At 35.4% G+C, this 230686-nt stretch carries 213 protein-coding genes and 1 pseudogene (2 of these 214 running past the window's edge); 130 read left to right on the top strand and 84 right to left on the bottom strand.

Annotation, left to right across the window (positions count from 1 at the left end; translation table 11 throughout):
- The 7 genes from secA to KXJ69_RS06450 all read right to left on the bottom strand — a co-directional run.
- Positions 1 to 1984 carry the 5' portion of a preprotein translocase subunit SecA gene (gene secA, locus KXJ69_RS06475; protein ID WP_219052159.1) on the bottom strand. Its footprint begins 1373 nt before the window's first position, so 1984 of the gene's 3357 nt are visible here — the first part of the coding sequence; its start codon is at positions 1982 to 1984; the stop codon falls past the left edge of the window.
- Between the two features lie 182 nt (positions 1985 to 2166).
- Positions 2167 to 2388, bottom strand: a complete 222-nt coding sequence (locus KXJ69_RS06470) for a DUF2795 domain-containing protein (protein ID WP_219052158.1) — start codon at positions 2386 to 2388, stop codon at positions 2167 to 2169.
- A 145-nt stretch (positions 2389 to 2533) separates the two neighbouring features.
- Positions 2534 to 3106, bottom strand: a complete 573-nt coding sequence (locus tag KXJ69_RS06465; RefSeq protein WP_219052157.1) for a cob(I)yrinic acid a,c-diamide adenosyltransferase — start codon at positions 3104 to 3106, stop codon at positions 2534 to 2536.
- Positions 3090 to 3221 (bottom strand): hypothetical protein, encoded by a 132-nt coding sequence (locus tag KXJ69_RS13685; protein WP_255571242.1) that lies wholly within the window; start codon positions 3219 to 3221, stop codon positions 3090 to 3092. The genes KXJ69_RS06465 and KXJ69_RS13685 overlap by 17 nt, the downstream gene beginning before the upstream one ends.
- A gap of 214 nt (positions 3222 to 3435) precedes the next feature.
- On the bottom strand, positions 3436 to 4122 hold the full coding sequence (locus KXJ69_RS06460; RefSeq protein ID WP_219052156.1) for an ABC transporter ATP-binding protein: 687 nt from the start codon (positions 4120 to 4122) through the stop codon (positions 3436 to 3438).
- A gap of 64 nt (positions 4123 to 4186) precedes the next feature.
- Positions 4187 to 4960: an O-methyltransferase gene (locus KXJ69_RS06455; protein WP_219052155.1), complete on the bottom strand. Its 774-nt coding sequence runs from the start codon at positions 4958 to 4960 to the stop codon at positions 4187 to 4189.
- Between the two features lie 3 nt (positions 4961 to 4963).
- Entirely contained in the window at positions 4964 to 6829 is a 1866-nt protein-coding gene (locus KXJ69_RS06450) for an ABC-F family ATP-binding cassette domain-containing protein (RefSeq protein ID WP_219052154.1), read from the bottom strand.
- A 200-nt stretch (positions 6830 to 7029) separates the two neighbouring features.
- Between KXJ69_RS06450 and KXJ69_RS06445 the strand changes: the two genes are divergently transcribed.
- The 42 genes and pseudogenes from KXJ69_RS06445 (at position 7030) to KXJ69_RS06240 (ending at position 50892) form a co-directional block, all read left to right on the top strand.
- On the top strand, positions 7030 to 7821 hold the full coding sequence (locus KXJ69_RS06445; RefSeq protein ID WP_308701030.1) for a polysaccharide biosynthesis/export family protein: 792 nt from the start codon (positions 7030 to 7032) through the stop codon (positions 7819 to 7821).
- Positions 7822 to 10305, top strand: coding sequence for a GumC family protein (locus KXJ69_RS06440; RefSeq protein WP_219052152.1), 2484 nt, complete (start codon positions 7822 to 7824; stop codon positions 10303 to 10305).
- Positions 10306 to 10318: 13 nt separating this feature from the next.
- Positions 10319 to 10906, top strand: a complete 588-nt coding sequence (locus tag KXJ69_RS06435) for a sugar transferase (protein ID WP_219052151.1) — start codon at positions 10319 to 10321, stop codon at positions 10904 to 10906.
- A 214-nt stretch (positions 10907 to 11120) separates the two neighbouring features.
- Positions 11121 to 12404, top strand: coding sequence for a nucleotide sugar dehydrogenase (locus KXJ69_RS06430; protein ID WP_219052150.1), 1284 nt, complete (start codon positions 11121 to 11123; stop codon positions 12402 to 12404).
- A gap of 114 nt (positions 12405 to 12518) precedes the next feature.
- Positions 12519 to 13505, top strand: a complete 987-nt coding sequence (locus KXJ69_RS06425) for an SDR family oxidoreductase (RefSeq protein WP_219052149.1) — start codon at positions 12519 to 12521, stop codon at positions 13503 to 13505.
- Between the two features lie 222 nt (positions 13506 to 13727).
- Positions 13728 to 14600 carry an ABC transporter permease gene (locus KXJ69_RS06420; RefSeq protein WP_219052148.1) on the top strand — a complete coding sequence of 291 codons (873 nt, stop codon included), beginning with the start codon at positions 13728 to 13730 and terminating at the stop codon, positions 14598 to 14600.
- Entirely contained in the window at positions 14601 to 15911 is a 1311-nt protein-coding gene (locus tag KXJ69_RS06415; RefSeq protein ID WP_219052147.1) for an ABC transporter ATP-binding protein, read from the top strand.
- A gap of 5 nt (positions 15912 to 15916) precedes the next feature.
- Positions 15917 to 16693: a sulfotransferase domain-containing protein gene (locus KXJ69_RS06410; protein WP_219052146.1), complete on the top strand. Its 777-nt coding sequence runs from the start codon at positions 15917 to 15919 to the stop codon at positions 16691 to 16693.
- Positions 16693 to 17490 (top strand): FkbM family methyltransferase, encoded by a 798-nt coding sequence (locus KXJ69_RS06405; protein WP_219052145.1) that lies wholly within the window; start codon positions 16693 to 16695, stop codon positions 17488 to 17490. The genes KXJ69_RS06410 and KXJ69_RS06405 overlap by 1 nt, the downstream gene beginning before the upstream one ends.
- Complete coding sequence (locus KXJ69_RS06400) at positions 17491 to 18468, top strand: hypothetical protein (protein ID WP_219052144.1); 978 nt, start codon at positions 17491 to 17493, stop codon at positions 18466 to 18468.
- A 96-nt stretch (positions 18469 to 18564) separates the two neighbouring features.
- Entirely contained in the window at positions 18565 to 19200 is a 636-nt protein-coding gene (locus KXJ69_RS06395; protein WP_219052143.1) for a sulfotransferase family 2 domain-containing protein, read from the top strand.
- A gap of 20 nt (positions 19201 to 19220) precedes the next feature.
- Positions 19221 to 20201 (top strand): glycosyltransferase, encoded by a 981-nt coding sequence (locus KXJ69_RS06390; RefSeq protein ID WP_219052142.1) that lies wholly within the window; start codon positions 19221 to 19223, stop codon positions 20199 to 20201.
- A complete protein-coding gene (locus KXJ69_RS06385) occupies positions 20201 to 20944 on the top strand; it encodes an FkbM family methyltransferase (RefSeq protein ID WP_219052141.1) in 744 nt (247 codons plus the stop codon). Before KXJ69_RS06390 ends, KXJ69_RS06385 begins: the two co-directional genes overlap by 1 nt.
- Positions 20944 to 21729: a glycosyltransferase family 2 protein gene (locus KXJ69_RS06380; RefSeq protein ID WP_219052140.1), complete on the top strand. Its 786-nt coding sequence runs from the start codon at positions 20944 to 20946 to the stop codon at positions 21727 to 21729. The genes KXJ69_RS06385 and KXJ69_RS06380 overlap by 1 nt, the downstream gene beginning before the upstream one ends.
- Before the next feature lie 3 nt (positions 21730 to 21732).
- Positions 21733 to 22530: a glycosyltransferase family 2 protein gene (locus tag KXJ69_RS06375; protein ID WP_219052139.1), complete on the top strand. Its 798-nt coding sequence runs from the start codon at positions 21733 to 21735 to the stop codon at positions 22528 to 22530.
- A 19-nt stretch (positions 22531 to 22549) separates the two neighbouring features.
- Positions 22550 to 23371, top strand: a complete 822-nt coding sequence (locus tag KXJ69_RS06370; protein WP_219052138.1) for a glycosyltransferase family 2 protein — start codon at positions 22550 to 22552, stop codon at positions 23369 to 23371.
- Positions 23368 to 24519, top strand: coding sequence for an acyltransferase family protein (locus KXJ69_RS06365; protein WP_219052137.1), 1152 nt, complete (start codon positions 23368 to 23370; stop codon positions 24517 to 24519). Before KXJ69_RS06370 ends, KXJ69_RS06365 begins: the two co-directional genes overlap by 4 nt.
- Positions 24520 to 24524: 5 nt before the next feature.
- Positions 24525 to 25418 (top strand): sulfotransferase, encoded by an 894-nt coding sequence (locus tag KXJ69_RS06360; RefSeq protein WP_219052136.1) that lies wholly within the window; start codon positions 24525 to 24527, stop codon positions 25416 to 25418.
- Positions 25419 to 25460: 42 nt separating this feature from the next.
- Positions 25461 to 26297 (top strand): glycosyltransferase family 2 protein, encoded by an 837-nt coding sequence (locus KXJ69_RS06355; protein WP_219052135.1) that lies wholly within the window; start codon positions 25461 to 25463, stop codon positions 26295 to 26297.
- A gap of 3 nt (positions 26298 to 26300) precedes the next feature.
- The gene (locus KXJ69_RS06350; protein ID WP_219052134.1) at positions 26301 to 27224 is read left to right on the top strand and encodes a glycosyltransferase family 2 protein; all 924 of its coding nucleotides are present in this window, start codon (positions 26301 to 26303) and stop codon (positions 27222 to 27224) included.
- A complete protein-coding gene (locus KXJ69_RS06345) occupies positions 27221 to 28336 on the top strand; it encodes a glycosyltransferase (RefSeq protein WP_219052133.1) in 1116 nt (371 codons plus the stop codon). Before KXJ69_RS06350 ends, KXJ69_RS06345 begins: the two co-directional genes overlap by 4 nt.
- Positions 28333 to 29505, top strand: a complete 1173-nt coding sequence (locus KXJ69_RS06340) for a glycosyltransferase (protein ID WP_219052132.1) — start codon at positions 28333 to 28335, stop codon at positions 29503 to 29505. The genes KXJ69_RS06345 and KXJ69_RS06340 overlap by 4 nt, the downstream gene beginning before the upstream one ends.
- Before the next feature lie 76 nt (positions 29506 to 29581).
- Positions 29582 to 30694, top strand: coding sequence for a GDP-mannose 4,6-dehydratase (gmd, locus tag KXJ69_RS06335; RefSeq protein WP_219052131.1), 1113 nt, complete (start codon positions 29582 to 29584; stop codon positions 30692 to 30694).
- A gap of 3 nt (positions 30695 to 30697) precedes the next feature.
- Entirely contained in the window at positions 30698 to 31771 is a 1074-nt protein-coding gene (locus KXJ69_RS06330; protein WP_219052130.1) for a GDP-L-fucose synthase family protein, read from the top strand.
- Between the two features lie 3 nt (positions 31772 to 31774).
- Positions 31775 to 32554 carry a glycosyltransferase family 2 protein gene (locus KXJ69_RS06325; RefSeq protein ID WP_219052129.1) on the top strand — a complete coding sequence of 260 codons (780 nt, stop codon included), beginning with the start codon at positions 31775 to 31777 and terminating at the stop codon, positions 32552 to 32554.
- A 2-nt stretch (positions 32555 to 32556) separates the two neighbouring features.
- Positions 32557 to 33438 (top strand): glycosyltransferase family 2 protein, encoded by an 882-nt coding sequence (locus KXJ69_RS06320; protein ID WP_219052128.1) that lies wholly within the window; start codon positions 32557 to 32559, stop codon positions 33436 to 33438.
- 21 nt (positions 33439 to 33459) lie between these two features.
- Entirely contained in the window at positions 33460 to 34488 is a 1029-nt protein-coding gene (locus tag KXJ69_RS06315; RefSeq protein WP_219052127.1) for a glycosyltransferase family protein, read from the top strand.
- Positions 34489 to 34843: 355 nt separating this feature from the next.
- A pseudogene (locus KXJ69_RS13820) lies at positions 34844 to 35134 on the top strand (CatB-related O-acetyltransferase); the annotation flags it as partial.
- 9 nt (positions 35135 to 35143) lie between these two features.
- Complete coding sequence (locus KXJ69_RS06305) at positions 35144 to 36139, top strand: N-acetylneuraminate synthase family protein (RefSeq protein WP_219052126.1); 996 nt, start codon at positions 35144 to 35146, stop codon at positions 36137 to 36139.
- Positions 36140 to 36141: 2 nt separating this feature from the next.
- The gene (gene neuC, locus KXJ69_RS06300; RefSeq protein ID WP_219052125.1) at positions 36142 to 37302 is read left to right on the top strand and encodes a UDP-N-acetylglucosamine 2-epimerase; all 1161 of its coding nucleotides are present in this window, start codon (positions 36142 to 36144) and stop codon (positions 37300 to 37302) included.
- Entirely contained in the window at positions 37302 to 38000 is a 699-nt protein-coding gene (locus KXJ69_RS06295; RefSeq protein ID WP_219052124.1) for an acylneuraminate cytidylyltransferase family protein, read from the top strand. The genes neuC and KXJ69_RS06295 overlap by 1 nt, the downstream gene beginning before the upstream one ends.
- Positions 38000 to 39691 carry an asparagine synthase (glutamine-hydrolyzing) gene (gene asnB, locus KXJ69_RS06290; RefSeq protein ID WP_219052123.1) on the top strand — a complete coding sequence of 564 codons (1692 nt, stop codon included), beginning with the start codon at positions 38000 to 38002 and terminating at the stop codon, positions 39689 to 39691. The genes KXJ69_RS06295 and asnB overlap by 1 nt, the downstream gene beginning before the upstream one ends.
- 30 nt (positions 39692 to 39721) lie before the next feature.
- Positions 39722 to 40408 carry a class I SAM-dependent methyltransferase gene (locus KXJ69_RS06285; RefSeq protein ID WP_219052122.1) on the top strand — a complete coding sequence of 229 codons (687 nt, stop codon included), beginning with the start codon at positions 39722 to 39724 and terminating at the stop codon, positions 40406 to 40408.
- A gap of 368 nt (positions 40409 to 40776) precedes the next feature.
- The gene (locus tag KXJ69_RS06280; RefSeq protein WP_219052121.1) at positions 40777 to 41400 is read left to right on the top strand and encodes an O-fucosyltransferase family protein; all 624 of its coding nucleotides are present in this window, start codon (positions 40777 to 40779) and stop codon (positions 41398 to 41400) included.
- A gap of 5 nt (positions 41401 to 41405) precedes the next feature.
- Positions 41406 to 42803, top strand: a complete 1398-nt coding sequence (locus KXJ69_RS06275; protein ID WP_219052120.1) for a hypothetical protein — start codon at positions 41406 to 41408, stop codon at positions 42801 to 42803.
- Complete coding sequence (locus KXJ69_RS06270; protein WP_219052119.1) at positions 42796 to 43833, top strand: exostosin domain-containing protein; 1038 nt, start codon at positions 42796 to 42798, stop codon at positions 43831 to 43833. Before KXJ69_RS06275 ends, KXJ69_RS06270 begins: the two co-directional genes overlap by 8 nt.
- Positions 43830 to 44957, top strand: a complete 1128-nt coding sequence (locus KXJ69_RS06265; RefSeq protein ID WP_219052118.1) for a glycosyltransferase family 4 protein — start codon at positions 43830 to 43832, stop codon at positions 44955 to 44957. The genes KXJ69_RS06270 and KXJ69_RS06265 overlap by 4 nt, the downstream gene beginning before the upstream one ends.
- On the top strand, positions 44954 to 46066 hold the full coding sequence (locus KXJ69_RS06260; RefSeq protein WP_219052117.1) for a glycosyltransferase: 1113 nt from the start codon (positions 44954 to 44956) through the stop codon (positions 46064 to 46066). Before KXJ69_RS06265 ends, KXJ69_RS06260 begins: the two co-directional genes overlap by 4 nt.
- The gene (locus tag KXJ69_RS06255; protein ID WP_219052116.1) at positions 46063 to 47133 is read left to right on the top strand and encodes a glycosyltransferase; all 1071 of its coding nucleotides are present in this window, start codon (positions 46063 to 46065) and stop codon (positions 47131 to 47133) included. Before KXJ69_RS06260 ends, KXJ69_RS06255 begins: the two co-directional genes overlap by 4 nt.
- On the top strand, positions 47117 to 48490 hold the full coding sequence (locus tag KXJ69_RS06250) for an O-antigen ligase family protein (protein WP_219052115.1): 1374 nt from the start codon (positions 47117 to 47119) through the stop codon (positions 48488 to 48490). The genes KXJ69_RS06255 and KXJ69_RS06250 overlap by 17 nt, the downstream gene beginning before the upstream one ends.
- Positions 48444 to 49463, top strand: a complete 1020-nt coding sequence (locus KXJ69_RS06245) for a glycosyltransferase family 4 protein (protein WP_219052114.1) — start codon at positions 48444 to 48446, stop codon at positions 49461 to 49463. Before KXJ69_RS06250 ends, KXJ69_RS06245 begins: the two co-directional genes overlap by 47 nt.
- A 37-nt stretch (positions 49464 to 49500) precedes the next feature.
- Positions 49501 to 50892 carry an exopolysaccharide biosynthesis polyprenyl glycosylphosphotransferase gene (locus KXJ69_RS06240; protein WP_219052113.1) on the top strand — a complete coding sequence of 464 codons (1392 nt, stop codon included), beginning with the start codon at positions 49501 to 49503 and terminating at the stop codon, positions 50890 to 50892.
- 68 nt (positions 50893 to 50960) lie between these two features.
- Here KXJ69_RS06240 and KXJ69_RS06235 read toward each other — a convergent pair whose 3' ends face one another.
- Both KXJ69_RS06235 and KXJ69_RS06230 read right to left on the bottom strand, forming a co-directional pair.
- Positions 50961 to 52160, bottom strand: a complete 1200-nt coding sequence (locus KXJ69_RS06235; RefSeq protein WP_219052112.1) for an Lnb N-terminal periplasmic domain-containing protein — start codon at positions 52158 to 52160, stop codon at positions 50961 to 50963.
- Between the two features lie 38 nt (positions 52161 to 52198).
- Positions 52199 to 53269 (bottom strand): putative type IX sorting system protein PorV2, encoded by a 1071-nt coding sequence (locus KXJ69_RS06230; RefSeq protein ID WP_444848876.1) that lies wholly within the window; start codon positions 53267 to 53269, stop codon positions 52199 to 52201.
- Positions 53270 to 53385: 116 nt separating this feature from the next.
- On the opposite strand from KXJ69_RS06230, the gene KXJ69_RS06225 reads away from it, so the two are divergent.
- Positions 53386 to 54138: a CDP-alcohol phosphatidyltransferase family protein gene (locus KXJ69_RS06225; RefSeq protein WP_219052110.1), complete on the top strand. Its 753-nt coding sequence runs from the start codon at positions 53386 to 53388 to the stop codon at positions 54136 to 54138.
- Between the two features lie 22 nt (positions 54139 to 54160).
- Here KXJ69_RS06225 and lptB read toward each other — a convergent pair whose 3' ends face one another.
- From lptB to KXJ69_RS06205, 4 genes are read right to left on the bottom strand one after another with little or no spacing between them, the layout of a single operon-like run.
- Positions 54161 to 54901: an LPS export ABC transporter ATP-binding protein gene (gene lptB, locus KXJ69_RS06220; protein WP_219052109.1), complete on the bottom strand. Its 741-nt coding sequence runs from the start codon at positions 54899 to 54901 to the stop codon at positions 54161 to 54163.
- Positions 54902 to 54937: 36 nt separating this feature from the next.
- Positions 54938 to 55282 carry a carboxymuconolactone decarboxylase family protein gene (locus tag KXJ69_RS06215; protein ID WP_219052108.1) on the bottom strand — a complete coding sequence of 115 codons (345 nt, stop codon included), beginning with the start codon at positions 55280 to 55282 and terminating at the stop codon, positions 54938 to 54940.
- A complete protein-coding gene (gene tatC / locus KXJ69_RS06210; RefSeq protein ID WP_255571237.1) occupies positions 55275 to 56111 on the bottom strand; it encodes a twin-arginine translocase subunit TatC in 837 nt (278 codons plus the stop codon). Before tatC ends, KXJ69_RS06215 begins: the two co-directional genes overlap by 8 nt.
- On the bottom strand, positions 56111 to 57076 hold the full coding sequence (locus KXJ69_RS06205; RefSeq protein WP_219052107.1) for a KpsF/GutQ family sugar-phosphate isomerase: 966 nt from the start codon (positions 57074 to 57076) through the stop codon (positions 56111 to 56113). The genes tatC and KXJ69_RS06205 overlap by 1 nt, the downstream gene beginning before the upstream one ends.
- 188 nt (positions 57077 to 57264) lie before the next feature.
- Between KXJ69_RS06205 and recQ the strand changes: the two genes are divergently transcribed.
- The gene (gene recQ, locus KXJ69_RS06200) at positions 57265 to 59460 is read left to right on the top strand and encodes a DNA helicase RecQ (RefSeq protein WP_219052106.1); all 2196 of its coding nucleotides are present in this window, start codon (positions 57265 to 57267) and stop codon (positions 59458 to 59460) included.
- Here recQ and KXJ69_RS06195 read toward each other — a convergent pair.
- From KXJ69_RS06195 to KXJ69_RS06175, 5 genes are all read right to left on the bottom strand, one after another.
- On the bottom strand, positions 59457 to 59783 hold the full coding sequence (locus tag KXJ69_RS06195) for a hypothetical protein (RefSeq protein WP_219052105.1): 327 nt from the start codon (positions 59781 to 59783) through the stop codon (positions 59457 to 59459). The two genes, recQ and KXJ69_RS06195, sit on opposite strands and share 4 nt — an antisense overlap.
- A 54-nt stretch (positions 59784 to 59837) precedes the next feature.
- Positions 59838 to 60413 (bottom strand): DUF1572 family protein, encoded by a 576-nt coding sequence (locus KXJ69_RS06190; RefSeq protein WP_219052104.1) that lies wholly within the window; start codon positions 60411 to 60413, stop codon positions 59838 to 59840.
- Position 60414: 1 nt separating this feature from the next.
- Entirely contained in the window at positions 60415 to 60852 is a 438-nt protein-coding gene (locus tag KXJ69_RS06185; RefSeq protein ID WP_219052103.1) for an SRPBCC family protein, read from the bottom strand.
- Positions 60853 to 60904: 52 nt separating this feature from the next.
- Positions 60905 to 61189 (bottom strand): hypothetical protein, encoded by a 285-nt coding sequence (locus tag KXJ69_RS06180; RefSeq protein ID WP_219052102.1) that lies wholly within the window; start codon positions 61187 to 61189, stop codon positions 60905 to 60907.
- A 77-nt stretch (positions 61190 to 61266) separates the two neighbouring features.
- The gene (locus tag KXJ69_RS06175) at positions 61267 to 61701 is read right to left on the bottom strand and encodes a type I restriction enzyme HsdR N-terminal domain-containing protein (protein ID WP_219052101.1); all 435 of its coding nucleotides are present in this window, start codon (positions 61699 to 61701) and stop codon (positions 61267 to 61269) included.
- Positions 61702 to 61743: 42 nt separating this feature from the next.
- On the opposite strand from KXJ69_RS06175, the gene holA reads away from it, so the two are divergent.
- On the top strand, positions 61744 to 62748 hold the full coding sequence (gene holA / locus KXJ69_RS06170) for a DNA polymerase III subunit delta (RefSeq protein ID WP_219052100.1): 1005 nt from the start codon (positions 61744 to 61746) through the stop codon (positions 62746 to 62748).
- 108 nt (positions 62749 to 62856) lie between these two features.
- Here holA and KXJ69_RS06165 read toward each other — a convergent pair whose 3' ends face one another.
- Positions 62857 to 63231, bottom strand: coding sequence for a DoxX family protein (locus tag KXJ69_RS06165; protein ID WP_219052099.1), 375 nt, complete (start codon positions 63229 to 63231; stop codon positions 62857 to 62859).
- Between the two features lie 151 nt (positions 63232 to 63382).
- On the opposite strand from KXJ69_RS06165, the gene menA reads away from it, so the two are divergent.
- From menA to KXJ69_RS06135, 6 genes are read left to right on the top strand one after another with little or no spacing between them, the layout of a single operon-like run.
- A complete protein-coding gene (gene menA / locus KXJ69_RS06160) occupies positions 63383 to 64330 on the top strand; it encodes a 1,4-dihydroxy-2-naphthoate octaprenyltransferase (protein ID WP_219052098.1) in 948 nt (315 codons plus the stop codon).
- Positions 64331 to 64345: 15 nt separating this feature from the next.
- On the top strand, positions 64346 to 65026 hold the full coding sequence (locus KXJ69_RS06155; protein WP_219052097.1) for a metal-dependent hydrolase: 681 nt from the start codon (positions 64346 to 64348) through the stop codon (positions 65024 to 65026).
- Positions 65027 to 66070, top strand: coding sequence for an o-succinylbenzoate synthase (locus KXJ69_RS06150; protein WP_219052096.1), 1044 nt, complete (start codon positions 65027 to 65029; stop codon positions 66068 to 66070).
- Between the two features lie 3 nt (positions 66071 to 66073).
- Positions 66074 to 67045 carry a CPBP family intramembrane glutamic endopeptidase gene (locus KXJ69_RS06145; protein WP_219052095.1) on the top strand — a complete coding sequence of 324 codons (972 nt, stop codon included), beginning with the start codon at positions 66074 to 66076 and terminating at the stop codon, positions 67043 to 67045.
- Positions 67046 to 67054: 9 nt separating this feature from the next.
- Positions 67055 to 68137, top strand: coding sequence for an AMP-binding protein (locus KXJ69_RS06140; protein WP_255571235.1), 1083 nt, complete (start codon positions 67055 to 67057; stop codon positions 68135 to 68137).
- A 31-nt stretch (positions 68138 to 68168) separates the two neighbouring features.
- Positions 68169 to 69479 (top strand): M24 family metallopeptidase, encoded by a 1311-nt coding sequence (locus tag KXJ69_RS06135; RefSeq protein WP_219052094.1) that lies wholly within the window; start codon positions 68169 to 68171, stop codon positions 69477 to 69479.
- On the opposite strand, the gene KXJ69_RS06130 is transcribed toward KXJ69_RS06135, so the two are convergent.
- From KXJ69_RS06130 to KXJ69_RS06105, 6 genes are all read right to left on the bottom strand, one after another.
- On the bottom strand, positions 69480 to 71006 hold the full coding sequence (locus KXJ69_RS06130) for a carbon-nitrogen hydrolase family protein (protein WP_219052093.1): 1527 nt from the start codon (positions 71004 to 71006) through the stop codon (positions 69480 to 69482).
- Positions 71007 to 71040: 34 nt separating this feature from the next.
- Positions 71041 to 71730, bottom strand: coding sequence for an N-formylglutamate amidohydrolase (locus tag KXJ69_RS06125; protein ID WP_219052092.1), 690 nt, complete (start codon positions 71728 to 71730; stop codon positions 71041 to 71043).
- The gene (locus KXJ69_RS06120; protein WP_219052091.1) at positions 71727 to 72947 is read right to left on the bottom strand and encodes a glutamate-cysteine ligase family protein; all 1221 of its coding nucleotides are present in this window, start codon (positions 72945 to 72947) and stop codon (positions 71727 to 71729) included. Before KXJ69_RS06120 ends, KXJ69_RS06125 begins: the two co-directional genes overlap by 4 nt.
- The gene (locus KXJ69_RS06115) at positions 72947 to 74398 is read right to left on the bottom strand and encodes a RimK family ATP-grasp domain-containing protein (RefSeq protein WP_219052090.1); all 1452 of its coding nucleotides are present in this window, start codon (positions 74396 to 74398) and stop codon (positions 72947 to 72949) included. Before KXJ69_RS06115 ends, KXJ69_RS06120 begins: the two co-directional genes overlap by 1 nt.
- 72 nt (positions 74399 to 74470) lie before the next feature.
- Positions 74471 to 74893: a DoxX family protein gene (locus KXJ69_RS06110; protein ID WP_219052089.1), complete on the bottom strand. Its 423-nt coding sequence runs from the start codon at positions 74891 to 74893 to the stop codon at positions 74471 to 74473.
- A gap of 59 nt (positions 74894 to 74952) precedes the next feature.
- Positions 74953 to 76581 (bottom strand): acyl-CoA carboxylase subunit beta, encoded by a 1629-nt coding sequence (locus KXJ69_RS06105; RefSeq protein WP_219052088.1) that lies wholly within the window; start codon positions 76579 to 76581, stop codon positions 74953 to 74955.
- Between the two features lie 147 nt (positions 76582 to 76728).
- Here KXJ69_RS06105 and KXJ69_RS06100 point away from each other — a divergent pair, with 147 nt between their 5' ends.
- From KXJ69_RS06100 to KXJ69_RS06090, 3 genes are all read left to right on the top strand, one after another.
- Entirely contained in the window at positions 76729 to 76905 is a 177-nt protein-coding gene (locus KXJ69_RS06100; RefSeq protein ID WP_255571276.1) for a CAL67264 family membrane protein, read from the top strand.
- Between the two features lie 31 nt (positions 76906 to 76936).
- Positions 76937 to 78628 carry an energy-dependent translational throttle protein EttA gene (ettA, locus tag KXJ69_RS06095; RefSeq protein ID WP_219052087.1) on the top strand — a complete coding sequence of 564 codons (1692 nt, stop codon included), beginning with the start codon at positions 76937 to 76939 and terminating at the stop codon, positions 78626 to 78628.
- A gap of 128 nt (positions 78629 to 78756) precedes the next feature.
- Positions 78757 to 79329: a nuclear transport factor 2 family protein gene (locus KXJ69_RS06090; RefSeq protein WP_219052086.1), complete on the top strand. Its 573-nt coding sequence runs from the start codon at positions 78757 to 78759 to the stop codon at positions 79327 to 79329.
- Positions 79330 to 79387: 58 nt separating this feature from the next.
- On the opposite strand, the gene KXJ69_RS06085 is transcribed toward KXJ69_RS06090, so the two are convergent.
- Positions 79388 to 80005: a glycoside hydrolase family 19 protein gene (locus KXJ69_RS06085; RefSeq protein WP_219052085.1), complete on the bottom strand. Its 618-nt coding sequence runs from the start codon at positions 80003 to 80005 to the stop codon at positions 79388 to 79390.
- Positions 80006 to 80016: 11 nt separating this feature from the next.
- Complete coding sequence (locus KXJ69_RS06080; RefSeq protein WP_219052084.1) at positions 80017 to 80748, bottom strand: hypothetical protein; 732 nt, start codon at positions 80746 to 80748, stop codon at positions 80017 to 80019.
- A 163-nt stretch (positions 80749 to 80911) separates the two neighbouring features.
- On the opposite strand from KXJ69_RS06080, the gene KXJ69_RS06075 reads away from it, so the two are divergent.
- Both KXJ69_RS06075 and KXJ69_RS06070 read left to right on the top strand, forming a co-directional pair.
- Complete coding sequence (locus KXJ69_RS06075; protein WP_219052083.1) at positions 80912 to 81604, top strand: HAD family hydrolase; 693 nt, start codon at positions 80912 to 80914, stop codon at positions 81602 to 81604.
- Between the two features lie 69 nt (positions 81605 to 81673).
- Positions 81674 to 83707 carry a S9 family peptidase gene (locus tag KXJ69_RS06070; protein ID WP_219052082.1) on the top strand — a complete coding sequence of 678 codons (2034 nt, stop codon included), beginning with the start codon at positions 81674 to 81676 and terminating at the stop codon, positions 83705 to 83707.
- A 29-nt stretch (positions 83708 to 83736) separates the two neighbouring features.
- Here the strand turns inward: KXJ69_RS06070 and KXJ69_RS06065 are convergent, their stop codons facing one another.
- From KXJ69_RS06065 to recG, 5 genes are all read right to left on the bottom strand, one after another.
- Positions 83737 to 85047, bottom strand: a complete 1311-nt coding sequence (locus KXJ69_RS06065; RefSeq protein ID WP_219052081.1) for a hypothetical protein — start codon at positions 85045 to 85047, stop codon at positions 83737 to 83739.
- Positions 85048 to 85186: 139 nt separating this feature from the next.
- The gene (locus KXJ69_RS06060) at positions 85187 to 86344 is read right to left on the bottom strand and encodes an alpha/beta hydrolase family protein (protein WP_219052080.1); all 1158 of its coding nucleotides are present in this window, start codon (positions 86342 to 86344) and stop codon (positions 85187 to 85189) included.
- A 95-nt stretch (positions 86345 to 86439) separates the two neighbouring features.
- Positions 86440 to 86985 (bottom strand): DinB family protein, encoded by a 546-nt coding sequence (locus tag KXJ69_RS06055; protein WP_219052079.1) that lies wholly within the window; start codon positions 86983 to 86985, stop codon positions 86440 to 86442.
- 56 nt (positions 86986 to 87041) lie between these two features.
- A complete protein-coding gene (locus KXJ69_RS06050) occupies positions 87042 to 87548 on the bottom strand; it encodes a Crp/Fnr family transcriptional regulator (RefSeq protein ID WP_219052078.1) in 507 nt (168 codons plus the stop codon).
- A gap of 109 nt (positions 87549 to 87657) precedes the next feature.
- Positions 87658 to 89763, bottom strand: a complete 2106-nt coding sequence (recG, locus tag KXJ69_RS06045) for an ATP-dependent DNA helicase RecG (RefSeq protein WP_219052077.1) — start codon at positions 89761 to 89763, stop codon at positions 87658 to 87660.
- 46 nt (positions 89764 to 89809) lie between these two features.
- Here recG and KXJ69_RS06040 point away from each other — a divergent pair, with 46 nt between their 5' ends.
- Together KXJ69_RS06040 and KXJ69_RS06035 are read left to right on the top strand one after the other, a co-directional pair.
- Positions 89810 to 91864 carry a M1 family metallopeptidase gene (locus KXJ69_RS06040; protein WP_219052076.1) on the top strand — a complete coding sequence of 685 codons (2055 nt, stop codon included), beginning with the start codon at positions 89810 to 89812 and terminating at the stop codon, positions 91862 to 91864.
- A complete protein-coding gene (locus KXJ69_RS06035) occupies positions 91864 to 92778 on the top strand; it encodes a patatin-like phospholipase family protein (RefSeq protein WP_219052075.1) in 915 nt (304 codons plus the stop codon). Before KXJ69_RS06040 ends, KXJ69_RS06035 begins: the two co-directional genes overlap by 1 nt.
- Here KXJ69_RS06035 and KXJ69_RS06030 read toward each other — a convergent pair.
- Entirely contained in the window at positions 92775 to 93299 is a 525-nt protein-coding gene (locus tag KXJ69_RS06030) for a DUF7935 family protein (RefSeq protein WP_219052074.1), read from the bottom strand. The two genes, KXJ69_RS06035 and KXJ69_RS06030, sit on opposite strands and share 4 nt — an antisense overlap.
- Positions 93300 to 93467: 168 nt before the next feature.
- Here KXJ69_RS06030 and KXJ69_RS06025 point away from each other — a divergent pair, with 168 nt between their 5' ends.
- Genes KXJ69_RS06025 through KXJ69_RS06015 form a run of 3 tightly spaced genes read left to right on the top strand, consistent with a single transcriptional unit; the run spans position 93468 to position 98824 of the window.
- On the top strand, positions 93468 to 95231 hold the full coding sequence (locus tag KXJ69_RS06025) for a T9SS type A sorting domain-containing protein (protein ID WP_219052073.1): 1764 nt from the start codon (positions 93468 to 93470) through the stop codon (positions 95229 to 95231).
- Positions 95232 to 95276: 45 nt separating this feature from the next.
- Positions 95277 to 98087: a sensor histidine kinase gene (locus tag KXJ69_RS06020; protein WP_219052072.1), complete on the top strand. Its 2811-nt coding sequence runs from the start codon at positions 95277 to 95279 to the stop codon at positions 98085 to 98087.
- Positions 98084 to 98824 carry a LytR/AlgR family response regulator transcription factor gene (locus KXJ69_RS06015; protein ID WP_219052071.1) on the top strand — a complete coding sequence of 247 codons (741 nt, stop codon included), beginning with the start codon at positions 98084 to 98086 and terminating at the stop codon, positions 98822 to 98824. Before KXJ69_RS06020 ends, KXJ69_RS06015 begins: the two co-directional genes overlap by 4 nt.
- Here KXJ69_RS06015 and KXJ69_RS06010 read toward each other — a convergent pair.
- The 13 genes from KXJ69_RS06010 to KXJ69_RS05950 form a co-directional block, all read right to left on the bottom strand.
- Positions 98818 to 100368 carry an FMN-binding glutamate synthase family protein gene (locus tag KXJ69_RS06010; protein WP_219052070.1) on the bottom strand — a complete coding sequence of 517 codons (1551 nt, stop codon included), beginning with the start codon at positions 100366 to 100368 and terminating at the stop codon, positions 98818 to 98820. The genes KXJ69_RS06015 and KXJ69_RS06010 overlap by 7 nt on opposite strands.
- Before the next feature lie 2 nt (positions 100369 to 100370).
- Positions 100371 to 101654 carry an amidohydrolase gene (locus KXJ69_RS06005; protein WP_219052069.1) on the bottom strand — a complete coding sequence of 428 codons (1284 nt, stop codon included), beginning with the start codon at positions 101652 to 101654 and terminating at the stop codon, positions 100371 to 100373.
- Between the two features lie 808 nt (positions 101655 to 102462).
- A complete protein-coding gene (locus KXJ69_RS06000; RefSeq protein ID WP_219052068.1) occupies positions 102463 to 102855 on the bottom strand; it encodes a DUF1398 domain-containing protein in 393 nt (130 codons plus the stop codon).
- 110 nt (positions 102856 to 102965) lie between these two features.
- Entirely contained in the window at positions 102966 to 103481 is a 516-nt protein-coding gene (locus tag KXJ69_RS05995) for a hypothetical protein (RefSeq protein WP_219052067.1), read from the bottom strand.
- A gap of 6 nt (positions 103482 to 103487) precedes the next feature.
- A complete protein-coding gene (locus KXJ69_RS05990) occupies positions 103488 to 104399 on the bottom strand; it encodes a helix-turn-helix domain-containing protein (protein WP_219052066.1) in 912 nt (303 codons plus the stop codon).
- A gap of 3 nt (positions 104400 to 104402) precedes the next feature.
- Positions 104403 to 105500: an MBL fold metallo-hydrolase gene (locus tag KXJ69_RS05985; protein WP_219052065.1), complete on the bottom strand. Its 1098-nt coding sequence runs from the start codon at positions 105498 to 105500 to the stop codon at positions 104403 to 104405.
- A 29-nt stretch (positions 105501 to 105529) separates the two neighbouring features.
- Complete coding sequence (locus KXJ69_RS05980; protein ID WP_219052064.1) at positions 105530 to 106480, bottom strand: SDR family oxidoreductase; 951 nt, start codon at positions 106478 to 106480, stop codon at positions 105530 to 105532.
- A 369-nt stretch (positions 106481 to 106849) separates the two neighbouring features.
- Complete coding sequence (locus tag KXJ69_RS05975; protein ID WP_219052063.1) at positions 106850 to 107467, bottom strand: MarC family protein; 618 nt, start codon at positions 107465 to 107467, stop codon at positions 106850 to 106852.
- 98 nt (positions 107468 to 107565) lie between these two features.
- A complete protein-coding gene (locus tag KXJ69_RS05970) occupies positions 107566 to 108453 on the bottom strand; it encodes a dienelactone hydrolase family protein (RefSeq protein WP_219052062.1) in 888 nt (295 codons plus the stop codon).
- A gap of 89 nt (positions 108454 to 108542) precedes the next feature.
- The gene (locus tag KXJ69_RS05965; RefSeq protein ID WP_219052061.1) at positions 108543 to 113048 is read right to left on the bottom strand and encodes an HYR domain-containing protein; all 4506 of its coding nucleotides are present in this window, start codon (positions 113046 to 113048) and stop codon (positions 108543 to 108545) included.
- 113 nt (positions 113049 to 113161) lie between these two features.
- Positions 113162 to 113413 carry a helix-turn-helix transcriptional regulator gene (locus KXJ69_RS05960; RefSeq protein ID WP_219052060.1) on the bottom strand — a complete coding sequence of 84 codons (252 nt, stop codon included), beginning with the start codon at positions 113411 to 113413 and terminating at the stop codon, positions 113162 to 113164.
- Positions 113414 to 113524: 111 nt separating this feature from the next.
- Positions 113525 to 114151 carry a response regulator gene (locus KXJ69_RS05955; RefSeq protein ID WP_219052059.1) on the bottom strand — a complete coding sequence of 209 codons (627 nt, stop codon included), beginning with the start codon at positions 114149 to 114151 and terminating at the stop codon, positions 113525 to 113527.
- The gene (locus tag KXJ69_RS05950; RefSeq protein ID WP_219052058.1) at positions 114148 to 116175 is read right to left on the bottom strand and encodes an ATP-binding protein; all 2028 of its coding nucleotides are present in this window, start codon (positions 116173 to 116175) and stop codon (positions 114148 to 114150) included. Before KXJ69_RS05950 ends, KXJ69_RS05955 begins: the two co-directional genes overlap by 4 nt.
- Positions 116176 to 116330: 155 nt before the next feature.
- On the opposite strand from KXJ69_RS05950, the gene KXJ69_RS05945 reads away from it, so the two are divergent.
- The 6 genes from KXJ69_RS05945 to KXJ69_RS05920 all read left to right on the top strand — a co-directional run bounded on the left by KXJ69_RS05945 (position 116331) and on the right by KXJ69_RS05920 (position 122832).
- Positions 116331 to 118649: an ATP-dependent helicase gene (locus KXJ69_RS05945; protein WP_219052057.1), complete on the top strand. Its 2319-nt coding sequence runs from the start codon at positions 116331 to 116333 to the stop codon at positions 118647 to 118649.
- A gap of 65 nt (positions 118650 to 118714) precedes the next feature.
- Positions 118715 to 119332, top strand: a complete 618-nt coding sequence (locus KXJ69_RS05940; protein ID WP_219052056.1) for an L-threonylcarbamoyladenylate synthase — start codon at positions 118715 to 118717, stop codon at positions 119330 to 119332.
- A gap of 108 nt (positions 119333 to 119440) precedes the next feature.
- On the top strand, positions 119441 to 120244 hold the full coding sequence (locus KXJ69_RS05935) for a hypothetical protein (protein WP_219052055.1): 804 nt from the start codon (positions 119441 to 119443) through the stop codon (positions 120242 to 120244).
- A 5-nt stretch (positions 120245 to 120249) separates the two neighbouring features.
- Positions 120250 to 121827, top strand: coding sequence for a phage tail sheath family protein (locus tag KXJ69_RS05930; protein ID WP_219052054.1), 1578 nt, complete (start codon positions 120250 to 120252; stop codon positions 121825 to 121827).
- 32 nt (positions 121828 to 121859) lie between these two features.
- On the top strand, positions 121860 to 122321 hold the full coding sequence (locus KXJ69_RS05925) for a phage tail protein (protein WP_219052053.1): 462 nt from the start codon (positions 121860 to 121862) through the stop codon (positions 122319 to 122321).
- Entirely contained in the window at positions 122314 to 122832 is a 519-nt protein-coding gene (locus tag KXJ69_RS05920; protein WP_219052052.1) for a contractile injection system tape measure protein, read from the top strand. Before KXJ69_RS05925 ends, KXJ69_RS05920 begins: the two co-directional genes overlap by 8 nt.
- A gap of 54 nt (positions 122833 to 122886) precedes the next feature.
- On the opposite strand, the gene KXJ69_RS05915 is transcribed toward KXJ69_RS05920, so the two are convergent.
- The 15 genes from KXJ69_RS05915 to KXJ69_RS05850 all read right to left on the bottom strand — a co-directional run bounded on the left by KXJ69_RS05915 (position 122887) and on the right by KXJ69_RS05850 (position 137037).
- Positions 122887 to 123489 (bottom strand): DinB family protein, encoded by a 603-nt coding sequence (locus KXJ69_RS05915; RefSeq protein ID WP_219052051.1) that lies wholly within the window; start codon positions 123487 to 123489, stop codon positions 122887 to 122889.
- A gap of 151 nt (positions 123490 to 123640) precedes the next feature.
- Positions 123641 to 124501: an OmpA/MotB family protein gene (locus KXJ69_RS05910; RefSeq protein WP_219052050.1), complete on the bottom strand. Its 861-nt coding sequence runs from the start codon at positions 124499 to 124501 to the stop codon at positions 123641 to 123643.
- Between the two features lie 144 nt (positions 124502 to 124645).
- Entirely contained in the window at positions 124646 to 125506 is an 861-nt protein-coding gene (locus KXJ69_RS05905) for an OmpA/MotB family protein (protein ID WP_219052049.1), read from the bottom strand.
- A gap of 84 nt (positions 125507 to 125590) precedes the next feature.
- Positions 125591 to 126583, bottom strand: a complete 993-nt coding sequence (locus KXJ69_RS05900; protein WP_219052048.1) for a glycosyltransferase family 2 protein — start codon at positions 126581 to 126583, stop codon at positions 125591 to 125593.
- 68 nt (positions 126584 to 126651) lie between these two features.
- Positions 126652 to 127758, bottom strand: coding sequence for a ligand-binding sensor domain-containing protein (locus tag KXJ69_RS05895; RefSeq protein ID WP_219052047.1), 1107 nt, complete (start codon positions 127756 to 127758; stop codon positions 126652 to 126654).
- 24 nt (positions 127759 to 127782) lie between these two features.
- Complete coding sequence (locus KXJ69_RS05890) at positions 127783 to 129477, bottom strand: sodium:solute symporter family protein (protein ID WP_219052046.1); 1695 nt, start codon at positions 129475 to 129477, stop codon at positions 127783 to 127785.
- A complete protein-coding gene (locus KXJ69_RS13680) occupies positions 129478 to 129609 on the bottom strand; it encodes a hypothetical protein (protein WP_255571227.1) in 132 nt (43 codons plus the stop codon).
- The gene (locus KXJ69_RS05885) at positions 129609 to 132110 is read right to left on the bottom strand and encodes a PIG-L family deacetylase (RefSeq protein WP_219052045.1); all 2502 of its coding nucleotides are present in this window, start codon (positions 132108 to 132110) and stop codon (positions 129609 to 129611) included. The genes KXJ69_RS13680 and KXJ69_RS05885 overlap by 1 nt, the downstream gene beginning before the upstream one ends.
- An 18-nt stretch (positions 132111 to 132128) precedes the next feature.
- Positions 132129 to 132683: a mechanosensitive ion channel domain-containing protein gene (locus KXJ69_RS05880; protein WP_219052044.1), complete on the bottom strand. Its 555-nt coding sequence runs from the start codon at positions 132681 to 132683 to the stop codon at positions 132129 to 132131.
- Between the two features lie 4 nt (positions 132684 to 132687).
- Positions 132688 to 133593, bottom strand: coding sequence for a septum formation inhibitor Maf (locus KXJ69_RS05875; RefSeq protein ID WP_219052043.1), 906 nt, complete (start codon positions 133591 to 133593; stop codon positions 132688 to 132690).
- Between the two features lie 32 nt (positions 133594 to 133625).
- Entirely contained in the window at positions 133626 to 134213 is a 588-nt protein-coding gene (locus KXJ69_RS05870) for a Maf family nucleotide pyrophosphatase (RefSeq protein WP_219052042.1), read from the bottom strand.
- A gap of 11 nt (positions 134214 to 134224) precedes the next feature.
- Positions 134225 to 134818: a GNAT family N-acetyltransferase gene (locus tag KXJ69_RS05865; protein WP_219052041.1), complete on the bottom strand. Its 594-nt coding sequence runs from the start codon at positions 134816 to 134818 to the stop codon at positions 134225 to 134227.
- Positions 134815 to 135732, bottom strand: coding sequence for a geranylgeranylglycerol-phosphate geranylgeranyltransferase (locus KXJ69_RS05860; protein ID WP_219052040.1), 918 nt, complete (start codon positions 135730 to 135732; stop codon positions 134815 to 134817). Before KXJ69_RS05860 ends, KXJ69_RS05865 begins: the two co-directional genes overlap by 4 nt.
- Positions 135733 to 135744: 12 nt before the next feature.
- Entirely contained in the window at positions 135745 to 136278 is a 534-nt protein-coding gene (locus tag KXJ69_RS05855) for a KdsC family phosphatase (RefSeq protein ID WP_255571226.1), read from the bottom strand.
- Between the two features lie 15 nt (positions 136279 to 136293).
- Complete coding sequence (locus KXJ69_RS05850) at positions 136294 to 137037, bottom strand: Rossmann-like and DUF2520 domain-containing protein (RefSeq protein ID WP_219052039.1); 744 nt, start codon at positions 137035 to 137037, stop codon at positions 136294 to 136296.
- Positions 137038 to 137192: 155 nt separating this feature from the next.
- On the opposite strand from KXJ69_RS05850, the gene KXJ69_RS05845 reads away from it, so the two are divergent.
- The 5 genes from KXJ69_RS05845 to KXJ69_RS05825 all read left to right on the top strand — a co-directional run bounded on the left by KXJ69_RS05845 (position 137193) and on the right by KXJ69_RS05825 (position 142064).
- Positions 137193 to 137426, top strand: coding sequence for a thioredoxin family protein (locus KXJ69_RS05845; protein ID WP_219052038.1), 234 nt, complete (start codon positions 137193 to 137195; stop codon positions 137424 to 137426).
- 76 nt (positions 137427 to 137502) lie between these two features.
- Complete coding sequence (locus KXJ69_RS05840; protein WP_219052037.1) at positions 137503 to 137766, top strand: DUF2024 family protein; 264 nt, start codon at positions 137503 to 137505, stop codon at positions 137764 to 137766.
- A 52-nt stretch (positions 137767 to 137818) separates the two neighbouring features.
- Entirely contained in the window at positions 137819 to 138424 is a 606-nt protein-coding gene (locus KXJ69_RS05835) for a MarR family winged helix-turn-helix transcriptional regulator (protein ID WP_219052036.1), read from the top strand.
- Positions 138425 to 138430: 6 nt separating this feature from the next.
- A complete protein-coding gene (locus KXJ69_RS05830) occupies positions 138431 to 138835 on the top strand; it encodes a group III truncated hemoglobin (RefSeq protein WP_219052035.1) in 405 nt (134 codons plus the stop codon).
- Positions 138836 to 138905: 70 nt separating this feature from the next.
- A complete protein-coding gene (locus KXJ69_RS05825; protein ID WP_219052034.1) occupies positions 138906 to 142064 on the top strand; it encodes a cytochrome c biogenesis protein CcsA in 3159 nt (1052 codons plus the stop codon).
- 42 nt (positions 142065 to 142106) lie between these two features.
- Here the strand turns inward: KXJ69_RS05825 and KXJ69_RS05820 are convergent, their stop codons facing one another.
- Both KXJ69_RS05820 and fumC read right to left on the bottom strand, forming a co-directional pair.
- The gene (locus KXJ69_RS05820) at positions 142107 to 143414 is read right to left on the bottom strand and encodes a 7TM-DISM domain-containing protein (RefSeq protein ID WP_219052033.1); all 1308 of its coding nucleotides are present in this window, start codon (positions 143412 to 143414) and stop codon (positions 142107 to 142109) included.
- A 148-nt stretch (positions 143415 to 143562) separates the two neighbouring features.
- A complete protein-coding gene (fumC, locus tag KXJ69_RS05815; RefSeq protein WP_219052032.1) occupies positions 143563 to 144951 on the bottom strand; it encodes a class II fumarate hydratase in 1389 nt (462 codons plus the stop codon).
- Positions 144952 to 145098: 147 nt separating this feature from the next.
- On the opposite strand from fumC, the gene KXJ69_RS05810 reads away from it, so the two are divergent.
- Positions 145099 to 145269 (top strand): hypothetical protein, encoded by a 171-nt coding sequence (locus KXJ69_RS05810; RefSeq protein ID WP_219052031.1) that lies wholly within the window; start codon positions 145099 to 145101, stop codon positions 145267 to 145269.
- Positions 145270 to 145428: 159 nt separating this feature from the next.
- On the opposite strand, the gene KXJ69_RS05805 is transcribed toward KXJ69_RS05810, so the two are convergent.
- The gene (locus KXJ69_RS05805) at positions 145429 to 146058 is read right to left on the bottom strand and encodes a hypothetical protein (protein ID WP_219052030.1); all 630 of its coding nucleotides are present in this window, start codon (positions 146056 to 146058) and stop codon (positions 145429 to 145431) included.
- Between the two features lie 397 nt (positions 146059 to 146455).
- Here KXJ69_RS05805 and KXJ69_RS05800 point away from each other — a divergent pair, with 397 nt between their 5' ends.
- Positions 146456 to 147388, top strand: a complete 933-nt coding sequence (locus KXJ69_RS05800; protein WP_219052029.1) for a peptidylprolyl isomerase — start codon at positions 146456 to 146458, stop codon at positions 147386 to 147388.
- Between the two features lie 25 nt (positions 147389 to 147413).
- The gene (locus KXJ69_RS05795; protein ID WP_219052028.1) at positions 147414 to 147989 is read left to right on the top strand and encodes a YfiT family bacillithiol transferase; all 576 of its coding nucleotides are present in this window, start codon (positions 147414 to 147416) and stop codon (positions 147987 to 147989) included.
- 139 nt (positions 147990 to 148128) lie between these two features.
- On the opposite strand, the gene KXJ69_RS05790 is transcribed toward KXJ69_RS05795, so the two are convergent.
- On the bottom strand, positions 148129 to 148683 hold the full coding sequence (locus tag KXJ69_RS05790) for a thioredoxin family protein (RefSeq protein WP_219052027.1): 555 nt from the start codon (positions 148681 to 148683) through the stop codon (positions 148129 to 148131).
- A gap of 107 nt (positions 148684 to 148790) precedes the next feature.
- On the opposite strand from KXJ69_RS05790, the gene KXJ69_RS05785 reads away from it, so the two are divergent.
- Positions 148791 to 149102: a phosphoribosylpyrophosphate synthetase gene (locus KXJ69_RS05785; protein WP_219052026.1), complete on the top strand. Its 312-nt coding sequence runs from the start codon at positions 148791 to 148793 to the stop codon at positions 149100 to 149102.
- 1 nt (position 149103) lies between these two features.
- Here the strand turns inward: KXJ69_RS05785 and KXJ69_RS05780 are convergent, their stop codons facing one another.
- The 5 genes from KXJ69_RS05780 to KXJ69_RS05760 form a co-directional block, all read right to left on the bottom strand.
- Entirely contained in the window at positions 149104 to 150720 is a 1617-nt protein-coding gene (locus KXJ69_RS05780; RefSeq protein WP_219052025.1) for a SulP family inorganic anion transporter, read from the bottom strand.
- A 61-nt stretch (positions 150721 to 150781) separates the two neighbouring features.
- Positions 150782 to 150955: a Lacal_2735 family protein gene (locus KXJ69_RS05775; protein WP_219052024.1), complete on the bottom strand. Its 174-nt coding sequence runs from the start codon at positions 150953 to 150955 to the stop codon at positions 150782 to 150784.
- Positions 150956 to 151021: 66 nt separating this feature from the next.
- Positions 151022 to 153541, bottom strand: a complete 2520-nt coding sequence (locus tag KXJ69_RS05770; protein ID WP_219052023.1) for a M14 family metallopeptidase — start codon at positions 153539 to 153541, stop codon at positions 151022 to 151024.
- 83 nt (positions 153542 to 153624) lie between these two features.
- Positions 153625 to 154002 (bottom strand): PUR family DNA/RNA-binding protein, encoded by a 378-nt coding sequence (locus tag KXJ69_RS05765; protein ID WP_219052022.1) that lies wholly within the window; start codon positions 154000 to 154002, stop codon positions 153625 to 153627.
- 67 nt (positions 154003 to 154069) lie between these two features.
- Positions 154070 to 155821: an ABC transporter ATP-binding protein gene (locus tag KXJ69_RS05760; RefSeq protein WP_219052021.1), complete on the bottom strand. Its 1752-nt coding sequence runs from the start codon at positions 155819 to 155821 to the stop codon at positions 154070 to 154072.
- A 104-nt stretch (positions 155822 to 155925) separates the two neighbouring features.
- Between KXJ69_RS05760 and KXJ69_RS05755 the strand changes: the two genes are divergently transcribed.
- The 4 genes from KXJ69_RS05755 (at position 155926) to yajC (ending at position 158897) form a co-directional block, all read left to right on the top strand.
- Entirely contained in the window at positions 155926 to 157023 is a 1098-nt protein-coding gene (locus KXJ69_RS05755; RefSeq protein WP_219052020.1) for a Glu/Leu/Phe/Val family dehydrogenase, read from the top strand.
- Between the two features lie 81 nt (positions 157024 to 157104).
- Positions 157105 to 158049: a transcription antitermination factor NusB gene (gene nusB / locus KXJ69_RS05750; RefSeq protein ID WP_219052019.1), complete on the top strand. Its 945-nt coding sequence runs from the start codon at positions 157105 to 157107 to the stop codon at positions 158047 to 158049.
- Between the two features lie 68 nt (positions 158050 to 158117).
- A complete protein-coding gene (locus KXJ69_RS05745) occupies positions 158118 to 158597 on the top strand; it encodes a DUF1573 domain-containing protein (protein WP_219052018.1) in 480 nt (159 codons plus the stop codon).
- Positions 158598 to 158615: 18 nt separating this feature from the next.
- Complete coding sequence (gene yajC, locus KXJ69_RS05740; protein WP_219052017.1) at positions 158616 to 158897, top strand: preprotein translocase subunit YajC; 282 nt, start codon at positions 158616 to 158618, stop codon at positions 158895 to 158897.
- Positions 158898 to 158965: 68 nt separating this feature from the next.
- Here the strand turns inward: yajC and pepT are convergent, their stop codons facing one another.
- Positions 158966 to 160201, bottom strand: a complete 1236-nt coding sequence (gene pepT / locus KXJ69_RS05735) for a peptidase T (RefSeq protein ID WP_219052016.1) — start codon at positions 160199 to 160201, stop codon at positions 158966 to 158968.
- A gap of 86 nt (positions 160202 to 160287) precedes the next feature.
- Between pepT and KXJ69_RS05730 the strand changes: the two genes are divergently transcribed.
- The 9 genes from KXJ69_RS05730 (at position 160288) to guaB (ending at position 168797) form a co-directional block, all read left to right on the top strand.
- The gene (locus KXJ69_RS05730; RefSeq protein ID WP_219052015.1) at positions 160288 to 161301 is read left to right on the top strand and encodes a quinone-dependent dihydroorotate dehydrogenase; all 1014 of its coding nucleotides are present in this window, start codon (positions 160288 to 160290) and stop codon (positions 161299 to 161301) included.
- A 1-nt stretch (position 161302) separates the two neighbouring features.
- Positions 161303 to 161917 carry a LysE family translocator gene (locus tag KXJ69_RS05725; protein ID WP_219052014.1) on the top strand — a complete coding sequence of 205 codons (615 nt, stop codon included), beginning with the start codon at positions 161303 to 161305 and terminating at the stop codon, positions 161915 to 161917.
- Between the two features lie 65 nt (positions 161918 to 161982).
- Positions 161983 to 162846 (top strand): hydroxymethylglutaryl-CoA lyase, encoded by an 864-nt coding sequence (locus KXJ69_RS05720; RefSeq protein WP_219052013.1) that lies wholly within the window; start codon positions 161983 to 161985, stop codon positions 162844 to 162846.
- A complete protein-coding gene (locus KXJ69_RS05715; protein ID WP_255571222.1) occupies positions 162846 to 164387 on the top strand; it encodes a bifunctional metallophosphatase/5'-nucleotidase in 1542 nt (513 codons plus the stop codon). Before KXJ69_RS05720 ends, KXJ69_RS05715 begins: the two co-directional genes overlap by 1 nt.
- A complete protein-coding gene (locus tag KXJ69_RS05710; RefSeq protein WP_219052012.1) occupies positions 164384 to 164860 on the top strand; it encodes a heme-binding domain-containing protein in 477 nt (158 codons plus the stop codon). Before KXJ69_RS05715 ends, KXJ69_RS05710 begins: the two co-directional genes overlap by 4 nt.
- Positions 164861 to 164983: 123 nt before the next feature.
- Positions 164984 to 166159, top strand: coding sequence for a porin (locus KXJ69_RS05705; protein ID WP_219052011.1), 1176 nt, complete (start codon positions 164984 to 164986; stop codon positions 166157 to 166159).
- Positions 166160 to 166227: 68 nt separating this feature from the next.
- Positions 166228 to 166758: an FMN-binding protein gene (locus KXJ69_RS05700; protein ID WP_219052010.1), complete on the top strand. Its 531-nt coding sequence runs from the start codon at positions 166228 to 166230 to the stop codon at positions 166756 to 166758.
- Positions 166758 to 167246 carry an Aq_1264-related membrane protein gene (locus KXJ69_RS05695; protein ID WP_219052009.1) on the top strand — a complete coding sequence of 163 codons (489 nt, stop codon included), beginning with the start codon at positions 166758 to 166760 and terminating at the stop codon, positions 167244 to 167246. Before KXJ69_RS05700 ends, KXJ69_RS05695 begins: the two co-directional genes overlap by 1 nt.
- 78 nt (positions 167247 to 167324) lie before the next feature.
- A complete protein-coding gene (guaB, locus tag KXJ69_RS05690; protein WP_219052008.1) occupies positions 167325 to 168797 on the top strand; it encodes an IMP dehydrogenase in 1473 nt (490 codons plus the stop codon).
- Positions 168798 to 168847: 50 nt separating this feature from the next.
- Here the strand turns inward: guaB and KXJ69_RS05685 are convergent, their stop codons facing one another.
- The 3 genes from KXJ69_RS05685 to KXJ69_RS05675 all read right to left on the bottom strand — a co-directional run bounded on the left by KXJ69_RS05685 (position 168848) and on the right by KXJ69_RS05675 (position 170132).
- Entirely contained in the window at positions 168848 to 169357 is a 510-nt protein-coding gene (locus tag KXJ69_RS05685) for an OmpH/Skp family outer membrane protein (protein ID WP_255571275.1), read from the bottom strand.
- 79 nt (positions 169358 to 169436) lie between these two features.
- On the bottom strand, positions 169437 to 169676 hold the full coding sequence (locus tag KXJ69_RS05680; protein WP_219052006.1) for a hypothetical protein: 240 nt from the start codon (positions 169674 to 169676) through the stop codon (positions 169437 to 169439).
- Between the two features lie 3 nt (positions 169677 to 169679).
- Positions 169680 to 170132, bottom strand: a complete 453-nt coding sequence (locus tag KXJ69_RS05675) for an SRPBCC family protein (RefSeq protein ID WP_219052005.1) — start codon at positions 170130 to 170132, stop codon at positions 169680 to 169682.
- 137 nt (positions 170133 to 170269) lie between these two features.
- On the opposite strand from KXJ69_RS05675, the gene KXJ69_RS05670 reads away from it, so the two are divergent.
- The 6 genes from KXJ69_RS05670 to KXJ69_RS05645 all read left to right on the top strand — a co-directional run bounded on the left by KXJ69_RS05670 (position 170270) and on the right by KXJ69_RS05645 (position 179101).
- On the top strand, positions 170270 to 172225 hold the full coding sequence (locus KXJ69_RS05670; RefSeq protein WP_219052004.1) for a peptidylprolyl isomerase: 1956 nt from the start codon (positions 170270 to 170272) through the stop codon (positions 172223 to 172225).
- Positions 172226 to 173077 (top strand): peptidyl-prolyl cis-trans isomerase, encoded by an 852-nt coding sequence (locus KXJ69_RS05665; protein ID WP_219052003.1) that lies wholly within the window; start codon positions 172226 to 172228, stop codon positions 173075 to 173077.
- On the top strand, positions 173055 to 174497 hold the full coding sequence (locus KXJ69_RS05660; RefSeq protein WP_308701029.1) for a peptidylprolyl isomerase: 1443 nt from the start codon (positions 173055 to 173057) through the stop codon (positions 174495 to 174497). The genes KXJ69_RS05665 and KXJ69_RS05660 overlap by 23 nt, the downstream gene beginning before the upstream one ends.
- A 19-nt stretch (positions 174498 to 174516) precedes the next feature.
- Positions 174517 to 175470 carry an AAA family ATPase gene (locus tag KXJ69_RS05655; protein WP_219052001.1) on the top strand — a complete coding sequence of 318 codons (954 nt, stop codon included), beginning with the start codon at positions 174517 to 174519 and terminating at the stop codon, positions 175468 to 175470.
- A 50-nt stretch (positions 175471 to 175520) separates the two neighbouring features.
- Positions 175521 to 176669 carry an acyltransferase family protein gene (locus KXJ69_RS05650; protein ID WP_219052000.1) on the top strand — a complete coding sequence of 383 codons (1149 nt, stop codon included), beginning with the start codon at positions 175521 to 175523 and terminating at the stop codon, positions 176667 to 176669.
- 164 nt (positions 176670 to 176833) lie between these two features.
- Positions 176834 to 179101: an aconitate hydratase gene (locus tag KXJ69_RS05645; protein ID WP_219051999.1), complete on the top strand. Its 2268-nt coding sequence runs from the start codon at positions 176834 to 176836 to the stop codon at positions 179099 to 179101.
- A gap of 59 nt (positions 179102 to 179160) precedes the next feature.
- Here KXJ69_RS05645 and KXJ69_RS05640 read toward each other — a convergent pair whose 3' ends face one another.
- The 5 genes from KXJ69_RS05640 to KXJ69_RS05620 form a co-directional block, all read right to left on the bottom strand.
- Positions 179161 to 180546 carry an FG-GAP-like repeat-containing protein gene (locus tag KXJ69_RS05640; protein ID WP_219051998.1) on the bottom strand — a complete coding sequence of 462 codons (1386 nt, stop codon included), beginning with the start codon at positions 180544 to 180546 and terminating at the stop codon, positions 179161 to 179163.
- A gap of 15 nt (positions 180547 to 180561) precedes the next feature.
- Positions 180562 to 181386, bottom strand: coding sequence for a sugar phosphate nucleotidyltransferase (locus KXJ69_RS05635; protein ID WP_219051997.1), 825 nt, complete (start codon positions 181384 to 181386; stop codon positions 180562 to 180564).
- Positions 181376 to 182500 carry a mevalonate kinase family protein gene (locus tag KXJ69_RS05630; protein WP_219051996.1) on the bottom strand — a complete coding sequence of 375 codons (1125 nt, stop codon included), beginning with the start codon at positions 182498 to 182500 and terminating at the stop codon, positions 181376 to 181378. Before KXJ69_RS05630 ends, KXJ69_RS05635 begins: the two co-directional genes overlap by 11 nt.
- Positions 182479 to 183840 (bottom strand): Gfo/Idh/MocA family protein, encoded by a 1362-nt coding sequence (locus tag KXJ69_RS05625; protein WP_219051995.1) that lies wholly within the window; start codon positions 183838 to 183840, stop codon positions 182479 to 182481. The genes KXJ69_RS05630 and KXJ69_RS05625 overlap by 22 nt, the downstream gene beginning before the upstream one ends.
- Positions 183841 to 183939: 99 nt before the next feature.
- Positions 183940 to 184611 (bottom strand): complement C1q domain-containing protein, encoded by a 672-nt coding sequence (locus KXJ69_RS05620; RefSeq protein WP_219051994.1) that lies wholly within the window; start codon positions 184609 to 184611, stop codon positions 183940 to 183942.
- A gap of 120 nt (positions 184612 to 184731) precedes the next feature.
- Between KXJ69_RS05620 and KXJ69_RS05615 the strand changes: the two genes are divergently transcribed.
- Both KXJ69_RS05615 and KXJ69_RS05610 read left to right on the top strand, forming a co-directional pair.
- On the top strand, positions 184732 to 185292 hold the full coding sequence (locus tag KXJ69_RS05615) for a TlpA family protein disulfide reductase (protein WP_219052314.1): 561 nt from the start codon (positions 184732 to 184734) through the stop codon (positions 185290 to 185292).
- Between the two features lie 13 nt (positions 185293 to 185305).
- A complete protein-coding gene (locus tag KXJ69_RS05610) occupies positions 185306 to 185776 on the top strand; it encodes a DUF6495 family protein (protein WP_219051993.1) in 471 nt (156 codons plus the stop codon).
- Positions 185777 to 185778: 2 nt separating this feature from the next.
- Here KXJ69_RS05610 and KXJ69_RS05605 read toward each other — a convergent pair whose 3' ends face one another.
- A complete protein-coding gene (locus tag KXJ69_RS05605; protein WP_219051992.1) occupies positions 185779 to 187020 on the bottom strand; it encodes an ABC transporter permease in 1242 nt (413 codons plus the stop codon).
- Positions 187021 to 187149: 129 nt separating this feature from the next.
- Here KXJ69_RS05605 and hisS point away from each other — a divergent pair, with 129 nt between their 5' ends.
- The 17 genes from hisS to KXJ69_RS05520 all read left to right on the top strand — a co-directional run bounded on the left by hisS (position 187150) and on the right by KXJ69_RS05520 (position 205023).
- Positions 187150 to 188520, top strand: a complete 1371-nt coding sequence (gene hisS / locus KXJ69_RS05600) for a histidine--tRNA ligase (protein WP_219051991.1) — start codon at positions 187150 to 187152, stop codon at positions 188518 to 188520.
- A gap of 52 nt (positions 188521 to 188572) precedes the next feature.
- Complete coding sequence (msrB, locus tag KXJ69_RS05595) at positions 188573 to 189037, top strand: peptide-methionine (R)-S-oxide reductase MsrB (protein ID WP_219051990.1); 465 nt, start codon at positions 188573 to 188575, stop codon at positions 189035 to 189037.
- Positions 189027 to 189563 carry a peptide-methionine (S)-S-oxide reductase MsrA gene (msrA, locus tag KXJ69_RS05590; RefSeq protein WP_219051989.1) on the top strand — a complete coding sequence of 179 codons (537 nt, stop codon included), beginning with the start codon at positions 189027 to 189029 and terminating at the stop codon, positions 189561 to 189563. Before msrB ends, msrA begins: the two co-directional genes overlap by 11 nt.
- 81 nt (positions 189564 to 189644) lie before the next feature.
- Entirely contained in the window at positions 189645 to 190205 is a 561-nt protein-coding gene (locus KXJ69_RS05585; RefSeq protein ID WP_219051988.1) for a LemA family protein, read from the top strand.
- Between the two features lie 3 nt (positions 190206 to 190208).
- A complete protein-coding gene (locus tag KXJ69_RS05580) occupies positions 190209 to 191900 on the top strand; it encodes a DUF2207 domain-containing protein (protein WP_219051987.1) in 1692 nt (563 codons plus the stop codon).
- A gap of 283 nt (positions 191901 to 192183) precedes the next feature.
- Complete coding sequence (locus tag KXJ69_RS05575) at positions 192184 to 192768, top strand: hypothetical protein (RefSeq protein ID WP_219051986.1); 585 nt, start codon at positions 192184 to 192186, stop codon at positions 192766 to 192768.
- A 361-nt stretch (positions 192769 to 193129) separates the two neighbouring features.
- Complete coding sequence (locus tag KXJ69_RS05570; protein WP_219051985.1) at positions 193130 to 193420, top strand: DUF2188 domain-containing protein; 291 nt, start codon at positions 193130 to 193132, stop codon at positions 193418 to 193420.
- Positions 193421 to 193932: 512 nt separating this feature from the next.
- Positions 193933 to 195735 (top strand): tetratricopeptide repeat protein, encoded by a 1803-nt coding sequence (locus tag KXJ69_RS05565; RefSeq protein ID WP_219051984.1) that lies wholly within the window; start codon positions 193933 to 193935, stop codon positions 195733 to 195735.
- Between the two features lie 224 nt (positions 195736 to 195959).
- Positions 195960 to 197933 (top strand): serine hydrolase domain-containing protein, encoded by a 1974-nt coding sequence (locus KXJ69_RS05560; protein WP_219051983.1) that lies wholly within the window; start codon positions 195960 to 195962, stop codon positions 197931 to 197933.
- An 86-nt stretch (positions 197934 to 198019) separates the two neighbouring features.
- Positions 198020 to 199546, top strand: coding sequence for an amidohydrolase family protein (locus tag KXJ69_RS05555; protein ID WP_219051982.1), 1527 nt, complete (start codon positions 198020 to 198022; stop codon positions 199544 to 199546).
- A 94-nt stretch (positions 199547 to 199640) separates the two neighbouring features.
- Positions 199641 to 199799 carry a glycine zipper domain-containing protein gene (locus KXJ69_RS05550; RefSeq protein WP_219051981.1) on the top strand — a complete coding sequence of 53 codons (159 nt, stop codon included), beginning with the start codon at positions 199641 to 199643 and terminating at the stop codon, positions 199797 to 199799.
- Positions 199800 to 200122: 323 nt separating this feature from the next.
- Positions 200123 to 200725 (top strand): hypothetical protein, encoded by a 603-nt coding sequence (locus tag KXJ69_RS05545; RefSeq protein WP_219051980.1) that lies wholly within the window; start codon positions 200123 to 200125, stop codon positions 200723 to 200725.
- Between the two features lie 32 nt (positions 200726 to 200757).
- A complete protein-coding gene (locus KXJ69_RS05540) occupies positions 200758 to 201459 on the top strand; it encodes a DUF6624 domain-containing protein (RefSeq protein ID WP_255571220.1) in 702 nt (233 codons plus the stop codon).
- Entirely contained in the window at positions 201446 to 202231 is a 786-nt protein-coding gene (locus tag KXJ69_RS05535; protein WP_219051979.1) for a CPBP family intramembrane glutamic endopeptidase, read from the top strand. Before KXJ69_RS05540 ends, KXJ69_RS05535 begins: the two co-directional genes overlap by 14 nt.
- 76 nt (positions 202232 to 202307) lie before the next feature.
- The gene (locus tag KXJ69_RS05530) at positions 202308 to 203270 is read left to right on the top strand and encodes an NAD(P)-dependent alcohol dehydrogenase (RefSeq protein WP_219051978.1); all 963 of its coding nucleotides are present in this window, start codon (positions 202308 to 202310) and stop codon (positions 203268 to 203270) included.
- A gap of 29 nt (positions 203271 to 203299) precedes the next feature.
- Complete coding sequence (locus KXJ69_RS05525; RefSeq protein WP_219051977.1) at positions 203300 to 204157, top strand: alpha/beta fold hydrolase; 858 nt, start codon at positions 203300 to 203302, stop codon at positions 204155 to 204157.
- A 44-nt stretch (positions 204158 to 204201) separates the two neighbouring features.
- Complete coding sequence (locus KXJ69_RS05520; RefSeq protein ID WP_219051976.1) at positions 204202 to 205023, top strand: GNAT family N-acetyltransferase; 822 nt, start codon at positions 204202 to 204204, stop codon at positions 205021 to 205023.
- A 695-nt stretch (positions 205024 to 205718) separates the two neighbouring features.
- On the opposite strand, the gene KXJ69_RS05515 is transcribed toward KXJ69_RS05520, so the two are convergent.
- The 4 genes from KXJ69_RS05515 to KXJ69_RS05500 all read right to left on the bottom strand — a co-directional run bounded on the left by KXJ69_RS05515 (position 205719) and on the right by KXJ69_RS05500 (position 211895).
- Positions 205719 to 209210, bottom strand: a complete 3492-nt coding sequence (locus tag KXJ69_RS05515; protein ID WP_219051975.1) for a DUF2135 domain-containing protein — start codon at positions 209208 to 209210, stop codon at positions 205719 to 205721.
- A 155-nt stretch (positions 209211 to 209365) separates the two neighbouring features.
- The gene (locus KXJ69_RS05510; RefSeq protein ID WP_219051974.1) at positions 209366 to 210031 is read right to left on the bottom strand and encodes a response regulator transcription factor; all 666 of its coding nucleotides are present in this window, start codon (positions 210029 to 210031) and stop codon (positions 209366 to 209368) included.
- A 1-nt stretch (position 210032) separates the two neighbouring features.
- Positions 210033 to 211694 (bottom strand): ATP-binding protein, encoded by a 1662-nt coding sequence (locus KXJ69_RS05505; protein ID WP_219051973.1) that lies wholly within the window; start codon positions 211692 to 211694, stop codon positions 210033 to 210035.
- A 42-nt stretch (positions 211695 to 211736) separates the two neighbouring features.
- Entirely contained in the window at positions 211737 to 211895 is a 159-nt protein-coding gene (locus KXJ69_RS05500; RefSeq protein ID WP_219051972.1) for a hypothetical protein, read from the bottom strand.
- 312 nt (positions 211896 to 212207) lie between these two features.
- Between KXJ69_RS05500 and KXJ69_RS05495 the strand changes: the two genes are divergently transcribed.
- From KXJ69_RS05495 to KXJ69_RS05420, 16 genes are all read left to right on the top strand, one after another.
- Positions 212208 to 212900: a hypothetical protein gene (locus tag KXJ69_RS05495; protein ID WP_219051971.1), complete on the top strand. Its 693-nt coding sequence runs from the start codon at positions 212208 to 212210 to the stop codon at positions 212898 to 212900.
- Between the two features lie 71 nt (positions 212901 to 212971).
- The gene (locus KXJ69_RS05490; RefSeq protein WP_255571219.1) at positions 212972 to 213448 is read left to right on the top strand and encodes a thermonuclease family protein; all 477 of its coding nucleotides are present in this window, start codon (positions 212972 to 212974) and stop codon (positions 213446 to 213448) included.
- A 102-nt stretch (positions 213449 to 213550) separates the two neighbouring features.
- Positions 213551 to 215107 (top strand): hypothetical protein, encoded by a 1557-nt coding sequence (locus tag KXJ69_RS05485; protein ID WP_219051970.1) that lies wholly within the window; start codon positions 213551 to 213553, stop codon positions 215105 to 215107.
- 6 nt (positions 215108 to 215113) lie between these two features.
- Positions 215114 to 215575, top strand: coding sequence for a hypothetical protein (locus KXJ69_RS05480; RefSeq protein WP_219051969.1), 462 nt, complete (start codon positions 215114 to 215116; stop codon positions 215573 to 215575).
- A gap of 14 nt (positions 215576 to 215589) precedes the next feature.
- Complete coding sequence (locus KXJ69_RS05475) at positions 215590 to 217095, top strand: tubulin-like doman-containing protein (protein ID WP_219051968.1); 1506 nt, start codon at positions 215590 to 215592, stop codon at positions 217093 to 217095.
- A 6-nt stretch (positions 217096 to 217101) separates the two neighbouring features.
- Positions 217102 to 220560, top strand: a complete 3459-nt coding sequence (locus KXJ69_RS05470; protein ID WP_219051967.1) for a cell division protein FtsA — start codon at positions 217102 to 217104, stop codon at positions 220558 to 220560.
- A gap of 2 nt (positions 220561 to 220562) precedes the next feature.
- Positions 220563 to 221783 (top strand): hypothetical protein, encoded by a 1221-nt coding sequence (locus KXJ69_RS05465; RefSeq protein WP_219051966.1) that lies wholly within the window; start codon positions 220563 to 220565, stop codon positions 221781 to 221783.
- Complete coding sequence (locus KXJ69_RS05460) at positions 221773 to 223341, top strand: MotA/TolQ/ExbB proton channel family protein (protein ID WP_219051965.1); 1569 nt, start codon at positions 221773 to 221775, stop codon at positions 223339 to 223341. Before KXJ69_RS05465 ends, KXJ69_RS05460 begins: the two co-directional genes overlap by 11 nt.
- 3 nt (positions 223342 to 223344) lie before the next feature.
- Positions 223345 to 223959: an OmpA family protein gene (locus KXJ69_RS05455; RefSeq protein WP_219051964.1), complete on the top strand. Its 615-nt coding sequence runs from the start codon at positions 223345 to 223347 to the stop codon at positions 223957 to 223959.
- Positions 223956 to 224483 carry a retropepsin-like aspartic protease family protein gene (locus tag KXJ69_RS05450; RefSeq protein WP_219051963.1) on the top strand — a complete coding sequence of 176 codons (528 nt, stop codon included), beginning with the start codon at positions 223956 to 223958 and terminating at the stop codon, positions 224481 to 224483. The genes KXJ69_RS05455 and KXJ69_RS05450 overlap by 4 nt, the downstream gene beginning before the upstream one ends.
- Positions 224480 to 225001 carry a thermonuclease family protein gene (locus tag KXJ69_RS05445; RefSeq protein ID WP_219051962.1) on the top strand — a complete coding sequence of 174 codons (522 nt, stop codon included), beginning with the start codon at positions 224480 to 224482 and terminating at the stop codon, positions 224999 to 225001. The genes KXJ69_RS05450 and KXJ69_RS05445 overlap by 4 nt, the downstream gene beginning before the upstream one ends.
- Positions 225002 to 225451: 450 nt before the next feature.
- Positions 225452 to 226273, top strand: a complete 822-nt coding sequence (locus tag KXJ69_RS05440; RefSeq protein ID WP_219051961.1) for a hypothetical protein — start codon at positions 225452 to 225454, stop codon at positions 226271 to 226273.
- Positions 226274 to 226277: 4 nt separating this feature from the next.
- A complete protein-coding gene (locus KXJ69_RS05435) occupies positions 226278 to 226529 on the top strand; it encodes a hypothetical protein (RefSeq protein WP_219051960.1) in 252 nt (83 codons plus the stop codon).
- A gap of 98 nt (positions 226530 to 226627) precedes the next feature.
- Positions 226628 to 229234, top strand: coding sequence for a UvrD-helicase domain-containing protein (locus tag KXJ69_RS05430; protein WP_219051959.1), 2607 nt, complete (start codon positions 226628 to 226630; stop codon positions 229232 to 229234).
- Positions 229234 to 230058, top strand: a complete 825-nt coding sequence (locus KXJ69_RS05425) for a PD-(D/E)XK nuclease family protein (protein WP_219051958.1) — start codon at positions 229234 to 229236, stop codon at positions 230056 to 230058. Before KXJ69_RS05430 ends, KXJ69_RS05425 begins: the two co-directional genes overlap by 1 nt.
- An 8-nt stretch (positions 230059 to 230066) precedes the next feature.
- On the top strand, positions 230067 to 230686 hold the beginning of the coding sequence (locus KXJ69_RS05420; protein ID WP_219051957.1) for a DUF262 domain-containing protein. 1345 nt of this gene lie beyond the right edge of the window; only the first 620 of its 1965 coding nucleotides appear in the window; its start codon is at positions 230067 to 230069; its stop codon lies beyond the right edge, outside the window.

The following is a 230686-nucleotide window of genomic DNA, read 5'->3' as shown; positions in this document are numbered from 1 at the left end:
TTGCATTCAACACGTTATGTGGAATGTTACGAATACTCAACATTCTACTCAATAGCTCCGAAATATCTACCGAAGTGGTACCAATCAACACCGGTCTTCCAGCATTAGAAAGTTCTACTACTTCCTCAATTACAGCATTGTACTTTTCGCGTTTGGTTTTGTAAATCTTATCGTCTCTGTCATCACGTGCAATGGGCCTGTTGGTGGGTATTTCTACCACGTCCAATTTGTATATTTCCCAAAGTTCTCCTGCTTCTGTCACTGCAGTACCCGTCATACCTGCCAGTTTGCGGTACATTCTAAAGTAATTTTGAAGGGTAATGGTGGCAAAGGTTTGCGTGATGGCTTCAATTTTCACATTTTCTTTGGCTTCGATAGCTTGGTGTAATCCGTCGCTATAACGACGCCCGTCCATGATACGCCCCGTTTGCTCATCAACAATCATTACTTTATTCTCCATCACAACATATTGATCGTCTTTTTCGAATAATGTGTAGGCTTTCAGTAACTGATTTAAGGTATGGATACGCTCACTTTTTACACCAAAATCCCTAAAAAGATCTTCCTTTAGAGCAGCTTCTTCTTCTGGCGGAAGATTTTGATCCTCAATTTTTGCAATCTCAGTACCAATTTCTGGCATTACAAAGAAATCTGGATCGTCTTTACCCGAAAGGAACTCAATCCCTTTATCGGTTAATTCTATTTGATTGTTTTTTTCTTCAATCACAAAATACAACTCGGCATCTACCTTTGGCATTTCACGATTGTTGTCCTGCATATAATAATTTTCAGTCTTTTGAAGGATAGCTTTTACACCTTCTTCAGACAGAAACTTAATAAGCGCTTTATTTTTTGGAAGTCCACGATAGACTCGTAATAATTGGAAACCGCCTTCTTTGGTATCGCCTTCGGCAATTAATTTTTTGGCTTCGGCTAAAACACCCGTTAAATATTTTTTCTGAACTTCAACAATGCTACTAATTTTTGGCTTTAATTCGTTGAATTCGTGTCGTTCTCCTTCAGGAACAGGTCCCGAAATAATTAATGGGGTACGGGCGTCGTCAATTAACACACTATCCACCTCATCGACAATTGCGTAATGATGTGGGCGTTGCACCAAATCGTTGGGTGCGTGCGACATATTATCACGCAAATAATCGAAACCAAATTCGTTATTGGTTCCGTAGGTAATATCTGCGTTGTATGCTTTTCTTCGCTCTGGAGAGTTGGATTGGTGTAAATCAATACAATCTACACTTAAGCCGTGAAATTCAAAAATAGGAGCCATCCAGGCACTATCACGCTTGGCAAGATAGTCGTTTACAGTTACCAAGTGAACCCCATTTCCTGCCATTGCATTTAAATAGACAGGTAATGTTGCTACTAGGGTTTTACCTTCCCCTGTCTGCATCTCGGCGGCTTTTCCTTGGTGTAATGCAATACCACCAATAAGCTGTACATCGTAGTGCACCATATCCCAGGTTACTTCTTTACCCGCAGCATCCCATGAGTTGCTCCAAATGGCTTTTTCGCCATCAAGGGTTACATAGTCTTTGGTTGCAGAAATTTCTCTATCAAAAGGAGTTGCAGTTACGGTAAGGCTTGTATTGTCTTTAAAACGCTTTGCAGTTTCTTTTACAACAGCAAAAGCTTCTGGAAGAATATCGTTAAGGGTTTTCTTTTCAACTTCGTAGCGATCATTCTTTAGGGCATCCACCCGATTATAAATCTCTTCTTTTACATCGATGTCTTCTTCCTTTTCGGCATCTTTAAGCAGGGCATCTATTTGATCTTGTATCTCCTTTTGGTCGTCTTTAATTCTTTTTCTGAAGTATTCAGATTTTGCACGAAGCTCGTCTAAAGAAAGATTTGCCATTTCAGCTTCGTGTTTTTTTATTTGGTTGACAATGGGCTGAATTTCACCGATGTCTTTTTTGGATTTGTCTCCTACAAATACTTTTAATACGTTGTCTAAAAGTCCCATGATGTGTGTATTGTTTTAGGCTCAAGTACAGAAATAAAACCTTCTGTGTAAAGTATCACAAAAAAAGCGTAAATATTCGAAAAATTCAAAGGGTTTAACGCTTTTTATGACTTGTGTTTTGAGCAAAAAAAAAGCCTCATACCCAAATGGGTGAGACTTTTTTCTATGTTTTAAATTTATTATTAATATTCGTCTTCATTCCACAGATAATCATCGTCTGTGGGGTAGTCCTGCCATATTTCCTCGATAGAATCGTAAGAGTCGCCTTCGTCTTCAATTGCTTGAAGGTTCTCCACCACTTCCAGTGGTGCACCAGTTCTAATGGCATAATCTATCAACTCGTCTTTTGTGGCAGGCCAGGGGGCATCGCTTAAATAAGATGCCAATTCTAATGTCCAGTACATAATAGAATTAGGGTTTAATTTTTTGCAAAAATAAATTTTTAACTGAAAAAGTCAAGAAAAATTAAAGTTAATTGTCATTTATTTTAAAGAACGTTTTTAATATACTGAAAATCAGTTAATTAAAATTAGAGATTAAATCTTAGGATTATTGTTTTTTTGGAATCCACTTATTTTCTTCTGCTTTGAGGTCAAAAGACAATTTCCGTGCCAGTACAAAAAGGTAGTCAGAAAGGCGGTTGAGGTACTTTAAAACGTGGGCATCGACAGGTTCATTTTCGTGTAAAAAGCTGGTTAATCGTTCGGCCCGACGGCAAACAGTACGTGCAATGTGACAATATGACACCGTTGTGTGTCCTCCAGGAAGGACAAAGTGTGTCATAGGGGGTAGCGCTTCATTCATAGAATCCATTTCTTGTTCAAGAAGGAGAATATCGTTTTCTTCAATTTTTGGAATGTTTAATCGCTCCTTTCCACTTTTTAATACTGCTTTTTGAGGATCAGTAGCCAAAATAGCGCCTACCGTAAACAACTTGTCTTGAATATCCATCAGGGTATTCTTGTAATGGGTATCCATTTCTTGATCGCGAATTAATCCCAAGTAGGAGTTTAACTCGTCCACCGTACCGTAACTTTCAATGCGAATATGGTGTTTAGGGACTCGTGTACCACCAAAAAGCGCTGTGGTTCCTTTATCTCCTGTTTTAGTGTAGATTTTCATCTGTATTTTTCTTTTGAATCTTTTTTTCTAATTTCTTCTTTGCTTTTAGGATATTCATTCTAACAAAAAATAATCCTATTGCAATGGCTACCAATAACCAAAGCGAAGTATCCATTAGTTATTGTTTTCTTTTTTCTCCTTATAGCGTTTCCTAAAACTTTGCTGGTTTCTTTTCCTACGTTCTTTATTAACTCGGAAATTATTCCAGATAACCACCACCAATAAAATAAAAGCAACTCCTATCCACGTGAACATAATTGTAACTTCTGTGTTTGTAACAAAGGTAGTAAATGCAGCGTTAAGAATTTGAAATGTAAAAAAGGGGACCCCTACTTAGTTTTAATATCACTTTCTACTATACCGTCCCGAAGCCTTATAATTCGGTGGGCATGTTCAGCAATTTCTTCTTCGTGGGTTACAATGATTACTGTATTACCGGCTTTATGGATATCATCAAACAATTGCATGATTTCTAAAGAAGTTTTTGAGTCTAGGTTACCTGTTGGTTCATCGGCAAGAATAATGGAGGGTTTGTTTACCAGTGCTCGTCCTACGGCAACACGTTGTCGTTGTCCCCCAGATAACTGATTTGGCTTATGGTCCATTCTATCGGCAAGGCCTACGTCTGTTAATACTTGTGATGCTCTTTGATTGCGTTCACTTTTACTAGCTCCTGCATACACCATAGGCAGTGCAACGTTGTCTAAGGCTGTAGTCCGCGGTAATAAATTAAATGTTTGAAAGACAAAGCCAATTTCTTTGTTTCTAATTTCGGCAAGCTCATCATCTGTCATACTACTTACATCCACTCCATTTAATTCGTAAGTTCCACCTGTGGGAGTGTCAAGGCATCCCAGCAGATTCATAAGGGTAGATTTTCCAGAACCTGAAGGCCCCATTAGTGCCACATATTCACCACGTTCAATATCAAGGTCAATTCCTTTAAGTACCTTAACTACTTCTTGTCCCAATGGGAAATCACGAATAATTCCTCGAATTTTTATGACTAGACTCATATGTTATAGAAATGGATTTGCAAGATAGTAGTTTTTAGCATAAGACGCAGGGGGTAGGTGTATGTTACAAACGAATACAAAAATGTTGTTTTTCTTGTTCCTTTCTAAAAAAAACAAATCCCCAATAAAAGGTGTCGATACTTACAGTCACTTTAGGATGTGTTTTGATTTCATTCCAAGCTTCAGTCATCGATGGACTCCAATAAATGTCGTCAAAGATAAAAAGTGAATCGTTTGTGGCTTTTTCTAAAAGAATATTGAAATACTGAAGCGTTTTATCTTTCTGATGGTTTCCGTCGATATACACTAAATCGTAATGTACTGTGGAATCCTTTTCGAAGAAATCTTCAAAGGATTTTATATGTAATTCAATATTTCCTAACTGAAAATCTTCAAATTGGTTTTTGGCAATCTTTGCTGTATTTGGGCAGCCTTCAATGGTTTTAATATCAGCCGAAGTATTCCCTAAAGAAAGCGCTGCGGTTCCCATTCCAAGTGAGGTGCCTAATTCTAATACCGTTTTGGGCTGAAAATACTGAACAATTCTATAAAGTAATTGTTGTCTCTTTTTTGTAATTCCAGCATTCTTAGCAATGGCCGAAATTTTTCGATGGTTAGAGGAAAATACTCGTGACCCTTGTCCGAAATCAGTAATGGAAATTACTTCATTATTTTGAAATAATTTTTTTCTGAAAGATTTGAGTTTTGAATATAATTCATATAATTTTTTGTCATACAAACAGGTTGCAACAAAATCATACACAAAAGGGGAGTGTACTCCATGCGCATTGGTGGATTTCAGAAAGAAGTTTAAGTATGATTTTATTTGGTAAAACATAAATTATTCTTCCATTTTGGCAGATAACTCGAACCAACGTTCGGTTTTTTCCTCAATTTTATCTATAAGTTCTTGGAGTTTTTGGGATTGTTTGTCGATTTCGGCACCATCCCAATTTTCTGTGGCAAATAGATTTTGAAGGGTTTCGCGTTCGGTTTCTAATTTCGCAATTTCCTTTTCAAGTTTATTGTATTCCTTTTGTTCATTGTAGCTAAGCTTTGCTTTAGACGTATCGGTTTTCCAATGATTTTTTGGTTTACTTTCTGAAGTTTCTACTTTCTCCTTGGGAGCACTGTCTTCGTAGCTTCTAAAATCGCTGTAGTTTCCGGGAAAATCTTCAATGACACCCTCTCCTCGAAAAACAAACAAATGATCTACAATTTTATCCATAAAATAACGGTCGTGAGATACTACAATTAAACAACCAGGAAAGTCTAACAAAAAACTTTCCAAGACATTGAGGGTAACTATATCCAAATCGTTGGTAGGCTCATCGAGTATTAAAAAGTTAGGATTTTTAATAAGTACCGTACATAAATATAGTCGTTTTTTTTCACCACCACTTAGTTTTTCAACAAAGTCGTATTGCTTTTTTCTATCGAATAAAAAGCGTTCGAGCAATTGTCCGGCGGAGATTTGCCTGCCTTTTTTCAACGGAATAAAATCACCGTATTCTCGAACCACATCGATTACTTTTTGACCTTCTTTAGCCTTGATTCCTTTTTGAGTATAGTATCCAAAATGAACCGTTTCCCCAATGACTACTTTACCCGAATCTGGTGTCATATTCCCAGTAAGAATATTTAAAAAAGTAGATTTTCCCGTTCCGTTTTTTCCAATAATCCCTAATCGCTCTCCAGGTAAAAAATTATATTCAAACTTTTCGAATAAATTGCGGTCACCAAAACGTTTTGAGATATTGTGAAGCTCCACCACTTTAGTGCCTAATCGTTCCATGTTTAATTCGAGTTGGACTTCATGGTCTTTACGACGTTGACTCGCGCGAGATTTTATTTCGTGGAAATCTTCAATTCTGCTTTTACTTTTCGTAGTCCGTGCTTTGGGTTGACGCCGCATCCAATCCAATTCTTTTTTAAAAAGTTGCTTGGCTTTATTGGTTTCGGTTTCAAAATTCTCGATTCGTGCATCCCTTTTCTCGAGATAATAGCTGTAATTTCCTTTGTAACTATAGAGGTTTCCTTCGTCTAATTCTACAATTTCATTGCATACTCGTTCCAAAAAATAACGGTCGTGGGTGACCATAAATAGCGTGATGTTTTCTTTGGCAAAAAAGGCTTCTAACCATTCAATCATTTCGAGGTCCAAATGGTTGGTGGGTTCATCCATAATGAGCAAGTCGGGTTGGGAGAGGAGGGCATTGGCAAGCGCCAATCGCTTTTTTTGTCCACCACTTAAACTGGATACTTTTTGCTGAAGGTCCTCTAGTTTTAGTTTAAAGAGAATTTGTTTATATAGCGTTTCAAAATCCCAAGCTTGGTGGGCATCCATGGCATCGAAGGCTTTTTGATAGGCTTCGGAATCGTGAGGATTTAATAGTGCTTTTTCATAATTTTCAATGATTTTTAGAATAGGTTTTTCAGAAGAAAAAATGGTTTCCTCCACAGTAAGTTTAGGATTTAAATTGGGGTCTTGGTCTATAAACGCCACCGAAAGCCCTTTTCTAAAAATGACATTTCCTTCATCTGGAGTGTCTACGCCAGAGAGGATATTTAGTAGAGATGTTTTACCTGTTCCATTTTTGGCAACAAATCCAATTTTTTGTCCTTGGTTAATTCCGAAGGATATATTTTTAAAGAGAACACGTTCTCCATACGATTTTGCAATATTTTCTACCGAAAGGTAATTCATCTGTTTTTAGTATTTGTTAAATCTGTCAGATGGAATGCGATAAGTATCTTATTGGAAGACTTACAGAAATTATTGTTTAGGCATTTCATAAGGAAGATTTGGTGCAAAATAAATGGTTTTTGTTCACTTACGGCAAAATATATTTTATTATTAGAACGCATACGTTATATTTGTTGCTAACAACCCTGCTTACTATGAAAATGATGCGATTGCTGTTCTTCGGAATCATTGCTATTTGTTTAGCGTCCTGTGTGTCTCAAAAACAACTAACCTACCTTCAAGAAGATAATACAACGACTAAGGATAGTTTGATACCTATTCAAAAGATGAAAGAGCCTTACAGGTTACAAATTAATGATCTTTTGAGTATTCGAGTAAAAGCATTGGACGATGAATTAGTAAATATTTTTAATCCTGTAAGTGAAGCCAATCCAAATGCTACTGGGGAACAGAGATTATATTATGATGGATTTAAAGTAGATCAACACGGAAATATTAGAATCCCAATTTTAGGTGAAATTCCTGTTTTGGGATATACTATTGAAGAGGTGCGAAAGGATCTCGAACAAAGGCTTTTAAAAGACTACTTTAAGGCGGAGGCTAATATTTTTGTTACGGTAAAATTGTCAGGAATTCGATTTTCTATAAATGGGGAGATTGGAAACCCAGGATCTAAAATTATTTATAGAGATCAGGCAACCATTATGGAAGCTATAGGAAATAGTGGTGATATTCCTGTCACAGGGGATAAAACCAATGTTGTTGTTATTAGACAATATCCTTTAGGTCAAAAAGTGCATCATATTGATTTAACATCTATAGATGCTATGAGTTCTCCCTATTATTATGTACAACCTAATGACTTAATTATTATTAATCCATTACCACAAAAATCATTGGGAACTGGAGTTACAGGATTACAATCTTTTACAACTATTTTGAGTATAGTTACCGCATTAACCACTTCAATATTACTTTTTATTAGGCTATAGATGTATCAAGAACAAGAAACAAATGATTTACATACTACATTCGATTTAAAAGGCTTTCTTTTTAAATTAATAAGCTATTGGCCCTTGTTTGTTTTTTCGGTGGCTATAGGATTTGGTATTGCTTATTATATAAATGTTAGAAAACTACCAGTTTATCTTATAGAAAATATGGTCTCAATTAAAGATGACCAAAATCCATTTTTTACAACAAACACCAGCTTAACATTTAATTGGGGTGGGACTACAGATAAAGTAAATACAGCTATCATCACCTTAAAATCGAGATCCCACAATGAAAAGGTTGTGGATAGATTGCAGTATTATATGCGATTTTTAAAAGATGGAAAGTATCAGCTTGTTGATGTTTATGGCAAAACACCTTTTGATGTTAAAGTTGATACTTTAAACCCTCAAATACTTAATACACAATTTAAAATAGTGTTTAAGGACTCTACTCAATTTACGATTTCCACTTCTTTTGATGATGATAAACAACGAGTTTATCAAGTATATAATACATTAAAAGAAAAAGAGTATAAATACATTGAGGCACAAGAGTTTTCTCAAACCTATCGGTTAGGACAGGAAATTAAGACTCATTTAATCAATGTAACACTTTTCCCTATTGAGGATATTAAACCAAGAGCAGGGCAAACCTATTACATTTCATTTATTAATTTTGATTCGGCAGTAATAGGATATTTGAATATACAGGTAGAACCAGAAGACAAAGGGTCTTCGGTGCTTAAACTTCGACTTGTAGGTCAAAATAAAGCAAGGTTAGTAGATTATTTAAATACCTCTATAGCTGTTTTAAGTGAAGATATGCTGGAGCGTAAAAACCTGTTTGCTACTAAGACCATTCGATTTATAGATAGTAGCTTGGCAGAGAAATCTAAAGAGCTGAAAGATGTTGAAGATGAGCTTAATGCGTTTAAAGATCAAAATACCATATATAATCTTCAATCTGAAGGACAAAAAATTACGGACCGCTTAAATACGTTAGATCTTCAAAAGGAAGCTATAACTCGTGAATTGAATTATTACAATACCTTAGAAAATTACCTAATTAATCGTACAGATTATAGAGATGTGCCTGCGCCTTCTGTTGCAGGTATTTTCGAGGCCAGTATAGTGGATGGTGTCGGGCAAATTGTTCAAAAGGCCCAAGATAGAAGTAAATTAGAATACTCTTATAAAGAAGGGGCACCTATTTTTAAAGATATAGATCGCCAAATAGATGCCATAAAGCGTGTTTTACAGGAGAATATTACATCTTCAAAAGGGTTAAAAAATCAAGAAATAGCCAGAATTAATAATGAAATTTATCAGTACGAGGTAGAGATACGTAAATTACCGAAAGACCAACAAGAATTATTAAAAATAGAAAGGCGATATAAATTAAGTCAAGGGACCTATGATCTCTTTTTATCCAAAAGAAATGAAGCTGGATTGGTTAAAGCTGCCAATGTAAGTGATGTTTTGGTAATTGACATAGCTAAAGATACAGGTGGCGGTCAAGTGGGGCCCAATACCCAACTTAATTATGTAATGGCAATATTATTTGGGACACTTATTCCATTTGTCCTTGTGTTTTTACTTACCTTTTTTGATAACCGTATACACAATGTAAAAGATATTGAAAGGCTTACCAAAATACCGATATTAGGGGTTATTGGAAAATCGAGACTAGAGAATAATCTAGCGGTGATTGAAAAACCAAAATCTGCTATTTCTGAATCTTTTAGAGCTATTCGGTCGAGTCTTCAATACATCTATAAAAAACAGGGACTTAAAGGAGCCAAAACGGTGTTAGTGACATCTTCAGTGAGTGGAGAGGGGAAAACCTTTTGCTCCATTAATATAGCATCCGTATTTGCATTAAGTGAAAAGAAAACAATTTTAGTTGGGCTAGATTTACGCAAACCCAAGATATTTGGGGATTTTAATATAAATAATAATATTGGGGTGGTCAATTATCTTATTGACGATGCTACCGAAGATGAAATCATTCAGAAGACCATGATTGATACACTGGATGTTATTACTTCGGGACCTATACCTCCCAATCCTTCTGAATTGTTAATGACCGAGCGTATGGCTGAATTGATAGAGAGCTTGAAAGGGAAATACGATTATGTGATAATAGATTCTCCTCCTTTAGGCTTGGTTGCTGATTCTTTGGAGTTGATTAAATATGCAGATGCGACGATCTATATGGTGCGCCAAAACCATACAAAACGAGGAATGTTTGCCTTAATCAATGACAAATACAAGTCGGGTGAGGTTAAAAATATTAGTCTTGTATTTAACTTCTTTGAAGGAAAAGCTAAGTATGGCTATGGATATGGCTACGGTTACGGATATGGTTATGGCTACGGGTATGGGTATGGACATGGATACCACGACGATGATAGAAAACCTTCTCTCTTTCATCGAGTAAAATCCTTCTTTAAAAGACTGATAAAACTACGGAAAAATTAATAAGGGTGCACCTATGCTTACCCAAAAACAAAAAATAGTAAAAAGAGGTTTTGATATTGTGTTATCTCTTTTATTATTTCCCATTATACTCATTCCATTATTGATCCTTTGGGTCTTATCAACCCTAAGTGCAGGGCGTAATGGTTGGTTTGTTCAATTAAGAATTGGTCAACATGGAAAGCCTTTTCCTTTTTATAAATTAAGAACCCTTAAAGGGGAAAATCATAAGGATATTAATGAAATAATAGCAAAAGAAACTGCCTTTGGGGGCTGGCTTCGGAAAACAAAACTCGACGAGATCCCTCAACTATTTAATGTACTAAAAGGCGATATGAGTTGGGTAGGTCCTAGACCGGATATTTCTGGATATGCGGATAGGTTGCAAGGAGATGATAAAATAATACTCTCGATAAAACCTGGAATAACAGGTCCAGCGACTATAAAATATAAAAATGAAGATATGTTACTGTTAAGTCAGTCAAATCCATTAGAATATAATGATACCGTTATTTGGCCCGATAAAGTGAAGATGAATAAGGAATACATTGAAAATTGGTCTTTTAAAAGGGATTTATTGTATTTGTGGCAGTCGATTTTTTAAGTTATTTCAATTTATTTTACTCCTTTTGTCGACCGGACTTTACCCGAAGTAAACCGCAAGTAGACCCGAAGGAACTACGGGTGAACCCTATTTTATATTTCTGATTGTTTGAAAATCCCTATGGACTAGACCTACGTTATTATTGTTTGGTATTTCTTTCTATTTTCTATAAGGTGCGTATCTTTGCGCATCATATAATATTTCAATACACCACATGAAAGAAAATCCCACCATTGCTATTATAGGATTAGGGTATGTAGGCTTGCCTCTAGCTGTTGCTTTTGCCGAAAAATATTCGGTGATAGGATTTGATATCAATGAAAAACGCATTGCCGAGTTACAGGCAGGTAAGGACAATACCCTTGAGGTTGCTGATGAAGATCTGCAAAAGGTGCTACAGGCTTCAGAAAATGGATTAAAGGTAAGTAGTCATCCCGAAGACTTAGCGCAAGCGAATGTGTATGTGGTTACTGTGCCTACGCCTACCAATAAGCATAATCAGCCAGTTTTAATTCCGTTAGAAAAAGCGAGTGAAACTGTGGGAAAGGTGTTAAAACAAGGGGATGTGGTTATCTATGAATCTACTGTATATCCTGGAGTAACAGAAGATATTTGTGTGCCAATTTTGGAGCAATTTTCTGGCTTAACCTTTAATCAAGATTTTTTTGCAGGGTATTCGCCAGAGCGAATCAATCCTGGAGATAAGGAACATACAGTTACCAAAATTTTAAAAGTCACTTCAGGTTCTACTCCAGAAGCAGCTACCTATGTGGATAATTTGTATGCTTCCGTCATTACCGCAGGCACCCATTTAGCCCCGTCTATTAAAGTAGCTGAGGCTGCCAAAGTGATTGAGAATTCGCAACGGGATATTAATATTGCTTTTGTAAATGAACTTTCTAAAATTTTTCGTCTTCTTGAAATAGATACACAAGCTGTGTTGGAAGCGGCGGGTACCAAATGGAATTTTTTAAAATTTACTCCTGGCCTTGTGGGAGGACATTGTATTGGTGTAGATCCTTACTATTTAGCGCAAAAAGCTATGGAGGAGGGCTACAACCCCGAAATTATTTTGGCAGGACGCCGTATGAATGATGGAATGGGGAGTTATGTGGCGCATGAAGTGGTGAAATTGATGATTCAGAAGGATTGCAAAGTCAAGGGAGCTAACGTATTGGTGTTGGGGATTACTTTTAAAGAGAATTGTCCTGATATTCGAAATAGCAAGGTAATTGATGTGGTGAACGAATTGGAGCGTTATAATTTACAGGTTACCATACACGACCCATGGGCGAATGCTGAAGAGGTACAACTGGAGTTTGGAAAAGTTCTGGTTAATGATGTTTCAGATTTAGAAAAAAACTATGATGCTATTATTTTAGCCGTTGCCCATAAAGCATTTAAGGATATGAATGTGAAAGGCCTCTCGGCTCCAAATAGTGTGATATTTGATGTGAAGGCGTTTTTGGATTCTACTATTATTGATGGAAGGTTGTAAAAATGAATACATTTGTTTGGACAGGATTCAAGAGACAAGAGACAAGAGCCAAGATGTAAGACATAAGACCTATGACCCAAAACCCAGTACCCATAACCCATAACCCCTAACAATTTGTACAAAACACCTTACCATACTAAAGAATTATCGAATTACTCCTTTCTTGTAACTGGTGGAGCGGGATTTATAGGTTCTAATTTAGTTGAATATTTACTGAAGTTTGGCGCTAAGAAAGTGCGTGTGCTCGATAACCTTGCTACGGGTTTTAAAGAAAATCTTTCAGAATTTGTAAGTCATCCAGCTTTTGAATTTATGGAAGGCGATATTAGGGATTTGGCCACCTGCAATAAAGCGATGGATGGGATTGATTATGTTTCTCACCAAGCGGCTTTGGGCAGTGTGCCAAGGTCTATAAACGATCCCATTACTTCCAATGAAGTGAATGTAACTGGGTTTTTGAATATGTTGGTGGCTCAAAAAGAAAGCCCTTCTGTAAAAAGAATGGTGTATGCCGCCTCCAGTTCTACCTATGGGGATAGTAAAAACTTACCCAAAGTGGAGCAAACTATTGGAAAACCATTATCTCCGTATGCAGTGACCAAGTTGGTCAATGAATTATATGCAGACGTCTTCTACAAAACTTATAACACCCAAACCATTGGATTGCGTTATTTTAATGTATTTGGCCCTAAGCAGAGTCCTAAAGGGGCGTATGCGGCGGTGATTCCGTTGTTTATGCAAGCCTTAAAGAATGAAGTTGCACCCACCATCAATGGTGATGGGAAACAAACGAGAGATTTCACCTTTGTTGAGAATGCAGTACAAGCCAATGTTAGAGCATTTTTTGCTCCCGATGCTGCTGTGAATGAGGTATTTAATATTGCTTATGGAGAACGCATTAGTTTAAATGCCCTTTGGGAATCTTTACAGGAAACTTCGGGAAAAAATATAAAAGCTACTTACGGACCTCCCAGAAAAGGGGATGTAAGAGATTCTTTGGCGGATATTTCAAAAGGAAAAAAAATATTAGGGTATAACCCTTTATTTTCGGTGCAGGAGGGGATGAAGCTTACTTGGGAGAAGTTTGTTAGTAGTAAGTAGTGCCCTTCGACCCTGCCTACCGGTAGGCAAGGCTTGCTCAGGGAAAGTAGTGAGTAGTTTTTTAATTTTTTAAAACTCCCAATTCACAACTCCCAATTCACAATTCCCAATTCACTACTCACCAACATTTAATAACCCGTTTATAAATTCTCACTTTCCTTTAATTCCTTTGTCATATTACTTGGTAAGAATTAGTATCTTGCCATATCATAAAAACCTACCATGAACCCCCAACGAGAAGACGCTTGGTTGTATGAGATTTCGTCCAAACGAAAGTTAATTGATTTAAACTTTAAAGAGATTTGGCGTTATCGGGATTTGCTACTAATGTTTGTAAAACGCGATATTGCTGCATCCTACAAGCAAACAGTTTTAGGCCCTCTGTGGTTTTTGATTCAGCCTTTATTTTCCTCGGTTATTTATACGTTGGTTTTTAATAATATTGCCAATATAAGTACTGGGATTATACCTTCATTCTTATTTAATTTATCGGGGGTCATTATATGGGGGTATTTCAATCTAACTTTAGGTACAACCTCCAGTACATTTAAGGCTAATGCTGGTATTTTTGGTAAAGTATATTTTCCGCGAATTATTGTTCCTATGTCCAAGGTTGTTTCTAATCTAGTGCGTTTTGGTATACAATGCCTTATTTTAACTGCCTTTTATATTTACTATGCCGTTTACGCAGGAGCAGAAATTGCCCCTAATTACTTCATTTTACTGTTTCCTTTCTATATATTATTGGTTTGGATTTATGGTTTAGGACTAGGGATGATTATTTCCACTGTTACTACAAAATACAGAGATATCTCCATTTTGGTTGGGTTTGGTATGCAGTTGTTAATGTACCTTTCTGCTGTCCCTTACCCCATGGGAGAATTGAAAAGTAAAGTCCCAGAATATGGATGGCTTGTAGATTACAATCCGTTAGCACAAATAGTGGAAGGTTTTAGGTACAGTCTATTTGCTACAGAAAATTTGCATTTTAGCTGGATGGGATTGGGCTGGGTTACGCTTCTTGGTATGAGCTTATTTTTTATTGGATTGATCTTGTTTAACAGAACTGAAAAGAACTTTATAGATACGGTATAAATGGCAAAACCTATTCTTTTAGTAGAAAACATTAGCAAGCAATATAGGTTGGGATATGTTGGGACAAGGACGCTAGCCCACGACGCAAACCGTTGGTGGCATCGTATAAGAGGTAAAGACGACCCTTATTTAACCATTGGAAGCGCTAATGATCGAAGTGCCAAAGCTACAGAAGAATACGTATGGGCACTTAAAAATATTTCGTTTGAGGTTCAAGAGGGTGAAGTTTTAGGTATTATAGGTAAGAATGGTGCAGGTAAAAGCACGCTTTTAAAAATCTTGTCTCGAGTTACGGGTCCCACGATAGGCTCTATTAAAAGTAGGGGGCGTATTGCTTCCCTATTGGAAGTAGGGACTGGTTTTAATCCCGAATTAACCGGGAGGGAAAATATTTATCTTAATGGTACCATTCTGGGGATGACCAAAAAAGAAGTAGATGCTAAGATTGATGAAATTATCGAATTTAGTGGTTGTGAAATGTATATAGACACCCCAACAAAACGGTATAGTAGTGGTATGACTGTTAGGCTTGCCTTTGCCGTAGCTGCTCATTTAGAACCAGAGATTTTGGTGATAGATGAGGTATTGGCCGTTGGGGATGCAGAATTCCAAAAAAAAGCTATAGGTAAAATGCAGGATATTAGCAAAGGACAAGGTCGTACCGTATTGTTTGTGAGTCATAATATGGCGAGTGTCCAAACACTGTGCACTAGAGCAATTGTCTTAAAAAATGGAGAAATAAGCTTTAATGGTCCTGTGGAAGATGCCATTACCTATTATCTAAAAGATGAAAATGACAGCTTTGGCGAAAACGTACTTGAGTTTGAAAAAGGGAATCATCCTACTAAAGAAAATATAACATTAATTAGGGCTTCGATTGGAAAAAGGGGGCATAAACTTACAAAGCCCATTAAAATTGATGACGAAATTGAAATGTTTTGTGAGGTTGAAACAAATGATATAACCAGAAATATTCATGTTGGTTTTCAATTTTTGGATGCCTCTGGGAATATCCTCTTTATGTCACAAACAAGGAATGCTAATAGGCAAGACCTAGACTTTAGGAAACCAGGAAGGTTGATATTTAAAGGGGTAATCCCAGAAAAGTTGTTAAACGAAGGTGAATTTACTATTAATATTTATGTGGTTGAAAACACTACTGCCCTTATTGAATACATGGATGCATTAAAAATATTGGTTGCACCCATGAGTAAAAAAATAGGAGAGCGCTTAGGAAAAAGTAAAGGGGTTTTTAAAACTGACTTTCCTTGGACCGTTGAGGCTAAATCCCTTAATAAAGAATCTAATTAAACTCTTTGAAAAATATATTTAAATACATAGAACAAATTAGAAGTGGAAATTCTCAGAGTGCAAAACCAGAATTTCAGGAATTTTTATTTATAAGTGCTTTTCCAAAAAGTGGTTCATCTTTTATTAGTTTGGTAATATCTGATGTGTTAAACCTACCTATCCTTGATGTTGTCTATTCCCATTTAAGGGAACAAGACCTTTATAAGCCCTTAATCGAAGAATACAATAGTAAAAAATATGTGTCAAAACATCATACATTGGCGACAACTCCAAATATCGAAATTCTTCAAAACTATAATGTAAGACCAGTAATTTTAACAAGAAAATTGCCAGATGTTATTATCTCGCTTAGAGATCATATATCGAAAACCTTGATTTGGCCTCATTTCTATGTGCCTAATGATTTTAATAAATGGGATAATAATCAGCAATACAACTTTTTGATTGATTTGGCTGTCCCTTGGTACTTATTTTTCTTCGCTAGTTGGAAAAATACAGAACAGAGGGGTGATCTTTCGTTATTATTTGTTGAATACGAAAATTTCCACAAAGACAAAGCAATAACTATTCAAAATATTTTGGCCTTTATGGGCTATAAAATTTCACTAGAAAAAATATTGGATAGTATGGAAAAAGTATCCCAGCTACCGCCTAAACAAAATAGATTAAATAAAGCTGAAGTTTATAGAGGAAAGAAACAATTAAGTGATAATCAATTATCTAAAATTTCCGAAAAAACAAAGCATTATACTAATGTTGATTTTAGTTCAATTCTATATTAATGAATAACTCATTCCTATCATACAGCCAACACGCAGACGATTATATCGCTTGGCAATTATTGGGTAAAAAAACCACAGGTATGGTCGTGGAAATAGGTGCTTTTGATGGTAAACATTTAAGTAACAGCTATAGTTTAGAGCAATTGGGCTGGCAAGCGCTATGTGTAGAGCCTAACCCTTCCATTTTCCAATTTTTGGAAGCTAACCGTCCCCATGCTGTCCTCGTTAATAAGGCAATAGTTGGAAACGAAACAACAAAGGAAATTACTTTTTATAGTGAGGAGATAGGCGTTTTATCTGGGGTGGTGTATGATGAGGAAGATATTAAAAGGAGGTACGAAAAAAGAGGATTAGCGTATAAATCGCCTGAAAAAATAAGTGTAGCGGCGACCACCTTAAATACCCTTTTTAATGAAAACAACATAACCCATGTAGATATTCTTTCCATAGATGTAGAAGGATATGAGGTAGAAGTGCTTCAAGGCTTGGATCTCACCCATATCTCCGTTGGGCTATTTATTATTGAGGCCAATGATGCCACTTTTAAAAGCAGGATTCTTCAGTTTTTCGAAGCTTATAAAAATTATGTGTTTATCGGCAGTAATTTTCAAAACTTGTTTATCATGGATAAAAGGATGGTGATGCGAAAACATTTAAAAACCTTAGATTTTGCAGATTTCATAGCCGCAAAGCAGGAGCATCCCATTTCCGAAAAATTGGCGATAGATGCTGTTCCCCCAGAGTTTGTAAAAACAGATCAGTTTCATAAATACGTAAAACCATTCAAGTTTTTTTAGATGGTATCCATTACCCACATAGTGAATCCCGTAAAAGTTCCTGAATCTTCAGACCTTTTTAGAGCGCAACCTATAACCTTCGATAGTATGCGTCGTGCAAAAGACTTTGTTGGTAATGCCATGGAAATTAACCTTATTTCCACACAGTATAATGAGGACTGTGAAATAATACCCGATTATTTTTATAAAACCCCAAATCTTAACAGGAGTGTATTGGATGTAGGTTCATTTCAAGAAAACAAAAAGCTACCGTTCCTACAAGATATTTTTACCAAAGCAGTAGCGTGGAAACCAGATGCGGATTATATTATTTATACTAATGTTGATATTGCTCTTTACCCAGATTTTTACAAAAAGGTCATTACATTAATTGAAAAAGGTTATGACGGGATTTGCATTAATAGAAACACTTTGCCAGAAGAGGCTTGTCAAGGCGCAACCTTAGAATCGCTATATACTATAAAAGGACTAAAACACGAAGGCATTGATTGTTTTATTATAAAAAGGGATTTACTTCCTAAATTTGATTTGGAACATAGTATTATAGGTACAGGTCCCGTAGGATTGGTAATAGCCAATAACCTTTTACATCTAGCGACAAAATTTATTTGGATTAGAGAAGGGAGATATACCTTCCATATAGGTGATGACAAATCTTGGTTGTTGGACGACGTTACAGAGCGTTCTCAATTGTATTTTAGCTTTGTTCAGTTTAGGAAAATTCTGATCAATTTATTGGGGAAAGAAAAGGATTCACTTAAAGAAATTATCCTCAACGAATCTCTTAAGATGGCAAATTCGTTTCTCGAAAACAAGGCTTTCGTTCCAGGGTTTCAATACAGGAAGATGTTGCAGCTATATAGTGATGGTGATTTTGCAGGAATTAGTAAACTGAATGCAATAAAAGAAAGGAAAAAAACACCCATTGCCAATAGGTTAAAAACTATATTTAAGAATTATACCAAATGGACTAAATAGTGGAAAACAACGGTACATTTACTAATTAACCATAGGAATTACTATTAAAAAAAGAAGGTGAAGTTTTTATTTAAAAAGAAAAAGACACAAAAATTTATGGAATTCGACAACATATCGTTTGCCCATAACTTCATTTTTATCCACGTTCCCAAAAATGCGGGCACCTCTATTGGCCAAAGTCTTTCTATTACTACTACAAGGCATTATACGGTAAAAGAGTATGTATCCATGTTGGGAAAAGAAGCGTATGCTGCTATGTTTTCTTTTGCTTTTGTAAGAAACCCATTCGATCGTTTTATTTCCCTATATAACTATGCCAGAATGGAAGAGTCTTATTATCATTCTGCCATTCATCCAGAAAAAGCGATTTATGGAAAGCATCTGGATTACGACATTCTTAAGAATGCCAGCATAGAAGAAGCCGCAAACTTTTTGGTTGAAGGAAAATTGGTGCACAATCCCCCGCACAACCAATGGCAGCCACAGGTAACTTGGCTTAAGGATTCTATGGGAAAAATTAATGTAACCTATTTGGCACGATTTGAAGATATTGATTTACATACCCGAAATATCCATAACATTTTGAGTATGCCTTTTTCAGAAAGCCTGCCCAAAATAAATACGTCACCGGCCTTAGAAAAGGATTATGGAAAGTTAATAAATTCGAACGCAAAAAAAATAATTGAAAAATATTATGAAGAAGATCTTAACACTTTTAATTATCAATTTTAAATTGTCTTAATCTTTGGTATATGAATAAAGATGGTGTTTCTGTAGTTGTTTGTTGCTATAATAGTGAAGCTATTATTAGAAACACTATGGAACATCTTTACGCACAACACAAAGCGAATGATGTAAGCGTTGAAATTATTCTGGTAGATAATAACTCCAGTGATCGTACGGTTGCTGTAGCGGAAGAGGTGGCTAAAACACAAAATAACAAATTTCCTTTAAGGGTTGTAACCGAAAAAGAACAGGGGCTTTCCTTCGCTAGAATTAGGGGTATTTACGAATCACAGTATGATTACGTATTGTTTTGTGATGACGACAATTGGCTCGAAGAAAATTACATAACTACGGCTTACAGCATTTTAAGTTCTAATGACGAGATAGGTGTTTTGGGTGGGAGAGGAGACGCGGTGTCTAATATATCACTCCCATATTGGTTTTATTCCTATAACAATTATTACGCTGTGGGTGTTCAAGACCTTTTTTCTGGTGATGTTTCTTACAAAGGATACGTATGGGGAGCTGGCTTTATGATTAAAAAACAAATTGCCATCCAATTTTTAAATAATGGATTTAGTTTCTATTGTACTGGCAGAAAAGGTGACGATTTATTAGCTGGTGAGGATGCAGAAATTTGTAAATGGTACCTGCTCGCCGGTAAAAAATTATGGTACGACGAATCCTTACGATTTAAACACTTTATACCAGAAAAAAGGCTCACAAAAACCTATTTTAAATCATTGGAAAAGGGAATCAATGCAAGCCTTCCCCTTCTAGCTATTTATAATGATGTTATTAGCGATATTAAAGCAACGAGCAAAATGAAAAAGAGGGTATTCATTAAATTAATCTTCGATATTTTTTGGAGCAAGTTATTTTATAGGGCAGATCTTTATAAATTACGGTACAAACTCCAAAGAGCTTACCCACGCAATAAAAAACTGGTAGTAAATACGATGTATTATGACATATTCAACGCTTATTTATCTTTAACTAAAAAGTAATGGTTTCACTTTTAAATAAATTTTTTTTAAAGCTTGGGTATAAACTACAAAAGACCCCCATTGCGTATAAAAAGAGCATTGTGGTAAAATCAGAATTTACCACGCAGAAGGCGTTGGGAAGAATGGTAGGTCACGGGATTGAGATAAATACCGTTATTGATGTAGGCGCATCAGACGGGCGATGGTCCCAAGAATGTATGCCTTTTTTTCCGGAGGCACATTACCTCTTGGTGGAAGCGCAAGTAGACCATTTAGAAGGATTAGAGGAGTTTCAAAGAACTCATAAAAACAGTTCCTTCCTCCTTGCGGCGGCTGGTAAAGAGAATGGTACCATTTATTTTGACAATTCTGAACTTTTTGGAGGGATCGCTTCCGAAGAACCTTTCAATGAAGACTCCATTAAAGTACCCGTTGTTTCGTTAGACTCAGAGATTGAAAAGCGAAGCCTTAAAGCACCTTTTTTGTTAAAATTGGATACCCACGGATTTGAGGTGCCTATTTTAGAAGGTGCCAAAAATGTTATTTCGAAAGCTAACCTCATCATCATTGAAGCCTATAATTTTAATATTGAAGAGGATAGTCTTTGCTTTTGGGAGCTTTGCGACTATATGTGGCATTTGGGTTTTCGGCCATTGGAGGTTGTTGATTTAATGGCAAGAGCCTATGACGGAACTTTTTGGCAAATGGATTTATTTTTCATTAAAAAAGATCATCCCATCTTTAAATATATAAAGTATCGTTAATGGATACCCCTTATCCTAAAATATCTGTAGTAACTCCAAACTATAACCTTGGAGATTTTATAGAATCTACTATTTTATCTGTTTTAAATCAACACTACCCTAATCTAGAGTATATTATCATAGATGGTGGAAGTATAGATAATTCATTACAAGTAATAAAGAAGTATGAATCTAAGATTTCTTATTTTGTGACTGAACCAGATAAAGGGATGTACGACGCTATTAATAAGGGTTTTGCTATTGCTACCGGAGATATTTTGTGCTGGATCAATAGCGATGACGTATTATGGGAAGGAAGTTTACATTATGTGGCCAAAATATTCACTGAGAATAAACAAGTTCAATGGCTGCAAGGTTTTCCCTCCCTAATAAATGAAGATGGGGAACTTGTATTTCAAAGAAAGCCTGTTGTGTCAAAATTTCATTTTTATTTAAGGAAATATAAAAGTGATTACTCTTTTATACAACAAGAATCTACTTTTTGGACTAAAAAATTATGGGATGTATCAGGTGGTAAAATAAATACAGAATATACATTAGCAGGGGACTTTGACCTATGGATGCGCTTTTTTAAATATGAAAAATTATATGCCAGTAAAATACAGCTAGGAGCTTTTAGAGAAAGAGAAGGGCAATTATCTAAAAATATGAGTTTGTATTTGGAAGAAACTGAAAAGTCCATACAAACACATTATAAAACTTTAAGTTTTACCGATAGAATTTATTTGTGGTATCTTAATTTTTTTAAAATTAACTATTCAATAAAAATAAAATACATAGATTAATCAATGCCAAGCTTAAGTATCATCATACCCACTTATAATTCTTCCGAAACCATTTGGGAGGCGTTGGAAAGTATCAAAAACCAAACGTTTCAGGATTTGGAGGTGCTTATTATGGATGGTGAATCTCAAGATGCTACGGTGGCACTAGTTGAGAAGTTTAGGATAGATTACCCTAAAATTGCCTGTTATGTTCAAAAAGATGAGGGCGTGTATGATGCCATGAATAAGGCACTCCCTATTGCAAAAGGAGATTATTTATATTTCTTTGGGAGTGATGATGTTTTGGAAAACCCACATGTTTTAGAGGATGTTTTTTCAGAAATACAAGGCGTGGACTTTTTATATGGCAATGTTAGGTTTAAAAAATCGGGCGAGATTTATTCTGGAAAATCGAGTTACGAAAAGTTAGTTTACAAGCAAATTAGCATTTGCCATCAAGCCATTTTTTATTCGAAAAAGGTTTTTGACCTAGTAGGTAATTATAATACTAAATACTACGTCCATGCAGATCATGATTTAAATATACGTTGCTTTGAAAATGAAGAAATTAAAATAAAATACATTGATAAAGTGATTGCTGTTTTTAACGAATTGGGGCTAAGCGGAATGAAATCTAATGCCGATGGATATCGAAACGACTTAACCAAAAAGATTGTTGAAAGTAATAACCTACTTTCTCAAATTGTCTATGAAAGAGATAAACTGGAAGCAGAGGTTAAAGCACTTAAAAATTCAAGAAGTTATAAGTTAGGGAGATGGTTCCTAAAGCCCTTTTCATATTTAAAGTCACGTAAAAAATAAAAATAGGAGAGAATTCCATATGCTTTCGATAATTACCATTAACTATAACAATCGTGCTGGTTTGGAAGCCACTCTTAAAAGTGTGCAAAGTCAAACCTATCAGGACTTTGAGCACATTGTAATTGATGGTCATAGTACCGATGGAAGCAAGGAGGTGATTGAGGGCTATAAAGAAAAATTAAGCTACTGCGTAAGCGAGCCAGATAATGGAGTGTATCAAGCAATGAATAAAGGAATAGCGGTAGCCAAAGGGGAGTACCTTCAGTTTTTAAATAGTGGTGATGTGTTTGAAGATACTGATGTGCTGTTGGATGTTTCAAAAGAATTTGTTTCAGCCTTAGATATCTATTATGGCGATTTGTTATTTGTAGGAAAGGGTGAGAGTCGTGTTCAGGATTATCCAGATAAGTTGACCTTTTCCTATTTTAAAAATCGTTCCCTAGGGCATCCCGCTGCTTTTATTAAACGTGATTTATTTGAAAGGGTTTTTTATTACAATGAGAATTTGAAAATTTGTTCCGATTGGGAGTTTTTTATTCATGCTGTTTGTAAACACAATGCCACCTACCAACATATTTCCAGAATTGTAGCCAAGTTTGATACCCATGGAATGTCAAGTAGTCCTGAATATAAGTCTTTAATAGCCGAAGAACAAGACGTGATTTTAAGACGTGATTTTTCTTTTTTTCTTAAGGAAATAGAGCAATACGAAGTGGCTTTAAAAAGAATAGAAAAACCACCCTATGTTTGGGTAAGCAGGTTATGGCAGGGTAGGTTTTCTAGGTTTGCAACAGCAAAATTACTGAAGCTGTTACTTTTTATTTTTCCAAAAACAAAATGAAGAACCTCCTAAAATTAGAATTAAATCCCGATAGAGTCTATGGCCTCGATATATTAAGAGCTATGGCCATTCTTTTTGTGGTAATGGTACATGGAGGTCATTTTATGCCTGAGCATAGATATAAATACATTTACCATATTATTTTTGATGGAGTAGCAATGTTTTTTGTTTTAAGTGGATTTCTTATTGGAGGAATTTTAATAAAAATTATTAATGCTCAAGGAATAAACTTTAGAATAATTTTTAATTTCTGGAAGCGAAGGTGGTTTAGGACGCTTCCTAACTACTTTCTAATTTTATTAGTGTTATTAGTAATTGGAGCCTTTTTTACGGAAGGCTTTACACTTACCGATAAGTACAGATACTTCATATTTACACAAAATTTGGTAACAGAACATCCTAAATTTTTTGGGGAAGCTTGGAGCTTAAGTATTGAAGAATGGTTTTATCTATTGCTGCCTATTTTTCTGTACTTAGGTACTCGCATAGTAAGGCTTTCTGTTAATAAGTCATTATTGATAACAGCTGCTGGTATTATAGTGTGTGTAACGCTATTTAGATATTACAGATATATCAATCTTGAAATAGACAGCAAATATGTTTGGGATAAAATGCTTAGGAGACAAGTTTTTACTCAATTAGATAGTTTGATGTTTGGGGTTATTGGCGCGTATGTGTTCTACTTTTTTAAAAGTTATTGGGTAAAATTTAAAAAGTTCTTATTGGTATTAGGGATATTGTTGTTTTTAGTTGTAAGATATAATTGGTTAAAATTTGAACCCCAAGGACTGTTTTATTGTGTTTTTTCGTTTAGTGGGAACTCTCTCGCAACGCTATTTTTATTGCCTTATTTAAGCACTTTAAAATCGGGAAAAGGATTTATCTACAAGGTTATTACCTACATTAGTCTAATTTCGTATTCCATGTATTTAATTAATTCGAATTTAATGCGTTGGATAATTAATAATATCAATTGGGTGCCATTAGAACAATTTAATGGATATGCTTTTTTGTTAACACGCTATTTTGTTTATTGGTTTTTAACCATATTTATTTCCTTATTATTATATAAATATTTCGAGCTTCCTATGATGAACTTAAGAGATAAGAAAAGTTGGGGCACGGTTAAATTCTTTAAATCGAGATAGCTCGTATGAGAAAAAAAAACATATTAGTTACAGGTTCGCATCGATCGGGCTCCACTTGGTTAGGAAAGGTTATTACCAGTTCTAGTGATTATGTATATGTAGATGAACCTTTTAATATTGGAAAAAATCACAAATCCTCTCCCTTTAAAAACCAATTTGAATATTTACCGGGAAAGTCTGTTGCTTTTCAAAATAAAGCAAAAAAGTATCTCAATTCTTTCAATTCACTATTTGCCAACACTACTTTCGATAAATTAATTTATATCAAATCTAGAAAAGATATTCGTAAATTTTTATCTGAAGTTAAAAGTAGAACTACCAGAGGGTACGTTTATAAAGACCCACTGGCGTTGATGTCTGCGGAGTGGATTTATAAAAATTATGGTTGGGATATAGTGGTTTTGATAAGACACCCAGCGGCCTTTGTTGCTAGTTTAAAAGTAAAAAATTGGCAGTTTTATTTTAAGTATTTTTCCGAACAAGAAATGCTTATTAATACGCACCTACAAGCCTATTCCAAAACTATTACGGAGTATACCAATAATCGACCCGATATTTTAAAGCAAGGCATTCTACTATGGAATATTCTTTATAGTATGGTCTGTTACTTGCAAGAAAAGTATAAAGAAGAGTGGTATTTTGTAAAGCACGAAGATTTATCATTACAACCCATGGAAGAATTTGAAAAGTTATATAATTTTCTGAAAATTGAAATGGATGATCGAGTGAAGGACTATATTTTAGAAACAACCTCTTCAAAAGAGCAAACACTTTTAAAGCGCGATTCAAAGAAAAATATTTCATCTTGGAAGAACCGGCTTTCTCTTCAGGAAATCCAGGAAATTAAAGAAGGAACTAAGGAAGTATGGAAACACTTCTATTCTGATGAAGATTGGTAAATAATTAATTACTTTTAAACTTTAAAATCATAATACTGAATAATGCAAAAACCCATTGTATCTGTAATTGTACCGTGTTATAATCAAGCGGAATACCTTCCCGGTGCTTTACATTCAGTTTTAAATCAATCCTTTGAGGAATGGGAGTGCATTATTGTAAATGATGGTTCAGAAGACAGTACTGAAACTGTAGCACAAGAATGGACTCAAAAAGACGGTAGGTTTAAATATATCGTATTGACCAATGGAGGATTGCCGCATGCTCGAAATTCTGGAATAAAGGAGGCTATAGGAACCTATATATTGCCCTTGGATGCGGATGACAAACTGGCGCCAAATTACATGAAACTGGCCATGGATGAATTTAAAGAAGATTCAAAACTAAAGGTGGTGTATTGTAATGCAGAAAAATTTGGGGTAGAACATGGGCCCTGGAAATTAAAAGATTTTTCAATTAAAAAATTGGCGATTAGTAATATGATTTTTTGTACCGCCTTTTTTACAAAAAAGGATTGGGAAGCTATTGGAGGGTATGATGTAGCAATGAAATACGGATGGGAAGATTGGGAGTTTTGGATTGCCTTACTTAAACATGGCGGGGGAGTCAAAAAGCTTTCCTATGTTGGTTTTTTCTATCGTATTAAAGAGAAATCGATGCTTCAGGATTTAAAGGAAACTCAAAAAGAGGAACTATTCAACTATATGAGTATAAAACATCCCGATTTTTATGTAAGGCATGTTGGTAGCTTTCAAAAATTACTTAAAAAACAAGAAGAATTAAATAAGAAAAACAGATTATTGCTTTCAAACAAAAAACATGCGCTTAATGTATTGTGTTATTCAGTATTTAGATGGAGGCCTTTTAAAATTAGATATTAGTTTATGCCCTTGGTTTCTGTCATTGTTCCTAATTATAATCATGAGTGCTTTTTAGAGCAGCGCATTGAAAGTATCCTTTCACAAACGTTTCAGGATTTTGAGTTAATCCTTCTGGACGACGCATCTACTGATGGAAGCAAAAACATCTTAAATAAATTCGCAAATCATCCTAAAGTAAGTGAGTTCGTTGTTAATTCTGAAAACTCTGGAAGTCCTTTTAAACAGTGGCAAAAGGGAATTAATCTTGCCAAAGCAAAGTACATTTGGATAGCAGAAAGTGATGATTATTCAGACCCTAATTTTTTGGAAGTGTGTATAAATGCATTAAAATTGGGAGCAACCCTTTGCTATACTCAGAGCCAAGATGTGGATGAAAATGATAATGTTATTTCGAACCGAATAGAATATACTGCTGAGTTTAGCCCCAATATTTGGGAACAAGATTTTAAAATGCAGGGAAAGGAATTTTTGCAAAACTATTTAGCAGTAAAGAATGTTATTCCTAATGCCAGTGCCGTGGTTTTTAAAAAATCACTTGTTTCAAAGGAAATTTTTTCTGAAGAGTTTTTGCAAATGAAAATGTGTGGGGATTGGTTTTTTTGGATACACCTTTGTGAAAATGCCTCCATTGCTTTTGTGTTGCAACCCCATAATTATTTTAGGATGCATAAAGATGTAAGTAGGAAACACAAGGGTATTGGTAGGAAAAGGCAGCGTATATTGGAAGAAGTAGCTTGTAGAAATTATTTATATTCTAAATATCAACTTTCCATTCCTATAAAAAACAAGGCAATTGTCCAGAGTTGGTGTCAACTGCATTCTAAGTGGGCTCCTTTTAAAAAGAAATTTTACCAACTTAACCTTTTTAACATCCATAGTATTTCCCTACTTTTAAGGTTTATTACCATAAAAATAAAGTCCAAATGAGGCATATTGGGTTGTTCTCCCCAAACCAAAATCCATATTCTGAAACCTTTGTGCAAGCCCATAAACAGGGTCTAAAAGATAAGGTGTATTACTACTATGGGTCTGGATTTGGAACAAAATTGGAAGGACATCCACCAATAGCTTCTTCATTTAAGAAATATAAACTAAAACTACTTGCCAAACTATTAAATAAACCCTTGTCCTTTGTAAAACAAACGCTTATCAAGGACTCTTTAAAGAAACATCAAATATCTGTGGTTTTAGTGGAATATGGTATTCATGCCCATGCGATCTTACCCATTATAAAAATGGCAAAGTTACCCATGGTTGTACATTTTCACGGTTTTGACGCGAGCGTACCAGAAGCCATCGAAAGATGTAACCATTATAAGGAAGTTTTTGAGTATGCAAGTAGCGTCATAGTAGTTTCAACTGTGATGAAACAAATGCTCATAGAACTAGGCTGTCCTGCCGAAAAAATAATTTATACCCCTTGTGGTCCTCGCCCTGAATTTGGTGCTGTGCGGCCATTATTTTCAACAAAACAATTTATAGCTATTGGAAGGTTTGTCGATAAAAAGGCCCCGTACTATACCTTATTAGCTTTTAAGCGGGTGGTAGATAAATACCCCAATGCGAAACTTAAAATGGCAGGGGATGGGCCGCTAATTAATACCTGTGAAAATTTAGTGAGGCATTTGAAATTAGAGAGCAATGTTCAGTTTTTGGGGGTTATATCTTCAGAAGATTTTAAGACGCACCTTTCCCAATCAATTGCATTTGTTCAACATTCGGTGCGGGCTTCTAATGGTGATATGGAGGGAACTCCAGTTTCTGTAATGGAGGCAGGGTTGGCTGGACTTCCTGTTATTTCTACCAACCATGCAGGTATTCCAGATGTTATTTTGCATAATGAAACAGGACTTTTGAGTGAAGAACATGATGTAGAAAGAATGGGAGAATATATGCTACAACTTTTAGACAATCCTACTTTGGCAAAGAAATTAGGTGATAATAATAGAAAGAGAATAAAAGACCACTTTAGTCTTGATAAACATATTGGTTTGGTGCAAAAGGCAATAGATGAAGCCATGTTAATGAAGAGTCCATGAAAGTTTTACACATAAATACTAATGATCGAGGGGGGGCTGCTACGGCTATTATTAGAATTCATTTAGGACTATTAAAAAAAGGAGTCGATTCTAAAATTCTTTTTTTGAATAAACGAAAAAATGTTCCTCAATCCTATGCTTTTATAAACACTAATTCAAAATGGAGAAGAATTATTCTAAAGATCCGCGGCCTTTTTCAAACCTCTGCAAAATCCATCATGGATAATAATCCAGAAGTTGAATGGTTTAGTCTTCCCACAAGTCCCTATGATATTTCACAACATCGGTTGTATAAGGAGGCAGATATTATCCAATTAAATTGGGTTTCTGGTTTTCTTGATGAACCTTCTTTTTTTAAAAAAAACACAAAGCCGGTCGTTTGGCGTATGCCCGATTTGTATGCTTGTGGTGGAGGGTATCATTATGAAAAAGGATTTCCGTTTTCGAAATTGAAACCCTTACTAGAAAGAAATGAAAAAGTAAGAAGTAGGGCACTTAAAAATTCGTCCATTACTTTTATTCCAATTTCAGAATGGGTTAAAAGCAAAGCGGAGGATAGCCCAATTATTTCGCAATTTCCAAAACAGGTTATTCATAACGGATTGGACTTTTCAGTGTGGAAACCCGAGGATAAGTTAGAGGCAAGAAAACATTTTCAAATTCCGTTAGATAAAAAGGTCCTTTTAATTGGAGCGGATATTGCACATGTACAACGAAAAGGGTTTCAAATTGCAATTGACGCTATTCAAACCTTAAATACTCATGAAATTAGCACTGTTGTTTTTGGAAATTATAAGGAGAAGTTACCCGAAGGATTTTTGACACTTGGAAAAATTCAGTCGGAAACAGAATTGGCTAGATTATATTCGGCTGCAGATTATTTTATTATGCCCTCCATTGAAGAGGCTTTTGGTCAAGTTACTATCGAAGCCTTGTCCTGCGGACTACCCGTTATTTCATTTCCTAATGGAGGGAGTTTGGATATTATAAAGCCCAATATTAATGGTATTTTTGCATCAAATTTCTCAAAAGAGGCACTTGCTGATGCCATAAAGGAAGCTTTTCAAATTTCTTTTAATTCGGAAATTATTATTAGGGATGTTAGAAAGAGGTTTCATATCGAAGATAAAGTAGAAACATATTTATCATTATATCAAAGGTTACTTTAAAAGAAATTGTTAGATTCAAACTAGGCACACTAGGCCAAAGATGCTTAAATTGCCAAATATTTAATAGCGTTACAACATGAAAGTTGCATTTATCACAGGAATTACAGGACAGGACGGAGCCTATTTAAGTGAGTTTTTATTGAAGAAAGGATACATTGTTCACGGCCTTAAAAGACGTTCTTCCCTTTTTAATACCGATAGAATTGACCATCTATATCAAGATCCCCATACCAATAATCGCAATTTTATTTTGCATTATGGCGACATGACCGATAGTACTAATCTTATTCGGTTGATTCATGAAATAAAGCCCGATGAGATTTATAATCTTGCGGCTATGAGCCACGTGCAAGTTTCTTTTCAAATACCCGAATATACAGCCAATGCCGATGGAATAGGTGCCCTTAGGATTCTAGAAGCAGTTCGTTTTTTAGGCTTAGAACATAAAACAAAAGTATATCAAGCTTCTACATCTGAGTTGTACGGCAAGGTTCAAGAAGTTCCTCAAAAAGAAACTACGCCTTTTTATCCAAGAAGCCCTTATGGTGTGGCAAAACTATATGCCTATTGGGCTACTGTAAATTATAGAGAAGCTTATAATATGTTTGCCTGTAATGGAATTTTATTTAATCACGAATCGCCGGTTCGAGGGGAAACTTTTGTTACAAGAAAGATTACCCGTGCCACTGCCAAAATTGCTTTAGGACTACAAGATAAATTTTTTATAGGTAATCTGGATGCCAAACGAGATTGGGGACATGCTAAAGATTATGTACGTATGATGTGGATGATTCTTCAAGCCAAAAAACCTGAAGATTGGGTGATTGCTACAGGCGAAACGACATCGGTAAGAGATTTTATTAAAATGGCATTTGCCCAAATTGGAGTTACCCTTCGATTTGAAGGAACAGGTGTGGACGAAAAAGGGTTTGTGGAAACTTCTACCCATAAAGATTTTCCTATAAAAATAGGACAAGAGGTGGTGAGTGTTGATGCAAATTACTTTCGTCCTACCGAAGTAGATTTGTTGGTAGGAGATGCTACAAAGGCTAAGGAAAAACTAGGATGGGTGCCAGAGTATAGCCTAGGGGATTTAGTAAAGGAAATGATGCAAAGCGATATTAAATTAATGCAAAAGGAGCAATATTTAAAGGAAGGCGGATATAAAACACTAAACTATTTTGAATAATCAATGAATAAGAAGGCCAAGATATATATTGCAGGTCATAGAGGGCTTGTGGGTAGTGCTATTTATAGAGGATTAATAGACCAAGGCTATTCAAATTTTATATTAAGGACAAGCACCGAGTTGGATTTACGAAACACCCATGAAGTAGCTCATTTTTTTAAAAATGAACAACCCGAGTATGTGTTTTTAGCCGCTGCCAAAGTGGGAGGAATTGCGGCCAATAATAGATATAGAGCCGATTTTATTTATGATAATTTGATGATTCAAAACAATGTGATTCATCAAAGTTATGTGCATAAAGTGAAAAAATTATTGTTTTTAGGCAGTACGTGTATTTATCCAAAAAACGCGCCCCAGCCATTAAAAGAAGAATATTTACTTACCAATGTGTTGGAGTATACTAATGAGCCATATGCCATTGCTAAAATTGCAGGCATTAAAATGTGTGAAAGTTACAATCTGCAATACGGTACAAATTTTATATCGGCCATGCCTACTAATTTATATGGTCCAAATGATAATTTCGATTTAGAAAAAGCCCATGTATTACCTGCGTTGATTCGAAAAATACACTTGGGGAAAGCTCTGGAGAATAATGAATGGGATATGATTCGAAAAGACTTAAACGAAAGACCTATAATGGGAATTGATGGTAATGCCTCTGAAACTACTATTTTAAAAACACTTTCCATGTTTGGGGTTGAAAAGAATGTCAATGTTTCGGTTGAAATTTGGGGTTCAGGTAAACCCATGCGAGAATTGCTCTGGATAGACGATATGGCAGCCGCCAGTATTTTTTTAATGAATGAATATCATGCTGTAACAAATCACTCTAAAAAAGAAGTGAGAAACACCCACGTCAATATTGGTACGGGTTCTGATGTATCAATAAAAACCTTAGCACACATGCTTAAAGAAGTGATTGGTTTTCAAGGGAGTTTTGTATTTAATACTAAAAAGCCCGATGGCACTATGAAAAAATTGACCGATGTTTCGAAAATAAATGCTTTGGGTTGGAAAGCGCAAATTTCCTTAGAGGAGGGATTAAAAAAAATGTACCAATGGTATAAATCATAGCCTATGGCTACACCTTTTTTAAGTATAATCACAATTAATTATAATCAGGCAGAGGGATTAAGAAAAACCATTGCTTCGGTAGCATCACAAACCTATATAGATTTTGAATTTATTATTATTGATGGTCATTCTACAGATAAAAGTGTTGAGGTAATTGAACAAAATAAGGACCATATTGATTATTGGGTTAGTGAACCGGATTCGGGTATTTACAATGCCATGAACAAAGGGATAAAGATTGCGCAAGGCCAATACCTTTTATTTTTGAATAGCGGGGATGCACTTACAGAATCTAATGCTTTAGGGAATTTCATTAATCATTCACAATTTCATGGAGATATTATTTATGGAGATTACCAATTTCAGGAGGGGCATAAGGTTTATCCCGATGTGTTACCTACTAATTATTTTATGAAAACTTCCCTTCCACATCAAAGCACGTTTTTTAAAAAAAGTGTTTTTGAAAGGATGGGATTTTATGACGAATCTTACAAAATAGGTGCCGACCGTGCTTTTTATATCAAGTGTTTTGCAGATAAAAGTATAGTTTTTCAGCATATTCCCTACTTTTTAACACTTTTTGATCTTTCGGGTCTTAGTAATGATAGCGAGTATACCGAGAAAAAAAGACAGGAGGATGCACGTATGTTTTACGAGTTTTATGGTTCTAAGTACGATGATTATAAAGAACAATTAAAACAAGAAGCCAAACAAAAAAGAGCAAAGCGAAACAGCCTAAAAGGTATTCTGAAAAGAATTGTAAACCGAATAAAAAAAATTTGAGCATGCCCTTGGTAAGTATTATTATTCCTACATATAACAGACCAGAAATGCTTCGGTTAACTCTTGATAGTTTGGGTAAGCAAACATTTTTGGATTATGAAATTATTGTGGTTGATGACGGAACGGCCAATAATTTAAACAAATTACTATGTGAACAATATAACCAAGTTTATTATTTCAAAATAGAAAATAGTGGGGGACCATCAAAACCGCGAAATTTTGGAATTAAAAAATCTAAGGGTAAATATTTGGCCTTCGTGGACGATGATGACCTATGGCTACCTCAAAAATTGGAAAAGCAAGTAGCAATTTTAGAAGACCATCCCAATTATGGAATTGTACATTGTCCTTGTAAGGTTATTAATACTTTGGGTGAAGAGACTTCTGAAATAATAGGTAAACCTAAAGATGAGCAATTAAAACATGGTGACGTATCCTTAAAAATGATTGGTAGATTTACCTTAATGACATCATCAGTCTTAATTCGAAAAACAGTTGTAGATGCTGTTGGGAATTTTAACGAACAGATGCCACAAGTTGGCGAAGACACACATTTTTGGACACGGTGTTCCTTTAATACTAAGTTTTACTATCTCAGTGAACCTTTAGTTTTGTATCGAATTCACGATAGTATGAGCAAACGTCTAAAAGGTAAATATTTTGAGCTACCATACTATTTAAATGAAGTACTTAATGAAACTTATCGAAAAGGACAACTTTCAAAAAGCCAGTATTTGCAATTAAGAAATAATATTATAGGGAGACAATTAAAAGAAATGCCCACTGGCAAAATAAAGACCTTTATAAGGCTTTTTAAACTTTATCCATTTTGGTTTCTTAACTTTGAAAATGTTAAAATATTTATCAGGGCTGTAATGAACTGATTTGTTTTAAAAAGCCAACGTATGCGAATAGGAACAAATCCTGCAAAAGAAAATAATAAAATGATCCTTAATAGCTATCATCGTATTATTGTTCCTGTTTTTATTCCAAATTTAGAGGAAGATTATTTTAAAGATAGTTTTGATATCTTAAAAATAAATCTTGAGAGTATTTTGCTTACCATTCACGATAAAACACGGGTGAGTATTTATAATAATGGGTCATGTAAAATTGTTTCAGATTATTTAAATGCACTTTTTAGTACAGAAGATAAAGTAGACCAATATTTAATTAGTAAGGTGAATATTGGGAAAATAAATGCAATTTATTCTATTGTTAAAAGTAATCTTGAACCCTTATTTACAATTACCGATGCCGATGTTTTTTTCAAAAGCGGTTGGCAACAGGAAGTGGAAAAAGTATTTGAAAATTTTCCTAAAGCAGGAATTGTATCCCCAGTCCCTTTTAGTACTATGTTCAAAAGCAACTTTGGAAATTTAAATTATTGGGAAGCCTTTGTAAGAAGTAAGTTAAAGGTTATTGAGGTTCCTAATCCCGAAGGACTTAGACATTTTGAAGAAAGTATAGGACGGAAAATGTTCAAAGAAACACATTATAAACAATTTATATCTTTAGTTCATAAAAATGGACAAGCTGTTTTAGGGAGTGGGCATTTTGTATGTACTGTGCGGACACAAATTTTTCGTAAAGGGCCTAATTTTCCTACACAATTTAAAATGGGTGGTAAAGTGATGACAGATTATATCGACAAACCGAATAATGATGCGGGTTTCTTAAGATTAGCAACAGTAAGCAACGGTGCGTACCATATGGGAAATAGAATAGAATCTTGGATGTTGGAAGAAATTAAAGAACTAAAAAAAGCAACGGACATCTCGAAACCTATTAATGAGCGAATTAATTTTAACGTAAAACCCTATTCGATTGTTGCCAAATGGCTGAGTAGTGTTTTTTACAAACTATTTCTTAGAACATCATTTGGAAAAAGGCTATTTTTAAAATATGTTGGGATAAAAGACCCTGATTATTAAAAAGGAAGGCATGAAACAATGGATTAGAAAGGTTTTATATTATTTTTTAAATGCTTCAGTGAAAAAGGAGGAGGTATTGCTTTCTGGTTATTCAAGAGGGCTTCAAAATGTAATATTTGAAGGGAAAAATGCCGTTCCAGATAGGTGTAACTTTTCAGGAAAAATTAAAATTGGTTATGCTACAACCTTAGGCTATAATAACTTTATGCACGGGGATATTGAGGTTGGAAAGTATTGCCAATTAGGTGCCGATGTATCCATACATACCACAAATCATCCTATTAGTTATCTTTCCACTTACGTAAATAAAAGTTTGTTTAATGGTGAATTGTCCCAACTTAAAAGTGTTAAGAAAACGGTTATTGGAAATGACGTATGGATAGGACATAATGTAAATATTATGGGAGGAGTAACCATTGGTAATGGTGCCATTATTGCAGCAGGTGCTTTGGTGACTAAGGATGTATCACCCTACACCATTGTGGGGGGTGTCCCTGCAAAAGTGATTAGAAAGCGTTTTTCAGAAAGTATCATTCAAGAGATAGAAGATTTGCAATGGTGGAATCTTTCGGAGGAAGAATTACTGAAAATTAAACCGTTATTTTTTAAAGATTTTGAAAATAAAATGACCATATACAATTCATAAAATAAAACTATGCTAACCATAGCCGAAATAGGCCAAGCTCACGACGGAAGTTTAGGAATGCTTCATGCATATATCGATGCGGTGGCAAAAATTGGAGCTACGGCAATCAAATTTCAAACCCATATTGCGGAAGCCGAAAGTAGTATTCACGAACCCTTTCGAGTGCATTTTTCAAAACAAGATAAAACGCGTTTCGACTATTGGAAACGAATGGAGTTTACTCAAGAACAATGGATTGAAATTGGTAGACATTGTAAAGAAGTAGGATTACAATTTATCAGCAGCCCTTTTAGTAATGCTGCCGTGGATGTTTTAGAAATAGCAAAGGTTGATAGTTATAAGATAGGGAGTGGTGAAGTGAATAATTTTTTACTTCTTAAAAAGGTTGTCGAAACCCAAAAACCTATTATCATTTCTAGTGGGATGAGCTCTTTTGAAGAACTTGATAAAACCGTGTCTTTTTTTAAGCAACACCAAGCCAATTTTTCAATACTACAGTGTACTACAAGCTATCCCACAACACCAGAAAATTACGGGCTTAATGTTATTCAGGAATTAAAAGATCGATATGGTGTGCCCGTAGGTTTTTCAGACCATTCCTCAAAAGTTGCAACGGGTATAGCGGCTGTGGCCTTGGGTGCAGAAATACTAGAATTTCACGTGGTCTTTAACAAGAATATGTTTGGTCCAGATGTGTCTTCGTCACTTACTTTGGAGGAAGCAGCAGTCTTAGTTAAAAGTGTAAATGATATTTCAAAAGCACTAAGAAATCCTGTAAATAAGTCACAAAACGAGCAGTTTACAGATTTAAAGAATATTTTTGAAAAATCCTTGGCGGTCAATAAAAAGCTTCCCAAAGGACATGTAGTAACTTTTATGGATTTGGAGTCCAAAAAGCCTAAAGGATATGGGATAGATGCCTCAGAATTTGAAAAAGTAGTGGGAAAAAAACTTAATAAAGATTTACATCCCTGGGATTTTTTAACCCATGATGATATAATTTAACTATGGCAGAAAAACGAAAAATATGTGCTGTAATTACAGCAAGACCTTCGTACAGCAGGGTTAAAACAGTATTACAAGCAATTAAAGCGCACCCAAAATTAGAGTTACAACTTGTAGTTGCAGGTTCTGCATTGTTAGATAGATATGGAACTGCTGTAAACTTTATTGAAAAGGATGGTTTTACCATTAATGATAAGGTGTTTATGGTATTGGAAGGAGAAAACAAAACAGCCATGGCTAAAACTACTGGGTTGGGTGTTATGGAATTAGCGAACGTTTTTTACAATTTACAACCTGATGCTGTTTTAACCATAGCAGATCGATTTGAAACCATTGCCACGTCTATCGCTGCTGCCTATCAAAATATACCTTTAATTCATTTACAAGGTGGAGAGGTGACTGGAAATATAGATGAAAAAGTTCGCCATGCCAATACTAAATTAGCCGATATTCATTTTGTGACTTCGGAAGATGCCAGAGAGCGCGTGTTAAAAATGGGAGAGGATGAAGCCTATGTGTTTAACACGGGCTGCCCTTCAATTGATATCGCTTCGGAAGTGCAAAAAAGTCCAAAATTAGATTATAATCCCTTCGAAAAATATGGTGGTGTTGGTGGAACTTTTTCTCTTGATGAAGGATATTTGGTCGTGATGCAGCATCCCGTTACTACTGAATATGATGCTGCTAAAAATGATGTTTTAAAAACCCTTCGAATTATTGACGAGCTTAAAATTCCAACGTTTTGGTTTTGGCCCAATGTAGATGCTGGGGCTGATGGAACTTCAAACGGAATACGATCCTATCGGGAGAAAAACAATCCAAAACACATTCGCTTTTTTAAAAATATGGAGCCTTTCGATTTCTTAAAACTTCTGGTCAATGGTAAATGTTTAGTTGGTAATAGTAGTGTTGGAATTCGTGAATGTTCGTATTTGGGGGTGCCTGTAGTAAATATAGGTACGCGCCAGAATAGACGGTTACGGGGTGAGAATGTTATTGATGTAGCATATGATGAAATTGAAATAAAAAAGGCCATTGAAATGCAAATTGCTACACCAAAAAACAAAAAAAGTTTTGTGTATGGCTCTGGAGATAGTGGTATAAAGATTGCCAATATATTGGCAGATATTCCATTGCGTTTTCATAAAACCATAACCTATTAATGAAGATTTTAGGACTCATACCCGCACGTGGTGGCAGTAAAGGAATCCCAAATAAAAACCGAAAGCAATTGGGAGGAAAACCTTTGCTGGAATACACTATTGAAGCTGCATTGGCGTCAAAAAAGTTGAGTCGGGTTATTTTTTCTTCTGAAGATGAGCAACTAATAAAGTTAGCTAAAAAGAGTGGGGTTGATGTGCCTTTTGTGAGACCTGAAACACTTGCAAGTGATACAGCGGGTTCTTTAGAAGTGGTTCAACACGCATTGCATTTTTTCCTTAAACAAGGGGTGCATTTTGATGCAGTTTGTTTACTTCAAGTTACCACCCCATTTCGTGATAAAGGATTTATTGATAAAGCCATACAAAGGTTTATAGCGTCTGGGACTGATTCATTAATATCTGTTCAAGAAGTTCCGCATGAGTACAATCCGCATTGGGTATTTAAAGTTTCCAATAATGGTACGTTAAAAATAGCCACAGGCGAATCTCAAATTATTACAAGAAGGCAGGAATTACCCGAAGCCTTTATAAGGGACGGGTCTATTTACCTTACCCGTGCTAAAACACTTTTAGAGCAAAACTCTCTTTATGGAAACTCTATTTCTTATATAGAATCGAACCCCTCGTATCAGATTAATATTGACACTATTCACGATTGGGAAAAAGCAGAAAAAATATTAAAATCAATTCCTAAATAATGTGTGGGATTGCAGGATTGGTGGGAGGCAACCCTCAAGAAAGACAATTATTGACTATGCTTACAGCACAAAAGCATAGGGGCCCAGATTTTTTAGGAACTTATTTTGATGACGGCATTGCATTAGGCCACAACAGACTCTCCATTATAGATTTATCCCCTGAAGCCAATCAGCCGTTTTATTCGAAAGATGGACGCTATATCTTGGTTTATAATGGTGAAATTTATAATTATCTAGAATTAAAAGAAAGTTTAAAGGCGTATTATCCTTTCAAAACTAAATCAGACTCCGAAGTGCTACTTGCTGCCTACATACATTGGGGAAGCTCTTGTCTCGAACATTTTAATGGGATGTTTTCATTTGCCATTTGGGATACCCAAGAGAAGCAATTATTTGCTGCTCGTGATCGATTTGGGGTAAAGCCCTTTTTTTATTCATTTAATGATACAGTATTTAGTTTTGCTTCTGAAATTAAAACACTTTTTGCCTCTGGAATAAAAAAATCACCTAATGAACAGGTATGGGCCAATTACTTTGTGTATGGCAGTTATGGGATGCCAAATGAATCTTTTTGGAATGGAATTACACAATTACCAGGTGGACATTATCTAATTCTGCGCAATAGTACACTTGTCATAAAAAAATGGTATCACTTTGAAGAGGAAGTAAAAAAATATTCTGAAAAGCTTCCTTTTGAGGAGGTGATTTCAACCTATGAATCAATTCTAAAAGAGAGTATTGCACTTCGATTTAGAGCAGATGTACCTGTGGGTTTCAATATAAGTGGAGGGTTGGATAGTTCTACCCTTTTAGCTTTTGTAAATGAATACCAACAAAAAAGTAAAATAAAAGCTTTTACTTTTTATACCAATGATGAAAGATATGATGAACTTCCTTGGGTTGAAGAAATGATAGCAACAACTGGAAATCCCTTATATAAAGTATTATTAAAAACTTCTGAAGTAGTAGCACTTGGACAACAATTTTCAGATTTTCAAGATGAACCATACGGAGGTTTGCCTACAATTGCGTATGCCAAATTATTTAAGGAGGCTAAAAAATTGGAAGTAAAAGTATTGTTAGATGGACAAGGAATGGATGAACAATGGGCGGGGTATGATTATTATACTAAAAAAAATGAGAATGTTATACAGGGTATTCTGGGTTCGCCATTAAGACCTCATGTGCTAAACGATGTGTTTTTTAATCAGGCAAAAAAACCAATATATCCTAAACCTTTTGATGATGAAGTGAAGAATTTACAATTTCGTGATCTTTTTTACACAAAAATTCCAAGAGCTTTGCGGTTTAATGATAGAATTTCTATGGCAGCATCGACGGAGTTGCGCGAACCATTTTTGGATTATCGTTTAGTAGAATTTGCTTTTGCACAACCGCTTAAATATAAAATTAAAGGAGGAATTCAAAAATATTTATTGAGAGAGTTGGTTTCAAAATATTTATCAAATTCAATTCGATATGCTCCTAAACGACCATTGCAAACACCACAAAGGGAATGGTTGGGCAAGGAATTACGCGATTGGGTGGAAACAGAAATTTCGTATTTAAAAGCGCATAATTGGTTTAAAAAAGAGGAACTACAAAAGGAATTAAATCTTTACTTTAAGGGAAATCAAGAAAGTAGCTTCCATATTTGGCAATGGATAAATACAAGCTTACTTTTGAAGTAACTATTATTGTATTGACTTGTAGTATTTTATATGGAAGAAAAAAACTACGATTATATAAAAAGAATAAAGGAGAAATTTTTGGTTACAGATGCTTCTCTATTTAGATTTGGAAGTGTAGAAGATGGTGGTTATTTTCTAAGGCCAGAAACATTAAAAAAGTCCAAAGTTTTATTTAGTGGAGGAATTTCTTCTAATGTTGAGTTTGAATTTGATATTTTTCGTTTTAATAAGAATATTAAAATTCTCATGCTTGATCCCACAGTGTCAAGGAGAAAATTATTATTTAAAGGGTTTGCTAGATTATTTTTTTCGAAACCTGATAAAATAAGATACTTGTTTAATGCCTTAATATTTACATATTTAATAAAGAGTTCTAGATGTATTCATAAAAAACTATTTTTGGATATAAACCATAATATCCTAAGCCTTGTAAAAACTACCTTTAATATCGATTCAGAAATATTATTAAAATTGGATATTGAGGGTAGCGAATATGATTTTTTAGATGAGATAACCAAAAATTTAGATTCTTATAGCGCAATGGTTTTCGAATTTCACAATATGCATTTAAAGCATCCGGCAGTTGAAGATTTCATTTCAAAATGCAGCACACACTTTAATCTAGTTTATTTTGCTGAGAACCCTTCTGGAGGATATGATCCATTTAAGAGACCAAAAAATGTTGAAATTAGTCTAGAAAGAAGAATGGATATTTAAATTGTGTTGCTTTCAATATTGGTTATCTTTGACCTGCATATATGAAGGGTATTAAAAAAAAAATAGGCAGACTACTTAAAAAGCTTACCATATACTTAGCCTATTCTAAAAAAATTTCTTTAAATAAATCTTCAACAAAAAGGATTATCATTTGTTTTGACGGATTGTTTCCCCATGGTGGATTTGTTGATAGATTAAAAGGAATTATCTCTTTTTATGAAATTTCAAAACAATTACAATGCGAATTTTTCATTCAATTTGATGACCCTTTTAAATTAAGTATTTTTTTAGAACCAAATAAAGTTTCATGGAATATTGATAAACTTGATGTTACTTGGATTCCCTGTAGAACTAAGTTTTTGTATTTAATGAATGACTTTCAAGTAAATCCACTTGAAATTATTAAAAAATCAAAAGCAAGTACCTTTATTATTTATTCAAATATGGATTACCTTCCTAAAATAGATAATAAGTTAACATCGTTAGAGTTAGAAAGTGTTTGGAGAAGAAATTTTAATGAGTTGTTTAAAAAATCACCGTATTTGGTAAATGCACTATCTAGCTTTGAAGGAAAAAAATACAATAGTATTCATACAAGGTTTACAAGCTTAATGGGCGATTTTATAGATACTACAAAACAAATTCTAACAATAGAAAAAAAAATAGAGTTGCTTGATAAACTAAAGGCCAGAGTAGAAGAAATCGTAAGCCAATCTAAGCATGAATGTTTTGTCTTTTCAGATAGCGAACATTTTTTAAAATTTATCGGTGAAAATTCAAAAGTGCAAATTGTTGGCGGAGCACCGAAACATATGGATAAATTTGATGAGGATACCACATTAGAAAGTCATTTAAAAACAATTTTGGATTTCTTTTTAATTGCCAATAGCCAAGGCATTATTTTTTTAAGGATTGATCCTATGTACCATAGTAGTTTTTCAAAATATGCTTCCATAATGGGTAATGCCCCTTTTAAAACTGTAATGAAATAAACCCTTTGAAAGAAAATCGAACCATATTATTTGTAATCCCAGATGGAGTTGGAATAAGGAATTATCTATATTCTAGCATTATAACCCATATTAAAAGTACCGCGCAAATTCATTTTTGGACCACTCTTCCCGAAACGGCAGTTAAGGAGGTAGAAAAACTTCATTCGGTCGATATAGGGTATACCCACTTTACCCTTCCTAAAGAGTCTTTACGCACACGATTGTTTCGAGAAGCTTCAACATATGCACGCTTGCTACATAATTCAAAAATTCTTAAAAACAACACGATTATTGAAAACTGGAATAAGGTTAGCAGTAGTTTAAAGTTAAAAGTTCTTTATTTTATTTCGGAAGTAATTGGAAAGCAGGCCAGTAAAAAGTATAAAAATATATTGAGGCTTGAGGAAAAATCTAAAAAATACTGGGATAAAAATCTTGTTAATTACTATAAAAGTCAATTAAAGTTACTTAAACCTACTACCATTTTCATAACCCACCAGCGGGTTGCTTTTTTAAATGCTATTTGTATTGCGGCTAAGGAGCTAGGAATTAAAGTAATTTGCACTATCTATTCATGGGATAATACTCCCAAAGCAAGCTTGGCAATTAAAACCGATAAATACTTAGTTTGGTCCTACTATATGAAAAGGGAATTATCGGCCTTATATCCGGAAATTCCTGAAGATAGTATTGTCGTTACTGGAACCCCACAATTTGAATTTTACTTAGAAAGTCAACGTCAAATTTCGAGAGCTGATTTTGCCCAAAAGTACCAATTAAATGAGCATCAAAAGTGGATATGCTTTAGCGGTGACGATGAGAAAACCTCACCCTTTGACCCAAAATACTTAGAAGATGTGGCAGAAGCTGTAAATGCTATTCCCGAAAAGGATAGACCTCAAATCATTTTTAGAAGATGTCCTGTGGATGTAACAGACAGATACAATTATGTATTTCAAAAGTATTCGAATATTATAACACCTATAAGCCCAGTTTGGAATACAGATGCAAAAAGTTGGGGAGCTGTGTATCCTAAAATGGAAGATATTAATTTATTGGTAAACATTGCTTTTCATTGTGAATTTGTTATAAATGTGGGTTCAACAATGGCTCATGATTTTGCAGTTTACAATAAACCCTGTTTTTATATTAATTACAATCAAAATAGTACTTCAATTTGGTCTGTAGAAAAAATATATAATTTTCAACATTTTAGAAGTATGGGACAGTTGGATGCCGTGGGTTGGTTTAATTCAAAAGCTGAAATAAAAGAAAAGATATTGTTAGCCATTAGTAATCCCGAAAAAATTGCCAAAGATAAGCAAGCTTGGATGCGGCTAATTGTAAACCACCCATTAGACGATAATGCCAAATTAATTACAAAGGAATTGCTGGATGATTAAACTTTTTTATGATAAACAGTTGAGAATAGAAGCAGAGAAGTTTCAACTTTTTCCTCTCTTGGAAGTCCTAGAAATGGCAAATTCTCCATTAAAATCCATATATCAAATTGTTGATAATATGGAGGATTGTGATTTTGGAATTATCCCTATGAATGTTCAGTTTTTATATCTTCAAAAAAAGAAAAGAGAGGTTGAGGATTTTATTGAAAAATGTCAATTTCACGGTAAAAAAGTATTGGTCTTTTCTGGGGGCGATTTTGGACTCACCATTAAAAGCCCTCAAGTTATAACAGTAAGATTGGGCGGGTTTCATAGCAGGCTTGACAATAATACTCATATTATGCCTCCTTTTATAAAGGATCCGTATTTAATTTTAGGAAAAAAATTTCATTCTCTAGAAAAACCATTAAAACCGTCCCTAGGCTTTGTGGGTCATGCTAATGGAAGCATTTTAAAGTTTTGCAAGGAATATATCTTACATGTAAAAGGAGCTTTCAATAAGTTAGTAAAAAAAGATGTTACAGATAAACAGTTTTTTTACCCCTCTAGTTTAAGGAGGTATGTATATTTGAAAAATTTACTAAAAAGCCCAGAAATCGTTTGTAATTTTATCTTCCGAAAACAATATAGAGCTGGTGTAAAGACTGCTTCTGAAAAAGAAAAAACAACCCATGAATTTTACAAAAATATAAATGAAAACCTCTACACGTTTTGTTCCCGTGGCACTGGAAATTTTTCGGTTCGATTTTATGAAACATTGGCGATGGGGAGAATACCTGTAGTTATAGACACGGACTGTAGGCTTCCCTTTTATAAAACAATTAATTGGGATTCATGTTGTATTCGCATTTCAGAAGGTGAAATCAATAAAATGGAAGAAAAAATAATAGCCTTTCATACCCATAACCCCCCAGAAAAAATTCTTTCAATACAACAACAAAACAGAATGATTTGGGAAAAATATCTAACAAAAGATGTTTATTTTAAAGAGTTGGCATTAAAACTAGAAAATATAAAAAACACCGTATGAATATTGTTTTTTTATCTGCAGAGTATCCTCTTTGGGCTCCTGGAGGCGTTGGTACTTTTTTACAAACCTTTGGAAGATCATTGGCAATGCACGGGCATACAATCACAATCCTTGGTGTAGGAGTTGAGGAAAATGAAGTAATATTAGAAGATGAGGGCGTAACATTAATCCGTTTGCCAAAAAATAAAACCATACTTCCTAATTTTTTGTACAATGCTTGGCAATTAAATAAACGACTTAAATTAATGCAGTCTCAAAATCCAATTGATATTATTGAATCCGCAGAGCTTGGACTTGCCATTATTTCAAAAAAGCACCCTGCTAAGATGGTTATTAGGATGCACGGGGGACATCACTTTTTTGCAGAAGCTGAAAAAAGAGGGATAAATTGGAGAAAGGGACTACTAGAAAAAAAATCTTTTAAAAAAGCTGATGGATTTATTGCCGTTTCACAATATGTAAAGGACCATACTGCAAAGTATCTAACATATCACAATAAACCCATAGAGATTATTAACTACCCCATTAATACTTCTTTAGAAATACCCAAAATAAGTATTCAAAATAATAAAATACTTTTTGCCGGTACCGTTTGTGAAAAAAAAGGAGTGAGGCAACTTATTGAAGCTTTTAAAATTGTTAGAACTACATACCCCGAGAAGGAATTGGATATTTATGGAAGAGATTGGTTTTACCCTAATGGGGATTCTTATATAGAAAAGTTGAAACAGGATTATGATGCTTCATATTTTATAAATGTCGTATTTCATGGAACTATTGAGAGAGAATTGTTAAATTTAAAGTATAGGGAAGCTGGACTATGTGTCTTTCCTTCGCATATGGAGACTCAAGGATTAGTAACTCTCGAGGCTATGTTACTTCAAAAGCCAGTTATTTTCTCCCAATACGGCCCAGGACCAGAAACAATTATTCATGAAGAAACAGGATTGTTATGTGATGTGTATGACCCTATTGACATTGCTGAAAAAATAATTTGGTGTATTAAAAATCCCGACAAAGCAAACCTGCTGGGAATTAAGGCGGAAAAAGTTGTTCGAAAGAAATATGATAAAAGCCATATCTTAGAAAAGAATTTAGCCTTTTACGACAGTTTAATATCATGAAGTTTGCTATCATTACCCACGTAAATCATTTAAAAAATGATGATTACTATTATGCATACGCTCCGTATGTAAAGGAGATGAATATATGGGGCAAATATGTAGATGAAATGTTTATTGTTGCACCTATTGGCTTGAATCTGCCAACTTCGATAGAAATTCGGTACACAAATAAAATAACATTTTATAAAATTCCATCTATTTCATTTATAAATATTTCAGAATGTATAAAAGGGTTTCTTCGTATTCCATTTATTTGTTTTAAAATTTTTAAAGCAATGAAAGCGAGTGATCAAATCCATTTACGTTGTCCAGGAAATATTGGATTGTTGGGATGTTTAATTCAGGTTTTTTTTCCTCGAAAACATAAAACCGCAAAATATGCCGGTAACTGGGATCCTAAAGCAAAGCAACCTTTAAGTTACCGTTTTCAAAAATGGATACTGTCAAATACCTATTTAACCAAAAACATGAAAGTTTTGGTGTATGGAGATTGGCCAAAACAATCTATAAACATCCATCCTTTTTTTACCGCTACCTACCCAAAGAATAAAATATTAGGAATACAAGAAAAAAATTTTATAGCACCATACCAATTCATGTTTGTGGGTAGCCTATCTTCAGGTAAACGTCCTATTTATGCAGTGCAATTAGTTGAAGCTTTGATGCAAGCAGGTGAAAATGTTAAATTGGCCATTTATGGCGAAGGTTCTGAAAGAGAAATAATTGAGGAGTATATTACCAATAATAACTTAATGGATATAGTTTTTCTGCATGGGAATAAAACCTCAGAAGAAGTTGAAACTGCTTATAAAAAGAGTCACTTTTTAGTGTTGCCCTCAAAGTCTGAAGGGTGGCCAAAAGCTGTTGCAGAAGGCATGTTTTGGGGTGTAATACCTATTGTTACGAAAATTTCCTGTGTTCCTTGGATGCTTTCAAATGGAGAAAGAGGTATTTTAACAAATGGAATTTTAGAAGAGGATTTAAATAAAATTCTTTCGCTATTTCAAGATAAAATCAATTTAAAAAAGCTATCTGTTAATGCTCAACAATGGTCTCATCAATACACACTTGATTATTTTGAATCTGAAATAAAAAGAATACTAGCATGAGGGTTTTACAGCTAATAGATTCTTTGGACGCAGGAGGAGCAGAACGAGTTGCTGTAACCTTTGCAAATGCCTTAGTTTCTAAAGTTGAATATTCATCCTTGTGCACAACCCGAAAAGAAGGATTATTAAAAAATAATTTAGATAAAGGAGTTTCCTACTTGTTTCTAAAAAAAAATCACGCATTAGATGTATTTGCCATTGTTAGGTTGTTGCGTTTTATTAAGAGAGAAAAAATAAACATTATTCACGCTCATGCAACATCCTATTTTACAGGAACAATAATAAAAATTATTAAACCAAAAATGATTCTAATATGGCATGATCATTATGGGAATAGTGAATTACTTCATAAGAGAAAATTTAAAATTTTACAATGGTGTTCTTTTAGGTTTAATGGCATTTTATGTGTAAATAAAAATTTAACACAATGGGCAATAAGTCATTTAAAATCTAAAGACATTCGGTATTTTAAAAACATAGTTTCGCTTCCTGAGGAAAATGATACTAACCTAAAATTAAAAGGAATTGAAGGAAAGCGAATTATATGTGTTGGTAACTTTAGACCACAAAAGGATCATCAAAATTTATTAAATGCCTTTGAATTAGTTTTAGCTAAGCATCCTGAATATAGCCTTCATTTATTCGGTAAAAATTGGGGGGACACCTATTTTAATAATATTAAAGAGCAAATACAGCAAAATAATTTAGGAGAATGTGTTCATTATTATGGAGCTCAAAAAACTACCCTTGGATTATTAATGCAGGCCAACATCGGGGTTTTATCGTCACAGTCCGAAGGGCTTCCAATTAGTCTATTGGAATATGGTATTGCTGGATTAGCAGTAGTTTGCACGCGAGTTGGACAATGTGAGGAGGTTATAAACGGATTTGGTCAATGTGTTGACCCCAATCGACCTGAAGACTTAGCACTTGCAATACATTCGTATATAGAAAATATTGAAAAAAGAACTTTGGATGCAACTTTATTTCAAAATCACATTCTAAAAAACCATTCAATTGATGCTATTATTCCTATATTAATTTCTTATTATGAAAGCAAGAGGTAAATCTTTTAGGGTGAAGTATTTACAATTACTACTGTTTCATATTGTAATGGCATTAGTAATTTATCAATTTAACCCTGCAGGGAAGATATTTTTGTTTGCGATAATTGGGTATTTTTTAATTAAAATATTTAGTAGCGGAAATAGAAATGATGAAATATTAATTGCAGCTGCCTATATTACTGGATTTGAAGTATTTTCTAGAATGTTAGGAGGCGTTGGGTTTTCCTATGAATTTGCCAAATATGTAGTAATTGGTTTTATGCTTTTAGGAATGTTTTTTAAAGGTTTTAATCGTAAGTCATGGCCATATGTCATTTTTTTACTGCTATTAATACCAGGGGTTTTATTTTCTGCAATTAATTTAGATTATGATTCGAGCGTTGGTAATGCTATTGGATTTAATTTAAGTGGTCCTGTGTGTCTAGCAATTACAGCATTGTATTGTTATAATAGGAAAATGGTAAAAGAACGATTTCAAGAAGTATTATTAGCCCTGTTATTACCCATAATAGCCACAACTACCTATTTATATGTTTATACGCCAAATGTAAGAGACGTACTTACTGGAACACAATCAAATTTTGAAGCCTCAGGTGGGTTTGGGCCCAATCAAGTTGCTACCATATTAGGATTAGGGGTTTTTATTCTTTTTTCTAGACTATTAATAATTAAAGATAGGTTAGTAAACATTATAGATGTAGTATTATTAGCTCTTATTTGTTATCGAGGTATTGTTACATTTTCTAGAGGTGGAATGATAACGGCTGCCGTTTGTGCCGTATTATTTGTTTTCTTTTATTATTTTAGGATAAGTTCAAAGGAAAAGGGAAGTTTAATTCCCAAAATTGTGTTCATAGTAATTGTTATAGGTGTCACTTGGTTGCGATCTTCATTTGTGACTGAAGGACTTATAGATAAACGATATGCTAACCAAGATGCTGCTGGAAGAGTTAAAGAAGACATAACTACGGGAAGAAAAGATCTTATTAATGAAGAGTTACAGGCATTTTACGATTATCCAATAACAGGAGTAGGCGTGGGCAAAACGAAAGAATTTCGTGAACAAATAACAGGTTATGCAACTGCAACCCATAACGAAGTTAGTAGAATGTTGTCCGAACATGGAATTTTTGGATTAACCGCCTTAGCTATTTTACTTTTCACTCCATTAATTTTTCGATTGTCTAATAAATCCAATCCCTATTTAATATCATTTTTACTTTTTTGGTTATTAACTATCAATCATAGTTCAATGCGTATTTCTGCCCCTGCGTTTGTGTATGGTTTAACATTAATTTCAATAGTTTCTTTTGAAAAAAAAGATCGTATATATAGGAAATCAGTTATCACAGAGTAATAAGGGAACCCTTACTACTTTAGACACTCTTTCAAGTCACTTAGGAACCGAAGGATTTGAGGTTGTCACAGCATCTAGTAAACAGAATAAAATTATTCGTTTATGGCAAATGCTCCAAACTGTTTTTATTCATAGAAAAGAAACTAGTAATGTCCTTATAGATACCTACAGTACCCAAAACTTCTGGTATGCAGTAGCAGTAGCAAACCTCTGTAGGTTTTTAAGAATACCTTATATACCTATTCTTCACGGAGGTAATTTGCCAAAAAGACTCAAAAGAACCCCAAATCAATCTAAAAAATTGTTTAATGTTGCAAAGGCCAATGTAACACCCTCAAACTATCTTTTACAAACATTTTTACGTGCAGGGTTTAGCAATACCGTTTGCATTCCCAATACCATAGAAATAAATAAATACCCCTTTAAATCTAGAGTGGGAGTTTTACCAAAACTGTTGTGGGTACGTTCATTTGCAGAAATTTACAACCCATTTTTAGCTATTCAAATTATTGAAAGGATTTCAAAATTATATCCTATTGCTACTTTATGTATGGTAGGTCCCGATAAAGACGGTTCGCTTCAAAAATGTAAAGAATTTGCCGAGGGAAAAAAGCTACCTGTAAGGTTTATGGGTAAATTAAGCAAAGAAGAATGGATATCACTTTCTTCGGAATATGATATTTTTATTAATACCACTAATTTTGACAATACACCTGTAAGTGTTATTGAAGCAATGGCGCTAGGGCTTCCAATAATATCAACAAATGTAGGAGGCATTCCCTTTTTACTAGAAAACCGAAAGGATGCGCTACTTGTACCTACAAATAATAAGGAGGCATTTATAGAAGCAATTGTTTATCTTTGTAATAACGATTCCTTAAGCAAAACATTGGTTAAAAATGCTAGAAAAAAAGTAGAAGGCTATGATTGGGAAATAGTCAAACATCTTTGGATCAAGCTTTTGAATGAGTAAATAATTAGTTACATTTAACCAAGCAAACCAATCCCCAATGTCCCAAAAATCAAGTATTCACTTTGAAATTTCGGAACGTAAAGTTCTATTAAGAATATTTGATATTATTTCGGTATTAGGTGTCTTGTATTTAGTTGGAATTGTATTTGATTTCGATTACTTCATTATTAAAAAAGAACGTTGGTTTTGGTCCATAGTTCTTGCGCTCTACCTTACTATTTTTGCAACTATTTTTGAATTATACGACCTTCAAAAAGCGAGTAAGTTTGAGATTGTTGTCCAAAATATTATTCTTGCATCCTCGGTAACTGTTTTAGTTTATCTACTTACGCCTTTTGTTGCACCTGTTTTACCTGCCAATCGTCTTCAAATTGTCTATTTTTATATATCAATTAATGTTGCGTTATTTCTTTGGAGGTATGCCTATATATTTCTTATTTCAGCACCTAGATTTCATAAAAGAATTCTTTTAATTGCTAATAGAAAAAAAGTGGAAGGAATCATAACTTCCTTACATAAATCAGATCCAAACTATAAAGTGAATGGGTTTATTAATGTGGGTAAAAATAAGGATGAATTAAATTTCTATAACATAGAAGAATATTCTTTAGATAACATTGAAAAAATAATTGAAGAACAAGGAATAAGTGAAATTGTCATCGCGGCTTCACAAAGTGATAATGTTACGGTTTTATTATATAATAAACTAATTGGTTTATTGGAACAAGGGGTGTCAATTAGGGAATACACTCAAGTATATGAAGAAATTACGCATCGAGTACCCGTTCAGCACGTAGATAAGGATTTTTATCGCTATTTTCCTTTTAGTCGCAGTAATCAGAATAAGCTGTACTTATTTTTCCATAGAATTTTAGACCTCCTCTTTTCGGTAATAGGATTGGTTTTTGGATTAGTTATATTTCCGATTATTCTACTTGGTAATCTATTTGGAAATAGGGGGCCACTTTTTTACACTCAAATGAGAGTGGGTAAAAACGGAAGGCATTTTAGAATATACAAACTACGTAGCATGGTGAAAGATGCTGAAAAACATGGCGCTCAATTTGCCGATAAAAAAGATGTTCGTGTGACCAATTTTGGACGTTTTCTCAGACGCTCCCGATTTGATGAAATTCCTCAATTTATCAATGTTATTAAAGGCGATATGAGTGTGATTGGTCCTAGACCCGAACGCCCTGTTTTTGTTAAAGAACTCTCTGAAAAAATTCCTTTTTATGAAGTACGGCATCTTGTAAAGCCTGGTGTTACCGGTTGGGCACAGGTAAATCATAAATATGGTGTGGGTGAAGATGATGCCCTTGAAAAATTACAATACGATCTATACTACATTAAAAAACGAAGCATTTTCCTAGACATAAGCATAGTCATTAAAACCCTAAGTACCATTATCTTTTTTAGGGGGCAGTAAATAGTGAATAGTTAATAGTTAATGGTGAATAGTGAATGGTACTGTTCTTTAGGGTTCAAGTTTGTTGTTTAGAACTTCTGCTTGCCATCTGTTTTTTTCAGAAATAAAAGCACATAGATATATCGTATTGCCAATGCCACAAAGAGAGGTATAAATCCTATGGCAAAGGTTTGCACTCCAGAAATAGAATGAAGACAAAGCAAGGCAAAGAGAATAAGTAAAAATGCATAATATTTACTTAGCCATTTTTTGGGTTGTTTTTTTGAAATGGCTACACATAAAAATAACGACAAGGGGAAGGCCCACAATAGGTTATAATTATTTACTGTAGTGGAATGGTCTGTTGCTATCCAAAGCAACAGTAGTAAAAAACCTATGAAACCAGTGCTAAAGAAAATAATTCCATCAAGGTACCGACTTCTTTTTCTTTTTCTGAAATCTTGGTAGGTCACAAATAAAATAATCAACCCTAAAAGTCCAATGACAAATAACGGACTCATAAAAAAGTTGGATGTTTCTTCTTGCGGTGTATTTTCGAATAAAGAGTTTGTGGTTATTACAAGGGGTTCTTTCGTATTGCCTTTTGTGACTGTTGCCACAGCAGCTGCTTCAAAAACATATTGCGGCAAAAATTGATATTCCCAAGCCGAAGCGGGTCTATCTACCACAGCACCAATGGCGACATCCATCCCCAAGCTACCCCATGTATTGGCTTTTACATTTTTTTGAATAAGCTCTCGAAATGTATATTGCTCCGTCACAAAACGATCATTATACTGCAGTTCCTCTCCCAATACTGCTTTTAGAACATCGCGAATTCGGGTAGCGCAATTATCAAAAAAGAAATCATATAAATAGCCTCTGTTTTCTGGCTTTGCATTGTTTTGAAGGTATTGAAACAGCTCATTCTTTTCAGTAGAGGAGAGGTTTAAAACCTGCTCTTTTACCCATCTATTTTCCTGAATATAATTTTGGTAAAACGCTTCAAAATAGGCAACACTTAAATTGTAATTCAATTTTCCTTGGGCAAACTTGGTGTAAAAATTAGGGGTATTAAAATCGTAGGTCCCGTAGTTATACGCCCAATCTATTCCGTTGGCCTCATCTTTTACTCGAAAGGCACTATGCCCAAATTTGTCATACAGATTTTTCCCTGGACCAACAGTAATTATACTGATTTCAGCTGCTTCAGAAAGGGTTGTGACTTGTGCTTCTGAAGGGAGGTTCAGAAAAAAAAGAAAAAGAAATAAGTATGTTATGTGTTTCAAAGGAAATGTTCTAAAAATCGAATATACCAATAATCCAACTATCTAAACAAACTCCAATCCAATTTCAACGAAAATACATTGCTGTACAAGGCGGCACTTTGGTCACCAATATCGGTTAAGGCATAGTCCACCTGAATTCCTTTGTATTTAAAACCAACGCCAATATTAGGCTGGAATCCTACAGAGTCGCTTCCGTCTAGTTGGGTGATATTTTGAAAATTTCCAGCACCCACTCGTACAAAAACCAAATCGATATATCCAAATTCAACTCCAGCCGCAGGAGTCATACTAGCAAAAGAGGAAGAAAATACATCGTTGGTTTCGGCAAAACGGAAATTAAAATCTACTTCAGTTAACAGGGAAAAATCATAATGAAACACCCATTTTTTTGCCACACCTAATTGAAGTTTCGGCAAGGTAATTTCGGTTGTTTCGGGTAATTCTTGATTTTGTCCTTCCACAGCGCCTGATATTTCGGCAAATTTTTCTTCATTGATATTCCAGGCATTAAACGTTGTGGTAATATCACGGGCCATAACACCAAATTGCCAATCGCTTTTGGTTTCAAACTGAAGGGCAGCATCCAAACCAAAACCCCAAGAGGAAGCAAAATCCCCTATAATTCGTCTAATTACTTTCGCATTTACACCAACGTTTAAACCGTCTAACGGAAGCGCTCGTGCATAGGAAAAAGTAAAACCGTAATCGGCTGTAGAAAAGAGGCTAATACGGTTGTAATCGATATTTCCTTGGTCATCGATTAGTTGTGTGGTGTTTAAAATATCATCCACTCCAAAACGTATGGCCGAAAAAGCAACTACGCTTTCCTTATCCAAGGGCATCGCAAAAGCAGCATAATCGTAACTAGCAATATTGGCAAAATAAGCCGCGTGCATTAACGAGATTTGATTGTCTTCTAATTTTAATAAACCTGCAGGATTCCAGTACCCAGCATTTACATCGCTAGTGGAGGCCACTACAGCGTTTGCCATTCCAAAAGCAGCAGCGTCCACACCAATATTCATAAATTCGTTTGAATATTTTCGAACCGTCTGTGCCGAAAGGGAAATACCAAGTAGTAAAAGTGTAAAAAGTACCGTCTTCTTCAAGCAATTCATTTTGTGCAAATATCTCACTATTTTACAGAATAGTAAACTACATTTTTGCATTCATATTGTAGTTGTGGCAATATCTTTGTTATTTTTACATTGGATTTTTAAAGATTATGATAAAACACATCCCTAATGCCATTACCTCCCTCAATTTGCTTTGTGGTGGCGTCGCTATTTTATTTACAGTTTCTGGTGATTTAATTATTGCCGCCATTTTTGTCTTTCTAGGTATTTTCTTCGATTTTTTTGATGGTCTTGCCGCGCGCTTGCTCAATGCTCAAAGTGAAGTAGGGGTGCAATTCGATTCTTTGGCAGATGTGGTTACTTGTGGTGTTGTCCCCAGTTTGGTGATGGTACAATTGCTTCAAGTGTCTATGTACCATGAAATTCGTCCGCTTACTGATATCTTTTCGGCACGGGCTTGGCAAACAGGAATTGATAGTTATTTTCCGCTCATAGGGCTTTTAATTTTAGTGGCTTCGGCCTACCGATTGGCAAAATTTAACGTAGATACGCGACAAACCACCAGTTTTATTGGCTTGCCAACCCCAGCAAATGCTTTGTTTATTTTAAGCCTACCTATGATTTTTGAATTTCAGTATTCACATATGATTCAAGATATTGTATTCAATAAATGGTTTTTGGTGGGGCTTACGGTTTTAAGTTCGTTTTTACTGAATGCGGAAATCCATCTCTTTGCGTTTAAATTTAAAACATGGGGCTTTAAAGAAAACAAACAACGTTATATTTTTCTTCTACTTTCTATTGTATTGTTGGCATTACTGAAGTTTTTGGCGATACCTATAATCATTGTGATGTATGTGTTATTGTCACTTATTTGGAGGGAAAAAGGAGTAACTGTGTAAAATTTTATAAAAAAGAAATAATTTAAAACTCCAATTTCTTTTTCCGAAGTTCAAAATTTTGCCCTAAATAGACTTTACGCACCATTTCGTCTGCTGCCAATTCTTCAGGAATTCCGTGTTTTAGGATGCTACCTTCAAACATTAAATAGGTTCTGTCTGTAATAGCAAGGGTTTCTTGAACGTTGTGGTCGGTAATCAATATACCGATGTTTTTGTTTTTTAGCTGTGCTACAATCCGCTGGATATCCTCTACCGCCACAGGATCTACCCCTGCAAAGGGTTCATCTAGTAGAATAAAATTAGGGTCGGTGGCTAAAGCACGAGCAATTTCAGTTCTTCTTCGTTCTCCACCGCTTAATAAATCCCCTCGGTTTTTACGGATATGCCCTAATCCAAATTCTTCAATAAGCGATTCCATTTTTAGTTCTTGCTCTTTTTTAGAAAGCTTGGTGAGTTGAAGAACACTTAAAATATTATCTTCAATACTTAATTTTCGGAATACGGATGCTTCCTGCGCCAAATATCCTATCCCATTCTGCGCTCTTTTGTACATAGGGTAGGTGGTGATGTTGGTATTGTCTAAGTAAATCTTTCCGCCGTTGGGTTTAATCAACCCCACAATCATATAAAATGAAGTCGTTTTTCCAGCCCCATTAGGCCCTAAAAGTCCCACAATTTCTCCGCGATTTACTTCCACGGTAATACCCTTAACAACCTCACGGCCTTTATAGGATTTTATAAGATTTTCGGCTTTTAACTTCATTACGTTTTGTTTCTGAAAAGAATAACGCTAAAAATACTAATTATTTTCTAGGGCTTCCCAATATTCAAAAGCTCTTCGAAGGTGTGGAATAACAATGGTGCCACCAATTAACAAAGAAATACTCATAGCTTCCACTGCTTCTTCCTTGGTGACCCCAAGTTTGTAACATTCTTCCAGGTGATAACGAACACAATCGTCGCATCGAAGCACTAACGAATTTCCCAAACCCAAAAGTTCTTTGGTTTTCTTCGATAGAACACCCTCTGTAAAAGCATTGGTATCTAAATTGAAAATTCGCTTGATAATCTTGTTATTATCCTCAAGCATTTTTTCGTTCATCTTAGAACGGTACGCATTAAACTCTTCTACGATATTATCCATGGGCTTTTGCTTTTTTGTTCTGTTTTTTTATAATTCTAGCCGAAATAAAAATACTTACCTCATATAAAATAAGTACAGGAATTGCTACAATTACCTGACTTGCAATATCCGGAGGTGTAATTACTGCCGAAACGATGAGGACAATAACCAATGCAAACTTTCGGTATTTACGAAGGAATTGCGGAGTTACCAATCCTATTTTGGTTAAAAAGAAAATGATAATGGGTAATTGAAATATAAGTCCGCTAGATAAAGCACAGGCTCTTACCAATCCTATATAGCTGCTTAAATCGAAGTCGTTAAAAACTTGTTCACTCACTTGATAGGTACCCAAAAAGTTTATAGAAAGTGGAGTAACTACGTAGTACCCAAAAAGCACTCCTAAAAAGAATAAAAGAGAAGCCACAATAATAAAACCACGAGCATTGCTTCGTTCATTCTTATGAAGTCCAGGACTAACAAACTTCCAGAATTCATAAATAACATATGGAAAAGCAAGAATAAATCCTGCTGTAATTGAGGTCCAGATGTGTGCAGAAAACTGACCTGCCATGGTCCTACTTTGAACCCTGAAAGGTAATTCAGAAAAACAAAAACTATCAAATCCTATGGCTTGTGCCGATTTGCATAAAAACCTATAAGTTGGGAAATCTGCTTTTTTAGGACCAAAGATAATTACATCGAAAATGATATCCTTAAAAATAAAAGCCACCGTTGCAAGAATCATAATTGCCATTGTAGACTTTATAAGGTGCCATCTTAATTCTTCAAGATGGTCTAAAAAGGACATTTCCTTTTCTGGTCCTATTTTCTTGCTTTTGGCTGTCATTAAATGATTCCTTCTTTACTTAAATTGTGAATATGTACTACCCCAGAGTATTTACCATCTTTTTCAGCTAAGATTTGAGTAATTCCATTGGTGTCCATCATTTCCATAGCTTCAACAGCCATCGCGTCATTATCAATTTTCTTTGGGTTTTTTGTCATAATATCTTTAGCCGTAAGTCCTGCAATATTATCTACTTTAGTAAGCATTCTTCGTAAGTCACCATCTGTGATAATCCCTACAATCTTTTCATCTTCTACAACGGCTGTGACTCCTAATAGTTTTTCCGAAATTTCAACAATTACTCTTTTCACACTCATATCTGGAGTAACTTGTGGCTTTTCGTTTAAGGATGTTAGATCACTTACCCGTAAATATAATTTTTTTCCTAGCGAACCTCCTGGATGAAAACGCGCAAAATCACTGCTTGAAAACCCGCGAAGGTTTAAAAGTGACATGGCTAAAGCATCCCCCATCACTAATTGAGCTGTGGTGCTGGTGGTGGGCGCTAAGTTATTTGGACAGGCTTCCTTTTCAACATAGGCATGAAGCACAAAATCGCTTTGGACTCCTAAAAAGGAATCTTTGTTCGATGTAATCGCCATGAGCTTATTACCACTAGCCTTAATAAGTGGAACCAATACCTTTATTTCTGGGGTGTTTCCACTTTTTGAAATACAAATAACCGTATCGTTTTCTTGAATAATCCCCAAATCTCCGTGAATGGCATCCGCTGCGTGCATGAAGATAGCAGGGGTTCCTGTAGAATTTAGTGTAGCGACAATTTTTGTGGCAATATTAGCACTTTTACCAATCCCAGTAACAATGACCCTGCCTTTAGATTGATAAATATAATCCACTGCTTTTGCAAACTCCTCAGTCACCAAAGTAGCTAAATGCATAATCGCTTTTCCTTCGGTCTCGATGGTTTTTTTGGCAACGTTTATAATGGTATTATAATAATTCAAAATTTAGACTTTTTTAAGTTTGTTCCTTTTTCAGAAATTAGTATCTTTAGTAATGGAAAAAACTAATTGTTCCTAACCTCAAATACGTTAATTAGATTCAATAGTATCCAATAGGTTGCAAAATTACAATTGTTATTGAGTTCCTACAATTTAATTTTACTCCTAAAAAAATTTAAATTACTACAAGCGTGAGCGAAACAGATTTATTTGCATCTCTGAAGAAATATTTTGGCTTTACTTCATTTAAAGGACTTCAAGAGGATGTAATTAAAAGCGTGTTGGCGGGGAAAAACACCTTTGTAATTATGCCAACAGGTGGCGGAAAATCCCTTTGCTACCAACTCCCAGCATTAATGAATGATGGTACTGCTATTGTGGTTTCCCCATTAATTGCATTAATGAAAAACCAAGTAGATGCCTTACGCGCACTATCTTCTGAAGATGGTATTGCCCATGTGCTTAACTCTTCGCTTACCAAAACTGAAATAAAACAGGTAAAGGCCGATATAACGTCTGGAGTTACTAAATTACTTTATGTGGCACCAGAGTCTCTTACCAAAGAAGAAAATGTCGATTTTTTAAAAGGTGTCGAAATTTCTTTTGTGGCCATTGATGAAGCGCATTGTATAAGCGAATGGGGACACGATTTTAGACCCGAATATAGAAACCTACGTAAAATTATTGAACGTTTAGGGGAAAACATTCCCATTGCAGGGTTAACAGCAACAGCAACGCCAAAGGTGCAAGAAGACATTTTAAAGAATCTTGGAATACAAGATGCCAATACGTTTAAAGCATCTTTTAATAGGCCCAATTTATATTATGAAATTCGACCAAAAACAAAGAATGTAGATAGTGATATCACTCGTTTTGTAAAGCAAAATGAAGGGAAAAGCGGAATTATTTATTGTTTAAGTAGAAAACGGGTAGAAGAATTGGCACAAACGCTACAAGTGAATGGAATTAAAGCCATTCCGTATCACGCAGGGTTAGATGCTAAAACAAGAGTGAAAAATCAAGACATGTTCCTTATGGAAGATGCCGATGTGGTAGTTGCTACCATCGCTTTTGGGATGGGGATCGACAAGCCCGATGTACGTTATGTAATTCATAATGACATTCCCAAAAGTATAGAAAGTTATTATCAAGAGACGGGGCGTGCTGGACGTGACGGAGGCGAAGGGCATTGTCTAGCATTTTATAGCTACAAAGACATAGAGAAGCTAGAAAAGTTTATGAGCGGAAAACCAGTGGCGGAACAGGAAATAGGACATGCCTTATTGCAAGAAGTAGTGGCTTTTGCTGAAACTTCTATATCTAGAAGGAAATTCATCCTTCATTATTTTGGGGAAGAATTTGATAATGAAACTGGAGAGGGTGGGGATATGGATGATAATATGCGGCATCCAAAAAAGAAGATTGAAGCCCAGAATGAAGTTGTAACGCTCCTAAAAGTAATAAAAGATACCAATCAGCAATATAAATCAAAGGAAGTTGTCAATGTTCTTGTAGGTAAAGTGAATGCTTTAATTAAATCACATAGGACCGACACACAAAGCTTTTTTGGTATTGGAAAAAATCATGAACCACAATACTGGATGGCTTTATTACGCCAGGTTTTAGTGGCAGGATTTCTCAAAAAAGATATTGAAAGCTATGGTGTTATAAAATTAACTGAAGAAGGTCGTTCCTATTTAAATTCTCCTTCATCCTTTATGATGACAGAAGATCATAGCTATAAAGAAGCGAATGACGATAGTGTGGTTACCGCACAAAAGTCTGGAGGTAATGTAGCCGATGAACAGCTCTTTAAATTATTAAAGAATGAACGGAAGAAGGTGGCTGATAAGTTAAAGCTACCCCCTTTTGTTATTTTTCAAGACCCTTCTTTAGAGGATATGGCACTTAAATATCCTATTACGTTAGATGAGCTTTCTAACGTGCATGGAGTGGGCGAGGGAAAGGCCAAAAAGTACGGTGCATCCTTCGTGAAACTCATTTCAGATTATGTTGAAGAAAATGATATTATCCGTCCAGATGACTTTATTGTAAAATCTACAGGGAGTAATAGTGCATTAAAGCTTTATATCATTCAGAGTGTAGACAGGAAACTAGCATTAACAGATATTGCCAATGCCAAAGGACTTGATATGCCCGATTTTATAAAAGAAATGGAAGCCATTGTGTATAGCGGTACCAAACTGAATATTAACTATTGGATTGATGAAGTTTTGGATGAAGAGCAACAAGAAGAATTGCACGAGTATTTTTTAGAAGCCGAAACTGATCAAATTGAAGAAGCCATGGACGAGTTTGATGGCGATTATGATGTAGAAGAATTACGCCTCTATCGTATTAAGTTTATAAGTGAAGTAGCCAATTAAGACTTTCCAATATCGTCAATAGAAACAACTTCTTCTTCCTTTTGGTTTTTTGTCCAAATTTTCTTTAAAAGAGAATATACTCCAACACACATTAACACTCCAAATGGAATTGCCATAAGGCCTAGTTGCATATCACTCATATATTCTATATCAAAGTCTTCCCAAAAAATTGATATTAACCCTAAAATAATTCCCCCTAAAAAAGCGCCGGCATAGTAAGACACAACTCCAAGAATGGCAAAGCCCCATTTGTTTTTACCAAATTCTTCTGCTAATTTGTAAAAATACTTTCCAATAAAATAAATGAGTACTAGGCCTAGCATGGATTTGAATTTTTTCTGATATGTTTCAAATATAAAGTTTTTCTTAAAAGAGGATTATTTTTTATTGTCTTTTAAGAATTCATCAGTAAAATGTTGGCGCTTTCTATCTTGAGAAAATTTTTCGGTATTAAATGCCTTAGAAGCTCCTTTAGGAATGGAAAGACTTTGCCAATCTGTTCCTTTTATCATCCTTCCTACATACACTATTTGCCCTACATGATAGCTGTAATGTGCTAGTTGCCTATTAATAGCCTCCATTACGGTGTGCCCTTGATTTCGAATGTAAATTATAGTTTCAAAATTGGTGTCGTTGAGGGTAGCTAAGGCTTCAAATAAGCATTGCCAACCAGCTTCCCATTTTTCAAGTAATTCTATTTTTGTTTTAATAATGGCTTCAAACTCCAAATCACGTTGTCGCCATTCTTTTTCGCCATCACTAGTTAAAAAATCGGTCCAGCGGGAAAGCATATTGCCCCATAAATGATTTACAGTTATGGCAATACTATTACTCTCTGGATTGTATTGCCAGAAAAAATCTTTTTCATCTAATTGTGCTATGGTTTTATCCCCAAGCATTTTGTAATACTGAAATTGTTTTGTGACGCTTTCGAGGTAATTTTGAACATTCATTTTATGAGCGTTTTTCAAATGGAACAATGTCTCCTCTTTCCAAGTAATCCTTTAAGCCTTTTAATAAAATTGCCCAGCAATAGGATGCAATCTTAAAATGGTCATTGCAAGCCGGCCAATTGAAATGTGAGAATCTCACTTGGGTTTTACCGTTTTCTTCTTCCAAATCAAAACCAAAAGTAGTAGGGTCCCAATCGGTATCTGCCTGAGTCATTTTAATATAAAATGAATGTGGTTTTTCTATTTGACTCACTTCCCCGTACCAATCGTATTCAGGAGTAAAATAAAAATTATAGGCTCCTCCCAATTCTGGGTTTCCCGTACACCGTTGAGGCCACCAGTTTATTAAATGACGGGGTTCACTAATAGCTTCAAAAACACGTTCGACGGGAGCGTGAATAGTAAGATTGTTATAAATAGTGAAACCGCTTTCTTTCATTGGTAACTGCTTAGGTCTTCACTAAAGGTATAAAATCCTTTCGAAATAATGACTAACTTCCAGCGATAGGAGAGCCAAAAATTCCAACGGCCATTTCAGCCCAAATAAGCAAAAGGACAATTATAATGGCAATGCATAATGCAACGCGAAGCTTTACTTTTTTTACTTTTCTTAAAATTAACTCGCATAGCAACCCTGTACCATATAATAAGACGCCTGCCACTAGAAAATCGGCTAGTGTCCAATTCACTTCTTCACTAAACTGCATGGCAACTAGTGGAATAAGCAAAAGAATAGTTGCTGTGATGAGAATGAAAATGAGTCTTTTGTTTTTCATGATATTCTATTTAAAGTACTTTGAAATACAAAGTAAAATTAAATTTTTAAACTTCACAAATATAATTTTGTAAATCTTTAAGGCAATTCCTTTAAAAAAACATACCGCTCGTTATTATAATCCATTTGGCAGTAAAAATGGTCGAGTCCATTGGTAACCATTAAATATTCTGCTTGAGTCACAAGGTTATAACGGGCTATTTGGTCGAAAGTTTCTTGGTTTATTTCAATAGTGGGAGCTTTGCATTCTACAATAAGGAAGATGCTTCCGTTAGGGTTAAACACAACAATATCATAACGTTTTTTAGTGCCGTTGAGGTTGAGTTGCTTTTCAACATTGATTAAAGAAGCCGAATACCCTTTCTCTTGCATAAGAAACCGAAGCGTATGTTGCCGAACCCATTCTTCGGGAGTGAGCATCATAAATTTTTTTCGGATAGGATCAAAAATCAACCGTTTGTTTTCGCTATTTTTGAACCGAAAGGAATATTCTGGAAAATTTAGTTTCAGCATAAAACAAAGAAACGGTTTCTGTTTCATTTTTCATAATTCTACATGGCTTTAGAGCAAGTAAAACAAATCATTGGCGATATTAAACAAGGCACTATTGCGCCTATCTATTTTTTAATGGGTGAGGAGCCGTATTATATTGATGGGATAAGTGATTATATTGAAGATAATTTACTTTCTGAAGAAGAGAAGGGATTTAACCAAATGGTGCTCTATGGCAGGGATGTAACGATTGAGGATATTGTTAGCAACGCCAAACGATACCCCATGATGGCAGAACGGCAAGTGGTGATTGTAAAAGAAGCGCAGGAACTCTCTCGTACCATCGAAAACCTAGTTTCTTATGTTGAAAACCCGCAGCCTACAACCGTTTTGGTGATTTGTTACAAATACAAAAAGTTAGATGCTCGGAAAAAATTAGCCAAAACCATAAAGAAAAGTGGTGTTCTCTTTGAAAGCAATAAATTGTATGAAAATCAGGTGCCGGATTGGATTCGAAGAGTGTTAGCAGGGAAGGGCTATACCATTACACCCAAAGCATCTCAAATGCTCACTGAATTTTTGGGCAATGATTTAAGCAAGGTAAATAATGAATTGGAAAAATTACAACTCATTATAAAACCTGGTGAGCAAATAACGCCACAGATTGTAGAAGAAAATATTGGGATAAGTAAAGACTTCAACAATTTTGAGTTACAAAGCGCCATTGCTACTAAAGACATAAAAAAAGCCTTTGGAATTGTGCAATATTTTGGACAAAATCCTAAGAATCATCCTATCGTAATGACGGTAGCCTTACTATATAGTTTCTTCTCAAAACTACTTAAATATCACTCTATTAGTGACAAGTCCACGGCACCAAAGGCATTGGGGGTAAACCCGTATTTTATAAAGGAATACCAAGAAGCCGCTTACAACTATCCCATGAAAAAGGTGAGTGCCATTGTGAGTGCCATTCGGGAAATTGATATGAAAAGCAAAGGTGTTGGTGCTGCCAATCTTTCGCAAGGGGATTTATTAAAAGAATTACTTGTAAAAATATTTAATTAGCGCTTTTACTATAATTTTTATTTTCGACTCACGACTCACGACTCACGACTCACGACTCACGACTCACGACTCACGACTCACGACTCACGACTCACGACTCACAACTCACTATTTCCTATCCACCGAAAATTTTCCAGCACCCATTAGTGCAATAGCAACGTATGCTATAAAAAACAATAATGCCTTTTCCTTTTTAGCAATGGGGTCACCATCTTGTGCAATAAATGCAGCAACCGCCATAGTCGCAGCAGTTATCACAGCCGCAAAACGAGATTTTAAGCCTATTAATACTAGTACTGGTGCCACGACTTCACCTAGTAGTACTAAGATGGAAGATATGAATGTTCCCACACCAATAGGATCTCCCACAATGGCCATATTACCTTCAATAAATTTCATAAGTTTTGGAAATCCATGCGTTAACATAAGTGCAGAAACTCCCACACGAAGAACGAGTAGGCCGATGTCGATATTTCTTTTCATCAATTTGTTTTTTTGGTTTGTGGAAATGAAAATACTATTTTTTTTTTGAATAAAAGACACCTCGTTTTTAACTGGCAACCTATCAATGATTTAAAAAGTATTGAAAGAATTTTAAAAATTTAAAGGTATTTTTGTCCATCAATATAATTGAATGACTACACTAAAAGCTTGGATTGCTGCCGCACGTTTACGAACCTTACCTCTTTCTGTTTCTGGAGTCATTGTGGGAAGTTCTTTTGGGTTTGAAGACTTTTGTTTTGAAAGTGGTTCTCTTTTCTCAATGGAATCTGCTATTTGCTTAGGAGCGCTTTATAATACTACTATATTTTGGCTCGCTATTATAGTTACCATTGGTTTCCAGATTCTATCCAACTTTGCCAATGACTATGGTGATGGCATTAAAGGAACAGATGCAAAGCGACAAGGCGAAAAACGTATGGTGGCGTCGGGACTTATTTCGCCCAAACAAATGAAGGTTGGGATGATTGTCACCGGTGCCATCACTTTTTTCTTGGCTACCATCCTCATTTTTGGAGCCTTTGGCAATGAAAATTTCATACTCTCTTTTGTGTTTTTCAATTTAGCGATAGCCTCCATCATTGCTGCCGTTAAATATACGGTGGGGAAAAATGCATACGGCTATTCTGGTCTAGGGGATGTTTTTGTGTTTCTGTTTTTTGGACTGTTAAGTGTGTTGGGGAGTTATTTTTTGTTCACCAAAACGCTTCAGTGGGAACTATTGTTACCCGCCACTGCCATAGGATGTTTTAGCACCGCCGTTTTAAATTTAAATAACCTTCGGGATATTGAGAACGATGCAGAGGTAGGCAAAAGAACCCTTGTGGTAAAAATGGGTTTTGAAAAAACAAAACAGTACCACGCCTTTTTATTGCTCTTCGGAATACTTTGTGCCGTGGGGTATAGTATTTTAAACTATTGGGATGCCATGCAATTTGTGTATGCTATAGCTTTTATTCCCTTTATTTTGAACATGAAAACGGTATTTAAAAATAAAAAACCGCGATTGTTAGATTCCGAATTAAAGAAAGTAGCACTCAGTACTTTTCTGTTTGCAATTCTGTTTGCTATCTTTAACTAGAAAAAAATTGGTACCATGAAAATTACATTTTACGGACAAAATTCCTTGCAAATTGATGTTGAAGACACTACCATTCTGGTAGATCCTTTTATTTCTGGCAACCCACTTTCTAAGGATAAAATTGACATTAATTCTCTAAAAGCAGATTATATTTTATTAACTCACGCGCATCAAGACCATGTGTTAGATGCCGAAGCCATCGCTAAAATCACAGGGGCTACCATTGTAAGCAACTGGGAAATAGCAAGCCATTATGAAGCCAAAGGGATTACGGTTCATCCTATGAATCATGGTGGAAATTGGCGATTTGATTTCGGAAACGTAAAATATGTAAACGCCATTCACACATCCACTTTTGCTGATGGTTCCAACGGGGGGCAACCTGGGGGATTTGTTATAGAAGGGGAACATAAAAATATTTATATCGCTGGTGATACGGCATTAACTATGGATATGAAACTTATTCCTATGACCACAAAATTAGATTTAGCCATCCTTCCCATTGGAGATAATTTTACGATGGGTGTCGATGACGCCATTATCGCTAGTGATTTAGTGCAATGTGAAAAAGTTTTGGGCGTTCATTACGACACCTTTGGCTATATTGAAATAAATCACGAAGAGGCCAAAAAGAAATTCTACGATGCAGGAAAAGATTTAATGTTACTTGATATTGGGGAATCGATAGAATTGTAAATGACAGCTTCCTATCAGAAATACATTTTAAATTTTAAAAGCCCCAGTGGTACCTCTCGTGGCGTTTTAAAAACCAAGGAAACTTGGTTTTTAATTTTAAAAGAAAATGGAAACTGGGGGATTGGCGAGTGTGGAATCTTAAGAGGATTAACCATAGACGATCGCCCCGATTATGTAACAACACTTAAATGGGTTTGTGATCATATTCATTTAGGAGAAGAAAAATTATATGAAAGTTTAACCGAATTTCCATCCATACAAATAGGGGTGGAGATGGCTTTTAAATCATTTGTAGCTAAAGATAAGTTTCAACTATTTCCATCATCATTTTCAAAAGGTGAAGCGAGCATTCCCATTAACGGACTTATTTGGATGGGCGATAAAGTTTTTATGAAGAAGCAAATTGCTGAAAAATTAAAAGAAGGCTTCTCTTGTATTAAAATGAAGATTGGTGCCATCGATTTCAACACCGAATTGGAGCTCTTAAAATCCATTCGGAAAGAATTTTCGGCTTCAGAAATTGAACTACGTGTAGATGCCAATGGTGCCTTTTCTCCTTCCGAAGCCTTAGAAAAACTGAAGCGATTATCAGACCTTCAATTGCATTCTATAGAGCAACCCATCATGCCAAAACAGTGGCAAGAGATGGCTCGATTATGTGAAGAAACTCCGCTACCTATTGCCTTAGACGAAGAACTTATTGGGGTGTTTTCTTCCGAAGATAAGAAACAACTTTTGCAAACCATCCAGCCGGAATACATTATCTTAAAACCCAGTTTTATTGGAGGTTTTAGAGGAAGTGATGAATGGATTTATTTGTCCGAAAAAAACAACGTGGGTTGGTGGATTACATCGGCTTTGGAAAGTAATGTAGGATTAAACGCAATTTCCCAATACACCTTCACAAAAAATAGTAAATTGCCACAAGGTTTGGGAACGGGAAGTTTATACACCAATAATTTAGCTTCTCCTTTGGAAGTGGTTAATGGATGTTTAATGTATGATCCCAACAAACCTTGGGATTTGAAAAAGATAAATTTATAGTACATGTTTATAGAAAGAGCCTATCAATCTTTACACGACGCTTGGCGATATATCATAGGTTTTGTAGTTATTTTTTTAGTTTGGCAATTAGGTTCTATCCCATTATTGGTTGGGGTTTTGTTAAAAATACTTTCCGAAGGTGGTGACATTGCTTCCCTAGAAGATCCAAATGTTTTAATGGGAATTTTAGAGTCTAATCTCACCTTGTTTTTAATGTTATTGTCTTTTGCCATAGGATTAGCTGGGCTTTATTTTTGGGTGAAATTGGTTCATAAACAAACCATGACAGCTGTCACCACTTCCCGAAGGAAAATAGATTGGGGGCGTTTTGCTTTTGGCTTCGGATTAATAGCGGTGACAACTATTGTAATGACACTATTGGATTATTTTAGCAATCCTGAAAGCTATGTTCTTCAGTTTAATTTAGTGCCATTTTTAATTTTAGCGGTAATAGCCATTGTAATGATCCCGTTGCAAACTAGTTTTGAAGAATACCTTTTTCGCGGATATTTAATCCAAGGCATCGGAATCATGGCAAAAAATCGTTGGGTTCCACTTATTGTAACCTCGGTTATTTTTGGAAGTCTTCATTTCTTCAATCCAGAAGTAGATAAAATGGGTAATATCATCATGGTCTATTATATTGGCACGGGTTTGTTACTTGGGATTATGACCTTAATGGATGAAGGCATGGAACTCGCACTAGGTTTTCATGCGGGAAATAATTTAGTGGCGGCATTGCTTGTGACTGCAGATTGGACAGCGTTTCAAACCCATTCTATTTTTAAAGATATTTCCGATCCAGCAGCTGGAGTAGATGTTATCATTCCTGTATTGGTCGTATACCCCATATTTTTAGCGATTATGGCTTGGCGTTACAAATGGACGGGTTGGGGAGAAAAACTCTTTGGAAAAGTCGAACCGCCACCGCCACCTACCCCTATTGAAAGTGATAATTCTTTATTAGAAGTTTAAAACGAAATTTTGAAACCAACCTCACCACATATTCACCCAAAATTTCAGTTAAACGGTCTTTCGTTTGAAAGTGCTGAGGAGATTCTCAATTTCGCCGAAGGCTTAATCGAACAAGGTGACGATTTTGAAGTGAGTATGGCTACCTTTTTAGAAGAGTGGCTCAATTTTAACGACTACGTTGAAGTGCAAACTTCCGGCTCAACAGGGAAGCCTAAAAGAATAAAATTACTCAAAACGCAAATGATTCACAGTGCCGAAGCTACGGGCGCTTATTTTAAGGCGGGCGAAGGAACAAAAGCGTTGTTGTGTTTGTCATCCGATTTCATCGCAGGTAAAATGATGCTCGTACGAGCTATGGTGTTAGGTTGGGATTTGCACGTGGTTGCTCCCGATAAAGATGCCTTGGTACAATATGATAATCCGTATGATTTTGTCGCTTTGGTTCCTTACCAATTATATCACTCTATCAATGCCCTTGATAAAGTTAAAAAGCTCATTGTAGGCGGGGGAATCCTCACAAAAAAAATGGAGGAAATGCTTCAGGATAAATCGGTGGAGGCCTTTGCCACCTATGGAATGACCGAAACCATTACCCATGTGGCCGCCCGAAGAATTAATGGTTTTGCAAAATCTGATGTCTATCACGCATTTCCAAATGTAAAATTTTTAACTGATGAGAGAGGTTGTTTGGTGATTTCAGCACCTAAAATTGCTTCGGAAGATATTGTAACCAATGACTTGGTAGAACTTACTTCTCCCATTTCATTTAAATGGCTGGGGCGTGCAGACTTTGTAATTAATAGTGGAGGCGTGAAGATTAACCCTGAAACGGTCGAAAAAAAATTAGAACCCTATTTTAATATTCCTTTTATAATTTCATCGGAAAAAGATGAAGCTTTAGGCGAGAAGTTAGTTTTGGTTGTTGAAGATTTCACCTCACAAGAAAAGCCTAATTATTCTGAAATATTTTCCACTTTAGAATCTTACGAACGTCCCAAAAAAGTGTACACGTTATCCCAATTTCCCTATACGGAAACTGGGAAAGTAAAACGTTCCCAAGTAAAGGAAGTATTACAAAAGTTTCGGAAATAGATATTTCTTATCTTTCTGAAAAAATTATAAAATGCGATTATTTTTATTATTCTTCATCTTTAATTTATCAATTAGTTATTCTCAAATCCTTCCAGAACGGGACAGAGCTCAATTGAAAGACGAGATTTTGGCAGATCGATTTAATAATCTGCTTCCCAAATTAATGGATGACACCCAAATTGATATGTGGTTGGTCATTTCCAGAGAATACAATGAAGATCCGGTGATGAGAATCATGTTGCCTTCCACTTGGCTTAATGCGCGTAGGAGAACTATCCTTGTTTTTTACCGAAATAAAGAAGCTAATACCATTGAAAAATTAGCTGTGGCTCGGTATGATGTGGGGGAGAATATTACTTCGGCGTGGGATAAAGAGAAACAACCCGACCAATGGGCACGATTGGTTGAAATCATTGAAGAACGAAATCCACAAAAAATTGGAATTAATTATTCAGAATACTTTGGCATTGCAGACGGATTGGTGAAAACAGATTATGAAGAATTATTGGAAGCACTACCTCAAAAAATGGAAGAAAAGTTAGTTTCTGCAGAAAAATTAGCCATTGCTTGGATTGAAACGCGCACCGAAAAAGAAATGAAGTTGTATAATCAATTAGTGGAAATTACACACGATATTATTGATGAGGCCTTTTCAACCAAAGTGATTACACCCGGAGTAACCACTACCGAAGCTGTTGTTTGGTGGATGCGACAAAAAGTGACAGATCTAGGCTTGGAAACTTGGTTTCATCCAACCATTGACGTGCAACGCAGTAATGAGGCTTTAAAAAGTCATATTGAGTCTTTCAGCAAAGGAAAACCAGACGATGTTATTCTGCCAGGCGATTTGCTCCATTGTGATTTTGGTATTATTTACATAGGATTGCATACAGATTGTCAACAGCATGCCTATGTTTTAAAAGAAGGAGAAACTCAGGTTCCTATTTTTCTTCAAGAAGCATTTAAATTAGGAAATAGAGTCCAAGATATTTTTACGGGTAATTTTATAGAGGGTAAAACAGGAAATGAAATTTTATTAAAGTCACTTTCTGAAGGAAGGGAAGAAGGATTGCGTCCATCCATTTATACGCATCCTTTAGGAACCTATGGACATAGTTCTGGTACAACGTTTGGCATGTGGGACTCACAAGAAGGAGTACCTGTAAACGGAGATTATCCTTTGCATTACAACACTGTGTATGCCATAGAATTAAACACCACTGTCTTTATAGAAGAATGGAATAAAGACATCCGTATTATGTTGGAAGAGGCAGGATTTTTTGGAAAAAAGGGCTTCCGTTATGTAAATACACGACAAGAAGCCATTAAGCCTATTAAGTAATTATTTCTTTTTTAAATCGAAGATATCTTTTCTTCGATCTCGCAAGTTACGGACACTTCCAAATAAATTAAGCTGTCTTAATAAATCGATGTCCACATCACATATTAAAACCATTTCTGTGTTTGGCGTTGCCTCGGCCTTAATACCGTTGGCAGGAAATGCAAAATCACAGGGGGTAAATACCATAGATTGTGCATATTGCATATCCATATTATGGACCTTAGGCAAGTTACCTACACTACCAGCTATAGCCACATAACATTCATTCTCAATAGCGCGAGCTTGAGCACAGTTTCTAACTCGTGAAAAGCCGTTTTGGGTATCAGTTAAGAAAGGTATAAATAAAATATCCATCCCTTCATCGGCAAGAAGTCTACTTAGTTCGGGGAATTCAGAATCATAACAAATTAAAATCCCAATTTTTCCGCAATCGGTGTCAAATACTTTAAAACTATTTCCACCTTGTAATCCCCAAACCTTTGCTTCGTCTGGAGTGACGTGTAATTTTTCATAACGCTCCACACTGCCATCTCTTTTACAGAGATATCCAGCATTGTACAGGTTACCGTCTTTAATTTCAGGCATAGATCCCGAAATAATATTTATGTTGTAGGATATAGCGAGTTCTGAAAATTTCTCCACAATAACCTTCGAGTATTGTGCCAATTCACGAATGGCTTCGTGTGGATCTAAGTGATTATTTTCGGCCATTAAAGGCGACATAAAAAACTCTGGGAATAAAGCAAAATCTGCGCGATACCCAGAAACGGCATCTACAAAAAATTCAACTTGGTGCATTAGCTCATCTAAATCCTTATATGGTCTCATTTGCCACTGAACCAAGCCTAGCCTCACCACTTTTTTAATGGTAGAAGGCTTTTTGGTTCTTTTCTCATAAAGTACATTATCCCATTCTAATAAAACAGCATAATCATCTGAAGCCGCATCCCCTTTCAAGTAATTTTTTAAAATTTTAGCGGGATGAAAATCATTAGAAATTTGGAAATTAAGGACAGGATCGTGGATTTCTTTTTTACGAACCTTATCTATATATTCCTTCGGAGTCATGGAGTCTTTGTATTGGTGGTAATTGGGAATTCTTCCTCCAAATGCCACACCTCTTAGATTAAGACGTTCACATAACTCTTTACGATAATCGTATAAACGTCTTCCTAAACGCAAACCTCTAAAATCGGGTTTAATAAAGACATCTATTCCATAAAGTACATCACCATCGTCGGTATGCGTACTAAAGGTATAATTTCCAGTAATGTCTTCGTATGTATGATGTTCGTCAAACTCATTATAATCCAAAATAATAGAAAGCGCACAGCCTGCTATTTGATTATTCACTTTTACTACAACTTGTCCTTCCGGAAAACGATCAATTAAAATTTTAATTTGCTCTTCGCGCCAATACATATCTGGCATGGTAGCATAGGCTTGTATCATAGCCGCCTTAAGCTCTTGATAGTCTTCAAGAGTTAAGAAGGAAAGTTCTATATTTTCAATATTTTTTATTTTCATGAACTGATTTTTTCAAAGATAGTAATTAGCGACTTTAATTTTTTGAATATAGCCTATTTATGCTATTTATAAGGGATGTTTTAATAGATTCATCAAAAGCATTGTTTTTAACCCATTTTTGGTTGACTTCCAATTCAATTCCTATATAATTTTTGGGAAATTGTTTTCTCAAATAGGTAGTGAATCCGTCTGCATTACCTAAATATGGATAGTTATATCTTACTTTTAGTAATGGATTTTCTTCCTCAAAATGATTTTTCCAAAACTCACAAAATGCTTTTTCTAATAATTTTCTAGAATCGTAGAGCAAACCAATATCATTATTTCTTTCCACCTTATTCAAGCAAGGTGTAAATGAATGTAACGAGACATGAAGCACTTGTTCTCCTGTGGCTATATAATTTCGAATTTGGAATTCTGTAGATTTTCGATACGGCAAATACACATTTTCAATGAGATATTCCTTTTCAGAATCCGTAAGCTTTTTTGAAATTTCTGAAAATAATTTAGGATGATGTAGCGAACGATTGCATTCAATTAAAAGTCGGCTTACCGTATTGCATTCTGAAAAATCCGCCACCGGAACGAGATTTTCATACAAATCTAAAGTACCAGGGTCATAACCACGATGACTTTGTAAAATGTCCTGTTGATTTAGGAAATATTTTTGAAAATCCTTCGGAATATCATTCCCTCCATGTTCACAGGAAATTACTAGTTTCACGGTAGAAAAAGTTTGTTTTCTTGAAGACAATTACTTAAATCTTCATATACTTTAAGAATATTTTTTTCTGAAAAATCATCTCCAATAGCTTTTAAAATACGAGTTGAAAGGGAACCATTTTCAAAAATAGTTTTTAAGGCCTTCTGGTATTTGGAAGGAATATTGTCTTTCACTTTTTCGAATAGTGACTTCCAAACTTCTGAAACTATTATTTCATTCTCAAGTCCAAATAATTGGAGGTACCTAGTGTCTTCAATCACGGCATTTCCCCCTTGTTTAATGACATCATTAAAAATTTCAAAAAGTTCATTTTCGTGAAATGATTTTTGAGTTTCTAAAGCCGTTAATTTTTCAGAAACGAGTAGTTTTAGCACTTCAATAATAAAAGCTGCAATGGCTACATCTGCCAGCGGACATTCTTGAATATCTATTACCCTAATTTCAATAGCATTTCTATCGAAACGGGCAATCGCACCACGAGAATTTAAAAAATGATGGTCGAGAATATTTTCGGTATCATAAGGCTTTATAGCCGCATTTATTGGATTAAAAATAGTCTCATAGTATGCCTTTTTTGTAAAAACTTGCTCTGGAATGACTTTCCCCGTCATCTGTGGAATTTCTTTTTGATTGGTTTTATAAACTTCCATGCGGCTATCGAGAAACCCAGTGCCTTTCCCTTCAAAAATAGGAGAACTCGCACTTAGTGCGGGAATTATTGGTAATAATACTCTTACTGCTGCGTGAAGCTTTTCAAATTCTGCATCGTCATAAAAAGGTAAATTAATATGCATGCTTTGCACATTGCTCCATCCATGGCCTTTACAGTTAAAAATACGATTATAAAGCGCATAAATCTCGCTATAACTGTGTTTCCATAATTGCATCTCGGTTTTTGGATCCATTAGTGGATGTGACGCGGTGGGAAGGAGTTTTGCTTCTAGAGGCTTTAATAAATTATTAATCTCTATCACATTTTTGTGGAATTTTTTTGAAAGGTTCTTCAGGTTGGGAGTGGGCCCATTGGTCTTCAATTCTACCACATGCGCCACCAGTTCGTTGCTCCATTCAATTGCGCCATTATCTGCATCGGCAGTAACATAACCCATCTTTGAGACCATTAATTGGTCTACAATAGGAGCTACTTTTAATTGTTGGTTTTTCACCAACATATATTCTAACTCAATTCCGAATACTTCAAATAAATGATATTTCATTATTTATCTTCTAAGCGTTTTAATAGTGCCTCAATAATTTTCGAGTAAACCAAATCTCCATAATAGCGATCTTCCACACCAAAATCGATGTTGGGGTTATCGTTAATTTCAATCACTAAGGGTTTTCCATTTGCTTCTTTTATATCTATTCCTAGAAGTCCCGGACCCATAATTTTTCCAGCGTTTAATGCTGTTTCCATAATCTTTTTGGGAACATCTTCAATAGCCATAACATCTGCATTACCATCTTGGTCATCTTTGTTTTTTGCATTCCAATTATAAATTTGCCAATGTCCTTTTGCCATATAATACTTGCAGGCATAGAAGGGTTGTCCGTCAAGAATTCCTATACGCCAATCAAAGTCTGAAGGACAAAACTCTTGCGCAATAATCAATTCCGATTCTTGCAACATGGACTTAACCAAGGCATAGTATTCTTCTTCGGTTTTTGCTTTTTTTACTCCAAAGGAAAAAGTAGAATCAGGAGCTTTTAAAATGCAAGGAAGCTTTAAATCTTCCAAAATTTCTTTAGCATTATCGTAGTTTACAATTCTAGTTTTGGGTGCGGGAATATTAGCATTTTCAAGTGCTTCGGCCATAAAGACCTTATTACAACACTTTAAAATAGCATCGGGATAATCTACAATAGCTATGTTCTCCTGTTGTGCTTTTCGAGCAAAGGCGTAGGCTTCATTGTTTACTTCGGTACTTTGACGAATAAGTAATGCGTCAAAGGAAGAAAGTCTGGACAGCTCTTTCGGTCCAATAATTTCAACATAAAAATTGTGTTTTTCTGCAATTTCTACAAACTTTTTTAAGGCCTTTGGATTACTTGGAGGTGCCGGATCATTAGGCTGTACTAAAATTGCCAGATCGTAAATCGCTTTGGAAGGGCGCACTGTATCGTAGCGTTTTTTTGAAAAGAAATCCTTTGCAAACTGATGGGCGAGGGGTTTGTGTTCTTCAGAAATATCTAAAATTGAAATAGACTTTATACTTTGAATCTTCCAATTATGCTTATAGACAAACTTTACTTTAATAAATGGAATTTGAAAATGCCGAAAGAACATAGCACTCAACTCCTTATACTTACTCGCTACGTTTTGCCCAAAATACACACTTAAATCAAACTCTCTAGATTTTATGTTTTTAAGGTTTTGCTGAATGAGTTCATCAAATTCTTCCGAAATAATCTTTACAATCTTGGGTGATTTTAAATCCACCAAATTCTTAGTGGTTGGAATTGCCAAATGCCCACGTGCTTCAGCTAGAAGCGAGACATAATACCCTTTTGATTGGTAGGAATAATTTCGGCAAAGATTGAAAATACGAACGTTTTTGATTTTGGAATACACTGGATTTGCAATGTAGTCCTGAGAAGAAATAACGGGGATATTTCCGTCTAGAAACTCCCAGTTTTTGGGAGTATCCACCACAATATATTTATTCATTTAGTGTCTTAGAATAATACACCAAATGTATAGCAATTATTCATTAAAAAAATCTTAAAAAACAAAGTATTTTTAACGCTCCATTTTTAGTCTATAATCCATAGAATGTTTGCCTGAACCATAGAAAATAAAGAAAATACACAGGATAAATGCAACGGTAGACAATATAAAATTTCCTGTTTGCATTTCTCCAACAATGTTTATTAATACTGCGCCGATTAAAATGGGTAGTTGTGCTATAGCGGCCCATCGAGTTAGCAATCCAAATGCAATGAGAAGTCCGCCCACAAAATGTGCTGGAGCTACATAATGAATTACCGCCATTTCTCCCACAATACTTTGAAGTGGTTTAATTAATTCAAGAAGCATTTCGCTATTGCCCATAAAGTTAATTCCTTGTATAAATAAGAATACACCAAAGGCGATGCGTAAAAGGTCTAAAGGCAAATAGGTATGTCTATTCGCCCATTTGTTTAATGATTTAATGGTTGCCATGACAAAATGAGTATTAATTAGGTAGTGTTAAGATACTCATTTTTAGTGATATATGCACATTAAACTTGAATCACTCCCAAATTAAATGGTTTTTCAATAGGGGCATGGTTGGCTGCTTCAATTCCCATAGAAATCCATTTACGGGTATCTAGTGGATTGATAATGGCATCCGTCCAAATTCTAGAGGCAGCATAGTAAGGGGAAATTTGTCTATCGTATCGAGCTTTTATTTTATCGTATAAGGCTTTTTCATCTTCTTCGGTGAGCTCTTTTCCTTGTTTTTTAAGGGAGGCTGTTTCAATTTGAGTTAATACTTTGGCTGCACTATTTCCACTCATTACGGCAAGTTCTGCTGAAGGCCAAGCGACTATCAATCTAGGATCATACGCTTTTCCACACATGGCATAATTTCCGGCACCGTAGGAATTTCCAATAATTACAGTGAATTTTGGCACCACGCTATTACTCACCGCATTCACCATTTTAGCTCCATCTTTTATAATACCACCGTGCTCACTTTTGCTCCCTACCATAAAACCTGATACATCTTGTAAAAAGACTAAGGGTATTTTTTTCTGATTACAATTGGCTATAAACCTTGTGGCCTTATCGGCACTATCGCTGTAGATTACCCCACCAAACTGCATTTCCCCTTTGGTGGTCTTAACAACTTTTCGCTGATTGGCAACAATTCCCACAGCCCAACCATCAATGCGAGCGTAGCCCGTTAAAATCGTTTTTCCATAGCCTTCTTTGTATTGTTCAAATTCCGAATCATCTACCAATCGCTTAATAATTTCAAGCATATCGTATTGGTCTGCGCGCGATCTAGGTAAAATCCCGAAGATGTCATCTTGATTTTCTTTTGGTTTTAGAGCCTTTACTCTGTTAAATCCAGCTTTTTCAAAATCACCAATTTTGGAAACGATATTTTTAATGGTATCTAGGGCATCTTTATCGTCTTTTGCCTTATAATCGGTCACGCCACTAATTTCACAGTGGGTTGTGGCGCCACCCAAAGTTTCGTTATCGATACTTTCACCAATGGCGGCTTTTACCAAATAACTTCCCGCTAAAAAGATACTCCCTGTTTTATCTACAATTAAGGCTTCATCACTCATAATTGGGAGATAAGCACCTCCAGCGACACAACTTCCCATAACCGCAGAGATTTGAGTAATGCCCATACTGCTCATGACGGCATTGTTTCTGAAAATCCTTCCGAAGTGTTCCTTATCTGGAAAAATCTCATCTTGCATAGGAAGATAGACACCAGCACTGTCTACCAAATAGATAATGGGTAATTTATTTTCAATAGAAATTTCTTGCGCTCTTAAATTTTTCTTTGCCGCAATTGGAAACCAAGCTCCTGCTTTTACGGTAGCGTCATTCGCTACAACGATACATTGTTTTCCTTGAACATACCCAATTTTTATCACGACGCCACCACTTGGGCAACCACCGTGTTCTTCATACATTCCGTCACCTGCAAAGGTTGCAATTTCTATGGAAGGTTTTTTTTCATCTAACAAATAATCAATGCGCTCACGAGCGGTCATTTTCCCTTTGGCATGATGTTTATCGATGGCTTTTTGACCTCCACCTAATTTTATAATTGATAATTTTTGGCGTAAATCGGAAACTAAGAGTTTGTTGTGGTCTTCATTTTTGTTGAAGTCAATATCCATGCTATAAGAGTTTGCTCAAAAATACGAAATGCCTTATTATGATGCCTCATTTGTGTGATTATTTCCCGATATTTGCTTTTCAATTGTGAAACTTATTATTGAACACGAGGGAGAATTTCAATTAACCAATTAAAATTCAATACAATGATGAATAAAAATACGGTACTGGCTTGGGCCACCTTTATAATGATAATTGTGGGATGTGCCCTAATTGCTATGGGGGCATTTAAATATGACGATGTTGCAGGCTGGGGGTTTGCTTCTGTTGGAATTGGTTTCTTCGCTATTGCGTGGGTATTTAATGCATTAAAAGGTCGTGTGTAGTCTTTAATTAATCTTTAATTTCTAATTATTTATGTCTGACGATAAAAAAGTCATTTTCTCAATGTCTGGGGTTTCTAAAACCTTTCAGAATGCACAATCTCCTGTTTTAAAAAATATTTATTTAAGCTTTTTTTACGGGGCAAAAATTGGAATCTTAGGTCTTAATGGAAGTGGAAAATCTACTTTATTAAAGATTATTGCTGGGTTAGATAAAAACCACCAAGGTGATGTGGTGTTTGCACCCGGCTATACTGTTGGATACTTAGAACAAGAGCCAAAGCTCGATGAATCTAAAACTGTTATAGATATTGTAAAGGAAGGAGCACAGGAAGTTGTGGATATCCTTGACGAATACAATAAAATAAACGATATGTTTGGTTTGCCTGAGGTGTATGAAAATCCTGATAAGATGCAGGAACTCATGGACAAACAAGCCAAGCTTCAAGATAAAATAGACGCTACCAATGCCTGGGAATTAGATACCAAGTTAGAAATAGCGATGGACGCACTAAGAACGCCGGAAGGAGACACTCCTATTAGTGTTCTTTCTGGTGGGGAGCGCAGACGTGTGGCGCTTTGTAGATTGTTACTTCAAGAGCCCGATGTGTTGTTACTCGATGAGCCAACCAACCACTTAGATGCCGAGAGTGTTCATTGGTTAGAACATCATTTAGCACAATATAAAGGAACTGTTATTGCCGTAACCCACGACCGTTATTTCTTGGACAATGTGGCGGGATGGATTTTAGAACTAGATAGAGGAGAGGGTATCCCTTGGAAAGGAAATTATTCTTCTTGGTTAGAACAAAAATCAAAACGTCTAGCACAAGAGCAGAAACAAGCCAGCAAACGGCAAAAAACGCTGGAACGTGAATTGGAATGGGTGCGAATGGCTCCCAAGGGTCGTCAAACTAAACAAAAGGCGCGTCTTCAGAATTACGATAAATTAATGAGTCAAGATCAAAAACAACTTGATGAAAAACTTGAAATATATATCCCGAATGGTCCTCGTCTGGGGACTAATGTTATTGAAGCCAAAGGAGTTGCCAAAGGCTTTGGGGATAAGCTGCTCTATGATAATTTAAATTTCAAACTTCCACAGGCTGGGATTGTTGGAATAATAGGCCCGAATGGTGCAGGAAAAACAACCATTTTCAAAATGATTATGGGTGAAATTGAACCCGACAAAGGAACTTTTGAAGTGGGTGATACTGCTAAAATCGCCTATGTAGATCAAGCACATTCCAATATTGATACTGAAAAAACCATCTGGGAAAACTTTAGCGATAAGCAAGAGCTTATAATGATGGGAGGGCGCCAAGTAAACTCACGCGCCTATTTAAGTCGTTTTAATTTTTCTGGAAGTGAACAAAACAAAAAAGTATCGATGCTTTCAGGTGGTGAACGTAACCGACTCCATTTAGCCATGACGCTGAAAGAAGAAGGAAACGTTCTATTGCTCGATGAGCCTACCAACGACTTGGATGTGAATACACTACGGGCCTTAGAAGAGGGATTGGAAAACTTTGCGGGATGTGCTGTGGTGATCAGTCACGACCGCTGGTTTTTAGATCGTATTTGTACACATATCCTAGCGTTTGAAGGCAATAGTGAAGTCTATTTCTTTGAAGGTGGTTTCAGTGATTACGAAGAAAATAAAAAGAAGCGTTTAGGTGGTGATTTAATGCCGAAACGAATTAAGTATAAAAAACTAATTCGATAATAGGTTTGCAATGTCATTTTCAATTTCAGAATTACTAATGTGATACATATCTAATTTCATATCGATTATTATTGTACCTTTAAAATCAGTTACTTACGAAAAGTAACAACTAACCAATATTAATAAATATGAAAAAAAGTAAATCCCTCAGTATTTATTTACTTGTACTTTGCACAGTGTGTCTGTCGGTTTGGTCTTGTAAAGAAAAAGAAGAAGTAACTCCAGAAGTTGTGGAGAAAGCTAGGCTTTATGATATAAGCCCAAACGAAGAAGCCAATATTGCTTTAGTAGGTAATTTTATTGACGCCCTAATTACCAATAAGTCAGACGCTTTAAGAAGTATGGTAACTGCAGAATATATGATGCGAGGACCTTCTGCTAAAGATTCTGTAAACATTGATCAATTAGTTTCTTATTGGGCTGTAAATGATTCCTTACGAAGTAATCAAGACGCTGGAATAATTATAATGACCTCCTTGGTTGCAAACGAAGGTGATTTAAAAGGTGATTGGGTTCATGTTTGGGGAACTTATACTGCAAATTTAAAGGGCAGTGATTTCTCATATAACATACCTTGGCATCAAGTGTACCAAATTGATAATGGAAAAATTACCCGAACTAGAACTTGGTATGATAGGCTTGACTCTGCCTTGGATATGGGAACGGTTGTACCCGCACCTGCTAAGAAGAAAAAGAAATAAGCCAGATTTAAAAAAAAGGAAAGGGCGATAAACTTTGGTTTATTGTCTTTTTTTATATCTAAACACTATATAATTTCTTGAATTCGTCTAAATAATGCTGACGATTGGTTAGTCCATTATACCCTCCATTAATAAGCTTTGTGACCATATGAATATCATCAGTATCGGCATACTTATTAATATTTCTTTTTTTCCAAAACCAACAAGCCGATGTTAATGCCCATTGGGGTTGTTCGAGTAATTCTGGCGACGAAATAAAACTTTGCCCAGTTTGATTAGATAAGGCTTGGTAGTTATCTTTTCCTGTTAACTGAATTAACCCTCGTCCTCTAAAGTTCCACCCATCGTTACTCGCTTCATTACCGTTTCCCATTCTATTGGCATAGACTTTATTTGCAATCTTTTTAGGCTGTCTAGCATAAGAGTTTGCTTCCTCTAGTGTAGGGAAATATTTTCTAAAAACACCATACAATGCTTTGGCAGAATAGTTTAAATTTTCAACCGCATATTTAAACCCACCACTTTCGTGAGCTACTTGCGCTAAAAAATATGCTTTTCTTAATGGCGTTGAAATATTGTACCGTGGTAATACTGTTTCAAATAAGGAAACATATTGTTTGGCATAATCCCAATTTACATCAGGGATGATGGTTTTAAAGTTTTCTTCAGTGATCATAATCGTTTCTTTTATCCTGTAAAAATGGATTTAATTTTATTAATGACACCTTGTAAAATGCTGAAAATGGCATCTGAAGAAAAACCTCCTGTAAGAGCCAAAACACTTTTATTAAAAAGGTTTATACCGTTGGGGTCCGAATTATAAAGTGAAAGGATTTCAGACATAATTAATCCAGCGATCACGCCCAAAACAACTAGGGCTACATAATAAATAGTATCCTCCGGAATTAAGGTCCCATCTTTCACAGAAGAACTCACATCTTTCAGCATGTAAAATACCACACCCAATCCTGAAACAGAGGCTAGGAATACTAAGTTTAAAAGCAATGACTTTCCACTATTAGACATAATTCCCTCATCAAGGGAATCGTTGTTTACTTCAGGAAATAAGCTAGTAATTATAAATGCTGAAAGGAATACTAATGCGAGTAGAATTAAATTTCTTACTAAAGGAAGTTTATTAAGTAATGTCTTTTTGGTCGAATTGTCATACAAACTCTTTGTGTACTGAATGGATTTGGGTGTAGCAGGTGAGACTTTTTTAAGCAATAAATTATAGGCACCAAATAAATCATCCACACTGCTATTTTGAACTAGTGTATTTACCTCTGGATTAATAGGTAAACCATTATGTATTGCAAACGAAAGCATATTATTAATGTCTTCGCTAAGTTGGTTGGTAAGGTCGTTGGAAATTCCTGGAACCATATTACTTGAGATAGTTTTATTTGTTGCATCCATAATTCTAAATTAATTTTTGCGCCTTAATTTTAATGCAAAGTACTCATAAGCAGCAGCATAGGGAATATGTATTTATACGTAATTTTTATATGAACTTTACACTTTCAATATTTGAAAAGACATTTATAAAGAAGTACTTTTAAAATTCAGAAATTAGAAACCTATGCCGCTATCCAAAATTCAAGCCATTGCCTTTGATGCCGATGATACCTTATGGGAAAATGAAACCCTTTTCCGAGAAACCGAACAACAATTTTGTGTTCTACTAAAGGATTATATGGAAGAAGAAGAGTGCAATAAGCTCCTGTTCGATATGGAAATGAAAAACCTTCCGTTGTATGGATACGGAATTAAACCCTTTACCTTATCACTTATCGAGGCCGCCATTGAATTTTCTGAAGGGAAATTACCCATTTCTGTGATTGAAAAACTTATTGCCATTGGCAAAGAAATGCTCAACGCACCTGTGGTGTTAATAGAAGGAATTGAAAATACTTTAAAGCAATTATCTTCAAAATACCAATTGATTATGGCAACCAAAGGCGATTTATTGGACCAAGAACGAAAGTTAATTAAATCGGGCTTGGAACCTTATTTTCACCATATTGAAATCGTATCAGACAAAACGCCAAAACACTATCAAAACTTGGTGAAACAACTGTATATAGAACCGCACCAGTTTTTAATGGTGGGGAATAGTGTGAAAAGTGATGTTCTTCCGGTGCTAGAAATAGGAGGGCACGCATTTCATATTCCGTTTCATACCACTTGGGAGCACGAAATGGTAAAAGAGCCAGTTGAACACCCTAATTTTAGATTGCTTTCTAAAGCATCGGAAATGCTTCAAATACTATAATTTTAAGGTATAATCGGTTTCAATTAAAATTGAAAACCGTTACCTTTATCTTCTTCAAAATATTGAATTATGCAAAAATTTCTATTTAGCTTTTTAGTCCTTTTCATTTCATTTCAGATAGCTGCCCAAGTGTCATCCAACTTTGAGTATTTGGATGTCTTTCAGCTAGAATATGCTAACCATCCTAAACTATCTCCCAACGGAGATTATATTGTATATGAGCGAAAGGGGTTTGATATTATGAAAGATCGAAGCAAAGGCGATTTGTGGTTGTTGAGTACCGATGGGAGAAAAATTCATCACAAGGTAACTTCAAGAGAAGCGAACGAAAGTAATGCGCAATGGTCTCCAACCGGCGACCGAATAGCCTTTGTAAGTAGCTCTGAAGAAGGAAGCGAAATCTATTTGTATTGGACCGAAACAGGTACTGTGGCTAAATTAACGCAATTAGAAAATAGTCCGTCTAATCTTGAATGGTCGCCCGATGGAACGCAGATTGCGTTTAGCATGAAGGTAAACGCAAAACCTCCTGTGTTAGCCAAAATGCCAGAAAAGCCAAAAGGGGCCAAATGGGTAGAATCCCCAAGAATCACAGATAGGTTAAAACACGAAGCTGATGGAGCAGGATATTTAAAACCTGGCTTTTCGCATATTTTTGTCATACCAGCGGAGGGAGGCTCTCCAAGACAGCTTACATCGGGTTCTTTTAATCACGGTGGAAGCTTGTCGTGGTCTAAAAACGGACAGAAAATCTATTTTTCTGGCAATCGGAATACGGATTGGGAATACGATTTTAGAAATAGCGAAGTGTATTCCATAGATATTTATACCAAATTATTTGAGCAATTAACTACGGTTTCAGGTCCAGATTATGCGCCAAAAGTTTCCCCTGATGGTAAAAAACTTGCCTATTTAGGTTATGAAGATAAGGTGCAGGCCTATCAAGTGACTAAGTTATATGTAATGGATATTAATGGCGGTGCTAATAAAGTAATTTCTGCAAAGTTTGATCGGGATGTGGATACTGCCGAATGGGCGCCAGATGGAAAAGGATTTTATATTCAGTATAACGATATAGGGAAAACCAAAATAGGGTATATGGATTTAAACGGTAATGTTTCCGAATTGGTTGACAACCTTGGTGGTACAACCCTTGGAAGACCCTATGCCAGTGGGAGCTTTAGCATCTCTAACAATGAAAAAATAGCATATACTATTTCCTATCCAGAACGTCCAGCCGATGTTGCGTTATTAGATAAACCTAGTACCAAGCCTAGACTTTTAACGATGCTTAATGAGGATTTATTGGCTTTTAAAACGATGGCTACCCTTGAAGAAATAAACTACAAATCCTCAATTGACGGAAGAAATTTACAAGGTTGGTTATTGTACCTTCCCGATTACGATAAAACCAAAAAACACCCACTTATTGTAGAAAATCATGGCGGTCCCATTTTAAATTATGGTCCGTTCTTTTCTGCTGAAATGCAACTCTATGCTTCAGCTGGGTACTTTGTTTTTTATCCTAATCCACGTGGAAGTACAAGCTATGGGGAAGAATTCGGTAATCTTTTATACAACAATTATCCAGGTGAAGACTATAACGATGTTATGGATGGAGTAGATGAGGTTTTAAAAAGTGGTAAAATAGATCAAAATCGATTGTTTGTTACAGGAGGCAGTGCAGGAGGAATCATGACCGCTTGGATTATTGGTAAAAATAACCGATTTCGTGCAGCTGTCGTTGCCAAACCAGTAATGAACTGGATTAGTAAAACACTAGTGGCGGATAACTATTACGGGTATGCTAATTCACGATATCCTGGACAACCTTGGGAGAATTTTGAAAACTATTGGAAGTTTTCTCCAATTTCATTGGTAGGAAATGTTGAAACGCCCACTATGGTGATGGTTGGAATGGACGATTTACGAACTCCACCCAGTGAAGCAAAGCAATTATATCATGCGCTTAAACTGCGTAAGATTGAAACTGTTTTGGTAGAAATACCCGAAGCTTCACATGGTATTGCCAATAGGCCTAGTAATTTAATTACTAAGGTGGCACATACACTGGCGTGGTTCGAAAAATATGATAAAAAATGATATTAGGCTAAACAACACTTTACTACCAATTAATCACCACAATGTGAGCCTTCGGCCTTCCATCGCTTCTCTTGTTCTGCAATTTTGTAGTCATTATTTATGGTCATGACGCCAAGAAAATTCATATTTACGCCTGCATGTGCTGCGTATTTAAGGGTGGCGGTATGGCAGGGTCTATTATCCAAAAGGCCTGTGCTTAAATACGACGAAGCGTGTGTGTTTAATAATAAGTAGGGGACAACGGTATTGCCTAATATCCCTATTTCAAACCGAGGAAATTCTACCCCTACACCCATTCCTGCTATCCCTGCCGTTGCGGTATTGCTATCGCCAGTTTGTTCTGCCGTATCGCTTGAAACATTTCCTGTGGTGTTCATTCGGCTACCGTTATAGGAAAATCCGAGATTGCTGTTATACGTAAGTTTCATACTCGCTTGGCTACTACTACCTGCAGCCACTTCTGGATAAATTTTAAGATTGGCTTTTAAGCGTAGTGTTATAGGAATAATGCCTTGTACAAGGATAGTGCGCTCAATGGTTGCGGGAATTTCAAGGATGGCAATTTCGCTTCCTAATCCAACCGCTGCAAATTTTAATTCTACTTCACCCTCAAGTCCGTCATTGTTATAAGAAAACTGTTGCGTTTCACCGCCTTCAATTTGTATAGACGAATTACTGGTAAAGGAAGAAATAAATCCTTCGGCGGTAATGCTACATACACGTTCTTTGGTAGCTGTGAGCTTAATTTTAAGTTTGTCGCCTGCTTCGGGAGTCAATTCAAATTCAATTTTCCAGCCACGTATTTCTCTTTCAATTTTTACATGGAGTCCTTCCTCTTCACCATCCAAAGTGGTAAGTAACGGAGGCACTATAGTAGCTATAGGTTGTCCCACTTTTACGTTGGCAGCGGCAACACCCGCTTTATCCCAAGTAACGGGGGTGCTATAGGAAATATCAGCCTCTTTAAAATAATCGGTGAGGCGAGCGAACTCCGATTCCACCATGATTTTACCGCTCTCTTTTTTTACGCTTTTGATTTTGCGTAGCGAATGTCCTTCAAACAATACAACGGTACCAACTTCTAAATCTTCTACTTCATCAGCATCGTCGGAAAAGGTGTAGGTACCAGTTTCAGCATTGTAATTTTCTAAATTGTCTATAACCGAAGCAGAAATACTTGTTGTGTTTTCTTTAGGAGTTACCTTTAAAGTTTGGGTTTTAGGGATGATATGGTTTTTAGACGAACCGTGAGATCTGTTTTTATCTCCCCCACAAGAAAAGAGAATAAAAAACAGCGACAGTATAGTCACTCTTTTTAGAAAAAAAATGATGGATTTCATAGCAATGATGTTGGTTAATAGGTTGAATATAAAGATACTACTTTTCCTATTTGAAAATACCTCTTAGGTAATTTTGGAAATTATTTTTAGCTGAAAGTGGGAAGGGATTTGTTTAATTGTAGGTTTTAGTTGAAAAGGGTTAGTTAAAGTAAAAGTGATTAATAAGGTTTTTGCATTTTAATGGTTTTTTCTCTTTAACCGAATTAAAAAAACATTCTATTAATTTTAAGTGTTCATTATATAGGATTAATTGGGATTTCATTATGGACGAATCGGGTTGCGGAAAGGTAGTATTGTACAATATCCGCATTAGATAGGCAGAAGTATAGCTTTCATGTCCAAAGGGATTCTTTGTAGCCACATGATACACGTCTTTTGTGCCCAGGGGTTCAAAAAAAGAGAACTTTTCATTTTGGGCGGTGTTGGCTATTAACATTACGGGTATTGGATATTTACGTTTATCTGTATTAATCACTTTATAGACTTCGGGCCATTTTTGTTTTATTTCTATACTATCGGTTTTAAATTCAATAGTGGTTTCTAATGACACAAAACCACTAGCCCAGTTTTTATCAAATAAATATGTGAATCCCACTTGCGCCCCCCAACTATGTCCTATAAAAAATAGGTTGTTGTTGGTGGTAAGTCCTTTGGCAAAGGCTGTTACTTTTTTAGGAAAACTTGTTATATCGCTAACCCCAAAACTAGCACCATAAACCATTCCTTCAAAAGGCAAATGATAATTGGCAGAAATAAATATGTACCCTCTAGAAGCGAAATATTCAGCCATAATATAATTTTCATCTGGTAATCCCTGTCCACCATGATGGTAAAGCATTACAGGGAATTCGGTTGTTGTGGTTAGTGGGTGTCGAATACTCTTTGTTCCTGTTTTTTTTAGAGTATCTAGTACTTGCTCATACGTATATCCGTTGTAATTTAAGGGTTCGTAGGTTTCAAATTGTTCAGAAATATTATAGGAGATAAAACTGTTGTCTATTTCCCGAGTGAGATTATCGTATACCTCTTTTAATTCCTCAGGGACTTCTCTTTTTCTGAAATCGCCATAACTTAGATATTCTAACGGAATTGATTCTTGTAATGGGTACCAAATTTGAACGAACAGGGGAGCAGCTCCGGCGTACCCATATTGTTGGTAATTTTCATCCTCATTAAAAATGATGGAATCGAAATACCCTACTTTAAATGTTCCTAACTCAATTAGTTCATAGAAGGAATTTTGTCCTAGGGCATTTAAACAGGTTAAACCTAAAATAATTGATAAAAGTGCTCTCATTATTTTTAATTAATACCCAGGCAATGGTTTTGTAATATACTTTATAAATTGTAATCTGAAGCCAACAAATTACAATTATAAATTGAATGTATCATTCATTTTAGTGCCACTTGTATTCTTTCAATTTGATTTAAATGTCTAATAATATGATTCAAATAAAACCGAAAAGTGTCACCCAATTTTAGTTTTATTAAACTTGATATGGATGTTTTAATTTTCACTTTGTTTAAACTTACATTTCTAGATTGATTTATCAATTCTAAAAGTTTAATTTGTTGATTTATAAACCTATCGATAACAGTTTTGTCGAGGTTGGCATGTAAAGGATTTTTGTCTTTAAAGGTTTTCATTTTATTTAATTTCCCTTTTGGCAACATACTTTTAGTAAAATAACCTCCCAAATAGCCACTATTAAATTCTAGTTCGGGTTGGGTCTTGGAATTTTTTATTTCGTTTTCCATTTGTACCAAATAAAAGTCACCATATAAATTTAAATGTTCTAGACATTCCAGAATATTCCAAGATGTAGAATTTTCTCTCCAAGTTAACATATCCTCGTTAAGATGTTTTAGTTTTTCTACTTGGTTAATACTTTGTTTTACTTGTTCTAAAAGTGTTTGAATTAAATTCTCAGATTGCATATTATGTATTTTAATACAAAACTCTTAAAATCATTATTTATAAATCTTGATTGAAGTCAAGACTTTTTTAGTCGGGATAAAGTTTCTGGACTCATTCTTAAATAATTAGCAATATGTTTGTTAGGAATTTCCTGAAATAGCTGTGGACTTCGTTTTAATACTCTTTCATATCGTTCTTTTGGTGAATTTGTTAAAATATCGATTTCGCGCTCCATTTGTTGTATTACCAAGGTCTCTAATATTTGAGTCCATAAATTTCGATTCCCTTCTATTTCCAAAAACTGGTTACATTGTTCTTTAGTAATAACTTTAACAACCGTTTTTTTTATGGCTTGAATATATAATTCTGAAGGTTTTCCAGTTAAAAATGAGTCTAAAGAAGCAATTAAATTTTCTTTGTAACCAAATCTAATTATTTGTTCTTCATATCCATCTAAAACAAAAACTCTTAGCGTCCCACTTTCTATATAGTAGATATTAGTATCAATACTACCTTTCACTTTTAGAAATGCATTTCTATCAAGGGTTATACTTCTGTTTGAAAGTTCAATAATTCCATTCATTTTTATTTAGGTGCTAAAGGACCTCTCCCTTTTATTTATTTGGTTAACTTATTTCAAGATAAAGTACTTCTAGCTTTTTAGTTTTAGCTTTTAAAGTGATAAAAATAGATTAACTAATATAATTCCAAATGTTTTTAAACTTCACCAATTGGGTATATGTATGTAAAATAGGGGCGTTGTTAGGTTTTTGTAGGGATGGGTCGTCTTTAAGTACTTGCATCGCATAGCTACGGGCAATTTTTAAAATTTCACTGTCTTTTATAATATCGGCTATCCTTAAATTTAATACCCCGCTTTGTTGGGTGCCCATCATATCACCAGGGCCACGCAATTTTAAATCCACTTCGCTTATTTCAAAACCATCATTGGTGCGTACCATCGTTTCTAAGCGTGTTTTGGCATCTGCAGAGAGTTTGTGGCTAGTCATCAAGATACAGTAACTCTGCTCTGCTCCACGTCCTACACGCCCTCGTAACTGGTGCAACTGGGATAATCCGAAGCGTTCGGCACTTTCAATCACCATCACCGAGGCATTGGGGACATCGACGCCCACCTCAATAACAGTAGTGGCGACCATAATTTGGGTTTCTCCTTTTACAAACCGATTCATTTCATAATCCTTATCGGCTGGTTTCATTTTTCCGTGGACAATAGAAATCTGGTATTTGGGTTTTGGAAATTCTCTTGAAATACTTTCATACCCGTCCATTAAATCTTTGTAATCCAAGGCCTCACTTTCTTGTATTAATGGGTACACAATATACACCTGTCTGCCTAGTAAAATCTCGTCTTTTAAAAACCGAAAAACCTTGAGTCTATTCGAGTCAAATCTGTGTACAGTTTTAATGTCTTTTCTACCCGGCGGAAGTTCGTCAATAACACTTACATCTAGATCACCATACACACTCATGGCGAGGGTTCGGGGGATAGGGGTAGCGGTCATAATTAAGATGTTGGGAGGTTGCACATTTTTGTGCCATAATTTGCTTCGTTGTGCCACCCCAAAACGATGTTGTTCATCTACAATAGCAAGCCCTAAATTTTTAAATTGAACGGTATCTTCCAACAGCGCATGGGTGCCAATTAGCACTTGTAAAGACCCATTTTGAAGGTTTTCGTGAATTTCTTTTCTTTCTGAAGTTTTAGTTGAACCTGTAAGTATTGAAATACTGATATTCAATTTATTACACCACACTAGTAAACTGTTATAATGTTGGACTGACAAAATTTCAGTTGGCGCCATTAAACAACCCTGAAAACCGTTGTCAAGTGCTATTAATAGGGACATAAAGGCAACTATTGTCTTTCCAGAACCTACATCTCCTTGTAACAACCGATTCATTTGTGAAGCTTGCCCCAAGTCATGACGAATTTCTTTAATAACTCGCTTCTGTGCTTCGGTTAAATTGAAAGGTAAATGCTCGTTAAAAAAGGTATTAAAATAGTCGCCTACTTTTGGAAATGTATACCCTTTAATTTTGGTTTTATGGAGGATATTTTTCCGAATCAATTGCAACTGAATGTAAAATAATTCTTCAAACTTTAATCGGTATTGTGCCCTTGATAATAGGGTCTGATTTTTCGGAAAATGAATGTTAAAAAGAGCCTCATTTTTAGGGAGTAATTTAAGGCTGTTTAGGACCTCTTTTGAAAGGCTTTCTGCAAGCCTATTTTTGGCTTCCAAAAACAGGGTTTCTAGCAAGGTGCTAATGACCTTATTGGTGATACCACTACTCGATAATTTTTCGGTGGAAGGATAGATAGGTTGCATGGCAGATCGCAAACTTTTTTCGTGTGCTTCGAGCAATTCCATTTCGGGATGGGGCATCGAATACATGCCATTAAACCAGTTGGTCTTTCCGAAGATGACATAGGGAACATTCAATTTTAAATTTTCTCGTATCCATTTATGGCCTCGAAACCAAACAAGTTCCATTTGCCCTGTATCGTCTGTAAAGGTGGCTACTAAGCGCTTTCCACGTTTTTGCTCCACCGTTTTAATATGCGTTATTTTTCCAATGATCTGGACTTCAGCATTTGTTTTTTGTAATTCTCCTATTCTGTAGTATTTGGTGCGGTCGAGATACCTATTGGGAAATAAATGCATTAAATCCTGAAAGGTGTGAATCCCCAACTCCTTTTTAAGCAAATCGGCTCGATTAGGACCTACGCCTTTAAGATATTCTATAGGAGTTTGAAGGAAATGGGCATTCATAAAACGAAAATACTTAATTTGGCAAAACAATTGCTAGATTACTCCGATGAGATACACTTTCTTCCTTTTTATTTTCTTTACAACAGCACTGAATGCTCAGCAAAATGACCTAGTTGACTTTATAACGATTGATGCTACGGTGGAACCCATTGCTGTAGAAGAAAGAGTAGAGGGAACGGTTCGAGTTACCTTTAAAATGATTCAAAGAGCAGATTCTGTTTATTTGGATGCGAAAAAGATGATGATTACCGATTATGCCTTGGAAGGAGTAACTGTAAAAGCATCCGAAGATAAAATTTGGCTTATCAATTCCTTTGAAAAAGATATGACCTATACAGCGTTTTTCAGTTATGAAGCAACCCCAAAACAAGCGTTATACTTTACAAAAAATCAAATTTGGACACAAGGGCAAGGGAAATATACGTCACATTGGTTGCCAAGTATCGACGATATGAATGATAAAATTGAATTTGATCTTCAAATAATGGCACCCAGCGAGTTTACTGTTGCTGCCAATGGAAGACTCGATAAATTTATTTTGTACGACGATAAAATTGCGTGGAAATTCGATATGCAACAACCCATGTCCAGTTACTTAGTGGCCTTTGCCATTGGGGATTTTAAAATGAAGAAAATAGAATCGGAATCGGGAATTCCTATTGAATTGTATATCGCCACGAAGGATAGCTTAAAGCGAGAACCTACCTATCGTTACACCAAAGAGATTTTTGATTTTTTGGAAGAAGAGATTGGCGTTGCCTATCCTTGGCAAAACTATAAACAAGTACCTGTGAGTGATTTTCTATACGCTGGTATGGAGAATACGGGCTGTACTATTTTTTCGGAGGCTTTTGTGGTAGATGGTACAGGGTTTGTAGATAGAAATTATGTCAATGTCAACGCCCATGAATTGGCACACCAATGGTTTGGAAATCTTGTTACCGAAACCGAAGGTAATCACCACTGGTTACACGAAGGATTTGCTACCTACTATGCCCTCTTAGCTGAAAAAGAAATCTTTGGGGAGAATTACTATTATTGGAAATTATTCAATAGCGCAGAGCAGTTACAAGCAATGAGCGATATTGGCAAAGGAGAAAGCTTGCTCAATCCTAAGGCATCTTCACTAACTTTTTACGAGAAAGGAGCATGGGCATTGCATATTTTAAAAGAATTGATTGGTGAAGAGGCTTTTAAATTAGCCGTTGAAAATTATTTACTAAAGCATCAGTTTTACAATGTTACTACAGAAGATTTTTTGGATTCTGTAAGAGCTAACACTTTTGTTGAAATCACTCAATGGGAAGAGGATTGGTTACATCAATCGGCATTTAAAGCGGAGCAGGCGTATCAATCATTAAAAAAATCAAGTTTTATGCAGCAATTTTTTGAAGTTTCTGCTGTACGAGCCATTCCCATTTCAGAAAAGAAACCCTTGTTAAAACAAGCGATAATCTCCGGCAATGATTTTATAGGGCAAGAAGCGGTGTACCAATTGGCGTTTGAAGATTTTACAGAAGTTTCTGAACTTTATAGAACAGCTTTAAAGACCAATAATTTGCTTATAAGGCAGGCAGTTGCTATGTCGATGGATAAAATCCCGTTGGAATTTGAGTCAGAATACAAAACCCTTTTAGAGGATGCATCATACCTTACTATGGAAGCCGCTTTGTATAATTTATGGGTGAGTTTTCCCGAAAAAAGAAATGAATATTTGGAAAAAACAAAGGATTTAGTGGGGTTTCAGGATAAGAATATTCGTCAGTTATGGTTGGGATTGGCATTATTTACCGAGGGATATAGCGATTCAGAAAAACCACAAATGCTTTCAGAGTTGTTAAGTTATTCTAGAGAAGATTATTCGTTTGAAATTCGTGAAAAGGCCTTCGATTATTTATATTCTATGAGAATTCAGCATGATGATTTTATTAAAAGCCTAGTAAATGCTTGTACACATCATTATTGGCGATTTCGGGATGGAGCACGCGAAATGCTGGACGATTTTATGGCAAAGGAGCCGAATAAAGAAAAGGTTTTGGCGTTATTTAGTAGTTATTCTGAAAAGGAAAAAGCGTATCTTAAACGTAAATTAAATTTGTAATGAGAGCATTGGTAATTTCTGGGGGTGGAAGTAAAGGAGCCTTTGGTGGCGGGGTCGCTCAGTACCTAATTGAAGAATTGGGTTATAACTACCAGCTCTTTGTTGGGACATCTACGGGAAGTTTGTTGGTGCCAAATTTGGCACTCAACCATATCGAAAAAATAAAGAATGTCTATACTTCTGTAAATCAAGAATCTATTTTTAGCAATATGCCCTTTATTATTAAAAAGAATAAATGGGGTGGAAAGGAAATAGGCATTAATCATTTTAATGTGTTAATGAATTTTCTTCGGAAGAAAAAAACCTTTGGTGAAAGCAAAAACCTTCGAAAACTCATTGAAAAAACCTTTACCGAAGCCGATTTCAATACTTTAAAGCAGAGTGACAAGGATGTAATTGTTACGGTTTCCAATCTTTCCATTAATCAGGTGGAATATAAATCCCTTAAAGACTTTGAATACCAAGATTACCTAGATTGGATTTGGATTTCGTGTAATTACACCCCCTTTATGAGCTTGGTAAAAAAGGAAGGTTGCGAATATGCCGATGGAGGTTTTGGGAGTATGGTGCCAATTGAAGAAGCCATTAATAGAGGGGCAACCACTGTGGATGTAATTATCCTTGAAACTGAAGTGACGTATTACAATAGGTTGCCGTCCAGAAATGTGTTTTCGTTAATTAGTACCATGCACGAGTATATGTCTGATAGAATTGAAAAACAGAATATCCGCATTGGTAAATTTGTCGCTGGAAATAGCAATGCCATCCTTAACTTTTACTATACACCAACGGTATTAACCACTAATTCCCTTGTATTTGATAAACACGAAATGTCTAAATGGTGGGAGAGTGGTTTTCAGTTTGCTAAAATGAAGAATAGCGAATTGAATGAAATTAAAGGGCCAGAGGCTTAAAATAATTCTCCTACTTCCTTTTTAATATAAGCAAGTGCCTTTTGTGAGGGCGTAATTTCCTCCATAAAATTCCGAAGTAAATACTCACGCATAGAATCTGCATCGCCATCTTTTTCGTGCATAGCCGCTTGCCTTATGATATGTATGGTGGCATTTTTTGCGGCGTTAATTAAATTCCAGCATTCTGGGGTGATATAAATCTGTTGGGTTACATTGTGTTCAAATTCTTGCTCAATGTTTTTAATAATTAACTCCTCGTATTTTGAAACTTCATCTGAAAATGGTTTTACACGAATTAATAGCTTATTTGGGTCAATTCGTTCTAAAAGGAGTGTTAACCTTTCATACGCTTGTAAACGCATAGGCAACACTTTGTTTTGGGCTTCCTTTTGAACTAAATACCTTCTTCTTCCTTCTTCGTTTGCGGTGTGCCCTTTAAAAAAGAAATAGGATACTAACCCAACCACAATAGCTGGGAGTAAGTAAGCAACATAACTAATAACTTGAGAGAATTCTTCCATAAATTTTTAAGTATTAAGCAAACTTACAGTTTTTGTGAAACTTTACAAATAACGTTCATAGGATGAAAGTAGTATTTGATGAAATGATTTATAGTTTATAAAGTATCAATCTTGTAGCGACCTATTATCGATCATACTTTTAAATCGCTTAATAGAAAAACACTACAAATGAAAACAAAACTTTACATCGCAATTTTTTTCCTAACTCTTTCTTTGACGGCTTTTGGGCAATTTCAAATGAATAGTGGGGGAGCAAATGAATACTACCATGATTTAAATACAGATATTATAAACGATAACAGCAATGACTTTGTAATAGCTGGAAACTTATTTGATGCAAATTTTAGCACACAATTAATGGTGTTGTTTCGAAAAAGTCAAAACGGGACCACTGTTTGGGAGCATAATTATGTTTCCCCTGGAGGTCCCATAGTTAGAGTCCTTGACGTTGTAAATTATTTTGATAAAATCTTTGCTACAGGTTATATAGAACTGAATGGACCTGGAACACGAACCACTTTTATAGCTGATATTAATGCAGTAAATGGGTTGGTAACCAATGCGTTCTTTTATGATGTCTTAACTCCACCGATGAACTCTCAAGGGTTAAAAATTATTGTTAGTAATAGTGATGCCGATGGCGATGGTGTAGCAGATTTAGGACTGGTTGTTGGGGGCTATTTTTCTAATTGTGTTCCCATAAATACTAATGGAAGTACCTGTACAAACTTAGGATTTGTGTTACGAACAGATTTTAATTTAAACACAATTTGGATGATTGAGTTAGACAATAACAACACTACCACAGGGAATTTTGATTACGATTTTATAAATGGCATTACCGAAACACCTACTGGGTTTTTCCTTACAGGAAGTGTAGTTGGAATTCCAATGGCAGGGGTTCCAGACCAACAGGGTGTTTTAGCACATAAAATTGATTTTATGGGAAATTTTGTATGGGACGGGAGCTATATTTTTGGAAATGCAAACGATTTGAGTGTAGATGCTTATTACGACACTGCTTCATCCCAAATATTTATGCTAGCCAATTATTCTCAAACACATTATTTTGGAGTTACAGTCTATAACGACGCTACTGGGGTGATAAATAATGCTAGTAGTTGGTATGTAACCGATTTCAATGATTTAAATACGTATGCTTTTAAATTAACCGAATCGATTACAAATCCTGCTAATTTAGTAATATCAGGTTATGACAGAGATCAGGTGTGGCAGGATGCTTTGGGTAATCCCGTCACAGGACAAAGTAATATTTTTATTTACGAGTTTGATAAATCAACAGGGGCTCAAGTAGGGCAATACACACAATATTTGGTTCCCCATATTGAGCACAGTCCTGAGGAACTTAATTTTTGGAGTTTGCAAATGCCCTTAATTTATTATCCCGATATGAGCTATCAATACACAAATAATGATGGTACGGGCACCTTTTATTTTCACGTTGGGTATCGAACAATTCCTTCTGGTGAAACCTGGGTAGAATCACTTTCTACAAATGCAACACTGCAAAATGTGTGTATTAATTTAAGAAAAACCCTAACGTTAAACCCGTTACTGTATACCCCCATAGTTGCTACTTCCGGATTTGTTCCCTATTCTGAAGGACCTATCGTACTTAATGCAAATCCAATGACTCCCATAGATAGGGATTGTGATGATACTATTCTTTCTATTATTAACCCACAAGGCAACCTTTGGAAGCTGTATCCTAATCCGTGTAACGAATTAGTTTATGTCACTTCAGAAACTGAAGTGGCTTATACGCTGTTCGACGAAATGGGTCGAAAGATTAATTCTGGATCTGTTTCTAGAGATAAACCCATTCAAGTGTCCCATTTGTCGAAGGGAATCTATTTTGTATCATTAATTAATGCAAATAGCTCTGGAACAATAAAGCTTGTAAAGGACTAATATATTATTTAACAAAAGGGCGAAGCTACTATTTACTTCGCCCTTTTGTATAATAAACTTAGAATCAATTCACTATTTTTATCAGTAAAGAAAAGTATTGTGTTAAAACGCTATTACATCCTAGCTATATTATTGGTTTTACTTCCATCTCTTGGACAAGCACAATACGCTACAAACTATAGTATCAAAGAGGGGTTACCCAGTAATCATGTGTATAAAGTCACTCAGGATAATAATGGATTTATTTGGGTTATTACAGATAATGGAATCGCAAAATATAACGGTACAGAATTTAAAGTATTTACTACAAAGGAAGGGCTACCCACTAATGATGTTTGGGAAATAGCTACTACACCAGATGGAAAAGTTTGGTTTTTCTGCAAAGCTTCCAAGGTGGGCTATATTGAAAATGATAAAGTGCACAGTTTTGAAGGTGAAGAAAAAGGAATTGTTTTTTTCCCCTTAAAAATTATAGAAATTGAGAATACTATTTTGTTTGAAAGTAAGAATAATTGGTACTTCTTAAATACAGATAATAAATGGGAAGCCATAGATGAAATCAAAAAGCATCCATTATTCAAAATTAAGAGTGAGGTGGAAGCGCTAATAAAAGCAGAAAAACCAGTCAATATTATTCATTTTAGAGCAAAGGATTCACTTATTTGCTGGTTAAAACGAGATACCTACATGGTATTCAATAGTAAAACAAAGGAGGTTGTTGACGGAAAAGAAACGTATGGATTTAACCATCAATTTTCAGATCTCGCAAGAATAAATTTAATGAATGGATCTATTCAAATAACCGACACCAGTTTTGTAGCACTATTAGATTCAAAATATAAAATAGCTAAAACTGCATCAATTCCATCTTCATTTAACTCCCATCACGCAAGTATCGATAAAACTGGAAATATATGGGCGGTTTCCTTTCAGAATGGGGTTTACAAAATCCCTAGTGTTTACCAAAAAATAGCCTATTTTTTTCCTTCAGAAAAAATTGAAAATATTGAAAAAGTTGGAAACGACATTGTGGTAAATGTCTTTGATAAAGGATATTATCGTTATAATAAATCTAAGTTAGATTTTTTACCATACATCGAAGAAAAGGGGGTGCTGCACCCTTTAAGTGTAATTGATAATCTTCAGAAAACCTATTTTGTCCACAAACTTGAGGTCGTTTCCTATTCCTTTAATACCCATAAAGTAGTTAAAAGAACCAAGATTAAAGAAGGGATCAAGCAAATGGTGTATTACGATGGGTTTTTATGGGGTTTAGGTTCTTATGATATAAAAAAAATGAAGGAGTCTAATTTTGATGTGGTGGCAAAATTCCCTGCTGTTGGTATGAATAAGCTGTTTATGTTTAATGATAAAATGTTAATTGGGTCCACGGATGGATTAAAAGTGTTAAAGGATACTGTAGTTACTCCCATTGTAAATGACACCCTTTTTCAAAAACCAATTCATAATATTGTATCCCTAAATAGGGATTGGGTAATCATTTGTACTGAAGGGTATGGAGCCTATGCAACCAATACTATACAGACAATTTACTTTCCAAATACGCAATACCTAAACATAAAAGATGCTTTTGTTGTAGGAGATAGCATTTGGTTAGCCACCAATGAAGGACTTGTTCAATTTTTAAAAAAGGGTAATATTTTTCAATTTATTAAAAATGTTACGGAAGAAATGGGTTTAGCTACACGAAGGGTCAACTCTGTTTTAGTAGACGAGGATTATATTTTTATGGGGACGGATGATGGTTTGGTTGTTTTCCCTTTGAACATTACAGCTCCATCTCAGTTTATGGATATATATTTTGATACGGTACAATTTAATGGAGAGACTTTAAGTCTGTCTAATAATGAGATTAACTATACAACCCATAACTCGCTTCGAGTAAAAATAGGCGCCATTAATTTTTCTGAAAAGAAAACGCCAGTAGCGTTTCAATATAAGCTAGAGCCCTTACAGAACCAATGGCAGGAAACAACTTCCAGTACATTAAATTTTAGTGATTTACCACCCAATCAGTATCAATTGCAATTAACTTCTGGCGATTACCAAAAGTCATTTTCTTTTATCGTACAACCTTTGTGGTGGCAAACGATAACTGCCAAAATTCTTTTCAGTCTTTTTGGGATAGGGATATTGCTTTTTGTCCTTCAAATGATTCGTAAAAGTGAATTAAAGAAGAAAATGGCCAAATTAAATGCAGAAAAGAAGCTCGCAGAATACGAATTGTACGCGCTTCGATCCCAAATGAATCCACATTTTGTATTTAATTCACTCACGGCCATTCAGTATTATATAAATGAGAATGACTTTGAAAATTCTGAAAAATACTTGGTGAAGTTCTCAAAATTAATCCGGCAGTTTTTTGAAATATCCAAAGAAGAAGAAATCACGCTAGAAGATGAAGTAGCATTGCTTAATAACTATTTAGAAATAGAAAAGCTTCGATTTAAAGACAAGCTTAATTTTACAATTGAAGTAGATCCAAAACTAAATATTACTCAAAGTAAAATACCCACTATGTTGCTTCAACCAGTGGTTGAAAATGCAGTAAATCACGGAATTTTTAATAAAGAAGAAAATGGAACTATTAACTTATATTTCAGCTATATTAAACCTAAGGAATTTTCTGTTGAAATTTTAGATGATGGAGTGGGTTTTGAGAAAACAAAAAAACAACGTAACGGAAAAATAAGTTCTTCCGTAATTTTGAAGGATAGAATTTCGATACTCAATCAGTCACAACATTGGGATATCACATATAGTACTGTTGTTGCTTTTTCAGAAGCATCAGACAAGGGAAATAAAGCAACCTTCACTATAAAACATTTAAAATGAAACCAATCACCGCTATTCTAGTTGACGATGAAATTTCAGCTTTAAAAGGGTTGGAACAAAAAGTGGAAAAACTATTTCCCGAAATTGAAATACTACATACTACTCAAAATCCAGATGAGGCCCTTAAACTAATAGAATCTAGCAATCCGGACATCGTCTTCCTTGATGTTGAAATGCCTAGAATGAATGGTTTCGAATTGCTTTCAAAATTGAAGGAAGTACATTTTCAAGTCATTTTTGTTACTGCGTATAGTGAATATGCTTTAAAAGCATTAAAACAATCCGCAATCGATTATGTGTTAAAACCCGTGGATAACGAAGAACTAAGTGCTGCCATTAATAAGGCTTTACAGGCTATTGAAATGGAACATCAAAGTAAAAACAATGCGAAACTTATTGAAATTCTCACCGAATCCATCACCAATTCAAACAAGATTATAGTGCCTACCCATAAAGGATTGTCTTTTATTCCTCAGGATGAGGTGCTACATATTGAAGGATATGATGGGTATACAAAGTTTCATTTAACCAATAAAACTCATTTAGTAAGTTCCTACAGTTTGGGTAAGTTTGAAAAATCATTAAGCACTATTTTTTTTAAATGCCATAAGTCTCACATCATCAATATTGAAAAGGTACGAAGCTTTGAAAATGAAGGCTATGTCGTCTTGGATGGTGACTACCGTGTTCCTATCTCAAAAACCAATAGAAAAGTTTTTTTAGACTTATTTCAATAGTTCCCACCTAGATATTGACAATCCTTCAAGGTTTGCATCCCATCGAAGAGAACAGCATCCTTTTCGTACATATACGTTCTGTCTAACTCTTTAGAAAGGTTGTGGTCGTCTACATTAATATCGATATCTTTCATTTTAAATTGGCAGGGATGTTCGTACCCACATGCGTGGGTGATTTCGATTAATTCCTTTCTGAAGGTTTTAAAATACTGTGCAAGACGTTCACTTTTCAACGGAATATTTATGCCACTTTGCAACCATTTACTTTGGGTCGCAACGCCACTGGGACAGCGATTGGTATGGCATATCTGCGCTTGTATACAGCCAATACTCATCATGGCTTCGCGTGCCACATTAATACAATCGGCACCCATAGCAAATGCCATCGCTGCTTTGGCTGGGAAGCCTAGTTTTCCGCTTCCTATAAAGACGATTCTATCGGTAAGTTTTCGTTTTTTAAACACTTTGTAGAGTTCACTAAAACCATATACCCAGGGTAACGATACATGGTCTGCAAAGCTAGGCGGAGCGGCACCCGTTCCACCTTCACCACCGTCCACGGTAATAAAGTCGGGACCTTTTCCAGTTTGAAGCATTAAATCGGCTAGTTGTTCCCATTCGTCAATTTTTCCGATGGCGGCTTTGACGCCCACGGGAAGTCCAGTGGCTTCCGCAATATCTTCAATAAACTGGAGCAATTCTGGGACATTTGAAAAGGCTTTATGATTGGGGGGAGAAAGGACATCTTTTCCTACTTCAACACCTCTAATGTTGGCTATTTCGTGGGTAATCTTAGCCCCAGGCAAAACACCTCCTTTTCCAGGTTTCGCTCCTTGGGAGAGTTTAATTTCGATGGCACGAATAAAAGGATTGTCTTCCACCAGCTTCACCATTTTCTCCATAGAAAAACCTCCATCTGCGGCTCGAACGCCAAAATATCCTGTCCCAAAATGAAACACCACATCTCCACCGTGGCTATGGTAAGGTGAAAGTCCACCTTCTCCTGTATTGTGGTATGCACCAGCTAATTTCACTCCTTTGTTTAAGGATTCTACAGCCTTAGCCGAAAGAGAACCAAAGCTCATTGCCGATACATTAATAATAGATGCTGGACGATAGGGTTTACGACGCTTATTGTGAAGCCCCATGACCTTGGCACAAGGGAGGAAGTTTTTATCTAAATGGTTAGGGTGGTCCTCTTTAACTTGGTAGGGCATCATGGCATTGTTGATAAAGATATGCTGATGTGCATAAATGTCTCTATCCGTTCCAAAACCTTCGTAGTTATTTTCTTTTTTTGCGGAAGCGTATATCCAACCTCGTTCTATTCTATTAAAGGGGAGTTCCTCACGGTTGTTTGCTACCAAATATTGGCGTAGTTCTGGGCCTATGTGTTCCAATACATACCTAAGATGTCCAATAATTGGAAAGTTATGACTTATGGTATGTCTTTTTTGGAAAAAGATGTCTCTTAGTGCTACTAATGCTAATACAATAAGCACCCAGCCCCACCAAGGGATGCTTTTAATAAACTCTAGAACCATTTTTAGTTTGCATTAAGATAATCTATGGCTAGTTGACTCATCGCTTTTACCCCTAACAGCATTCCAGCATCGTCCACTTGAAAGTCTGGTGTGTGGTGTGGAAAAGCTTTTGTATTTCCTGGGGTCATTCCGCCGAGGAAGAAATAAAACCCTGGGACAATTTCCTGAAAATAAGAGAAATCTTCACCTCCTGTAGTAGCTTTCATAGTTGAAACATTATCCTTGCCTGCAACGGCTTCCAGCGTTGGGAGCATTTTTGCGGTTAAGTCTGGGTCGTTGTAGGTTACAACGGTGTTATTTTGCCAATCTATGGTTGCTTCGCCTCCGTAGGCTTTGGCGATATCGCGTGCCATTTCTGTCATACGGCGGATAATCATATCACGCATATTGGGGTCTAGCGTACGGACGGTTCCAATCATTTCGGCCGATTCTGGAATGATATTAAAGCGTACCCCTGCCGTGATTTTTCCTACGGTAATAACAGCTGCTTCATCTACTAAAGGAGATTCGCGGCTAATAATAGTTTGGAAGCCGTCTATGATTTTGGCAGAAATAAGGATGGGATCTACACCCGTCCAAGGTGCAGAACCGTGGGTTTGTTTTCCTTTTACGGTAACCACAAACCGCTCTACCGCTGCCATGGTACCACCACTTTTGTATTTGATGGTGTTTACGGGAGTTCCTGAGTTAATATGAAGTCCGAATATGACATCTACATCTGGGTTTTTTAACACCCCTTCTTTAATCATCAATTTTGCTCCGCCCTCTTCACCGGGTGGTGGGCCTTCTTCGGCGGGTTGAAATATGAACTTGATGGTTCCTTTAATTTTATTGCGATGTTTGGATAGTACTTCGGCAACGCCCATTAAAATAGCTGTGTGGGTATCGTGTCCGCAGGCGTGCATCACACCTGTTTCGGTGTCGAGGAAGGTTGTCTTTACGGTACTTTTGAAGGGAAGATCGTTCCTTTCTGTCACAGGGAGTGCGTCAATATCTGCACGCAGTGCAACGACTTTACCGGGGAGGTCGCCTTTTAAAATTCCTACTACTCCTGTAATGGCCACTCCTGTTTGTACTTCAAATCCTAGTGATTTTAAGTGGGCTTCAATCCTTTTGGCGGTATTAAATTCACGGTTGGATAGTTCTGGGTTTTGGTGAAAGTAGTGACGCCAGTCAATTACTTTGGGTTCTATGCTTTCGATGTCTTTGAGGAGGTCTTTGTCCATTTGTGCATGACTGGTGGTGATGCATAGGAATGCAAAGAGATATAGTAGGGTGTTTTTCATTGTTTGGTAATTTATGCTAAAGATATTTATTTTTTGAAAAAGAGGGGAGGGGTTTGGGAGATAATAATGTTATCCTAGTCATGTTCTTTTCTTTTTTGCATTGCCTTACTTCGACAGCACTTCGACCCTTCGACAAGCTCAGGGCAGGCAGGCTCAGTGTGACAGCTCAGGATGAAAAATCGGAGCTTTTCTGCGACTATTCTGCATAAAAGGGATGCTCTTTGAATAGTAGGTAGCGTTCATTTAGGCTTGTGGCTGTACTATTCCTGAAAGTCCTTCGGACTGCCCTTCGACAAGCTCAGGATGATAAATCGGAGCTTTTCTGCGACTATTCTGCATAAAGGGGATGCTCTTTGAATAGTAGGTAGCGTTCATTTAGGCTTGTGGCTGCACTATTCCTGAAAGTCCTTCGGACTGCCCTTCGACAGCACTTCGACCCTTCGACAGCACTTCGACAAGCTCAGTGTGACAGCTCAGGACAGGCAGGCTCAGTGTGACAGCTCAGTGTGACAGATCAGGATGACAAATCGGAGTTTTTCTGCGACTATTCTGCATAAAAGGGATGCTCTTTGAATAGTAGGTAGCGTTCATTTAGGCTTGTTGCTGCTCTATTCTTTAAAGTCCTTCGGGGTTGTTCTCGATACAATTTTACATTTAGTAACATCCCTCGAGCTAAGAATGTTGAGATTGCTTCCCACTTCGTGCCTCGTGGTCGCAATGACGAGGGGTTTTGTTTTTTGGCGGTGAGAATAAGGGATTGTTTATTGTGATTGCTATTTGTAGTCTTTTTTTATTCTTTAGTAATATTTTACGGTTGTGGAATGGGTTCTACAGTTAATTTATCACCCTTTTTGTCGAGATAGGTTACCGTCATTTCAAGCATATGGGTTGTCCATTTTTCGACTCCTGCGTTAGCCGCTTGTTGGCAAAAGGTTGGGTAGTCTGTTTGTCCTTGTTGATGGATTTTAATTGCGTGTTTCAGTTTGTCTGCGGAACCTGTGCTATTCACTTCCATTTTTGGATATTTTGATTCCCCGACAAGAGTAAAGTTATTTATTCCGTAATATTTTGTGCGTCCGTCTAATACGAAGTTGTCATAATGTGTTACTCCAATCTTTTTTAGGTCTTGGACAAATTGAGGGAAATCTGCCCCGCTTTTAACCTTTTCAGTTGCGTGGTGTATTTGTTGTATTGTAAACATATTTAATGATTTTTTATTTCAAGTTTCGGCTTTGCTAGCTTGAAAGTAAGGTTTAATACATTGGTTTAGTTAAAACTAGTAATTTATTATATAAGGATTGTTATGTGTCCTCATTTTTTGATTTCATCTGCTAAGTCCACTAATTTTAATTCTTTATGGTAGGCTTCCATTCTTGATTGTGCATTTCCGTCGATTAATAAAATGACAATTAACATTGAAATGGTTGTAACACCAATTGCTCTCCAAGTTGGTGTATTAATAAATAGAATTAATAATGCTGCTACGATAATTACTATTGGAACTACTTTAAAAACAACTATAAATTGCTTTAAAGTACTTTCTGAACGGTCTATTTCTGACTGAAAAAAGGCAGGAGCATCGGCATTATATGCTTTTTCAAATTGGGTAATCCTTGATTTGTTGGTGTAAAATAACCCAAGCCCAATGGTTAAGAGCATAACACCTGCTACCAAGGTTGGAATGATGTATGCTTTTGCCAAATCTGTTTTTCCTAATTGCCAAAATCCAACGCTTGCAATTAAAAATAGGATTGCAAAAAGAATGAAGAAACGTGTGGAGAATACTTCGGCTTTTGCCCATTCTGTGGCTAATTTTAATAGTTCCATTTTAATTTAATTTAATTTATATTTTTCTCTGTACTCTGTGGGGCTAATGCCTGCTTTCTTTTTAAATAATCTCGAAAAATAGGGTGGGTATTCGAACCCTAATTCATAAGCTACTTCTGCGATGCTTTTGTTGGGTTGTAATAAAACATTCTTTGCTTCATCAATGAGGCGTAATTGTAAATGTTCTGTGGTGGTTTTTCCCGTTTCTTTTTTAAGCGTATCGCTTAAATAACGTTGGGAAACCGACATTTTTTCGGCTAGTTGTTCAATACTTGGAATGCCTTTTTCTTGAAGTTGCCCAGACTCAAAATACCTGTCGAGTTCTTGGTTAAAATGCTCAAGCAAACTATGAGATAATTCTTTTCTATTTAAAAACTGTCTTTCATAGAAGCGATTGGCATATTTTAATAAGGTATCCAATTGTGAAATAATAATGTCTTTGCTAAAGGCATCTTGGTTGTTTTGATATTCACTTTCAATATTTTCGACAATGGATTCTATTTGCTTTTCTTCTTTTGGTGACAAGTGCAATGCTTCATTGGCAGCATAAGAAAAGAAGTTGTATTTCTTTATTTGTTGGGCTAAATCCGTTCCTTTTAAAAAATCTTCGTGGAAATTAATTGAAAATCCTTTTTGATCAAAAATGAAACTACTGTCCCATTGTAGAACTTGTCTTGGGGCAATAAAAATCAATGCGCCATTGGTAAAATCATATTTTGTACGGCCATAATTTAATTCACCGTGCATTATTTTTTTTAGGCTAATGGAATAACAATCTGTCGAAATAGGAGGAGAGCTTTCTCTAGGACAAGGCAGGAACTCATCACCTTTTGCCACCATAACACTTAGCATAGGATGCTCTGGACGGGGCAGTTGCATAAAATCAAGAAATGCAGATAGTGTTTTATAGTGTTTCATTTTTTATTCTTTTATAGATTTCCACCAAGGTTTAAATTGCTGCAAACTGTCCTTTAAATTAATATTTTCGCCAATCATGGGTGTTAGGATTCTAATATTTTTTTCATTTTTTCCTTCCGTTATGTTCGTGAATGGTTCGTCCCAATCGTGATTGGCAAGCGTAAATTTTCCGGAATGTACCGGTAGAACAGCTTTTGCGTTTAAATCAGTGGCAGCCATAAAGGGTTCTCCTGGTAGCATATGGATGTATTTCCATTTTTTATCGTATTGCCCGTTTTCAAGTATTGCCAAGTCAAAGGGACCATATTTTTCTCCAATTTCCTTAAAATGTGCATCATATCCGCTATCGCCCCCAATGTAAATAGTTGCGTTTGGAGTTTTTAGAACAAAGGAAGCCCAGAGTGTTTTTGCACGGGTAAAGCCTCTTCCTGAAAAGTGTCGTGCTGGTGTAACGTATGCTTGAAAACCCTCTTCAAAAGAAAATGTATCATACCAATCACCTTCATAGATTTTTTCTGGATTGAACCCCCAATGTTCTAAATGGGCACCATTTCCAAGACCTGTAATGACTTTATTAATTTTTGGGTTTAACTGTTTCAGGGTTTTATAATCCATATGGTCCCAATGGTCGTGGGATATGAATAAGAAATCTATTTCGGGAATATCGTCTGTTGTGTAAATGTCAGTTCCTTTATAAGCTTTAGTAGTAAATGAAAAGGGGGAGGCGTTACCACTTAAAACGGGGTCTACCAATATTTTTTTGCCATCAATTTGTAAGAAATAGGTTGAATGCCCCATCCAAATCAGTACATTCTCTTCAGATTTTAGGGCATTTAAGTCGGTTTTTATTGAAGGGAGGGCTTTAGTAGGTTCTTTCGGTTTTGATGAAAATAGAAACTCGTACAGTACTTTACCATACCCAACACCTTCGGTTAGCATAGGCGTTTCATTTAAATTTTGAAAGCTTTCGTTTTTATAATTGGGCGATTTCTCTATTCTTAATAAACGCTCTCCTGATGGATGTTTCCCAAATCGTTCGGTGTTTAAGAAAATGAAAGTTCCAGCGCCAATTATGGTGCTTATCAATAGTACTACAATCATTATTTTTTTAATTATAATCATTCTTAAATTTAAAAATTCCACTTTACACCAACGGCTCTTTCCGATACTTCCCACAATTTCACCGCAACTTCTTTATCCTTTGCATGTGGCTCTAATGTATGTGCGCCAACCGGACCCGTCCAATTTTGTCTTCCTGTAGGGCCATAAAAACCACTTTCATCAAGATTTGGTTCTGTAGCACACATCAATTGTGGATACGCGCCCTTTTCAGCCGATTGCACCAATGGGGACCATTTCATCAATTGCCAAATGAAGCGTGTCGTTAAACTACCACTGGTTTTTATTAAGGACGTACGGGATGCACCAGGATGACAAGCGTAAGCCTTTACATGGGATTTCCCCGCTTTTTTTAATCGGTCTTGTAATTCATAAACGCACATAATCTGCGCCAATTTACTTTGGCTATATACAGCATTAGGACTGTAGTTGTTTTCCCAGTTCATATCGTCAAACTGAATGGTTTTAATCCCTAAATTATACCCCATACTACCTACAGTTACAATCCGTCCTTTCGATGCTTCAATTCGAGGGTAGAGTAATGCTTGCAGTAAAAAATTACCATAGTGATTTACCCCCAATTGACTTTCAAAGCCATCGTCGGTAAGTGTTAGGCTGGGTACTTGAGCAATGGCAGCATTGCAGATAAGCGCATCGATTTGTGGTACTGTTTTTAGAATCTCCTGTGCTGCTTTCTTAACAGAATTTTGTTGTGACAAATCCATTTGAATAGATGATACCTCAATAGAATCACCAAGTTCTTGTTTTAGCGCTGCGATGGTGTCTTCTGATTTCTTTGGATTTCGATTGAGCATTACCACCTTTGCGCCTTTGGTCAACAATATTTTTGCTGCTTCAAATCCTGTTCCACTTGTAGTACCTGTTATGATGTATGTTTTACCGCTTAAGTCTCCTATCCTTTCGGGAGTCCAGCCTTTTTTGCCAAATTGGTTTGTATTCATTTTACTTTTTTTATTGTTTAAAAGAATGATACAAAGGTAGGATGGAAGTAAGCAGAACTTTTTATACAGATTTTCGAATGTTGTATACTTTTTGGTTGATTTTAGTTAAGTAAAACATTTATACGAATATTTTTTTCGATATATGGGTGTATTATAAGATATCAAAGAGCATTGAATCATAAATAGGGATTAGGAATTCCTTACCTTGTTGGGAATGATAATGGCCTTTATACATAATTTGCCATAGCTTAAAACTCACAATCATTTTGTTTTATATTTCTTAAGGATTGCTAAAATGCTATTTCTATATGGCATTTGGTGTTTAAATGAATAAGAGCGTATGGAGGTGTAAAGAGAAACTAAGAGCGGTTATTTAAGAACTACAAAAAAGTCTTTTAACCCGCTAAGGATACTTTGCACAGCATAGGCCGCAAGAATGAGTCCCATTACTTTACTTATAACCGTAATTCCGTATTCTCCTATACGTTTTTGGATAAAGGTTGCCCCTAAAAGAATTACCATGGTAATCAAAACCACTACCAATACCAAGATGGTTGTGATTATTTGTTGTTGGATAGTATAAAGGTGGTTTTCTGTTAAAAGCACCACTGCCATAATGGCCCCCGGGGAAGCGATAGATGGGATAGCTACTGGAAAAATAGTCACATGTTTATAATCTTTAATCATATGTTTTTCAGATTCAGGCTTTCCTTCTCCAAAAATCATTGTTAACGCAAAGAGAAAAAGTATAACGCCTCCAGATATTTGAAATGCGTCTAGCGTCACTTGCATTCCTTCTAAGATTAATTGTCCAACGACTATAAAAAACAATAAAATAAGAAAGGCTATAAATGACGCCGAAATTGCTACTTTTTTCTTGTGTTTTTGATCCAGCTGTTTGGTGGCTTCAAGATACACAGGTACTGAACCCAGTGGGTCTATAACTGCTATTAAAAAGAAAATTTTTGTAATAATGGCGGTAAGCATTTACTGTTTTGGTTTGATATATTTAATAATACGATTCAATTAGACCATAAAGATATGGAAATTGAAAAGGTAATTGGTAGCAAGAAAAGTAGTAATGGTTATATTAACTTTTCTTTAAAGAAGTTAATGGTCCTTTCCCAGGCAAGTGTGGCAGCCGCTTCATCGTAACGAGGTGTGGTATTGTTGTGAAATCCATGGTTTACGCCAGGATAGAAATGCGCTGTATAGTCAATATTATTGGTTTTTAACGCTACTTCATAAGCTTCCCAGCCTGCATTCACACGGGTGTCAAGTTCGGCATAATGAAGTAATAATGGAGCTTTTATTTGGGCGGTCTCTTCGGCTGAAGGTTGGCCCCCATAAAAGGGAACGGCGGCCGATAAGTCTGGCAGTTTTACCGCCATCATATTGGAGATCCAACCTCCAAAACAAAAGCCTACTACACCTACCTTTCCGTTACAGTCTGGGTGGTTTTTGAGGTATTGGAAGGCGGCGATAAAGTCTTCAAGCATTTCGTTGCGGTCTCTTTTTCTTTGTAATTCTCTACCGTCATCATCATTTCCAGGATAGCCACCCAATGGCGTTAGGGCATCCGGAGCAAGACTTATAAATCCGTCGAGAGCGGTACGTCTTCCTACATCTTCTATGTAAGGGTTTAACCCTCTATTTTCGTGAACCACAATAACGCCAGGAAGTTTTCCTTGCATTTCATTGGGTGTAGAGAGCAGTCCTTTTATAGTACCACCTCCTTTGGGAGAATCGTACATTATGTATTTTGAGTCTAATGCGGGATGGTCTTGTGGTACCAAAATTGAACTCTTGTAATTTGGGGTTATAAAACTCAACAGCGCACCCACAGTAATGCTTCCTACAGCATAAGCAGAAAGCTTTTCTACAAATTGGCGACGATCCATTTTATTATGGGCATAATCGTCGTAAAGGTCAAATACTTCCTGACTAATATCTTCTTTTTTTAGCTGACTCATAACGAATGGTTTTTATTGTTTTAAAGTTATGAAAAAAATAAAGCCCTTTTAATTATAAAAGGGCCTTTGAAAAACATTAACAACTAGGCTTACTCCTTCAAGAGTTGTTTTATGATGTTTCCCTTTTCACTTTGAATTTCAACTAGATAGGAAGCACTTGCCAATGTTGAGACATCAATTGTTTTTTGAATTCCAAAATTGTTTAATGACACTTTCATCACTAGGCGTCCATTTATATCATAGATACTCATTTGCTCTAGTTTAATCTGTTGCGGATTTGCAATATTGAGTTCGGTTTTGGCAGGGTTAGGGTAGAGGACAATGGAGGATAGGTCAATCGTAACCTCTCCTGTACCAAGAAATGCCTCTACAGCAAGCAAGAAGGTATACTCTGTCATGTTACCGAGGTCATCTTGTGCAAATAGGGTGATGTTGTACACTCCTGGGGTAAGGATGGTTCCTATGGCAGGATCTTGATCTAGAACAATTGGAAGTATGGGATCACTGCAATTATCTGTAACGATGATACCTATAGTAAAATCTTCAAGGACGTATTCCCCATTTTCATCGGCCATACGAACCACATCTACAGGTAGTGTTCCATTGTCAAATTGTGGTCCTAATACATCCTCTACTGTAACCGTTGCAGTACACGAAGAAATGTTTCCGTGTATATCTTGGGAAAAGACCGTAATGATTACTGGACTTCCTATATCGGCACAGTTAAAGGAAGATGTATCTACTGAAGTGGTGGTGGTGCCACAGGCATCGGTATTACTAGCAATTACATCTTCGGCTGTGATGATTGCTACTCCGTTTTCATCTAGCTGCACTGAAATATCTTGGCACACCAAATCTGGAGCGGTGGTATCTTCTACAGTAACGATGGCATTACAGGTGCTGGTGTTTCCATTTATATCTGTCACGGTAAGGATTACAGAATTGTCTCCCACATGACTACAATCGAAGGTGTCGATATTTAAGGAATACCCATTTACATCTATACCACAGGCATCGGCGCTACCACCATCTAAACTGGCTGGATCTATAATTACCGTTCCTGTCGCATCCAGTTGCACGGTCATGTTCTGACAAACCGCTACCGGAGCGATTACATCCTCTACGGTGACCACGGCGACACAACTGCTGCTGTTTCCATAGATATCAGTAGCGGTAAGGGTGACATTGTTAGACCCTACATTACTACAATCGAAGGTGTCAATGTCTATGGCAAGCGAAGTTAGTCCACACGGATCACTACTTCCCTCATCCACATCATTTGCCGTGATGGTTGCATCTCCAAATTCATCTAATTGAATCGTGATGTCTTGACATGCCATTGTAGGAGCTTCCGTATCGGTTACTGTAATAGTGAAACTACAAATGGTTATGTTTCCGCTATTGTCGGTTGCTTCAAATATTATGGTGTTTTCACCTATAGGGAAGGTGCTTCCGCTGGCTAATCCACTTATTTGTGTTATTGAAGCAATACCACATTCGTCTAAAGCTGTAGGGTTTGCAAAAGTTACTTGTGCACCACACACTCCAAAATTTGTTGGAACATTGATGTTGGCTGGACAAGCAACTAAGGGAGGTGTCACATCTTGAACGGTTACTACAGCGGTACATTGCGCAGTATTTCCGTGGCTATCTGTGACGGTAAGTATTACATTGTTAGGTCCTACATCGTTACAATTAAATGAATCGATATCTATAGATATGTTGTTTATGCCACAGGCATCTGTACTTCCATTATCTATATCACTTGGTAGTATGGATGCTTCGCCAGCAGCATCTAATGGAATAGTAATATCTTGGCACACCACGGAAGGCGCTATTGTATCTTCTACTGTTACGGTAGCAATGCACTGTGAGGAGTTTCCATTCGTATCGGTTACGGTTAAGGTTACTAGGTTATTCCCAATATTGGTGCAATTAAACGTATCTGTATCTATAGCAAGAGTGCCAATACCGCAAGCATCTGTACTTCCGTTATCTATGTCGCTGGCTATGATGATGGCAGTACCATTGACATCAAGTTGTACTGTTATATCTTGACATACCGTTGTGGGAGCCTCATTATCTTGAACTGTAACAGAAAAACTACAGCTAGTAGTATTTCCACAAGCGTCTGTAACATTAAAGGTATTAAGGGTAGTTCCCACTGGGAATATAGTACCACTGGCAAATCCTGCTGTTTGTGTTACTGTGAAGCTACTACAACCATCTTCTCCTTCCACCGTATAATTAATGTTGGCGCCACAGGTGTTAGGATCGTTTAGCACTACCATATCGCTAGGGCAAGTTACTACGGGAGGGGTGGTATCTACTACTGTAATAGTTTGTATGCAGGTATCTGTATTTCCTGCTGCATCTGTGGCTTCCCAGGTTCTGGTTATTGTTTTTGAATTACCACATAATGGGCTTATACTATCTATATAACTTAAGGTGGGAGTTCCTACACAGTCCATTGCTGTTGGTATTCCTGTAATGGATGGGTCTGAATTTGGGTCAACTTCAAGATCGTAAAATATTTCGAGCGTAAAGTCGTGTAAGCAACCTCCGTCAAACTCAAAAGCATCTTGTACACGAAGTTCCCAAATACCTAGGAGATTTTCAAATAGTAGCGCATTGAGTTGATCTTGAGGCTTTACAGCACCGCTAATTCCTGCATCAATTAAATAGTATTGCGGACAATTTTCACTATCGTCTCCAGTAAATATGAGCCCTTCGCAGATTTCTGGAGCTGTAAAAGGCGCACTATCCTTAAAAATGGCAGCTATATTGTCTGTGTCTGCTTGTCCTTCACAAAGAGTGCCCCAATCAAGCAGGTTAATTACTGTTCCGTTAGGACTAACTAGCTTTAGGCCTATATCTTCCAGCCAACTATGATCCATATTAACTCCAATTTGAATATCTGTAATAACTGCACCCGTTGGGATAGTTGCTACATCTATTGTAGCATTAACCACGTTTCCATATTGTGCATCGGTCCAGCTTTGGGGCGCTCCATTATAGGAAAAAACCCTAAAATCGCTAATGGTTATATTCTCTCCTGTACATTCTACTGTAGCATTTGCTGGGCAAGTTATTTGCGGTGGATTCGTATCCAATACTGTTACTGTAAACTCGCAAACTACATTGTGTCCTCCAAAGTCTGACCCTACAAAAGTATTGGTTGTAGTCCCTACAGGAAAAAAGGAACCTGACGAAAGTCCTTGCACCTGTGCCCAAAAAGCAAGACAATTATCGGTAATAGAAGGAGTTGTAAAGCTTACATTAGCACCACAAGCGTTAGGTTCACTTGAAACTGTAATATTGGTTGGGCAATTTTCTATGACAGGTACGGTATTATCCACTACGGTTACTGTATAAGAACAAGAAACAGAATCTCCAGAGGTACTGTTTGCGGTATAAGAATAGGTTGTAACCCCAATGGGTAGCGTGGCAATTCCGGTAGGACCCGAGGTTTGTGTTATGGTAATCGATTCGCAAGATTGTGAAGCCAATAACAAAGGAGGTGTATATTCGGCATTACAATTGGCCCCTGCATTAAGCACTACATTTGAGGGGCACCCCATAGTGAGTTCAGAAGGTTCTACCGTAACATTAGCAGTACAGGTAGCTGTATTACCCGCTCTATCGGTAACGTTTAATGTAACCACATTATTCCCTAAATTGCTACAGTTCATAGTGGCATTTCCAAAAGGAGGGATAGTAAGAGTAATATCACCTTCTCCGTCAGTACTACCCCCATTTATCATTGCAGGGGTTACAATTGTATTCGATATAAAAGGATTAAGAGTTACCGTGATATCTTGACACACAGCTGTAGGGGGTGTGTTGTCTTCTATTGCCATAATATTTATAAGAATATTATTAGTGATATGGGTAGGGAAAGTAAAATCGCAACCTGCAATATCCACTGCCTCGCCACAAATTGCATAGCGGCTTTCGGGGGCTTCACCAATAGGGAGACTTCCCACAATAATAGGTGTATTCCCTAACATATATACACTACTTGTGCTTACAGCTTTAAATACCACAGTTATTTCATTACCATATCCATACACATTTACAGGTGTTGCAAAATCGAAGGATTTTAAATAAGCTCCGTTAGGAGGATAAAAGCTAGGTAGGGTCATGGTACTTCCGGGAATAAGGGTTCCCACACCGCTGCCACATGCAAATCCTTGGGTTTCAGAATTAATAGCTGGACAATCTGAATACATAGAAATTTCTAGGGTAATAGGTGTTTGGGGATCGGTTTCAAGATGAAAAAGTCCTACTTCCACTTTGGTAATTAACCTATTATCACTGGTGTTGGTAAACCGTATTTTATCTCCAAACTTTGGTGAGGATTCTGCAAATGAGGTACTAAAGTTTATGGCCTTAAAATTGGGTGCTGCTGGATCTGTAGTATAGATTTGCTGAGCTGTAGCACGGCCATTTGTAAAATTAAGTACTTCACGATTTACGTTTAAGGTCGAAAGAAGTTCGTTGCTTCTTGATGTACTATCACTTTCCTGAGCTATAAGCTGTATTTGAAGTAGAGGAGTGATAATAAGTACTAGTGCTAGTAATCCTTTTTTCATGATTTAGTCGTTTTGATGATAAGTGCAAGCTACCTCACAATAGGCTTTAAAAAAATACGTAGACCTACGCATTGGATAGTGAATTGTGAGTAGTGAATAGTATAGAGTAATTACTACGTTTTAAAAAGATTGGGATGTTTCACGATCCAAAGTAATAATGCATTTTGAGACGATTTAATCCCAAGTTTTTGAATGATGTTACTGCGGTGTTTTTCTACAGTGCGGGTAGAGCAATTTCTTACAGCCGCAATCTCTGCTGAGGTTTTTCCTTGTTTTATATTTAGTAATATTTCACGTTCTACTTTGCTTAACATTTTAATAGTATTGACCGTAGCTGTTGTAAGAAGTTTTTCTTTAGATTCCATCTTCAAAACTATGGATATCTCTTATTTGAAAAAATTCGTAGACCTACGTATTGGATAGAGAATAGGTAATTGAGAGAAGAAAATAGAGAGGCGTATAGGATAGGGTTGTGTTTACGTATTGAATAGATGGGGATGTTTTTGAACCCAAAGGAGGAGCCCATTTTGGGTGGGTGGGATTTCGAGTTTCTTAATAATATTGCTTCGGTGTTTTTCTACCGTACGTTTGGAGATAAAGAGTTCTTCGGCAATTTGGGAAGATGAAAAATTTTTAGCGAGATAACGCAAGATTTTTGCTTCGGCAACGGTGAGGTTTTTGAGTTCTTCAGTTTCTTTAGAAAAATGAATGCCTTCTATAATATGTTTACTCACAAAGGTTTTTCCTGCCAGTACTTCGTTGATACAAAACTCGATTTCTTGTAAGGCGTCTTCTTTTAAGAGATAGCCATGGGTTGTCTTCCCTACTTCATTTAAAATAGCTTCTTGCTTGTAGAGTGTGAGAATGATTATTTTTGTTTTAAATCCCTTTTGTTGGCATTGTAATGCAATTTCAAGTCCGTTAAGTTTGGGCATATCAAAATCTAAAATGGCAATATCGGGACTGTGATTTACAATTGCATTGTATGCTTCGTTACCATCTAGAGCTGTAGTTAGTATATTAAACCGTTTGCTTTCTAAAAATGCTTTTGTTCCTGTTAAAAGAATGGGGTGGTCGTCTGCAACGATTATGGTTGGATTCATTTTTTAGGTATTTTAATGGTTACACTGGATCCTTTTTCAGGAACAGATTCGATATCCAATGTAGCACCAATATACTGGGCGCGTTCTTTTAGGGTTTTCATACCTAGTCCTTCATTTGTTTTTATTGAATCGGCTTTAAAGCCTTTTCCGTTATCTTTTAGGGTAAACACAAGATAGTTTTTTGTTTCTTTAGAAGTGAGGCTACAAGCTGTTGCTTGTGAGTGTTTTTCTACGTTGGTCATTGCCTCTTGTAGCATTCTAAATACATATATTTCATTTTCTTTAGTAATGAGTCCATCTTGTATTTCAATGTCTTCGGAATAAAATACATTAGAGTTTTTCTGAAAGGTCTCTACCATATTTTTTAAGGATGTTATCAATCCTAATTTTTCAAACTGAAAAGGATGTAGATTGTGAGACATTTCTCGTACTTCTTTAATGGTTTCACCCACTAAATCGATTTCATTTTTGTCTTCGGTTTCTTTTGAAACAAGTGAGTTTTTAATCATTAGTAGTTTTTGCCCCACACTGTCGTGAAGTTCGGAAGCGATCCGTGCACGTTCATTTTCTTGTGTTTTTAAAATATCCTGAGTAAAGTTTTCCTGAAGTTTCTGACGTCTTTTTGCAAAATTTCTGGAACGTAAGACCCAAACAAATCCAAAAAGTGAGAGAAATCCCATGCCTCCAAATAATAACCACTGGTTTTTTACTTTATTCTTTTCATCTAAAAGGGCGATGTTTGTCTCTTGCGCTTTTATGGTTAGGTCTCTTTTTTCGGTTTCATATAGGGTTTGGTAGTAGGAAAGTACCCGTACTTTTTGAGAGTCACCAATAGAATCTTTTAAGTTGTTGTACGCCTTGTAATGTTGGAATGCTTTGCTTTGGTTGCCTATGGTCTCATAGGCTTGGTATAAAAAGTATTCTCCAAATTCAATTTCTTCGTATTGTTTTCCTTCTTTCATTAAGGAAAGGTATTCTTCTCCATATTGTATGGCATTGGCATAATTCTTTTTAAGTAATTCTACGGCTTTTATGGCTTCTAAATAATAGGTGCGATAAGGTCCTGTGGTATTTTTTTCTTTGTTGGCTTCTATAATTTTTAAGAATTCTTGTGCTTTGGAAAGGCTATCTGCTTCGGAATACGCCAAGACTAGCCCCGATAACATGATTGGCTCGTAATACTCTTTGTATTTAGACTTATAGGTAGCTTCTAAGGCTTGGTTTAAATACCTAATACGTGCTTTGATATCTTTTGTTTTACGTTGGTCTGCCGCTGCATTGTAATATAATGCAGGTAGGGAGTTGTAATCTTCCTGCTTTAAGGATATGGCAATAAGCTGGTCCCGTTCTTGCTTAGCTTCCTTAAAAAAACGGTTTTTACTATAGAGTATTACTAAAGAGTTTCTGGCACCCACAAGACCTAAAGTGTCTTTGTTTGTTTGGTAATATCTTATAGCGTCTTGTAGCTCTAATGACGCTTTACCAAAATCCCCCATATCTGTATACACCTGGCCTTTTGCCATTTTAGATAGCCCTAGGTATTTTCCAGTTTTTGTTTGAGAGGAGAGGTATTGAATACTATCATATAACTGCAAGGCAGTAGAAAAATCCCTTAAGTAGAAATAAGTGTTCCCAGCATCGTAGTAAAATTTACACTTTGCTTCCGCAAGGGTTACCCTAGGGAGGTATTTTCTAGTAGAGAGGTAAAGTTTCTTAGCTTCTTCGGGAGTTCCTTTGATATTGGTTAAATAATAAATTTGGTTGGCTGTATGGTGTATGGCGATGTTAAAAGAGTCTAAAGAAATGGCAAATTGAGAAGTGGCTTTTACTAAGGAATCATCTTCAAAAGGTGTGTCGAAGGCAATGACGTTAGACAGGCTATCCATCCATTGTAGTTTTTCAGCTTTTTGAGATGTGGCAATCTTTTGTTTTAAAGATGCAATAGTTTTTTCAGTTTCACTTTCCTGTGATTTTACATTCGTTGAAATGGTAAATAATAGAAATGCAAAAAAATAATATTTCATAGAATGCAAGTTTTTAAAATACATTAGGTGTTTTAAAAAAAATTAAAAATAGGGAAAATCAATTTGTTTGTTCATAATTTATATGGTATTGTATCTAAATTTTCTTTCAATTTTCCTATTTTTCAACTTTTAAAAATCTTCTGAAAAAAATACCCTTGCAGGAATATTTAGAACAATTAAATGACGCTCAATTAGCGCCCGTTTTACAGAAAGATGGGGCGATGATTGTGATAGCAGGTGCCGGGTCTGGAAAGACACGTGTACTAACCTATAGAATTGCGTATTTGATGTCGCAAGGGGTGGACTCCTTTTCTATTTTGGCATTGACCTTTACCAATAAAGCTGCTCGAGAAATGAAGAAGCGTATTTCGCAGATTGTGGGAAGTAGTGAGGCTAAGAACCTCTGGATGGGAACTTTCCACAGTGTGTTTGCGAAAATTCTTCGGTTTGAGGCAGAGCGATTAGGCTATCCTTCTAATTTTACCATTTATGATACGCAGGATAGCCAGAGTGTGATTCGTGCAACTATCAAGGAAATGCAACTTGATAAGGATATCTATAAGTACAAGCAGGTTTACTCCAGAATATCTTCCTATAAAAATAGCTTGATTACGGTGAAGGCCTATTTTGCCAATCCTGAGTTAATGGAAGCCGATGCTATGGCAAAAATGCCACGTTTGGGAGATATCTATAAAAACTATGTTGATCGTTGCTTTAAGGCTGGTGCCATGGATTTTGACGATTTACTGCTTAAAACGAATGAATTATTAACTCGCTTCCCTGATGTGTTGGCAAAGTATCAAAACCGATTCCGCTATATTTTGGTGGATGAGTACCAAGATACCAATCACAGTCAGTATTTAATTGTGCGAGCCTTGAGTGATCGCTTTCAGAACATTTGTGTGGTGGGGGATGATGCACAAAGTATTTATGCGTTTCGCGGAGCAAATATTAATAACATTCTCAATTTTCAGAAGGATTATGAGGATGTACGGGTGTACCGTTTGGAACAAAACTATCGCTCTACAAAAAACATTGTAAATGCTGCCAATAGTATTATTGAAAAGAATAAAAACCGTTTGGATAAAGTGGTTTGGACTGCCAATGATGAAGGAAATAAAATAAAGGTAAACCGAACGATGACCGATGGGGACGAAGGGCGATTTGTAGCGAGTTCTATTTTTGAAACCATGATGAATCATCAGTTAAAATATGATGATTTTGCTATTTTGTATCGCACCAATGCACAATCTCGAGCCATGGAAGATGCGCTTCGGAAGAAAGACATTCCGTATCGCATTTATGGAGGCTTGAGTTTTTATCAGCGGAAAGAAATAAAAGATGTCATTGCCTATTTACGCTTAATTCTGAATCCCAAGGATGAGGAAGCCTTAAAACGTGTCATCAATTATCCTGCGCGTGGGATAGGGGATACCACCTTAGAAAAATTGATTGTAGCAGCCAATCACTACAACCGGCCGGTGTTTGAAGTGATGCAAAACCTAGATAAAATCGATTTGAAGGTTAACAGCGGTACTAAAACGAAGCTGCAAGATTTTGTGACGATGATTCAGAGTTTTCAAGTCTTGAATCAGAATTATAATGCCTTTGAAATAGCCGAACACGTTACCAAAAAAACAGGTTTACTTACCGAATTAAAAAAAGACGGAACGCCCGAAGGAATTGCTCGTATTGAAAACCTAGAAGAGTTACTGAACGGGATGCGTGATTTTGTAGAGGAACAAAAAGAACTTGCCGATGCAACGGGTGCTCTTTCTGAATTTTTAGAGGATGTTGCCCTTGCTACCGATATGGATAATGATAAAGGGGATGATAATAAAGTAGCTTTAATGACGGTGCATTTGGCTAAAGGTTTGGAATTTCCGTATGTGTATATTGTGGGGATGGAAGAGGACTTGTTCCCCAGTGCCATGAGTATGAATACGCGTGCCGAATTAGAAGAAGAACGCCGTTTGTTTTATGTAGCCATCACCCGAGCGGAAAAGCAAGCCTTTTTAACCTATGCACAAACGAGGTACCGTTGGGGAAAATTGATAGATGCAGAGCCTAGCCGATTTATTGAAGAAATCGATGATAGTTATTTGGAATATCTTACACCTATAACAGAACATAAATACAAGCCTTTAATTGATTCCGATATCTTTGATGATATTGATAAAAGTAAGTTGCGATTGCGAAAGCCTTCGGCTGGAACACCACCTAAAGGTCCTACGGAGGCACAATTACAAAAATTGCGCAGATTAAAACCTGTTACTAGCAGTACAGATAAAAATTTTAGTGCAGAAGATGCCAATCTATCGGTAGGTTCTATGGTTGAGCACGTTCGTTTCGGAATAGGAAAAATTGTGAAGATAGAAGGTGTTGGAGCTGATACAAAAGCCGAAATTAACTTTGAAAATGGCGGGTTAAAAAAATTGTTGCTTCGGTTTGCCAAGCTAAGTGTTATTGAATAATTTATTCTATGCCAAACAGTTTCAGAAAAGAGCGTATCTTTATAAAGCCTTGAAATTGATAGTTTATGGCCCAACTTATTAAAATTTACGAAGAGAATCCCAATCCCAAGGAAATTCAGAAAGTGGTAAAAACACTGAAGAACGGAGGTTTAATTATCTATCCTAGTGATACGGTTTATGCCCTAGGTTGTGACATTACTAATAAAAGTGCTTTGGAACGTATTGCTCAGATAAAAGGAGTGAAGCTTGAAAAGGCGAACTTCTCCTTTATTTGTGAAGACTTAAGTAATTTAAGCGATTATGTTAAGCAAATAGATACAAGCACCTTTAAACTTCTAAAAAGAGCCCTGCCAGGACCTTATACTTTTATTCTTCCAAGTAATAATAATTTACCATCGGCATTTAAAAAGAAAAAGGAAGTGGGGATTCGAGTGCCAGATCATTCAGTAGCTAGGGCTATTGTTCGTGCGCTTGGGAATCCTATTGTTTCTACCTCAATTAAAGACGAAGATGAGGTTATTGAATATACCACCGATCCTGAATTAATCTATGAAAAATGGGGTAACCTTGTCGATATTGTTATTGATGGTGGCTATGGCGGGAATATAGCCTCTACTGTCATCGATTTAACTGGTGATGAACCAGTCTTAGTGCGTGAGGGTAAAGGGGATTTGGAGATTTAGCCTTAAATTAGAATAAGTATTACTACGTATTTCTTCCAATTTGAAAATCAGTATCTTTAAAATCTAGGATATTGATTGGTATTCTATTCTTTTTAAAATACTGTTTTTATGGCCAACCAAACCTATCAACTCTTGTTTCAAATAGGGTTGTTTCATACCTATTTTGAAAGTGGATCTTCTGAAAATGCGATAGACCTAATAATAGAAAACCAAACTCAAAGATTATTTGAAAGGTATGGTTTTGTATTACAAAAAAAGGATAGTGTGTTCTTTTTATATCATACCCATGAAGGTTCGCTCTCTGATTATTTAAATGAGATAGAAGTTGCTTCAAATCGCAATTTTTTTGAATTTAAAATGGTTGTAAAAGACGACAGCTTTTTTGGTTATACTGAACTTCCCGTAGATAAACAATTCACCTACTTGTATGAAAGTGATAATTATAGAAATTCAGAAATATTGGAGGATGTTATTTTAGAACCCACTGAAACTCCTGCGAACACCCATTTTGGTGAGATAAAGATTTACTTCAAAGACATTGTGGCATCTACGCTAGTTGTTCCTCGATTTGACATTCAATTTAAAGCGCGCGCTACACGTTGGGATTATTATATTATTAATACAAGGGATATGAATCTCGAGACCCTCTCAATTGAGACCAATGAAGATTTTCAGTTTTTAGGTCCTGAACAGGTTACTATTGCAAATGGACAAGGAGCTTTAAAATTAACTTCTGGACATATATTGCTTCCCTTGAGTTCCAAGTCTAAATACACTTTTAACTTAATAACAATATATAACGGTGACCAAAAAAGTGTTATAGGACTTCCCCATGCCAATCCCGATAATTTGCAGACTTATCAAGAAAATGGAATTATTAAGTTTTCATCGCCTATGTACATTTATATATAAATATTATGAACCTACCACCTATTAAAACTCCTGGGATTTATATTAATGAAGAGAGTGCTTTTCCGAATTCGGTAGTTCCTGTACCCACCGCGGTTCCAGCATTTATTGGATATACGCCCAAAGCAACCTACAATGGAAAATCGTATACAAATGTACCTTTAAGAATTTCTTCATTTGCAGAGTTTCAAGCTATCTATTGTTATCCTAATCCACCTGCGCCAGCGAGTCCCGCCAAACAATACACTCCAGAGTATTATGTTGTAAAACAGAATCAGGAGCATGAAAACATGGGCTTTATGTTAAACGATGGTAATTATTATGCTATTGCACCAGACCCCAATACCATTTACTACTTTTACAATAGCATCCGATTGTTTTATGAAAATGGGGGAGCAGATGCCTATATAGTTTCGGTGGGCACCTACGGTCCTCCGTCAAAAAAGCCTCTTAGTCCAGAACAACAAATAGTTAATCCTAATGTAAAATTGGATGATCTTTTAAATGGTGTTCATTTACTTAAAAATGAAGATGAGCCTACAATGTATATCTGCCCAGAAGCAACACTATTAACTCTAGAAGATAACGGAACATTGATGCAATCCATGTTACTCCAAAATGAGGAAATGGGAACGGCTATAAGTATTTTTGATGTAATAGGTGGAAGGAATCCAGATCCTATTATGTATACCGACGATATCACTAATTTTAGAAATAATACTGGTGCTAAAGGGTTAAGTTATGGAGTGGCATATTATCCTTTTGTGGGAACAACTATTATGCAGAACACAGATATTGATTATACCAATTTATTTGGTGGCGATATAAAACAGTTAGAGCCAATTCTTAATCCTTCATCAGCACCAAATCAAAGTGTAGCACCTATTTTAACATCCATTGAAAACGGGGATTCAAGCCTAACCGTTTCACAACTTAATAATTCGCTTTTAAGTGCTAGTAAGGATTATTCTATTATTATAAAACATGTGTTAGAATCCGCAAATATATTACCTCCTAGTGGGGGTATGGCAGGCGTTATAACCACCATGGATAATGAAATAGGAGTGTGGCAAGCTCCGGCAAACACTAGTATTGTTGGAGCATATAGATTACCTATTCAACTATCTGAAGCACAACAAGGCCCTTTAAATGTAGATGCTGTTTCAGGCAAATCTATTAATGCCATTAGATATTTTAACGGATTGGGAATTTTAGTTTGGGGTGCACGTACCTTAGATGGTAATAATTTAGATTGGAAATATCTACCTGTTCGACGTACACTTATATATTTAGAGCAGTCCTGTAAGCTTGCAACTCATGCCTATGTTTTTGAGCCTAATGATAAAAACACTTGGGAGGGTGTAAAGGCTATGATAAGTAGTTTTTTAACAACTGTTTGGAAAGAAGGAGGTTTGCAGGGAGCAAGTCCTTCAGATGCTTTTCAAGTGGAATGTGGTCTAGGAAGTACCATGACATCAGAAGATATTTTGCTTGGTTTTTTGAGAGTAACTGTTAAAGTTGCTGTTACACATCCCGCTGAATTTATAGTAATATCTTTTGTTCAGGAGATGCAAAAATCAAGTTAAATCAATATTTACCAATATTAAAAAATAATAGTATGGCAACAGACGGAAGTAAAGAAGGCTCAACGTGGCCTATGCCGAAGTTTCGATTTGAAGTCGATCTTGGAACCGAATTGGAAGGAGTAGCCTTTCAGGAAGTTTCTGGATTGGATGTGGAAAACCAGATTATTGAATATCGAAAAAACAACAACCCCATATTTTCTGCCGAAAATTTGCCGGGAATTGTAAAGTATGGCAATGTTACTATGAAGCGTGGTGTCTTTGTAAATGACAATGCCTTTTGGAATTGGCACAAGGAAATCTCTATGAATACCATTAAAAGAAGAACAGTATTGATAAAATTGTTAGATGAAAATGGCGCTGTGACAATACAATGGCAACTGAACAACGCTTGGCCCACCAAAATTACGAGCACCGATTTAAAATCGGATGGGAATGAAGTTGCCATAGATACTTTAGAATTAGCATATGAACAAATAATAATAAGCGATGAATAATGCGCACCAAACAATCGCCATAAGAAATGCAGGGCTAGTATTGTTAAATGGATATTTCCCTTTGCTTTTTCAGCGATTGGGACTTGTTGATAATAACCAGTTTATTTCTAAAGAAGATCAATTTAAAGGTATTCATTGTTTGCAGTATTTAGCAACTGGGTTGTCAAACACAGAAGAATATCTTTTAGCGCTCAATAAAATTATTTGTGGAATACCCATTACACATCCAGTGCCAGAAGAAGTTAACATTACTGAGGCAGATAAGGAATTGATGAATGGTTTACTAGATGCGGCCATTGCTCATTGGTCTGCTATTGGAAACACTTCTATTGATGGTTTTAGAGGAAATTGGTTGGTAAGGGATGGTTTGCTTAGTGAAGAATCTAATCATTGGAATTTAACGGTTGAAAAAAAAGCCTACGATTTGTTAATTAATAGTTCTCCCTTTTCGTTTTCAATAATTAAATTTCCGTGGATGAAGAAACCCTTGGAAGTAAATTGGCCTTATTAAAAACAATGAACCCCCAGTTTTACTGAGGGTTCATTGTTTTAGAATGAATGGAAATTACATTCCAGGAAAATCATCATTTTCCATTACTTCCACAATTTGTAAAATGTGTCTTTCGGTATGACCAGACATAAACAAAAGGGCTTGATAGGCATCAATAGTACCAAAAGGCAATTGAGCGTAATGGTTTCTTAAATCGGCATTGGTAGATGAAACAAATTCCATATTCGATTTTCTTTTTTCCAAAAAGGCATTTAAGGTTTCTTCAAAGGAGCCAAATTTCCCGCTAGGTTCAAAGGCTTCAGACGTTTTTACTTTAGTACTTCTATCGACAATGATAGCCATAAGTTGTTCATCTGTCATTTTTACGTCCCCTCTTTTTGAAGGGTCTGCTGGAGTTTCTAGAGCACCCATTGCCATACCAAAGAGGTTATTTTCAGAAATCGCAATATGTTCTACACATTCTGCAATAGACCAAGAGTCTACATCACTTCGAAAGTTAAGCTGTTCTTCGCTCAACCCTTTAATAGTTGTTAAAAGGAGGTCGTGAGTTTTAGTCATTTCTGCAATGGCAGCTGCTCTTTCTTCTTTTGAAATTTGAGCTTGTAGTGTAGTAAAACCCATAAGAGTAATACATAAAATAGGTATTAATTTTTTCATTGTATTGATTTTTAGATTGTTATTATCCTAATAAATATTAAAGATAATTTTTTTTTGAATTGCTTAGGTCGGGAAGAAAAAAATAATTCAAACTGTAGCAATAAAAAACTCGACTGTAAAAGCCGAGTTTTTAAAGGATTAAAATAACATTTTAGTTTTCTTCTTCAGAAAGTGTTTTAAGTTCCTTTTCTATCATAGTGTAAAACTGGTCAATTTTTGGAAGCACGTAGATTTTTGTTCTTCTATTAATTGATTTGTTTTCAGCGGTATCGTTTGGTACTAAAGGAACGTATTCTCCACGACCCGCAGCAATTAACTGTATTGGATTGGCACCTAATTCCATTAATTTGCGAACTACTGCAGTGGCGCGTTTTGCGCTTAAGTCCCAGTTATCAAGTAGCAAGCCATTCTTATAGGGGACATTATCAGTATGTCCTTCAACAAGGGCCTCAAAATCTGGTTTACTATTAATTACAGTAGCTACTTTTCCTAAGATTTCGTTGGCTCTTACCGAAAGTTCATAACTTCCACTTTTAAACAGTACTTTATCACTTAATGAAATAAACACCACTCCTTTTTCTACATTAATTTGAATATCCTCATCGTTAAGTCCTACTTCTTTTTTCAAACTGGTAACTAGTGCTAGCGTAACACTGTCTTTTTTATTTAAAGCATCCTGAAGGCGGTTTATTTTTAGGTCTTTCTCTTTTAAACTTTCTAATGATTTTTCAAGATTGGTAGCGCCTTGTTGGGTAAGGATGGTAAGGTCTTTTGAGCTTTTAATAAGATCTTCTTTATCTTGTTTAAGGTCTATCACTCGTTTTTCTAGAGCAGCAATGGTTGCATTCGCCGCTGCTTTGTCTGCTTCACAAGCGTTTAATTTTACGGTTGTAGAGTTTAGTAAGTTTTGAGTCTTGTTTTGTTTTGCCTCAAGTTCTACGTACTTTTTTTTAGAAACACATGAACTCATCATGATTCCTGCAGAAAGTAAAAAAATGGCTATTTTTTTCATTTTGGGTGGATTTTATGATTCTATCAAAATTAAGTTATGTTTGTAAGAATTAATATGATTAAAATCACATATTTAGAGTGATTAATTTAAAAAAAAATCCCCAGCATTGCTGAGGATTTTACAATTGGTATATAAGCTAAGGAATTATTTTCCCTCCTTAGATAAAGTTTCAAGCTCTTCTTCAATCATACTATAGAACTGGTCAATTTTTGGCAACACATAAATTTTAGTTCTACGGTTTGTAGATTTGTTCTCAGCAGTTGTGTTAGGTACCAAAGGCACATATTCTCCACGTCCAGCAGCAATTAATTGAGCTGGATTTGCTCCTAGTTCTTTTAATTTACGAACTACGGCTGTGGCACGTTTTGCACTTAAATCCCAGTTGTCAAGCAACACACCGCTTCTATAAGGTACATTATCTGTATGACCTTCTACTAAAGCTTCAAAATCTGGCTTGCTATTAATTACAGTAGCCACTTTACCTAAGATTTCATTTGCTCTATTAGATAATTCGTAGCTTCCGCTTTTAAATAATACTTTATCACTTAACGAGATAAACACCACTCCTTTTTCTACATTAATTTGGATGTCTTGATCGTTAAGCCCTACCTCTTTCTTAAGACTTGTTACTAGCGCTAATGTTACACTGTCCTTTTTGTTAAGGGCATCCTGTAAACGGCTAATTTTAAGATCTTTTTCTTTTAAACTTTCCAATGATTTTTCAAGATTAGTAGCACCTTGTTTGGTTAGCATTGTAAGATCCTTTGAACTTTTAATTAAGTCGTCTTTATCTTGTTTAAGGTCTGCGACACGTTTCTCAAGGGCTGCAATAGTTGCATTAGCAGCTGCTTTGTCTGCTTCACACGCATTTAATTTTACGGTGGCAGTGTTCAATAAATCTTGGGTTTTCTTTTGCTTGGCTTCAAGTTCTGCGTATTGTTTTTTTGAAACACAGGAAGTTAAGACAAGTCCCGACATTAGCATTAATAAAAAGATTTTTTTCATAATAAGTTATAGATTTAGTTTGACCAAAATTAGCAATTAGCACTATCAAAAATAATGCCTTAACAATAATTTAAGTAAAAATTATTAAATATCGTTAAAGGTACGTCTTTTTTGGACGAAATATCGCCAAACGATAGATGGTGAGTGCCAGTATTTATTGGTTGTGGCGTATTTTTTTCTTTTTTGAAGGTATTTTGTCGACCATTTATAAAAACTAAAATGTGCTCTTAAAATGGCCCAAAAATGACCAAATTTTCCTTGAAATAGAAACTGAATTCCAGCCAAACCATCAAGAAGCAAACGAACAAAGATTAAAAAATACACTTTTGCACCCTTTCTATTCTTAAAGAGCACTAAAAGCGTGTTTCTAAAATTGTAGAATGTCTTTTGCGGATTGGCAGCACTTAAGGTAGCACCCCCTAAATGATATACCGTTGAGGTAGCTATATATTTAACGATACCACCTTGGCTTTGCAAACGCCAGCAAAGGTCTATTTCTTCTTGGTGTGCAAATAAGTCCTCATCAAAACCACCTGCATTCCAAAAGGGTTCACGCTTTACAAATAAGCAAGCACCAGACGCCCAAAAGATAGGAATGACATCATTGTATTGTCCTTTATCTTTTTCAATGGTATTAAAAATACGTCCGCGACAATAGGGATAACCAAGTTTATCAATAAATCCTCCGGCCGCTCCGGCATATTCAAAATAGTCTTTGTTTTTGTAATCGAGAATTTTGGGCTGAGCTGCTACTAGGTTCGGATTATTTCCGAAAGCCGAAAGGATAGGTGTGAGCCAGTTTTCGGTGACTTCTACGTCATTATTTAGTAGGATAAAGAGGTCTTCTTTCAATCCCTTTAAGGCATCGTTGTAACCTTTGGCATAGCCTCCATTTACTTCGTTTTGAATAATCTTTACCGAAGGAAAATGCTCTTTCACAAAGACTACACTATCATCTGTAGATGCATTATCTGCGACATAAACAGTAGCTTGAGAAGAATGTGTCACCACCGAGGGTAAAAACTGCTCTAGTAAGGCTTTCCCGTTCCAGTTTAAGATGACAATGGCAACATTCATAAAGGCAAAGTAATGGAAAAATTATAGGTATTCAATATTATAAATCTGATCCTTTTTCTTCAGGAACCCTATTTACCCCAAGGGCCCTGAGCAGTAACGGATGTAAAGGATGTTCCATCATAACGGAAAAGACCACCCCAACCGCCAAACCAAAATCGATCTTCCTTATCTTGATATATACTTAAAACACCATTGGTGTTTAATCCATGTTCCTCATTAAAACTCGTAAATGATTTCCCATTATAATTATATACACCATGGTTTTCGGCAGCGAACCAAATGGTCCCTTTTTTATCTTCATAAAAACTTCCCACCTCAATGCCTTTAATAATTCCTTTTTCTGTAAAATTGGTAAAGGATTTACCATTAAACATACTCACACCTCCAAAATTCGTTCCTATCCAAATATTCCCTCGGCTGTCCATCATCATTTCCGTCACATTATTATCGGGCAGTCCGTTTTCTTTGGTGTAAAATGTAAAATTGTTTCCGTCATATTTCGTTATTCCAAATCCATCGGTGCCAAACCAGAAAGCTCCATTTTTATCTTCTACAATGCTTGTAATTCGATTATAAGAGTACACAGTCGTGGAATTCTTTACTTTTGCTTTGGGAATGGGAAAAGGAATAAACTCTTTTCCATCAAAATGGCTGACCCCATTTGTAGTACCTACCCAAAATGTACCTTTACTATCTATTAAAATGCTCCAAACTTCATTACTATACGTATCTTGAACTTGTTTTGAAAATGTTGTAAAAGTTACCCCATCATATTTTATAAGCCCAGAAGCACTTCCAAACCAGACATTTCCTTTTTTGTCTTCTAAAATGCCTGTTATTCTACCATCAACACCATCTTTGTCATCAAAATATTTTAGTTTCTCTCCATCATAACGCATAATACCATACACATTGGTTCCAAACCAAAGTTGCCCATTTTTATCTTGATAAATTTTCCTTAAATGTTGACATAATTGCCCATCGATATAGAATAAAGGATCCTTTATTGAAGTTTGAAGATAGGGGAGACCACTATTTCGTAATGATGTTTGCTGAAATTTGGTAGCGATTGTACCTTTTGTTTGTAGGGTACTTTGCGAATCCTCAGTTTTTATTTGGCCGTTACATGAAACCATTAAAAGAGAAATAGAAACTACAAATAAAACCGATTTCATAAAGTAAAAGGTGTAATGTGAAATTTATTCAGTTGCAATTTTATTTTGCGCATTATTTAAGATTATTTCCAAAATGATAGCCAATGATATAACAAGTCCTGCTCCAGCAACATTTAACCAGAGATATGGCATCAAGTCTATCCACCAAATAATAATAATAACAATTTGAGTAATGATGGCTGCCCAGAAGGTTGCATTGGATTTTACAAACTTTATAAAGAAGGCTAATAAAAATACCCCTAAGATATTTCCATAAAAGATAGAACCAATAATATTCACCAACTGGATTAAATTATCAAATAGGTTGGCCGTGCAAGCAATAGCAATAGCAATAACGCCCCAAAGTAGGGTAAACCATCGAGAGGCACTTAGGTAATGACTTGGTGATTTCCCGCGTACATTTCGTCTGTATAAATCGATGGCCGTAGTAGAACCCAAAGCGTTCAATTCACTGGCGGTGGAAGACATGGCTGCACTTAAAATGACAGCCAATAATAATCCTATGAGTCCGCGAGGTAATTGAGTAAGGATAAAATGAATAAAAACGTAGTCTTTATCGTTGGTTTCAGCCTTTGGATTTGCTTTTTTAATGATATCCTTGGAAGCTTGACGAAGCTCTTTCTCAGTATTATTTAGTTGTGCAATGTTGGATAGTATTACTTCTTTTTCTGAAGTATCTTCAGTACGGGCATAGGCAAGCTGTTGTCTTTCTATGTTAGATTGAAGTTCCGTTTTTTGTGCTTCCAATGCTTTGTATTCGATAGCATATTCAGACTTCATGACGTCTTTAACGGCCGACGGATTAAAATTAAGAGGGGAAGCATTAAACTGATAAAACACAAATACCATGACCCCAATTAGAAGAATAAAAAACTGCATAGGTACTTTTAAAAATCCATTCATTATCAGCCCCATTTGGCTTTGTTTTACTGACCGTCCAGAAAGGTACCGTTGCACCTGACTTTGATCGGTACCGAAATAGGCTAGCGCGAGAAAAGTTCCACCAATGATTCCGCTCCAAAAAGTGTATCGATTTTCGAAATCGAAAGAGAAATCTAAAATATCCATCTTTCCATTAGCACCTGCAATTTCAAGAGCTTTGTTGAAGGAAATATCGAGGGGTAAGTAATTCAGAATAATTAAAAAGGCTAAAAACATGCCGCCAAAAATCACACCCATTTGCTGCTTTTGCGTAATACTTACCGCTTTGGTACCACCACTCACGACATAAATAATTACCAGAATCCCGATAATAATATTGAGGTAGAAAAGATTCCATCCAAGGACTGCCGAAAGAATAATGGAGGGTGCAAAAATGGTAATTCCAGCCGAAAGCCCCCGCTGAATTAAAAAGATAAGTGCGGTAAGGGTACGAGTTTTAAGGTCGAAGCGACCTTCGAGGTATTCGTATGCCGTAAAGACCTTCATTTTATGATATAACGGGATAAACACCAAACTAATGATGACCATGGCTATAGGCAATCCAAAATAAAACTGCACAAAGCCCATTCCGTCGTGAAAGGCTTGCCCAGGAGTAGATAAAAAGGTTATCGCACTGGCTTGAGTTGCCATCACGCTTAGCCCTATGGTCCACCAGTTGGATTCGCTACCTCCCTTTAGATAATCGGTAACATTTTTGTTTCCGCGCGCTTTGTACATCCCATAAAGGACAATAAAAGCCAGGGTGCCAAGTAAAACTATCCAGTCGATTCTTTCCATCTACGAATAGCTTTTCATTAATAAATAAAAAAGAATAATGTAAACGGCGTTAAGCAGTAGTACCCAGGTGTATTTAAATTTCCAACTGAATTTTACAGGAATATCTTCTTGTGAGGTTTTTTCGTGTTCCATTATTTTCCTAAAGATAATAGATTTGCAAATAATCTGTAAGCCCCCGATACACCTGCGGGTAATTCCCTAAAAAAGCTTAGGCCTGTATACACATAATGACCTTTTCCCACTCGGGCAACCAATAGTGACCCTTTTGTTTCTGTTTCATCTTTATCATTCATCCCTAAAATAGGGGTGTAGCCTTTGTCCCATTCATTCGGAAAGTACAAACCGCGTTCTTGAACCCAACCTTCAAAATCTTTTTGCGTAAGCTTATTAGGAAAGTTTAAAACATTATGATTTGGAACTAAAAAGGATACGGCGGCATTTTCGTCGGTAACCCGATCTCTTGATAATTTTAAGGGTAGTGGCGCAAAGTCTTCTGTTACTAGGCCTCTGGAGGTATTGTATTGTACTATTAAAGTCCCTCCCTTACTTACATACTCATCTAGGACAGGTTTTTTGAATGCCATCTCATCCACCGTATTATAAGCTCTAATTCCAACTACAATAGCATCAAAGTGTTTTATATTTTCTGAAGTAATTTCTGAAGGAGCAATGGTGGTTACTTGATATCCTATTTGCTTTAAACTTTCCGGAATAGCATCACCTGCGCCGTTAATATAACCTATACTTTCGCCTCGTTTCTCTATAGGAATCCGAACAATTTTTGCCTGAGAAGGCATTAACACATTCTGAAACGGAATATGATCGTAATCTATGGTAATTAATTCTTTGTCACTAAAAACATCACCCACTTGAGCTAAAGGTTTTAAATAACCCTCACTTTGGTCTTTAGGAGGGGTTACTTTAAAAATTAGTGTTTGTGTGGCTCCTTTGGGTCCTAATGAAAAGGATTGTTCTTGAGGAAAGACTACCCAACCTTTGGGATGTTGTAATGAAATGGTGCCTGTAATATTTTCACGACCTCCTTTTACGATAACAGGGATTTCTTTTGTGTCGCTATTTGAAAAAATAATAACCTTTTCTGCAATAGAAGTAGTAACAACAGGTAATACTTCGAAGGGTTGATAGACTTCTCCCTTAACAGGGTCATTATATTTGTACGTAATATTTCTTTCGAATGCAATTTGTTTCCCTGCAATGGTCATATTAAAAGTAACAGGAAATGGGTTCTTTCTCTCGGGGAGCCCAATAAGGCTTTCATCGTTTACGTTGTACATTCCTAAAGTGCCTTTTTCATTTAACCAATAAGGAGCAGAAAAAGTTGTTGCATGAAAAGTATTTTCTACACTTTTCACTGAATAGGGCTCATTATTTTCTAAAGGAGTTGCCACTAAGGTGGTGGGGAAACTGATTACGGATGAAGTAACGGAATTCAACTTCATATTAATACCAGAACGATTAATAGCTTCCACAGTTACAGTTATATTTCCTTTTGGAGAAACAGTTTGTTGGTCTGAAACAGCTTCTAAAAATAAACCCGCACAATCGGCAATTAGCTGCTTTAGTGCTTCTAGTTTTATATTTCTCCAATGGTCTTCAGGTAAATTTTGAAGTAATTGATAGGCTTCCATCAATTTTGGAATATGGCTTGAAGGGTTTTTAAAGTTGAAATTTTCCTCAATGGGATATAATATGTCACCCACCTTTTTTCCACCTTCAATTCGGGACCAAGTCGTGTTTATGCCTTCAAAAAGGTTACTTCTATCTTTTGGCATATCACCTTTTAATAATTCTAAATATTCAGTTTCAGAACCTCTAGAACCAGTATTTCCAAATCCTTGGGACTTATGCATACTTCGACTAAGGGCGGCAATTTCTCCATTGGATAACCCTAGATTTGGATAATAGTTTCCAGTTTCAACTTCCACTAGATTCGTTTTATCTGCTTTTTCAAAATTTTCACGGCTTCCATAAAACCACCAAGAAGTGTTAAAAAATAATCGTTTGGGCTGCCAAGCACCATAAGTTGAAGCAGAACTAGGATATTTTGAAGCGTCACCTACCAAATCCCAAGCATCAAAACTTAACATTGCCGAGGAGGTGTGGTGCCCATGTGTGCTTCCTGGGGTGCGATGATTAAATCGGTTTACTATAATATCGGGTTGAAATCTTCGTATGGTGCGCACTACATCGCCTAAAACTTCTTCTTTATTCCAAATTTCAAGTGTTTCATCAGGATGTTTGGAATAACCAAAGTCATTAGCGCGTGTAAAGAATTGTTGGCCTCCGTCGGTGCGTCGAGCAGCTAATAATTCCAGCGTTCTTATTACTCCAAGAAGTTCACTTAATTCGGTTCCTATAAGGTTTTGACCTCCATCTCCACGGGTAATAGATAAATAGGCAGTTTGTGCTTTTACATCATTTGCAAGATAGGAGATGAGTCGTGTGTTTTCATCATCGGGATGTGCAGCAATATAAAGTGCAGAACCTAAAAAATTTAATTTTTGAAGATTGTGATAAATTTCGGAAACACTTGGTTTTTTAGGTGATTGAGCAACCGCTTGCGAAATGAATATAATAAGTAATAAAGTTGTTTTTAGTATTTTTCTATACATATAAAAATCCTTTAAGTTTTAATCAATATTGTGCTGGCTATTTTCCTCTTCCTCCAAAAGAAATTCTTCTACTTCATTAGGTTTTACAACACTTACTCCTTTTTGAAGCATTAAACTATTGGGGTAAGTGATAAGACGGTTATCTGGTGTTTTTAATAAGATGTGAAATCCTTTTATATCCTCAATAGTGCCTTGAAAATCATATTCTTTGTCATGGATAACAATGTAATCCCCAATTTTATAAGGAAACGTAAAAAACATAATGACTCCACTTGTAATGTTGCTTAAAATAGACCATTGTGCAAAAAGAGCAACTCCTATTACCGCAAAAACAGACGATAAGACAACTCCTACGCTGCTAAAATCTACTCCCCAAATAAGAATAGAACTAAGTACAATTCCGAAGATAATTGCAAAATCAATATACTTTATAATGAGACCTGTACGGTGCTCTACCTTTTCAGATTTATTTGCAAACCGATTTACAACGGCAATTAAAATAAATCTGATAATTATATGAAGCAAGACTATGCTTGCCGTAAGAATAATTTCGAAAGCGTAATTTTCAAACATAAATTTAATTAAGTAATAGTGAGTCTCTTAAAAATTCAAACTGAGTACCATTTTGCGACCAATACTTCGATTTTATTCGCCGTAATTTTTCAGCTGTCGTTTTAAGTCCATTTGGATGTGTTTCTTCCCAGCGCTCTATTTCATAAGGTGATTGGCTATTAAAATAAAAAGCTAAAGATCTTTTTATTTCAGGATATTCTAGTGTGTATGTTGAGAGCGAATCCCCTTGCATTAATTTTCCGTAGGCATTTTTTGATTCTATCTTTTGATGGCTCATTCTGAAATACTCAAAACTTGGCAAGACACTGAGGTCTCCAGTAGGTAATTGATTAGGGTTAATACGAATAAGATTCCAAATTTCACTCTCTAACCATGTTTTTGTAAGGGAAAGACTTTGATCTGCTTCTCCTTCAAAATAAGAATGAGAGATAATTTCAAATTCTTTTCTGTTATTAAGTTGTACATAAGCCTGCCCACACCATTCCTGCATGCTAAACGAAAGCTTAACAGCATGTTGCGTAGAATTTAACGGACTAAAAGCGCTTGTCATAACCGAATATGGATAAATACCCGTAACGTATTTCTTTACCTGATTTAGTTTTAAAACAGGTATGTTTTCTTCAGAAATGTTGTTAGCTTTCACCTGTGCCTCAGGTAAAAAATCCTCTGTTACAAAAATGTTTACCGCTTTGCCTTTTCGTAGCTCCCCATAGCGTTCTTGTAGCAAGTTGTAGGATGTAATTTCAGCATTTCCATCATACCAATAGGTTTTAAACTCTTCTGGAAGGTTTCTTTTGATAGCATTTTCATTTTGTGATGCAGGGATAAGATTGTTTTCAGAATTTTTACACCCAACAAATACAAATAAACTTAGAAAAGGCGCAATAATAATTGCTTTGAAAACTGGCATTTAGAATTGTTTTTTGTAAAAATAACACAAAATCAACGGTTGGCAATCCCCATTAACGTTTTATAAACAAGTCTTGTGGGAAGCCCCATCACATTAAAAAAGCAACCTTCCAATTTTTCTACTCCCATATATCCCAGCCAATCTTGAATGCCATAGCTACCAGCTTTGTCAAATGGCTTGCAGGTGTTGAGGTAATATTTAATTTCTTCTAGGGTAAATTCATTAAACCACACTTTAGTGCAATCGTTTACCGTGATCTGAAAGTCTTTTGATGTAAAGCATACTGATGTATATACCTCGTGCATATTACCACTTAAATGTTGCAGCATTTGCACGGCATCATCAAAATCTTTAGGTTTTCCAATGGCTTCATGGTCCTTCCAAACAATTGTGTCGCTGGTGATTATGATATCCTTTTCTGAAATGTCTTTAAAAACCGAAGCCTTTAATTGTGCCAAATAATCGGTAATTTCTGAGGCCTTTAAATGAGAAGGATACACTTCCTCCACTTCGCGAACATCAATAGTGAAATCAACATCCAATTCTTTAAAGAAATGATGTCTTCGAGGAGATCCAGAGGCAAGAATGATATGATAGTTTTTTAACTTTTCTTTTAGCATACATTAGTTTTTCAGTTCAATTTATTTAGCAAAAGGGATTTCACATTTGCGGTCCATTCATCTTTTAAAATACTTAAAACAATACTATCTCTCCTGCCATCCATAGCTTTACAATTACTTCGTAAAACACCTTCAACGGTACAACCTATACTTTGCATGGCCGCAATACTTCTCTTGTTGTTGTTGTCGGCTCTAAATTCTACTCGGTCAACTCCAACTGTTTCAAAAGCAAATTTGAGAAGTAGGTATTTACAATGTTTATTTAAACCTGTTCCTTGAAATGCCTTACCATACCAAGTGTAGCCTAACTGCAAGGTGTTATGTTGTATCTGAATATCATAAAACCGCGTACTGCCAGCATATTGATGTGTTCTTTTATCATAAACTATAAAAGGGTAGGAGTCAAGCTGCTCCCTTTTTGCAAGCGCTAGTTCCATATATTTTTTCAGATTTTCTTCACCATTCGCAGGGACTAGCGAATAGGTCCAGAGTTCAGGTTCGTTTAAAGAAAAAGGAAGTAAATGAGATATATCTTCCTTTACTAAAGGACGAAGAAGTACCCTGTCGTTTTCTATAATATTCGCTGCTTCAAAATTAAAATTCATAGGGTATGGATGATTTGAGCATAGAAGGGAATGGAACAAACCCCTAAAAACATAATAACTTTTAGTAGTAGTGAAAGTAACTTATAGTCTTTTGATTTTTTAGCACTCCATGCTTTTATTGAAAAAACAAGCAAAGGACCACCCAATAAAAAGATATAATAGAATAGTAAAAGGGTATGCTGATAAAGGTTGTTAAAGGCAAATATTAATATCATAAATAGAGAAAATATTCCCAAACAAAATGCAAGGGTGGTCGTTCTAGAAATACCTATAACCATAGGCAATGTAGTTCTTTCACCATTTTTATCGCCATTAATATCTTGAATATCCTTTACAATTTCTCTCAAAAAATTAAAATAAAAGGCAGCCACTGCATATCCCAAAACAGTTTTCGAAAGTAGTAATTGAAGGGGTTTTTCTAATTCATTTAAAACGGGGAAAATATCAAAAAGGACAACTATTAAAAGGCTAAATCCTACTAAAACTGATACCAGTAAATTTCCAATTAATAGCATCAATTTTATAAAAGTGGCATACCAATAGAGTAGTGCAGCCACAAGAATAAATACTACTGCTAAACTGGGCTTTTGAACAATATTTGAAACCATAAAACCTAATATAACCCCAATGGAGGTAAGGAAAATATAGTAATTATAAGCAGCTTTTTCGGAAATAGATTTTCCGACTATAAGCTTGTGGGGCTTGTTGATTTTATCAATGGCTACATCTTGAATGTCGTTAATAACATTTCCCCCAGCGGCAATACAAATGGTTGCTAATGCTAAAATTGAAAAAGTGAGTGGAGTTAAGGCAAGTGAAACTTCAAAGGGTTCAAATAGCGTGTATTTTATCAACACCATTGCCAAAATGATGAGCAAAAGGTTTATGGGTCGTATGATTTTTAAATATGCCAACACGGAATTATTTTATCCTTCTTTAGCACTGGCATCGCCACCGTTAAACCATTTTCCTTGTACCTTAAGAACCTGCTCAATGACATCTCGAACACAGCCTTTTCCACCTTTTTTATGGGAAACATATTTTGAAATATGCTTAATTTCTGGAACAGCATCCTGCGGACAACATGGTAACCCCACCATCTTCATCACCTTAAAATCGGGGAGGTCATCCCCCATATACAATACATTTTCGGGTTTAATGTTGTTTTCGGTAAAGTAGTTTTCTAGCGTACCTGTTTTAAAATGAGCTCCTAAATGTACTTCTGTTACACCCAAACCTTCTAAGCGCTTACGAACTCCTTCATTGCTTCCACCACTAATAATGCAAAGATTATAACCTTGGTCGATGGCAGTTTTGAGGGCAAAACCGTCTTTTATATTCATATTCCGAAGCATCTCACCATCGGTATTTACAATCACGGTGCCATCGGTTAGAACGCCATCCACATCAAAAACAAACGTGGTGATATGTTGTAAGTATTCTTTATAACTTTTTTCCAAAATAGTGTCTTTTTATTAAAATTTACTCTGAATGGATTCAGAAAGTAATGTATATATTTCTTTATGCTTTGGGTCTTTCAATAAAGCCAAATGAGCTTCCATCGTTTTTTTATCGTGTCGTTTGGCTGGGCCTGTTTGCGCTTCCGCTGGTGAAATAGTATTTAACTTCTTTACTGTTTCTAGCATTAATGGTTTCAGTAAATCGAAATCTACATTTGCTTCTTTCAAAAAATCTTCGGCTAAATGAAATAAATGATTGCTGAAATTATTCACCCAAACGGCACCTAAATGTAATTCTTGTCGCTTTTCTGTTGAAACCTCTACAACCTTTATGGATAGTTTTTCGCCTAATTGTTTCAGTAATTGTAAGTCCTCTACGTTTTCGGCTTCAATACAAATAGGGATGTTTTTCCATTTTAGTTTCGCATCTTTTGAAAAAGTTTGAGGCGGATAAAAAACGCCACGTCGTTGTTTTGCTGAAATACTCTGTAATGCTGAAGTGCCCGAGGTATGCACTACGAGTCTGTTTTCAAAAGGTAATGAGGCCGAAAAGTTAGGAATGGCATCGTCTTTTATAGCAATGATATAAACATCGGCATTGGCTACCTTAGCTACATCATTAATAAAGTGAGTCCCCTTTTTTTCTGAAACCTTAAGCGACGGACTATACACCTGAAGGACATTCACCTTTCTTCTTTTAAATGCTTTGTAAAGGTGTTGCCCAACATTTCCGAAGCCAAAAATTACCACTGAAATCATATCACGAATTTAAAATAAATAGACTCAATAGAGGTAAGAAAATGTATTGATTTACATAAATGATTTAGGATTGTTAATAAATTTTATGAGAAATTATTTTTGTAGTTAGGAATCCTTACTATATTTGATTTATTATAAACTTAAAAACAATAAGTATGAAAAAATCAATTTTTTATCACGCAGGATGCCCCGTATGTGTTAGCGCAGAGCACGACATAATTGGTTTGGTTGGTGCCAATAATGTGGAAGTAGTAAACATTGGGGAAGATAGATCCCGAATTTCTGAAGCAGAAAAAGCAGGAGTTAAGTCCGTCCCAGCACTAGTGACCCCAAATGGCAACACCTTACATATTAACTACGGTGCTTCCATGGCAGATGTAAAAGGATAATTTTTAATTTGAAATGTTAGGACTCCTAAATTGTTATTGAAGTCCTAACATTTTATCAACCTAAAAGAATAGAATTATGAATCTATCAGTTTGGGACACCTATGTTGCAAGGGACGATGGTAAAATTATGCATTTTGACATTCTTGTCCCTAGTGACTTACTAGATAAAGATGTTATTTTTCAGTTTGGAAAAAAGTATCTTAAGCGTAAGCAAATTTCATCGTCTACCATAACGACCAACGAGTGTAAATTTTGTCATTTAGAGCAAGCTACCCACGAAATAATGGAACAAATTCAGAAAAATGGGTACTTTATAATAGAAATGGAAAACTGTAATTAATTTAATTAGGATTACTAACTTTGCCTACCAAGTAATCCGTGGTAGGTTTTTTATGGAGCATAATACCTTTAATCCAAAAGAGCAAGAGTTTGACCTTTCTAGTAAAATAGTTGTAGGGTTAGAACGTGTTTCGGGAGTATTTAAGATTTTGCTTTGGGAAAAAGCCAAGAGGGTTGGATTAAGTCCTATTCAAATTCAATTATTAATTTTTATTGCATTTCACAAGCAAGAACTTTGTAACGTGAGTCATCTAGCCAAAGAATTTAACGTCACAAAACCTACTATTAGCGATGCAATTAAGGTGCTGGAACATAAAGGAATTGTTGAAAAGGATTTCTCTTCTGCAGATAGTCGTAGTTTTAGTATTTTTTTGTCTCCATCGGGTAAAGAATTGGTATCTGAGGTAAGTGATTTTGCAAACCCTTTAAAAACACATCTTAAAGGATTTAGTCAAGATACACTAGAAAGTTTATTTGGCACATTAAGTGAGCTAATTTATAAACTCAACCAAAGTGGAATCCTAACCATACAACGCACCTGTTATGGGTGTAGTTTTTACGATAAGAATGAAGACAGCGATTTCTGTAACCTTCTTGGTAAGGCGTTATTACCTCAAGATATTAGAATAGATTGTCCAGAGTTTGTTGAAAGCAAATAAAATTGAATGAAGGTGGTTAAACAAGATATACAAACAAGAGAAGATGTGCACCTATTAGTTACCACTTTCTATTCAAAAGTAAGAAAGGACGAATTGTTAGGCCCCATTTTTAACCCCATGATTCAAGATTGGGAAGAGCACTTTGAAAAACTTACTGATTTTTGGGAAGGAAATCTCTTTTTTAGAAAAAAATACCTTGGAAATCCACTTTTAAAACATGTAGAAGTTGACAAGTTTCACCATGGAACAATTGAAGCGAAACACTTTGGCATTTGGCTAAACTTATGGTATGAAACAGTCGATGCCCTTTTTGAAGGGGAAGTAGCGCAAAGAGCAAAAAATCGAGCACGAAATATGAGCACCTTTATCCATTTAAAAATATTTGAAGCTAGGAACAAAACCTCAAATTAAAATCAATCAATTAACAAATTTTAACCCGCTTTTTTTCACTATTTAACTACCTTTGCACAAAATTTTTCGCATGCAAAAGAAACTTGCCGCAATCCTTTTCTCTACAAGACTTACCGCTATTTTATTTATCGTTTTTGCAACTGCTATGGCAGTGGGAACTTTTATGGATCAAGGGTACGAACGTCCACCCTCTCCTTATGCCCGTGAAATGATTTTTAATGCGTGGTGGTTTGAGGCAATCATGGTTTTCTTTGTAATCAATTTCTTAGGGAATATGTTTCGATTTCGACTGTTCCGAAAAGAAAAATGGGCCACCTTATTACTTCACATTTCTTTTATTTTAGTGCTCGTTGGAGCCTTCGTTACAAGATACATAGGGTACGAAGGAGTCATGCACATTCGAGAAGGCGCCACCGAAAGCACATTCCTTTCTGAAAATACCTACCTCACAACCTATATCGATGGGGATTATAAGGTTGACGGTGTACAGATGCGTCGATTTTTGGACCCAAAATTACTGCGACTTTCAGAGAGATTGGATAATAATTTTAGCATTAATACCGACTATAATAAGCAGCCCGTCACCATACAATTTAAAGAGTTTATAGAAAATGCGAAGGAGGATTTAATTCCTTCTGAAGAAGGTGATGAATATTTCAAAATTGTAGAAGCGGGAGATGGAAATCGCCACGAACACTGGTTAAAAGTAGGGGAGGTTGCCAATATTCATAATTTACTTTTTGCTGTTAATAATGATACTTCGGGCGCTATTAATATAACAACTACAGATAGCACTTATACCATCGAAAGCCCTTTTGAAGGGACATTTATGCGTATGGCAGACCAATTACAAGGTGAGGTTTTAGCCGACAGCGTTCAAGAATTACAATTACGCTCATTATATCAAATAGCAGGGACCGCTTTTGTATTTCCAGAACCTGTTACTAAAGGAAACTACGGAATCGTAAAAGCAGATAAAGCGGACAAAACAGGAACAGATGCCCTTATTTTAGAAGTAAGCTCCAACAATGAAACCAAGACGGTAAATTTGCTGGGTGGAAAAGGATTAGCTCCAGAACCTGTTACCACGGAGGTGGGCGGACTTAAAGTAAGTCTTGCCTATGGCTCCAAGGCTTATAAGTTGCCTTTCAGTATTACGTTAAACGATTTTATTGCTGATAAATATCCTGGTACCGAAAAAGCCTATGCTTCCTTTAAAAGTAAGATTACGGTAAATAATTCTGAAACAGATTTCTTCGATTATGAGATTTATATGAATCACGTGCTAGACCATCAAGGCTATCGCTTCTTTCAAGCCTCTTTTGATCCTGATGAAAAAGGAACAGTACTTTCGGTAAATCACGATTGGTGGGGTACTTGGATAACGTATATAGGTTATTTTCTACTCTACATCGGGTTGATGGCTATTTTATTTGCACCTAATACCCGATTCAACGATTTAGAAAAAATGTTGAATAAGATAAAAAAGAAGAAAGCAAAGCTAACCACGATTTTGGTGATGCTAATTTCTTTGACTGGTTTATCGCAAGATTCGGGTCAACATTTGCTTCAAAAAGCGGAAGCAGATTCCGTCATAAAAGCGAATATTGTTTCTGAAGCCCATGCTGCTAAATTTGGACGTTTAGTCATTCAGGATAATGGTAGAATGAAGCCCATAAATACCTTTGCCAGTGAACTACTTCGAAAAGTAAGCGGTAAAAACTCTTTTGAAGGCTTAAATCCAGATCAAACATTTCTTTCGATGACCGAATTCCCAACTTATTGGTACGGGATTCCCATTATTAAGTTAGACTGGAGAAACGACAGTATTAAAAAGATTTTGGGCGTGCCCAAGGATGCTAAAAGTATTTCCTTACTTGATCTATTTGACGAAAGAGGAAATAATAAAATTGATCCCTATATTCAAGAAGCTTCATCGAAAGTAAACCCTAATCAGTTTGAAAAGGATTTCATTAAACTTTACGAAAAGTCCTATTTGCTGAATGAAGCATTGGGCGGTGGTATTTTGAAAATATTCCCAATACCAGGCGATTCTAATAACAAATGGCTTTCATATCCAGAATTGGAACAAGCACAATTTAAAGGAATGGACTCGCTGTATGCAAAGAATATTCTTCCGTTGTATTTCGATAGTCTTCGCAATGCAAGAAAAACGGGTGATTATAGTAGGGCAGAAGAGTTTTTAGAAAGTATAACAGGTTTCCAGAAACGCTATGGGAGTGAAGTATTACTTTCAGAAAAGAAGGTTAATACAGAAATTCTTTATAATAAAGTAGACCTTTTTAATAGGCTTTACCATTATTATATCATGTTTGGAGCCTTTATGTTCATTTTTATTATTTTTCAAATATTTAAAGAAAGGAAAATCTTTAAATGGCTGATAAAGCTTTGTAAAATTTCAATTTGGGCGTTGTTCATCTTAATGACTTTCGGGTTGGTGGCACGATGGTATATTAGTGGCCATGCCCCTTGGAGTGATGCCTATGAAAGTATTATTTATGTAAGTTGGGCAACTGTGTTCTTTGGGCTTGCCTTTGGTAGGAAGAGCGATTTAACTGTGGCAGCAACTGCCTTTGTAGCTTCTATGTTGCTATGGGTGGCGCATTTAAGCTGGGTAGACCCTGCCATTGCCAATTTACAGCCCGTCTTGGATAGTTATTGGCTTATGATACACGTTGCTGTGATTGTAGCTAGTTATGGTCCCTTCACACTCGGAATGATTTTAGGAGCTGTTGCATTGTTACTCATGTTAATGACAACAAAGAAGAACAAGCTTAAAATGGATTTAAATATCAAAGAAATTACCACCATTACAGAAATGTCATTAACGGTTGGTTTAGTAATGCTCACTATTGGTAATTTCTTAGGAGGCCAGTGGGCAAATGAAAGCTGGGGGCGTTATTGGGGATGGGATCCAAAAGAAACGTGGGCGCTGATAAGTATTATGATTTATGCCTTTGTGATTCATGCAAGGTTAGTTCCAGGATTACGTGGGAGATGGATTTTTAATGTCTTTGCTATTTTTGCTTATGCAAGCATAATGATGACCTATTTTGGAGTAAACTTCTATCTTACAGGACTACATTCGTATGCTAGCGGTGATGTTCCCGTAACTCCTAATTTTGTGTATTATTTAATAACCTTCTTTGTGTTATTGAGTGTTGTATCCTACTTCAGTTATAAAAAGTACTATGTAAAAAAGGGATAAGTTTTTAATCTTATCCCTTTTAAACAATTATCTAATTAACCTCTAATTATAAATATAGTCTGGTTGCTGTTCAACCATTCTATAGTCTTGTTGAATTTGTTCTCCTATTTCTAGTTTTTCATACAACTCTTTCGTCATATCCTCGATATCAGCTTCCGTAGTATTTAGTTTTCTAGCAATTTTTGCATTGTCTTTTCCTTCTGAGATGTACTGCAATAGCTTTATTTCAAAACCATCTAAGTCGTAATGCATGATTAGGTTTTCTAGATAGACATCTTCTACCAATTTTTCGGCTTTTTGGCGGGTATTCAAAACTTCTTGTCGTTTTAAGAAGATTCTCATTTCAACTTGTCGCAATGCGTTTTCCTCCTTAATAGCCTGCATTCTAAACATATTAGCATAGGTTAGAATCAGCATTTCTGTAATTACTGCTGCCTTTATATGGAAGGTTTGCGTAGACAAAAATTCTATCCCTATAGGATTTAGAACAAAGAAATCAAAGCAAAACAATAGCGGAATAAAGGATGCAATCACGTAGAATTTTGCATAATTCTTTCGGCTAAATAAATACACTCCTGCATTAAAATAGGAAAAGAGAGTAGCAAATAAAGCCACATTTGCAATGGTTGCAAATATTTCCTTTTGAGTTATAGCACTAAAGGCTACTGCCACAGAAGCAATACAAAACAAAGGAAGTGTTACCCATTTCATTCTAGGCATAAACTCTTTTAAATTTAAATAGCGAGAAGCAAAAATAGCACTGCACGCAACAGCAATAAACAAAAGTAATGATTGTAGGGTAGGAATTACCTCTTTTACTTCCCAATTCAATAAACTGACCAGACCATCACTAAAGAACAATAATAACGCTGTTCCTGTGATTGTAAAGGAATAAAAGAGGAAAGTTTTTTCATCGAATAAGAAAAAGCAAACCAAGTTTAATAACATAAGGGTGGCCACAAAGCCGTAAAATAGCCCTTGATTAAATATGGTAACAATGTCTGTGGACGCTTTTTCCTGAATTACCGTTTGGTCATCAAAAATAATGAAGGATGATCCGCCTCCAGAAGTATTTTTTTTGTAGGAAAATTCTTCATTATTGAAAAAATGATCAGAAAACAAAAAACTCCCATTGTAATACAACGATGCATCTACAGGTGTAATAAAATAGGAAGGATTCATCACTGTATTTGGGCCGTTAAATTCGGCACCTGATTGCTTGTAAAGCACTGTATTTTCAAGGCTTTGAAGCGAAATGCTGTTTGCCTTAATTTGGGCTTTATAGGTCTTATTTTTGGCAAATGTAGCCGTCGATAAGACCATTAAAAGAAGTAAAATTACTGTCCTCATAATAAGTAGGTTTAATCTATTTGGGACTACCAATATAATTAAAAATTACATTTAATCTAATTTTTTTGCACTTTATCGGGATTTTCGTACAAAAAAAAGCTGCCCATAGGACAGCTTAATCAATTTTATGAATGAAGGTTTATTGCTATTATCCTACCATATCTTCAGGTTTTACCCAAGCATCAAATTCCTCTGCAGTGAGATAACCAAGGTTTACAGCTTCTTCTTTCAAGGTGGTTCCGTTTTTATGAGCTGTATTAGCAATTTCTGCAGCCTTATAATACCCAATTTTAGTATTTAAGGCAGTAACCAACATTAAGGAATTATTTAATTGCTTTTTAATGACTTCGTGGTTAGGTTCAATACCTTGCGCGCAATGTTCATCGAAAGAGACACAGGCATCTCCTAGTAATTGCGCAGATTGTAAAATATTAGCGGCCATCATAGGTTTAAAAACATTAAGCTCGTAGTGACCTTGCATACCACCCACTGCAATTGCCATATCATTTCCAATGACTTGAGCGCAAACCATGGTTAGGGCTTCACATTGTGTTGGATTTACTTTACCGGGCATAATGGAAGAACCTGGCTCATTGGCCGGGATGGTAATTTCTCCAATTCCGCTGCGAGGACCACTGGCAAGCATTCTAATGTCGTTAGCAATTTTATTCAAGGAAACCGCCAATTGTTTTAAAGATCCGTGAGATTCAACAATGGCATCATGTGCAGCTAAGGCTTCAAATTTATTTTCTGCAGTGATAAAGGGTAATCCTGTAAATTCTGCAATATAGGCTGCTACTTTTTCCGAATATCCCTCAGGTGTATTAATTCCTGTTCCTACAGCCGTTCCACCCAGTGCCATTTCAGATAAATGAGGTAGCGTATTTTTTAACGCTTTTAATCCGTGTTCGAGTTGCGAAGCATAGCCACTAAATTCCTGTCCAAGGGTTAAGGGGGTAGCATCCATTAAATGCGTGCGACCAATTTTTACTACTTTATTAAAATCTTTCGACTTTTTCACTAGTGTTTTATGCAATTGCTCCACGCCGGGTATGGTTACTTCTACAATCTTTTTATAAGCAGCAATATGCATTCCTGTAGGAAAGGTGTCGTTGGACGACTGCGATTTATTTACATCGTCATTTGGTTGAAGCGTTTTATCGCCCTCTCCAATAGTTTTTCCAACGAGTTGGTGGGCACGATTGGCAATTACTTCGTTTACATTCATATTACTTTGCGTGCCACTTCCTGTTTGCCAAATCACTAATGGAAATTGGTCATCATGTTTTCCTGCTAAAATCTCATCGCAAACTTTTGAAATAAGATCTCTTTTTTCTTCAGGAAGCACCCCTAATTCACAGTTGGTATACGCGGCGGCTTTCTTTAAATACGCAAATCCGTACACCACTTCAAGTGGCATAGAAGCTGGGCTTCCAATTTTAAAATTATTACGAGAACGCTCTGTTTGTGCACCCCAAAGTTTATCGGCAGGGACTTGCACCTCGCCCATGGTATCTTTTTCAATTCGGTAGTTCATAATACTCTTTTTAAAAGCTTTGCAAAGGTACGAAATCGCAGGCGTTCGTTCAAGGTTGAAAATGTTTATTTGCAGTTAATAAATTGCTATTTCGTATTGTATTTTCTGAAAAAAAGCTGTTATATTTGCACAACAAAACACGCTATTATGTTTGAATTTGATCAGTACCTCGGATTTTTAGCCTTTTTAACCATTTTAACCATTGGGTTTTGGTTAATGATTTTCCTAATCTCTTTTGTCCCTTATTGGATTACTGGGTATTTAATTGAAAATTTCAAACTAAAGCGTGAAGCCAAAAGAAAAGAATTAGAAGGATAGTATTTCCTCTTTACCATATATTAAAAACCCAGCCTAATAGCTGGGTTTTTATTTTATTGTTCGAAAATTTATTCTAAAAAATTACTATTCCGGGTAAATTTTTGAAGTCTCCTTAAAACTCATAAGGTGGCAATATATTCAGTTTGTACCTTCTTAAAATTAGTGAACGATGGAAAATATCCAAACAATATAAAACCATATAATACCCATCCAAGTAATTCCATGTATTCTTTTCAATGTGACTTTATCATAAATTAACAACGAAATGAATAAACCAGTCCAAATAATAAATTCGAATGCTATAAAACTTAAATCACCCCCAGGACCAAGCTTGTCCGCCACTCTTCCAATAATGGGTCCTAAGACATATAGTGTTCCAATGTAAAGTAGGCGCTTGTGCTCAATAGGTTTTTTTCTTTTTAAATAGGCTAATAAGACAAATATTGTGAAAGAAAGAGTTAATATTCGATTGGCTTTCACAAAACCGGGCATCACAGACCATCCTTCAAACTCAGCATAAAATACATAAAATGTACTCAACACAACACCAATGGCAATGCCCATACCCCATAGCCCCAGATTCATATGGGTTCGATAATTGCCTTTCCTTATGAAATTAGATTGTACAACTAAGATTACAAACCATGCCAGAAAAAATAGTCCATGAATAATAAATTTAGGATCACTATTGCTTTCCTGTCCAATGTCCGTTAACAAATTGTCCGAAAAAGCAATAATTGATAAAAGGAGTAAAATGATACTGGCAACAAGGAAGTAATTTTTTTTCATTAGTCACAGCTTTAATTAAGTTGCCACCACTTGTTTATTGCCAACTTGTGGGATACCCAGATTAAAATCGAATCTGAATACATCAAATATAATAAATAACATAATCCGTTGAATAGACTAGGAGTTGTATTTTTAGGTACAAACCAATTTATTATAATCTCAAAATTATTCTGCTTCAATTTTTAAAAAGTATCGAAAACTAGTTCTTGCCAGCATGAATCGATGTTCGGTTTTTAAAGAATACTATAAATGGAATTAGGGCAAAATTCCTCGATCCATTTAGGCTAGTGATTTGAATTCTACTATTTTTTTCACTAAAATTTTAAATTAGCATTTCATCTCTTACCCAAAAGTAAACAGCAATTGTTACCTTTGCACCTCACAAAAAAGTAACACAATGCAAGACGGTATTTATGCAAAAATCAATACGCCAAAAGGCGTTATTACTATACAATTAACATACGATGTAACACCAGGAACGGTGGGGAACTTTGTTGCCTTAGCCGAGGGAAACCTAGAAAACGCGGCCAAGCCACAAGGAACACCGTATTACGATGGGTTAAAATTCCACCGAGTAATTCCAGATTTTATGATTCAAGGAGGTGACCCCGCAGGAACGGGAAGTGGTGGACCAGGCTATAACTTTGACGATGAGTTTCATCCTACCCTTCGGCACGATGGTCCAGGGGTATTGTCGATGGCAAATGCAGGTCCAGGAAGTAATGGAAGTCAGTTTTTTATCACGCATGTAGCAACCCCATGGTTAGATAATAAACACACCGTATTCGGAAATGTGATAGAAGGACAAGATGTGGTAGATAGCATTGCACAAGGCGATACCATGGACACAGTTGAAATTATTAGAGTAGGGACTGAAGCTGAAAAGTGGAATGCCGTTGAAGCTTTTAGAAGATTTAATGGAGTCAAAGCCGAAAGAGAAACAGCGGCTAAAAAAGCTCAGGAAGAATTGCTAACTAGTATTTCTGAAGGTTTTGAACAAACCGAAAGCGGACTCCGTTACCAAATCATACAAAAAGGAAATGGTGCCCAAGCCGAAGCAGGTAAAACCGTAGCTGTTCATTACAAAGGCATGTTTGCAGATGGTGGTGAGTTTGACAATTCCTTTAAGCGCGGGGAGCCTATCGAATTTCCTGTAGGAATGGGCAATGTGATTGCTGGATGGGATGAAGGAATTCAGTTGTTAAAAGTAGGGGACAAGGCACGATTTGTTATTCCGTCGCACTTAGCCTACGGAAGCCGTGGTGCTGGAGGGGTGATTCCGCCAGACGCTACTTTGGTTTTTGATGTAGAATTAATGGATGTGAAATAAAAATTTCATCTAAATATTTTTTAAAATGCCTTTCAAAACGAGGGGCATTTTTTATTTTAGCGAGATGGATATAGAACAATTAAAATTCCCCATTGGGAAATTCAAAAAACCCGAAACAATTTCGGCAGAAGACCTACACGAAGCCATTAAAGTGCTCCAAATTTTTCCAGAACAATTAAAGCTAATCACTTTAAATTTAAAGGAAGAAGTATTGGATAGTCCCTATCGTCCTGAGGGATGGACCATTCGACAACTCATCCATCATATTAGCGATAGCCATCACCATTGTTATAATCGAATCCGTTGGACGCTAACCGAAGATAAACCCACCATCAAGGCATATAATCAAGAGTCATTCGCTAAAATGTTCGATTACCAAAAGGCGCCTATTGCTTGGTCCTTATCACATATAGAGGCGGTGCATCAAAAGATAGTATATATCCTTCAAAATCTTACAGACGAGCATTGGGAGCGTGTTTTCATTCACCCCGAAAGCAAAGAAGAGGTCGGAATGAAACACCTAGCGATGCTCTATTCATGGCATAGTATGCACCATTTTACGCACATTAAGAATGCATTGTTGATGTTGGGTAATGAGTGAAGGGTGAAAGGTAAAGGGTTAAAGGTTAAAGGTAAAAGGTGAAATCCAAATTAAACTAACTATTCTTAATTCTAATAAAATAGTAGTCTTGTATCTTGTAGCGTAGTGGTCTTACGTCTTTTAGCCAAGCGGTCTTACATTACTTCCACTTTATATTACATCCCATGCTGGGCTTTTGGTCTTTACGCTGGGGATGATTATTAAGAATATTATCCATGGCTTCGCGTAAATCTCTTCCGTTAAGGGGGATGCTATTTCCCGGACGAGAATTATCTAACTGACCTCGATACACCAGTTTTAATTCGGAGTCAAATAAATAAAAATCGGGCGTGCAGGCAGCATCATAGGCTTTTGCTACTTTTTGTGTTACGTCGTATAAATATGGAAAATTATACCCTTCTTTTTGAGCGTGACGGTACATGGCTTCGGGACCGTCTTCAGGATATTTTGAAACATCATTACTACTTATTGCCACAAAGCTAAAACCAGTAACGCGATAGTCATTACAGACCCTTATCAGTTCTTCATTTACATATTTTACATACGGACAATGATTGCAAATAAACATAATCACGGTCCCTTTTTCACCTCTTAATTGCTGAAGGGAATAGGTGTCTTTGGTCACAGTATCTACCAAAGAAAAGTCTGGAGCTACTGTACCTAATGGAAGCATGTTTGAAGGAGTGAGTGCCATAGTTTTTCTTTATTAGTTGAAAAGTACGAAGAAAGTTACAGCTAAAGAAATGCTAAAGTTTTGTTTGTGCCATTTAATTGAAGTATCTTTTTGGTAATCAATAACGTATGAAAAATTCATATAACACATTAGTAGAAGCCATAAAGGACCTTCAGGAAAAAGGTTATACTGTAGATTTTAATCTGCATGATGATGGACTTGAATCGAAAGGTCAAAAGAAAATTTGGTGCTCAGATGATCTAGAGGTAGTTAAATACTATCGTTTTGAAGGAATGACGAGCCCCGACGACAGTTCTATATTATATGTTATAGAAACCTGCGATTCACAAAAAGGATTGCTCGTAGATTCTTATGGCGCCACAGAAAGCAATGTCTCTCCCGAGATGATTAAAAAACTACGAATCACCCATAGAGAATAGACTATACTTCAGCATCCAATAAATCGGTTACCACATGATAACGTGGGTCGTCAATAGCATTTTCTATGTGGTTTTCAAACTCAGGATTCCACTTTAATAATATTTCTTTACAATCGGGGCTTAAGTGAGTTAATTTCACATTTTTTCCTTGTTCTAAATATTTATTAGCAACATTCCGAAGCGCTTCTACACCCGAATGATCCGAAACTTTCGACTCCATAAAATCGATTTCAACACTTTGTGGGTCATTAGCAATATCAAACTTTGAATTAAACGCCGTGGTGGAACCAAAAAATAACGGCCCCCAAATTTCATAGACCTTTGTACCATCTTCTTTAATACTTTTTCGCGCCCGAATCATAGTGGCACTTTTCCATGCAAATACTAATGCCGAGATAATAACTCCAGCAATTACAGCAACTGCTAAGTCTTTCCAAACCGTTATGGCCGAAACCGCTAATAATACAAAGGCATCAGACAAAGGAATTTTATGCAAAATTCGAAAACTACTCCAAGCAAATGTTCCAATAACCACCATAAACATCACACCAACGAGCGCTGCAATAGGAATTTGTTCAATTAACGAAGAACCAAAAAGAATAAAACACAGCAGGGCTATAGCCGCTATTGCTCCTGATAGACGTCCGCGACCTCCTGAAGTAACATTAATAATCGATTGACCAATCATGGCGCAACCTCCCATTCCTCCAAAAAGTCCGTTTAAGATGTTAGCGCCTCCTTGCGCCAAGCATTCACGGTTTCCACTTCCACGAGTTTCGGTGAGTTCGTCAATGAGGTTCAGGGTCATTAAGGATTCAATTAAACCAATAGCAGCTAAAATAAAGGCTGTAGAAAGGATTAAATCCCAGTGTCCTGTTATCGTACTAGTAAATTCGAATAACCCGTATTGAAAGGAGGGAAGCGATCCTTTTAAACCTTCACCACCACCTTCTTTTATAAAGGAACCAACCGTGCTAACGTCTAGACTTCCGAAGATGGTAATACAAGCTACCACAATAATGGCAATTAAAGCTGCAGGAACTTTTTTGGTGAGTTTGGGTAACCCAAACATAATTCCCATTGTTAAGGCTATTAAGCCTAGCATGGTCCACAATTCGGCCCCTTGAATCCATTGCGTAGTGCCATCAACATTTTCTTTAAACATTCCCAGTTGCGACAGGAAAATAACTATAGCCAATCCGTTTACAAATCCCATCATCACAGGATGCGGAATTAAACGCACAAATTTTCCAAGCCGGAAAACCCCCGCCAATATTTGAATAGCTCCTACAAATAGCAGGGTGATAAATAACCATTGTAGTCCTAGGTTTTCAACAGGATTGTCCAGCGCGAGGCCTACTTCATTTCCCTTTTGAATTAAATGCACCATCACCACCGCCATTGCACCTGTAGCACCACTAATCATTCCTGGTCGACCACCAAACAGCGCAGTAACGATTCCCATCATAAAAGCACCATAAAGTCCTACTAATGGGTCAATTCCTGCTACAAAGGCAAAAGCCACGGCTTCTGGAACTAAGGCTAACGCAACGGTAAGCCCCGAAAGGATATCATTTTTAGGGTTTTGAGTAAAATTTTTAATGGTGTTTTGCCACATGACTATTGCTTTTCAAAAGCGGCAAAGGTAACCATTTCAAAAAGAGTAAAAACCCTTTTACTTATTCATATTTTTGCAAATTTTCAATTTGCTCAAGAATTTTTTGGGCTTCGGCATATTTTTTATCGCTTTCTACACGATTGTTAGTAGAGAGTTTATGCCAATCACTCATTAGTGATTCATACTTCTTTTGAAGTTTTTCAATTTCAGACTTTCCTTTGAATAATTTGAACATATCAATTTTTTTTGAAAAATAAACATCAAAAAGTTGAAAAGCTGTTAAGGAACTTACAATTTTTGGTTACATCTCTCCTCCAAAGAAAATAGCATTCATTAATAATTTATTGGTTCCATACCAAAACGCTCTAAAGTTAGTATTGTCTGTAAAATACATCACCCGCCCTTTTCCTAATCGGCTCGTTTTAAAAGGCACCGTGTTTTTTAACAAGGAAAGATTTTTTGAAGAAATATACCCACTCAATAATGGATTTGAAGTGTATTGAATAGGATTGTTATAACTGTCTTTATCTGCTGTCACAAACATGGTGGTATTTCTGAATAATGGAAGCGTAGCATTTTTATACCCAAAGGCAATTGGGTGGGAACGATCCAGTTCGGCTTCAAAAATAGCACCACCAATAACTTGAGCTCCGTAATAATCGCCTCGTTGTTCAAATGAAATATTTTGTGCCGTATCTTTTTCAGTTTTTAATTCCATTTTTAGCAATTCGTTGCTGTTTAGCCATTTACCACTATTTCTAAAAGCAATAAGATTTCCACCATTTTTGGTCCAATCTTTTAATTTTTCGGTGGTGTTTTTGTCGGGACCACTGCCCCAAGTAGCAGGTAAAATGATATCGGTGTATTTGCTTAGATCCGTTCTGGAAAGATCATTGACCTCTAATTTCGTAATCTTCATTTGGTAACGTGTGTCAAACAAATGCCAGATTTCGCCTGCATCATACGGATTAATTCCATCACCCACAAGCACAGCCACTTTTTGAGGTGTAATCGCTCTAAATTCTCCACTGCCTAAATCAATTCCTTGTGTTAATCCCGTAGCTACTGAAGCTATGGATATACTAGCATCGCCACTAACTTTCTTTATAAAACTGAAAAGCTCCGCATCATTTAATTTCTGATTTTGAACAGGAATTAAAATAGTACCATAATCGTACTTCTTTCCTTCCACTGTAAAAGGCTGCATCGCTACTTTTGCTCGAATATCATTTTCCAAAATAGCACTTAATGCCTTAGGGGCATAGTACTCATGCCATTCCATTAAATAGGCATATGCATTAGGGTTTGGAACGGTTGGGGTTGGTAGTTTTAAATCGGTAACTTCTAATCCCATTTGTACCGTGGAAGATTCTTCGAAATCTAAATTAAATGCTAGCGGAAACGACCAAGCACTTATGTCGTAAAATAAGCTATCTTGAAACGTAGTTCGTTTCTCAAACATCGCATTGATTAGGCGAGATTGTTTTTGATTCTTTGGAATAGCAAAAGCATATCCCTTTTTAAAAGTTTTTCCATTGGAAGTATAATCTGAATACAATTCACGAAACTTAATTTTATGTCTTTGAAGGATTTCGGCCAAATGATAGGTTTTGGCGGCATCTTTTTCGTCTCCAAAAACGAAAACACGATTATCTTTTGAAGCTTCAGATCGTGCATTTGCATAAAAATCACGCTGATAGTTTAGCATTTCGGTTCGCATACTTACAGCAGCTTCCAAGGTAGAAAGCGCGGCTGTAAATTGATTCCGAATGGTATATGGAAAGGTTAAAATTCCATTTTCACTTTCTTGTGCGTGTCCACGTGAGGATCCTTGTTCAAACAAAATTCCAACCGCACCATTGATATCTGGAAAAGTAGATCCTTTACCGTAGTAAAAATCGTCGTAGTCTTCTTCTGTGTAATAGAAACTACCTAGTTTGTTAAATGCTTTTGCATGGAATTTACCAATGGCCGCAGTTAGTTCTTGGTTTTTCTTTGGTGTTAGTGGATGCGTTCTACTAGGAATCCCAGGTTGAAAGAAAAAGGTAGAATTAGTCCCCATCTCGTGATGGTCTGTTAAGATATTAGGATACCAATCGTGAAACGTTTTAATACGTGCACGGCTTTCGGGTAATTGCGCAGGAAGCCAATCTCTGTTTAAATCGAACCAATAATGATTGGTGCGCCCACCTGGCCAAACCTCACTATATTCTCTATCGTTTGGGTCTGGATTAATGTTTTGTGCTTTATGCTGGTTTGCCCACGTAGAAAAGCGTTGGAGTCCGTCTGGGTTAAATGAAGGGTCAAATAAAATGATGGTATTCTTCAGTAACTCTTCAATTTTAGGGCCTTGTGCTGCCGCTAAATAGTAGGCTTCGGCTAAGGCTGCATTACTTCCGCTTGGTTCGTTTCCGTGGATGGAAAACCCTTGGTAAACCACAATAGGCATTGACTCTATGGCTAAAGCATTGGAGCCATTTTCGGTAAGTGCAAGGTGTTGTGCTTTAAGGGTTTCAATATTTTTATGATTGGAAGGCGAGGTTATGGTTAGCAGAAGGATAGGTCTGCCTTCAAAGGTAGTACCGCGGTTTTCAATGGTTATTCGGTCACTCGCTTCAGCAAGAGCATACATATAATACACCAACTTGTCGTGGGTGATATGCCATTCGCCAACTTCGTGCCCTACAATACTTTTTGGGGTGGGAATATTTGGATTGTAGGTTACATCGGTTGGTAAATAGTACGATAAGTCGATTCTTTTGTCTTGCGAGTTTACTAAAATTGAAAAAAGTAAAACGAAAGCGAGTATAAATTTCTTCATATGGTATTTTATCTAAAGTTTTAAAGATAAAAAAACCGCCCAAAAGTGGAGGCGGTTTCATAATATTTTAAGATTTACTGAAATTATATATCATCAAATTCGATATCGGTAAAGCTTGAAGTTTCGGTAGAAGCTTTTTCAGTTTCTTCGGTATCTTCTTCTCTTTTGTAATCTTTTTGATGTCTTTCGCTAATCACTTCATCACCTTTTTCATCAAGGATGTACTGAATCATCTCCTCTAAATTGGCTTTAAAATCGGTAAAGTCTTCTTTGTACAAATAAATCTTGTGTTTTTTGTAGTGAAAAGATCCATCATCATTAGTAAACTTTTTACTTTCTGTAATGGTTAAATAATAATCACCTGCTTTGGTTTCACGTACATCAAAAAAATAAGTGCGTCTTCCAGCACGCATCACTTTTGAATAAATTTCTTCTTGCTCCATCATAAATTGCTGACTCATAAATTGGTTAATTTTCCTTTAGCTTTTGCCAAAAATCTAAAAAAAAACCAAATAAGCAAAGGAAAGATTACATTTCTTTTTCCAAAAGTTGCTTATGGTACAACTCTTTATAATAACCTTCTGTGTTTAAAAGCTCTGTATGAGTGCCTTGCTGAATGATATTCCCATTTTCAAGTACCAGAATCGTATCTGCATTTTTTACTGAAGACAATCGATGGCTAACAATAAGTGTGGTTTTATCTTCCGAAACCTTTTGAAAGTTTTGCAGAATCTCTTCTTCAGTTTCTGTATCTACCGCACTTAGACAATCATCAAAAAGCAAAATTTTAGGCTCTTTTATAATGGCTCGTGCAATAGAAACACGTTGTTTTTGTCCTCCGCTCAAGGTAATACCTCGTTCCCCTAAAACCGTTTCGTATTTATTTTGGAATTCATCTATATTTCTATGCACAGCGGCATATTTTGCTGCTGCAATCACTTCTTCATCGGTTGCATCTGCCTTCCCAAATTTGATGTTATTTTTTATTGAATCGCTAAACAAAAAAGCATCTTGAGGCACATACCCAATAGCGCTGCGCAAATCTTTTAGATTTAAATCTTTCAAAATAATATCATCCACTTTTATGGATCCTTGCTGGACATCAAACAATCGACCAATGAGCTCAAGAATAGTAGATTTCCCTGAACCTGTATTGCCAATAATACCAATTGTTTCTCCTGGTTGAATGGTAAAAGATACATTTTTTAATGCTGTAATTTGAGTATCGGGATACGAAAAAGTGACGTTTTCAAAAGCAATTTTCCCTATAATTTCTGAAGGAGTATCGTTGTAATTTTTAATTTGTGGCTCTTCTTTTAAGAATTCATTGATGCGTTTTTGTGAAGCTTCGGCTTGTTGCACCATAGAAGATACCCAGCCCACTATAGCCACTGGCCAAGTAAGCATATTTACATAAATTAGGAATTCGACAATGGTTCCAAACTCTATTTCACCATTTATAAATTGATTTCCACCAACATAGATTACCAAAATGTTGCTTATTCCAATGAGCAATGCCATTACAGGGAAAAAGAGCGCTTGGACCTTGGTGAGGTCTATGTTTTTGTCCTTGCTAATATTGGATAATTCTACAAATTGAGCATTAGTGCGAGGTTCAATTCCGTACGCTTTTATCACAGAAATTCCACTAAAACTTTCCTGTGTAAATGTTGTGAGCTTAGATAAATACTGTTGTACGATGGAACTTCTTTTATGAATAGCAATACTTAACTTATAAATACCAATCGATAGAATAGGTAAAGGTGCTACAGCATAAAGTGTTAGAAGAGGCGCCGTATAAATCATATAGGAAAGCGCAACGATAAAAAGCGTGACGGTTGTCGTGCTATACATTAATGCAGGACCAGCATACATACGAACTTTAGAAACATCTTCACTTATGCGATTCATTAAATCACCAGTCCTATTCTGCTTGTAAAAGTTAAGTGAAAGTCTTTCGTACTGTTTAAAAACTTCATTTTTTAAGTCAAACTCTACATATCTTGAAACAACAATTATGGTTTGTCGCATCATAAAAGTAAATAATCCCGAGAGCAAAGCCGCCCCAATAATGATGAGAATATCCTCTAATAATTGAGATTTTAACACTTCATAAGTGATTTCATTCTTAAAATAAGATTGAATAGAATTTACAGAATCACCAATCTTCGAAGGTACCACAATTCTAAAGATGGTAGCAATGGCAGTAATGACAAGCCCAATAAGTAACCTACCTCGATATTTATAAAAGTATTTATTAAGAAAACGTAATTCCTTCATTCAGAAAGTGAAACTTATTAACAGATTGTCAATTTTAAGATATTTTTTTTGTGGGATATGTACCAAAAGGGTAATTTTGCCCGTTCTTTTTAACAAATTCGTAAATGATAACAGACATAGTAAGTCCAAAAGAATTAAAAAAAATTGCCCCAGTTTTTGGGCAACTCTCATTCGATAATCACGAACAAATTGTTTTTTGTAACGACAAAGATACAGGTTTAAAAGCAATAATTGGTATTCATAATACTGTTTTGGGACCTGCTTTGGGAGGGACTAGAATGTGGAAATATGACACTGAGTGGGATGCGTTAAATGATGTGTTGAGACTCTCTCGTGGGATGACCTATAAATCGGCAATCACAGGTCTTAATTTAGGTGGTGGAAAAGCAGTTATTTTAGGAGATGCTAAAACGCAGAAAACACCCGAATTAATGCTTCGTTTTGGTGAGTTTGTTCATTCTTTGGGCGGACGTTATATCACTGCAGAAGATGTGGGGATGGCAACAAGCGATATGGATTTGGTTAGAACGGTAACGCCTTACGTAACAGGTATTTCTGAAGATAAGGGAGGCGCTGGAAACCCGTCGCCAATAACCGCTTACGGAGTTTTTATGGGAATGAAAGCCGCTGCAAAATTTGCCTACGGAAGTGATATCTTAGAAGATAAAAAAGTATTTGTTCAAGGGATTGGAAATGTTGGGGAAGCATTGGTTGAGCATTTATCCAACGAAGGTGCCAATGTATTTATTACAGATATAAGTCGAGAACGTTTAGAAAATGTTCGAGATAAATATCACGCTACCATTTATGAAGGTGATAATTTGTACGGCGAAGAAATGGATATTTATGCTCCATGTGCTTTGGGAGCTACCATTAACGACGATACCATTGATCAATTAAAGGCTAAAATTATTGCGGGTGCTGCTAACAATCAGTTAGCCGAAGAACAAAAACACGGAAAAATGCTTCGTGATAAAGGAATTGTATATGCACCGGACTTCTTAATTAATGCAGGCGGTATTATAAATGTTTATGCAGAATTGGAAAATTACGGAAAGCAAGAGATTATTCGTAAAACTGAAAATATATACAATACAACGCTTGAGATATTAACTAAAGCACAAGCTAAAAATATAACTACGTTTAATGCAGCTTTCGAAATTGCGCAAGCAAGAATCGATGCTCGTAAAAATGAAAAGTAATTATAAAGATTAATACCTATATTTGCAACGCACAAGATTTTCCTTGTGCGTTGTTTGTTTTACACTAAAGTTCTTTAAAATATGCTTACAAGAAGACATATAAGAGTAAAAGTTTTGCAGTCGTTATATGCGTTTTACCAATCTGATGAACAAGATCTTGATAAGCAAGAAAAATTCCTTCACTTTAGCATTGCACAAATGCAAGATTTGCAGGCTTTAATGCTTCAGTTAATGGTTGCTCTTAGAGATCACGCAGACAAATTTCTTCAGAAATCACAAAAGAAACATTTAGCTACGCAAGTTGAAAAAAACCCAAGCCGTGCTTTTATTGATAATAAAGTAATCGGAATGATTTCCGAAAACAGTAATCTTTCAGAATACCTAAAAAATAAGAAGCTTAATTACTGGAATCTAGACGACGAGTATGTTACTATTCTTTTTAATGAATTAAAGCAGCAAGATTGGTACGATAGTTATCTTCAAAAGGAAAATCCAAATTTTGCAGATGATAAGGAAATGGTCATTAGACTCTACAAGGAGGTTATTGCGCCCAACGAAAAATTATACGAATACCTTGAAGACAAACGATTAACATGGTTGGATGACTTTCCGTTAGTGAATACTTCTATTGTTAAAATGTTAAATAAACTGACCGAAAAAAGGGAGGCTTCTATTTTTAATCCACAAGTTTATAAGGATGAGGAGGACAAGGAATACAGTGTTCAACTTTTGAGAAAAGTGATTCTTAATGATGATAAACTTTCTAAAGAAGTAGACGGGAAAACGCCCAATTGGGATACCGAGCGAATCGCCGATATTGATTTAATTATTTTAAAAATGGGGATTGCAGAGTTTCTCTATTTCCCTTCCATGCCTATACGGGTAACCATTAATGAATATTTAGAAATTTCTAAGGAATATTCCACGCCAAAAAGCAGTTTCTTTATTAATGGAATTTTAGATAAATTGGTAAAGGAATTTTCTGATGCAGGAAAATTGAATAAAATTGGTCGTGGACTTACATAGAAGTAAAAAAATACCTATTTTAGCCACACTTTAAAAATGAATAAAATTTTAATTTAAAAATAAGTACTATGAAAAAAACCATTTTTCTATTAGCCTTAACCACCGTTTTTGCTTTTACTTCTTGTAAGGAAAATGCTGCGGACAAAGTAAGTGAAGAAAACGTCGCTGCAGCTGCAGAAAGAGACGCTGAATCTGGAAAATATCCAGTAATGACTTTCGCTGAAAGTTCATTCGATTTTGGAACAATTGACCAAGGAACCAATGTGGAACACCTTTTCACGTTTACAAACACAGGAGAATCTGACCTTGTAATTGTTGATGCAAAAGGAAGTTGTGGATGTACTGTTCCAGAATATTCTAAAACTCCAGTAGCTCCAGGAGCTCAGGGAGAGTTATTAGTAAAGTTTAATGGAAGCGGAAAAAACCAAGTAAGTAAAACAGTGACAATCACTACAAATACCGAAAAAGGAAAAGAAGTGCTTACTATTAAAGCTTTTGTAAATCCTAAAGAAGGAGCCGCTGCTGGATCTCCAATTAATGTACAATAATTCTTAGGAAACCTATTTATGGAACAATTACAGAGCTTTGCTCCTTTAATTTTAATGTTTTTGGTAGTGTATCTTTTTATGATACGTCCCCAAATGAAGCGTAGTAAACAAGAAAAACAGTTTGCTGCAGATCTTAAAAAAGGAGATAAAGTGGTCACTAAAAGTGGATTACACGGAAAAGTTTTGGAATTAAATGATGACGGAACTTGTATCATTGAATCTGGTGCCGGGAAAATGAAATTTGAACGCTCTGCCATTTCTATGGAATTGAGCAAAAAACAAAACGCTCCTGCCAAATAATAAATTTTAGATTAATAAAAAAAGCCTTCAGTTTTTCTGTAGGCTTTTTTTGTTATAAGTGGTTTTTACTATTTTTCTGCTACTAATTGTGCAATATTTACGATGACCTCAATGGCTTTTTGCATGCTTTCAACGGGAACATATTCAAACCTGCCATGAAAGTTGTGTCCCCCTGCAAAGATATTAGGGCAGGGAAGTCCCATATAACTCAATTGAGAACCATCGGTTCCACCACGAATAGGTTTAATAAGAGGCTTAATACCCGCTTTTTTCATGGCTTGTTCAGCAATATCTACAATATGCATAACAGGTTCTATTTTTTCGCGCATGTTGAAATATTGATCTTTAATTTCAACCGAAACCCTATCTGATCCATATTGAACATTTAGCTCGTCAGCTAACTTTTGCATCATTTCTTTGCGAGCTTCAAAATGCACTTTGTTGTGATCGCGTATAATATATTGAAGCCTAGTACAGTCTACTTCCCCTTTCATATTATGTAGGTGAAAAAAACCTTCACGACCTTCGGTATGTTCTGGCGTTTCTAGTCTAGGAAGGGAATTGATATAATCCATTGCGATGTACATACTATTGACCATTTTACCTTTGGCATACCCAGGATGAACAATCTTTCCTTGTATAGTCACCACCGCACCAGCGGCATTAAAGTTCTCATACTCTAATTCACCAACTTGACTTCCGTCCATGGTGTAGGCCCAATCGGCGTCAAACTTCTTGACATCAAATTTATGAGCTCCTCGTCCAATTTCTTCATCTGGGGTAAAACCAACACGTATCTGCCCGTGTTTTATTTCGGGATGCTTTAGTAAATATTCCATTGCCGAAATAATTTCTGCAATTCCAGCTTTATCATCGGCCCCCAAAAGCGTAGTGCCGTCTGTTGTAATTAACGTTTGCCCTTTGTACATCAATAAATCATCGAAATCTTTTGGAGAAAGAATAATATTTTCATCCTTATTTAAAACGATATCTCCTCCATCATAATCTTCAACAACTTGAGGCTTTACATTAGCTCCCGTAAAATCCGGTGAAGTGTCGTAATGCGAGATAAATCCAATGGTTGGAACTAAAGCATCTACATTACCTGGAAGCGTTGCCATCACGTACCCATTTGTATCGATGGTTACTTCGGACATTCCAATTTCAATCAATTCTTTTACCAGCGCATTGGCCAAAACCCATTGCTTAGCTGTACTGGGAGTAGTATCCGAAGTGGGGTCACTTTCGGTGTCGATGGTAACGTAGCTTGTAAATCTTTTGATGAGATCGTATTTTGTAATCATGAGATTGTAATTTCTTCACAAATTAACGGAATAACCCTCTAAAAAATAAGTGTTTTAATAGTATTTTTGTAATAGATTAAAAGCCTATGTATAAATTCCTACTTCGTCCTTTTCTCTTCTTGTTTGACCCTGAGGCAGTGCATCACTTTACGTTTAAATTAATTCGCCTTTCTCACAGTATTGGACTTGGGGGTGTTTTTAGAAACTGTTATAACGTAAAAAATAAAAAATTGGAAAGGGAGTTATTTGGGTTAACTTTTCCAAATCCAGTGGGACTTGCAGCAGGCTTCGATAAAGACGCCAAATTATATAAGGAACTCTCCAATTTCGGTTTTGGTTTTATAGAAATAGGAACTGTAACCCCCAAACCCCAAGACGGAAACCCAAAAAAAAGACTTTTCAGATTAAAGAGCGATAGCGCTATCATCAATCGTATGGGTTTTAATAATGGTGGTGTAGCTGCAGCCGTAGAAAAATTGAAAAAAAACAAAGGTGTTTTAATAGGAGGAAATATTGGAAAAAATAAAGTGACACCCAATGAAGAGGCTGTAAATGATTATTTGATTTGTTTTGAAAGTCTATTCCATTATGTGGATTATTTTGTAGTAAATGTAAGTTCACCCAATACTCCTAATTTAAGAGCGCTTCAGGATAAAGAACCCCTCACTAACTTATTAAACACATTAAAAACTGAAAACTCAAAAAAAGATAATCCAAAGCCTATTCTTTTAAAAATTGCCCCAGATTTAACCAATTCGCAATTGATGGATATTATCGACATCGTTGCTGAAACTAAAATTGATGGTGTTATAGCCACCAATACAACCATTTCTCGCGAGGGATTGACTTCAGAAAATAAAAAAGAGGTGGGAGGTTTAAGTGGAAAACCATTAGGAAAAAAAGCAACAGAAGTGATTCGTTTTCTTTCTGAAAAAAGCAATAATGCTTTTCCAATTATTGGTGTAGGAGGAATTCACACTGTAGAAGATGCCATGGAAAAATTGGATGCGGGAGCAAGTTTAATTCAGTTGTACACTGGATTTATTTATGAAGGCCCAGTACTTGTAAAAAAAATAAACAAAGCAATCTTAAAAAGATAGTATGTGGGAGCAACTCCTTTCTTTTTCTTTTTTTACGATGCTTTTGGCACTCTCCCCAGGACCCGATAATATTTTTGTCCTTACCCAGTCTTTGGTTAACGGTTCAAAAAAAGGGATCGCTACAACAGCAGGGCTTATTTCTGGTTGTATCGTTCACACGACCTTTTTAGCATTTGGAGTTTCGGTAATCATTGCAGCTTCTCCAACGGCTATTTTAGTTATTAAAATCATTGGAGCAGTCTATCTTTTGTATTTGGCAATTAAGGTTTTCCGAAGTGATGACCATATTGATTTATCTCAAAATGTTTCTTCAAAAAGCAATTGGGAACTCTTTAAAATTGGGGTGATTATGAATTTGGTAAACCCTAAAGTGCTACTGTTCTTTTTGGCTTTTTTTCCATCTTTTTTATGGAATCCAGATGATGATACTGTGTTGCAATTTTATGTTTTGGGAATAGTCTTTATGATGGTTTCCTTTATCATTTTTAGTAGTATTGCTCTCTTGGCTGGGGGTATTTCTTCATTTATTCTGAAACATAAAAAGGCTGGGTTTTATCTAAAATGGCTTCAAATTTTTGTGTTTTTAGGAATTGCAGTTTTTATTCTTTTTGCATAAATTTTTCAGAATATTTTAAAGCGTAAAAAGCTAGTGCATCCTTCGGAATTTATATCTTTACAGTAATGCAAAAAGTTAAGATTATAGAATGCCCCAGAGATGCTATGCAGGGTATAAAAAATTGGATTCCTACCGAAAAGAAAATCCAGTACATCCAATCATTATTAAACTGTGGTTTTGATACCATTGACTTTGGCAGTTTTGTTTCCCCTAAGGCAATTCCACAAATGCAGGACACTGCCGATGTACTTCGAGGTTTAAATCTTTCAAATACACAAAGTAAATTATTAGCAATCGTCGCCAATCTTCGCGGGGCCGAAGCGGCTGTTCAGTTTCCTGAAATTCAGTATTTGGGTTATCCTTTCTCTATTTCAGAAAATTTTCAAATGCGTAATACGCATAAGACTATAGATCAATCTATTGAAGTACTTCAGGATATTTTAGAATTGGCTGAAAAAAATAACAAAGAAGTGGTAACCTATTTATCCATGGGCTTTGGGAATCCCTATGGGGATCCTTGGAATGTGGAAATTGTTGGTGATTGGGCCGAAAAATTAGCTGGAATGGGTGTGAAAATTCTATCACTAAGTGATACCGTAGGAACTTCTACACCAGAGGTAATCGATTATCTTTTTTCTAATTTAATTCCTAAATATCCTGAAATTGAGTTTGGAGCGCATTTGCATACAACTCCTACCAAATGGCATGAAAAAGTTGATGCAGCATTTAAAGCTGGTTGTCGTAGATTTGACGGAGCGATTCAGGGATTTGGAGGATGTCCTATGGCAAAAGACGAATTAACAGGTAATATGCCTACCGAAAAATTATTAAGTTATTTTACTGTAGAGAAAGTAAATTCAAATTTAAACCCGATGGCTTTTGAAAGCGCCTATAACGAAGCCTCGAAAATATTTCTAAACTACCATTAATGATGAAAAAATATTTTGCAATTCTATGTACACTTTTATTAATTGTCTCTTGTAAAACTACCGATCGCGTTAAAAAAGTTAAAAAAGATGATGGGATTATAACTTTCAAATTTGTGCAACTAAACGATGTCTATGAAATTGCTCCTATGGGTGATGGAAAGTATGGCGGAATGGCACGTGTGGCCCATGTGGTGGATTCTATTAAAAAAGTAGAGCCTAATACCTACCTGTTTATGGCGGGGGATTTTTTAAACCCATCGCTGTTGGGGACCATTAAATACAACGGTGAACGTATTTATGGAAAACAAATGATTGAAGTAATGAATGCCATGGATTTTGAATTAGTGACTTTTGGAAATCATGAATTTGATATTAGTGAAGAAGCGCTACAACAGCGGTTGAATGAATCTAACTTTTATTGGACCTCGGCAAATGTGTTTCAGCAATTGGAAGATGGACCACGTTCCTTTCATTTTGAAAGAGGAGGAGATACCATTTACATTCCAGAAACCTATACAATCAATATGATGGATGCAGATAGCACTAAAGTTGAAGTAGGATTTTTTAGTGTGACTTTGCCATCAAATCCACGGGACTATGTGTATTATAGTGATGTGATGTTAGAAGCAGGGAGTGCTTATAGTGCGCTTCAGTCTCAACAGGTGGATATCATAATGGGACTAACACATGTAGAAATTTCTGAAGATATTGAGATAGCCAAAAAGTTCGCAGACATCTCATTTATCATGGGTGGTCATGAACACAATAATATGCTTAAAGAAGTAGGAAATACTAAAATTGCAAAAGCGGATGCGAATGCAAAAACCATCTACATTCATACATTCACCTTTAATAAAAATGATAACTATTTAAAGATAGATTCCAAACTATTCCCCATTGACGATAAAATTGCTGAAAAACCCTCTGTTAAAGCCATAGTCGATAAATGGAATACAATTTTAACAACCGAAATAAAGCAAGTAGTTGAAAGCCCTAATGAAGTAATTTATTACGCAAAACCACCACTCGATGGAACCGATAGCGCCAATAGGGGGATTCAAACTAATTTAGGGGATATCATTACACAGGCTATGGCATTGTCCTTTAAGGAATCTGTGGATGCTGCCTTGGTTAATGGGGGTTCAATTCGTATAGACGATATGCTCGAAGGCGATATTACTAGTTTGGACATTTTTAGGGTGTTACCCTTTGGAGGAAGTGTGCTTAAAGTTGATATTAAAGGGAGTCTTCTTAAAGAAGTTTTGGACTATGGAAAGGAATACGCCGGAACAGGTGCTTACTTACAGCGGTATAATATAAGGGAAGGGTCTCGTGGTGCTTGGCTTTTGGAAGGCAATTATATTGATGATGAAACCGTTTATAAAGTAGCTTTTAGTGACTTTTTACTAAAAGGGTATGATATTCCATTTTTAACACCCGAAAATGAAGGTGTTTTAAAAGTGTATGAGCCCACAAAAGAAGAGAATGCTCACGATATCAGAAAAGCCATAATTGTGTATCTTAAATCACTTAAAAAATGAAAAAGATTTTAAAATATTTTTTAATCCTCGCTCTACTAGCACTTGTGGTCATTCAATTTATACGTCCCGAAAAAAATTTAGGTGGCTATGAAAGTGTCGCCTTTTTTGAATCTGAAACAAAACCTTCACAAGAGGTACGAGGAATCTTAAAGAACAATTGTTATGATTGCCATAGCAACCACACAAACTACCCTTGGTATGCTGAAATCGCTCCGTTTTCCTTTTATTTAGATGATCACGTTAGACATGGTAAAGGGGAATTAAACTTTTCAGAATGGGAGAATTTTTCTGCAAAAAAGAAAGATCACAAATTGGAGGAAGTTTTCGAAGAAGTTGAAAAAGGGGAGATGCCACTAGATTCTTACACTTGGATACATGGAAATCTTTCAAAAGAAGATCAAAAATTACTACTGCAATGGGCACAATTAGCACGAATGCAGTATTCAAATCAAATAGAGGTTTCTGGTAAATAATTGCATTTCAATTCATTATTATTTTTATTTAAATTTATTCTAAATAAGCTTGCCAAATAATTTTTAGGATACTATTTTTGCGACTGAATAAACATCTATTTATAATCAGTCTAAATTAATATAATGAAAAAATTAGCCCTATTTATTTGTTTCCTTATTACAGGAATTATGTTTTCACAAACAGCTCAAGATTCAATTACTTTTAATCCTCAACAACAACTCAACGCAGCCCAAAGAATACTTTCTGGTAATTATGGGAAAGCCGTAACCGTAGGTGCTTATGGTGAGATGACCTATAATCAGCCTGAAGGTGACAATGGGGAATTAGATGTACAACGATTGGTGTTACTTTTTGGATACAAATTCAATGACAAAACCCAATTTGTAACGGAAGTAGAATTTGAACATGTAGAAGAAGTATTTATAGAACAAGCTTTTGTTAATTATGCTGTGGGAGATAACTTAAGTCTTCGTGGAGGACTTATGTTAGTACCTATGGGTATTGTAAACGAATTTCACGAACCTACTACCTTTAACGGTGTAGAGCGTCCAGAAGTAGATAATGTTATTGTACCAACCACTTGGCGTGAACTGGGGGTAGGGGTCACAGGAAGATTTCCAGATGCTTCTTTGAGTTATCAAGCCTATATTTTTAACGGTTTTAAATCGGTGACTACAAGTGGAGATGATGTGGTTGGATATCTTAACGGAAGTAGCGGTCTAAGAGGGGGTCGCCAAAAAGGAATTAAATCGACAGTGGATAGCCCTACATTTTCAGCAAAATTAGATTATTATGGCTTACCAGGACTACGTTTAGGACTTTCGGGTTACTTTGGAAAAACACAAGCACCAGATGATTTAGAAGAACTTGATGGAGCCAATGTTGGTATTTCTATGGTTGGAATCGATGCACGGTATGCTTTTCAAAAATTTACGGCAAGAGGACAATTTATCTATACAGCCCTAAGCGATACTGAAGACTACAACGCCTTAACTGGAAATAATTTAGGAAGCGCTTTAATGGGATACTATGCAGAAGCAGGTTACAATCTTTTACCTCTAACGGCTAAGCAAAAACTATTTGCTTTTGCTCGCTATGAAAATTATAACACCCACGCAGATACAGCGGGTAGTTTGGAAAGGAATGATGCTTATAATCGTACCGATATAACGACGGGATTAAGCTATCACATAGCTCCAGGGGTAGTCATAAAAGGCGACTATCAATTTAGAGATAACGATGCAGAAAATGCAGATGTAGATAACAGGTTAAACTTCGGAATAGGAGTTTGGTTTTAAGTTAGTTTGTTGAAAGCCTTTTGTATATACAGAAGGCTTTTTTTGATTTTATGTAATACCTTTGTACCATGCTCAAACAATTAATTATTTTAAGCTTTTTTAGTCTATTGTTGACCTCTTTTCTAGTGCCCGAAAAGGTTGAAAAAAAAGCAAACAAAGAGATTGAGAAATTCTTTGAAGTTGAAGAATTTTCAAAGGAGTATATTTCTATTTCGGACCAGGTTTCAGAAAAAATTCCAGCTTCATTTTCAGAAAATAATTTTTTCAGAATAAAAAAGGGCACCACATTATTAGGGTATGGCTATATTGGGAATGCCCCAAGTAAAACGGCAACTTTTGATTATTTAGTCTTATTTGATCAAGACTTTATAATTACAAAATCAAAAGTACTTATTTATAGAGAAGAATACGGTGGGGAAATAGGAAGCAAACGATGGTTAGAACAATTTGAAGGAAGCTCTTCAAAAACTCCAGAGTTAGAACTGGTGAAAGACATAATTCCAATCTCCGGTGCAACCATTTCTGCACAGTCCATGACCAAGGCCATCAATCAATTACTGGAAAGTATAAAAATACTGAAACAAGAAAACCATATTTAATGCAATTCCACGGACTCATCCACACCTTTCCCAAGTATATAAAAAACTTTATTGCTGCATTTGTGCTTGTCCTTAGTATTGGATATGGGTCGGGTTTATTGTTTGTAGGGCAAACTAATTCTCACCAGCCACAAGGGATGGAGGAAAATTATTTGGGGAACGAAGACCAAGAGGATGCCGAAGTGATGAAATTTAAAAAAGGAGAGCGCGAAATGCTCACCATTTTGCATACGCATATCCTGTCCATTTCCTTTATATTTTTTCTTTTGGGAGGTTTGGTAGCCATTACATCGTTACCAAAAAAACTAAAAGCTTTTTTAATGATTGAGCCTTTCTTTTCTATCATTATCACCTTTGGAGGTATATATTTGCTTTGGAATGGAATGCTTTGGATGAAATGGATTGTCATGCTTTCTGGAATTTTGATGACTGCCGTTTTTATTGTAAGTGTTATGGCTGTATTAATTCAGTTGTATAAAAGGAAATAAATCCAACATTTTATAGTATATTTGCACGCAATTAAATAGTAACCCCTTTCCGGTACTTCGGAATTAAATTTAATTGCTATGACTGCACACAATCACAAAATCTTAGGAGAAGGCTTAACTTACGACGATGTACTTTTAGTGCCTGCTTATTCCGAAGTTTTACCTCGAGAGGTTTCTATTAAAACCCAATTTTCTCGAAACATAACGCTAAATGTCCCTATTGTATCCGCTGCGATGGATACTGTGACCGAAAGTGCCATGGCAATAGCTATGGCTCGCGAAGGAGGTATAGGAGTTCTGCATAAAAACATGACCATCGAGCAGCAAGCTGCCGAGGTTCGAAAAGTGAAACGTGCAGAAAGTGGTATGATTCAAGATCCTGTCACACTAAAGAAGGATAATACTGTTGGAGATGCTCAAAACACTATGCGTGAATACAGTATAGGTGGAATTCCGATTATTGATGATAACCATAAATTAATTGGAATTGTCACCAACAGAGATTTGCGCTTTGAAAAGGATTTTAAGAGAAAATTAGAGGATATCATGACTTCTAAAAATTTGGTCACCGTAAAAAAGGGGACCTCTTTAAAAGAAGCCGAAATAATATTACAACAAAATAAGATTGAAAAACTACCAGTGGTTGAAGAAAATGGAACCTTGTTAGGTTTAATTACATTTCGTGATATTACCAAACTCACTCAAAAACCAATTGCCAACAAAGATGAATATGGGAGACTTCGTGTAGCAGCGGCTTTAGGAGTTACTCCAGATGTTGTTATGAGAGCAGAAGCTCTGGTACATGCACAAGTGGATGCCGTAATTGTTGATACAGCACATGGGCATACCAAAGGGGTGGTTTCAGTTTTAAAAGAATTAAAAGAAAAGTTTCCGAAATTGGATGTAGTTGTTGGTAATATTGCTACGGCCGAAGCTGCGAAGTATCTTGTGGAAGCGGGAGCCGATGCAGTAAAAGTGGGAATTGGACCAGGTTCTATTTGTACCACTAGGGTTGTGGCTGGAGTTGGTTTTCCTCAGTTTTCTGCTGTATTGGAAGTGGCCGCAGCCATAAAAGGAAGTGGTGTTCCTGTGATTGCAGATGGTGGAATTCGATATACGGGAGATATCCCAAAAGCGATTGCAGCAGGAGCCGACAGTGTCATGCTTGGTTCTCTTCTAGCCGGCACAAAAGAGTCACCTGGAGAAACAATTATTTTTGAAGGAAGAAAATTTAAATCGTATCGTGGTATGGGAAGTGTTGAAGCCATGAAACAAGGATCGAAAGATCGTTATTTCCAAGATGTAGAGGACGATATTAAAAAATTAGTGCCAGAAGGAATCGTTGGGCGAGTACCTTATAAAGGAGATTTAGTTGAAAGTATGACCCAGTTTATTGGCGGATTACGAGCTGGAATGGGCTATTGTGGCTCTAAGGATATCAAAACATTAAAGGAAACAGGGAGATTTGTAAAAATTACAGCTTCCGGAATTCATGAAAGCCACCCACACGACGTAACAATTACAAAGGAAGCACCTAATTATTCTAGATAAAAAAAGAGGTTCGTAAGGAACCTCTTTATAATTTATTTAAAATTGATTTTTTATTCTTCCTCTTTTATTTCAATCCCCATTTCTTTTAAGACTGCCAAGGTTAAATCAAATCGATTATCAACGTAAACTACACTGTCATCTCGAAGTAAAACTTGGGTGTATTCCCCAGCTGCAGCTACTTTTTCCAAGGCATTTCCTACTTTATCATACAATGGGCGCATATATTCTTCCTGTTTAATAAGAATAAGCTGATTTCCATTTTGTTGAAATTTTGCAATGTCATTCTCCATAGCCAACAAAGAATCCTGCTTCGTTTTTCTCTGATTAAGTGTATACGTTGTTTCGTTTTGTTTGTAAACGGCAACGCCATCCTTTAATGCTTTCATCTTTTTTTGTAAATCGGCCTCCAATCCTTTGGTGTAGGTTTGTACTTGAGTTTGCACGTTGGCCAATTCCGGCATTTTACTTAGTATAAAATCAATATCGATTGTACCGACTTTCGAGTTTTGGGAAAACCCTGTTACACATATAAATAGAGCTAATAATTTTAAATACTTCATCATTTTTGTTTTTATGGTAGGCAATATTACTACAATTTTAGAATAATTGAAATAATTTATCGTCTTGTTAACAAGAGTATTAGCTTTCTGTATACCGTTGTCCTCTGTGAGGTTTTAAGATAGCACGTAATGCGTCAACATCGTTAGGATAAACAATCATTATGGCAGTGTGGTGCATTTCTGATAAAATTTCGATTCCCGTGATAATATCTTTCAGCTTTTCTTTTAGGATAAATTCGTCCAAATGAATTTTATGATGTTCTGCTATTTTTTGTGCATTGGGACCTCTAAAATCCCAAATCATTTTTACTCGTTCCATATATTATTGAGCGACAGATTCTCCTTTTTCAGCAAAGTTTTTAAAATCATTTAAATACTTCATAGATTGCTTTTTGAAAGCACCTGGCATTAACCAACCCATAAGTTTCATTCCAAATCCTTGAAACTGAAATTCACTTTCGCTTACCCATTCAGTAGTATTTTCGTCTACAATATTAAAAAAGTTACGCTGTATGTTATGCACTCCTTTGGCATCGTAAGTGGTATGAAATTTATTTGGGAAATTATTTTCAATGACCGTTTCAATCATGGAGAGCTTTCTTTTTCCAATTTGGTAATCTAGTTTCATTTTTGCACCGGGTTGTCCTGGGGTACCGTCTTGTTGTTCATACGCTATAAGTCCTCGTTGCCAGTGCTTCATGTTTTCTGCGTTGTCCAATTTCTTTATAACTTCCTCTCTAGGTAAGTTAATGATGATTTTTGAGGTGTATTTCATAGTGGCATACTTTATGGGATACAATGTACAAAATTCATATATTTTTTGTTAACCAATTTATTTTATAACGTTCTGTTAAGTTACTTGTATTACCCTATGTTTTTTATATTTTTGCGAGGCTTTAAAAAAATAAACCAATGAAAAGAAATCTCATTTTATCTGTTATTATTATTCTTTTTTCACTTAGTTCTTATGCTCAAAAGGACAAAGAGGCATTAATGACTATTAATAATGAGCCCATTTATGCTAAGGAGTTTAAAAGAGTTTATAAAAAGAATTTAGAATTAGTTCAAGAAGAATCACAAAAATCTGTAGATGGATATTTAGATTTATTTATAGATTATAAAATGAAAGTGGCCGAAGCTTATGCACAAAATTTGCATAAGAATAAGGAATACGTCAAGGATTTTGGAAAGTATGAAGAGCAACTTTCACGAAACTATATCTTCGATACAAACATTACAGAAGAGATTATTAAAGAAGCCTATAACAGAAGTTTAGAAGAAGTTGAAGCTTCGCATATTCTTATTAAAACTAGCTGGGACTCATTTCCGCAAGACACCTTGGTAGCCTATAATAAGATAGAGCAAATTAGAAAACGAGCATTGGCTGGGGAAGATTTTAATGAACTTGCCAAAAAGACTTCCGAAGAGCCAGGATCTGATGAAAGAGAAGGAAGATTAGGATATTTTTCTGCTTTCGATATGGTATATCCTTTTGAAAGTGAAGCATATAATACCCCGGTAGGTGGGGTGTCTAATATTATTAGGACTCAGTTTGGGTACCACATTATAAAAGTAACCGATAGAAGAAAAAAGGCAGCTCCTATTGTTACTTCTCATATCATGGTTTCTACAATGAAGGACACTTCTGCGGCAAACGCAAAAGATAGAATTAATGAAATTTATGGATTGCTTCAACAAGGTGAATCCTTTGAAGACCTTGCAAAACAATATTCAGACGATAAAGCTACTGGATTAAATGGTGGTAAAATGCGCCCATTTAGTAAAGGACAACTTAAAGCACCACCTTTTGAGGAAGCCGCTTATTCTTTAAAAAATCCTGGGGATATTTCTAAGCCCGTACAAACACGCTTTGGATGGCACATTATAAGACTTGAAGAAAAATTAGTAATACCTTCTTATGAGGACCAAGTAAATGAATTGGAAAAAACAATTAAGGGAAGTGACAGATTAAAATCTATTACAAGTGCGGTTAATAATAAAATAAAAAAGAAGTATGGTTTTGAATCCTACGATTACCTTCCCTTCTTTGAGACCTTTGTTACTGATAGTATCCTAAAAAAGAAATGGAAATATACACCACTCCCTAAAAAAGATGATAGACCTATTTTCAAAATAGGAGAAAAAGTCTATAGATTTAATGACTTTGCAGCCTATCTTTCAGAAAGACAACCAAAGCTTAAAACTTTTAAATATAAAGGGGCGCTTATTGAAGCTGTTTACGATGAGTTTGAAACCAATGAGCTAAAAGATTATTTTAAACAAAATCTTGAAATGGAAAATGAGGAGTATGCAGGAATTATTCAAGAATATAGAGACGGCTTACTCATTTTTGAAGTAATGGCTAAGAATGTTTGGAACAAAGCGAAAAATGATACTTTAGGACAAAAGGCTTTCTACGAAAAAAACCTAGACAAATATAAATCTCAAAGTCAATTGAACGGGGCTATTTTTACTTCGAGTCAAGAAGAGGTTATTAATCAAGTTGCCGACTTATTAAACCAAGGGGTTTCTCCTATAGAAATTAAGGAGCAAATTAACACAGGGGGCAAAACCAATGTACTAGTGACGTTAGGGTATTTTGATATTAATAGTACCGAATTACCAAAAAACTTCGAGTTAAAGGAAGGTGTTTCAGAAATATATAGAGGTGATACTACGTTTACCATAGTGAAAACAAACTTTATAGCTCCCCCTAGAGTAAAAGGTTTTAATGAAGTAAAGGGTAGGGTAATGAGTGATTTTCAAAATGAATTGGAGAAAGAATGGATAAAATCCTTAAAAGAAAAATATACAGTTAAGGTTAATGAAAAAGCCCTCAAAAAATTAAAAAAAGAACTCGGTTCGTAAATGAAGAATCTTCTTTGGTTGTCCATATTGGTGGTTACAGTGACCTCTTGCGATTATTTTAAGCAAGAAGTGTCCGGAAATCCTGTAGCCAGGGTAAACCAATCTTATTTATATAAAGCAGATTTAAATGAACTATTTTCTGAAACTTCACAATTGGAAGATAGTGCGCAATTGGTAAATAATTATATTAACAGGTGGGCAACACAGCAATTGTTAATAGATAGAGCGAAAGTAAATCTCACCCAAGAACAACTTGATGAGTTTGAACACTTGGTAAATCAATATAAAATAGATTTGTACACACAGGCCTATAAAAACAATATTGTTTCTCGAGAACTGGATAGTTTAGTTAGTAAGCCGGAATTGCTTACTTTTTACGAGCTTAATAAAGAGAATTTTAAACTTAACGACCCTTTATTGAAGCTGCGCTATGTTCATGTGGGAAATAATTTTTCGAAATTAAATTCTCTGTCTGAAAAACTAAAGCGATTCAATAAAGAAGACAAGAAAGAGCTAATGGAAATGAATATTCAGTTTAAATCGTATAACCTAAACGATTCTACATGGATAAAAAGAGATAAGTTACTTGAGAGTCTTCCTATTCTAGCAACTCAATCCCAAGTGTTAAAAAAATCCAATTTTGCTCAATTACAAGACTCATTAGGAGTATATTTACTGCAAATTGAAGATTTTCTGGATAGAAATGATACTGCGCCGCTTCAACATGTCGAAAACACTATCATTCAGATAATTTTAAATCAAAGAAAGCAAGAGCTGATTAAAAAACTTGAAAAGGACATTACCAAAGATGCAATTAAAAATAAAACGTTTGAAATATATCCCCAACAGTAAATTCGGTTTACTACTTGTATTCCTTTCATTTCTTTCGCTTCAAGCGCAAGAAGTAGTCATAGATAGCACGAATGTTATAAAAGAAGAAATCGGTGTTAAACCTAAAGTGAACGATACGGTTAAACCATTTACGCGTTTTAAAGCAGAAGGTGTTTCTGCTGTAATTGGAGAATACGTTGTGCTGGATAGCGATATCGATAAAGGATATTTGGAATTACAGCAACAAGGGATTTCTATAGAAGATGTTACGCGTTGTCAACTATTAGGAAAACTAATGGAAGATAAACTGTATGCACACCATGCGAAAGTAGATAGTTTGATTGTGTCTGATGATGAAGTGAATCAAACACTTGATCAACAATTGGCGTATATCATTAATCAATTTGGTGGTGACGAAGATAAAGTAGCGCAATTTTATAAAAAGGAGAGCATTCAGGAACTACGAGACGAACTTTTTAGCACCAACAAAACCATTATGTTAGGTAATAGAATGCAACAAAAGGTAGTGGAGGATGTTGAGGTGACACCAGAAGAAGTTCGCCAGTTTTTCTTTTCCATTCCTGAAGATGACAGACCTATTTTTAGTGCCGAAGTGGAGGTGGCACAAATTGTAATAGAACCCGAAATAACCGAAGCTGCAAAAAAGAAAGTGATCGATAAGCTTAATGAGTTTAGGAGAGATATTGTGGAAAACGGTTCCAGTTTTGCAACCAAAGCGGTGCTCTATTCCAAAGATGGTTCTGCCTCGCGAGGTGGATTAATAGAAGGAATTAAAAAGAATTCTCCTTTTGCCAAGGAATTTAAAGATGTTGCTTTTTCATTATTAGAGGGCGAAGTAAGTGAGCCTTTTGAAACCGAATTTGGTTTCCACATTGTGACTGTAGATAAAGTGCGTGGACAGGAAATAGATGTGCGTCATATTATTCTTTTCCCAGATGTGTCGCAAGACGTTATTGATAAGGCTAGAGCAAAAATAGATTCTATCCGGGCAGAAATTGTAGCTGGCAATCTAGAATTTGCGGAAGCCGCTAGAAAGTTTTCAAATGAAAAAGAAACGAAAAATAATGGCGGTCAGCTTGTAAATCCTGTGTCTTTTGATACGCGTTTCGATTTAACCAAAATGGATCCCACGCTAAGTGCTCAAGTTTACAATCTTGAAGAAGGGGAAGTTTCTAAAGTATTTACAGATAGAGACTATACAGGAAAGAGTAAGTTTAAGATTTTAACGGTGACTAAAAAATACGCCGAACACCCAGCCGATTATAGCAAAGACTACGAAAAAATTAAGGAATTGGCGTTAAAAGAAAAACAAATTCGAGCCATTGAAAAGTGGCAGGATAAAAAAATAAAAGAAACCTACATTAACGTTAATAGAGATTATTACGACTGCCAATTTTCTAGTAATTGGCTTAATAACTAACCCATAGAAAATAAAACCTATGTCAGATGTTGCTGCTGTGGAACAGTTAGTTTCCAAATACAATGCATTAAAAACCGAAATCAAAAAAGTAATCGTTGGTCAAGACGAAGTGGTGGAGCAGGTATTGCTTTCCATTTTTTCTGGCGGACATGCATTATTAATTGGTGTGCCAGGACTTGCCAAAACACTTTTGGTAAATACGGTAGCAGAAGCATTAGGACTTAAGTTTAAGAGAATTCAGTTTACTCCAGATTTAATGCCGAGTGATATTTTGGGTTCTGAAATTTTGGATAATAACCGCGAATTTAAATTCATTAAAGGGCCAATTTTCGCCAACATTATTTTGGCAGATGAGATTAACCGTACCCCTCCTAAAACACAGGCCGCATTACTAGAAGCGATGCAGGAACGTGCCGTTACCGTTGCAGGACACCATTACAAACTGGATTTACCTTATTTTGTCTTGGCAACCCAAAACCCCATCGAGCAAGAAGGAACTTATCCATTACCAGAAGCACAGTTAGACCGTTTTATGTTTGCCATTAACCTAGACTATCCTTCTTTTTCTGAAGAAGTAGAAGTGGTTAAAGCCACCACTGCTGATAATGATTACCAAGTAAATCCATTATTTTCTGCCGAAGAAATTATTAAATATCAGCATTTAATACGAAGAATTCCTGTAGCAGATAATGTAATTGAATATGCGGTTACTCTTGTGGGAAAAACACGCCCCAAGAGTGATGCTGCCCCACAAATGGTAAAAGATTATATCGATTGGGGAGCAGGGCCACGTGCCTCGCAAAACCTTATTTTGGCTGCAAAAGCAAATGCGGCATTACATGGAAAATTCTCTCCAGATATTGAAGATGTGCAAAAAGCAGCCATTGGTGTGCTTCGTCATCGTCTTATCAAAAACTATAAAGCCGAAGCCGAAGGCCTAACTATTGAAGGGATTATTCAAGGGTTGTATTAATTTCCTTTAGGCATTTTCAGTATATTCGTTAAAACTGAAACAACCTCTTTTTGAAAATAGACTATTCCAAACGAATATTTGGACTCGATATCATGCGAACCACCGCCATATTATTTGTGGTGTGTTCTCATGCATTATGGGTTTTCCCAGATACGGAAGGCTCATTCTATTCATTATTGAGGCTAGCAGGAGTGATGGGAGTAGAAATATTTTTTGTGTTAAGTGGATTTCTTATAGGAAGAATACTTTTCAGAATATTTACCAACGAACATTTTAAACCTGCACACTTATTTTACTTCCTTATTAGGCGCTGGTTTAGAACACTTCCTAATTACTACCTCATTTTGGTACTCAATATATTTGTGGTGTTTTATTTGGGAAGAGAACTCCCAGAAACACTTTGGATGTATTTTGGCTTTCTTCAAAATACTACCTTTGGTATGGACATTTTTTTTACAGAATCGTGGAGTCTTCCCATTGAAGAATTTGCCTATATATTAGGTCCGATACTATTGTATTTACTAGTGCTTCCTAAATTTAAAATTTCTAGAAAAACCATCTTTCTCTTCGTAACGCTCTTTATAATTTTGTTCTTTCTTGCAACCAAATTTATCTATAATAATACCCACGGAGCCACTTCCTTAGAATTCTGGAATATCAATTTAAAAGCGGTTATGCTTTATAGAATTGATGCTATTTATTATGGGGTATTAGCGGCGTTTATTTCTTTGTCATTTCCTAAAAGCTGGAATTCATTTAAGAGCTTTTTCCTCTTTTTGTCCCTCTTCTTTTTTGCTGGAATGCATATTATCATAGGACAGTTGGGAATGAATTCAGAAACTACCCCTCTTTTTTTGAATGTTTTTTATTTGCCGCTTTGCTCTATTTTTATCGCGTTTTCGTTACCCGTTTTGTCGAATATAAAATCAGCTTCAGCCCTTATTTTAAAACCTATTACGTTTATCAGTATCATTTCCTATTCTATGTATTTATTGCATTACTCGATCATTCTTCAATTAATGCATTTTATTCTTGAAATGGATGAGAATACCATGTGGTATAAACTCGTTTTTTCAATAGGATATCTAATTATTACCATCGTGCTTTCGTATGGACTATATCGTTTTTATGAAAAACCGGTTATGGATATACGAGATAAACCCTTTTTTAGGAATTTAATGGCTAAGTCAAAATTGTGAATTTGATAAAATTCATATATAATATTTATCTATTATCTAAAAATAATCACTAAATATTGCTATTTATTGAATTATAATCATCAAATATTCGATTTTGTTGTATTATTTTTAAAGTATTAGTAATTTTTGTAAATTTGCGGGACTTCAAAAAAACGACAAAACCTATGGCATTTGACATCGATATGATTAAAGAGGTGTATTCCAAATTCCCTCAACGTGTAAATAAAGCGCGCGAAATTGTTGGAAAACCTTTAACCCTTTCAGAAAAAATATTATACAGTCATCTTTGGGATGGAAATCCTTCCAAAGTCTATCGACGTGGTAAAGATTACGTTGACTTTGCGCCCGATAGAATTGCGTGTCAAGATGCTACAGCACAAATGGCGCTGCTTCAGTTTATGCAAGCAGGGAAGCCAAAAGTTGCCGTGCCTACCACGGTACATTGTGATCACTTAATTCAGGCAAAATCTGGAGCAGCACAAGATTTAAAGTCGGCATTGTCTTCCAGTAACGAAGTGTTTCACTTTCTTGAATCTGTTTCTGATAAATACGGAATTGGATTCTGGAAACCAGGTGCTGGGATTATTCACCAAGTAGTGTTAGAAAATTATGCCTTCCCTGGCGGAATGATGATTGGTACCGATTCGCATACCGTAAACGCTGGCGGATTGGGAATGGTCGCCATTGGAGTAGGAGGAGCTGATGCGGTAGATGTGATGGCAGGAATGGCTTGGGAATTAAAATTTCCTAAACTTATTGGAGTGCGTTTAACCGGAAAACTTTCGGGGTGGACAGCTCCTAAAGATGTGATTTTAAAAGTAGCTGAAATTCTTACCGTAAAAGGAGGAACAGGAGCCATTGTAGAATATTTTGGGCCTGGAGCCAAGTCAATGTCATGTACAGGAAAAGGAACCATTTGTAATATGGGTGCCGAAATTGGTGCAACGACTTCTACCTTTGGATACGACGAATCTATGGATCGTTACTTACGTGCGACCGATAGACCCGATGTTGCTGATGAAGCTAATAAAATTAAAGAATACTTAACGGCAGATCCAGAGGTGTATGCCAATCCAGAGCAATACTTTGATCAAGTAATCGATATTAATTTAGATGAATTAATGCCATTACTAAACGGTCCTTTTACTCCTGATTTAGCCACACCCGTGGGAACGATGCGTGATAAGGCAACTAAGAATGATTGGCCATTAAAGGTAGAATGGGGATTAATAGGTTCTTGTACCAACTCGTCGTATGAAGATCTTTCTAGAGCGGCATCTATCGCACAACAAGCCTTAGATAAAAAATTAAAAACTAAAGCCGAATTTGGGATTAACCCAGGATCGGAGCAAGTTCGATATACCGCAGAACGCGACGGAATCCTTCAGGTGTTTGAGAAATTGGACGCGAAGATATTTACGAATGCCTGTGGACCGTGTATTGGTCAATGGGCACGTTATGAAGATCCTAAAAACGCTCCTAAAAACTCTATTGTTCATTCGTTTAACCGAAACTTTGCGAAGCGTGCCGATGGAAACCCAAATACACATGCGTTTGTGGCATCGCCCGAAATTACCGCAGCGATTGCCATAGCGGGACGTTTGGATTTTAACCCAATGACCGACAAGTTAATTAACGAAGATGGGGTAGAAGTGATGTTGGACGAGCCAACAGGATGGGAATTACCTCCAAAAGGCTTTGAAGTAAAAGACAATGGATATTTAGAACCAGTAGAAGACGGAAGCGGAGTGGTAGTAAAAGTGGATCCCTCTTCGGAAAGATTACAATTGCTAGAACCATTTGTGCCGATTCAAGATGCAGAATTACAAGGCGTAAAACTATTGATAAAAGCCTTTGGAAAATGTACTACAGACCATATCTCAATGGCGGGACCTTGGTTGCGTTTTAGAGGTCATTTAGATAATATTTCCAACAACACGCTTATTGGAGCGGTGAATGCCTTTAATAAGAAAACCAACTTTGTGAAAAGTCAATTGGATGGAGAATATGGAGGCGTGCCAGATACACAAAGAGCCTACAAAGCACAAGGCATTAAAACCATAGTGGTTGGAGACCATAACTACGGTGAAGGTTCATCTAGAGAGCACGCGGCCATGCAGCCACGTTTCTTAGGAGTAGCTGCGGTATTGGTAAAATCCTTTGCGCGTATTCACGAAACCAACTTAAAAAAGCAAGGAATGTTGGCATTAACTTTTGCCAATGAAAATGACTACGACTTAATAAAAGAAGACGATACCTTTAACTTTGTGGATATCGCCAACTTTGCACCCGATACACCCTTAACCATTGAAGTGGTGCACAAAGATGGAAGCAAGGATATGATTAAAGCCAATCATACTTATAACAAAGCACAGATTGATTGGTATCGAGAAGGTTCTGCTTTAAACTTGATAAAAAAGCAAAATGCATAAATAATAAAGCATTATATAAACAAAAACCCGCTAAGTTATTAGTGGGTTTTTTTATTAATTTAGATTTTTATAATTTTTTTTATGGTTGAATTATTTTCATTATCTATTGCTTTAATGAAGTATATTCCTTCTGTGAGAGATGAAATATTAATATTAATTTCTTCAGATATATCTAAGCTTCTATTATATAATAATACCCCATGTAAATTGTAAATTTCAACTTCTAGGATTTGGAAATTACTTTCAATTAAAATTATATCTTTAATTGGATTTGGATGAATTATAAATTCATTTTTAATAGGATTATTAATAGAAAAAATACCAGAATTTTCATACCAAGAAATTTGATTATTTACTGTGGAATAAGCTATAATATCTTGTAAACCATCGTTGTTAATATCATCAACAAAAATAGGACTTCGGGATCGGTATAAATCTTCAATAATACTTAATCTTGTGAAATTTCCCTGACCGTCATTTTTATAAAAATTTATTGAATTATTACTACCAGAAGAGATAATATCTAAATTTCCGTCAGAATCTAAATCTACTGTCAAAATATTTACTTTAGTAAAGCTACTATTGTTGATAATTAACTCAAAACCAAAATTGCCTAATCCATCATTTTTATACCATGATAGAATGTTATCGTGCGCTAAAATTATATCAAAATCATCATCACTATCAATATCTCTAAATAATAATTTTGAATAATAATCTAAGCCTTGATTAATAGTAATTATATGTTTAGAAAAATCACCTAATCCATCTATATTTTCATACCAAATAATTTCTGGATTAGTAGTGGAATCAAGATTAAATCCAATTATATCTATATCACTATCATTGTCAAAATCTACAAGCTCAAAAGATCTAAGGTAAGAAGCATCAATTATTTGCTCTTCAAAATCTCCTAGGCTATTATTTTTGAACCAACTTAGCTTTGATTCGTTTAGCTCTGATAATGAAACACTTGAAACCCAGTCTCCATCATTATCACCATCTATATCCGCAAATACTATTGCATTTTGAATACCACAAGTACTCAAATAATTAGTTTCAAAGCCATAACTTCCATTACCATCTATATTATTAAATAAATAAACAGATCCACAATCATATGAACTTATATTTGCCAAGATATCCAAATCATTGTCTAAATCAACATCACTTACAACTATCTCATTCCCTACATTAAATGGAGTTTCATAAATCACATGAATAATACTAAAATCACCTGCTCCATCTAAATTTTCAATCCATTTTACCACATTATCCTCGTTTCCAGTAATTAATATATCATTATCTGTATCATCATCAATATCTGCCAAAACTATAGCATTCACTATTTGATTCGTATTAATAGTGTGTTCTTGAAATTGAGAATACACATTAATTTGTATACTACTGAAAAGTATAAAGAAGCTAAATATTTTCGTCTTCATTTTTGTTCTAATATATCAAAGATTTTTAAATTGTTTCAGGATATTTTCAACAATCTTAATATCCTTACTATTTGTCAAATCGGGTACATGCTCCTTTAAGGGGATGCTTTTTACCAAAATCCCTTTTTTAATCATGTGTAAAATAGCATTGGGTAGTTCTTTTTCGTTTCGGGTATGATGGAGTGGGCAATCTCTCAAATAAGTATAAGTATCCGCTCCGTGTAATTTCCAGAGATTCATACTCACACGAAAAACGCCCTGTGTGTCTTTGTAATTTTCAGAAGCTTCCGCCGTGGGTTTTTCAATAATAGCTGTCAAATACCCATCCTTATTTAAAACCACCAAAGCAAAGGACAAAATCTTCTCTTGAGGGAATTGCAAGCCGTCTCTATCATAGCTAATAAACGCATTAGGTGTTGGCTCATCGCGTAACCATTGCAATGCCTTCACCGAATACAAATTATCGCTATTACACACCGTAAAAACTTCCTCTTTCAATTCGGGGTATTGCTCCATGGTTTGGAAAACAGCATCGGCCGTACCCAAGGGTTTTTCTCGGTCTTTAGGAATCTCCTGCGTAGCAAATACAATTTCGATTTCATCGAATCCTTTGAGATTTTTAATAAAACTCTTAAACGCTTCAGCATCTTTGCCCACCACCAAAATGATTTTTTGATAACCCGCTTCCTTTGAGTTGTTAAGCAAATAGGTAAGCACAGGCGGTTTTCCCTTTCCTAAAGGGATCAAGGCTTTTCCTTTAAAATCTTTAGGGTCGTTTAAAGACTTTTTCATTCGGGAGGAGGCACCTGCGGCTAATATGATAAGGGTATTATGCTTCATAATTGACCGAACTTCCGTTAGAAATAATGACAGGATAGGCCGCTTTGGCTCCCGCTTTCAAAAAGGCTTGTGTGATAGCTTCTTCCTTTTCCTTGGATGCTAATACCACCGCACAACCGCCACCGCCGGAACCTACAATTTTTCCTCCGTATGCACCTGCTTCCATGGCAGCTTCAAGCATGGTGTCGATCTTCGGGTGGGATACCTGTAATTTTTCTTTTAAAATGCGGTGATGTTTTGTCATTAATTCTGCTAAATATGTATGATTGGAATTTGCTTTTTGAAATTCTGAAAGCGCTGCTTGTGTAATTTCATGATTTTTGATAGCCGCTTCAAAATAGGGACGGATTTCAATATCTAAAACATTCACATACTTTGAAATATCCGAAACTTTTGCCGTTTGTATTTCAAATTTAGTATCATACTTCTTTACTTTTTGAATGGCTTTTTCAGCCAGTTCACGAGTGTTTTTTAAAGTACCTATAGTTTCCTTGGCAATACCCGATTCGGCTAAAATGAGTCCCTTCAGTTTGGAGCCCAATGGCTGAAATTTAGTTTTTTGACCTGTTTCCAAATAAATCGTATTTCCCAAGGCAATGGTGTATTGATCCATTTTCCCGCCAGGGGAATTGTGTTCTACCACTTCGGCTTCGTAGGCTAATTGCGCAATGAACTGAGGCGTAATTTTTTTATTGCAACCAAAAGTTTTTAATAGAAAGTGAATCCAACCCACATTCAAGGCCGAAGAACTGGAAACTCCTGCATTAATAGGAATATCGCTAGTAATGGTCACCGTAAATCCTTCCGAAGGAATACATCCGTAACGCTTTACCACCCTAAGTCCAGCCAATAAAAAATCGTGAGTCCCTCCAATTCCTTCAAAGTCATCATTCAGTTGAATAACCCTAACTTCCTGAATATCGGGCATAGCGATTTCAAAAAAGGTTTTGCCATTTTTTTTTGCGTCAAAAGTCATAAACCTATTAATGGCACAAGCAATAATGGGTAGTCCTAAATAGTCTTGATGATCGCCAAAAAGGCAGATGCGCGCAGGTGTTTTTACCTTGATATGATTAGGAATTTTATGCAAGATTAATACGCATCTTTCATCCAATTATACGGTTTTCTTTTTACCCAATTCCCACGGGTGAAATCGGGAAAATCTTGCACTTCGCCACCATTGGCAATAGATACTTCCGAAAGCGGAGTAATAGCACTCCAAGCTGCTGCATCGTAAGCATCGAGGGGAGGAGCGATATTCTTTTTAGCACTTTCTACAAAAGCTTGCAGCACAAAAAAGTCCATACCGCCGTGACCAGAGCCTTCAGCAGTTTCGGCATATTTTTTCCACAGCGGGTGATCGTATTGCTCCAGCCAAGCCGTTGCTTCGTCCCATTGATGGGGTTTTGAAGTTTTGTCCTCGATGTAAATTCGGTTACCATCTACTTCCCAAATGCCTTCACTCCCTTGCACTCTAAATCCGAGTGAATAGGGGCGCGGTGAATTACAATCGTGAGTCACAATGATGGTTTCTCCATTGGCCGTTTCTATCATAGAGGTAATAATGTCGCCTTGTTTAAACTTTAGCTTTGCATTGGGGTGATCTATTCCGCCATGTTTTACAATATAATTATGAAGCCCAACGCCTTTAGAAGCCATAGAAGAAATACTAACAAATCGGTTGCCGCGATTGATATCGCTCATCACTGCAATTGGGCCAACGCCGTGGGTTGGATACACATCGGCATTGCGAAGTAAGGAATGTTGTGTTCTCCAAGCCGATTCAGAAATCCCTTTGTCACCAAATTCTACTCCTTTTCCGTAGGCTGTTTTTCCGTCGTTAAATTTAACAAATCGCAGATCATGCTGATAACCACAGCGAAAATGCAAGAGTTCTCCAAAAAGGTTTTGTTTTACCATATTTAATACCGCCATAATATCTCTCCGGTAGCATACATTCTCCAAAATCATAAGATGACTTCCAGTCGCTTCGTGAGTATTGACCAAGTCCCAGCATTCTTCCATGGTATTTGCGGCAGAAACTTCCAAACCTGTATATTTTCCAGCTTTCATAGAGTCTACCGCCATACGAGTATGCCAAAGCCAAGGGGTAGAAATAATGACAGCATCCACATTTTCTAGCTTTAAAAGATTTCGGTAATCATATTCATCTTTGCCAAATACTTTAGGTTTTGCCATTCCTGCTTTTGAAATTAAATCGAGCGCAATGGTATTTCGTCTTTCATCGATATCACAAATGGCCGTAATAATACAGTCATTTCGGTATAAGATATTTTGTAAGTGATTGGTACCACGCAGGCCAACCCCAATAAGGGCAATATTTAATTTTTCTTTGGAAGGGGAAAAATTTTCAGCAAAGGTAAATTGGGGAGCAAGGGTAATTCCTGCACCGAGGATAGCCGATTTTTTGACGAAATCTCTTCTGGAGCTCATAGTTTTTGGTTTTGTATAAAAGTACTATTTTTTTGAAATCCTAAAGGCATAAAAAAAAGGCCTAAATGGCCTTCTTTTGAAATAAAGGTTGGTTAGTAATTATCGAATTTGATTAATAGTGAAAAAACTGTTTGAACCATCCCCGCTTAAATTAACCGTCCCCAGTGCGATGTCTCCTTCCAAAGAAAAATTTATGGTATCTCCAGCTGTTACTTGAATAAAGGTAGAAGTGTTCCTAAAGGGAGGTGTGACATTAACGCCTAGCACCCCTACATTGGCAAAAGAAGAAGTAGCAATAACAGAACCATTATGCCTTATGGAAACCCCAAAGTTGGTGGCGGTTCCTATAGTTGTATGAGTTTCTATTTGAACGTATACTTGATAAATCCCATCTTCTAGTGCCGTAAATGTATAGGAACTGGTATCGTATTCGTTGCTTAGGTCGAAACTTTCGTTATCAAAGGGTATAGTACTTGACCCCGTTAAAAGTGAAACGGCAATAGCCCCTGATGCTGAAAAATTCCCCTTAGCTATGGATGGAATTCCTTTATTTACAACATCATTTGCAGAGATTGTTTTTACAATTCCATCAGTTGAAATTACCAATATTGAATCCTTAGCGATATCTTTGTTGGTTTCAACGGGTACTGTTCGAATGGCTAAATTTCCATTAATGTCTAGTGTTGTTAGAGGATTTGTGGTATTTACACCCACTTGTGAAAAAGCGGTTATTGTTATAAATAACATGCCTAATAATAGATTGTCTCCCATGACCTATAATATTAGATTAAACATTAAAAATATCGATAAAGTGTAAGCTTTATACGATTAAATGTAATGAAATAGTTTTTATTAACAAAAGTTTTGCAAAAAAAAAATAATATAAAATTGATGGTACCCTTTAAAAAACACGGAAGCACAATTTTACTACTTGTATTGGTAGCGCTGCTATTTATACCACAAACAGGAATGCCTATTAAGGTTTTTTTTAACAGACTAATTTCTTTTAGTCCTTCTGAAATAAAGGTTGAAAAAAGAGAAACTATACATGATTTTGATTGGCAATTGGAAGATTTAGAGGGTTCTAATATTAATTTTAATCAGTCTATAGGAAAGGTAACCCTTGTTAATTTTTGGGCCACTTGGTGTCCCCCTTGCGTTGCCGAAATGCCCTCCCTTCAAAATCTATACGACGAATATGGAGACGCAGTAGATTTTTACTTTGTTTCTTTAGAAAGTCCTGAAACACTTGAAAAATTCATTCAGAAAAAAGGGTATCGATTACCCATTTATATTCCACAGGAACAATTACCTAATGGCTTGGAGACAAACTCTTTCCCAACCACCTATCTAATTTCAAAAAATGGAGAAATTGTCATTGATAAAGAGGGAGCTGCCGATTGGGACAGTGAAAAAACTAAAGCTATTATTGAAAAACTTTTAGCAGAGTAACTATTTTTGCCAAATGAAATACAGTCTACTCACAAAAGAACAATTTGAAGAACTCCACCAAGAATTCATCAACTTTTTGGCAACCCAAACCATCACCAAACAAGAATGGGATACTATTAAAGAAAAGCAACCTGAGGTGGCAAAGCAGGAAATGGAAATCTTTAGCGATTTGGTGTGGGAAGGTGTTTTACAAAAAGCTGCTTATCTCGAAAATCATTCGCCAGACCAGTTGTTTCTTTTTAAGATGGAGGCTTCGGAAATGCGACTCATCGTAGTAAAAGTTTCTATTGATAAAATTGACCTCACTACAAAAGAAGGATTAGCGTGGCTTCAGGAGAATATTCATTTAGACGAAGTAGCATTGTTCACGGCTTCAAAAAGCTATTCCGAAGATAAGAACCTCGATATATTTAAACTGATCCAACAGGGTGCCATTATCACTGAAGGCATTTTATTTGAGGTCTTTCAGAAAATCTTACCGTAATATTATTCGTAGCGTAAACTTTCTATAGGGTCTAGTTTTGCCGCTTTGCTAGCAGGGTAGGAGCCTGCAATAACTGCTACCACAAAGGAAATGAGGACCGATGCAAACATCGCCATCCAAGGAAGCGTATATTCAAAATCTACTACTTTGGCAAAGATGAACCCAGTGAGGATCCCTAGAATTATTCCAAGAATGCAACCAAATTGCCCAATGACAATCGTTTCGATAAAAAATTGGGTAGAAATAGTAGAACGCTTGGCTCCCATGGCTTTTCGCACTCCTATCTCACGCGTACGATCAGTAACGGAAACTAACATAATATTCATTAAGGCAATGGAGGATCCCAAAATGGTAATGATGCTAATAATCCAACCAGCGGTTTCCAAAACACCTGTAATTTCTGCAATTCGGTTAATTAGGTCGTCACTGCGCTCAATCCCAAAGTTATTCTTTTCCACTGGATTCAAACGGCGAATGTTTCTAAAAGTAACAATAGCGGCATCTTCAGCCTCTTGCATAAAATCTTTATTATCTACTTTTATGCTTATGGTGTAATTAATATTGGGTTGAGTAAAAATTCCGCGGGCTGCTTGAATAGGGATAAGCACTTTTAAATCTTGGTTATTTCCGAAGGTGGATCCCTTTTCTTCCAGAACACCCACTACTTTAAACTTTACACCACGAACACTAATGGTTTTTCCAATGGGGTTTTCCGTTTCAAATAGACTTTTTAGGTAATCGGAACCAATAAGGCATACTTTGTTGTTATTCTGAATATCAAAAAAGTTGAATTCCCGCCCCATTTGAACCTTTGTTCCTGTATTTTCAAGATAATGCTCATTGACTCCAAAAACTTGCGCTTCGGGGTCGGTTTTTTCATTTTCGTACTTTATTTCGGCAGCATTCGTTCCCATAAAGGAAACCGATGTTTGGGTAAGAGGATAATCGTATGTATCGATAAACTCTCTAATATTATCGTAGCTTATAATGGGATTTATCTTTTGACGTTCTCTCCCGCCTTGTTGCTGGGTTTCAAATTCATATCGCTGAATATTAAAAGTGTTAGAACCCATAGAAGCAAAACTGCCTGAAATAGTATTTTCCAACGCTTTTACAGCGCTTAAAATACCAACCAGCGCCCATATTCCAATTCCAATAATAACGATGGTTAAAATAGTACGAAGCAACTGCGATTTAATAGAATCCAGCGCAATACGTACATTTTCCCGAAAGAGTTTAAACATGCTGTGGTGCGTTATTGTAGCATTAGACTACAAACAAAGCATAAAGTTACCATTAATTTGAAAATCCTTATAATTTCACTCATAAATTAAGATATTTGTACTTCAATAAAACTATTTAAAAAAAGCATCTTGGCACAAAAACCTTCCATACCCAGAGGAACTCGTGATTTTTCACCCGAAGAAGTGGTGAAACGCAATTATATTATGGATACCATTAAGCGTTGTTTTACGACCTACGGATTTCAACCCATCGAAACTCCAAGTTTTGAGAACAGTGAAACTCTCATGGGAAAATATGGGGAAGAAGGCGACCGATTGATTTTTAAGATTTTAAATAGTGGGGATTATTTAAATAAAGTTTCAGCGGATGTTTATTCAGAAAAGGACAGTCTAAAAATGACTTCCTCAATCTCTGAAAAAGCCCTTCGCTACGACCTTACGGTTCCTTTTGCACGCTATGTGGTGCAACACCAAAACGAGATTACTTTTCCTTTTAAACGTTACCAGATGCAGCCCGTTTGGCGGGCAGACCGTCCTCAAAAAGGGCGTTTTAGAGAATTTTATCAGTGTGATGCCGATGTGGTTGGGAGTGATTCTTTATGGCAGGAAGTAGAATTGGTGCAATTATACGATGCGGTTTTTTCGGCATTACAACTGAAAGGCACTACCATTAAAATGAACAACCGCAAAGTGTTGAGCGGCATTGCGGAAGTGATTGGCGAAGCCGATAAATTGATCGATTTTACGGTGGCGTTGGACAAGTTAGATAAAATAGGCGAGGAGGGCGTAAAGAAAGAAATGCGTGAAAAGGGAATTTCTGAAACAGCTATCGATAAGGTACAACCTTTATTTACCGCTAGTGGAAATGCCACAGATAAGTTGAATTTACTAAGCAATTTACTTTCCACTTCACAAGTGGGAATGAAAGGAGTAGAGGAGCTTACCTTTATTGTGAATTCGGTGGAGACACTTGGGCTGCAATCGGCTAGTTTGGAAATTGATGTCACCCTTGCCCGCGGATTGAATTATTACACAGGCGCTATTTTTGAAGTTTCCGCTCCCGAAGGCGTTGCTATGGGAAGTATTGGTGGTGGCGGTCGTTACGACGACTTAACAGGGATTTTTGGGTTAAAAAATATGAGCGGTGTGGGGATTTCTTTTGGTTTGGATCGAATTTATCTCGTGTTGGAAGAATTAGGCTTGTTTCCAGATACGGCTTCAGCAAACACCAAAGTTTTGTTTATCAATTTTGGCGAAGCGGAAGCTTTATATGCTATGAAAGCTATTACGAAGTTACGTCAGCAAGGCATTTCTGCCGAGTTATACCCTGATGCCGCAAAAATGGGCAAACAAATGAGCTATGCCGATAAGCGAAACATTCCGTTTACGGTGTTGGCAGGTGCCAGTGAAATGGATGCTTCCCAATACACTTTAAAAAATATGAAAAGCGGCGAGCAGATTTCATTAGACTATGAAGGGCTTGTAAGAAAACTACAATAAAAGCGACTTAATTTTCGTATTATTTCATTTAAAATCAGAAAGGATAAAGTGTATGCTTACTTGGAAAGATGTCATTAATTTTAGTGTTAACGGGAATCCAGTTCCCTATAAACGCGTTGAAAAATCGGATGCCGAATGGCAACAACTACTTGCCCCAGAGCAATTTCGAATAACAAGACTAAAAGGAACCGAAAGACCTCATTCTGGAGCCTTGTGTAGTATTCACGAAGCTGGGCAATACAATTGTGTATGCTGTAATACTCCGTTGTTCGATTCTACCATCAAATTTGAATCGGGCACAGGTTGGCCAAGTTTTACCCAACCCATAAAAGAAAATGCCATAAAATACCATAAGGACACTTCGTTTGGGATGGTTCGTGTGGAAGTGATGTGTAATACCTGTGATGGGCATTTAGGACATGTGTTTCCCGATGGCCCTGAACCCAGTGGACTGCGGTATTGTATCAATTCAGAATCGATGGTGCTTCAAAAAGAGGAGATTTCACATGGCGAGTAATTTTGAAGTGATGACCGTGGGTGGAGGATGTTTTTGGTGCACCGAAGCCGTTTTTCAACAAGTAAAAGGAGTTGAAAAAGTGGTGTCTGGATATACCGGCGGCACTGCTCCCGGTAAACCTACGTATCGAGAAATCTGTTCAGGTCTAACAGGTCATGCGGAAGTAGTGCAAGTGACTTTTGATGCTTCGGTAATTACCTATGAAGAATTACTCGTTATTTTTATGACCACGCACGACCCCACTACATTAAACAAACAAGGTGCCGATGTGGGGACGCAGTATCGTTCAGTAATCTATTATCATAACAAATTGCAAAAAGAGGTAGCCGAAGAAGTACTTAATCAAGTAGCGCCATATTATGACTTCGCTATAGTTACAGAGCTAAGTCCAATAGGAATATTTTATGAAGCCGAAGACTATCACCAAAACTATTACAATCAAAATAGTGATCAAGGCTACTGTAGTTATGTTATTACTCCCAAATTGGCTAAGTTGAGACAATTGTATGCCGATAAATTAAAGTAATACTATCTTGGTACTTATTTCCTTGTAAAAAAAGTGTAATTTAGGGACAGACTAATCAAACCCTAAATAACAATTATAGCTATGTCTTTTTATTTAATTTTACTAGGAATATTTCTTTTATTGGCGCTATTTGGCGTTTCAGTATTCAACAAATTTATAAAGAACAAAAACCAAGTAAAAGATGCTTGGAGTAATATTGATGTTGCTTTAAAAAGGCGTTACGACCTTATTCCAAATTTGGTCGAAACGGTAAAAGGGTACGCGTCTCATGAAAAGGATACTTTGGAACGTGTCATCCAAGCTCGTAATGCTGCGATGTCTGTGCCAAGTGATGATATTAATGCACAGATTAAAGCCGAAAATCAGTTACAACAAACGTTGCGCAGTATATTTGCTCTTGGAGAAGCATATCCAGATTTAAAAGCAAATCTTAATTTTATTGACCTTCAGAAAAAATTGAGTGAAATAGAAGAAGCACTAGAGCGTAGTCGGAGGTTTTATAATAGCACTGTTAGAGAAAATAACACCTATGGAGAGAGCTTTCCAGGGGTTATATTTGCTGGGATGATGCCTTACAAATCCTTTAACTATTTTGAAGTTGATGCAGCCGAACGCGAAAATGTAAAGGTAGATTTTTCGTAGGTTATGAAGGTTGTGCTTCGTTTTTTCGTTGTTATTCTTGTATTTGCAACTTCTGTTCATGCACAAGACTTTATAGTTAACAATTATTCGGCAGAAATTTTTATAAAGAAAGAGGGGTATTTCACAGTGAGTGAGCAGTACGACCTCACCTTCCGAACCTATAAACATGGAATTTATAGAAATATCCAACTTACCTACGATCTTTTGACCGAAAAAGGGACGCAAGAAAAACGAAAAATCAAAGTAAAAAATGTAAAAGTGCCTGGTCGTACCTTTGTTACGTCTGGTAAAATAATAAATGATCTTACTGGCGAACTTGAAATTAAGATAGGGGATAAAGATATTACTATTACGGGGCCTCAGGGATACACCATTAACTATCAAGTTGAAAATGCCTTTCTTTTTGAAGAAAAGGCCACCCAATTTTATTGGAACCTAAAGCCACCCGGATGGTATGCAAATTTTGAATCGATGAAGTTTAACATTCATGTGCCCGATGGAGTTTCGGTACCTCAAGATGCTATTAAATTGTATGCGGGATATACGGGAAACACCAATGAAAGTGATGATTTCAATATTGATTATCAAGAGGGTATCATTCAGATTAGCAGCAAGGAGGATTTTGTATCCCGATACGGGGAAAGTGTTACGCTCTTGGTTAGCTTACCACCTAATGTTATTTCTGAGACAAAACCCTTTTGGCCTTTTGGAGCTAGATATGGCTGGACTTTGATTATTGCATCATTTTGGGTAGGGTTTTATGTGGTATGGCGTATACATGGGAAAGACGATAAAGTAATTTCAGCCACGAGTTATTATCCACCAGAGAACATTGACCCAGCCATGGCAGGATACCTTATTGATGATAAAAGTGACACTTCCGATTTAATTTCATTACTTCCCTACTGGGGATCTAAGGGATATATAACCATCAAAGAAATCGAGAAAAAGGGACTGTTTCAAAAAAATGACACCCAATTAAATAAACTTAAAGATCTTCCAAATACCGCTGCGGCGTACGAACGAAAAATGTTTACAAATCTGTTTCGAGGCTCAAAAGCTGTGGTTTTAATTAGTAGTTTAAAAGATAGCTTTTATACTACTATGGGCGAGGCTAAAGAATTGTTGAAGAAAGAGGCACAACCCTACTACTTGCCCAAATCAAAGGCAGTAAAAAAAATAGTTTCTGGGGTGGTAGTGGTTCTTCTATTTCTATTAAGTGCTATTGTTTTATATGTATGGGGATTACTCGCGGCAGGTTTGGTAGTCTTCACTTGTGTTATTTTATTACTTCTTAATTTCTTTATGATTAAGAAAAACACCAAGGGAAATGAGGCATTGGCACATTTAAAAGGATTTAGGCAATTTGTAAAACTTGCCGAAGCAAAACGACTGGGAGTGCTTTTAAATGAAGATCCTCATTATTTTGAAAATACCATGGCATATGCCTTGGCCTTTGGTTATTTTGATAAATGGGCGGGTAAGTTTAAAGGATTGGATGTAAAACCACCAGATTGGTATCACACGACATCAAATAGACCTTTTTCGATGCATAGTTTTTCAAACTCTTTTGATAGTGCTATGAGTTCAACAAGATCCACCATGGTTAGCTCACCAAGTTCATCAGGAAGCAGTGGTGGCGGCGGCGGATTTAGTGGCGGCGGTTTTGGTGGCGGCGGTGGCGGAAGTTGGTAGGCGAGGTCTTTGTAGGAAATTCCCGCTACAGTATATAGGAAAAATCTTGGGAAATATTGGGTGATCCTCGATTAAACCAACCTTTTATAGGACAAAGGAAAAAAATGTTGAAAAATTTGTTGATACTTTAAAAATAATAAATTAATTTTCAGCCCCTTAAAGGGTATCTTTCGGTTTTATTAATATAAACCTATAAAACCGATGAGACATTTAAAAACAATTTTAGCCGCAGCCTCTGTTGTATTATTTTTAGCAAGTTGCACCCCTGAAAATCAGAGTGTAGATGAATATCAAACTGAGAAAGACAAAAATTGCCCGCCTAACGATACCAATTGTAACGGCATACCAGACAATCAGGAATAGTGCGATTGTCTATTTTTTGATTGCCTTTTCTGGCCCTTTCCTGCATTTATTTGGAAATCCAGAGGCAAAAGGCCCATTTCATTGGCGTTGGATGATTTCCTTTTTAGACGCACTTGGATGGGCCTTATTTCCGTTTTTTATGGGGCTAGGCTTACTGTCTTTGAGCAAGAAATTACCTTTCGATTTTAGAAATGCTATACAATCCATTGCCTTTGTTTCAATTTCAATAGGAGGCTTTTACATTGCCTATTGTTTAATTTCCATAAAGGATTTTTCCAATTTTGAATATTATGTCATGCTATCGTTTATTGGCATAGGAACTTCGGTAGTATGTCATCATTTATTAAAGTTGGCCAATTATGCCGAGGACAAACTAAAAGCTGCTTTGGACCGACTTATAACCTTTATTGTAAAGGCCGAAGATAAGTTCGTTCCTATGGAAAAGAAAGAAGGATATTTTACCAGCTATATAGAAGAACTCAACCAGATAAATAAAGATTTATGACATTACAAGAATGGGAGAAACTTGTACATGAACTGCAAGACAAAGGTATTTTACGGAACCTTTCCACGATCACCCGCCTAACCCAAAAGCTAGCCTACTACTTTACAGATTCCATCCAAAACGACCCACCTACCTTTCGAAATAATTTGTTGATGTTGTAAGGAAGCAGTGTGGAGTGTGTTGGATTGAATCTTGGCCCTGCAATTCGACTTCAAGACCTTTAAAACGGCCTATCGAATGGTTTTGTAAGCCTAGCGATTTTTTTTCTTTTTTGGGCAATACAAAAAAGTAAGGAACGAAGAAATATACATAAGAATAGAAAATATTCAGCTTTCTTATCTTTACACTTTAAACCACTACGATGTCCTCAAAAAACAAAGGTCTGGCGACAGCCATCCAACAACTTATAGAAGCCATTTTAAAAGCCTTGGGAAAGAGCGGTAGCCGCAACCGAACTTGGCATCAGCATGTAGTACCCTTTGAAGGAGATTGGGCGGTACGAAGAGAGGGGAATAAACGTATTACTTCCAAACATAGAAAACAAAGCACTGCCATAAATAAAGCCAAAACCCTAGCCAAACGGTATAAGGCCGATGTGATTATTCACAGAGAAAGTGGGGGTATTCGGGAACGGATTAGTTATTCAGAATAGTAATCAGAATTGTACTGAATAAAAAACCCAACACATTATGTTGGGTTTTACTTTGTAGCGAGATCGAGACTTGAACTCGAGACCTCCGGGTTATGAATTCCTAGAGTATTTTAAAAACCACTGATAATTAAGGTTTTATAATTGCTTAAATATAAAAACGTATTCAAAATCGTATGCAAAACGTATGCAGTTTTAGGCTTTCGATTTATATAATATTCAAATATAAATCTTTTTGGACATTTGGTAATAAGTATCTGTAATCCTTCTTTTCATACCACCTCTTCTTGTTTATTGTCTAACTATCCCATTTTATTTATATTCGTTGCATCATTGTTGTGTAAATATTAGTTGTAAATTTTACTGTCTATTATATTAATTTATTTAGAGTGCCTTTTTTAGGTTACAAGTAAGATTGTCATACATTATTCTTAAAAATTATCATCTAAAAATTATCATTGTTATTTATTTAATATCAATCATTTCTTTAGCTATTTCGATAGAAATTACAAGTAATGGGATCTGAAAACTTAAATAATAAATCTATCGCTGTATTACCATTTCAAAACATGAGTAATAGCCTAGAGAATGAGTTTTTTTGTGATGGTTTAACAGAAGAGATTATAAATGCCCTTGCCAAGATAAAAGACTTAGCTGTAACCTCTCGTACCTCATCATTTTATTTTAAAAACAAAGCCGTAACTGCTAAAGAAATTAGAGAAAAATTAAAGGTAGCTACCTTTATTGAGGGCAGTGTGAGAAGATCTAGAAATAAAATGCGCATTACCGTGCAAATGATTGATACTATAGATGACTTTCATTTCTGGTCAGAAACTTTTGATAGAAAACCAGATGATATTTTTCAGATACAGGATGAAATAGGTTTGTTTATAGCAGAAAAATTACGGGAGCATATTGGTCATCTCGAAATAGAAAATAAACTAGTAGAACCAATTGATGTACCTGTAGCTATTTATAGAGAATATTTGAAAGGAAGGTACTACATCATGAAACTAGATTATAAAAACTCTATAAAGGGTATCAAAATCTTAAAAGACGTAATACATAAATCACCCAATTTTTCAAATCCCTATCTAGATATAAATCTAGCCTATGTTAATATGGGAACCATGGGCCTTTTACCTGCATTTGAAGCATACGAAAAGGCCCAGCCTTATTTGTTAAAGGCATTAGAGCTAGACCCAAACTCGTCAAGGTCGCAATTGAATTTGGCCTGGATAGAATGTTGGCAAAACTGGAATCTCAAGAAAGCTTACGAACATGCCAATAGGGCTTTGGAAATTCAACAAGCAGACGATATTTACCTAACCATTTCTAATTTTTTGACAGTAGAAGGAAAATTAGATGCAGCACATAATTATCTTGACAAAGCGTTGCAGCTAGACCCTTATGCCGCTATCAACCATCATTATAGAGGGTTTTTATATTACTTGCAAGAAGATTATACAACTGCAATACCGTATCTAAAAAAGGCATTGGATTTAGACCCTAAGTTACCTTTTCCACCAATCTACATAGGAATAAGTTTATTAATGTCAGGCAAGCCAAATGAAGCTTTGACATATTTTGGTTCACTTGAAGGAGTTTCTGTGAAAGACCTCACCAAATTAGGAGGTGAAACCATGTGTTATGCCTACCTTAATGAAGCGGAAAAATGCAATGATGGGATTAAAGAACTAGAGACGTATTTAACAACGGCACTAGTAGATAAGGCATTTACATTTTTGATATTGGTTAATGCCTTGTTAGATAATTGTGAAAAGGTAATTGATTTAGTAGAGCAAGCATATAATAACCGTTTACCATTAGTTTTGCTATTGAATCCATCACCAATTCTTAAGCATGTAAAACATCACAAAAGGTTTAAAGATATTATGCTAAAAGCCATTCCTGATAATGTAAACTATAAGCAGAAAAAAAAGTACAAGCAGGCATTGCTGGATAGTGATGAAATTGAGAGGTACACAAAAGAATTAGAGCAGATTATGTTGGATTATAAACTCTACTTAAACCCAGATCTTTCCTTAAAAGATTTAGCCTCTTACCTAGAACTTCCTGCCAATTACGTCTCTCAATTATTAAACCTAGGATTTCAAAAAAACTTCTCTGAATATGTCAATACCTTTAGAGTAAATGAATTTAAAGAACGTATTCTTCAAGAAGAAAGCAAAGAGTTAACTATAATGGCTGTGGCCTATGATAGTGGTTTTAACTCTAAAACAGTTTTTAATACATTCTTTAAAAAATTAGAAGGGATAACACCAAATACTTACCTTAAATCTCATCTAGAGAATTAGTTCCGATTTTTAAAGTAGAACGTTTTAATTCTGTAGTCCACTTAATTTTGTCAAGAATTAAATGAAAATGTAGAATTGAAAACTAAAAAGTATCAAGAACTTATTGTAAATCTACAATTCATCATTTTAAATCAACAGTTCAGATATTAAAATTCCTAAAGCCTATTTTCTAAAGGGAAATTTGCATCTTAATTTAAAAAAGCATCAATCATAAACTTATAATTATGAAATCAATTAAAATGAAAAATCGATTTATTTTACTATTTGCTTTGGTAATCCTTAGTGCCTGTAATAAGAAAGCTAAATTAGGTATAACTCAACAACCAACCCTAACCGATTATGCTATTGGAGAGAAATGGGTATGGAAGTATAAAGGCGTAACTACCCAAGGAGAAGTAAGGTCTGAAGGGACAGATACTCGAGAAATAATAGAAGTTAACGGTGAGTTAAATATAACCATTGGTAAGGATACGATTCCTGTTGCAGAAATGGCAAAGCCTGAAGAAAGCGATACGCCAAAATACGATTGGCCACTTAAGGTAGGAAAAAAGTGGGTTTATGAAGAAAATTGGACAAGTCAAGATGGTACAACAGGAAAACAGCAAATGAACGCTGAAGTGTTATCCTATAAAGAAGAAACAGTAGATGCAGGAACTTTTATGGCGTACACCATTCATTATAATGGTAATATCACAAATTCTAGAGGATATAATGCAGTTGTAGATGAGGTTTGGCTATACGCCCCTGGAGTTAAAAACTTTATTAAGCTAACTCAAAAACAAGATGATTTTGTTTATAACGAAGAGCTAATTGAATATTCTGATAAGCCTTCAAAAAGTAAAGTCCAATTAGAGAATCAGATTATTGGAAAAGTGAAGTTTCTGGAAGAGCCAGAGAACTTTAGCACTATAGTAAATAAAATGGTCGACTATAAAATACCTGCCCTATCGCTTGCGGTCATCAATGATGGTAAAATAGAATGGGCAGATATGTATCAAAACCCAAGTTTTTCAGAGCAAAACTTAAACTACTCTAGTATTTTTCAAGCTGCATCCTTATCGAAACCCGTAACTTTTTTTGCCACCTTACGTATGCATACAGCAGGAAAAATTGACTTAGATGAGAATATTGAAAAATACTTGAAGCGTTACAAATTACCACAAGGTAAACAAACTGCTGAAAATCCAGTAACCTTACGAAATATCTTTGCGCATACTTCTGGTATTACTTCAGGAGGATATCAAGGCTATGCTAAAGACCTTGCTATTCCAAGTGATATTGCTGTATTAAAAGGTAGTGAAGGCGTTAATTCACCAGCAATAGAAGTTATTTCAACCCCTAATGAAATGTTAGCGTATTCGGGTGGTGGATATACCTTAGCTGAGGTGGCACTTCAGGATGTTTTTAATGATGATTTTTCAAATATTATGAACCAATGGATACTTCAACCTATTGGTATGGAGAATTCAGAATTCACACAACCATTGCAACTATCAGACTCAAGCGAAGTCGCAAAAGGGTATACGTCAAATGGAGTTGTTTTAGAAGGTGGTTGGAGAAACCATCCAGAACAGGCGGCAGCTGGACTTTGGAGTAATGCTACTGATATGGCTAAGTTTTTAATTGAAATTTACAAAGGCTATCAAGGTCAAAGTTCAATCTTTTCAAAGTCAGAAATTCAATCGATACTAAATCAAGAACGTGATGGACATATTTATGGATTAATAGTAGATAAGTCAGATTCAGGTTTTGCAATTACCCATTATGGTGGTAATGCTGGATATCGCACTGGTATGACCATAGATCTTAATACTGGTAAAGGATTGGTCTATTTAATCAATTCAGATAATGGTGGTGCTCTTGGTAATGAGTTGCTGTTATCTGCTTCACAATTATACAATTGGAATCACTTTAAACGTACATCTGCTATACGAAATCAGTTAGATTCAGAATTATTAAAACAACTTACAGGCACATACAAATGGAATAGTCAAGTGGAACTTTCTATAAGTTTTAATGATGAAACAAACCAAATCTCACTTCACTTTCCAAATGGGGATACTTATAAGCTCGTTCCTGTAAAAGGCGATGAAATAAGCTTTATCAACCCAAACACTGGAGTAGATATTAAATTTTTAAAGTCGAGTGACTTTAATTCATTTATCCTTTACGGACAAAAGGCGGTTAAGCTTCGATAAACCTTATTAATTATCTAACAGATAGTACTGAATAACACTCATAAAATTCAATTTTGAAAAAAAAGTTTAAATATTTTTTAAAAGTTGTGATTGCAATAATTGTATTAGTAATTATCACAATCACTGGTGCCTATTTGTGGCCAACTTCCACATTGCAACCACCAGTATCTTTCGAAAAAACAATCATTAATAATGTAAATATTATTGATGTTGAAACAGGTAACATTGCTTACAATCAATATGTTTTAATTGAAAAATCTAGAATTACAAAAATTGATTCTACTAAAATCAACGTTTCTGAGAAAGTTTTAATAATTGATGGGACAGGTAAATTTCTCATTCCTGGTTTGTGGGATATGCACACACATTCTAATCAACATTCAGAATGGTTACATCATCCACTATATATTGCAAATGGTGTTACAAGTGTTAGAGACATGTCTGGCCAATTAAACGAAAAGGATAGTTATTGGGTTGGTAGTAAAGAAAGAATGCAATGGAATAAAGAACTAGAAAGCAATAAGAGAGTTACACCGAGATACGTACTGCAAAGTAGTTACCAAATGGATGGTGAAAAAGCTATTCCTGAAGATGCACCAGACTTTTTTAAACTACAAAATCCTTTACAAGTAGATTCGTTATTACAATTTTATAAAAAGGAAAATGTAGATTTTATAAAGGTGTATCAGCAATTACCAAAAGAAACCTACAAAGTTTTGGCTGAGAAAGCAGCTGGATATGGTATTCATCTAGCAGGTCATAAACCTATGTTTTTAAGCTTAGAAGAAGCTATCAATTGGGGACAGAGAAGTTTTGAACATGGACGCATATTTCTGTATGAGTGTTTTCCAGAAGCTGATAGTTTAAAGAATCCAACAAATTGGAAACAATATTTTTCTAAATCAAAGCTAAAAATTGTACAACAATTTGATACGGTACAAGCAAAAGAATTAATGCGCCTTATGAATCAAAAAGACGCCTATTGGACACCAACACTTCAAACCCTAAAATTTGAAGCTAACGCCCATAAAGATAGCTTTACTAATAATGAAAATCTTAAATATGTAACCAACGTTAGAAAGCAACTTTGGTGGAAGTACGATACAGATTATAACAAGGAGAAAAACCTCGAAAGTCTAGGGAATATTGTAAGTGAGCAATTTTTTGAAGCTTCAAAAAAGCAAGTAGCTATGGCTAATAAATTGGGCGTACCCATCATGATAGGAACCGATGTTACAGATTCTTATGTGTTTGCTGGATTTAGTTTACATGACGAATTGTATGAATTAACAAGAAGCGGACTATCTAACCTTGAGGCACTGCAGTCGGCTACTATAATACCTGCAAAATTCTCAAACATAGAAGAAGATTATGGCTCTGTTGAAATAGGCAAGAAAGCTGATCTTGTTTTACTAAATAAAAATCCTTTAGAAAATATTAAAAATTCACAAAACATTTATGGAGTGTTGTTAAGTGGTGTGTATTACGATGTAGAGAAACTCACAGAATTAAAAGAGTTTACAGAAACAGCCGCTAGTAGTTTTCATATGAATGTGAAGACTTTTATAAGCTTATTAAATAGTCCATTAATACGAGTGCAGTTTGCCGATTAATACAATTGGTTCTAATTTTTAAAGCAGAACTATTCATTCATGAAGCGATTGTAATTTTATCATAAATCAATTAAGAATACAAACAATAGAAAAAATGAAGACAAAAAAAACTAAAAAAGGAGTCAAACTTGGAATAGGAATCATTTTAGGAACCGTAGTAGGGTATTTAACATCAAATATGGCATTATGGTTTGTACTGGGTATTGCTATAGGAGCAGCGCTTGAATATGGTACTCAAAAAAAAACAAAATAGAAATAGTTAATATTAATAGTAGCTGAAATTCTTATTCCAATCCAATAATAGTTTTCTGTTTTTTTAAAAGGATAAATACTACCACAAAAGAAATTCAGAAGTAAGCAAAAATAGTAGATTTCACCAATTGCGTAACTGCGTTAATTGGTTTTAAACAGAAATAGTATAAGACGTTATTGATCATCAACAATTCATCATTCTAAATCAACAGTTCGGTTATTTAGCTTCATAATCACCTGTTTTTTATAGGAAATTTGCACTCAATTAAAAACATCATCAATCAATTATTAATCAAAAAACGAACAATTATGAAAACAATTAAAATGAAAACAATCAAAAAACAAATTTTATTAAGAATGGCTTGTGTTGCCTTTGCATTAGTATCAAGTACAACATATGCGCAAAACACAAATTCTGAAACCACCACACAAAGAGATGGTTTTATCTTCGAATTCGTAGTAGGTGGTGGTATTATCAGTATAGAAGATAGTGCTGGGATTCAAACGTTTGACAAAGCGCAAGGAACCTTCGTTTTTCCAGATGTAAAGTTTGGCTATATGTTAAACGAAAAACTCGCCATTACTGCTGCAATGCCAGGAAACATATACGAATTTCAAGATAATGACAGGAACTTTGGAGGTTTTATTCCATCACTACAATATTGGGTAAAAGATCGTTGGTGGATTCATGGAGGTATTGGTCTAGCCATAGATTCGCCAGCACTGTATGATATTAAAGACAATGTAAATGACGACTGGAACTTTGGATGTGCTGTTATGGCAAGTACAGGTTACGAAATTTATAAAAAGAATAACTTCGCTCTTAATGTGCAGTCTAAATTAGTTCTAGGTCGCACGTCTTTAGATGGAGATGCGCATAGAGATGCAGTAATCTTTAATGTAGGATTAGGGCTGAGCTGGTTGTAAAAGATTGAACAAAATAATATAAGAGTCAATAAATGAATCAAGTATTTAAAAAGTATAAGAAAATGAAAAAAACGTATTATTTATTGACTCTTTTAGTGCTATTAGTATTTACTTCATGTAATACCAAAATCAGAGAGGCAAAGGAAGATAACTTAATAGCACTAATTGATGATATTTGGAAAACAGAACAAGAACCAATCAGACTAAGAGATTCATTAATGGCTATACATGGTGTTGACTCAGAGCTAGTAAAAGAACAGCAGTTAATTATAGATAAAAATCATATAGTTAATGAAGATAGAGTGAAAAATATTCTAGAAAAACATGGTTGGCCAACTAAGGATATGATTGGAGAACGTGGTAATTGGACAATTTGTAATGTTATACAACACTCAGATAATGATGTTAGGATACAGTATCTTCCATTGATGAAACAAGCTGTTAAGGATAAAAAACTAGAGCCTCGATTCTTGGTAAGAGCTGAAGATAGAATTGCAACAGAAAGAGGGGATTTACAAATCTATGGTGGACAGATGAAATATTACCCAGAAACCAAAAGTTTTAATTTATGGCCCGTTTACGATCCTGAAAACATAGATAAAAGAAGAACTGAAATTGGGCTCGATTCAATCTCTGTGTTCCTTAAGAATAGATTTGATTTTGAATGGAATCTTGAAGAACAAATAAGAAGAACTAGAGAATTTGAATTAGCAAAACTTAATGATAGCGAGTAATAAAAATCGCATTAAAACTGCAACGGTTGTAGTTATTCTATTCGTATTAGGTGCGCTTCTAAATATTCCATTTAGTAGAGAATTAAAACGATTAAAAATTGAGGCAGGTGATACAAACGTAAAGCTGTCAGATTCCATTACAAGTGATGTAATACAAACAGGAATTTATGGTTTTGTTTTAGGTGTAATTTTAGTTTTTGTTGGATTATGGTTGTCAAGGAAAGCACAATTGGGAGCACCGGTAATAGAACGTTTCTTTTCAAATCAAAAAAACAGAACGCAGAATCATTTTTTTAAAGCGCTATTGTTTCCTGTAGTTCTTAGTGTAGTCTTAGCATTGGTAATGCTTTTGGTTCATAAACTAATTGTTGATTACTTTCCTGTAACAAGTATTATTGAAAGACCTTCTAAACCGTTTTATGCTATTGTTTCATTTTCAGCAGGAATTACGGAAGAAATTATGTTTCGATTGGGATTAATGTCTCTAATTATAGCATTAATTCAACGTTTTGAAAAAGAGATTAAACCATCTACAAGCGTGGTTTGGGTGGGTATAATTATTACTGCACTATGTTTTGGTTTAATGCATTTACCGCTATCAAAAAATTTTTCAAATCTCACTTTGGTAACTGTAGGTTCTACTTTGACAGGTAATCTTATTACAGGGTCTTTCTTTGGTTGGGTGTATTGGAAACGTGGTTTACTAGTAGCAATAATTGTGCATGTTGTTTGGGATTTGGTTTTTCATGTAGTTGGTTCACCCTATTTGTAGAAATAGTGTTCCGATTGTAAAACACGAACCTTCAATATCTTAATTAAGTTCAACTTTGCAATAAATAAGAGTAATTATGAAAGCAGCAATTTATACAAAATACGGTTCCCCAGAAGTTATTCAGATAATTGATGTTGAAATTCCTTCACCAAAACCAAATGAGATTTTAGTAAAAATGAAGGCATCATCAGTAACAAGAGCAGATACAATGATGCGCCAAGGTATACCTAAATTTGGCAGATTGTTTTTAGGTTTATTTAAACCCAAGAACACAGCTTTAGGAACTGGTTTTTCTGGAGTGGTAGAGGCTGTAGGTTCGCAAATCACAAAATTTAAAGTAGGTGATGAAGTTTTTGGTGAAAAACTATTTAGCAATGGTTGCAATGCAGATTATTTATGTATTGCAGAAGATTTAGTTTTAGAGATAAAACCCAATACCATTTCTCATGCAGAGGCTGCACCAATTTGCGATGGGTTTTTAACCTCTTATAACTTCTTAAAAGATATTGCAGATTTAAAACCAGGGCAACATATCTTAATTAATGGTGCTTCAGGAAGCTTGGGTTCAGCAGCAGTTCAATTAGCAAAAGTAATGGGAGCAAAAGTTACAGCAGTTTGTAGCACAAGAAATATTGATTTTGTAAAATCTATAGGAGCCGATAAAGTAATAGATTACACAAAAACATCAATAACTAATATTAATGAGAAGTATAATGTAATTTATGATTCGGTTGGAACCTTATCATATAAAGACACTAAAAACCTAATAAGTTCTAACGGTATTTTTATGACACCAGTATTAAGTGGTCAAATACTTTGTCAAACGTTATTAAATCCAAAGAAAGTAAAATTTGCAGCTACAGGCATAAAAAAGACTGAGGAGTTAAAACGATTATTTTTAGAATTGGTAGACTTTTTTAAACAAGGTAAACTTTATACAAATATCGATAAAAGCTACAAGCTTCCAGATATCGCAGAAGCTCATCACTATCTTGAAACTGGTCGTAAAGTGGGTAATATAGTAATCGTCAATCCATAAATCAAAATCAATTAAAAATCGAACAGTCTATGTTTTTCAAATCAAAAGAAGGGAAAGAAAAAATTATAACCCTATACAATCAAAAGTTAGATGAGCTGAATATTGAATATTCAGAAAAATTGTTAGAAACAAAGTTTGGAGTCACTAATGTTATTATAACTGGAGATACTAGAAAACCTCCTTTAGTGCTCATTCATGGTACAGGAGGTTGTGCCCCTCAAATTTTAGATTCCTTCCCCAATTTAGCCTCAAAATATTGTGTTTATGCAGTAGATGTACTAGCACAACCCAATAAAAGCGCTGAGAATAGATTAGACATGAAATCTTTAGATTATGGTAAATGGCTTATCGAAGTGATTATAAAACTAAGACTAAAAAATGTAGCCTTAGTTGGTTTTTCTTTTGGTGGACTCATTAGCTTAAAAGCACTAGAGTTTAATGAAACACCTATAAGACAAGTATTCTTAATTGCGCCAGTTTTTATCGTTAATGGTAATCCTCTTGTAGGTTTATTCAAAATGTTCATACCATTGAAAAAGTTTATAAAAACAAATAATCAAGAATCCATTCTAAAAGTAATGAATGCGCTTTTTTCTGAATTTGACGAATTTGCATTAGCCTTTATGTCAACTACTTTTCAATACTGTAATATGGATTTTTCACCTTTACCAATAATTTCAAAACAGACCGCAAAAAATGTAAAAATTCCCATTACCCTTTTTGCTGCAGAAAAGGACATTATGTTTCCAGGAAGAAAAATGATAAAAAGAGCTAAAGATATTTTTCCCTCTTTAGAAGAAGCTTTTTTATTGGAAGGATCTAAACATGTTCCAAACAGGAAGGATTTTGAAGTTATTGAAAACTCTATTATAAGAAGTGTCAAATAACTCTATATCTTAGTTCAATTTAAGAAAGTATAATCTATAGAATTGTGAAAGTAAAAAAATTAAATAACATAGAATTTGATGTAATAGCTACTTGCTATTTAAGATCTTTTGAGAACTACTTTGTTAAAGTACCCACAGACAAAAACTATTATAAAAATAGGTGGGAGATGGCGAAGGTTGATTATGCCCTTTCCTATGGAATGTTTGATGGAGAAAATTTGGTTGGATTTATAATACATGCAATTGATAATCGAAATGGAGAAAAAATAGCATTTAATACTGCTACAGGTGTACTTCCAGAATATAGAGGAAAAAGAATTGTTAAATCAATCTACGATTTTGCTATACCAGATTTAAAAATTAGTGGGATTACGAAATGTTTACTAGAGGTAATTATGGAAAATAGCAAAGCAATAAAATCTTATCAGAGCATTGGGTTTGATATACGTAAAGAATTTAATTGTTTCAGCGGAGAAATTAAATTAAACTCAAATGAAAAAATTGAGTTGAATGAAGTTGATTATAATACTTTTGATTGGAAAAAAATGCCTAATCAAGATTTATATTCGTGGGATTTTAATTCAGAAGTGCTTAAAAATGGAGATTATAAATACTATCAATTAATAAAAGACAATTTGGTCGAATCGTATTTTATTGTAAACCCTAAGAATGAATATTTAGCACAATTTGAGATTTTAAAAAAGAGTGATGGGTGTTGGAATAGATTATTTAGTGGGATTAAGGAAGTTTCAAACTCCATAAAAATAATAAATGTTGATACAAGATTAAGCGAGAAAATAGATTTCATCAATTCAATTGGATTATCGAATACTGTTAATCAATATGAAGTGGAAATGAATATATAAACTGTAGTCATTAATGGTACACATAAAAAACGGTTTAGACAAAGCCCAAACGGCTGTTTTTTTTAATAGTTTCCATTAAGTAGCAAGATTGAGAATTAGCTCCTTGCAGTCGCTGAGTCTTTAGGGAGGCTTTTACAATATTAAAACCCACAAAGCAATGCTTTGCAGTTTTTTATTTTTCCACTTACGGAAATAAATTCCCAACGTACCAAAATAAAAAAACCCAACACACAGTGTTGGGTTTTACATTGTAGCGAGATCGAGACTTGAACTCGAGACCTCCGGGTTATGAATTTTGAATAGAGATTTTTTCATATTTTTAATTATTGAATATCAGGTAGTTATATTTTCAAATATACAAAAAATTTTGAAATCTAGGTACGGTTTTAGGTACGGGTAGAATTTTTATTATAGTAGTGGTTAAAAGGGATTCCCTTTAATTTAATTTATTTTTTTAAGACATTATTGATGATTTCATTGAAAAATATATAAGTGTTAATACTTATATCATATCTTGAAATTGACTTACGCCTTGATAATCAACTTACTATAAATAATATGACACTAACCTAAATCTCAAAAAAAAAATACATTTTACTGTATTTTATACTTCTTTGGATTCCTAGAAAGGGACAAAATTTAAAATACCGCAACCATAAATAGTTGCGGTATTTTTTGCTTTATAATACATCGTATTAATTATCGAATTGGAGATTTCCTATAAGAATTTCATCTTGTTCTTTATCCAATCTGGTAATTATTAATTTTTTAGTTTCATTTTTCTTGCCATAATTCTTATACATAGTCACTTTAAGTATTGTTGGCCCAGATATCTTCTGATAATTATCAGCAAAATAATCTACTTCTATATTGTACTCTCCTTTTCGAGCTTTTTTTAATAAGTATTCTTCGGGACCAAAACCATCTGTCATATCTTCAGAAATTCTCCCCCCCAAATCAGTCAAACTATTTCCGTAGTAGGCTTTTTCTTTTTTAGGATCTGTTACCCATAAATCGATATCAGTATCATCATGATTCCAATCAATAACAATTCTGATATCCATTGGCATTTCTTTAAAAACATCTTTTTCGGCTTTGCTAATCGAAAGCTTATTTCCATATTTATTGACTAATCTGCAAAGTTCTACATAAGCAATAAGTTCAATACCATAAAAGCGTTCTTCCTCATCTTTTTCTGCCAATTCTCCACTGTATATTTTATATAATAAATCATAACTTTTTTGATAGGCCCCATTGGCTTCATAAATTAAAGCAAGGTCTCTATAGGATTGAAAATACTCTGGACGTAATTCGAGTATTTTTTGATAGACTTCTTCGGCTAAATTATTTTGATTAAAATATTCTAATTTATATGCCAATGCCTTTAAAAGTTCAGGGTTGTCTAAGTCAATTTCAATTAAATTGGTAAGTACTTTTAAGGAATTTTCGATGCTTTTTTTCTCTGCAAAAAAGTCGGCTACATCAATGTAGAACGTTGGTGTATTGGAATAATCAACACGTATTTCTAAATATTTTTGGTATGCTTTTTCAACGGTTGGTTCCTTTTCTAGAATATTTAAATATGGTGAAGAGGCATCCCAGCTTTTAAGCGTTGCAACTTCATTAATTTTAGCATCTAAAGCTTCAATTTCGTCTTTTTTTTCTTCCATTCCTTTTTTGGTTCTTATAACTATAACACCATTAACTCCTTTTGCCCCATAAAGTTTACTAGCATCTTCACTTTTAAGAATAGTAATAGATTCAATATCTTCAGTTGTTATATTTGGGGACGAATCATCTTCAATAAATATTCCATCTATGATATAAAGTGGACTTCCAATAACAGTACTCACTCCTCTTATTTTTACTGAAGCCGAACTACCACTTTGTCCGTTTTCTTCATTAATATTAATACCCGCAACCTTGCCTTGCAATAGTTGGTCAATGGAAGTTTCTACAGACTCACTTTGAACAGATGAAACGGCATAACCTACCGCAGTGGTTTGTCTTCTTGAATAACCCGTAATTACTACTTCCTCTAATTGACTGCCAGGAAGCATTTCTAATGTTTCATTGTTTATGTCATTTGCCCTTCTTACCGTTGATTGAAATCCAACATAGCTAAACTCTAAAAGCTCATCATCATTGGCCTGAATACTAAAATTTCCATCAAAATCTGATTGAGTACCACGGGTTGTACCTTTTACTAGAATATTTGCCCCAGGGAGCGGAACTCCGAGTTCATCAACAATAGTTCCAGTTATATATGGGGTATTAGGGTCTATAGGTTCAGATTCAATCATCGTCTCGTTAGTGGTAGTATTTTGGTCATCCGTATCAGCTATATCCTGTGAAGGATTAATAGTGTTATTTTCTGAATTTGTGTTTTGGCTTTCAGTATTATTGGTTGTGACTCTAGTTCTGGTTTTACTGGGTCTAGATCTTTTAGGAAAACTTTTATTATACCATTCTAAAAGGTCTTCACAATCTGATTCTATATCTAATTTTCGTTCTTCAATAATTTCTAATCGTTCTTTTTCAGCTTCTTTACTGGCTGCTAACATTTCTTTGTATTGAGTCAATAATTCAGATGGGGGTTCAATCTTATATTTGACATAATCTTCAATCCTATCTAATATGAGCATGGAGGTAAAATCTGTTACTAAATGATTTGCTTTTGCTAAAGCTATAATTTGGTTTTTATTTTCTATTTTGTTTTTATTTAATTCTTGAAGTTTCAATTTAGCCCAAAGCCTTTTTATCAATTTATTCTGTGAAGAATTATGAGATATCTGAATTGTTTTTTCTTCTGTTACCTTTCCTCCATAACCAAATTGTAATGTTATAGAACTATTATTATCAAAAACTCCAGCAATTGAGAAATCGCCTTTAATTGTTGTAGGTCCCTTAGGAAAGACTTCTGAAGTATAGGATGCGTTTTTAATACCTAAAAATTGATAAGGTTCACTTTTTAAGACCTTAGTTGCATAGGGTATTGATAACCTTAAAAGATTAATATAATTTCCTCCCGTCTTATTTGCTATTTCTTCTAAGCGTTCGTGATTTGCGGAAACTTTAGAATTTATAGTATAAATAGGTTTATTATTGAATTTATAAAAAGAACCTAGGTTAGCTAGTCCATCTGAAAACAAAAGAGTTTCCTTTCCAGTAGCCTTTAATGATTTTAGCTGTAGGTAGTTTGTACCTCCATCATATACAACTGAGCTTAAATACTTCTTTAGCGTGCTCCAATCTCCATTTAAAATTGAAAAGTCTTTTATTTGATGAATAGCAGTGCTAAAAACCACCAATTGTACCGCTACATTCCCAAGATAGGAAAAGTAATTTTCTAACAATTCCATTTCAATGGCAGTGTTTCTATACTGTTGAGAATAGGACGAATCCCAAAGGATTGTAATTTTATTCGGCTTATTTTTTAGTTGAGTTTTTGTAGGGATAGTTTGATTTATATAAAAATAATTTTCACTAGTTTGAGCTTTAAAATGCTCCATTTGAGAAGGAATTCTTATAATAATAGGTAAAGTTGGTGCAAAATCCTTTTTTTCCAAATTTGCTATAAAAGACTCTCCTTTTTTATTGAATATTAACTTCCCATTTGGGTTGTTAGACGTGGAAGGAGCCAGCTCGCTACTAGAGAATATTTGAACTGAAACTTTAAAATGTTTTAATGTTTCTTCTATACCTAATGGAAGTTCATATATTTTTTGACCATCTTGAGTGTGAAGTGGTTGTTCATATGAAACAATTACCTCTTTATATCCTTTTGCTGGAATAGGGTAAATTCTTGCTTTATAATTATTGCCATCGACTTTTTCTAACAAGCCTGGATCAATCTTCTGGCGTATCGTACTTTCATAAGCTACTCTGGCTAGTTCTTTTTCTACTATAACAGCTTCTCTTAACTGCCCACTAACTTCCATAGCAAATCTAGATACAGATTGTCCCTCTCCTAACGGAAATGAAAGTTCTCCTTCCATAATTCGATCTAATGAATTATAGAATTTCATATAATAGGTTGTTTCAGCGTAATTTTCGGTAATATTAGTTTCTACTTCAAGGCTTGTAAGTTGAAGTTGCAAGGAATCATTCATCATTATCTTAGGTGTACTTTGTGCTTTTACAGCAATGCCACCTAATAGAATTAAAAGAAAAGTAATATTTTTCATGGTTAGTGATTTTAAGTTAACAGCTTAAAATTCATATTTCAATATAATATATAAAAAGAGGAATGAGGGAAGTGATGTTTTGGGTGAGGGAAACACTTTTTTTCTACACCACTCGGAAATCTGGAAAAAGGAGATAATTTTTAGTAAAGAGTAACTTAAATAAGTCCCAAGTCCTTAACAATACTCACAAGATGAACAGCATTGTTTGCCTTAAACTCAGTTTTTAATTTGTTTAATTTCTTTTCAATGGAACTCAAACTACTAGGTGTTATATTTTTTTCAACAAAAAAAGCACTTATTTCCTCTTGAGAATAGCCTTTTGAAAGTAACCCCATTAATTGGGAATCATATTCGGTGAACTCAATTTTATTATTCGATTTTAAGATCCCTTCTAAATGTGGGGACACATATTTCTCATTTTTAGCCACCTTACGAATGGCATCTTGAAGCTCCACAAGGCCTCTCCTTCCTTTATTAACATAGCCATCAATGTTTAATTCCTGCACGAGTTTTCTAATTTTAAGAGGACGATCTTCTACAGAATATACAATGATTTTAAGTGAGGAATCGCTTTGTTTTAGTGCTTTAATTAATTCCTCTCCAGATTGAAACTTTTGTTCTCGGTGGTCCGCTTTATAGGAGAGATCCGTAACCAATAATTGGAAGGGATTATTATCTAATAGTGCTTTTTTAACTTTTAAATAGGCATCATCACAATATTGAACTTGTTCAACTTCTTTGACTTTTAATTCATTAACAATGGATAATACACTTTTGTTTACGCTATCGAAATCATCTGAAATAATCACTTTTGAAAACATACTATAATTGGATTTGAGCTTTAAACCCTTTATCTATTTCTGTTTCAAATTTAATTTTTCCACCTATGCTATGAATACGGTTTTCCGCATTGTGTAACCCACCCTTTTTATGAAGATCACTTCCTTTACCATTATCGGCATAGTCAACGATAATTTTATTTCCCTTTTGCTGAAAAGATATAGCAACAAGAGATGCCTTGCTATGCTTTTTCATATTCGTTAGTAATTCCTGAAGCACTCTGTACAAAACTATTTTTTTTGAAGAGTTCATTTTATCCCAATCAATAGTTTGTTCATTTTTAGTAATGATAGTAACCATTTCATTTTGGTAGGTTAAAACCAAATCTTGAATTACTTCTTCAAACTGGTGTCCGTAATCTATAAGGTTACTTTCTTTAGAAATATCTCTTGTTTTATGATAAATATGCTCAAGACTATCTAAGAGTTCTTTTCCTTTAGCTTTATCATGCTCTATCCGTGTCATAACCCCATATACCTCATTTGCCACCTCATCGTGTACCTTTTTGGAGATGCGAGTTTCAGTTAGATAAACTTGTTGTTGTTCTTTTTGTCTTTGCCTATTTCTAAGCATATAATAGAAAAAGATACCTAGAAGTATTAAAAGGATAGCAGCCCACTGATAAATGATTTTTAGACGCTTTTCCTTTTCTTTTTGCAAGGCACTGGCATCTGCTAGTTGTTTTTGTTTTTGGTAATCATATTTTAAAGCGGCATTTTTATTTTCTTCTCGTTGTTTTTCTTGAGCTAAACTATCAGATAGCGATCGAAACTTTTGCGAAAGGGAATCCCCATTTATATCGATAAGCAGGGACAATGCATCTTTTTTATAGGAAGGACTATTCAATTTAGTCGCACTTTCTAAGGCTAGTACTGCGTATTCTTTTGCCATTTCCAAATTATTATTATCTAGATAGGAAATTGCAAAGTTTTTATAACTGGAATACAAGCCGTCTAAATTGCTATTTTTTATCCTCAGGTCTTTAGCTCGTTCCATTAACGTCATACCATCAGATTCTTTTAGTTTGGTTTTTACATACCCTAAATTGTCTAAAATTAAGGCCTTGGTATTCTCTGGAAGGGCTGGATTTATTTTTTCAAAGGCAAGAGTGTATTGTTTTTTGGCATTTAAGTAGTCCCCTTGCCGTTTATAAATATTTCCTTTATTATTGATAATGGTAAGACTGTCTCCTATATTAGAAGCAAATTCTAACGAGCTATTATATGCTTCTATAGCTCTATCATAATTGAATAATTCGGAATAAATACGACCTAATTGGTTGTAAATGCCTACTTTATTTTCAAAGAGATTGTCTTGTTTACTATTATTGTCAATGAGAGTTAGGACTCTAGCGCAATTATTCTCTGCATCGTAATAACTTCCAAGCTCAAAGTTGGCAATACTCATCATCCTAAGAGCATAAATGGCACCCAACGTGTCATTTTTAGCTAGCTTTATTTCTGTAGATTCCGTGAAATATTGTAGCCCATCAACCAGATCATTTCCGTTTTTTGGTTTAATAATTTTTTGGTAATACAATGCACTATTGTCAACTTCTTGTGCAATGCCTACGGAATAAAACCCCAGTCCAATTACTAGTATTATATTAAATAAAAAAGGGAATGATAGAATAGGTTCTTTCATTCCCTAAAATTAGTAAAACTTCTGACTAAAATCTATTTAGTTTTATCCTCCTGGGGGAGGTGGGGGTGGTGGCGGTATATTACCACCATCACCACAGCAATCTTGATATTCGGTACCATTAAGTGCTCTTTCTTGTGGTGTACAAGAAAACAGCACTAAATTGAGGAAAACCGTAAGTGAAATTAAAATTATTTTTCTCATTTTATTGTTTATTTTTAGACATACCTATGGCTGTCCAGATTTATATTTGGATTCTTGCGGAACCAACCGCTTATGGAGGGAATTCTCCAAATTTTGAGAAGTTGGGAGGGATATGGCTTAGTCTACTTCTCTAAGACATTGGCACAGTATCCCAGCCCTTGATTAAAAAAAGAAATGTTCGCGAATCCTATGTGCACCATAGGGGTCATTTCCTTTTCTCGAACAAAGAAATGAAGGGTCGTTTGAAAAGGTTGGAAAATAGTAGGAAATCATTGGGAAAAGATTTTCCAAGCTTATTTTATATATTTAGATATGGCGAATAATTATCACTTAACAATTTTAGAAGACGCCTTCAAAAAAGCATCCGATTCCTTGGAGAAATCGGGCGTAGGGCGAGTTTCCAAAACCCAATGTGCGGAAGAGTTAGCATTATATATTTCGGAAGAAACTAATTTTCCCATAACTAATAAGACACTAAGAAATTATTTGAATGATTTAAGTGAAAAAAGAACATTTTATATTCCTCAACAAAAAGTTTTAGAAGGGCTTTCAAAATATTTGGGTTATAACGATTACTTAGAATATGTAAACAGTAAAGACAATTCTTATTTTCTTTGGATAAAAGAAAGATGGAAGCCACTTTTCTTCGCAATGATGTTACTGTTAGCAATTTCGTTTGGTACATATAAATATTTTACCATGCCAAAATGTATGATATGGAAAGAAGATCATTTTGAAAAATCACATTGTGATATAGATTCCGTTGCAAAGCAGAAAGTAATACCTTATGATGCAAATTTATTGTTGCGTTTTAAAAAAGTTCATAAGGATAGTATTAATACTTTTTTTACCCCAAATAGGGACCCCTTAATTTGGTATGGGAAGAACTTTAAAGGAGAATACGAATATTTTACAGCGTTAGGATTTCATCCAGAAACAGGTAAAACATTAAAGCCAATAACGGATTATATTATTGACAAATACATAAATAAAGTACCTAAATAACTCTTGCAATAATGTTTTCCGTAAACAAATGCTAAAGGATATTTATAGTTTTGTTTGCAAACACATATATTTTGAATTTTAGAAACCTATTTTTTGTTTTCATTTGCTTTTTATTCTGTTTAAGAATTGCGGCCCAAAGCAATTCCATAGAAGGAAAAGTGGTTGCCATAACAGATGGTGATACGTTTAAGTTAATTACAAAAGACTCCACTTTATATCGTATCCGAGTGGCGAATATAGATTGCCCAGAAAGAAAACAACCCTTTTCTAAAAGAGCCAAACAATTTACCTCTCAAGCTATTTTTGGTGATACTGTTTTAGTCATGTATGATAAAAAAGACCGATATGGAAGAATTATAGGATTCGTAAAATATGATAATGGAAGAGACCTATCAGAAGAATTATTAAAGAATGGTTTGGCCTGGCACTTTATTAAGTATTCCAAAGACAAAACACTGCAAGCCCTAGAAGACCGGGCTAAAATTAATAAAATAGGCTTGTGGTCTGAAAACAACCCTATAGCGCCTTGGGATTGGCGAAAAAATTAATTTCATTTCCATTTAATATTAAATTAAAGAGCTTTACGGAATTCCGTAAGGGTTTTTTAAGAAAGAAAATTAGGTTTGTTTAGACTATAAACTAACCAATTAATGAATTTCATATCACGTAAAAAGTCAAAATTTTTATTTTGTAAAAATAGTCTTTGCATTAAATGCAATAGCTTTTTAGAACTTCTTAAAAGTAATGTTCTTATACTTATTTTTTTTATAATTAATGTAGGTTGCACATCGGAATTTCAATCATTCAACGACACTGCACTCGAATTCGCTAAAAATGATAACCGAATTGTAAAAGAGGAGTTTGAAAAATTATTAGAAGATATTTCCGCGTCAGACGAAAGAGGCTTTGCTCAATTCAAAAATGAAAATGGGACTGTTGAAATTGCAAAGGTTCTTTCATACTTACTAAAATATTATTCAGCAAAAAATTTAAATCTAACTGAAAGTGATATTTGGCAACCCGAATCAAAGGAACCGCTAAAAGAATTTAACATCAACGTCTATCTAGAAAATTCGGCAAGTATGGACGGATATGTTACGGGAGTTACAGAGTTTGAAACTGCTATTTACAATCTCTTAGGTGACTTTAAGATAAGCAAAGTCTGCGACAGCTTGAACTTAAACTATATCAATAACAGCATCCCTTTCTCTAAGAAAAATGCACTCCCAGCCGATATTCAAGATTTTATAGAAAAGCTAGAACCATCAACTTTTCGACAAAAAGGTGGGGATAGAAGTGTTTCCGATCTTAAAAACATCATAAATACTGTACTTAAAACAGTGAATGACCAAAACGCTGCTGTACTCATTTCTGATTTCGTTTTTAGTCCAGGTAAAAATGTAAATGCTCAAGATTATTTGAACAATCAGGGCGTTGGAATCAAAATTGACTTTGCTGAAAAAATCAAATCATTTGATTTATCAGCGGTAATCATTCAACTAGAATCAAATTTTGAGGGAACATATTACGACAAGACAAATAAGTCCATTCCTTTTAAAGGTAAGAGACCCTACTACATTTGGATTTTCGGAAGTAACCAGCAGATTAGTGAGATTTTAGACAAAAAAATATTGGACAACATAAAAGGTGGATATTTAAATAGGTTGGTATTACAATCTGAAAAGGAACAAAGCCAACCGAATTACAAAATATTATCAAGTCCAAATATTGGAGATTTTAGCCGAACTGAACTAAACAACAAGATAATTGCGGATGCTTCTCTTTCAAAGAACAATCAGAATAAGGGCTTTTTTGGATTCAATCTTGCCGTTGATTTCAGCAACAGTATTCAAGATCCAAGTTACTTTTTGGACACAACAAATTATACGTTAAGTAATCCAAGCTATCAGCTAGAAGTCGAGCCCATTTCGAATAAAAACGATCCATCACTTGCAGGATTTACGCACTTAATCAAATTAAAAACAACCGATTTAAGAGATGAAACTTTAGAAATACAAGTTGTTGGCCAAACACCGAATTGGGTTTACACCTCATCTTCAATTGATGACTCCAATATTTTGAATGAAATCTCAGAGCAACAAAAGACATTTGGATTGCAATACTTGATAGAAGGTGTAAGCGATGCTTTTTATCCAAAATCAAGCTCGAATGCAATAACCACATTTAATATAACAATTAAAAAGTAGAGCGCTATGGAAGAATTCTTTGCTAGTTTATACGAATGGTTTGGATTGAACCCTCTTTATTCAACAGATATGGGAGATCAATTAAGAGGTTGGGACATTACTTGTACCGATTACATCGGTACACCCTGGTATGTAATAATAGGGTGGTCTATGATTGGTATAACCATTATTTCCTATGCTTTGCAGTATCATATCATAAATAGCCCACAATTCAATAAAAAGCATCATTGGTGGATAATGGCATTAGTTATTGTATTACTAAATTTTTTAGTTGCCTTTCTTATTCCATTTAATAGTATTCAATCAGGAGATTTTTGTAATCTGTTATATTTATCTGTGTCAGATAGTATTGGATTCGGAGCATCAAACGCTGTATGGAGTTTCATTCTATTCATCCTTCTTACCTCTTTTAAATACCCCAGATATCTTGGGATTAATTGCAGACACACAACTTTTTGGAAACCTTAAAATTAAAAAATACGATGTCACGTTTATACATATTCGCAATAGGAGGCACAGGTTCAAGGGTTTTGAAATCACTTACTATGCTTTTAGCTTCAGGAGTAAAGCCAAATTCAGACAATAATTTTGAAATTGTTCCAATTATTATCGACCCTCATAAATCAAACGAAGATTTAAAACGAACTGAAAGATTGCTCGGAAACTATCAAACTATTTCAAATGAAGCAGGATTAGATAGTGGATTTTTCAGCACTAAAATTACAACTCTTGATAGACTTTCAACTTCTCAAAATCGACTTTCAGGAAGTTTTACTTTCAACCTACTAGATGTTGGAGGCAAAAAGTTTAGTGAATATATTGAGTTCAATCAGTTAGATGAGCCTAACAAGGCTTTAGCTGACATTCTCTTTTCAGGAAAGTCAATTAATAAACGACATGAAGAAGTTAATCTATTGGATGTAGAAATGGATATTGGCTTCGTTGGAAATCCCAATATTGGCAGTATTGTATTGAATCAAGTTAAAGACTCACAAGAGTTCAAGGATTTTGCATCCAATTTTAATGAGGACGATAGAGTATTTATTATCAGTTCAATTTTTGGTGGCACAGGTGCAGCTGGATTTCCCACAATACTAAAGAATATCAGAGATGCGATGAATAATCTGAACATAGATGGGAAAGGGTTTTTACAGGATGCAAAAATTGGAGCTATTACAGTATTACCCTATTTCAATATTGAGAAAGATAATGATAGTCCAATACAGAAATCTGATTTTATTGCCAAGACCAAGGCAGCATTATATTACTACAAGGATAATGTTACAGGCAATAATTCGATAAATTCACTGTACTACATTGCCGATAACTATAGCGGAAAACCTTATAAAAACGACCCAGGCGATGGCGGACAAAAAAATGATGCACATTTTGTGGAAATGGCGTCTGCTCTAGCTATAATTGATTTCCTTGAAACCCCAGATAGAGATTTAGAAACCTCAGGAGGCAAGGCACAAAAACCCATTTATAAGGAGTTTGGCATTCGCAAAGATGCATCTGACATCAAATTTTCAGATCTCGAAGATTATACTGAACGAAAAATCGCATTGCGACTTTCTCAACTTGTGTTATTTAGAAAATATCTTGTAGAACACCTAAGCAGTGCCATAGAAAAAGAAGCTTGGAGCAATGACTCACCTGAAATAAATAAAAAGTTTGTGGATGATACTTTTTACCGTACCAATCTCACTGAGTTTTTAAGCTCATTTTCTGATTGGATTAATGAAATGGCAGAAAATAAAAGAGGTTTTTCCCCTTTCAATCTAGAATCATCAATTGAAGCTCTTATTGAAGGAAGAACTATAAAAAGTAGTTGGTTTACATCTAAGGTTGATTTTCCAGCAATAAACAATAAACTGAGCAAACAAGGAAAAGGGAAAACATATAGTTCTGCTTCACAGAAATTAATTCAACTCTTTTTTAATACAACTGAAGAAATCCTTACTTCTAAATTCGGATTAAAAAACTAAAAGGTTATGAGCAAAATATTTGGCTATACAAAAAAAGGTGGACAGCATTGGTTTACATCTGATGCTTATTCAGATAAAGAAATTGAATCTATTAAAGACCCAGAAGGCGGAAGTGAAATTTCATTACCTACAGCAATACCTAGCCCATTTGCAAGAATTGACTTGGTGAAAACAGCTTTCAGAAACATCACTAAATCTCCCAATTTAAAAGCCTACTCAAAGGACAATAATGTAGTTGCAGGAAAAGACGATGAGAAGTTAGTTTCTGACGCACTAGACCTTGCAGAATTATTATTCAATATTGACAGTATAAAGGACAAAGTCAAAATAATTGTTTGGGATAGGGAAACAGAATTGGCAAAACTTAAAAGTGGATCAGTGGCTCACAGGCACCTTGCTGAAACACTAGAACTCTATTTAGACCAAGATAAGGAATCGTACAACTTTGATTTACTCAATAGATTATACCTAATTCAATACAATCATAAAATAATTGGCTGCACTTCTCCAGCCACCCTGTTTTTTGCTACAGCAAATGATTTATCACACGCGCAAATTACATTCACAAAGAACGACGTAACTTTTGACGACTCCTATGCGCCCCTTTATGAAAGAGATGCTGACTTCCAAAAGTACTTTTATCTTCTTTTTAAAGCCAATCCTGTTTTATCACAAAGACTAACTGTTTTAAATGACTATTTGGATAAGAACCTCAAAATCCTAGATAGAGTCAATAATAGGCTTTATGAAGAAATTAAAAAATTAGATGTTGCAGATTTTATATCGAACTATTCAGAACTAGATACAGGCCTTTCAGGTGATGTAGTTGAAGTAATTGGAGTTCCATTTCGAAAGCGAAAAAAAGAAGATGTAGTTAATTCTATCCAATCAAGCGACTTTATCATTCAATCAACAAAATGCAAGGATGAAGCAAAGCCCCTAGTACTTCAAAACAATCTCAATAAAAATTTCAGGTATGTTAATGACCAATGGGATAATTCCATTCAAGTACCATATGCAGATACCGAAACTGTTTTAGAGAAGAGAAGATTACCAGGAATTAGCATTCAATACCCCTATCTTACAGTAAGTGATTTTTTAGAGCCCCATCTAATACGTTTGGTTTACCCCATTAATAAGGAGAAATTTTTTGATGGAAATGTAAACACAGAAGTAGGGAATGACTCCAAAGGATACATCTTGCCCTTAAAACAGAAATTTTTTGATTATTTCAATTCAGAAGATTTATTGAACTCATCACAAAATAATCCTGAAATAATAATGGTTCAAGGTGCTGCAGGTTCAGTAAAAGTAACCTTACGAATACCAGTAGCGAAACAAGGCGAATACATTTCTTTTGAAAGAACGTATTACCAATCCCCCGATAATCAACTTGGAAAACCAGATGAAATTAAGAATAAAGGAGTAATTGTAGAACATCAATTTGGCATCACCCTTTTTCCCTTCATCAAAACCAATGACCCAAATTTAGAAGCTCACTACAGGGTACAATTGGTGGATCGAGATGTCGCAGGAGTTTTGAAAAATACGAACTATGACTTAAAGTTTTTCTCCAATTTTGAGAAGGATGCACTTGAAGTAAGGGCAAAAAAGCGAAGAAGTAGTAAAAGACCTGATGCAGGAGAAACAGCAACATCAGACTATTATGTTTTGCATAAAGAGTTTGATTTTATTCGAGTGAAGAATATTGCTTCAGCAGGTGCTTCAGGAATAATAATTCCAAATTGGCAACAATACCAAAAAGGTAATGAGGTTTTCAGTTTCGCCATTGATTTTGGCACGACCAATACTCATATTGAATATAAAGTTGGTGATGGCTCTCCAAAACCATTTGATATTTCTGCCGATGATATCCAAATAGCTACTTTATACCATCCGACAAAAACCACAGATGATTTTGGTGGCTCAGGTGCAATTGCAATTCGAGAGTTGATAGAACACGAATTTGTTCCAAGAATAATTGGTAATGGTTCTGAATTTAAATTTCCTCACAGAACTGTGATTGCCGAAAGTCATTCTTTAAATGTTGAGACTGAAACATATTCTTTGGCTGATTTCAACATCCCATTTATATATGAACGAAAACCTGAAAAGGATAAAATTCAATCCAATCTGAAATGGGCTAAAAAAGAAAAGGGCAATGAAAAACGAGTGAGAGCATTTTTTGAAAAAATAATTATGCTAATGAGGAACAAAGTGCTTTTCAATAAAGGAAACTTATCTAAAACTCAATTGGTTTGGTTCTACCCCTCAAGTATGAAACCCGCAAGAAAATCAGACCTTGAAAACACTTGGAATGAGTTATTTAACCAGTATTTTAATCCGACAAACCAAGCAGTTGGTATTACAGAATCTTTAGCCCCATTCTATTATTTCAAAGGAACAAACAAACTACAAGGTGGTGCATTTAAACCTGTTGTGTCAATTGATATAGGTGGGGGAACGACAGATATTGTGGTTTTCAAACAGAATAAGCCATTGCTTCTTTCATCTTTCAAGTTTGCAGCAAATACAATCTTTGGTGATGGTTTCAGTGAATATGGGGCAGCAACATCTAATGGGCTGATAAATAAATATTATCCTCATTTTGAGAATTTACTAGCAACCAACAAACTCTATGACTTGTCTAATGTGCTTTCTTCTATAAGAGATAAGAACAGAACAGAAGATTTAAATGCACTGTTCTTTTCTATTGAAGACAACCCCAAAATTAAAGACAAAAAGCTATTTTCATACAATTCACTTCTATCAAAAGATGATGATTTGAAAATCATTTTTATTTATTTCTACACAGCAATCATCTATCATATTGCTGAGTTAATGAAGCTAAAAGAAGTTGAACTTCCTAAGCATATTATCTTTAGTGGTACAGGGTCTAAGATTTTGAATATCATCTCATCTGATAAAAAAATTCTCTCGGATTTTTCAAAAGCAATATTTGAAAGTGTTTATGAAGACAGTTTTGATTCCGATGACTTGTCGATTGAAACTGAAAAAGAAATGCCTAAAGAGGTTACTTGTAAAGGTGGTTTAATGCTTAACCCCGAGGATTTAGCTTTTGATGTCAGAAAAATCAAAACAACGTTGACCTGTGTTGAAAAGAAAGGTATTGGCAGCCTAACATATGACATGTTAGATGAGGAAACAAAAGAAAACATTGTAACCTATGTAAATGATTTCAACAAATTCTTTTTGTCTCTCAACCAGAAATTCAGTTTTAGTGATTATTTCAATGCTTCGGAAGAATCACTAAACATCTTCAAGGAAGAAGCAAACAAACATTTAAGAGATTATTTGGAAGAGGGTTTAGAATACAACAAGAAGTTAGACAATGTTGGAATAGAAGATAAAGAAATAGAAGAATCACTTTTCTTTTATCCGCTTATTGGTGCAATCAACAACCTTTCCTCTCATCTCTCTCAGTTAACACCTATAAATAGCTAAAAATGAAAAAAAACATTCTATTATTAGTTTTAGCAATAATTTTATTTGAGCATTCTTATGGTCAGGTTACGAGAGAATCATTTGAAAAGGCGGTTGATTTGCTTAATTGCAGAACAGTTGAATTGTCTTTGAAAGATGATAAAAACTTTTCCGATTTTCAAAATACCTGCCCTTGTAATAAATCAAGTTATAAACAAATTTCTTATTTTCTTAACTCTGTAAATATAAGTGCTACGCTCGCTCTTTCAGCCGAAATTGAAAGTTTGAAGAGTTCATTTATAGAAAATTGGACGAAAGATAAGGTTGTTACTTTTTTGTCAGAAGACATATTTGCAGACAAAATTAAGTTTGAAAAGATAAATGCTTTTGCTGAAAAAAGAAAAGACAATCCGGAATTTAATACGTACAAAACAAGTTTAAAAACTGATTTATCCAAAAATCTCATAGAAAACCTACATCAAGAAGCCAAAACCAATTACGAAACTCAACAATCAACCATAGAGAATAGAATTTTAGAACTTGAAAAAAAACAAAAATCCTCAGAAGAAAAGTTAGGTCTCTTTGGTAGTTTTTCTGATTATTTAATCCTTCTAGCAATCTTGTTAGGCATCTTAGCTGTGTTTTTAGCCCTAAGAAAAAGAGATTCTTATGAGAAACTTATGCCAAGGATTTTAAATAGTAATAGATTAATAAATGTTATCCGAGCTCAAAGTACTCCTACTAGAGGTCCTCAAAACAATCAATCTGTAAATTCAGATTTAAGAGATGCAAATAATAGAATTGGGGATTTGGACTACCAAATAAAAGTATTAAAAGAGAAAGTAGAGGAACTTTCCAAAGGGAAAATAGTACAACAAACAAGCCAATTTCATCAAGAAGTTAGACAACCTGAACCAAAAACAGAAATCCTTTTCCTATCTACCCCGAATTCAGACGGTAGCTTTAATGAAAGTTCGGCATCAAATATACATAAAGATGGAGCAACCATATATAAACTCATAAAAACCCAAAATGATAAAGCTAAATTTCATATAGATGAAAAAGAATCATCAATAAAGCTAGCTCTACAATACCCCGACAAAAACATTGATCCTGTATGCGATGCAGAAAATGCATTTAATCCAAGAGCCACTAGAATTTTGACAATAAAGTTGGGTGAGGCCGAATTAAGGGGAGATAAATGGATTATTAATGTCAAAGCAATAATTCGATATGAAGATTGAGGTTATAGAAATAATTTTAGTCTGTCTTATTGTTTCGATTCAGCTATTTGTTTTCATACGTACTTTTGTTAAAATTCAACTATTCAAAAAGATTATTCCAAGAATAGATTTATTATTTGTCACAAAAGTGCTTCTACCAATTTCTGACCTTGAAAGCTTGTCACCAAAAGAAATTTTAGAGAATATTGAAAAATATAAAGAAGTTCAGACCAATCAAAATAGTGATGAAGTTCTAGATTCAAATAATAATTATGATTTGTTTAATAGGGGTGAAACTATTAATGATAATATTTTAAAAACTGAAGTAAATTTTATTGAAATTAATGGAAAACTAAACCAAGTTTTTGAAAAGATTTTGTTTTCCTTAAATAATTATTTAATAAGAAATAGAGGAGCGGCTTCAGACTTTAATCTGATGAAAGATATTGTGGAGCGAAATACTGATGCAATTGAGGAAGATATAAACTTATCTATAGGAACCCCATTATATCTTGGGTTAATGGGGACAATGATGGGAATTGTTATTGCACTTTTTAACATGCCGGATTTAGGCTTAGAATTAGGAATAGGTCAGACTGGGAAAACACTGGATGAGGGAATTGCAATGCTTATTGGGGGTGTTAAAATTGCAATGATAGCAAGTTTTATGGGGTTAATGTTAACTATCATTAATTCGGGTTGGATTTTTAAAGGTTCAAGAAGTTATAGTGAATCAAAAAAAAATGATTTTTACATTTTTTTGCAAATTGAACTACTCCCTATAATCAATCAAGGATTAGCTTCAACCTTGGAATCTCTTCAACGGAACCTGTTACAATTTAACTCTGAATTTTCCAGAAATCTTAAAGACTTGACGGGAGTGTTTGATTCAAACAGAAATGCGATTAGAGAACAGAAGGAGTTACTTGACGCAATAGATAAGGCAAAGGTTTCTGAAATGACAAAATACAACGTTGCCGTTCTAAAGCAATTAGACCTTTCAGTCGGAAAGTTTGAAAAGTTTAATGCTTTTCTGTCCAATACAACTCAATTTGTTGAGAATTCGCAATTAATAGTTACAAAGTCAAATGAGCTTCTAGCAAGAACAGAAAATTTCAAATCAATTGCAGAGAATATTGATAGTAATTTAAATCAAAGTCAACAACTTTTAGCATTTCTTTCTGACCATTTCAATAAATTGGAAGAGCATAAAGAATTTACTTCAAATACAGTTGCTGATGTTGGGCATTCAATTTCTGAAACATTTAAAGAACTAAAAGAACATATACAGAACTCTAGTGAATCAGTCAAACAGTTTACAATTGATGAAACCGAAGCCTTAAAAAATGCACTATCCGAAAGCAAAACGAATTTGGTCAATCTTGAGCATTTGGCTGGTCTTAAAGCAGACCTTTCACTGTTTAAGGACAGTTCTATTTCGCAAGGAAATAAACTTAAACTATCAATTGATGAATTAAATCAAAATATGGCAAGGGCTATTATAGTTCTTGAACAAATTGAAAATAAAAAAGATTTAATTTCTAAGGTAAAAAACTTGTTCAAGGTTAATAATGATTAAGTTATGACAGGAAAAGGATCAGGTTTTTTTTGGCCGAGTTTTGCTGATTTAATGACAAGTTTATTTTTTATTATGTTAGTATTATATGTCTTAACCTATTTAAAACTTACCAATCAACAACGTGCTACTGAACAACAATTAGATAAGATAAAAGAAATACAAGCAGCAGTAAAGGAGTTGCCACAAGACTATTTCCAATATGATTCTATTTATAAACGATTTTCACTTGTTCAGAATATAGAATTTGAGAGAGGTCAAGATATAATTAAACCTCAATATGAACAATACTTAATTGAAGTTGGGGTTTCAATAAAAAACTTAATAAGCAATCTTAAAAGTAAATATACTCAACAAGATATTAAGTATGTAGTAATTATAGAAGGAATGGCATCAAATGACAATTTCAGAGATAATTTTCCATTAAGTTATAAGCGAGCTTGGGCGGTTATGAAACTTTGGCAAAATAAGAATATAATGCCAGATCAATCGGTTTGTGAAGTTCAAGTCGCTGGCTCAGGTACGGGAGGAATAGGAAGATATTCCAATAAGGAAGAGGTTAAAAATCAAAGAATATTAATTCAAATTGTTCCTAAAATAGGAGAAATAAAATTGGAATGATAAAAATTGGATTTATATACATATTATGCAGTTACTTGTTATTAGTCAGTTGTACTCAGTCAGGACGTCGTAAAACAGTATCCAATAATGAGTCTATAACGATAAGTTCAACAAATAAACGAACAGAGAGTTTTCGTGGTAAGAATGTTATCAAGATTAAAAAATCAGGTGGTGTATACTTGATACCAACAATAATCAATGGTATAAATATGGACTTTATTTTTGATACCGGTGCATCCAAAATAACCATTTCTGAAGTTGAAGCACTTTTTTTGATTAAGCAGGGTACTTTAACTAAAGACGATTTTTTAGGAGTTCAGAATTTTCAGATTGCTGATGGTAGTATTTCTGAGGGCTCAATTATTAATCTAAGAACTGTACAAATTGGGAATAGGGTTTTAAATAATGTTAAAGCTTCAATAGTGCACAATACATCTGCCCCATTGCTTCTAGGGCAATCAGCCTTGAATCAATTTGGACAGATTACAATTGATTATCAGAATGATGAAATTACTTTAGAATGATAAACAGGCTTTTATTTATTTTTATTATTGTATCCCTTATAGGTATTTCTTGTAATTCAAAGAGTGGTAATCGGAAAGTACAAATAAAAGAATTCAAACAAATTGATAAGGAAGGCTTTTTAAAAGTGACTAAAGTAGTGGATGGAGATACATTTTGGGTTGATGATGGATCCGATAAAGGGATCAAAATTCGTCTAATTGGTGTTGATGCACCAGAGTCTAGAAATGCTTTTAAAAAGAAAAAAGGGTATCTTGGTAAGGAAGCCAAATCATATTTATCAAACTTAATTGAAGGCCGAAGTGTAAAGCTTGAATATGATGTGGACAGTTTAGATCAATATGGTAGAACTCTTGCTTACGTTTATTTGCCAGATGGTACATTTGTAAATGCAAACCTAGTGAAAAATGGTTATGCAATGGTAATGACCATTCCTCCAAATGTGAAATACTCAGATCTTTTTTTAAAATTACAGATTATAGCTAGACAAAACAATTTAGGGTTATGGAAAACTAATTAATTCAAAATTTTCAATTGCTATTATTGTGCCTTCTTGAAATACCATATGGTTATTTTATGTCCCTATTATAAGTTTTAACTGGAGAACTGAAAGTGTGTAAAGAATTAATGGTAATTACGGCTTCCCTTACTGTATTATATCTCTTATAGGCTATTTTTAAAACGAACTTTAAGTGGTTTTAAAAATGTATAGGCTTATCAAGATGATCCACGCCAATATATACAGTTACCCTCCCAGAAGCGAGGCAATTAGGGAGAACACTTTGTGGATGGGAGGATTAACTATAAAATAGTAATAATCATTTAAATCATATACTAATGGCAGTAAAACATATTCCAACAGGTGAAGTACATAAAGGAACCAAAGGAGGAAAAACTGGTTGTGGGGTTAATACAAATCTACACAGCTCTCATTGGCAAAACACTTTAGAGAGAATAACTTGTGCTAAAAATGGATGCAAAAACTAACAAAGAAATTGTTACTGTAGGTTATAAAATGAAAGAAAAATACTTATTATTTTTTTTCACTTTATTAGTTTTTCAATTCTGTTTATCACAAGAGTATGAAACCATTAAGGAAACAAAAAAAATAATCGACAGTCGTGATATTTATTTAAATGGGGGTCTAAGATCTCAATTTGGAGGCAAATCTAGAACTACCATTAAAATTGATTTACCACCTAATACTGTAGAATGGTATTATAGCTTCACCACAAGTCAAGGAAAAAAAGGAACTGCTAATTTAAATTTAGCATTTCAATTAACAGGCATGCTTGCAGATCCCTCTGGTATTTCATCAAATACATTATCGGCTATTAAAGTTCCAGAGGGTGATGCATCTGTGGATATCTATTTGATGGATCATTACAATAATAATTTGTTTATGCGTAAGGCAGATTATAATGGAGAGGCTTTTACGCAATATTCAGAAGGTATGGTAGAAAACACCAAGCAAGCCATTGTAAGAGTAGACGATGTTATTGAGGGTTCTTGGTATTTGGGGATAAGAAATCCAAGCTCCTTAAATGCACTCAACCTAAGTTTAGAAGTGGTAGCAATCACGGAGGAAATAGTAGAAATACCAGACTCAAGTTTATTCAATAGTAAATCAATTAAAAACAACAAAGATATGTTTACAGCAATTGGCCCCGTTCAATTATTACTAGTACTACTTATTCCAACAGGAATATTTTTTCTCGGTTTTTATTTTGGAAAAAAGGCAGGTTATATTAAAAGAGTTAAAGAAACTGAAAATAGAGATACAAAAAACTAACCTTATGGAGCAGCAAGACTTATCAAGAATACCAAATCTAAAATCGGGAAAATATAAAGAGAAATTTTATAAAGATCATAGCCATTTAAACGATGGTGAAATTCTTAAAGAAATCCTTTATATCCAAAAAACACAAGCCGGTAAACTAGAGCGTATACGTAGCAATACATCAACTATGGTATGGTGGCTTATTGCCATTCCTATTATTTCATTAATTCTAATGTTTTTCTTAGGTGTTTTTACAGCCGTTTTTTAATTTACAAATAAGTATTAATACTAATTGTAGAAATCTTAGGAGACTCTTATATTTGATTTAAATCAAGTCATGATATTATACACGAAATAATCCAATACATGCCCAAGAAGGACCTAGAATATTATTGGGAATTAAAAAAGTTTAATCCCAATGAAAAGCAAAAAAAAGCAATACTACATTTTGAAGGTCCTTTATTTTTAACAGCAGGACCTGGTTCAGGAAAAACAAGAGTGCTTTTATGGAGAACTGTTAATTTAATTGTGTTTCATAATATTGATCCTAAGAGAATATTTCTAGCCACATTTACTGAAAAAGCAGCTCATCAACTAAAAGAGGGCTTGAGAAGTTTATTAGGGTTAATAACAAATGAAACTGGTGTGCCATATGACATATCGGGTATGGCTATTGGAACAGTTCATTCAATTTGCCAGGACATCCTAGTTGATAGAGATCGATGTTTTTCTGACGTAAGAAGCAAATCGCCAATATTACTTGATTCATTATCACAATATTTTAAAATTTATAGAAGGACTTATTGGAGAGAATTACTACATGCGGGTGGATACCTAATTTCAGATGATATTGAAAAGGATGAAGAAATAGCTCAACGTGAGATTAATAATTACTTTGATGGAAATGATTATTACTCTCGACATTATGCAACCAGTAATTTAATTTCAATTTTTAACAGGTTTTCGGAAGAAAACTTAAATCCGAATGAAGTGGAAACTTCTGATGAAGTATTGCAAAAAATTCTAAAGATGTATGAGTTTTATTGTAATTCACATAAAAATGGAAAAATTGAAACGGTTGATTTTTCTTTGCTTCAACAACGTGCATTTAATAAAATTAAGGAATACAATAACTCTTGCGATGTTTACGACCATATAATTGTTGATGAGTATCAAGATACAAATGCAATTCAAGAACAGATATATTTTGAGTTAGCTAAAAAATGTAAAAACATTTGTGTAGTTGGAGATGATGACCAAGCTTTATATCGCTTTAGGGGTGCAACCGTTGAAAACCTCGTAGAGTTCGAAGATAGATGTAAAAAATATTTAGGTCTAAAACCTACACGTATTGATCTTGATACAAATTATCGTTCCAAAAAAAATATAGTTCAGTTTTATACTGATTTTATCGAACAAAGCGATTGGTCGAAGCCAAGAGGGAATGGTTATTACCGTGTTCATGACAAAAATATCTTGCCTTTCAATCAAGAAGATTTTCCGGCGATAGTGACAACCGATAAGAATACTCAATCCGATGTTTTTGCTCAAGTTGCTCAGTTTATATTGGATTTACGAGAACAAGATAAAATTGAGGATTTTAATCAAGTTGCATTTTTATTTCCTTCTTTAAGTTTTAGAGGAGTCAAAAATACGGCAGTTCAACGATTAGAGAATGCATTAAATAATTTTGGGATTCAAGTTTTTGCACCAAGGGCTGGGAGATTTTTAGACATACAAGAATCTTTAGATGTCTTTGGATTAATGCTTCATATTCTAGGAAGACCAAGTCACCAAGGACAGGCCAGTGGAGGGTTACAAGATTTTCGTATGTGGCAAATAAGAGCTATGACGCGAGCTGAACAATTAATGTCTCAAGATAGTTTTTTAAAAGAGTATGTTGAAGATAGACAAACTGAGATTAAAGGTATGTTATCTGATTATGAAGCTTTAATGAAAATTATCAATAAGAAAAAATGGAGATTAGAAAAACCTTTACAACTTGATATGATGCGGGATTTAGCTAATGCCTCAGGGCTTTCTAATAAATGTAAATTAACGCTTCAGAAAAGAGCGTTTTTGGATTTATTAAAGAGGAGGCAGCAGGCAAAACAACCTGTTTCATTGAGTTATGTCATTAATCGAGTTACTTCTGCCGACTGGAGTATTCTAGATATCTTTTATCAATTAAATGGCTTCAAGCATTTTCAAGAAATGTATCAGCTTGCCGAGGAAGGTATTGATGAGGGTCCAGTCTGTAATCTAGGCCTTATAACCCAATATTTGGCTCGTTTTATGGAAGAATACACCGCCATTATTACTGCATCCTTTCTTTATGATAGAAAATTCACCAATACTTTTGTTGGATCATACTTATATGCCATTTATCGATTAGGAGAATCTGAATATGAAGATGCAGATGACCCATTTCCTAAAGGACGTGTTCCTTTTTTAACTATTCACCAATCTAAAGGACTCGAGTTTCCCTATGTAGTCATAGGGAATCTAAATAAAATTGATCGTCCTGCTGATATGAAAGAAATAATAGTAAGAGACTTACTTCAAAAAGAAGGTGAACCACTAGACAAAATCTCTCATTTCGATAATATGCGTATGTTTTATGTAGCATTGTCACGAGCCAAACAAATGACCATTTTACCACAATGGAAGGGTCAACGACAAAGTCAGGCGTTTAAGAATATGTTCAAAGCAAACGATTTTCCAAAGCTTGATGATTTAAACTGGAATATAATCCCTCAAATAGCTCTAGACGAAGAAGATTTAGGAAAAACCTATTCTTATACCTCAGATTACCTTAATTACCAACAATGCCCAAGAAAATATATGATTTTTAAAAAATATGGCTTTATTCCATCACGTTCTCAAACAATGTTCTTTGGAAGTCTAGTACACCAAACAATTGAGGATTTACATCATCTTTTGATTTCTAACCGAAAAAAAGAAAACGCATAATGGAGGATTTTGAGGTAATAGAGAAAATAAGAGAATATTTTGAAGATAATTATGAATTATTACGCCTTGAAGGTGGTCACGCGGTTACTGAGAATGTAAAGCAATTAGCCTTAACCCAAGTTCTCTATTATTTTCAAAAAATGAAAGACGTGGCTAACAAGGTCACTGATACTGAAGTAAAACTAACCTTGCCAAATAAAATTACGCCTAAAGGCAGAAGTTTTACCATTGAAGGTATTGTTGATATTGTCCGTGATGATGATGAAACTTGGATGTACGATATCAAAACCCACGATTTAGAATATGTCGAGTCTAATAAGGAGCATTATGAAAAACAATTGAATGTATATGCTCACATTTGGCAGGAATTAAGAGGTCAGGCATTAGATAAAACTGCAATTATTTCTACAGCCTATCCAGAGGGTTTAAAACAAGCGCATTTGCTCAACGACCAGTTTAGGATTGCTCATGAGTTAGCCAAATGGAATCCAATGGTTGACTTGGAGTTTGATCAGTTAAAAGTACAGGATGTTATTGATGATTTCGCAGAAACCGTAGATTGTATTGAAGATAAAAAATTTAAACCTGCCCCAGTTGAGGTATTAAATAAGAAATTGGAAGGAACAAATGCTTTATTTGGTACAAGAATTTGTAGAGAATGTGATGCGAGATTCTCTTGTAGTTCTTTTAGGGAGTACGTTGTTGGTAAAGGAAAAGGTGCAAGGGGTAACTTTGCAAAATATTTCGACGATTTTGGTAGCGATACCGATAAAGAAGATTGGGTAAATGCTAATTTACAAGCTCGCAACCCAGATAATTTATAAACTAGAAGATGGAAAAAGCTAATTACGTAACAGACCTTTTGACAATTGAAGAAGTTGTTTCTGGTAAACTCTTTAAGATACCAGATTATCAAAGAGGATACTCTTGGGATAGTGAACAGGTTGAAGATCTTTTAAAAGATATTGAACATATTTCACATCAAGGCCATAAGCACTATACAGGAACCCTAGTTATTTCAAAAGATGAAAAAAATGAACGCTTTAACATCGTAGATGGACAGCAGCGTTTAACAACACTCATTATATTGCTTAAAGAACTTTATGAAATAGATAATGAAAAATATAGTCATATTTACAATACCTTTCTTATTCAAAAACAAGGGCACTACATTCTAGAAACAAATAAAGAGACTGATGCGTTTTTTAAGGAATGTATCATTGGAGATAAAAAGAATATCCCAGCAACTATTAAATCGCTTCAAAATTTACGTAAGACAAAAAAGCAAATTCATAAATGGTTAAAGGAACAAAATGGCAGTATAGATGTGATTCATGAAACAGTTTTAAATAAACTAGGGTTTCTTTGTTTTGCACCAGCAAATACTAAAGAAATTGGAATCATGTTCGAGGTGATTAATAATCGTGGCAAAGCTTTATCAGAATTAGAGAA

Source organism: Halomarinibacterium sedimenti (assembly GCF_019312585.1).
Lineage (GTDB): Bacteria > Bacteroidota > Bacteroidia > Flavobacteriales > Flavobacteriaceae > Halomarinibacterium > Halomarinibacterium sedimenti.
Note: the sequence above shows the minus strand (reverse complement) of the source record. Positions and strands in the feature narration are given on the sequence as shown.

What these genes read in the sequence shown, in the direction of transcription:
- KXJ69_RS06470 (WP_219052158.1), bottom strand. Translation starts at nt 2,388, where the DNA reads ATGTACTGGACATTAGAATTGGCATCTTATTTAAGCGATGCCCCCTGG.
- KXJ69_RS06465 (WP_219052157.1), bottom strand. Translation starts at nt 3,106, where the DNA reads ATGAAAATCTACACTAAAACAGGAGATAAAGGAACCACAGCGCTTTTT.
- KXJ69_RS13685 (WP_255571242.1), bottom strand. Translation starts at nt 3,221, where the DNA reads ATGGATACTTCGCTTTGGTTATTGGTAGCCATTGCAATAGGATTATTT.
- KXJ69_RS06460 (WP_219052156.1), bottom strand. Translation starts at nt 4,122, where the DNA reads ATGAGTCTAGTCATAAAAATTCGAGGAATTATTCGTGATTTCCCATTG.
- KXJ69_RS06455 (WP_219052155.1), bottom strand. Translation starts at nt 4,960, where the DNA reads ATGTTTTACCAAATAAAATCATACTTAAACTTCTTTCTGAAATCCACC.
- KXJ69_RS06450 (WP_219052154.1), bottom strand. Translation starts at nt 6,829, where the DNA reads ATGAATTACCTTTCGGTAGAAAATATTGCAAAATCGTATGGAGAACGT.
- KXJ69_RS06445 (WP_308701030.1), top strand. Translation starts at nt 7,030, where the DNA reads ATGATGCGATTGCTGTTCTTCGGAATCATTGCTATTTGTTTAGCGTCC.
- KXJ69_RS06440 (WP_219052152.1), top strand. Translation starts at nt 7,822, where the DNA reads ATGTATCAAGAACAAGAAACAAATGATTTACATACTACATTCGATTTA.
- KXJ69_RS06435 (WP_219052151.1), top strand. Translation starts at nt 10,319, where the DNA reads ATGCTTACCCAAAAACAAAAAATAGTAAAAAGAGGTTTTGATATTGTG.
- KXJ69_RS06430 (WP_219052150.1), top strand. Translation starts at nt 11,121, where the DNA reads ATGAAAGAAAATCCCACCATTGCTATTATAGGATTAGGGTATGTAGGC.
- KXJ69_RS06420 (WP_219052148.1), top strand. Translation starts at nt 13,728, where the DNA reads ATGAACCCCCAACGAGAAGACGCTTGGTTGTATGAGATTTCGTCCAAA.
- KXJ69_RS06415 (WP_219052147.1), top strand. Translation starts at nt 14,601, where the DNA reads ATGGCAAAACCTATTCTTTTAGTAGAAAACATTAGCAAGCAATATAGG.
- KXJ69_RS06405 (WP_219052145.1), top strand. Translation starts at nt 16,693, where the DNA reads ATGAATAACTCATTCCTATCATACAGCCAACACGCAGACGATTATATC.
- KXJ69_RS06400 (WP_219052144.1), top strand. Translation starts at nt 17,491, where the DNA reads ATGGTATCCATTACCCACATAGTGAATCCCGTAAAAGTTCCTGAATCT.
- KXJ69_RS06395 (WP_219052143.1), top strand. Translation starts at nt 18,565, where the DNA reads ATGGAATTCGACAACATATCGTTTGCCCATAACTTCATTTTTATCCAC.
- KXJ69_RS06390 (WP_219052142.1), top strand. Translation starts at nt 19,221, where the DNA reads ATGAATAAAGATGGTGTTTCTGTAGTTGTTTGTTGCTATAATAGTGAA.
- KXJ69_RS06385 (WP_219052141.1), top strand. Translation starts at nt 20,201, where the DNA reads ATGGTTTCACTTTTAAATAAATTTTTTTTAAAGCTTGGGTATAAACTA.
- KXJ69_RS06380 (WP_219052140.1), top strand. Translation starts at nt 20,944, where the DNA reads ATGGATACCCCTTATCCTAAAATATCTGTAGTAACTCCAAACTATAAC.
- KXJ69_RS06375 (WP_219052139.1), top strand. Translation starts at nt 21,733, where the DNA reads ATGCCAAGCTTAAGTATCATCATACCCACTTATAATTCTTCCGAAACC.
- KXJ69_RS06370 (WP_219052138.1), top strand. Translation starts at nt 22,550, where the DNA reads ATGCTTTCGATAATTACCATTAACTATAACAATCGTGCTGGTTTGGAA.
- KXJ69_RS06365 (WP_219052137.1), top strand. Translation starts at nt 23,368, where the DNA reads ATGAAGAACCTCCTAAAATTAGAATTAAATCCCGATAGAGTCTATGGC.
- KXJ69_RS06360 (WP_219052136.1), top strand. Translation starts at nt 24,525, where the DNA reads ATGAGAAAAAAAAACATATTAGTTACAGGTTCGCATCGATCGGGCTCC.
- KXJ69_RS06355 (WP_219052135.1), top strand. Translation starts at nt 25,461, where the DNA reads ATGCAAAAACCCATTGTATCTGTAATTGTACCGTGTTATAATCAAGCG.
- KXJ69_RS06350 (WP_219052134.1), top strand. Translation starts at nt 26,301, where the DNA reads ATGCCCTTGGTTTCTGTCATTGTTCCTAATTATAATCATGAGTGCTTT.
- KXJ69_RS06345 (WP_219052133.1), top strand. Translation starts at nt 27,221, where the DNA reads ATGAGGCATATTGGGTTGTTCTCCCCAAACCAAAATCCATATTCTGAA.
- KXJ69_RS06340 (WP_219052132.1), top strand. Translation starts at nt 28,333, where the DNA reads ATGAAAGTTTTACACATAAATACTAATGATCGAGGGGGGGCTGCTACG.
- gmd (WP_219052131.1), top strand. Translation starts at nt 29,582, where the DNA reads ATGAAAGTTGCATTTATCACAGGAATTACAGGACAGGACGGAGCCTAT.
- KXJ69_RS06330 (WP_219052130.1), top strand. Translation starts at nt 30,698, where the DNA reads ATGAATAAGAAGGCCAAGATATATATTGCAGGTCATAGAGGGCTTGTG.
- KXJ69_RS06325 (WP_219052129.1), top strand. Translation starts at nt 31,775, where the DNA reads ATGGCTACACCTTTTTTAAGTATAATCACAATTAATTATAATCAGGCA.
- KXJ69_RS06320 (WP_219052128.1), top strand. Translation starts at nt 32,557, where the DNA reads ATGCCCTTGGTAAGTATTATTATTCCTACATATAACAGACCAGAAATG.
- KXJ69_RS06315 (WP_219052127.1), top strand. Translation starts at nt 33,460, where the DNA reads ATGCGAATAGGAACAAATCCTGCAAAAGAAAATAATAAAATGATCCTT.
- KXJ69_RS06305 (WP_219052126.1), top strand. Translation starts at nt 35,144, where the DNA reads ATGCTAACCATAGCCGAAATAGGCCAAGCTCACGACGGAAGTTTAGGA.
- neuC (WP_219052125.1), top strand. Translation starts at nt 36,142, where the DNA reads ATGGCAGAAAAACGAAAAATATGTGCTGTAATTACAGCAAGACCTTCG.
- KXJ69_RS06295 (WP_219052124.1), top strand. Translation starts at nt 37,302, where the DNA reads ATGAAGATTTTAGGACTCATACCCGCACGTGGTGGCAGTAAAGGAATC.
- asnB (WP_219052123.1), top strand. Translation starts at nt 38,000, where the DNA reads ATGTGTGGGATTGCAGGATTGGTGGGAGGCAACCCTCAAGAAAGACAA.
- KXJ69_RS06285 (WP_219052122.1), top strand. Translation starts at nt 39,722, where the DNA reads ATGGAAGAAAAAAACTACGATTATATAAAAAGAATAAAGGAGAAATTT.
- KXJ69_RS06280 (WP_219052121.1), top strand. Translation starts at nt 40,777, where the DNA reads ATGAATGACTTTCAAGTAAATCCACTTGAAATTATTAAAAAATCAAAA.
- KXJ69_RS06270 (WP_219052119.1), top strand. Translation starts at nt 42,796, where the DNA reads ATGATTAAACTTTTTTATGATAAACAGTTGAGAATAGAAGCAGAGAAG.
- KXJ69_RS06265 (WP_219052118.1), top strand. Translation starts at nt 43,830, where the DNA reads ATGAATATTGTTTTTTTATCTGCAGAGTATCCTCTTTGGGCTCCTGGA.
- KXJ69_RS06260 (WP_219052117.1), top strand. Translation starts at nt 44,954, where the DNA reads ATGAAGTTTGCTATCATTACCCACGTAAATCATTTAAAAAATGATGAT.
- KXJ69_RS06255 (WP_219052116.1), top strand. Translation starts at nt 46,063, where the DNA reads ATGAGGGTTTTACAGCTAATAGATTCTTTGGACGCAGGAGGAGCAGAA.
- KXJ69_RS06250 (WP_219052115.1), top strand. Translation starts at nt 47,117, where the DNA reads ATGAAAGCAAGAGGTAAATCTTTTAGGGTGAAGTATTTACAATTACTA.
- KXJ69_RS06240 (WP_219052113.1), top strand. Translation starts at nt 49,501, where the DNA reads ATGTCCCAAAAATCAAGTATTCACTTTGAAATTTCGGAACGTAAAGTT.
- KXJ69_RS06225 (WP_219052110.1), top strand. Translation starts at nt 53,386, where the DNA reads ATGATAAAACACATCCCTAATGCCATTACCTCCCTCAATTTGCTTTGT.
- lptB (WP_219052109.1), bottom strand. Translation starts at nt 54,901, where the DNA reads ATGAAGTTAAAAGCCGAAAATCTTATAAAATCCTATAAAGGCCGTGAG.
- KXJ69_RS06215 (WP_219052108.1), bottom strand. Translation starts at nt 55,282, where the DNA reads ATGGATAATATCGTAGAAGAGTTTAATGCGTACCGTTCTAAGATGAAC.
- tatC (WP_255571237.1), bottom strand. Translation starts at nt 56,111, where the DNA reads ATGACAGCCAAAAGCAAGAAAATAGGACCAGAAAAGGAAATGTCCTTT.
- KXJ69_RS06195 (WP_219052105.1), bottom strand. Translation starts at nt 59,783, where the DNA reads ATGCTAGGCCTAGTACTCATTTATTTTATTGGAAAGTATTTTTACAAA.
- KXJ69_RS06190 (WP_219052104.1), bottom strand. Translation starts at nt 60,413, where the DNA reads ATGAATGTTCAAAATTACCTCGAAAGCGTCACAAAACAATTTCAGTAT.
- KXJ69_RS06185 (WP_219052103.1), bottom strand. Translation starts at nt 60,852, where the DNA reads ATGAAAGAAAGCGGTTTCACTATTTATAACAATCTTACTATTCACGCT.
- KXJ69_RS06180 (WP_219052102.1), bottom strand. Translation starts at nt 61,189, where the DNA reads ATGAAAAACAAAAGACTCATTTTCATTCTCATCACAGCAACTATTCTT.
- KXJ69_RS06175 (WP_219052101.1), bottom strand. Translation starts at nt 61,701, where the DNA reads ATGCTGAAACTAAATTTTCCAGAATATTCCTTTCGGTTCAAAAATAGC.
- holA (WP_219052100.1), top strand. Translation starts at nt 61,744, where the DNA reads ATGGCTTTAGAGCAAGTAAAACAAATCATTGGCGATATTAAACAAGGC.
- KXJ69_RS06165 (WP_219052099.1), bottom strand. Translation starts at nt 63,231, where the DNA reads ATGAAAAGAAATATCGACATCGGCCTACTCGTTCTTCGTGTGGGAGTT.
- menA (WP_219052098.1), top strand. Translation starts at nt 63,383, where the DNA reads ATGACTACACTAAAAGCTTGGATTGCTGCCGCACGTTTACGAACCTTA.
- KXJ69_RS06155 (WP_219052097.1), top strand. Translation starts at nt 64,346, where the DNA reads ATGAAAATTACATTTTACGGACAAAATTCCTTGCAAATTGATGTTGAA.
- KXJ69_RS06150 (WP_219052096.1), top strand. Translation starts at nt 65,027, where the DNA reads ATGACAGCTTCCTATCAGAAATACATTTTAAATTTTAAAAGCCCCAGT.
- KXJ69_RS06145 (WP_219052095.1), top strand. Translation starts at nt 66,074, where the DNA reads ATGTTTATAGAAAGAGCCTATCAATCTTTACACGACGCTTGGCGATAT.
- KXJ69_RS06135 (WP_219052094.1), top strand. Translation starts at nt 68,169, where the DNA reads ATGCGATTATTTTTATTATTCTTCATCTTTAATTTATCAATTAGTTAT.
- KXJ69_RS06130 (WP_219052093.1), bottom strand. Translation starts at nt 71,006, where the DNA reads ATGAAAATAAAAAATATTGAAAATATAGAACTTTCCTTCTTAACTCTT.
- KXJ69_RS06120 (WP_219052091.1), bottom strand. Translation starts at nt 72,947, where the DNA reads ATGAAATATCATTTATTTGAAGTATTCGGAATTGAGTTAGAATATATG.
- KXJ69_RS06115 (WP_219052090.1), bottom strand. Translation starts at nt 74,398, where the DNA reads ATGAATAAATATATTGTGGTGGATACTCCCAAAAACTGGGAGTTTCTA.
- KXJ69_RS06110 (WP_219052089.1), bottom strand. Translation starts at nt 74,893, where the DNA reads ATGGCAACCATTAAATCATTAAACAAATGGGCGAATAGACATACCTAT.
- KXJ69_RS06105 (WP_219052088.1), bottom strand. Translation starts at nt 76,581, where the DNA reads ATGGATATTGACTTCAACAAAAATGAAGACCACAACAAACTCTTAGTT.
- KXJ69_RS06100 (WP_255571276.1), top strand. Translation starts at nt 76,729, where the DNA reads ATGAATAAAAATACGGTACTGGCTTGGGCCACCTTTATAATGATAATT.
- ettA (WP_219052087.1), top strand. Translation starts at nt 76,937, where the DNA reads ATGTCTGACGATAAAAAAGTCATTTTCTCAATGTCTGGGGTTTCTAAA.
- KXJ69_RS06090 (WP_219052086.1), top strand. Translation starts at nt 78,757, where the DNA reads ATGAAAAAAAGTAAATCCCTCAGTATTTATTTACTTGTACTTTGCACA.
- KXJ69_RS06085 (WP_219052085.1), bottom strand. Translation starts at nt 80,005, where the DNA reads ATGATCACTGAAGAAAACTTTAAAACCATCATCCCTGATGTAAATTGG.
- KXJ69_RS06080 (WP_219052084.1), bottom strand. Translation starts at nt 80,748, where the DNA reads ATGGATGCAACAAATAAAACTATCTCAAGTAATATGGTTCCAGGAATT.
- KXJ69_RS06075 (WP_219052083.1), top strand. Translation starts at nt 80,912, where the DNA reads ATGCCGCTATCCAAAATTCAAGCCATTGCCTTTGATGCCGATGATACC.
- KXJ69_RS06070 (WP_219052082.1), top strand. Translation starts at nt 81,674, where the DNA reads ATGCAAAAATTTCTATTTAGCTTTTTAGTCCTTTTCATTTCATTTCAG.
- KXJ69_RS06065 (WP_219052081.1), bottom strand. Translation starts at nt 85,047, where the DNA reads ATGAAATCCATCATTTTTTTTCTAAAAAGAGTGACTATACTGTCGCTG.
- KXJ69_RS06060 (WP_219052080.1), bottom strand. Translation starts at nt 86,344, where the DNA reads ATGAGAGCACTTTTATCAATTATTTTAGGTTTAACCTGTTTAAATGCC.
- KXJ69_RS06055 (WP_219052079.1), bottom strand. Translation starts at nt 86,985, where the DNA reads ATGCAATCTGAGAATTTAATTCAAACACTTTTAGAACAAGTAAAACAA.
- KXJ69_RS06050 (WP_219052078.1), bottom strand. Translation starts at nt 87,548, where the DNA reads ATGAATGGAATTATTGAACTTTCAAACAGAAGTATAACCCTTGATAGA.
- recG (WP_219052077.1), bottom strand. Translation starts at nt 89,763, where the DNA reads ATGAATGCCCATTTCCTTCAAACTCCTATAGAATATCTTAAAGGCGTA.
- KXJ69_RS06040 (WP_219052076.1), top strand. Translation starts at nt 89,810, where the DNA reads ATGAGATACACTTTCTTCCTTTTTATTTTCTTTACAACAGCACTGAAT.
- KXJ69_RS06035 (WP_219052075.1), top strand. Translation starts at nt 91,864, where the DNA reads ATGAGAGCATTGGTAATTTCTGGGGGTGGAAGTAAAGGAGCCTTTGGT.
- KXJ69_RS06030 (WP_219052074.1), bottom strand. Translation starts at nt 93,299, where the DNA reads ATGGAAGAATTCTCTCAAGTTATTAGTTATGTTGCTTACTTACTCCCA.
- KXJ69_RS06025 (WP_219052073.1), top strand. Translation starts at nt 93,468, where the DNA reads ATGAAAACAAAACTTTACATCGCAATTTTTTTCCTAACTCTTTCTTTG.
- KXJ69_RS06015 (WP_219052071.1), top strand. Translation starts at nt 98,084, where the DNA reads ATGAAACCAATCACCGCTATTCTAGTTGACGATGAAATTTCAGCTTTA.
- KXJ69_RS06010 (WP_219052070.1), bottom strand. Translation starts at nt 100,368, where the DNA reads ATGGTTCTAGAGTTTATTAAAAGCATCCCTTGGTGGGGCTGGGTGCTT.
- KXJ69_RS06005 (WP_219052069.1), bottom strand. Translation starts at nt 101,654, where the DNA reads ATGAAAAACACCCTACTATATCTCTTTGCATTCCTATGCATCACCACC.
- KXJ69_RS06000 (WP_219052068.1), bottom strand. Translation starts at nt 102,855, where the DNA reads ATGTTTACAATACAACAAATACACCACGCAACTGAAAAGGTTAAAAGC.
- KXJ69_RS05995 (WP_219052067.1), bottom strand. Translation starts at nt 103,481, where the DNA reads ATGGAACTATTAAAATTAGCCACAGAATGGGCAAAAGCCGAAGTATTC.
- KXJ69_RS05990 (WP_219052066.1), bottom strand. Translation starts at nt 104,399, where the DNA reads ATGAAACACTATAAAACACTATCTGCATTTCTTGATTTTATGCAACTG.
- KXJ69_RS05985 (WP_219052065.1), bottom strand. Translation starts at nt 105,500, where the DNA reads ATGATTGTAGTACTATTGATAAGCACCATAATTGGCGCTGGAACTTTC.
- KXJ69_RS05980 (WP_219052064.1), bottom strand. Translation starts at nt 106,480, where the DNA reads ATGAATACAAACCAATTTGGCAAAAAAGGCTGGACTCCCGAAAGGATA.
- KXJ69_RS05975 (WP_219052063.1), bottom strand. Translation starts at nt 107,467, where the DNA reads ATGCTTACCGCCATTATTACAAAAATTTTCTTTTTAATAGCAGTTATA.
- KXJ69_RS05970 (WP_219052062.1), bottom strand. Translation starts at nt 108,453, where the DNA reads ATGAGTCAGCTAAAAAAAGAAGATATTAGTCAGGAAGTATTTGACCTT.
- KXJ69_RS05965 (WP_219052061.1), bottom strand. Translation starts at nt 113,048, where the DNA reads ATGAAAAAAGGATTACTAGCACTAGTACTTATTATCACTCCTCTACTT.
- KXJ69_RS05960 (WP_219052060.1), bottom strand. Translation starts at nt 113,413, where the DNA reads ATGGAATCTAAAGAAAAACTTCTTACAACAGCTACGGTCAATACTATT.
- KXJ69_RS05955 (WP_219052059.1), bottom strand. Translation starts at nt 114,151, where the DNA reads ATGAATCCAACCATAATCGTTGCAGACGACCACCCCATTCTTTTAACA.
- KXJ69_RS05950 (WP_219052058.1), bottom strand. Translation starts at nt 116,175, where the DNA reads ATGAAATATTATTTTTTTGCATTTCTATTATTTACCATTTCAACGAAT.
- KXJ69_RS05940 (WP_219052056.1), top strand. Translation starts at nt 118,715, where the DNA reads ATGGCCCAACTTATTAAAATTTACGAAGAGAATCCCAATCCCAAGGAA.
- KXJ69_RS05935 (WP_219052055.1), top strand. Translation starts at nt 119,441, where the DNA reads ATGGCCAACCAAACCTATCAACTCTTGTTTCAAATAGGGTTGTTTCAT.
- KXJ69_RS05930 (WP_219052054.1), top strand. Translation starts at nt 120,250, where the DNA reads ATGAACCTACCACCTATTAAAACTCCTGGGATTTATATTAATGAAGAG.
- KXJ69_RS05925 (WP_219052053.1), top strand. Translation starts at nt 121,860, where the DNA reads ATGGCAACAGACGGAAGTAAAGAAGGCTCAACGTGGCCTATGCCGAAG.
- KXJ69_RS05920 (WP_219052052.1), top strand. Translation starts at nt 122,314, where the DNA reads ATGAATAATGCGCACCAAACAATCGCCATAAGAAATGCAGGGCTAGTA.
- KXJ69_RS05915 (WP_219052051.1), bottom strand. Translation starts at nt 123,489, where the DNA reads ATGAAAAAATTAATACCTATTTTATGTATTACTCTTATGGGTTTTACT.
- KXJ69_RS05910 (WP_219052050.1), bottom strand. Translation starts at nt 124,501, where the DNA reads ATGAAAAAAATAGCCATTTTTTTACTTTCTGCAGGAATCATGATGAGT.
- KXJ69_RS05905 (WP_219052049.1), bottom strand. Translation starts at nt 125,506, where the DNA reads ATGAAAAAAATCTTTTTATTAATGCTAATGTCGGGACTTGTCTTAACT.
- KXJ69_RS05900 (WP_219052048.1), bottom strand. Translation starts at nt 126,583, where the DNA reads ATGAATGTTGCCATTGTCATCTTAAACTGGAACGGGAAAGCCTTACTA.
- KXJ69_RS05895 (WP_219052047.1), bottom strand. Translation starts at nt 127,758, where the DNA reads ATGAAATCGGTTTTATTTGTAGTTTCTATTTCTCTTTTAATGGTTTCA.
- KXJ69_RS05890 (WP_219052046.1), bottom strand. Translation starts at nt 129,477, where the DNA reads ATGGAAAGAATCGACTGGATAGTTTTACTTGGCACCCTGGCTTTTATT.
- KXJ69_RS13680 (WP_255571227.1), bottom strand. Translation starts at nt 129,609, where the DNA reads ATGGAACACGAAAAAACCTCACAAGAAGATATTCCTGTAAAATTCAGT.
- KXJ69_RS05885 (WP_219052045.1), bottom strand. Translation starts at nt 132,110, where the DNA reads ATGTATAGAAAAATACTAAAAACAACTTTATTACTTATTATATTCATT.
- KXJ69_RS05880 (WP_219052044.1), bottom strand. Translation starts at nt 132,683, where the DNA reads ATGTTTGAAAATTACGCTTTCGAAATTATTCTTACGGCAAGCATAGTC.
- KXJ69_RS05875 (WP_219052043.1), bottom strand. Translation starts at nt 133,593, where the DNA reads ATGCCAGTTTTCAAAGCAATTATTATTGCGCCTTTTCTAAGTTTATTT.
- KXJ69_RS05870 (WP_219052042.1), bottom strand. Translation starts at nt 134,213, where the DNA reads ATGCTAAAAGAAAAGTTAAAAAACTATCATATCATTCTTGCCTCTGGA.
- KXJ69_RS05865 (WP_219052041.1), bottom strand. Translation starts at nt 134,818, where the DNA reads ATGAATTTTAATTTTGAAGCAGCGAATATTATAGAAAACGACAGGGTA.
- KXJ69_RS05850 (WP_219052039.1), bottom strand. Translation starts at nt 137,037, where the DNA reads ATGATTTCAGTGGTAATTTTTGGCTTCGGAAATGTTGGGCAACACCTT.
- KXJ69_RS05845 (WP_219052038.1), top strand. Translation starts at nt 137,193, where the DNA reads ATGAAAAAATCAATTTTTTATCACGCAGGATGCCCCGTATGTGTTAGC.
- KXJ69_RS05840 (WP_219052037.1), top strand. Translation starts at nt 137,503, where the DNA reads ATGAATCTATCAGTTTGGGACACCTATGTTGCAAGGGACGATGGTAAA.
- KXJ69_RS05835 (WP_219052036.1), top strand. Translation starts at nt 137,819, where the DNA reads ATGGAGCATAATACCTTTAATCCAAAAGAGCAAGAGTTTGACCTTTCT.
- KXJ69_RS05830 (WP_219052035.1), top strand. Translation starts at nt 138,431, where the DNA reads ATGAAGGTGGTTAAACAAGATATACAAACAAGAGAAGATGTGCACCTA.
- KXJ69_RS05825 (WP_219052034.1), top strand. Translation starts at nt 138,906, where the DNA reads ATGCAAAAGAAACTTGCCGCAATCCTTTTCTCTACAAGACTTACCGCT.
- KXJ69_RS05820 (WP_219052033.1), bottom strand. Translation starts at nt 143,414, where the DNA reads ATGAGGACAGTAATTTTACTTCTTTTAATGGTCTTATCGACGGCTACA.
- fumC (WP_219052032.1), bottom strand. Translation starts at nt 144,951, where the DNA reads ATGAACTACCGAATTGAAAAAGATACCATGGGCGAGGTGCAAGTCCCT.
- KXJ69_RS05810 (WP_219052031.1), top strand. Translation starts at nt 145,099, where the DNA reads ATGTTTGAATTTGATCAGTACCTCGGATTTTTAGCCTTTTTAACCATT.
- KXJ69_RS05805 (WP_219052030.1), bottom strand. Translation starts at nt 146,058, where the DNA reads ATGAAAAAAAATTACTTCCTTGTTGCCAGTATCATTTTACTCCTTTTA.
- KXJ69_RS05800 (WP_219052029.1), top strand. Translation starts at nt 146,456, where the DNA reads ATGCAAGACGGTATTTATGCAAAAATCAATACGCCAAAAGGCGTTATT.
- KXJ69_RS05795 (WP_219052028.1), top strand. Translation starts at nt 147,414, where the DNA reads ATGCCTTTCAAAACGAGGGGCATTTTTTATTTTAGCGAGATGGATATA.
- KXJ69_RS05790 (WP_219052027.1), bottom strand. Translation starts at nt 148,683, where the DNA reads ATGGCACTCACTCCTTCAAACATGCTTCCATTAGGTACAGTAGCTCCA.
- KXJ69_RS05785 (WP_219052026.1), top strand. Translation starts at nt 148,791, where the DNA reads ATGAAAAATTCATATAACACATTAGTAGAAGCCATAAAGGACCTTCAG.
- KXJ69_RS05780 (WP_219052025.1), bottom strand. Translation starts at nt 150,720, where the DNA reads ATGTGGCAAAACACCATTAAAAATTTTACTCAAAACCCTAAAAATGAT.
- KXJ69_RS05775 (WP_219052024.1), bottom strand. Translation starts at nt 150,955, where the DNA reads ATGTTCAAATTATTCAAAGGAAAGTCTGAAATTGAAAAACTTCAAAAG.
- KXJ69_RS05770 (WP_219052023.1), bottom strand. Translation starts at nt 153,541, where the DNA reads ATGAAGAAATTTATACTCGCTTTCGTTTTACTTTTTTCAATTTTAGTA.
- KXJ69_RS05765 (WP_219052022.1), bottom strand. Translation starts at nt 154,002, where the DNA reads ATGAGTCAGCAATTTATGATGGAGCAAGAAGAAATTTATTCAAAAGTG.
- KXJ69_RS05760 (WP_219052021.1), bottom strand. Translation starts at nt 155,821, where the DNA reads ATGAAGGAATTACGTTTTCTTAATAAATACTTTTATAAATATCGAGGT.
- KXJ69_RS05755 (WP_219052020.1), top strand. Translation starts at nt 155,926, where the DNA reads ATGATAACAGACATAGTAAGTCCAAAAGAATTAAAAAAAATTGCCCCA.
- nusB (WP_219052019.1), top strand. Translation starts at nt 157,105, where the DNA reads ATGCTTACAAGAAGACATATAAGAGTAAAAGTTTTGCAGTCGTTATAT.
- KXJ69_RS05745 (WP_219052018.1), top strand. Translation starts at nt 158,118, where the DNA reads ATGAAAAAAACCATTTTTCTATTAGCCTTAACCACCGTTTTTGCTTTT.
- yajC (WP_219052017.1), top strand. Translation starts at nt 158,616, where the DNA reads ATGGAACAATTACAGAGCTTTGCTCCTTTAATTTTAATGTTTTTGGTA.
- pepT (WP_219052016.1), bottom strand. Translation starts at nt 160,201, where the DNA reads ATGATTACAAAATACGATCTCATCAAAAGATTTACAAGCTACGTTACC.
- KXJ69_RS05730 (WP_219052015.1), top strand. Translation starts at nt 160,288, where the DNA reads ATGTATAAATTCCTACTTCGTCCTTTTCTCTTCTTGTTTGACCCTGAG.
- KXJ69_RS05725 (WP_219052014.1), top strand. Translation starts at nt 161,303, where the DNA reads ATGTGGGAGCAACTCCTTTCTTTTTCTTTTTTTACGATGCTTTTGGCA.
- KXJ69_RS05720 (WP_219052013.1), top strand. Translation starts at nt 161,983, where the DNA reads ATGCAAAAAGTTAAGATTATAGAATGCCCCAGAGATGCTATGCAGGGT.
- KXJ69_RS05715 (WP_255571222.1), top strand. Translation starts at nt 162,846, where the DNA reads ATGATGAAAAAATATTTTGCAATTCTATGTACACTTTTATTAATTGTC.
- KXJ69_RS05710 (WP_219052012.1), top strand. Translation starts at nt 164,384, where the DNA reads ATGAAAAAGATTTTAAAATATTTTTTAATCCTCGCTCTACTAGCACTT.
- KXJ69_RS05705 (WP_219052011.1), top strand. Translation starts at nt 164,984, where the DNA reads ATGAAAAAATTAGCCCTATTTATTTGTTTCCTTATTACAGGAATTATG.
- KXJ69_RS05700 (WP_219052010.1), top strand. Translation starts at nt 166,228, where the DNA reads ATGCTCAAACAATTAATTATTTTAAGCTTTTTTAGTCTATTGTTGACC.
- KXJ69_RS05695 (WP_219052009.1), top strand. Translation starts at nt 166,758, where the DNA reads ATGCAATTCCACGGACTCATCCACACCTTTCCCAAGTATATAAAAAAC.
- guaB (WP_219052008.1), top strand. Translation starts at nt 167,325, where the DNA reads ATGACTGCACACAATCACAAAATCTTAGGAGAAGGCTTAACTTACGAC.
- KXJ69_RS05685 (WP_255571275.1), bottom strand. Translation starts at nt 169,357, where the DNA reads ATGAAGTATTTAAAATTATTAGCTCTATTTATATGTGTAACAGGGTTT.
- KXJ69_RS05680 (WP_219052006.1), bottom strand. Translation starts at nt 169,676, where the DNA reads ATGGAACGAGTAAAAATGATTTGGGATTTTAGAGGTCCCAATGCACAA.
- KXJ69_RS05675 (WP_219052005.1), bottom strand. Translation starts at nt 170,132, where the DNA reads ATGAAATACACCTCAAAAATCATCATTAACTTACCTAGAGAGGAAGTT.
- KXJ69_RS05670 (WP_219052004.1), top strand. Translation starts at nt 170,270, where the DNA reads ATGAAAAGAAATCTCATTTTATCTGTTATTATTATTCTTTTTTCACTT.
- KXJ69_RS05665 (WP_219052003.1), top strand. Translation starts at nt 172,226, where the DNA reads ATGAAGAATCTTCTTTGGTTGTCCATATTGGTGGTTACAGTGACCTCT.
- KXJ69_RS05655 (WP_219052001.1), top strand. Translation starts at nt 174,517, where the DNA reads ATGTCAGATGTTGCTGCTGTGGAACAGTTAGTTTCCAAATACAATGCA.
- KXJ69_RS05645 (WP_219051999.1), top strand. Translation starts at nt 176,834, where the DNA reads ATGGCATTTGACATCGATATGATTAAAGAGGTGTATTCCAAATTCCCT.
- KXJ69_RS05640 (WP_219051998.1), bottom strand. Translation starts at nt 180,546, where the DNA reads ATGAAGACGAAAATATTTAGCTTCTTTATACTTTTCAGTAGTATACAA.
- KXJ69_RS05635 (WP_219051997.1), bottom strand. Translation starts at nt 181,386, where the DNA reads ATGAAGCATAATACCCTTATCATATTAGCCGCAGGTGCCTCCTCCCGA.
- KXJ69_RS05625 (WP_219051995.1), bottom strand. Translation starts at nt 183,840, where the DNA reads ATGAGCTCCAGAAGAGATTTCGTCAAAAAATCGGCTATCCTCGGTGCA.
- KXJ69_RS05620 (WP_219051994.1), bottom strand. Translation starts at nt 184,611, where the DNA reads ATGGGAGACAATCTATTATTAGGCATGTTATTTATAACAATAACCGCT.
- KXJ69_RS05615 (WP_219052314.1), top strand. Translation starts at nt 184,732, where the DNA reads ATGGTACCCTTTAAAAAACACGGAAGCACAATTTTACTACTTGTATTG.
- KXJ69_RS05610 (WP_219051993.1), top strand. Translation starts at nt 185,306, where the DNA reads ATGAAATACAGTCTACTCACAAAAGAACAATTTGAAGAACTCCACCAA.
- KXJ69_RS05605 (WP_219051992.1), bottom strand. Translation starts at nt 187,020, where the DNA reads ATGTTTAAACTCTTTCGGGAAAATGTACGTATTGCGCTGGATTCTATT.
- msrB (WP_219051990.1), top strand. Translation starts at nt 188,573, where the DNA reads ATGCTTACTTGGAAAGATGTCATTAATTTTAGTGTTAACGGGAATCCA.
- msrA (WP_219051989.1), top strand. Translation starts at nt 189,027, where the DNA reads ATGGCGAGTAATTTTGAAGTGATGACCGTGGGTGGAGGATGTTTTTGG.
- KXJ69_RS05585 (WP_219051988.1), top strand. Translation starts at nt 189,645, where the DNA reads ATGTCTTTTTATTTAATTTTACTAGGAATATTTCTTTTATTGGCGCTA.
- KXJ69_RS05580 (WP_219051987.1), top strand. Translation starts at nt 190,209, where the DNA reads ATGAAGGTTGTGCTTCGTTTTTTCGTTGTTATTCTTGTATTTGCAACT.
- KXJ69_RS05575 (WP_219051986.1), top strand. Translation starts at nt 192,184, where the DNA reads ATGAATATCAAACTGAGAAAGACAAAAATTGCCCGCCTAACGATACCA.
- KXJ69_RS05570 (WP_219051985.1), top strand. Translation starts at nt 193,130, where the DNA reads ATGTCCTCAAAAAACAAAGGTCTGGCGACAGCCATCCAACAACTTATA.
- KXJ69_RS05565 (WP_219051984.1), top strand. Translation starts at nt 193,933, where the DNA reads ATGGGATCTGAAAACTTAAATAATAAATCTATCGCTGTATTACCATTT.
- KXJ69_RS05560 (WP_219051983.1), top strand. Translation starts at nt 195,960, where the DNA reads ATGAAATCAATTAAAATGAAAAATCGATTTATTTTACTATTTGCTTTG.
- KXJ69_RS05550 (WP_219051981.1), top strand. Translation starts at nt 199,641, where the DNA reads ATGAAGACAAAAAAAACTAAAAAAGGAGTCAAACTTGGAATAGGAATC.
- KXJ69_RS05545 (WP_219051980.1), top strand. Translation starts at nt 200,123, where the DNA reads ATGAAAACAATCAAAAAACAAATTTTATTAAGAATGGCTTGTGTTGCC.
- KXJ69_RS05540 (WP_255571220.1), top strand. Translation starts at nt 200,758, where the DNA reads ATGAATCAAGTATTTAAAAAGTATAAGAAAATGAAAAAAACGTATTAT.
- KXJ69_RS05535 (WP_219051979.1), top strand. Translation starts at nt 201,446, where the DNA reads ATGATAGCGAGTAATAAAAATCGCATTAAAACTGCAACGGTTGTAGTT.
- KXJ69_RS05530 (WP_219051978.1), top strand. Translation starts at nt 202,308, where the DNA reads ATGAAAGCAGCAATTTATACAAAATACGGTTCCCCAGAAGTTATTCAG.
- KXJ69_RS05525 (WP_219051977.1), top strand. Translation starts at nt 203,300, where the DNA reads ATGTTTTTCAAATCAAAAGAAGGGAAAGAAAAAATTATAACCCTATAC.
- KXJ69_RS05515 (WP_219051975.1), bottom strand. Translation starts at nt 209,210, where the DNA reads ATGAAAAATATTACTTTTCTTTTAATTCTATTAGGTGGCATTGCTGTA.
- KXJ69_RS05510 (WP_219051974.1), bottom strand. Translation starts at nt 210,031, where the DNA reads ATGTTTTCAAAAGTGATTATTTCAGATGATTTCGATAGCGTAAACAAA.
- KXJ69_RS05505 (WP_219051973.1), bottom strand. Translation starts at nt 211,694, where the DNA reads ATGAAAGAACCTATTCTATCATTCCCTTTTTTATTTAATATAATACTA.
- KXJ69_RS05500 (WP_219051972.1), bottom strand. Translation starts at nt 211,895, where the DNA reads ATGAGAAAAATAATTTTAATTTCACTTACGGTTTTCCTCAATTTAGTG.
- KXJ69_RS05495 (WP_219051971.1), top strand. Translation starts at nt 212,208, where the DNA reads ATGGCGAATAATTATCACTTAACAATTTTAGAAGACGCCTTCAAAAAA.
- KXJ69_RS05485 (WP_219051970.1), top strand. Translation starts at nt 213,551, where the DNA reads ATGAATTTCATATCACGTAAAAAGTCAAAATTTTTATTTTGTAAAAAT.
- KXJ69_RS05480 (WP_219051969.1), top strand. Translation starts at nt 215,114, where the DNA reads ATGGAAGAATTCTTTGCTAGTTTATACGAATGGTTTGGATTGAACCCT.
- KXJ69_RS05475 (WP_219051968.1), top strand. Translation starts at nt 215,590, where the DNA reads ATGTCACGTTTATACATATTCGCAATAGGAGGCACAGGTTCAAGGGTT.
- KXJ69_RS05470 (WP_219051967.1), top strand. Translation starts at nt 217,102, where the DNA reads ATGAGCAAAATATTTGGCTATACAAAAAAAGGTGGACAGCATTGGTTT.
- KXJ69_RS05465 (WP_219051966.1), top strand. Translation starts at nt 220,563, where the DNA reads ATGAAAAAAAACATTCTATTATTAGTTTTAGCAATAATTTTATTTGAG.
- KXJ69_RS05460 (WP_219051965.1), top strand. Translation starts at nt 221,773, where the DNA reads ATGAAGATTGAGGTTATAGAAATAATTTTAGTCTGTCTTATTGTTTCG.
- KXJ69_RS05455 (WP_219051964.1), top strand. Translation starts at nt 223,345, where the DNA reads ATGACAGGAAAAGGATCAGGTTTTTTTTGGCCGAGTTTTGCTGATTTA.
- KXJ69_RS05450 (WP_219051963.1), top strand. Translation starts at nt 223,956, where the DNA reads ATGATAAAAATTGGATTTATATACATATTATGCAGTTACTTGTTATTA.
- KXJ69_RS05445 (WP_219051962.1), top strand. Translation starts at nt 224,480, where the DNA reads ATGATAAACAGGCTTTTATTTATTTTTATTATTGTATCCCTTATAGGT.
- KXJ69_RS05440 (WP_219051961.1), top strand. Translation starts at nt 225,452, where the DNA reads ATGGATGCAAAAACTAACAAAGAAATTGTTACTGTAGGTTATAAAATG.
- KXJ69_RS05435 (WP_219051960.1), top strand. Translation starts at nt 226,278, where the DNA reads ATGGAGCAGCAAGACTTATCAAGAATACCAAATCTAAAATCGGGAAAA.
- KXJ69_RS05430 (WP_219051959.1), top strand. Translation starts at nt 226,628, where the DNA reads ATGCCCAAGAAGGACCTAGAATATTATTGGGAATTAAAAAAGTTTAAT.
- KXJ69_RS05425 (WP_219051958.1), top strand. Translation starts at nt 229,234, where the DNA reads ATGGAGGATTTTGAGGTAATAGAGAAAATAAGAGAATATTTTGAAGAT.